This window comes from Methylobacterium sp. 190mf, assembly GCF_900107945.1.
Taxonomy (GTDB): Bacteria; Pseudomonadota; Alphaproteobacteria; order Rhizobiales; family Beijerinckiaceae; genus Methylobacterium.
On sequence record NZ_FNVI01000012.1, the window covers coordinates 1 to 205,458 of the forward strand.

200 protein-coding genes, 2 tRNA genes, 2 pseudogenes and 1 riboswitch are annotated in these 205,458 nt (G+C 72.7%); of the genes and pseudogenes, 112 read left to right on the forward strand and 92 right to left on the reverse strand.

Annotated elements, in window-relative coordinates:
* The 3 genes and pseudogenes from C4T42_RS32425 to C4T42_RS15535 all read right to left on the reverse strand — a co-directional run.
* Positions 1–138, reverse strand: a pseudogene (locus C4T42_RS32425) (sugar transporter); the annotation flags it as partial.
* Positions 139–361: 223 nt separating this feature from the next.
* The gene (locus C4T42_RS15530; protein ID WP_103985375.1) at positions 362–1,852 is read right to left on the reverse strand and encodes an LTA synthase family protein; all 1,491 of its coding nucleotides are present in this window, start codon (positions 1,850–1,852) and stop codon (positions 362–364) included.
* Positions 1,853–2,070: 218 nt separating this feature from the next.
* Positions 2,071–3,573 (reverse strand): capsular biosynthesis protein, encoded by a 1,503-nt coding sequence (locus C4T42_RS15535; protein WP_103985376.1) that lies wholly within the window; start codon positions 3,571–3,573, stop codon positions 2,071–2,073.
* A gap of 336 nt (positions 3,574–3,909) precedes the next feature.
* On the opposite strand from C4T42_RS15535, the gene C4T42_RS15540 reads away from it, so the two are divergent.
* From C4T42_RS15540 to C4T42_RS15555, 4 genes are all read left to right on the forward strand, one after another.
* Positions 3,910–5,217 (forward strand): capsular biosynthesis protein, encoded by a 1,308-nt coding sequence (locus C4T42_RS15540; protein WP_100252727.1) that lies wholly within the window; start codon positions 3,910–3,912, stop codon positions 5,215–5,217.
* Between the two features lie 115 nt (positions 5,218–5,332).
* On the forward strand, positions 5,333–6,100 hold the full coding sequence (locus C4T42_RS15545; protein WP_020093749.1) for an SDR family NAD(P)-dependent oxidoreductase: 768 nt from the start codon (positions 5,333–5,335) through the stop codon (positions 6,098–6,100).
* Entirely contained in the window at positions 6,100–6,960 is an 861-nt protein-coding gene (locus tag C4T42_RS15550; RefSeq protein ID WP_020093748.1) for a formyltransferase family protein, read from the forward strand. Before C4T42_RS15545 ends, C4T42_RS15550 begins: the two co-directional genes overlap by 1 nt.
* 62 nt (positions 6,961–7,022) lie before the next feature.
* Entirely contained in the window at positions 7,023–7,433 is a 411-nt protein-coding gene (locus C4T42_RS15555) for a flagellar basal body rod protein FlgC (protein ID WP_020093747.1), read from the forward strand.
* On the opposite strand, the gene C4T42_RS15560 is transcribed toward C4T42_RS15555, so the two are convergent.
* From C4T42_RS15560 to C4T42_RS15570, 3 genes are all read right to left on the reverse strand, one after another.
* Positions 7,426–8,820 carry an amino acid permease gene (locus tag C4T42_RS15560; RefSeq protein WP_103985377.1) on the reverse strand — a complete coding sequence of 465 codons (1,395 nt, stop codon included), beginning with the start codon at positions 8,818–8,820 and terminating at the stop codon, positions 7,426–7,428. The two genes, C4T42_RS15555 and C4T42_RS15560, sit on opposite strands and share 8 nt — an antisense overlap.
* A gap of 115 nt (positions 8,821–8,935) precedes the next feature.
* Complete coding sequence (locus tag C4T42_RS15565; protein ID WP_020093745.1) at positions 8,936–9,622, reverse strand: hypothetical protein; 687 nt, start codon at positions 9,620–9,622, stop codon at positions 8,936–8,938.
* Positions 9,619–11,628: a hypothetical protein gene (locus tag C4T42_RS15570; RefSeq protein WP_103985378.1), complete on the reverse strand. Its 2,010-nt coding sequence runs from the start codon at positions 11,626–11,628 to the stop codon at positions 9,619–9,621. Before C4T42_RS15570 ends, C4T42_RS15565 begins: the two co-directional genes overlap by 4 nt.
* 291 nt (positions 11,629–11,919) lie before the next feature.
* On the opposite strand from C4T42_RS15570, the gene rpsO reads away from it, so the two are divergent.
* The 3 genes from rpsO (at position 11,920) to C4T42_RS15585 (ending at position 15,023) form a co-directional block, all read left to right on the forward strand.
* Entirely contained in the window at positions 11,920–12,189 is a 270-nt protein-coding gene (rpsO, locus tag C4T42_RS15575; protein WP_012317943.1) for a 30S ribosomal protein S15, read from the forward strand.
* A gap of 220 nt (positions 12,190–12,409) precedes the next feature.
* Entirely contained in the window at positions 12,410–14,629 is a 2,220-nt protein-coding gene (pnp, locus tag C4T42_RS15580; protein WP_056525668.1) for a polyribonucleotide nucleotidyltransferase, read from the forward strand.
* Between the two features lie 172 nt (positions 14,630–14,801).
* Positions 14,802–15,023, forward strand: coding sequence for a YgaP-like transmembrane domain (locus C4T42_RS15585; protein ID WP_020093742.1), 222 nt, complete (start codon positions 14,802–14,804; stop codon positions 15,021–15,023).
* Between the two features lie 219 nt (positions 15,024–15,242).
* Here the strand turns inward: C4T42_RS15585 and C4T42_RS15590 are convergent, their stop codons facing one another.
* Entirely contained in the window at positions 15,243–15,506 is a 264-nt protein-coding gene (locus C4T42_RS15590) for a GlsB/YeaQ/YmgE family stress response membrane protein (RefSeq protein WP_012317940.1), read from the reverse strand.
* Positions 15,507–15,688: 182 nt separating this feature from the next.
* On the opposite strand from C4T42_RS15590, the gene C4T42_RS15595 reads away from it, so the two are divergent.
* A complete protein-coding gene (locus C4T42_RS15595; protein ID WP_020093741.1) occupies positions 15,689–16,045 on the forward strand; it encodes a RidA family protein in 357 nt (118 codons plus the stop codon).
* A complete protein-coding gene (locus tag C4T42_RS15600; RefSeq protein ID WP_181049173.1) occupies positions 16,042–17,169 on the forward strand; it encodes a polyamine ABC transporter substrate-binding protein in 1,128 nt (375 codons plus the stop codon). Before C4T42_RS15595 ends, C4T42_RS15600 begins: the two co-directional genes overlap by 4 nt.
* Before the next feature lie 23 nt (positions 17,170–17,192).
* On the opposite strand, the gene C4T42_RS15605 is transcribed toward C4T42_RS15600, so the two are convergent.
* The 4 genes from C4T42_RS15605 to C4T42_RS15620 all read right to left on the reverse strand — a co-directional run bounded on the left by C4T42_RS15605 (position 17,193) and on the right by C4T42_RS15620 (position 20,804).
* Positions 17,193–17,870 (reverse strand): ankyrin repeat domain-containing protein, encoded by a 678-nt coding sequence (locus C4T42_RS15605; RefSeq protein ID WP_103985379.1) that lies wholly within the window; start codon positions 17,868–17,870, stop codon positions 17,193–17,195.
* Positions 17,871–18,075: 205 nt separating this feature from the next.
* Complete coding sequence (locus tag C4T42_RS15610) at positions 18,076–18,486, reverse strand: DUF3597 domain-containing protein (RefSeq protein ID WP_103985380.1); 411 nt, start codon at positions 18,484–18,486, stop codon at positions 18,076–18,078.
* Between the two features lie 121 nt (positions 18,487–18,607).
* On the reverse strand, positions 18,608–18,931 hold the full coding sequence (locus C4T42_RS15615; protein ID WP_042671911.1) for a hypothetical protein: 324 nt from the start codon (positions 18,929–18,931) through the stop codon (positions 18,608–18,610).
* Between the two features lie 22 nt (positions 18,932–18,953).
* On the reverse strand, positions 18,954–20,804 hold the full coding sequence (locus C4T42_RS15620; RefSeq protein WP_103985381.1) for a DEAD/DEAH box helicase family protein: 1,851 nt from the start codon (positions 20,802–20,804) through the stop codon (positions 18,954–18,956).
* A 289-nt stretch (positions 20,805–21,093) separates the two neighbouring features.
* Between C4T42_RS15620 and C4T42_RS15625 the strand changes: the two genes are divergently transcribed.
* A tRNA-Tyr gene (locus C4T42_RS15625) sits at positions 21,094–21,177 on the forward strand.
* Between the two features lie 17 nt (positions 21,178–21,194).
* On the opposite strand, the gene ruvC is transcribed toward C4T42_RS15625, so the two are convergent.
* Positions 21,195–21,818 carry a crossover junction endodeoxyribonuclease RuvC gene (gene ruvC, locus C4T42_RS15630; protein ID WP_103985382.1) on the reverse strand — a complete coding sequence of 208 codons (624 nt, stop codon included), beginning with the start codon at positions 21,816–21,818 and terminating at the stop codon, positions 21,195–21,197.
* A gap of 123 nt (positions 21,819–21,941) precedes the next feature.
* Entirely contained in the window at positions 21,942–22,262 is a 321-nt protein-coding gene (locus tag C4T42_RS15635; RefSeq protein ID WP_103985383.1) for a YnfA family protein, read from the reverse strand.
* Positions 22,263–22,366: 104 nt separating this feature from the next.
* Here C4T42_RS15635 and C4T42_RS15640 point away from each other — a divergent pair, with 104 nt between their 5' ends.
* Entirely contained in the window at positions 22,367–23,347 is a 981-nt protein-coding gene (locus C4T42_RS15640; protein ID WP_103985384.1) for a tyrosine recombinase XerC, read from the forward strand.
* A 261-nt stretch (positions 23,348–23,608) separates the two neighbouring features.
* On the forward strand, positions 23,609–24,358 hold the full coding sequence (locus tag C4T42_RS15645) for a response regulator (RefSeq protein ID WP_020093732.1): 750 nt from the start codon (positions 23,609–23,611) through the stop codon (positions 24,356–24,358).
* A gap of 157 nt (positions 24,359–24,515) precedes the next feature.
* Here the strand turns inward: C4T42_RS15645 and lpdA are convergent, their stop codons facing one another.
* From lpdA to gloB, 10 genes are all read right to left on the reverse strand, one after another.
* Positions 24,516–25,919 (reverse strand): dihydrolipoyl dehydrogenase, encoded by a 1,404-nt coding sequence (gene lpdA, locus C4T42_RS15650; RefSeq protein WP_091979523.1) that lies wholly within the window; start codon positions 25,917–25,919, stop codon positions 24,516–24,518.
* A 67-nt stretch (positions 25,920–25,986) separates the two neighbouring features.
* Positions 25,987–26,742: an SDR family oxidoreductase gene (locus C4T42_RS15655; RefSeq protein ID WP_020093730.1), complete on the reverse strand. Its 756-nt coding sequence runs from the start codon at positions 26,740–26,742 to the stop codon at positions 25,987–25,989.
* Positions 26,743–26,749: 7 nt separating this feature from the next.
* Positions 26,750–28,069 (reverse strand): 2-oxoglutarate dehydrogenase complex dihydrolipoyllysine-residue succinyltransferase, encoded by a 1,320-nt coding sequence (gene odhB / locus C4T42_RS15660; RefSeq protein ID WP_020093729.1) that lies wholly within the window; start codon positions 28,067–28,069, stop codon positions 26,750–26,752.
* Positions 28,070–28,119: 50 nt separating this feature from the next.
* Entirely contained in the window at positions 28,120–28,419 is a 300-nt protein-coding gene (locus C4T42_RS15665; RefSeq protein ID WP_100252715.1) for a YciI family protein, read from the reverse strand.
* Positions 28,420–28,429: 10 nt separating this feature from the next.
* Entirely contained in the window at positions 28,430–31,420 is a 2,991-nt protein-coding gene (locus C4T42_RS15670) for a 2-oxoglutarate dehydrogenase E1 component (RefSeq protein WP_020093727.1), read from the reverse strand.
* 173 nt (positions 31,421–31,593) lie between these two features.
* Positions 31,594–32,478, reverse strand: coding sequence for a succinate--CoA ligase subunit alpha (gene sucD, locus C4T42_RS15675; protein ID WP_010685286.1), 885 nt, complete (start codon positions 32,476–32,478; stop codon positions 31,594–31,596).
* Positions 32,479–32,480: 2 nt separating this feature from the next.
* Positions 32,481–33,677: an ADP-forming succinate--CoA ligase subunit beta gene (sucC, locus tag C4T42_RS15680; RefSeq protein WP_020093726.1), complete on the reverse strand. Its 1,197-nt coding sequence runs from the start codon at positions 33,675–33,677 to the stop codon at positions 32,481–32,483.
* Positions 33,678–33,790: 113 nt separating this feature from the next.
* Positions 33,791–34,753, reverse strand: a complete 963-nt coding sequence (gene mdh / locus C4T42_RS15685; protein ID WP_020093725.1) for a malate dehydrogenase — start codon at positions 34,751–34,753, stop codon at positions 33,791–33,793.
* Between the two features lie 401 nt (positions 34,754–35,154).
* Complete coding sequence (locus C4T42_RS15690) at positions 35,155–35,730, reverse strand: TetR family transcriptional regulator (protein WP_012317921.1); 576 nt, start codon at positions 35,728–35,730, stop codon at positions 35,155–35,157.
* A gap of 348 nt (positions 35,731–36,078) precedes the next feature.
* Positions 36,079–36,855, reverse strand: coding sequence for a hydroxyacylglutathione hydrolase (gene gloB, locus C4T42_RS15695; protein ID WP_020093724.1), 777 nt, complete (start codon positions 36,853–36,855; stop codon positions 36,079–36,081).
* Positions 36,856–37,015: 160 nt separating this feature from the next.
* On the opposite strand from gloB, the gene C4T42_RS15700 reads away from it, so the two are divergent.
* The 4 genes from C4T42_RS15700 (at position 37,016) to C4T42_RS15715 (ending at position 40,359) form a co-directional block, all read left to right on the forward strand.
* Positions 37,016–37,750: a methyltransferase domain-containing protein gene (locus C4T42_RS15700; protein WP_042671901.1), complete on the forward strand. Its 735-nt coding sequence runs from the start codon at positions 37,016–37,018 to the stop codon at positions 37,748–37,750.
* Between the two features lie 5 nt (positions 37,751–37,755).
* Positions 37,756–38,469 carry a MarC family protein gene (locus tag C4T42_RS15705; protein ID WP_042671900.1) on the forward strand — a complete coding sequence of 238 codons (714 nt, stop codon included), beginning with the start codon at positions 37,756–37,758 and terminating at the stop codon, positions 38,467–38,469.
* Positions 38,470–39,085: 616 nt separating this feature from the next.
* Positions 39,086–39,919 carry an ArsA-related P-loop ATPase gene (locus C4T42_RS15710; protein ID WP_103985385.1) on the forward strand — a complete coding sequence of 278 codons (834 nt, stop codon included), beginning with the start codon at positions 39,086–39,088 and terminating at the stop codon, positions 39,917–39,919.
* The gene (locus C4T42_RS15715; protein WP_103985386.1) at positions 39,916–40,359 is read left to right on the forward strand and encodes a hypothetical protein; all 444 of its coding nucleotides are present in this window, start codon (positions 39,916–39,918) and stop codon (positions 40,357–40,359) included. The genes C4T42_RS15710 and C4T42_RS15715 overlap by 4 nt, the downstream gene beginning before the upstream one ends.
* A 22-nt stretch (positions 40,360–40,381) precedes the next feature.
* On the opposite strand, the gene pbpC is transcribed toward C4T42_RS15715, so the two are convergent.
* The 4 genes from pbpC to C4T42_RS15735 all read right to left on the reverse strand — a co-directional run bounded on the left by pbpC (position 40,382) and on the right by C4T42_RS15735 (position 46,801).
* Positions 40,382–42,454 carry a penicillin-binding protein 1C gene (pbpC, locus tag C4T42_RS15720; RefSeq protein ID WP_234083025.1) on the reverse strand — a complete coding sequence of 691 codons (2,073 nt, stop codon included), beginning with the start codon at positions 42,452–42,454 and terminating at the stop codon, positions 40,382–40,384.
* 139 nt (positions 42,455–42,593) lie between these two features.
* A complete protein-coding gene (locus tag C4T42_RS15725) occupies positions 42,594–42,809 on the reverse strand; it encodes a hypothetical protein (RefSeq protein WP_020093718.1) in 216 nt (71 codons plus the stop codon).
* Between the two features lie 154 nt (positions 42,810–42,963).
* Positions 42,964–46,377: an acyl-[ACP]--phospholipid O-acyltransferase gene (locus C4T42_RS15730; RefSeq protein ID WP_020093717.1), complete on the reverse strand. Its 3,414-nt coding sequence runs from the start codon at positions 46,375–46,377 to the stop codon at positions 42,964–42,966.
* 154 nt (positions 46,378–46,531) lie between these two features.
* Positions 46,532–46,801, reverse strand: a complete 270-nt coding sequence (locus C4T42_RS15735) for a hypothetical protein (RefSeq protein ID WP_020093716.1) — start codon at positions 46,799–46,801, stop codon at positions 46,532–46,534.
* A gap of 190 nt (positions 46,802–46,991) precedes the next feature.
* Here C4T42_RS15735 and C4T42_RS15740 point away from each other — a divergent pair, with 190 nt between their 5' ends.
* Positions 46,992–48,002, forward strand: a complete 1,011-nt coding sequence (locus tag C4T42_RS15740; protein ID WP_020093715.1) for an SDR family oxidoreductase — start codon at positions 46,992–46,994, stop codon at positions 48,000–48,002.
* A 206-nt stretch (positions 48,003–48,208) separates the two neighbouring features.
* Positions 48,209–49,084, forward strand: coding sequence for an MBL fold metallo-hydrolase (locus tag C4T42_RS15745; RefSeq protein WP_020093714.1), 876 nt, complete (start codon positions 48,209–48,211; stop codon positions 49,082–49,084).
* Here the strand turns inward: C4T42_RS15745 and C4T42_RS15750 are convergent.
* From C4T42_RS15750 to nthA, 3 genes are read right to left on the reverse strand one after another with little or no spacing between them, the layout of a single operon-like run.
* Entirely contained in the window at positions 49,072–49,395 is a 324-nt protein-coding gene (locus C4T42_RS15750) for a nitrile hydratase accessory protein (protein ID WP_020093713.1), read from the reverse strand. The genes C4T42_RS15745 and C4T42_RS15750 overlap by 13 nt on opposite strands.
* On the reverse strand, positions 49,392–50,051 hold the full coding sequence (gene nthB / locus C4T42_RS15755) for a nitrile hydratase subunit beta (RefSeq protein WP_103985387.1): 660 nt from the start codon (positions 50,049–50,051) through the stop codon (positions 49,392–49,394). Before nthB ends, C4T42_RS15750 begins: the two co-directional genes overlap by 4 nt.
* On the reverse strand, positions 50,048–50,707 hold the full coding sequence (gene nthA, locus C4T42_RS15760) for a nitrile hydratase subunit alpha (protein ID WP_103985388.1): 660 nt from the start codon (positions 50,705–50,707) through the stop codon (positions 50,048–50,050). The genes nthB and nthA overlap by 4 nt, the downstream gene beginning before the upstream one ends.
* Before the next feature lie 202 nt (positions 50,708–50,909).
* Between nthA and C4T42_RS15765 the strand changes: the two genes are divergently transcribed.
* Together C4T42_RS15765 and C4T42_RS15770 are read left to right on the forward strand one after the other, a co-directional pair.
* Positions 50,910–51,614, forward strand: coding sequence for a sigma-70 family RNA polymerase sigma factor (locus C4T42_RS15765; protein ID WP_091924839.1), 705 nt, complete (start codon positions 50,910–50,912; stop codon positions 51,612–51,614).
* A gap of 165 nt (positions 51,615–51,779) precedes the next feature.
* The gene (locus C4T42_RS15770) at positions 51,780–52,067 is read left to right on the forward strand and encodes a hypothetical protein (protein ID WP_244603213.1); all 288 of its coding nucleotides are present in this window, start codon (positions 51,780–51,782) and stop codon (positions 52,065–52,067) included.
* 111 nt (positions 52,068–52,178) lie between these two features.
* Here C4T42_RS15770 and C4T42_RS15775 read toward each other — a convergent pair whose 3' ends face one another.
* Both C4T42_RS15775 and C4T42_RS15780 read right to left on the reverse strand, forming a co-directional pair.
* Positions 52,179–53,570: an amidase gene (locus C4T42_RS15775; RefSeq protein ID WP_103985390.1), complete on the reverse strand. Its 1,392-nt coding sequence runs from the start codon at positions 53,568–53,570 to the stop codon at positions 52,179–52,181.
* Positions 53,571–53,574: 4 nt separating this feature from the next.
* The gene (locus C4T42_RS15780) at positions 53,575–55,176 is read right to left on the reverse strand and encodes an ABC transporter substrate-binding protein (protein ID WP_020093707.1); all 1,602 of its coding nucleotides are present in this window, start codon (positions 55,174–55,176) and stop codon (positions 53,575–53,577) included.
* A 209-nt stretch (positions 55,177–55,385) separates the two neighbouring features.
* Between C4T42_RS15780 and C4T42_RS15785 the strand changes: the two genes are divergently transcribed.
* From C4T42_RS15785 to C4T42_RS15800, 4 genes are read left to right on the forward strand one after another with little or no spacing between them, the layout of a single operon-like run.
* Positions 55,386–56,930, forward strand: coding sequence for an acetolactate synthase large subunit (locus tag C4T42_RS15785; RefSeq protein WP_181049178.1), 1,545 nt, complete (start codon positions 55,386–55,388; stop codon positions 56,928–56,930).
* Positions 56,927–59,284 (forward strand): penicillin acylase family protein, encoded by a 2,358-nt coding sequence (locus C4T42_RS15790; protein ID WP_103985392.1) that lies wholly within the window; start codon positions 56,927–56,929, stop codon positions 59,282–59,284. The genes C4T42_RS15785 and C4T42_RS15790 overlap by 4 nt, the downstream gene beginning before the upstream one ends.
* Before the next feature lie 31 nt (positions 59,285–59,315).
* Positions 59,316–60,788 carry a M81 family metallopeptidase gene (locus tag C4T42_RS15795; protein WP_103985393.1) on the forward strand — a complete coding sequence of 491 codons (1,473 nt, stop codon included), beginning with the start codon at positions 59,316–59,318 and terminating at the stop codon, positions 60,786–60,788.
* The gene (locus C4T42_RS15800) at positions 60,785–61,927 is read left to right on the forward strand and encodes a M20/M25/M40 family metallo-hydrolase (protein ID WP_103985394.1); all 1,143 of its coding nucleotides are present in this window, start codon (positions 60,785–60,787) and stop codon (positions 61,925–61,927) included. The genes C4T42_RS15795 and C4T42_RS15800 overlap by 4 nt, the downstream gene beginning before the upstream one ends.
* A gap of 17 nt (positions 61,928–61,944) precedes the next feature.
* On the opposite strand, the gene C4T42_RS31970 is transcribed toward C4T42_RS15800, so the two are convergent.
* On the reverse strand, positions 61,945–62,109 hold the full coding sequence (locus tag C4T42_RS31970) for a hypothetical protein (protein WP_165923085.1): 165 nt from the start codon (positions 62,107–62,109) through the stop codon (positions 61,945–61,947).
* Positions 62,110–62,182: 73 nt separating this feature from the next.
* Positions 62,183–63,577 carry an amidase family protein gene (locus C4T42_RS15805; RefSeq protein WP_042674391.1) on the reverse strand — a complete coding sequence of 465 codons (1,395 nt, stop codon included), beginning with the start codon at positions 63,575–63,577 and terminating at the stop codon, positions 62,183–62,185.
* A gap of 317 nt (positions 63,578–63,894) precedes the next feature.
* Here C4T42_RS15805 and C4T42_RS31975 point away from each other — a divergent pair, with 317 nt between their 5' ends.
* Positions 63,895–64,056: a hypothetical protein gene (locus C4T42_RS31975; protein WP_012317896.1), complete on the forward strand. Its 162-nt coding sequence runs from the start codon at positions 63,895–63,897 to the stop codon at positions 64,054–64,056.
* A 63-nt stretch (positions 64,057–64,119) separates the two neighbouring features.
* Here the strand turns inward: C4T42_RS31975 and C4T42_RS15810 are convergent, their stop codons facing one another.
* Both C4T42_RS15810 and C4T42_RS15815 read right to left on the reverse strand, forming a co-directional pair.
* Positions 64,120–65,043, reverse strand: a complete 924-nt coding sequence (locus C4T42_RS15810; protein WP_042674390.1) for a metallophosphoesterase — start codon at positions 65,041–65,043, stop codon at positions 64,120–64,122.
* 61 nt (positions 65,044–65,104) lie between these two features.
* Positions 65,105–65,596 (reverse strand): annotated as a pseudogene (locus C4T42_RS15815) (VIT1/CCC1 transporter family protein); the annotation flags it as partial.
* Between the two features lie 295 nt (positions 65,597–65,891).
* On the opposite strand from C4T42_RS15815, the gene C4T42_RS15820 reads away from it, so the two are divergent.
* Genes C4T42_RS15820 through lpxK form a run of 3 tightly spaced genes read left to right on the forward strand, consistent with a single transcriptional unit; the run spans position 65,892 to position 68,985 of the window.
* The gene (locus C4T42_RS15820) at positions 65,892–66,677 is read left to right on the forward strand and encodes a lysophospholipid acyltransferase family protein (protein ID WP_100252698.1); all 786 of its coding nucleotides are present in this window, start codon (positions 65,892–65,894) and stop codon (positions 66,675–66,677) included.
* Positions 66,674–68,005: a 3-deoxy-D-manno-octulosonic acid transferase gene (locus C4T42_RS15825; protein WP_103985395.1), complete on the forward strand. Its 1,332-nt coding sequence runs from the start codon at positions 66,674–66,676 to the stop codon at positions 68,003–68,005. Before C4T42_RS15820 ends, C4T42_RS15825 begins: the two co-directional genes overlap by 4 nt.
* Positions 68,005–68,985 carry a tetraacyldisaccharide 4'-kinase gene (gene lpxK / locus C4T42_RS15830; RefSeq protein WP_103985396.1) on the forward strand — a complete coding sequence of 327 codons (981 nt, stop codon included), beginning with the start codon at positions 68,005–68,007 and terminating at the stop codon, positions 68,983–68,985. The genes C4T42_RS15825 and lpxK overlap by 1 nt, the downstream gene beginning before the upstream one ends.
* 16 nt (positions 68,986–69,001) lie before the next feature.
* Here the strand turns inward: lpxK and C4T42_RS15835 are convergent, their stop codons facing one another.
* Positions 69,002–69,220: a DUF2093 domain-containing protein gene (locus C4T42_RS15835; RefSeq protein WP_020093695.1), complete on the reverse strand. Its 219-nt coding sequence runs from the start codon at positions 69,218–69,220 to the stop codon at positions 69,002–69,004.
* Between the two features lie 62 nt (positions 69,221–69,282).
* A complete protein-coding gene (locus C4T42_RS15840; RefSeq protein WP_103985397.1) occupies positions 69,283–70,269 on the reverse strand; it encodes a bifunctional riboflavin kinase/FAD synthetase in 987 nt (328 codons plus the stop codon).
* A gap of 276 nt (positions 70,270–70,545) precedes the next feature.
* On the opposite strand from C4T42_RS15840, the gene C4T42_RS15845 reads away from it, so the two are divergent.
* The 6 genes from C4T42_RS15845 (at position 70,546) to C4T42_RS15870 (ending at position 74,672) form a co-directional block, all read left to right on the forward strand.
* Positions 70,546–70,929 carry a response regulator gene (locus C4T42_RS15845; RefSeq protein WP_012317888.1) on the forward strand — a complete coding sequence of 128 codons (384 nt, stop codon included), beginning with the start codon at positions 70,546–70,548 and terminating at the stop codon, positions 70,927–70,929.
* A gap of 110 nt (positions 70,930–71,039) precedes the next feature.
* Positions 71,040–71,573, forward strand: coding sequence for a protein phosphatase CheZ (locus C4T42_RS15850; RefSeq protein WP_020093693.1), 534 nt, complete (start codon positions 71,040–71,042; stop codon positions 71,571–71,573).
* Between the two features lie 133 nt (positions 71,574–71,706).
* Complete coding sequence (locus tag C4T42_RS15855; RefSeq protein ID WP_103985398.1) at positions 71,707–72,495, forward strand: creatininase family protein; 789 nt, start codon at positions 71,707–71,709, stop codon at positions 72,493–72,495.
* 70 nt (positions 72,496–72,565) lie between these two features.
* Positions 72,566–73,315 (forward strand): DUF1223 domain-containing protein, encoded by a 750-nt coding sequence (locus C4T42_RS15860; protein ID WP_103985399.1) that lies wholly within the window; start codon positions 72,566–72,568, stop codon positions 73,313–73,315.
* Positions 73,316–73,425: 110 nt separating this feature from the next.
* Complete coding sequence (locus C4T42_RS15865; protein WP_020093690.1) at positions 73,426–73,983, forward strand: sigma-70 family RNA polymerase sigma factor; 558 nt, start codon at positions 73,426–73,428, stop codon at positions 73,981–73,983.
* Positions 73,983–74,672, forward strand: coding sequence for an NrsF family protein (locus tag C4T42_RS15870; RefSeq protein WP_103985400.1), 690 nt, complete (start codon positions 73,983–73,985; stop codon positions 74,670–74,672). Before C4T42_RS15865 ends, C4T42_RS15870 begins: the two co-directional genes overlap by 1 nt.
* A gap of 63 nt (positions 74,673–74,735) precedes the next feature.
* Here C4T42_RS15870 and C4T42_RS15875 read toward each other — a convergent pair whose 3' ends face one another.
* Entirely contained in the window at positions 74,736–75,227 is a 492-nt protein-coding gene (locus C4T42_RS15875) for a YcgN family cysteine cluster protein (protein ID WP_020093688.1), read from the reverse strand.
* Positions 75,228–75,541: 314 nt separating this feature from the next.
* Between C4T42_RS15875 and C4T42_RS15880 the strand changes: the two genes are divergently transcribed.
* The 4 genes from C4T42_RS15880 to C4T42_RS15895 all read left to right on the forward strand — a co-directional run bounded on the left by C4T42_RS15880 (position 75,542) and on the right by C4T42_RS15895 (position 80,237).
* On the forward strand, positions 75,542–77,839 hold the full coding sequence (locus C4T42_RS15880; protein WP_103985401.1) for a PBP1A family penicillin-binding protein: 2,298 nt from the start codon (positions 75,542–75,544) through the stop codon (positions 77,837–77,839).
* Between the two features lie 4 nt (positions 77,840–77,843).
* Positions 77,844–78,527, forward strand: a complete 684-nt coding sequence (locus C4T42_RS15885) for a DUF1214 domain-containing protein (protein WP_020093686.1) — start codon at positions 77,844–77,846, stop codon at positions 78,525–78,527.
* Entirely contained in the window at positions 78,515–79,174 is a 660-nt protein-coding gene (locus C4T42_RS15890) for a hypothetical protein (protein ID WP_103985402.1), read from the forward strand. The genes C4T42_RS15885 and C4T42_RS15890 overlap by 13 nt, the downstream gene beginning before the upstream one ends.
* A gap of 97 nt (positions 79,175–79,271) precedes the next feature.
* On the forward strand, positions 79,272–80,237 hold the full coding sequence (locus C4T42_RS15895) for a cysteine synthase family protein (protein ID WP_103985403.1): 966 nt from the start codon (positions 79,272–79,274) through the stop codon (positions 80,235–80,237).
* A gap of 67 nt (positions 80,238–80,304) precedes the next feature.
* Here C4T42_RS15895 and C4T42_RS15900 read toward each other — a convergent pair whose 3' ends face one another.
* Both C4T42_RS15900 and C4T42_RS15905 read right to left on the reverse strand, forming a co-directional pair.
* Positions 80,305–81,135, reverse strand: a complete 831-nt coding sequence (locus C4T42_RS15900; RefSeq protein WP_103985404.1) for a hypothetical protein — start codon at positions 81,133–81,135, stop codon at positions 80,305–80,307.
* Positions 81,136–81,188: 53 nt separating this feature from the next.
* Positions 81,189–81,401 (reverse strand): hypothetical protein, encoded by a 213-nt coding sequence (locus C4T42_RS15905; RefSeq protein WP_056525564.1) that lies wholly within the window; start codon positions 81,399–81,401, stop codon positions 81,189–81,191.
* A 436-nt stretch (positions 81,402–81,837) separates the two neighbouring features.
* On the opposite strand from C4T42_RS15905, the gene C4T42_RS15910 reads away from it, so the two are divergent.
* Positions 81,838–82,131 carry a hypothetical protein gene (locus tag C4T42_RS15910; protein WP_020093681.1) on the forward strand — a complete coding sequence of 98 codons (294 nt, stop codon included), beginning with the start codon at positions 81,838–81,840 and terminating at the stop codon, positions 82,129–82,131.
* Positions 82,132–82,177: 46 nt separating this feature from the next.
* Entirely contained in the window at positions 82,178–83,134 is a 957-nt protein-coding gene (gene gshB, locus C4T42_RS15915; RefSeq protein ID WP_103985405.1) for a glutathione synthase, read from the forward strand.
* 10 nt (positions 83,135–83,144) lie between these two features.
* Here the strand turns inward: gshB and C4T42_RS15920 are convergent, their stop codons facing one another.
* A complete protein-coding gene (locus tag C4T42_RS15920; RefSeq protein WP_042674088.1) occupies positions 83,145–84,680 on the reverse strand; it encodes a sodium:proton antiporter in 1,536 nt (511 codons plus the stop codon).
* A 57-nt stretch (positions 84,681–84,737) separates the two neighbouring features.
* Entirely contained in the window at positions 84,738–86,183 is a 1,446-nt protein-coding gene (locus C4T42_RS15925) for a carbohydrate porin (RefSeq protein WP_103985406.1), read from the reverse strand.
* Positions 86,184–86,305: 122 nt separating this feature from the next.
* Here C4T42_RS15925 and C4T42_RS15930 point away from each other — a divergent pair, with 122 nt between their 5' ends.
* The gene (locus C4T42_RS15930; protein WP_103985407.1) at positions 86,306–87,904 is read left to right on the forward strand and encodes a gamma-glutamyltransferase family protein; all 1,599 of its coding nucleotides are present in this window, start codon (positions 86,306–86,308) and stop codon (positions 87,902–87,904) included.
* Positions 87,905–88,060: 156 nt separating this feature from the next.
* Here the strand turns inward: C4T42_RS15930 and C4T42_RS15935 are convergent, their stop codons facing one another.
* The 3 genes from C4T42_RS15935 to C4T42_RS15945 form a co-directional block, all read right to left on the reverse strand.
* Positions 88,061–88,918: a methyltransferase domain-containing protein gene (locus tag C4T42_RS15935; RefSeq protein WP_103985408.1), complete on the reverse strand. Its 858-nt coding sequence runs from the start codon at positions 88,916–88,918 to the stop codon at positions 88,061–88,063.
* A gap of 11 nt (positions 88,919–88,929) precedes the next feature.
* A complete protein-coding gene (locus C4T42_RS15940; RefSeq protein WP_103985409.1) occupies positions 88,930–89,439 on the reverse strand; it encodes an OsmC family protein in 510 nt (169 codons plus the stop codon).
* 258 nt (positions 89,440–89,697) lie between these two features.
* Positions 89,698–90,816 (reverse strand): 8-amino-7-oxononanoate synthase, encoded by a 1,119-nt coding sequence (locus tag C4T42_RS15945; RefSeq protein WP_103985410.1) that lies wholly within the window; start codon positions 90,814–90,816, stop codon positions 89,698–89,700.
* A 90-nt stretch (positions 90,817–90,906) separates the two neighbouring features.
* Here C4T42_RS15945 and C4T42_RS15950 point away from each other — a divergent pair, with 90 nt between their 5' ends.
* From C4T42_RS15950 to C4T42_RS15960, 3 genes are all read left to right on the forward strand, one after another.
* A complete protein-coding gene (locus C4T42_RS15950) occupies positions 90,907–92,172 on the forward strand; it encodes an adenosylmethionine--8-amino-7-oxononanoate transaminase (RefSeq protein WP_042674098.1) in 1,266 nt (421 codons plus the stop codon).
* A gap of 134 nt (positions 92,173–92,306) precedes the next feature.
* Complete coding sequence (locus C4T42_RS15955; RefSeq protein WP_020093672.1) at positions 92,307–92,696, forward strand: response regulator; 390 nt, start codon at positions 92,307–92,309, stop codon at positions 92,694–92,696.
* 135 nt (positions 92,697–92,831) lie between these two features.
* Positions 92,832–93,404 (forward strand): MarR family transcriptional regulator, encoded by a 573-nt coding sequence (locus tag C4T42_RS15960; protein ID WP_042674525.1) that lies wholly within the window; start codon positions 92,832–92,834, stop codon positions 93,402–93,404.
* 9 nt (positions 93,405–93,413) lie between these two features.
* Here the strand turns inward: C4T42_RS15960 and zigA are convergent, their stop codons facing one another.
* Entirely contained in the window at positions 93,414–94,634 is a 1,221-nt protein-coding gene (zigA, locus tag C4T42_RS15965; RefSeq protein ID WP_042674521.1) for a zinc metallochaperone GTPase ZigA, read from the reverse strand.
* Between the two features lie 185 nt (positions 94,635–94,819).
* Here zigA and C4T42_RS15970 point away from each other — a divergent pair, with 185 nt between their 5' ends.
* Both C4T42_RS15970 and C4T42_RS15975 read left to right on the forward strand, forming a co-directional pair.
* On the forward strand, positions 94,820–96,964 hold the full coding sequence (locus tag C4T42_RS15970) for a TonB-dependent receptor (protein WP_181049175.1): 2,145 nt from the start codon (positions 94,820–94,822) through the stop codon (positions 96,962–96,964).
* A gap of 205 nt (positions 96,965–97,169) precedes the next feature.
* Positions 97,170–98,156, forward strand: a complete 987-nt coding sequence (locus tag C4T42_RS15975) for a helix-turn-helix domain-containing protein (protein ID WP_181049176.1) — start codon at positions 97,170–97,172, stop codon at positions 98,154–98,156.
* Between the two features lie 79 nt (positions 98,157–98,235).
* On the opposite strand, the gene C4T42_RS15980 is transcribed toward C4T42_RS15975, so the two are convergent.
* Both C4T42_RS15980 and C4T42_RS15985 read right to left on the reverse strand, forming a co-directional pair.
* The gene (locus tag C4T42_RS15980; protein ID WP_042674528.1) at positions 98,236–99,693 is read right to left on the reverse strand and encodes a peptidase; all 1,458 of its coding nucleotides are present in this window, start codon (positions 99,691–99,693) and stop codon (positions 98,236–98,238) included.
* A complete protein-coding gene (locus tag C4T42_RS15985) occupies positions 99,690–101,873 on the reverse strand; it encodes a TonB-dependent siderophore receptor (protein WP_020093665.1) in 2,184 nt (727 codons plus the stop codon). The genes C4T42_RS15980 and C4T42_RS15985 overlap by 4 nt, the downstream gene beginning before the upstream one ends.
* Positions 101,874–102,157: 284 nt before the next feature.
* Positions 102,158–102,351: riboswitch (cobalamin riboswitch) on the reverse strand.
* 104 nt (positions 102,352–102,455) lie between these two features.
* Here C4T42_RS15985 and C4T42_RS15990 point away from each other — a divergent pair.
* Positions 102,456–102,923 (forward strand): NUDIX domain-containing protein, encoded by a 468-nt coding sequence (locus tag C4T42_RS15990; RefSeq protein WP_043712699.1) that lies wholly within the window; start codon positions 102,456–102,458, stop codon positions 102,921–102,923.
* 142 nt (positions 102,924–103,065) lie between these two features.
* Entirely contained in the window at positions 103,066–104,466 is a 1,401-nt protein-coding gene (locus tag C4T42_RS15995) for an RluA family pseudouridine synthase (RefSeq protein WP_020093663.1), read from the forward strand.
* On the opposite strand, the gene C4T42_RS16000 is transcribed toward C4T42_RS15995, so the two are convergent.
* A complete protein-coding gene (locus tag C4T42_RS16000) occupies positions 104,433–105,146 on the reverse strand; it encodes an alpha/beta fold hydrolase (protein ID WP_020093662.1) in 714 nt (237 codons plus the stop codon). The genes C4T42_RS15995 and C4T42_RS16000 overlap by 34 nt on opposite strands.
* Before the next feature lie 201 nt (positions 105,147–105,347).
* Here C4T42_RS16000 and C4T42_RS16005 point away from each other — a divergent pair, with 201 nt between their 5' ends.
* From C4T42_RS16005 to C4T42_RS16020, 4 genes are all read left to right on the forward strand, one after another.
* On the forward strand, positions 105,348–105,728 hold the full coding sequence (locus C4T42_RS16005; RefSeq protein ID WP_020093661.1) for a hypothetical protein: 381 nt from the start codon (positions 105,348–105,350) through the stop codon (positions 105,726–105,728).
* Positions 105,729–105,798: 70 nt separating this feature from the next.
* A complete protein-coding gene (locus tag C4T42_RS16010; RefSeq protein WP_020093660.1) occupies positions 105,799–106,464 on the forward strand; it encodes an HAD-IA family hydrolase in 666 nt (221 codons plus the stop codon).
* A gap of 46 nt (positions 106,465–106,510) precedes the next feature.
* Positions 106,511–107,302, forward strand: a complete 792-nt coding sequence (locus tag C4T42_RS16015; RefSeq protein WP_091979455.1) for an ATP12 family protein — start codon at positions 106,511–106,513, stop codon at positions 107,300–107,302.
* A 123-nt stretch (positions 107,303–107,425) separates the two neighbouring features.
* Complete coding sequence (locus C4T42_RS16020) at positions 107,426–107,761, forward strand: hypothetical protein (protein WP_103985412.1); 336 nt, start codon at positions 107,426–107,428, stop codon at positions 107,759–107,761.
* Positions 107,762–107,773: 12 nt separating this feature from the next.
* On the opposite strand, the gene C4T42_RS16025 is transcribed toward C4T42_RS16020, so the two are convergent.
* Positions 107,774–108,265, reverse strand: coding sequence for a glutathione peroxidase (locus C4T42_RS16025; protein WP_091681331.1), 492 nt, complete (start codon positions 108,263–108,265; stop codon positions 107,774–107,776).
* 225 nt (positions 108,266–108,490) lie between these two features.
* Between C4T42_RS16025 and C4T42_RS16030 the strand changes: the two genes are divergently transcribed.
* Positions 108,491–108,751: a hypothetical protein gene (locus C4T42_RS16030; RefSeq protein WP_103985452.1), complete on the forward strand. Its 261-nt coding sequence runs from the start codon at positions 108,491–108,493 to the stop codon at positions 108,749–108,751.
* 30 nt (positions 108,752–108,781) lie between these two features.
* On the opposite strand, the gene C4T42_RS16035 is transcribed toward C4T42_RS16030, so the two are convergent.
* On the reverse strand, positions 108,782–109,315 hold the full coding sequence (locus C4T42_RS16035; protein ID WP_042671766.1) for a hypothetical protein: 534 nt from the start codon (positions 109,313–109,315) through the stop codon (positions 108,782–108,784).
* A 146-nt stretch (positions 109,316–109,461) separates the two neighbouring features.
* Between C4T42_RS16035 and C4T42_RS16040 the strand changes: the two genes are divergently transcribed.
* The gene (locus C4T42_RS16040; RefSeq protein WP_091979452.1) at positions 109,462–110,850 is read left to right on the forward strand and encodes an aminotransferase; all 1,389 of its coding nucleotides are present in this window, start codon (positions 109,462–109,464) and stop codon (positions 110,848–110,850) included.
* A gap of 63 nt (positions 110,851–110,913) precedes the next feature.
* Here the strand turns inward: C4T42_RS16040 and C4T42_RS16045 are convergent, their stop codons facing one another.
* Both C4T42_RS16045 and C4T42_RS16050 read right to left on the reverse strand, forming a co-directional pair.
* Positions 110,914–112,236: an HlyC/CorC family transporter gene (locus C4T42_RS16045; RefSeq protein WP_091681339.1), complete on the reverse strand. Its 1,323-nt coding sequence runs from the start codon at positions 112,234–112,236 to the stop codon at positions 110,914–110,916.
* Between the two features lie 60 nt (positions 112,237–112,296).
* Entirely contained in the window at positions 112,297–113,886 is a 1,590-nt protein-coding gene (locus tag C4T42_RS16050) for a hypothetical protein (protein ID WP_103985413.1), read from the reverse strand.
* A 192-nt stretch (positions 113,887–114,078) separates the two neighbouring features.
* Here C4T42_RS16050 and C4T42_RS16055 point away from each other — a divergent pair, with 192 nt between their 5' ends.
* The 7 genes from C4T42_RS16055 to C4T42_RS16085 all read left to right on the forward strand — a co-directional run bounded on the left by C4T42_RS16055 (position 114,079) and on the right by C4T42_RS16085 (position 121,452).
* Complete coding sequence (locus C4T42_RS16055) at positions 114,079–114,477, forward strand: DUF3775 domain-containing protein (protein WP_091979449.1); 399 nt, start codon at positions 114,079–114,081, stop codon at positions 114,475–114,477.
* A 24-nt stretch (positions 114,478–114,501) separates the two neighbouring features.
* On the forward strand, positions 114,502–115,791 hold the full coding sequence (locus C4T42_RS16060; protein WP_103985414.1) for a phosphatase domain-containing protein: 1,290 nt from the start codon (positions 114,502–114,504) through the stop codon (positions 115,789–115,791).
* A gap of 124 nt (positions 115,792–115,915) precedes the next feature.
* Entirely contained in the window at positions 115,916–117,028 is a 1,113-nt protein-coding gene (locus tag C4T42_RS16065; protein WP_103985415.1) for an alpha/beta hydrolase, read from the forward strand.
* Positions 117,029–117,177: 149 nt separating this feature from the next.
* Positions 117,178–117,435: a hypothetical protein gene (locus C4T42_RS16070; protein ID WP_020093648.1), complete on the forward strand. Its 258-nt coding sequence runs from the start codon at positions 117,178–117,180 to the stop codon at positions 117,433–117,435.
* A 55-nt stretch (positions 117,436–117,490) separates the two neighbouring features.
* The gene (locus C4T42_RS16075) at positions 117,491–118,657 is read left to right on the forward strand and encodes an MFS transporter (protein ID WP_103985416.1); all 1,167 of its coding nucleotides are present in this window, start codon (positions 117,491–117,493) and stop codon (positions 118,655–118,657) included.
* 65 nt (positions 118,658–118,722) lie between these two features.
* Positions 118,723–120,912, forward strand: a complete 2,190-nt coding sequence (locus tag C4T42_RS16080) for a primosomal protein N' (RefSeq protein WP_103985417.1) — start codon at positions 118,723–118,725, stop codon at positions 120,910–120,912.
* Between the two features lie 177 nt (positions 120,913–121,089).
* Positions 121,090–121,452, forward strand: a complete 363-nt coding sequence (locus C4T42_RS16085; protein WP_020093645.1) for an STAS/SEC14 domain-containing protein — start codon at positions 121,090–121,092, stop codon at positions 121,450–121,452.
* Positions 121,453–121,458: 6 nt separating this feature from the next.
* On the opposite strand, the gene C4T42_RS16090 is transcribed toward C4T42_RS16085, so the two are convergent.
* The 6 genes from C4T42_RS16090 to C4T42_RS16115 all read right to left on the reverse strand — a co-directional run bounded on the left by C4T42_RS16090 (position 121,459) and on the right by C4T42_RS16115 (position 125,889).
* On the reverse strand, positions 121,459–121,848 hold the full coding sequence (locus C4T42_RS16090) for a hypothetical protein (protein ID WP_020093644.1): 390 nt from the start codon (positions 121,846–121,848) through the stop codon (positions 121,459–121,461).
* A gap of 500 nt (positions 121,849–122,348) precedes the next feature.
* A complete protein-coding gene (locus C4T42_RS16095; RefSeq protein WP_020093643.1) occupies positions 122,349–122,555 on the reverse strand; it encodes a Trm112 family protein in 207 nt (68 codons plus the stop codon).
* 12 nt (positions 122,556–122,567) lie between these two features.
* Entirely contained in the window at positions 122,568–123,233 is a 666-nt protein-coding gene (locus C4T42_RS16100; RefSeq protein ID WP_020093642.1) for an LON peptidase substrate-binding domain-containing protein, read from the reverse strand.
* A 49-nt stretch (positions 123,234–123,282) separates the two neighbouring features.
* Complete coding sequence (gene trxA, locus C4T42_RS16105; protein ID WP_020093641.1) at positions 123,283–124,197, reverse strand: thioredoxin; 915 nt, start codon at positions 124,195–124,197, stop codon at positions 123,283–123,285.
* An 82-nt stretch (positions 124,198–124,279) separates the two neighbouring features.
* Positions 124,280–124,747, reverse strand: a complete 468-nt coding sequence (locus C4T42_RS16110) for a hypothetical protein (RefSeq protein WP_020093640.1) — start codon at positions 124,745–124,747, stop codon at positions 124,280–124,282.
* A 164-nt stretch (positions 124,748–124,911) separates the two neighbouring features.
* Complete coding sequence (locus C4T42_RS16115; protein ID WP_103985418.1) at positions 124,912–125,889, reverse strand: glutathione S-transferase family protein; 978 nt, start codon at positions 125,887–125,889, stop codon at positions 124,912–124,914.
* 213 nt (positions 125,890–126,102) lie between these two features.
* Here C4T42_RS16115 and C4T42_RS16120 point away from each other — a divergent pair, with 213 nt between their 5' ends.
* Positions 126,103–126,327: a hypothetical protein gene (locus C4T42_RS16120; protein WP_042671783.1), complete on the forward strand. Its 225-nt coding sequence runs from the start codon at positions 126,103–126,105 to the stop codon at positions 126,325–126,327.
* Here the strand turns inward: C4T42_RS16120 and C4T42_RS16125 are convergent.
* Positions 126,321–127,289 (reverse strand): hypothetical protein, encoded by a 969-nt coding sequence (locus C4T42_RS16125; protein WP_103985419.1) that lies wholly within the window; start codon positions 127,287–127,289, stop codon positions 126,321–126,323. The genes C4T42_RS16120 and C4T42_RS16125 overlap by 7 nt on opposite strands.
* Before the next feature lie 72 nt (positions 127,290–127,361).
* On the opposite strand from C4T42_RS16125, the gene C4T42_RS16130 reads away from it, so the two are divergent.
* From C4T42_RS16130 to C4T42_RS16150, 5 genes are all read left to right on the forward strand, one after another.
* The gene (locus C4T42_RS16130; RefSeq protein ID WP_348529871.1) at positions 127,362–128,510 is read left to right on the forward strand and encodes a spore photoproduct lyase family protein; all 1,149 of its coding nucleotides are present in this window, start codon (positions 127,362–127,364) and stop codon (positions 128,508–128,510) included.
* A gap of 26 nt (positions 128,511–128,536) precedes the next feature.
* Positions 128,537–129,055, forward strand: a complete 519-nt coding sequence (locus C4T42_RS16135) for a 2'-5' RNA ligase family protein (protein ID WP_091924909.1) — start codon at positions 128,537–128,539, stop codon at positions 129,053–129,055.
* 31 nt (positions 129,056–129,086) lie between these two features.
* Positions 129,087–129,845: a phosphatase PAP2 family protein gene (locus C4T42_RS16140; protein ID WP_020093634.1), complete on the forward strand. Its 759-nt coding sequence runs from the start codon at positions 129,087–129,089 to the stop codon at positions 129,843–129,845.
* A gap of 102 nt (positions 129,846–129,947) precedes the next feature.
* Complete coding sequence (locus C4T42_RS16145; RefSeq protein ID WP_103985420.1) at positions 129,948–130,316, forward strand: PilZ domain-containing protein; 369 nt, start codon at positions 129,948–129,950, stop codon at positions 130,314–130,316.
* Positions 130,317–130,400: 84 nt separating this feature from the next.
* Complete coding sequence (locus tag C4T42_RS16150) at positions 130,401–131,711, forward strand: Gfo/Idh/MocA family oxidoreductase (RefSeq protein WP_103985421.1); 1,311 nt, start codon at positions 130,401–130,403, stop codon at positions 131,709–131,711.
* Positions 131,712–131,717: 6 nt separating this feature from the next.
* Here the strand turns inward: C4T42_RS16150 and flgH are convergent, their stop codons facing one another.
* Genes flgH through flgF form a run of 4 tightly spaced genes read right to left on the reverse strand, consistent with a single transcriptional unit; the run spans position 131,718 to position 135,227 of the window.
* Positions 131,718–132,467, reverse strand: coding sequence for a flagellar basal body L-ring protein FlgH (gene flgH / locus C4T42_RS16155; protein WP_020093631.1), 750 nt, complete (start codon positions 132,465–132,467; stop codon positions 131,718–131,720).
* Between the two features lie 36 nt (positions 132,468–132,503).
* A complete protein-coding gene (flgA, locus tag C4T42_RS16160) occupies positions 132,504–133,646 on the reverse strand; it encodes a flagellar basal body P-ring formation chaperone FlgA (protein ID WP_181049177.1) in 1,143 nt (380 codons plus the stop codon).
* A 35-nt stretch (positions 133,647–133,681) separates the two neighbouring features.
* Complete coding sequence (gene flgG / locus C4T42_RS16165; protein WP_020093629.1) at positions 133,682–134,473, reverse strand: flagellar basal-body rod protein FlgG; 792 nt, start codon at positions 134,471–134,473, stop codon at positions 133,682–133,684.
* 13 nt (positions 134,474–134,486) lie between these two features.
* On the reverse strand, positions 134,487–135,227 hold the full coding sequence (gene flgF, locus C4T42_RS16170; RefSeq protein ID WP_020093628.1) for a flagellar basal-body rod protein FlgF: 741 nt from the start codon (positions 135,225–135,227) through the stop codon (positions 134,487–134,489).
* A 255-nt stretch (positions 135,228–135,482) separates the two neighbouring features.
* Here flgF and fliL point away from each other — a divergent pair, with 255 nt between their 5' ends.
* The 8 genes from fliL to C4T42_RS16210 all read left to right on the forward strand — a co-directional run bounded on the left by fliL (position 135,483) and on the right by C4T42_RS16210 (position 143,233).
* Entirely contained in the window at positions 135,483–136,037 is a 555-nt protein-coding gene (fliL, locus tag C4T42_RS16175) for a flagellar basal body-associated protein FliL (protein WP_020093627.1), read from the forward strand.
* A gap of 64 nt (positions 136,038–136,101) precedes the next feature.
* The gene (gene fliM / locus C4T42_RS16180; protein WP_091681367.1) at positions 136,102–137,319 is read left to right on the forward strand and encodes a flagellar motor switch protein FliM; all 1,218 of its coding nucleotides are present in this window, start codon (positions 136,102–136,104) and stop codon (positions 137,317–137,319) included.
* A gap of 19 nt (positions 137,320–137,338) precedes the next feature.
* Complete coding sequence (locus C4T42_RS16185; RefSeq protein ID WP_100252657.1) at positions 137,339–137,869, forward strand: DUF6468 domain-containing protein; 531 nt, start codon at positions 137,339–137,341, stop codon at positions 137,867–137,869.
* Positions 137,866–138,732, forward strand: a complete 867-nt coding sequence (locus C4T42_RS16190; RefSeq protein ID WP_244540693.1) for a hypothetical protein — start codon at positions 137,866–137,868, stop codon at positions 138,730–138,732. The genes C4T42_RS16185 and C4T42_RS16190 overlap by 4 nt, the downstream gene beginning before the upstream one ends.
* A gap of 134 nt (positions 138,733–138,866) precedes the next feature.
* Positions 138,867–140,504: an ABC transporter ATP-binding protein gene (locus C4T42_RS16195; protein WP_103985422.1), complete on the forward strand. Its 1,638-nt coding sequence runs from the start codon at positions 138,867–138,869 to the stop codon at positions 140,502–140,504.
* Positions 140,505–140,506: 2 nt separating this feature from the next.
* The gene (locus tag C4T42_RS16200) at positions 140,507–141,727 is read left to right on the forward strand and encodes a phosphopentomutase (RefSeq protein WP_103985423.1); all 1,221 of its coding nucleotides are present in this window, start codon (positions 140,507–140,509) and stop codon (positions 141,725–141,727) included.
* Between the two features lie 12 nt (positions 141,728–141,739).
* The gene (locus tag C4T42_RS16205; protein WP_103985424.1) at positions 141,740–141,931 is read left to right on the forward strand and encodes a DUF1192 domain-containing protein; all 192 of its coding nucleotides are present in this window, start codon (positions 141,740–141,742) and stop codon (positions 141,929–141,931) included.
* A gap of 3 nt (positions 141,932–141,934) precedes the next feature.
* Positions 141,935–143,233, forward strand: a complete 1,299-nt coding sequence (locus C4T42_RS16210; RefSeq protein WP_103985425.1) for a leucine-rich repeat-containing protein kinase family protein — start codon at positions 141,935–141,937, stop codon at positions 143,231–143,233.
* Positions 143,234–143,272: 39 nt separating this feature from the next.
* On the opposite strand, the gene C4T42_RS16215 is transcribed toward C4T42_RS16210, so the two are convergent.
* Positions 143,273–143,872, reverse strand: coding sequence for a cysteine hydrolase family protein (locus C4T42_RS16215; RefSeq protein WP_103985426.1), 600 nt, complete (start codon positions 143,870–143,872; stop codon positions 143,273–143,275).
* A gap of 171 nt (positions 143,873–144,043) precedes the next feature.
* Between C4T42_RS16215 and C4T42_RS16220 the strand changes: the two genes are divergently transcribed.
* The 3 genes from C4T42_RS16220 (at position 144,044) to C4T42_RS16230 (ending at position 147,468) form a co-directional block, all read left to right on the forward strand.
* Complete coding sequence (locus C4T42_RS16220; protein WP_103985427.1) at positions 144,044–145,030, forward strand: lytic transglycosylase domain-containing protein; 987 nt, start codon at positions 144,044–144,046, stop codon at positions 145,028–145,030.
* 83 nt (positions 145,031–145,113) lie between these two features.
* Entirely contained in the window at positions 145,114–146,016 is a 903-nt protein-coding gene (locus tag C4T42_RS16225) for an alpha/beta hydrolase (protein ID WP_042674716.1), read from the forward strand.
* Between the two features lie 126 nt (positions 146,017–146,142).
* Positions 146,143–147,468, forward strand: coding sequence for an O-antigen ligase (locus tag C4T42_RS16230; RefSeq protein ID WP_056525445.1), 1,326 nt, complete (start codon positions 146,143–146,145; stop codon positions 147,466–147,468).
* Positions 147,469–147,830: 362 nt separating this feature from the next.
* On the opposite strand, the gene C4T42_RS16235 is transcribed toward C4T42_RS16230, so the two are convergent.
* Positions 147,831–149,564, reverse strand: a complete 1,734-nt coding sequence (locus C4T42_RS16235; protein ID WP_244603216.1) for a PQQ-binding-like beta-propeller repeat protein — start codon at positions 149,562–149,564, stop codon at positions 147,831–147,833.
* 83 nt (positions 149,565–149,647) lie between these two features.
* Positions 149,648–150,181: an ankyrin repeat domain-containing protein gene (locus C4T42_RS16240; RefSeq protein ID WP_020093615.1), complete on the reverse strand. Its 534-nt coding sequence runs from the start codon at positions 150,179–150,181 to the stop codon at positions 149,648–149,650.
* Positions 150,182–150,315: 134 nt separating this feature from the next.
* On the opposite strand from C4T42_RS16240, the gene C4T42_RS16245 reads away from it, so the two are divergent.
* Complete coding sequence (locus tag C4T42_RS16245) at positions 150,316–150,534, forward strand: hypothetical protein (RefSeq protein ID WP_042674712.1); 219 nt, start codon at positions 150,316–150,318, stop codon at positions 150,532–150,534.
* A 16-nt stretch (positions 150,535–150,550) separates the two neighbouring features.
* Here the strand turns inward: C4T42_RS16245 and uvrB are convergent, their stop codons facing one another.
* Entirely contained in the window at positions 150,551–153,304 is a 2,754-nt protein-coding gene (gene uvrB / locus C4T42_RS16250) for an excinuclease ABC subunit UvrB (RefSeq protein WP_103985429.1), read from the reverse strand.
* 301 nt (positions 153,305–153,605) lie between these two features.
* On the opposite strand from uvrB, the gene C4T42_RS16255 reads away from it, so the two are divergent.
* The 8 genes from C4T42_RS16255 to C4T42_RS16290 all read left to right on the forward strand — a co-directional run bounded on the left by C4T42_RS16255 (position 153,606) and on the right by C4T42_RS16290 (position 161,638).
* Complete coding sequence (locus C4T42_RS16255; RefSeq protein WP_020093612.1) at positions 153,606–154,223, forward strand: hypothetical protein; 618 nt, start codon at positions 153,606–153,608, stop codon at positions 154,221–154,223.
* Positions 154,210–154,599 (forward strand): transcriptional regulator, encoded by a 390-nt coding sequence (locus C4T42_RS16260; protein ID WP_020093611.1) that lies wholly within the window; start codon positions 154,210–154,212, stop codon positions 154,597–154,599. Before C4T42_RS16255 ends, C4T42_RS16260 begins: the two co-directional genes overlap by 14 nt.
* Before the next feature lie 76 nt (positions 154,600–154,675).
* The gene (locus tag C4T42_RS16265) at positions 154,676–155,398 is read left to right on the forward strand and encodes a di-trans,poly-cis-decaprenylcistransferase (protein WP_042674708.1); all 723 of its coding nucleotides are present in this window, start codon (positions 154,676–154,678) and stop codon (positions 155,396–155,398) included.
* 43 nt (positions 155,399–155,441) lie between these two features.
* Entirely contained in the window at positions 155,442–156,665 is a 1,224-nt protein-coding gene (gene coaBC, locus C4T42_RS16270) for a bifunctional phosphopantothenoylcysteine decarboxylase/phosphopantothenate--cysteine ligase CoaBC (protein WP_042674707.1), read from the forward strand.
* Between the two features lie 303 nt (positions 156,666–156,968).
* A complete protein-coding gene (locus tag C4T42_RS16275) occupies positions 156,969–159,065 on the forward strand; it encodes a HAMP domain-containing methyl-accepting chemotaxis protein (RefSeq protein ID WP_103985455.1) in 2,097 nt (698 codons plus the stop codon).
* Positions 159,066–159,195: 130 nt separating this feature from the next.
* On the forward strand, positions 159,196–159,612 hold the full coding sequence (locus C4T42_RS16280) for an FKBP-type peptidyl-prolyl cis-trans isomerase (protein ID WP_026605341.1): 417 nt from the start codon (positions 159,196–159,198) through the stop codon (positions 159,610–159,612).
* Between the two features lie 36 nt (positions 159,613–159,648).
* Positions 159,649–161,019, forward strand: a complete 1,371-nt coding sequence (locus tag C4T42_RS16285; RefSeq protein WP_091679805.1) for a Wadjet anti-phage system protein JetA family protein — start codon at positions 159,649–159,651, stop codon at positions 161,017–161,019.
* Positions 161,012–161,638, forward strand: coding sequence for a DUF4194 domain-containing protein (locus C4T42_RS16290; protein WP_020095807.1), 627 nt, complete (start codon positions 161,012–161,014; stop codon positions 161,636–161,638). The genes C4T42_RS16285 and C4T42_RS16290 overlap by 8 nt, the downstream gene beginning before the upstream one ends.
* A 168-nt stretch (positions 161,639–161,806) precedes the next feature.
* Here the strand turns inward: C4T42_RS16290 and C4T42_RS16295 are convergent, their stop codons facing one another.
* Complete coding sequence (locus tag C4T42_RS16295) at positions 161,807–163,483, reverse strand: methyl-accepting chemotaxis protein (protein WP_103985430.1); 1,677 nt, start codon at positions 163,481–163,483, stop codon at positions 161,807–161,809.
* Between the two features lie 176 nt (positions 163,484–163,659).
* Here C4T42_RS16295 and C4T42_RS16300 point away from each other — a divergent pair, with 176 nt between their 5' ends.
* Positions 163,660–167,097 carry an SbcC/MukB-like Walker B domain-containing protein gene (locus C4T42_RS16300; protein ID WP_103985431.1) on the forward strand — a complete coding sequence of 1,146 codons (3,438 nt, stop codon included), beginning with the start codon at positions 163,660–163,662 and terminating at the stop codon, positions 167,095–167,097.
* A 70-nt stretch (positions 167,098–167,167) separates the two neighbouring features.
* Here the strand turns inward: C4T42_RS16300 and C4T42_RS16305 are convergent, their stop codons facing one another.
* Complete coding sequence (locus tag C4T42_RS16305) at positions 167,168–167,383, reverse strand: hypothetical protein (protein WP_042674010.1); 216 nt, start codon at positions 167,381–167,383, stop codon at positions 167,168–167,170.
* 413 nt (positions 167,384–167,796) lie between these two features.
* Between C4T42_RS16305 and C4T42_RS16310 the strand changes: the two genes are divergently transcribed.
* The 3 genes from C4T42_RS16310 to C4T42_RS16320 are packed head-to-tail and all read left to right on the forward strand — an operon-like array spanning position 167,797 to position 169,937.
* On the forward strand, positions 167,797–168,927 hold the full coding sequence (locus C4T42_RS16310; RefSeq protein WP_026605342.1) for a trypsin-like peptidase domain-containing protein: 1,131 nt from the start codon (positions 167,797–167,799) through the stop codon (positions 168,925–168,927).
* A complete protein-coding gene (locus C4T42_RS16315) occupies positions 168,924–169,172 on the forward strand; it encodes a hypothetical protein (RefSeq protein WP_020095812.1) in 249 nt (82 codons plus the stop codon). Before C4T42_RS16310 ends, C4T42_RS16315 begins: the two co-directional genes overlap by 4 nt.
* 3 nt (positions 169,173–169,175) lie before the next feature.
* Positions 169,176–169,937, forward strand: coding sequence for a DnaJ domain-containing protein (locus tag C4T42_RS16320; RefSeq protein ID WP_103985432.1), 762 nt, complete (start codon positions 169,176–169,178; stop codon positions 169,935–169,937).
* A gap of 138 nt (positions 169,938–170,075) precedes the next feature.
* Here C4T42_RS16320 and C4T42_RS16325 read toward each other — a convergent pair whose 3' ends face one another.
* Positions 170,076–171,545 (reverse strand): D-alanyl-D-alanine carboxypeptidase, encoded by a 1,470-nt coding sequence (locus tag C4T42_RS16325; RefSeq protein WP_091924950.1) that lies wholly within the window; start codon positions 171,543–171,545, stop codon positions 170,076–170,078.
* 338 nt (positions 171,546–171,883) lie between these two features.
* Between C4T42_RS16325 and C4T42_RS16330 the strand changes: the two genes are divergently transcribed.
* From C4T42_RS16330 to C4T42_RS16350, 5 genes are all read left to right on the forward strand, one after another.
* On the forward strand, positions 171,884–172,228 hold the full coding sequence (locus tag C4T42_RS16330) for a phasin family protein (RefSeq protein WP_042674013.1): 345 nt from the start codon (positions 171,884–171,886) through the stop codon (positions 172,226–172,228).
* Between the two features lie 205 nt (positions 172,229–172,433).
* A complete protein-coding gene (gene clpS / locus C4T42_RS16335; RefSeq protein WP_026605344.1) occupies positions 172,434–172,820 on the forward strand; it encodes an ATP-dependent Clp protease adapter ClpS in 387 nt (128 codons plus the stop codon).
* A gap of 38 nt (positions 172,821–172,858) precedes the next feature.
* The gene (gene clpA, locus C4T42_RS16340) at positions 172,859–175,345 is read left to right on the forward strand and encodes an ATP-dependent Clp protease ATP-binding subunit ClpA (protein WP_103985433.1); all 2,487 of its coding nucleotides are present in this window, start codon (positions 172,859–172,861) and stop codon (positions 175,343–175,345) included.
* Between the two features lie 92 nt (positions 175,346–175,437).
* Positions 175,438–175,722, forward strand: coding sequence for a hypothetical protein (locus C4T42_RS16345; RefSeq protein ID WP_020095819.1), 285 nt, complete (start codon positions 175,438–175,440; stop codon positions 175,720–175,722).
* A 65-nt stretch (positions 175,723–175,787) separates the two neighbouring features.
* Positions 175,788–177,086, forward strand: coding sequence for an FAD-dependent oxidoreductase (locus tag C4T42_RS16350; RefSeq protein WP_042674015.1), 1,299 nt, complete (start codon positions 175,788–175,790; stop codon positions 177,084–177,086).
* 22 nt (positions 177,087–177,108) lie between these two features.
* Here the strand turns inward: C4T42_RS16350 and C4T42_RS16355 are convergent, their stop codons facing one another.
* From C4T42_RS16355 to egtB, 3 genes are read right to left on the reverse strand one after another with little or no spacing between them, the layout of a single operon-like run.
* Complete coding sequence (locus C4T42_RS16355) at positions 177,109–178,173, reverse strand: adenylate/guanylate cyclase domain-containing protein (protein ID WP_042674016.1); 1,065 nt, start codon at positions 178,171–178,173, stop codon at positions 177,109–177,111.
* 27 nt (positions 178,174–178,200) lie between these two features.
* Positions 178,201–179,175 carry an L-histidine N(alpha)-methyltransferase gene (egtD, locus tag C4T42_RS16360; RefSeq protein WP_103985434.1) on the reverse strand — a complete coding sequence of 325 codons (975 nt, stop codon included), beginning with the start codon at positions 179,173–179,175 and terminating at the stop codon, positions 178,201–178,203.
* 18 nt (positions 179,176–179,193) lie between these two features.
* A complete protein-coding gene (gene egtB / locus C4T42_RS16365) occupies positions 179,194–180,462 on the reverse strand; it encodes an ergothioneine biosynthesis protein EgtB (RefSeq protein WP_103985435.1) in 1,269 nt (422 codons plus the stop codon).
* Between the two features lie 294 nt (positions 180,463–180,756).
* Between egtB and murI the strand changes: the two genes are divergently transcribed.
* Positions 180,757–181,632, forward strand: a complete 876-nt coding sequence (murI, locus tag C4T42_RS16370; protein WP_042674021.1) for a glutamate racemase — start codon at positions 180,757–180,759, stop codon at positions 181,630–181,632.
* Between the two features lie 113 nt (positions 181,633–181,745).
* Positions 181,746–182,462 carry a cache domain-containing protein gene (locus C4T42_RS16375; protein WP_103985436.1) on the forward strand — a complete coding sequence of 239 codons (717 nt, stop codon included), beginning with the start codon at positions 181,746–181,748 and terminating at the stop codon, positions 182,460–182,462.
* Positions 182,463–182,522: 60 nt separating this feature from the next.
* On the opposite strand, the gene C4T42_RS16380 is transcribed toward C4T42_RS16375, so the two are convergent.
* Together C4T42_RS16380 and C4T42_RS16385 are read right to left on the reverse strand one after the other, a co-directional pair.
* Complete coding sequence (locus C4T42_RS16380) at positions 182,523–182,714, reverse strand: hypothetical protein (protein ID WP_020095826.1); 192 nt, start codon at positions 182,712–182,714, stop codon at positions 182,523–182,525.
* Between the two features lie 425 nt (positions 182,715–183,139).
* Positions 183,140–183,352, reverse strand: coding sequence for a hypothetical protein (locus C4T42_RS16385; RefSeq protein ID WP_020095827.1), 213 nt, complete (start codon positions 183,350–183,352; stop codon positions 183,140–183,142).
* A gap of 242 nt (positions 183,353–183,594) precedes the next feature.
* On the opposite strand from C4T42_RS16385, the gene C4T42_RS16390 reads away from it, so the two are divergent.
* From C4T42_RS16390 to C4T42_RS16405, 4 genes are all read left to right on the forward strand, one after another.
* Positions 183,595–183,807 carry a hypothetical protein gene (locus tag C4T42_RS16390; protein ID WP_042673853.1) on the forward strand — a complete coding sequence of 71 codons (213 nt, stop codon included), beginning with the start codon at positions 183,595–183,597 and terminating at the stop codon, positions 183,805–183,807.
* Positions 183,808–183,913: 106 nt separating this feature from the next.
* A complete protein-coding gene (locus tag C4T42_RS16395) occupies positions 183,914–184,171 on the forward strand; it encodes a hypothetical protein (RefSeq protein WP_042673854.1) in 258 nt (85 codons plus the stop codon).
* Between the two features lie 133 nt (positions 184,172–184,304).
* Positions 184,305–184,946 carry a DUF47 domain-containing protein gene (locus C4T42_RS16400; RefSeq protein ID WP_103985437.1) on the forward strand — a complete coding sequence of 214 codons (642 nt, stop codon included), beginning with the start codon at positions 184,305–184,307 and terminating at the stop codon, positions 184,944–184,946.
* A gap of 15 nt (positions 184,947–184,961) precedes the next feature.
* The gene (locus C4T42_RS16405) at positions 184,962–185,948 is read left to right on the forward strand and encodes an inorganic phosphate transporter (RefSeq protein WP_042673857.1); all 987 of its coding nucleotides are present in this window, start codon (positions 184,962–184,964) and stop codon (positions 185,946–185,948) included.
* A 30-nt stretch (positions 185,949–185,978) separates the two neighbouring features.
* Here C4T42_RS16405 and C4T42_RS16410 read toward each other — a convergent pair whose 3' ends face one another.
* The 4 genes from C4T42_RS16410 to C4T42_RS16425 all read right to left on the reverse strand — a co-directional run bounded on the left by C4T42_RS16410 (position 185,979) and on the right by C4T42_RS16425 (position 188,957).
* The gene (locus tag C4T42_RS16410) at positions 185,979–186,320 is read right to left on the reverse strand and encodes a hypothetical protein (RefSeq protein WP_103985438.1); all 342 of its coding nucleotides are present in this window, start codon (positions 186,318–186,320) and stop codon (positions 185,979–185,981) included.
* An 84-nt stretch (positions 186,321–186,404) separates the two neighbouring features.
* On the reverse strand, positions 186,405–186,668 hold the full coding sequence (locus C4T42_RS16415; protein WP_042673859.1) for a hypothetical protein: 264 nt from the start codon (positions 186,666–186,668) through the stop codon (positions 186,405–186,407).
* A gap of 181 nt (positions 186,669–186,849) precedes the next feature.
* Positions 186,850–188,223 carry a HAMP domain-containing sensor histidine kinase gene (locus tag C4T42_RS16420; protein ID WP_103985439.1) on the reverse strand — a complete coding sequence of 458 codons (1,374 nt, stop codon included), beginning with the start codon at positions 188,221–188,223 and terminating at the stop codon, positions 186,850–186,852.
* Positions 188,223–188,957 carry a response regulator transcription factor gene (locus C4T42_RS16425; RefSeq protein ID WP_103985440.1) on the reverse strand — a complete coding sequence of 245 codons (735 nt, stop codon included), beginning with the start codon at positions 188,955–188,957 and terminating at the stop codon, positions 188,223–188,225. The genes C4T42_RS16420 and C4T42_RS16425 overlap by 1 nt, the downstream gene beginning before the upstream one ends.
* 151 nt (positions 188,958–189,108) lie before the next feature.
* Here C4T42_RS16425 and C4T42_RS16430 point away from each other — a divergent pair, with 151 nt between their 5' ends.
* Positions 189,109–190,188 (forward strand): tartrate dehydrogenase, encoded by a 1,080-nt coding sequence (locus C4T42_RS16430; protein WP_103985441.1) that lies wholly within the window; start codon positions 189,109–189,111, stop codon positions 190,186–190,188.
* A 25-nt stretch (positions 190,189–190,213) separates the two neighbouring features.
* On the opposite strand, the gene C4T42_RS16435 is transcribed toward C4T42_RS16430, so the two are convergent.
* Positions 190,214–191,269, reverse strand: coding sequence for a zinc ribbon domain-containing protein (locus C4T42_RS16435; RefSeq protein ID WP_103985442.1), 1,056 nt, complete (start codon positions 191,267–191,269; stop codon positions 190,214–190,216).
* Positions 191,270–191,507: 238 nt separating this feature from the next.
* Between C4T42_RS16435 and C4T42_RS16440 the strand changes: the two genes are divergently transcribed.
* The 4 genes from C4T42_RS16440 to C4T42_RS32740 all read left to right on the forward strand — a co-directional run bounded on the left by C4T42_RS16440 (position 191,508) and on the right by C4T42_RS32740 (position 192,906).
* Positions 191,508–191,969: an anaerobic typically selenocysteine-containing protein gene (locus tag C4T42_RS16440; RefSeq protein ID WP_020095838.1), complete on the forward strand. Its 462-nt coding sequence runs from the start codon at positions 191,508–191,510 to the stop codon at positions 191,967–191,969.
* Positions 191,970–191,991: 22 nt separating this feature from the next.
* Complete coding sequence (locus C4T42_RS16445) at positions 191,992–192,393, forward strand: DUF393 domain-containing protein (protein ID WP_103985443.1); 402 nt, start codon at positions 191,992–191,994, stop codon at positions 192,391–192,393.
* A gap of 4 nt (positions 192,394–192,397) precedes the next feature.
* Positions 192,398–192,613, forward strand: a complete 216-nt coding sequence (locus C4T42_RS16450) for a hypothetical protein (RefSeq protein WP_012317770.1) — start codon at positions 192,398–192,400, stop codon at positions 192,611–192,613.
* A gap of 158 nt (positions 192,614–192,771) precedes the next feature.
* Positions 192,772–192,906 (forward strand): hypothetical protein, encoded by a 135-nt coding sequence (locus C4T42_RS32740; RefSeq protein WP_280177394.1) that lies wholly within the window; start codon positions 192,772–192,774, stop codon positions 192,904–192,906.
* A 467-nt stretch (positions 192,907–193,373) separates the two neighbouring features.
* Here C4T42_RS32740 and C4T42_RS16455 read toward each other — a convergent pair.
* Positions 193,374–193,458 (reverse strand) — tRNA-Leu (locus C4T42_RS16455).
* Positions 193,459–193,525: 67 nt separating this feature from the next.
* Positions 193,526–194,938 carry a 3-isopropylmalate dehydratase large subunit gene (gene leuC, locus C4T42_RS16460; protein ID WP_042673866.1) on the reverse strand — a complete coding sequence of 471 codons (1,413 nt, stop codon included), beginning with the start codon at positions 194,936–194,938 and terminating at the stop codon, positions 193,526–193,528.
* A 244-nt stretch (positions 194,939–195,182) separates the two neighbouring features.
* On the opposite strand from leuC, the gene C4T42_RS16465 reads away from it, so the two are divergent.
* Together C4T42_RS16465 and C4T42_RS16470 are read left to right on the forward strand one after the other, a co-directional pair.
* Complete coding sequence (locus tag C4T42_RS16465; RefSeq protein WP_103985444.1) at positions 195,183–196,148, forward strand: 2-hydroxyacid dehydrogenase; 966 nt, start codon at positions 195,183–195,185, stop codon at positions 196,146–196,148.
* A complete protein-coding gene (locus C4T42_RS16470; protein ID WP_103985445.1) occupies positions 196,145–197,056 on the forward strand; it encodes an AprI/Inh family metalloprotease inhibitor in 912 nt (303 codons plus the stop codon). Before C4T42_RS16465 ends, C4T42_RS16470 begins: the two co-directional genes overlap by 4 nt.
* 42 nt (positions 197,057–197,098) lie before the next feature.
* Here the strand turns inward: C4T42_RS16470 and C4T42_RS16475 are convergent, their stop codons facing one another.
* From C4T42_RS16475 to C4T42_RS16490, 4 genes are all read right to left on the reverse strand, one after another.
* Positions 197,099–197,713, reverse strand: coding sequence for a cytochrome b (locus C4T42_RS16475; protein ID WP_103985446.1), 615 nt, complete (start codon positions 197,711–197,713; stop codon positions 197,099–197,101).
* Positions 197,714–197,780: 67 nt separating this feature from the next.
* Positions 197,781–198,347, reverse strand: a complete 567-nt coding sequence (locus tag C4T42_RS16480) for an NAD(P)H-dependent oxidoreductase (protein WP_042669282.1) — start codon at positions 198,345–198,347, stop codon at positions 197,781–197,783.
* A gap of 184 nt (positions 198,348–198,531) precedes the next feature.
* The gene (locus C4T42_RS16485; protein ID WP_103985447.1) at positions 198,532–199,191 is read right to left on the reverse strand and encodes a methyltransferase; all 660 of its coding nucleotides are present in this window, start codon (positions 199,189–199,191) and stop codon (positions 198,532–198,534) included.
* A 2-nt stretch (positions 199,192–199,193) separates the two neighbouring features.
* Positions 199,194–200,357 (reverse strand): glycosyltransferase, encoded by a 1,164-nt coding sequence (locus C4T42_RS16490; protein ID WP_103985448.1) that lies wholly within the window; start codon positions 200,355–200,357, stop codon positions 199,194–199,196.
* 137 nt (positions 200,358–200,494) lie between these two features.
* On the opposite strand from C4T42_RS16490, the gene C4T42_RS16495 reads away from it, so the two are divergent.
* Positions 200,495–201,706: a DNA topoisomerase IB gene (locus tag C4T42_RS16495; RefSeq protein ID WP_042669279.1), complete on the forward strand. Its 1,212-nt coding sequence runs from the start codon at positions 200,495–200,497 to the stop codon at positions 201,704–201,706.
* 35 nt (positions 201,707–201,741) lie between these two features.
* On the opposite strand, the gene C4T42_RS16500 is transcribed toward C4T42_RS16495, so the two are convergent.
* Both C4T42_RS16500 and C4T42_RS16505 read right to left on the reverse strand, forming a co-directional pair.
* On the reverse strand, positions 201,742–202,428 hold the full coding sequence (locus C4T42_RS16500; RefSeq protein ID WP_042669278.1) for a response regulator transcription factor: 687 nt from the start codon (positions 202,426–202,428) through the stop codon (positions 201,742–201,744).
* 212 nt (positions 202,429–202,640) lie between these two features.
* Positions 202,641–203,537 carry a diguanylate cyclase gene (locus tag C4T42_RS16505; protein WP_042669277.1) on the reverse strand — a complete coding sequence of 299 codons (897 nt, stop codon included), beginning with the start codon at positions 203,535–203,537 and terminating at the stop codon, positions 202,641–202,643.
* A gap of 74 nt (positions 203,538–203,611) precedes the next feature.
* Here C4T42_RS16505 and C4T42_RS16510 point away from each other — a divergent pair, with 74 nt between their 5' ends.
* Positions 203,612–203,968, forward strand: coding sequence for a hypothetical protein (locus tag C4T42_RS16510; protein ID WP_042669276.1), 357 nt, complete (start codon positions 203,612–203,614; stop codon positions 203,966–203,968).
* Here the strand turns inward: C4T42_RS16510 and C4T42_RS16515 are convergent.
* Both C4T42_RS16515 and C4T42_RS16520 read right to left on the reverse strand, forming a co-directional pair.
* Positions 203,940–204,329 carry a hypothetical protein gene (locus C4T42_RS16515; RefSeq protein ID WP_042669275.1) on the reverse strand — a complete coding sequence of 130 codons (390 nt, stop codon included), beginning with the start codon at positions 204,327–204,329 and terminating at the stop codon, positions 203,940–203,942. The two genes, C4T42_RS16510 and C4T42_RS16515, sit on opposite strands and share 29 nt — an antisense overlap.
* A 149-nt stretch (positions 204,330–204,478) precedes the next feature.
* The gene (locus C4T42_RS16520) at positions 204,479–204,709 is read right to left on the reverse strand and encodes a hypothetical protein (protein ID WP_026605348.1); all 231 of its coding nucleotides are present in this window, start codon (positions 204,707–204,709) and stop codon (positions 204,479–204,481) included.
* Positions 204,710–205,015: 306 nt separating this feature from the next.
* Between C4T42_RS16520 and C4T42_RS16525 the strand changes: the two genes are divergently transcribed.
* Positions 205,016–205,458, forward strand: a 443-nt coding sequence (locus C4T42_RS16525; protein ID WP_146074003.1) for an AAA family ATPase, incomplete at its 3' end; no start/stop codon positions are given.

The window sequence follows — 205,458 nt, forward strand, 5'->3', positions numbered from 1 at the left end:
GTCGATGATCTCGTAGCGGGCAAGGATCCCGCCGTCGGCCGTGGCGACCTCGGCCCCGGCCTGGATCGCGCTCGCCGTCGGACCCGCCGCGGGCATGTACGTGCAGCCGCCGGCAGATCCAGCCGCGAGGGCGGCCATCAGGGCGGTGCACGCCGTCTTACGCAGCATCACAAAGATTTCTCCTCGCCGAGCCCGCGCCATCGCTGGCCCGGGCCGGGATACCCAGTTTGACCGCCAAACGCTGCGATCGCTTTAACGACCGCGCCGGTGCGGCGGCCGCCGTGCGGACGGTCGCGCTATCCGCGGGCAATGCGTCACCAGCGTGGCACGGCCACGCTTATGCCGCGCAAGCTTAACCGTATCATGTCCCCGCGGCGATGTCCGCAGGTGCCGTCGCGAGGGCCCCGCGGAGCGCCCGACCGAGCTCGTCGGCGGCGATGTCGCTGCGGCGCGGGACCGCCTGCGGGCGGCCGAAGCGAAACAGGGCGTACTCGGTCGTCCGCCCGCCGAAGCCCGGCTTGCAGCTCGGCAGCGACGGTGCGTGGTCGCCGAACACGCAGAGCGTGATGGTCTGGCCGCGCTCGCGGGCGACGGCGTCCAGGCCCGCGACGAGATCCTCGACCATCCGCCCGGTATTGGCGACGTGATGGAGGTACTGCGCCTGCGGATCGTCGATGCCCGGCAGCCGCCCGGGCTTCCAGGGGCCGTGGTTCTCCATGGTCACGCAGAACAGGAACAGCGGCGCGCGCCGGGCCCGGACTTCCGCGAGGAGGCGCGCGCCGAGGGCGACGTCCCCGACATAGGGCCCGACGCGCGGCGCCTCCGCGAACGCCTCGCCCATCACGAGATCGGCGAAGCCGAAGGCCTCCATCACCCGCGCCCGGCGGAAGAAGTCGCGGTGGAACGGGTGCAGGAACAGGGTCCCGTAGCCCCGACTCCCGGCGAGCCGGGCGAGGCTCGTCGGCTCGTCGCCGCTGCGGGACGTGTAGGGGTCGTAGCGGCCGAAGCCGAGGCTCTCGGACGGACGGCCTGTGAGCACCGCGTGCTCGCTGCGCATCGTGTAGGCGCCGTGCGCCGGAACCCGCAGGCGCCCGTACTGCGCGGCCCGGGTTCGGAACAGGTCCATCGCCGGCAGTTTCGCGCCGCCGAGCCGCTCCGGATCGACGAAGGATTCGAGCTGGATCACCACGACGACATCGTCGCCCGGGCCCTCCGGCAGCGTCGGCGCCGCGGGCACCGGCACGCCGCCCGCCATCGCGCGGGCGGTGTAGCCGAGGAGGCTCGCCGGGAGGCCGACCCGGGTCACGTCGGCCTCCAGGTCGGGCTCGGGGAACCAGCGGGCGATCAGCCGGGCGAGCGGCGGCCGCGGGGCGGCCTTGACCAGCAGCCAGAGCGCGAGCGGGAGGCCGAGCATCGCCAGCACCCGCGGCAGGGTCGCGGCGGGCAGCACGCTCGGCTCGATCCAGTACCACAGCGCGGTGAACGCCGCGGTGAGCAGGACCGGCACGGCGATGCGCGGGTCCCACAGGGGCGGGATGTAGTAGAGCTGCGGATGCCGCGGCACCTGGGGCAGCAGGGCGAAATCGCTGAACAGCAGCGGCTCGCCGATCACCGAGCGCTTCGCGCGGCTGACGACGATCAGGATCGCCACGGTGATCACGCAGGTCAGCCCCGCGAGCCAGGGCCGCCAGGAGAACTCGAACCAGAACAGCAGGATCAGCAGGTAGCCGAGCAGCCGCAGGCCGAGATCCCGGGGCGCGAGGCTCGCCCGGGTGATCGAGTCGCCCGCGAACACCTCCAGGGCGAGGCACACGGCGAGCGCGAGACCGGTGGCGATGAGGAACGTCGTCAAGACACGGGCACTCGGCGTGGGGCGGGCCTGCTCGCCGCCGGCATCCGGTCCGGCAGGAAACAGCGCGCGGGAGCAAGGGCTTGCGAGCCGTTCCTGATCCGGAATGATCGGAAACGGTCCCGGGGCGGGCGGTTGCGGGCGGACTCTAGCAGCGCGCGCTATCGCTTTGGTGTCACATCAGGGTCTCGCGGAACCGGATTCGCGCCGCGCGCCGCGCCCTAGCGCGGTCCGCCGCCGGCCTCGCGGCCGACGCCGCGCCGGCTGCGCAGGGCCCGCACGACGGGATTGAGGAGGCCGTAGCGGGCACGCATCATGAGGTGGGCCGTCCGGCCGAGGGAGAGGGCGTTGCGCGGCGCCGCCGCCCGGGCCGCGCTGAGGCGGTCGAGGAGCTGTTCCGGCGTGCACGGCTTCATCGCCACCGGGTCGAGGTAGCGCGCGTAGAGGATCATGGCGCCGGCCACCAGCTCGTCGAGGCTCAGCCGGCGGCCGCGGTCGGCGCCCGGCGCGAGATCCTCCGACAGGCCCCAGCCGGAGTAGAACGGCCGGCCGTGGGTCGCCACGGTGAGGCCGCGGATCAGGGCCTCGAACCCGGCGAGGGACGTCATGGTCTCGACGTGATGCACCCGGTCGAGGAGGTCGACGATGCTGATGCCGCCCACGATCCGGTCGGCCAGGGTCAGGGCCTCCGCCTCCGGGATGAGGCCGGGACGGAACCCGGCCTCCACGTCGGGATGCGGCTTGTAGAGCAGGAACGCGTCCGGGTTGCGCCGCCGCGCCGCCTCCAGCAGCGCCCGGTTCGAGCGGACCAGCGGCGAGCCGTGGCGCACCGAGGCGTCGTCCTCCACCTGGCCGGGCACGAGGACGATCCGCCGGCCGGCCGGCCAGTCGAGCGCGGCGGCGTCGAGGCCGACATTGTACTTGCTGAGCCGGCGCGCCACGACCTCCTCGCGCAGGCGCCGCGCCCGGGCGACGAGGTCCGGGGTGAAGTCGGCCTCGGCGAGCAGCCGCTGCAGGCGGCTCTCCCGGCGCGGGTCGTAGTAGATGCCGAGGTCGTCCACCACGATGGAGGCGCCGGGCTGCAGGCTGGCGCCGAGCCCCACGGAGCGCAGGAACCCGTCCTCCACGCGGGCCAGCGGCAGGCCGGCCCGCGCGCAGGCTTCCTCGAGCTGACCGGGCGCCCGCGTCGCCCAGGCGAGGAGGCGGCCGCCGTGGCGCTGTCCCGCGGCGATCGCGGCCTCGGTGGTCATGGTGTGGATCGGCCGTCCGGCGGGGCCCGCGCCCAGGACGTCGAGGGCGGGCCGCTTCCAGCGCGACATCCCGACATAGACCACCCGCCGGTCGTTCTCGGCGAAGCGCGTGGCGAGCCACGCCACCCGCTCGGCGCAGGTCGCGCGGTCGATCGGCGCCCCGGTCCAGGGGTCGAGGTAATGGACGCCGCCCTCCCCGCCGAGGGGGACCCCGTCGAGGGTGATCCGCAGGGATGCGAAGCCGGACTCCGGCGAGTCGTAGGGGCTCAGGAGCGGCCCGGGCGCGACCACGAGCCGGCGCCGCCCCGTCAGCGCCAGCAGGCGCCCGGCGAGGCTCCCCGCGCCCCAGGTCGCGCCGACGGCGCCGGGACGCGCCGGACCGAAGGCGAGGCCCGTCGCGGCCTCGATCTCCGCCCGCAGGCGGCGGATCGTGCGGCCGGTCGCGTAGAGCGACGGGATCGGGTCAGCGGGCATGGTCGGTGCGTCCGGCTCCGGTCGGGTGAGGTGCGGAACAGGCCTGTAGCGCATTTTCGCCGGCATGGGATGGTGATGCAACGCGGGGACAACCTGAGCGCGCGTCGCCGTCGCCACGTCCTGGAAAGGATTTGGACATATCGTCGCCGCGATTGCCCGCCTATTCCGGAGGCTAGGCCGCAGACGCGGGACCGTTGCAGACGGGCCACGCCGGCGCGGAAACGCCATGCCGCGGCATGGCTTCGGATTGCGGGCTCGCCGAGCACCGTGCCACCTCAAGAGTCTCTCGCCGGTTCGGTTCATCCGGCCCAGGGTCAAGGACAGAAGCGCCGCGGAATGCAACAGCCCGCCCCCGACGCCCTCCGCGACCGCCCCGCGACCTTCCTCTTCCTGCAGGGCATCGCGACGCCGTTCTTCTCCGATCTCGGACAGGCGCTGCGCGCGCGGGGACACTCTGTCCGGCGCATCAATCTCTGCCCCGGCGACTGGCTGTTCTGGAGCGGCGAGGCCGAGAATTACCGCGGTCGCCGCGAGACCTGGGGCGAGTATCTCGACGCCTATCTCGACCGCGAGGGCGTGACCGACATCGTGCTGTTCGGCGATTGCCGGCCGTTCCACAAGGCGGCCCGCATGATCGCCGAGTATCGCGGCCTGCGGGTGCACGTGTTCGAGGAGGGCTATATCCGCCCGAACTGGATCACCTGCGAGCTGGGCGGCGTGAACGGCTTCTCGTCCCTCCCCCGGACGGCCGCCGAGATCCGCGCCCTGGCGCGGCGCCTGCCGCAGCCCGGCCGGGCGATGCCCTCCACGGGCGACATGGCCCGGCGCAGCGTCTGGGACGTCGGCTACAACCTCGCCAACGTCCTGTTCCCCTACCTCTTCCCGCATTTCCGCAGCCACCGGCCGACCCATATCGCGGCCGAGTATGCCGGCTGGATCAAGAAGTTCGCCCGCCGCGCGCATACCCGCCGCGAGGCGGCGCGCTGCGACGAGATCTACCGCGCGGTCGGCTGCGACTACTTCCTGCTGCCGCTGCAGCTCGACAGCGACTACCAGATCCGGGTCCACTCGCCGTTCCTCGGCGTCGAGGGATTCATGGACCGGGTGATCAAGTCCTTCGCGGACGGCTCGTCGGCGCCGACCCGGCTGCTGGTGAAGCTGCACCCGCTCGACAGCGGCCTGATCAACTGGCGCAAGTTCGCCCGCGCCTCGGCCCGCCGCCACGGCGTCAGCGACCGGCTCGACTTCATCGACGGCGGCGACCTGCCGGCCCTGATCAAGGGCGCCCGCGGCGTGGTCATCGTCAACTCGACGGTGGGGATGCTGTCCCTGGAGATGGGCTGCCCGACCCACGCGGTCGGCACCGCGATCTACAACATGGCCGGCCTGACCCATCAGGGCGACCTCGACAGCTTCTGGAAGAATCCGACGCCGCCGGAGACGGACCTGATGGCGGATTTCCGCCGCGTGGTCCTGCACCGGACCCAGGTCAACGGCGGCTTCTTCTCCAAGGAGGCGATCGACCGCGCGGTGGCCGGCTCGGTACCGCGGATGGAGGCCGCCCTCCCCGACGCGATGCTGGCGGCGGCGCGGGCGGTGAGTGAGGCGGCCGAGCGCGACGGCGAGCTCGCGCCGGTCTACTGACCGGGCTCGCCCGGCTCCCGGGCCGTCGCCATTCGGCGGTCTTTGAAGCGCGTTTAACCGCCGGTGAGCCGTTCCCGGCCTTGATCTTTCCCCGCGCGGCGGCGTAACCCGCCCCATGCCCCGCATTCTGATCACCGGCGCGTCGAGCGGCATCGGCGCCGCGCTGGCGCGCCACTACGCGCAAACCGGCGCGAGCCTCATCCTCGTCGGCCGCAACGCCGAGCGGCTGGAGGCGGTCGCCCGGGACTGCCGCGCCAGCGGCGCCGCCGTCGAGACCGCCCGCCTCGACACCCGCGACCGGGCCGCCACCGTGGCGCTGGTCCACCGGTCGGATGCCGAGGCCCCCCTCGACCTCGTCATCGCCAACGCGGCGGTGAACGGCGGCAACCAGGAAGGGCAGGTGGAGGCCGAGGACGTGGCCTTCGAGACCGCCGACATCAATTACACCGGCACGCTCAACGTGATCCTGCCCGCCCTGACGCTGATGCTCCAGCGCGGGCGCGGCCAGATCGTGCTGCTGTCGTCGCTCGCGGCCTACGCGCCGCTCCAGGACGCGCCGGCCTATAGCGGTGCCAAGGCCGCGCTCGTCGCCCACGGTCTCGCCCTGCGCCAGAAGGTCGCGCCCCGCGGCGTGAAGGTCAACGTCGTCACCCCGGGCTACGTGAAGACGCCGATGGGCGGCGAGCTCAAGGGTTGGCGGCCGCTCGAGATCAGCGCCGAGGAGGCGGCCGTGCGGATCGCCAAGGGCATCGCGGCCAACCGCGACGTGATCGCGTTCCCGTTCATCCTCACGGCGCTCGCCCGCACCGTGCTGCTCCTGCCCGAGAACGTCCGCAAGGCCGGCCTCTACGCCTTCCGTTTCCAGCGCCGGAAGCGGCGCTGATGGCGCGACCCCGGATCGCGCTGTTCGTTCTGGAGGCGCTGCCGAACGCCCGCGCGGTGCGCCGGCTCGTCGCCGATCTCCGGGCCGACATCGCGCTGGTCGGGCTCTCCAACGCCGAGCGGCCGTCGAGCGGCGGCCTCACGGGGCAGATCCGGCGGCACCTCGCGCGCTCCGGCCCCGGGATCCTGCCCTACCTCGCGGTCAATTTCGGCCTGCCGGACCTGCTGCGGCCCCTGGCGCCCCTGACCCAGGCGGCGTCCGGCAGCGGCGACGCGCCGGAGGCGACGCCGCTCAGGACCCTGTGCCGCCGCCTCGGCGTCCCGACCCTGACGGTCGACGACGTCAACGGTCCCGACGTCGCGCGGGCCCTCCGGGACGCGGCGCCGGACCTGATCCTCACCTACCATTTCGACCAGATCCTGAAGCCCGAGACCATCGGGCTGGCGCGGCTCGGCGGGATCAACGGGCATCCCGGCCTGCTGCCCCGCCACCGGGGCCCGGTGCCGACGATCCACGCGCTGGCCGACGGGCCCGGGCAGTTCGGCATGACCCTGCACCGGCTGGCCGCCGCGATCGACACCGGCGCGATCCTCGCCCAGGAGGCGCTGGCGCTGCCCGAGGGTACCACCGCGACCCGGGCCTCGGTAGCGCTCCACGCCCACGGGCGCGGGATGCTCGACCGGTTGCTCGAGGACGTCACCCGGAGCGGAACCCTTCCGGAGGGGCGGTCCGAGCCCGTTCTGCCCTACTGCCCGTTCCCCGACCGCGCGATGCTGGCCGCGCTGCGCCGCCGCGGCCTTCGCCTGACCGACGGGCAGGATCTTCGGGACGCGCTGAGCCTCTCCGCGCGGGCGTCTTAACCCCCGGTTAAGGCTGTTCGGCAAGGATTCGGTCAGATCCTCGCCGTCGACAGGGCCCGCGCATGCCGGATACCAGCGCCCTCAACTCGGCCGCTGGCGCCCTGGCCGCCGGCCGGCAGGTGCAGAGCGGGCGGATCCGCGCGATCTCCGAGAACCTCGCCAACGCCGATTCGGTCCCGACCACCCCGGGCGGTGCCCCCTACGCCCGCAAGATCGCGGTGTTCGCCCCGGTGGCGGCCGACAGCCCCCGCGACCCGGTCGGCCGGATCGTCCGCGACACCACCGGCTTCCGCACCCGCTACGACCCGACCAATCCCGGGGCCGACCCGACCGGCTATGTCCGTCTGCCGAACGTCAACGTCGCGGTCGAATCGGCCGACCTCCAGCGGGTGGTCCGGAACTACGAATTGAGCCTGAGCGCCTCGGCCTCGATCAAGACGCTCGCGCAGGCCACCATCAACCTGATCAGCTGAGCCGGCCGTGCCGCCGGCCGTAGCCGGCGTAGATCGCGAGGCCGATCGCCAGCCAGACCGCGAGGCGGATCCAGGTGTCGGCCGGGAGCGACGCCATCAGCGTGACGCAGGACAGGATCCCCAGTCCGGCGATGAGGGTCACCGCCGGCACGCGGAACGGGCGCGCCCGGTCCGGATCGGTCCGGCGCAGGATCAGCACCGTCGCGCAGACGAGGCAGAAGGCCAGGAGCGTGCCGATACTGACGATCTCGCCCAGGACGTCGATGGGCACGAGCCCCGCCACGGCCGCCGTGAACAGGCCGATCACCAGCTGGCTCGCCACGGGCACCCGCGTTACTGGATGGACCCGGCAGAAGATCCTCGGGAGCAGCCCGTCGCGGGCGATGGCGAAGAAGATCCGGCTCTGCCCGTAGAGAGCGGTCAGCGCCGAGGTGGTCAGACCGATCAGGGCGCCGGCCTTGATGATCGTGGCGAAGCCCGTCAGGCCGATCACGTCGACCGCCTTGGCGACCGGGTCGGCGACGTCCAGGTCGCGATAGGGCACGAGTCCCGTGAGGACGGCCGCCATGGCCACGTACAGGATCGTGGTGATCAGCAGCGACCCGATCAGGCCGACCGGCGCGTCGCGCTGCGGCGCCCGGCACTCGCCCGCGGCCGTCGCCACGGTCTCGAAGCCCACGAAGGCGAAGAACACCACCGCGGCGCCGCGGAACACGCCGCTCCAGCCGTAGGCGCCGAAGGTCCCGGCATTCTCCGGCACGAACGGGTGCCAGAGTTCGGGCCGCAGATGGGACAAGCCGACACCCACGAAGGCCAGGATGATCGCGACCTTGCAGGCGACCAGCAGGCCGTTGACCAGGGAGGCTTCCGCGGTGGCGCGCATCAGCAGGGCGCTGAGCAGCAGCACGATCCCGGCCGCCGGGAGGTTGACGAGGCCGCCGGCGCCGGGCGCCCCGGCCAGGGCCGGCGGCAGATGCAGGCCGAACTCCGCCGCGAGGGACTGCGCGTAGCCCGACCAGCCCACCGCCACGGTCGCCGCGGCCACGGCGAACTCGAGGACGAGGTCCCAGCCGATGATCCAGGCGGGAAGCCGCCCGAGGCTCGCGCGGGTGTAGGTGTAGGTCGATCCCGGCTCGGGGATCATGGCGGCCAACTCGGCGTAGCACAGGCCGACGAGGCCGCAGGCGACGCCGCCGATCACGAAGGAGAGGCTGAGCGCCGGGCCCGCGTACTGCGCCGCCGCCGTCCCGGTGAGCACGAAGATGCCGGCGCCGATCGTGGCGCCGAGGCCGATGGCGACGAGGCCCGGCGCGGTGAGGCTCCGGGCGAGTCCGCGCCCCGCCCCCGCGCCCGCCCGTTCACCTGTGGTCACCGCGGACTCCGCCATCGCGTCCGTTCTCCCTCGCCCGGACCGTCACCCGGCACTTTTCATGCCCGGACGGCGGCCTCCGCGGAACCGCCCGGACCGGCGCCGCACCGTCCTCATCCCGAGTCGATACAGCCTACCGCCGCACCGCGCCCACGGGATCGGGTTCAGGGGCCCCGCCGCGCGCTTCCGGGTCGCCCCCGCCGGGCGGGGACGGTGCGGCGGCGATCATCCGGGTGTCGGTCCGGAACGCCCGGGCGACGAGGCCGCAGAAGCGGATGAAGGCGCTGCCCTGCGAGGTGATGACGTAGCCGTCACCCGCTCGCGCGACGTTGCCGGAGGCCTGCTGCTCGGCCAAGCGCCGCTCCATCTGCCGGAACTCGCCGAGATAGACCCGCTCGAACACCGCCCGCGCGCGCTCAGGCGTGAAGCGCTCCCCGGGATGGGCGGCCATCTGGCCGAGCAGGAACACGCTGATCGACCGGTCGACCGTCACCGGCAGGATCACGAAGGCGCTAAGGTTCAGGGACAGCGACAGGACGCAGGCGCCGAGGGCGTCCCGTCGGCGCAATCCCCAGGCCCGGCCGAGCCCGGCCAGCGCCGCCGTGACCGCCAGGGTCAGCAGGAAGGCGACCGCGAGCAGGATCAGTCCGCGGTAGAACAGGATCGTCACGCCGGACCACAGATCCGTCTGGAACAGCAGCACGAAGCAGGCGAAGCCGACGACGACGGCGCCGGCCTGCAGCAGCGCCTGGGCGCAGAGCCAGCGCAGGGCCTGCCCGGCGCGCGGGCGGGTGGGTGCCGCGGGACTGGGTTCAGTCACGGAGATCCTCCACGGAGATCCTGGACCCGCAGGATCCGGACGAGCGGATCGGCGTAGACCGCGGGGCTGCGCCAGACCCAGGAATCGGGGCTGCTCCAGGGGGCGTCCTGCGCGGTGACGACCAGGGCGCCGATCCCGGCCGCTTCGGCGCGCCGCCGCACCTCGGCGCCGTCCAGGCGGTCGCGGAAGACCGGCGCGACGTCGGCGAGCCGCGACGCCACGGCGTCCGGCGGGGCGCCGAACAGGCGCGCCTCCGCGTCGGCCACCCCCGTCGGCTGGAGGCCGTAGAGCCCGAAATCGAACACCCGGTGCGGCACCGGCGACTGCTGCAGCACCAGGTCCCGGGGCAGGTGCGTGCCCGCCCAGGCGTAGGCCGCGCGCAGCGCCCGGTCGATATCGGGACGGCCGGCGAGGCGGGCGAAGGCGGGCCGGTCCGAGGCGGGATAGGCGCGCATCCCGACGAAGCCGTAGAGGGTCGTCGCGTAGCCGAGGATCAGCAGCGCGGCGAGGAGACCGGGGATCCGGAGCCGCCGCGCCTCGCTCAGGCGGGTCAGGGCCACCACGGTCCAGACCAGGGTCGCGACCTGCGCGAGCAGGACCACGCGCGCGCCGAGGTCGTTGTTGAGGATCGCCGAGCGCAGGAAACCGCCGAGGAGCAGGCTCGCCGCGGCGCAGAGCGTGAGCAGGCGCCCGGCCTCGCGCCCGTGCGCCTCCCGGCGCGGCACGAGGCGCCAGAACAGCAGCGCACCGGCGGCGCAGACTCCCAGGGCCGTGTAGTAGTTCAGGGGCAGAAGGATCAGGCGGAGCGCGCTCAGGGCCGGCGCGTCGACGAGGCCGTCGAGCGGCCCGAATCGCCGGATCGAGAACCGGATCGGCGCGCCGCCGTCGGTCCGGTTGGCCAGGACGCTCAGCAGGTAGGGGGCGGCCAGTGCGGCGCTGAGCAGGCCGGCAACCGCCAGCCGGGCCGCGGCGCGCCAGCGGCGCTCCAGGCCGAGCAGCACCATCCAGGCACCGGCCGCACTCGCCGTGCCGAGGCAGACCCAGACGGACAGGCCCGCGCAGGCCGCGAAGGCTAGTGCCGCGACGCCGATCGCCGTCGCCTCCGCGCGCCTGTCCGGCCGTGTCCGGTCCGCGACCTCCGCCAGGGCCAGGAGTCCGAGCCACCCGGCCAGGGCGCCGGCGACGTGGTGCGGCACCCAGACCAGCGAGGCCGGCCAGTTGAGGACCTGCTCGTTCAGCCATTCCGGGACCGGCAGCCAAGTCCCGGACGTCGTCCGGTCGGCGAGGACCAGCAGGATGTCGAGGCTTCCGGCCGGCAGCAGCAGCAGCACCGCGCGGCGCACGAGCCGGGGCGCGGCGTCCGCGACGAGTCCGGTCGCCGCGAGCAGACGGTCGATCAGGCCGAGGAGCGCGAGGCCGGTCCAGAAGGCGAGGCCCGCGAAGGCGGTCCGCCCGTCGACCAGCCGTCCGCCCGCCCAGTCGACCAGGGCGGTGAGCGTGTAGAAGCCGTAATAGTAGCCCGCCCGCTCGGGCCGGGCGAAGAACGGGTCCACCGGCGGCAATCCGTGCTCCACGATCGCGCGGGTCAGGGCAGCGTGCTTGACGAGGTCGATGATCGTCACGGGCCGGTAGAGGGCGGTGCCGGTATCGACGTCGATCAGCGCGTAGGCCACGACGCCGAGCCAGAGCAGCGCGAGGGCGAGCGCCGCCCGGTCGAGGGACTCGCGCAGGCTCCGCGCGACCGGCCGCAGCGCGGCGAGCCCGAGGGTGCCGGTCGCGAGGGCCGCGACCGGGACGCCGCCCGCCTGGATCAGCAGGCTGTCGAGGGCCGGCAGCAGCCCGATCCCGAGGAGCGCCCCGCACAGGAGACGGTCGCCGGGCGCGAGCGAGCGGAACCCGAGGATGCCGGTCAGGCCGCCCAGGGCATAGCCCGGCAGGAGAACGAGGGGGATACCGAGCAGCATCGCGACGGCGACGCCGCACGCATCCGAGAAGGTGCCGTTCATCGCCGGGCCGCGTCGCGTGAGCGGTTCCGGGTAGCACGGCGGCCTTAACCGTTCTTTGGACGGGCCCGGACAGCCGCGACGCGCCACCGCTGCGGCCCGCCCGGCTCGGGACTGGCATAACCGTCGGTTTCGTGTATGGATCGCGCGGCCTCGACCCGGGTTGCCGGGCGGGGCTTGAGCCGCTTGGCGCTGTGACCGTGCTGGACGACATCCCGGCACCGGCCGAACGCCGAGCCCGCGCGCGCCCGTTTGGGGCGCCGCATCCGACCAGCACAACCCGAAAGGCACGCGATGTCGATCACGGCAGAGCGCAAGACCGCGCTCATCAAGGAACACCGCAAGGACGCCAAGGACACCGGGTCCCCCGAGGTCCAGGTGGCGATCCTCACCGAGCGGATCACCAACCTGACCGGCCACTTCAAGACCCACGGCAAGGACAACCATTCCCGCCGCGGCCTCCTGAAGCTGGTCTCGCAGCGCCGCTCGCTGCTCGACTACGTCAAGCGCAAGGACGAGGCCCGCTACCGCGCCCTCATCGAGCGTCTCGGCATCCGCCGCTAAAGCACCCTCGCGCGGTTCCGGGCCCGGCCCGGGGCCGCGTTTCACCATCGCGGGCTGCCGGAATGGGTCCGGCCTCCCGACAAACGGGCCGCTTCGAGGCGCCAGCGTCGGGGCAGGATCGCGAGACACTTCGCCGAGCGTTCTCGGGCGCAGTGTCTCGCCGTCTTGCCCCCGGGCGGCGCCGGGCTTGGGCCCGCCGCAGGCAAGGAAGAGATTGAGAATGTTCGACGTTCAACGCGAAGAGCTGATGTGGGGCGACCGCAAGCTCGTCCTGGAGACCGGCAAGGTCGCGCGCCAGGCCGACGGCGCCGTCATCGCCACCTACGGTGAGACCTCGGTGCTCGCGACCGTGGTCGCCGCCAAGGAGCCGAAGCCCGGCATCGACTTCATGCCGCTCACCGTGAACTACCAGGAGCGCGCCTACGCCGCCGGCCGCATCCCGGGCGGCTACTTCAAGCGCGAGGGCCGTCCCTCCGAGAAGGAGACCTTGGTCTCCCGCCTCATCGACCGCCCGATCCGCCCGCTCTTCATCGACGGCTGGCGCAACGACACGCAGGTCGTCGTCACCGTCCTGACCCACGATCTCGAGAACGATCCCGACATCGTCGCGATGGTCGCGGCCTCGGCGGCCCTGACCATCTCGGGCGTGCCGTTCATGGGCCCGATCGGCGGCGCCCGCGTCGGCTACATCAACGGCGGCTACCGGCTGAACCCGCTGGTCACCGAGACCAAGGAAGAGTCGAGCCTCGACCTCGTCGTCGCCGGCACGCAGGACGCGGTGCTGATGGTCGAGTCGGAGGCCAAGGAGCTCTCCGAGGAGGTGATGCTCGGCGCCGTGATGTTCGGCCACAAGCACTTCCAGCCGGTGATCGAGGCGATCATCCGCCTCGCCGAGAAAGCCGCCAAGGAGCCGCGCGACTTCAAGGCCCCCGAGAACGCCGACGTCGAGAAGGCCGTCCTGGAGGTCTGCGAGGCGGAGCTCCGCGCCGCCTACACCAAGACCGTCAAGCAGGAGCGCTACGCCGCCGTCGACGCCGTGAAGGCGAAGGTGATGGCCGCCCTCTGCCCCGAGGGCGCCGAGAAGTTCCCGGCCGAGAAGGTCAAGGCCGCCTTCAAGGAGGCCCAGTCGAAGGTGGTCCGCTGGAACATCCTTGACAGCGGCGCCCGCATCGACGGCCGCGACGTGAAGACGGTCCGCTCGATCCTCTCCGAGGTCGGCGTTCTGCCCCGCGCCCACGGCTCGGCCCTGTTCACCCGCGGCGAGACCCAGGCGCTGGTCGTGGCGACGCTGGGTACCGGCGAGGACGAGCAGTTCATCGACGCGCTGGAAGGCACCTACAAGGAGCGCTTCCTGCTCCACTACAACTTCCCTCCCTACAGCGTCGGTGAGACCGGCCGGATGGGCTCGCCGGGCCGCCGCGAGATCGGCCACGGCAAGCTCGCCTGGCGGGCGATCCGCCCGGTCCTGCCGCCGGCCCACGAGTTCCCCTACACGATCCGCGTCGTGTCGGAGATCACCGAGTCCAACGGCTCGTCCTCGATGGCCTCGGTCTGCGGCGGCTCGCTGTCGCTGATGGATGCCGGCGTGCCGCTGCGCCGTCCGGTGGCGGGCATCGCCATGGGCCTCATCCTCGAGGGTGAGCGCTTCGCGGTCCTGTCCGACATCCTCGGCGACGAGGATCACCTCGGCGACATGGACTTCAAGGTGGCCGGCACGGACGAGGGCGTGACCTCGCTCCAGATGGACATCAAGATCGCCGGCATCACCGAGGAGATCATGAAGATCGCCCTCGCCCAGGCGAAGGACGGCCGCGCCCACATCCTGGCCGAGATGGCCAAGGCGCTGACGGCGGCCCGTCCGGAGCTCGGCGAGTACGCGCCGCGCATCGAGACGATGCAGATCCCGACGGACAAGATCCGCGACGTGATCGGCACCGGCGGCAAGGTGATCCGCGAGATCGTCGAGAAGACCGGCGCCAAGATCAACATCGAGGACACGGGCGTCGTGAAGATCGCCTCGGCCGACGGCAAGGCGATCAAGGCGGCCTACAACTGGATCCGCTCGATCGTGGCGGAGCCGGAGGTCGGCGTGATCTACGACGGCACGATCGTGAAGTGCATGGAGTTCGGCGCCTTCGTGAACTTCTTCGGCGCCAAGGACGGCCTCGTCCACATCTCGGAGCTCGCCGCGAACCGGGTCGCCAAGGTGACGGACGTCGTCAAGGAAGGCGACAAGGTCAAGGTGAAGTTCCTCGGTCAGGACGACCGCGGCAAGATCCGCCTGTCCATGAAGGTCGTCGACCAGCAGACCGGCGAGGACATCACCGAGAAGGTGAAGGCTCAGCGCGACGCCGACCGGGCCGAGCGCGGCGACGAGCCGCGCGAGCCCCGCGAGGGCGGCCGCCACCGTGGCGAGCGCCGCCGCGAGGCCGGCGAGTAAGCACGCGGGACGCCCGCGCCGGCCTCGGTCGGCGGGGATGTCTTAGACGGGCGCGGTCCTCCGGGGCCGCGCCCTTTTTGTTGCCCCGTCGAGGTCGGGTCACACCGGTCGTCGGCCGGGAACGGGGCGCCAGATGCCGCGTTCCCCCGCGACTTGCCAATCGGAGACCCTCATGGCCAACGACATGATGCACGACATCTTCAGCGGGCAGCCGAACCTGTCGACGACGGAGCGCGCCGTCTCGGTGGCGCTGGGCCTCGGCATCGCCGCCGCCGCCGCGCAGCCCCGTCCCAACAAGCTCCTGAGCCTGCTGGCCCTCGTGGTCGGCGTGGGCCTCGCCGTGCGCGGCGCCACCGGCCACTGCGCCGTGAAGGCCGCGTCCGAGCATCTCTGAGCCTCAGCCCTCGGAGGGCTTCGGCGCCTCCGTCTTTGCGAGCGCAGCGAAGCAATCCAGGCAGCGCGACGTTCGACATCGTCGCGCTGCCCTGGGTCACGTCGCTGCGCTCGTGATGACGGAGAGCGCTGTGTTGAGACTCGCCACCGGAATGCGTCGGTCAAAAAAAAGGAGCGCCCCGCGGGGCGCCCCTCGTCGTATCCGGATCTGCCGGACGGGTCAGTAGGTGGTGGTGCGGCGGCCGGCGATCAGGCCGTAGATGAACAGCACGACCACGGCCCCCACGATGGCGCCGATGAAGCCCGCGCCCTGGTTCGGCCCGTACCAGCCGATCGCCTGGCCCAGGAAGGTCGCCACGAAGGCGCCGACGATGCCGAGGATCGTGGTCAGGATGAAGCCGGCGGGCTCGTTCGGGCCCGGCATGAGGAACTTGGCGATGACGCCGGCGAGAAACCCGATGATGATGGTCCAGAGAATACCCATGACTGACCCCAAGGCGTGATTGTCGATGGCGGCAGAACGCTTCGAGGCCCGCGACGGTTGCCCGCACCCCGACCGCCGATGACGATTTTCCTCGGGTTCCCGCGGCGCGTGCGCGCGCGGCCCTTTACGGCCGGGCCGGTGCGGCGGCAGATACGCCGGTTCTCGAGGATGTGGAGACGGGTATGGACATTCAGCGGATCGAGCCGGGCAAGCGGATGTCGCAGGCCGTCACCTTCGGCGACATGGTCTACCTCGCCGGGCAGGTCGCGTCCGACACGGTCGGCACCGGGGTCACGATCCAGACCCAGCAGATCCTGTCGGAGATCGACCGGCTACTCGCCGCGGCCGGCAGCGACAAGGCGCGGATCCTCTCGGCCACCATCTACCTCGCCGACATCGCGACGTTCGCGGAGATGAATGCCGCCTGGGACGCCTGGGTGTCTCCGGAGAATGCGCCGGCCCGCGCCACCGTCGAGGCCAAGCTCGCCGCGCCGGAGTACCTGGTCGAGATCGTGATCGTGGCCGCGAGGAGCCGGTGATCGGCCCGCGCCGGACCGTCCTGGCGGCGGCCGCGGCCGTCCTCGCGGGAGGGCTCCTGGCGGTCCTGCCCCTCGTGCGGCCGGCACCGGCCGCCGAGGAGCGGGTCGTCAACATCTACAACTGGTCGGACTATATCGACCCGCAGGTGCTCGAGGCCTTCACCCGCGAGACCGGGATCAAGGTCGTCTACGACACCTACGACAACAACGAGATCTTGGAGACCAAGCTGCTCGCCGGCCGGTCGGGCTACGACATCGTCGTGCCGTCGGGACCGTACCTGCAGCGGCTGATCCGGGCCGGCGCGTTCCTGCCCCTCGACAAGTCCAAGCTGAAGAACCTCGGCAATCTCTGGCCCGAGGTGACCAGCCGGCTGGCGGCCTACGATCCCGGCAACACCTACGCCGTCGACTACATGTGGGGCACGACCGGCATCGGCTACAACGTCGCCGCGGTGCGCGAGCGCCTGGGCGCCGGCGCGGCCGTGAATTCGTGGTCCGTCGTCCTCAATCCCGCTTCGGCCAACAAGCTGAAGGAGTGCGGGATCATGGTGCTCGACAGCCCCGAGGACCTGATCCCCAGCATGCTCCCGGCCTTCGGCGCCAAGGCGGATTCCAAGCGCTGGGACGACATGACCCTGGTGACCGACGCCCTCTACAAGGTGCGCAGCGCCGTGCGGAAGTTCCACTCGTCGGAATACATCCAGGCGCTGGCCAATGGCGATATCTGCCTGGCCGTCGGCTATTCGGGCGACATCATGCAGGCCAAGCGCCGGGCCGAGGAGGCCAAGAACGGGATCGACATCGCCTACGTCGTGCCCAAGGAAGGCGCCCTGATGTGGTTCGACACCTTCGCGATCCCGAAGGATGCCGCCCACCCGGCCGAGGCGCTGGCCTTCATCGACTACATGATGCGGCCCGAGGTGGCGGCGGCCAACACCAACTTCGTCTCCTACGCCAGCGGCAACCTCGCGGCGAAGAGGTTCGTGAAGCCCGAGATCCTGAGCAATCCCGGCATCTACCCGGACGAGGCGACGATGCAGCGCCTGTCCATCAACACGGCCTGGGACGACCGCACCCAGCGCTTCGTCACCCGCCTCTGGACCCGGGTCCGCACCGGGCGCTGACGCGGGTCCCGGCCGGGACTCCGTCAGCGTTCCGGATCCGCCGGGATGCCGCTGCGGGCGAGCCACGCGCGGACCGCCGCGCGCGTCTCGCGCCCGGAAGCGTTGAGCAGGCGCTCGGGGGTGGTGAAGAAGTACGGCTGGAAGGTCTTTCGCTGCGCGTTGCGCAGGGTCGGGTCGATCCCGGCCTCGAGCAGCCTCAGCACCCAGGGATTGGCCGCGCCGACCTGTGCCGCCACGTGGAGCAGCGAGTTGCCGGTGGCGTCGACCCGGTTCGGGTCCGCGCCGGCCCGCAGCAGCAGCGCGATCTGCGCCTCGCGCCGGTTCTGTACGGCGCGGAACAGCGGCGTCCACTGACCGCGCGGGCTCACCGGGTCGACCGGCGCGCCGTGGCGCAGCAGGATCTCCAGGTAGGTCGGATCCTCGACCATCGCCGCCATGTGCAGCGCGGTCTCCTGATCGAGCCCCGGCACAGACGGGTCCGCCCCCGCGTCGAGCAGGGCCGACAGCGCGCGCGGCCGCGCGTTCCAGATCGCCCATTCGAGCAGGGTGAGGTTCCGGCCGCCGCGGACGCGGACGGAGAGATCCAGGCCGGGCGCCAGCGCGGCGATGCGCGCGACGTCACCGCGGGCGACCGCCGCGGCGATCGCGGCGAGCGGGGACGCCTCGAAGGCGCCGCTGTGGTCCCCGGTCGGGGTCTCCATGACCGTTCGCTCCTCGGCGCCGCCTGATTCGGCGCTGCGTGACGCGGGTCATGTGATCGATAAACACGGAGGCGCCGCAAGGCCCTCTCCGCAAGTGTCGCCGCCGGTGCGCACCGCCGGCGCACGACGTGGTCAAGAAGCGATCTCGCCGCGGCGCCGGTCGAGACCGTCCGCGGCGAGCCTCGTCGATCCCGGACTCGATGACCTAGTGCTTCAGATCGTCCGGAACCTTGCCGCCGTTCTCGGCGAGCTTCTGCATGACCTGCTTGTGCAGCCAGATGTTCATGCTGGCCGAATCGTCCTTGTCGCCGGTGTAGTGGAGCTCGTCGGCGAGCTGCTTGCGCGCGGCGAGGCCGGAATCGAGGCCCAGCAGCTTCATCAGGTCGACGATCGAGTGCCGCCAGTCGAGCGTCTGCGGGTTCTTCTCGGCGAGGCCGGTGAGCACCGCCGCGACGTCCACGGGCTCGCTGCCGCCGGCCGAGCCGGGGGCCGACGTGGAGGGCGTGCTCGTGCCGGCCGAGCCGCCGGAGCCGGCGTTGGGCGCGGGCGCGGCGTCCGCGGTGCCGCCACCGAACGGATGGAGGATCTTGCTGACGATGCTGCCGAGGAGGCTCATGGATCCGCTCCGATAATCGAGGCCCGATCTCCGCGTCGGGCGGCCATTCAACTGGCTGTGAGCCTTGGCGTTCCGCGATTCGGCAGGCTCGGGACGGTCGGCGCGGCGCGGCCCGGAGCGATCACGACCTCGGCCAGAGGGCGAGGACGAGCGCGGCCCGCTCCTCCGCGAGCGTGCCGTCCGGGACCGGGCGGCCCGCGCGGGCGTACCAGTAGCGCGCGTTGCCGTCGTCGCCCTCGACCCGGTGGAGATGGGCGTGGACCCAGGCCGCGTCGGACCCGCCGGCGTCCTGGACGAGGCGGTGCGCCCGCTCCCAGGCGGCGGAGGCCGGGCCGGATGCGTCCCGGGCGAGCCACCAGAGCGCGGCGAGCGGGGCGTCCCAGACGCTCGGCGGCTCGGACGCGGCGAGTGTCGCGGCGAAGGCGGCGGGGAGGCTCTCGGTCACGGCTGTCTCCTTCCCGGGCGTTTCAGCGGCCGGCGGCGCGCTCCGGCTGCCAGCGCCCGCGGCGCTGCCGGGCCGACCACGCGTAGCGGGCATCGCCGTCGAGGCGGTCGAGATGGTCGGAGAGGCGGTTGCGCTCGAGCCACGACAGGGCCGCCTCCAGCTCCGGGAGGGTCATGGTCGCGCGGCCCTTGCCGAGCACGCGCTTGAGAACGGCGTTGTAGCGGTGGGCGAGATTGCCGCCGCGGGGCACGCGCAGCGAAGTCTCGTCCTCGACCGCCTGGGCGGCCACCGCGGCGGCGAGCCGCTGGCGCAGGGTCCGCTCGGTGACGGAGGGCGGTTCGGGCGCGGGCGCCGCGGCGACCGGTTCGGGGAGTCGCGGGCGCAGCAGGGCGTAGCGCATCCCGATCGCGTTGCTCTCCAAGGGCGTGATCCCGCCCGGCTCGTCGTCGCGCCAGCGGGTCCGCTCGGGCACGACGGCGCTCGCCGGCCGCTCGCGGGGCGGCCGGACGCTGCTGCCCTGCTCGGTCTCGAGTTCGAGGCGGAACCGCGCGAAGAGCGGGTCGTCGGGGTGGAAGATCAGCGCCTGCTGCCCGTCGTAGGGGCCGGCATGGGGATCGACCCGGGTGGCCCGGGCGAGCATCTGCTCGAGCCACGGTCGGGAGCGGATATGCGTCAGGGCCGCGACGACCGCGACCTCCGGGGCGTCGAGACCCTCGTACGCCATGGCCACCGTCACCAGCACGGCCGGCTCCGGCGTGAGCCGGAACGCCGCCAGAGCCGCGTGGGCGTCGCCCTGACCAGAGGTCGCGAGACGGACATCGCGCGCGCCCTGCCCGGCCGGCATCCAGTCGCGCAGGGTCGCGAGATAGGCCCGCGCGCTCGCCTGATCGGGCGCCACCACGAGGAGCTTGCCGAGCCCCCGGGCCGGTTCGCCGGGCGGGAGATCGCGCTCCGCCCGGCGCCGGGCGCGCAGGCGCTTCGTGGCGAAGAACGCCTCGCTCAGAAGGTCGCGGGCGAAGCCGGTCCGCAGGGCGGTGAACAGCGCCGGCCGGGTGGTGATCCGGACCGCGCCCGCGCCGAGCCGGTGCGGCCCGACGCGCGGGCTGTCGCCGGCGATCCGGCCGCCCTCCAGCCAGCTCGCCTCGCCGTCGAGGGCGCCGAACGTCACCGGCAGCACCGCCCGCTCGGCCAGCGCCTGCGCCCGCGAGTAGCCGATGACCGCGAGGCCGGTCGCGTCGAGGTCGAGTTCCGGCCCGCGGCCGGGTGCGGCGGGCTGGTAGGGCAGCCCGAGGATCCGCCGCCCGTCCGCCCGCTCCAGCGTCCCGGACAGGTACAGGCGCATGGTCGCCGCCTCCATGACGGGCAGCATCGCGCGGGACCACGCCCCCGCCTCGGCATCCTCCGCGGAGGCTTCGTCGGCGCCCGGGCGACCGGGGACCGGCAGGTGATGAACCTCGTCGACCACCAGCAGGGTGCGGTGCGCCCGCGCCTCCGCGAGGTGGAGCGCCGGGGCGGCGGCGACCGCCTGATAGGTGGTGACGTAGCCGGCCAGACCCCGCGCCGGGTCGCGCTCGTTGTCGGCGGCCCGGACGCTGAGGGCGTGCCCTAAGGCCGCGCGCCACAGCGGGTCGGCGAAGGCTTCCTCGGCCTGCAGCCGCAGGGAATCCCGCGGCACCACCCAGACCACGCGCTCGACGAGCCCCGCCTCGATCAGCCGGTGCGCGGCGATGACCGGCAGCAGCGACTTGCCCCCGCCCGGCGTGACCGCCGCCAGGATCTTCCGGACATGGGCCGCCTCCCCGCTCGCCATGGCCGCGACCAGGGCCATCAGCGTGCGCTGGTGCGACCGCAGGGACGGGGCGGGACGGGTCAAGGGTCGGCGAAGCAGGGCGACATCGCCACACCGTGGCCGATCCGGATTCCTTTGTGAATCCCCGGAGTCGCGGAACGTTCGCGTTTTCGTCCCAATGGCGGAGCCGGGGGCACCGCGAGGCCGGAAGAGGGTCGACTCGGCAAGCGCGGCCGCCCGGATCGCGGCGGCGCCGAGCGAAACCGCCCCGCTCTCCACGATTGCCGCGTCCGGCGAGGCGGATCGGTCCACCATAAGCGTTGACACCCGGCCCACCCCTCACCATAAGGGCGCCGCGGGCGATGCCCGCCTTGGGGGAATGTCCCGAGCGGCAAAGGGGGCGGACTGTAAATCCGCTGCGTAAGCTTCGTAGGTTCGAGTCCTACTTCCCCCACCAAGTTCTTCCCGATCCCGTCAGCCTTGTTTCGCCAGCGCGGCCTCGATACGCGCGGCCGCGGCGGCCGAGAAGCCCTTCCCCTCGAGCCCTTGTCCCGCGGCCGCCTGACCGGTGAGCGAGCGGCGCTTGCCCCCCGGCAGATGCGCCTGCCGCAGGGCGTGGGCGTCCCGGTGACTGGCATGGGTGATCGCGATGGCCAGCGCGTCGGCGGCGTCCGCGACGCGGAACTCGGCCTTCGGCAGAAGGAAGCGGACCATCGCCTGGATCTGCACCTTCTCGGCGTGGCCGGAGCCCGCGACGGTCTTCTTGATGAGGTTGGGGGCGTACTCGAACACCGGCAGTCCGGCGAGGGCCGGCACGAGCAGCGCCATCGCCCGCGCATGGCCTAGCTTGAGCGTCGCCTGGGCGTCCTTGTTGACGAAGGTCTCCTCCACGGCGACCTCGTCGGGCCGCACGGCCTCGACGACGCGGCCGATCCTCTCGAACAGTTCCCGCAGGCGCAGGGCCAGCGGAAGCTCCCCGTCCGAGGTCACGACCCCGCAATCGCCGTAGGTGAGCTTCGTGCCCTGCGCGGTGATCAGGCCCCAGCCGGTGCGGCGGAGTCCGGGGTCGATCCCGAGAATGCGGACGGCGCTGGTCATGGGGCTCCACGGCTCGGTGAACGGCCCGAGGCTGCCGTACGTATCGTGAACGCTTGGTTTCACCAAGGTTCCGGGCGCGGAAGCGGTCGGCCGTGGCCGGCCCGGCACGGTGCCGGGTCGAACTCACCCCCGGCGACCGAGGAGGATCAGCGCCGTTCCGGCGAGGCAGACCGCGCTGCCCGCGAGGTCCCACCGGTCGGGCCGATGACCCTCCGCGAGCCACAGCCACAGGACCGAGGCCGCGACGTAGACGCCGCCGTAGGCCGCGAAGGCGCGCCCCGCCGCGGGGCTGTCCACGAGGGTCAGGAGGGCCGCGAAGGCCGCCAGCGAGGCGAGGCCCGGCAGCGCCCACCAGGCCGACCGCCCGAGCCGCAGCCAGGCCCAGAACGCGAAGCAGCCGGCGATCTCGGCGAGGGCGGCGGCCGCGTAGGCGAGGAGGGTCATCGCGTCAGCTTGGCACGGCGCGCCGCGCGGGACGAGGCCGGCGCTGGGGACGGACCGCGACCGGCATTAAGCTCCCGGCAAGGAGGATCCGGTCGAGTGTCGCCATGAGCACGCATGCGAGCACCCGCGAGACCCAGGGCGACCGGCTGCTGTTTCCGGGGGACGCCCGCCTCCGCGACGCCGTCCTCGCCTGGATCGAGGCGCTGGCGCGGGAGCGGCGGATGTCGTCCAACACCGTCGAGGCGTACGGGCGCGACCTCCGGCAGTTCCTCCACCACCTCGCGTCCCGTCAGGGGACGCCGACGATCCCGATGCTGATCGGGCTCAAGGTGCGGGATATCCGCGGCTTCATGGCCGCGCGCCGGGCCGACGAGGTCTCCGGGCGCTCGCTGATGCGCATGCTGGCGGGACTGCGCTCCTTCGCGCGCTTCCTCGAGCGGGAAGGCTTCGGCACCGTCTCGGCCCTGGGCGGTGTGCGCTCGCCCAAGGTCCCGCGGCGGCTTCCCCGTCCCCTGCCCGTCTCCGCCGCGGTGGCGCTGACCGATACCGCGATCCGCGCCGGCGAGGAGCGGGAGCCCTGGGTCCTCGCCCGGGACGCCGCCGTGCTGGCCCTGCTCTACGGCGCGGGGCTGCGCATCTCCGAGGCCCTGGGCCTGACCCGCCGTGACGCACCCCTGCCCGGTGTCGATCAGGTCACCGTGCTCGGCAAGGGCGGCAAGCAGCGCATGGTGCCGATCCTGCCCGTCGTGGCGCGGGCCGTGGCGGACTACGTCGCCGCCTGTCCCCTGCCGCTGCCGCCGGAGGGACCGCTGTTTCTCGGTGCCCGGGGCGGCCCGCTCTCGCCGCGCATCATCCAGTACACGGTCGCGCGCGCCCGCGGCGCCCTGGGCCTGCCCGAGAGCGCCACACCGCACGCCCTGCGGCATTCCTTCGCAACCCATCTCCTGGCGCGCCAGGGCGAACTCCGGGCGATCCAGGAACTCCTGGGCCACGCCTCGCTCTCCACGACGCAGCTCTACACGCAGGTCGACGCCGCCCGCCTCATGAGTGCCTACGCGGCGGCCCATCCGCGGGCTGGCCATTGAGCAAGATTGCTAAAAACTTCGACTTCGAGAGCCTTCATCATCGTCTATAGGCGCGTCTTCCGGTTCGCCCAGTGCAGAATCCCGCTCTTTAAGAGCTTCGTCACGATCTTCAGCCAATATGGGCAACGAACGGGATGGGGTTGGGCGGGCGTCATGGATCTTCAGGATGGGAGGGCGCCGGCACGTGTCGTAATCGCGGATTGCGATCCGGGCCGCCGCGTCTCCCTGAGAGAGATCGTCCTGCGATTCGATCCCAGCGCGGTGATCGATGAGGCGACCTCGGGTCAGGCGCTCTGCGACATCCTCCTCCGCCACCGTCCCACCCTGGCCTTCGTGGGAATGCAGCTCGACGATCTCAGCGGCCCCGAAGCCGTCGCCGTCGCGCGCCGGGCGGGTGCGGAGCCCCCCTGCCTGGTGCTGGTGGCGACCCGCGTGCTGCCGCACTGGCAGGAGATCGCCACGAGCCTCGGCGCCTACGAAGTCCTGAAGACGCCCCTCGACCCGAGCCATATCGAGCCGCTGCTCCACGCGGATGCCCGCCGTCGCGCACCGACCCGGGCCCTGCTCGCCTGCTCGACTCCGGCCGGGCGGTCGGCCATCAGCCGCGTCGTGGCGCGCAGCGGGTTCGCGATCGAGCTCGACGAGACGGATGACGGCCGCCACGCCCTCAAGCAGCTGAAGCTCGCCGCCTACGACTTCGCCTTCATCGACGTGAAGCTCGGCGGCATCGACGGGCTCGAACTGGCCTGCCAGATCCAGCCCCTCGGCCTCCCGACCCGGATCACCCTGCTGACCACGTCCGAGCTGGAGCCCGTCGCTCAGGCTGGCCGCTACTTCGGCGTCGACGCCGTGCTGCGGATGCCGTTCTACGCCCGCGACATCGACCTCGCCCTGCACAACGCGCTGGGCCTGCGCCGGCCGTATCTGCTGAACGCCCTGACGGCCCCGCCCGCGCCGAGCGCGCTGCTGCGGATCGCCGACCTGCCGAATTCCAGGCGCAAGATCGCCTGACCCCGCGCCGGGCCGTCGCTCTGCGGGCCAGTCAGGTTCGAGGCGCGCGGTGTGTGACGGAACGCGAAGGCCCCTTTCCCGCAGGGGAGAGGGGGCCTTCGCGCAGGCGGTCGAGCCCGCCGAGGTAGCAATCCGCGCAGCCGTGGGCCTTGGCCCGTCAGACGTGGATGGCGCGCTTGTTGACCGCCAGCGCGGCTTCCTTGACGGCCTCGGTCAGCGTCGGGTGCGCGTGGCAAGTGCGGGCGATGTCCTCCGACGAGGCGCCGAACTCCATCGCGACCGCCACCTCGGCGATCAGGTTGCCGGCATCCGCGCCCACGATGTGCACGCCGAGTACCCGGTCGGTCTGGGCGTCGGCCAGCACCTTCACGAACCCGTCGGTGGTGCCGTTCGCCTTGGCCCGGCCATTGGCCGTGAAGGGGAACTTGCCAGCGTTGTAGGCCACGCCGTCCTTCTTCAACTCCTCCTCGGTCTTGCCGACCGAGGCGACCTCCGGGAACGTGTAGACCACGTTCGGGATCACGCCGTAATTCACGTGGCCGGACTGGCCGGCCAGCATCTCGGCGATCGCTACGCCCTCGTCCTCGGCCTTGTGGGCGAGCATCGGGCCGGCAATCACGTCGCCGATGGCGTAGATGCCGGTGACGTTGGTGGCGTAGTGGGAATCGGTGAGGATCCGGCCCTTGTCGTCCCGCTGGACACCGACCGTGTCGAGGCCGAGGCCCTCCGTGTAGGGCGTCCGGCCGATGCAGACGAGGACCACGTCGGCCTGCAGCGTCTCCGCCGTACCGCCCGCGGCCGGCTCGACCGTGACCGCCGCGCCGCCCTTCTTGCCGACCTCGACGCCCGTCACCTTGGTGGACAGCTTGAAGGCGATGCCCTGCTTGGTCAGGATCCGCTGGAACTGCTTGCCGACCTCGCCGTCCATGCCCGGCAGCACCCGGTCGAGATACTCGACCACGGTCACCTCGGAGCCGAGCCGGCGCCAGACGGAACCCAGCTCCAGCCCGATCACGCCGGCGCCGATGACGAGGAGCTTCTTCGGCACCCGGTCGAGTTCCAGGGCGCCGGTGGAGGAGACCACGACCTTCTCGTCGATGGTGACGCCGGGCAGGCGCGCCACGTCCGAGCCGGTCGCGATGACGATGCTCTTCGTCTCGAGCATCTGGTTGCCGCCGTCCTCGGCGATGACCTCGACGCGGCCGGCGCCGGCGATCCGGCCGGTGCCGTGGAAGGTGTCGACCTTGTTCTTCTTGAGCAGGAACTCGACGCCCTTGGTGTTGCCGGCGACGCCCTCGGCCTTGAAGGCCATCATCTTCTTGAGGTCGAGCTTCGGCGTGCCGACGTCGATGCCGAGATCGGCGAAGTGCGTGTTGGCCTCCTCGAAGGCCTCGGACGCGTGCAGCAGGGCCTTGGACGGGATGCAGCCGACATTGAGGCAGGTGCCGCCGTGCGTCGCGCGCTTCTCGACCACCGCGGTCCGCAGGCCGAGCTGCGCCGCGCGGATCGCGCAGACGTAGCCGCCGGGGCCGGTGCCGATGACGACGAGATCGTAGGACATGAGGCTTCGCTTCCGCTCGGTCGTGCCGCGTGCGAGACGGGCAGGGAATGTCAGGTGGGGCTTGGCCTCAGCGGCCGCCGCCGATGTCGAGGATGGCGCCCGTGGTGTAGGAGGCCTCGTCCGAGAGGAGCCACACGATCGGTGCGGCCACCTCCTCGGCGGTGCCGGCCCGCTTCATCGGGACGCCGGGGCCGAGACGCTCGACCCGGTCCGGCTCGCCGCCGCTGGCATGGATCTCGGTGGCGATGATGCCGGGCGCCACCGCGTTGACGCGGATGCCGTCGGCGGCGACCTCGCGGGAAAGCCCGATCGTCAGCGAGTCGATGGCGCCCTTGGAGGCCGCGTAGTCCACGAACTGGCCGGGGCCGCCGAGGCGCGCCGCCACCGAGGACAGGTTGACGATCGCGCCCCCTGCCCCTCCGCGCTTGATCGACATGCGCCGCACCGCCTCCCGCGCGCACAGGAAGCTGCCGACCACGTTGGTGGTCATCATGCGCTGCAAGCGGGCGACGCTCATGTCGGCGACGTCAGACTTCACGTCGACCACGCCGGCATTGTTGACGAGCGCCGCGAGGCGGCCGAGGCCGTCGGCCGCCTTGAACAGGGCGATGACGTCGGCCTCGTTGCCGACGTCGCCCTTCACGGCGAGCGCCCGTCCGCCCTTGGCCGCGATCGCGTCCACCACGCCCTGCGCGGCGGCGGCGTCCGACACGTAGCTCAGGCAGACGGCGTAGCCGCGCTCCGCCAGGAGGAGCGCCACCGCGCGGCCAATGCCGCGGCTGCCGCCCGTGACGATCGCGACCCTGTTCTCAGCGCTCGACATGGCTGCCTCAGAGGTCCAGCACGAGGCGCGCCGGATCCTCCAGCGCCTCCTTGACCCGCACCAGGAAGGTCACGGCCTCCTTACCGTCGACGATGCGATGGTCGTACGACAGGGCGAGGTACATCATCGGCCGCGCCTCGATCTTGCCGGCGCGGACCACCGGGCGCTCCTCGATGCGGTGCATGCCGAGGATGCCCGACTGCGGCGCGTTGAGGATCGGCGTCGACATCAGCGAGCCGTAGATGCCGCCGTTGGTGATCGTGAAGGTGCCGCCCTGCATCTCCTCGATGGAGAGCTTGCCGTCGCGGGCCTTCTTGCCGAAGCCGGCGATCTTCTTCTCAATGCCGGCGATCGACAGGTCGTCGGCGTCGCGCACCACCGGCACGACGAGACCCTTATCGGTGCCGACCGCGATGCCGATGTGGTAGTAGTTCTTGTAGACGAGGTCCTGCCCGTCGATCTCGGCGTTGACCGCCGGCACGTCCTTGAGGGCGCCGATCACCGCCTTGGTGAAAAAGCCCATGAAGCCGAGCTTCGTGCCGTGCTTCTTCTCGAAGATGTCCTTGTACTGGCTGCGCATCGCCATCACGGCCGACATGTCGACGTCGTTGAACGTCGTCAGCATCGCCGCGGTGTCCTGCGCGTCCTTCAGGCGGCGCGCGATGGTCTGGCGCAGCTTCGTCATGCGCACGCGCTCCTCGCGCGCGGCGTCGTCCGGCGCCGAGGGGGCGCGCGGCAGGGTCGGACGGGCCTCCTTGGCGGGCGCCGACGGGGCCGGCCCCTTGGCGATGGCGCCGAGCATGTCCCCCTTCGTGACGCGTCCGTCCTTGCCGGACCCGCTCACCGACGACGGGTCGACACCCGATTCCCGGGCGAGCTTGGCCACCGCCGGGCCGTTGTCTCCGACCGGGCGCTGCTGGGCCGCGGGGGCGGCGGCATCGCCGTGGTTGCCGTAGCCGGCGGACGATTCCTGGGCCGGGGCCTCGGCCTTCGCGGGCGCGGCGGCCTTCGGGGCCTCGCTCCGGCTCTCGGCCTTGGTCTCGGCGCTCTCCTTCGGGGCGGCCTTCTTGGCCGTGCCGCCGCCGGCTCCGGCCTCGACGATCGAGCCGAGCAGGGCACCGGGCTCCACGGTCTCGCCGTCCTTGACCAGGATCTCGCCGAGCTCGCCGGCCGCCGGGGCGTTCACCTCCAGGGTGACCTTGTCGGTCTCGAGCTCGACGATCGGCTCGTCGGCCGCGACCGTGTCGCCGGGCTTCTTGAACCAGCGGCCGATCGTGGCCTCGCTCACGGATTCGCCGAGGGTCGGGACGAGGATGTCGGTTGCCATGCTCTCTTCTGCCCCGCGGGGGGGCCTCCTCTGGATGTCGGGCCGCGACGTCAGCGCCGCAGGATCAGGGATGGAACGGGCGAGACGGTGTACCGGAAGCCTGCCTGCGCCATCAGGACGGGATCTGCTTCGCCGAGCGCCTCGGCCCGGGCCGCGTCGTCGGCCTCGACCAGGGCGAGGCCCCAGGTGCCGCCGGACTCGAAGACGGGTCCGACCGCGATGGCGATGCCGGCGGCCGCCTGCTCCATCCAGTAGCCGGAATGCGCCGAGAACAGCGCCTTCTCGGCCTCCGTCGCGTCGAACGGGAAGCTCGGGCGGGGCGGTTCCAGGCGGAGCAGGAAGTAGGCCATGGCCGGACGATCAGACCGCCAGGGCCTCGTTGAGGAAGGCCTGGAGCTGCGCTTGGTGCTTCGACATCTGGCCGACCGCCGTCGAGGCGGAGGCCGGACGGCCGACGTAGCGGGCGCGCTTCACCGCGGAGCCGGCCTGGCCGAGCACCCACTCGAGGTAGGGCTCGACGAAGGACCAGGCGCCCATGTTCTTGGGCTCCTCCTGGCACCAGATCACGTCGGCGTTGCGGAACCGGGCCATCTCGTTGGCCAGCGCCTTCAGGGGGAACGGGTAGAGCTGCTCGACGCGCATCAGGTAGATGTCGTTGAGGCCGCGCTTCTCCCGCTCCTCCAGCAGGTCGTAGTAGACCTTGCCGGAGCACAGCACGACGCGGCGGATCTTGTCGTCGCGCACGAGCTTGTTCTGCGCGCCCTCCTCCTCGGCGTCGTCCCAGAGGACGCGGTGGAAGGTCGAGCCCTCGGCGAGCGCGTCGAGGTTCGACACGGCGCGCTTGTGGCGCAGCAGCGACTTCGGCGTCATCAGCACCAGCGGCTTGCGGAAGTCGCGCTTCAGCTGCCGGCGCAGGATGTGGAAGTAGTTCGCCGGCGTCGTGACGTTGGCGACCTGCATGTTGTCCTCGGCGCAGGCCTGGAGGTAGCGCTCCAGGCGGGCCGAGGAGTGCTCGGGCCCCTGGCCCTCGTAGCCGTGCGGCAGCAGCAGCACGAGGCCCGACATGCGCAGCCACTTGCGCTCGCCGGACGCGATGAACTGGTCGATCACCACCTGGGCGCCGTTGGCGAAGTCGCCGAACTGGGCTTCCCAGAGGACCAGGGCGTTCGGCTCGGCGAGCGAGTAGCCGTACTCGAAGCCGAGCACCGCTTCCTCGGAGAGCATCGAGTTGATGATCTCGATCGCGGCCTGCCCCTCGCGGATGGCGTTGAGCGGCGTGAAGCGCTGCTCGTTCTCCTGGTCGATCACCACCGCGTGGCGCTGCGAGAACGTGCCGCGCTCCACGTCCTGACCCGACAGGCGGACCCGGTTGCCGTCGAGGAGCGTCGCCCCGAAGGCCAGGGCCTCGGCGGTCGCCCAGTCGATGCCGACCCCCGTCTCCACCGCCTTGGCGCGGTTGTCCATGAAGCGCTGGATCGTGCGGTGCAGGTGGAAGCCGGGCGGCGCCTGCGTGATCCTGCGCCCGATCTCCTGCAGGGTCCCGGCCGGCACGGCGGTGCGGCCGCGGCGCGGGTCGTCCACGTCCTCGTGCACGGCCTTCACGCCGGACCAGCGGCCGTCGAGCCAGTCGGCCTTGTTGGCCTTGTAGTTGTTGGCGACGTCGAGCTCGCTGTCGAGCATCCCGCGGAACTCGGCCTTGCGGGCGTCGAGCGCCTCCTGGGTGACCGAGCCGTTCTCGACGAGCTTGCGGCCGTAGCTCTCCAGCACCGAGGGATGCTTGCGGATCCGCTGGTACATCTTCGGCTGTGTGAAGGCCGGCTCGTCGCCCTCGTTGTGGCCGAAGCGGCGGTAGCACAGCATGTCGATCACGACCGGCTTGCCGAACTTCTGCCGGTACTCGACCGCGACCTTGGCGGCGAAGGTGACGGCTTCCGGATCGTCGCCGTTGCAGTGGAAGATCGGCGCCTCGACCATCTTGGCGACGTCGGACGGGTAGGGCGAGGAGCGCGAGAAGCGCGGATCGGTCGTGAAGCCGATCTGGTTGTTGATGATGAAGTGCACCGAGCCGCCGGTGCGGTGGCCCTTCAGGCCCGACAGGCCGAAGCACTCCGCCACCACGCCCTGGCCCGCGAAGGCGGCGTCGCCGTGGATCAGGAGCGGCAGCACCGTGCGGCGCTCGATGTTGGGCTTGGCCCATTGGTCCTGCTTGGCGCGGACCTTGCCGAGCACCACCGGGTCGACGATCTCGAGGTGGGACGGGTTGGCGGTGAGCGACAGGTGGACGTTGTTGCCGTCGAAGGCGCGGTCCGAGGACGCGCCCAGGTGGTACTTCACGTCGCCCGAGCCCTCGACCTCGGCCGGGGAGGCCGAGCCGCCCTTGAACTCGTGGAACACCGCCCGGAAGGGCTTGGCCATCACGTTGGTGAGCACGTTGAGCCGGCCGCGATGGGCCATGCCGAGCACGATCTCGCGCACGCCCAGCGCGCCGCCGCGCTTGATGATCTGCTCCAGCGCCGGGATCATCGCCTCGCTGCCGTCGAGGCCGAAGCGCTTGGTGCCGGTGTACTTGAGGTCGAGGAACTTCTCGAAGCCCTCGGCCTCGATCAGCTTGTTGAGGATCGCGCGGCGCCCCTCGGGGGTGAAGGAGATCTCCTTGTCCTTGCCCTCGATGCGCTCCTGGATCCACGCCTTCTCGGCCGGATCCGAGATGTGCATGAACTCGACGCCGAGCGTCTGGCAGTAGGTCCGCTCCAGGATGCCGACGATCTCGCGGATCGTGCCGAACTGCAGGCCGAGGACGTTGTCGAGGAAGATCGGACGGTCCCAGTCGGCCTCCTCGGTGAAGCCGTAATGCTGCGGGTGCAGCTCCTCGTGGTCGCCCCGCGGCGCGAGCCCCAGCGGGTCCAGCTTGGCGTGCAGGTGGCCGCGCATCCGGTAGGAGCGGATCAGCATGATCGCCCGCACCGAATCCTTGGTCGCCTGCTCCACCGACACGCCGGTGGTGGCGGTGACGCTGTCCTGCGGCTTGCCGGGCTTGGGCTCCTTGGCTTCCCGCGCGACGATCTTGTCGCCGATCGCCTTCTCCAGGGCGCCCCAGTTGCCGTCGAGCGCCGAGACCAGCTCGCCGTTGAGCGGCACCGGCCAGTGCGGCTTCTCCCAGGAGGCGCCGGCGGCGTTCTTCTCGACCAGGGTCTCGTCCTCGCCGAGCCCCTTGAAGAAGGTCTGCCACTCCGGATCCACCGAGGACGGGTTACGGGCGTAGGCCGCCTGCAATTCCTCGATGTAGGCGGCGTTGGCGCCGTACAGGAACGAGGTTTCGAGGAGCGCTTCGTTCACGTCCTGGCGTGCCATGGTGCGTCCATCCTGATCGCGCGGGCAGGCTCCCCTGCCCTCCGGGCTCCCCGTCAGCGCGGCGGAGCGCCCTCGAACCGAAACGGGGCGGGTGACCGCCCCGCTGAGATCGTCTGCACGCCCGATATGGGCGTCGCGGCCCTGCGATGGCCGCGACGCAGGCGCGCGGGCCTTTAGCCCTTCAGCACCTCGACGAGCGTCGAGCCCAGCCGGGCCGGCGACGGCGACACGCGGATGCCCGCGGCCTCCATGGCGGCGATCTTGTCCTCGGCGCCGCCCTTGCCGCCCGAGATGATCGCGCCGGCATGGCCCATGCGGCGGCCCGGAGGCGCCGTGCGGCCGGCGATGAAACCGACCATCGGCTTCTTGCGCCCGCGCTTGGCCTCGTCCTTGAGGAACTGCGCCGCCTCCTCCTCGGCCGAGCCGCCGATCTCGCCGATCATCACGATCGACTCGGTCTTCGGGTCGGCGAGGAACAGCTCCAGCACGTCGATGAACTCTGTGCCCTTCACCGGGTCGCCGCCGATGCCCACCGCCGTGGTCTGGCCGAGGCCGGCATTGGAGGTCTGGAACACCGCCTCGTAGGTCAGCGTGCCCGAGCGGGACACGATGCCGACCGAGCCGGGCCGGAAGATGTTGGCCGGCATGATGCCGATCTTCGACTCGCCGGCGGTGACGATGCCGGGGCAGTTCGGCCCGACGAGGCGCGACTTCGAGCCCGTCAGCGCCCGCTTCACCCGCACCATGTCGAGCACCGGGATGCCCTCCGTGATGCAGACGATCAGCGGCACCTCGGCGCTGATCGCCTCGCAGATCGCGTCGGCAGCGCCGGGCGGCGGCACGTAGACCACCGAGGCCTCGGCGCCGGTGGCCTCGCGCGCCTCCGCGACCGTGTCGAAGACCGGCAGGCCGAGATGGCTGGAGCCGCCCTTACCGGGGCTCGTGCCGCCGACCATCTTGGTGCCGTAGGCGATGGCCTGCTCGGAGTGGAAGGTCCCGTTCTTGCCGGTGAAGCCCTGGCAGATGACCTTGGTGTTGGCGTCGATCATCACCGACATGATCAGGCTCCCTTCACGGCGGCGACGATCTTCTGGGCGGCGTCGTCGAGGTCGTCCGCCGGGATGACGTTGAGGCCGGAATTGCGGATGATGGCCTTGCCCTGCTCGACGTTGGTGCCCTCGAGGCGCACCACCAGCGGCACCTGCAGGCCCACCGCCTTCACGGCCGCGATCACGCCGTTGGCGATCACGTCGCACTTCATGATCCCGCCGAAGATGTTGACGAGGATCCCCTTCACGTTCGGGTCGGCGGTGATGATCTTGAACGCCGCCGTGACCTTCTCCTCCGAGGCGCCGCCGCCGACATCGAGGAAGTTCGCCGGCTCCTCGCCGTAGAGCTTGATGATGTCGAGTGTCGCCATGGCGAGGCCGGCGCCGTTGACCATGCAGCCGATCGTGCCGTCGAGCGCGATGTAGGCGAGGTCGTACTTGGACGCCTCGATCTCCTTGGCGTCCTCCTCGGTCTCGTCGCGAAGCGCCATGATGTCCGCGTGCCGGTAGAGGGCGTTCGAATCGAAGGCCATCTTGGCGTCGAGGCACTTGAGGTGCCCGTCGGCGGTCAGCACCAGCGGGTTGATCTCCAGGAGGCTCATGTCCTTGGCCACGAAGGCCGCGTAGAGCTTCTCGGTCAGCGCGGCCGCTTCCTTGGCCTGGGCGCCCGACAGGCCCAGCGCCTTGGCGACGGCGCGGCCGTGGTGGGGCATCACGCCGGTGGCCGGGTCGACCGCGATCGTGTGGATCTTCTCGGGCGTGTCGTGGGCGACCGCCTCGATGTCCATGCCACCCTCGGTGGAGACCACGAAGGCGACGCCGCCCGTGGCGCGGTCGACCAGCATCGAGAGGTAGAACTCCTCGGCGATCTGGGCGCCTTCCTCGATGTAGAGGCGGTTGACCTGCTTGCCGGCCGGGCCGGTCTGGATGGTCACCAGCGTCTGGCCGAGCATCTCGCCGGCGAACTGCTTGACCTCGTCGATCGACTTGGTGACGCGCACGCCGCCCTTGGCGCCCTCGGGCGCGCCCTTGAAGGTGCCCTTGCCGCGGCCGCCCGCGTGGATCTGGCTCTTCACGACCCAGACGGGGCCGCCGAGCTCCTTGGCGGCGGCCTCGGCCTCCGACGGGTTGAAGATGGCCACGCCGCGGGAGACGGGCAGGCCGAACTCCTTCAGCACGGCCTTGGCCTGATATTCGTGGATATTCATCGGAGCCTCGTAAGGAGGAGCGAATAGGTGGCAGCGGGCGGCGCGTAGAGAAATCGAGTGATCGAGATTCGAATCTCCGACCCGCTACGCGCTGCCCGGTATCCGCTTACCGGTCAGGCGAGGCTGCTGTCGACGCCCTTGCAGGCCTCGATGAGTCCCGTCACCGAGGCGACCGACTTGTCGAACATGGTCTTCTCGGCCGCGTCGAAGGTCACCTCGAGCACGCGCTCCACGCCGTTGGCACCGATCACGATCGGCACGCCGATGAACATGCCCGTCACGCCGTACTGGCCGTCGAGGTAGGCGGCGCAGGGCAGGACCCGCTTCTTGTCGCGCAGGTAGCTCTCGGCCATGGCGATGGCGGAGGCGGCGGGCGCGTAGAAGGCCGAGCCGGTCTTGAGCAGGTTGACGATCTCGCCGCCGCCCTTGCGGGTGCGGTCGACCATGGCGTCGAGCTTCTCCTGGGTGGTCCAGCCGAGCTTGACGAGGTCGGTCAGCGGCACGCCCGCCACCGTCGAGTAGCGGGTCAGCGGCACCATGTCGTCGCCGTGGCCGCCGAGCACGAAGGCCGTGACGTCCTCCACCGACACCTTGAACTCCTCGGCGAGGAAGTGGCGGAAGCGCGCCGAATCCAGCACGCCGGCCATGCCGACGATCTTGTTGGTCGGGACGCCCGAGAACTTCTGCAGCGCCCACACCATGGCGTCGAGCGGGTTGGTGATGCAGATCACGAAGGCGTCCGGCGCGTGGGTCTTGATGCCCTCGCCGACGGCCTGCATGACCTTGAGGTTGATGCCGATCAGGTCGTCGCGGCTCATGCCGGGCTTGCGCGGCACGCCGGCGGTCACGATCACCACGTCGGCGCCCTTGATGGCGGCGTAGTCGCTGGCACCCGCGTAGGTCGCGTCGAAGCCCTCGACCGGGGCGGCCTCGGCGATGTCCAGCGCCTTGCCCTGCGGCACGCCGTCGACGATGTCGAACAGCACCACGTCCCCCAGATCCTTGAGGCCGGCCAGAAGGGCCAGGGTGCCGCCGATCTGGCCGGCGCCGATGAGCGCGATCTTGTTGCGAGCCATGTCGGATGTGTCTCCGCTGCGTTCGACTTCGGTGATGCGTTGCGCGAGGCCGGAGCCGCTCGTCCGTCAGGGTCCGAGGCCGGATTCGCCACTCTGAAATCTGCGCGGCTGTGTGGCCGAAAAGCACCGTGGCTTCAACCCGATGAGGGCCGCGCGGGCGGCGCGTCCGGGCCATCGGATCGCCCTCGAGCGTCCCGACGGTGCCTCCGAAACGTCAACGTCGCGAGTGTTTTAGGTGCAGTGCACCCTGGCGCGGGACGGCCGCGAAGCCGCGATGACAGATCTGGAATCCTGTCATTTCGGGTCGCGGCGGGCGGCGTGCGGCGCGGGAGGGCGCACGAAATACAAAGGCCCGGACGGTCTGTCCGGGCCTTCGAGAGAGCCTGTGGGTACGCGTAGGATCAGAGGATGCCGGAGCGCAGGACCCGCTGGATCGCGTGGATGACGGCCCCGAACCGGGCCTCGATCAGGTCGCGCGGCACCTCGGCATCGTGCTGGATCGCCAGCGGATGCGTGAAGCGGTAGCTCGCGTCGAAGATGTAGGCGATCGCCCGTTCCCGGTCCCGGGCCGAGAAGATCCCGGAGGTGATGCCCTCCTCGACCACGCGCTCGACGAGGCTGCGCAGCCGCACGCGGTGCCGCCGGGCGATCGGCCGTGCCGAGACGGTGGCGTCGAGATGGACCGCGAACAGGTTCGGCTCGTCGAACAGGGCGTCCCGCTGGACCGTCGCGAGGGCGGTCAGGAGGCGCTCGATCTTGTCGTCGGCGGGATCGGGCGCGTCGGCGATGCCGGCGAGCCGGGCTTCGACCTCGCGCAGCCAGCGGCCCGCCACCGCGTCGAGGAGCGCGTCCTTCGACGGGAAGTAGCGGTACACGTTCGCGTGCGTCATGCCGGCCTCGGCGGCGACGGCCACGACGGTCACGCGCTTGGGCCCGAGCCGCGAGAGGTGCTCGGTGGCGATCCCGAGGAGCCGCACGTCGGCCGCGACCGGCGCCCGCGGGCGGGCGGGACTGGCCGCCTCACCGCTCTCGCGGAGTGTGCCGGATTCGGCGTCGGCGACGGTGATCTTGGCCTTGGCGCTGAGCGCCTCCTCCTTGGACCCGTCGGACTCTGGCTTGAGGAAAGGAAGCGGAAGGCGGGAAGTGGACAGGTGGTAGGGCGAGACGGACCCCCATCATACCGGCTGAAGCGTCCCGGCGCTTCGCGTTGACGTTACGGCTTCCCCCCGGGAGCCCGGTTACCTGAGCGGATTAGGACCGCTTAAACACCCCTATGTGTCAGTTTGCCTTGAGAAGGCAACAAATTTTTCTCGTTATCACCTGCGTCAGAAGCGGTTCTTCCACGCCCGTAAGGCGACGAACACCGACTCGGGATCGCTTTCCGGCGGAAGGTCGACGGATCGCGCCAGGGCCGGCTGCCCGCTGCGCAGGAACGGGTTTGTCGCCCGCTCCGCACCCATGGTCGACGGGATGAGGAACCGCCCCTCCGCCTGGGCGCGCTCGGCCTCGGCGAGGCGCTTCCTCAGCTCCGGGTTGTCCGGATCGGCCGCCTGGGCGAAGCGCGCGTTGGAGAGTACGTAGTCGTGGCCGCTGAAGACCCGCGTCGCGTCGGGCAGGTCGTCGAAGCGCCGCAGGGAGCGGTAGAGGGTCTCGGGCGGGCTCTCCATCACGCGCCCGCAGCCGAGGGTGAACAGGGTGTCGCCGGCGCAGACGAGGCCGGCTTCCGCGAACCAGTAGGTCACGTGGTCGGCGCAGTGGCCCGGCGTCTCCCAGACCTGCGCCCCGAGGCTGCCGACCGTGACCGTGTCGCCCTCCCGCACGGTCACGTCCACCTGCGGGACCGCGTCGCCGGCCCTGGCGGGGGCGACCACACGGGCACCGGTCGCCCGCTTCACCTCCGGGATACCCTCGACATGGTCGGCGTGCCGGTGGGTCACGAGGATGTCGGTCAGCCGCCAGCCGGTCTCGTCGAGGGCCCGGAGGACCGGTCCGGCCTCCGGCACGTCGATCGCCGCGCAGGCGCCGGTCTGCGGATCGCGGATCAGCACGCCGATGTTGTCGCTGCGGCAGAGGAAGGTGCGAATCTCGGTCTCGGCGGCCATCGGACGGGGTCTCCCAAGAACGCGAACGGGCGCGAAGCGGCGCGAAATCTGTTGCCGTGAACAGGTGATGGTCCGGCGAGGTTCCTCCGGCGCTTGCCGCGCGGCGCGCGGCTCACCATTGGTTACGACGACCGTTCCGTCCGCGATCTCCTGTCCCTCCATGCGCCTCGACGTCAACGGCTTGCGGGCCTTCTACGCCAGCCCTCTGGGCCGCACGACGCACCGCGTGGTCGGCCGCGCGCTCCACGACTTCCTCGGCTCGGTCTCGGGGCTGCGCGTCCTCGGGATCGGCTACGCGACGCCGTATCTCGGGCCGGTCCACTGCATCGCCGAGCGCACCCTCGCCTTCATGCCGGCCTCGCAGGGCGTGGTGAACTGGCCGGGCACCGGGCGCTCCTGCGCGGCGCTCGCCGATCCCACCATGATGCCGCTGCCGGAGGCCGCCATCGACCGGGTCATCCTGGTCCACGCCCTCGAATCGGTGGAGAGCCCGACGGAGCTGCTGCAGGAGGTCTGGCGCACCCTGACACCGGGCGGTCGCATGATCCTCGTGGTGCCGAACCGCCGGGGCGTCTGGGCCCGCCGGGAGGCGACGCCCTTCGGCCACGGCCAGCCCTACAGCCGCTCGCAGCTCGGGCGGCTCATGCGCGACACGCTGTTCTCGCCGGTGAGCTGGGCCGAGACCCTGTACATGCCGCCGGCCCGCTCGCGCCTGATGCTGCGCACCGGGCCCGCCTGGGAGTGGCTCGGCACCGGCCTGTCCCTGCCCTTCGCGGGCCTGCACGTGGTCGACGCGACGAAGCAGCTGTACCGGCCGGTGGCCGTCCAGCAGGTGCGGCGCGCCCGCCGCCTCGCGCCGGCCCGGGTGCTGGTGCCGGCCCCCTCCCCGGGTTGACCCCGATGAGCCTCGACTTCACCACCCAGCAGTTCCTGCTCGCCCTGTCCGCGCTGTTCTCGATCGTGAACCCGGTCGGGGGCGCCTTCATCTTCGCGCAGGTGGCGGGCGCCTTCAGCCACGCCGAGCGCGTGCTGCTGTCGCGCCGGATCGGCGTCTACGCCGCCCTGGTGATGCTCGGCGCCCTCTGGGCGGGCACGCCGATCCTGAACTTCTTCGGCGTCACCCTGGGTGCGCTGCGCATCGCCGGCGGCCTCGTGGTCATGTCGTCGGCCTGGACCCAGCTGAACCGGCCCGAGGCCCGGGAGGCGCGCAAGCAGGCCGAGGCCTCCGGGTCGGCGGGCCGCGGCCCGGCCCCCGCGGAGCCGCCGGGCGACCCGGCGCCCGGCCCCCTCTCCGACATCGCCTTCTTCCCCCTGACGCTCCCGTTCACCACCGGGCCGGGGACGATCGCGGTCGCCATCACCCTGGGGGCCAACCGGCCGGAGGCCTACGCGGAGCGCTTCGGTTTCTACATCGGCGTCACGCTGGCAGCCCTCGCGGTCGCCGCCACGGTCGCGGTTCTCTACGCCTCCGCCGACCGGGTCGTCGCCTTCATCGGCCCGGCCCGCGCCCGGGTGATGGGCCGCCTCTTCGCCTTCCTGCTCCTATGCGTCGGGACCCAGATCCTGGTGAACGGCCTCATCGACGTGTTCGCGCCCCTCGCCGCGGCGCGGTGACGACCGGGTCACCGCCGACAGGGCCGGGCAAGGCCCGCATCCCAGGTGACCCGCGCGGATTCCGGCCGGCCGAATCGATCGAATTGCGGACGATGTCCGGGATGTTGTGTGTTCATCCAGATATAATAGTCGTACTTCGCTCATAATTGCATATTTTATAAATATAAATTTTCATTAACGATCTCATTCTAGAGCATTCGTCGAGAAGAGATCCGATTTTTCGAGGCTTGCGTCCTCCATAGGTCCGAGCATGATCATGCATGGCCCTCGGCCGCGGCGAGGAAGACTTGCGGCCGGAGCCGTCGGCGAAGCGGGTCCAGCAACGGAGTGCAGATCGTGGCGACGGACGTCATCGCGGAACCCGAGCGTCGGCCGTCCGCATCCGGGCCTCGAGCACGAGGCGGCCGCGCCTCTGGCGACCCGTGCACGACCGGATCCCGCGCGTGATGCGACCGGCATCCCGGGCGCGCCGTCGAGCCGGCGCGCGCCGCGTCCCGCCCACGCGGGCCGTGCGGCCCGGCCCGAGCCCGTGAACCCCCGAGATCCCGCAGCCCGGTGCCGCGCGCGGAGCGCGCGTCCGGCGGCCACCCCGCGCGTATCAGCAAGGAGACACCGCATGACCGACACGACGCAGAGCAAGGTTCCGGCCTGGTACAGCCCGGACGAGATCCAGGACATCCAGCGCGATCTCCTGGGCGCCGCCGAGAAGGTTCTCGTGCTCTGCCTCGGCGGCAAGGGCGGCGTCGGCAAGACGACCATCGCCCTCCAGGTGGCCGATCTCTGCGCGGAGGTCGGTCCGGTGCTGGCGATCGACACCGACCCGGCCAACCGGCACTTCCACACGGCGCTCATGCAGGAGACCACGCCCGGCAGCGACAACTTCGTCCCGCGCCGTCCCGGTATCACCGCCATCCGGCAGCGGCTGCGCGCCGAGGACAGCACGGGCCGCGTCGACCCGACCCTGTGCCAGGACCTGATCGAGCGCGTGACCGAGGCGGCCGAGCGCCTCGTCGTGGTCGACTTCCCGGCCGGCGACACCGAGACGACCCGTCGGTGCACCGAGATCATCGTGGAGAGCTGCCGGGAGGCGAATGTCCGCCTCGCCGTGGTCGTCGCGGCCGGCGCGGTGGATCCCACAGCCCTGGAGGTCCTGCGCGAGCTCCGGCCCATGCTGATCGAGTGCGACCGGGCGATCCTGGCGAAGAACACCGCCCAGGCGACCAATTTCGACTATCTCGAATCGTCCGACCTCGTGCGATCCCTGCGGAAGCAGTCGAACTTTCGCGTCATCGAGATCGAGCGGATCGGCGAGCGGCTGATCGAGGCCCTGCGGGTGCAGAACACGACCTGGCAGGCCTTGGCGAACAGCGCGCCGATGCGCCTGCGGGTCGAGGGCCGCCGCCTGCGGCGCAACTTTCACGCGGCGTGGCGGGATGCCCTCCGGCCGTGACCAACCTCGAGCGGTTCTACCGGTCGGTCCACGGCCGCGATCTCCAGCCCTGGGAGCGTCAGCTCGCCGTGCGGATCGCGGCCGCTCTCAACACCACGACGGACGACGACTTCGTCGTCCACCTGCTGCTGGTGTACATGTCCACCAACGCCATCACGAACATGTACAACGAGCTGGTGGCGGCGCGGAACGGTCTCGCCGAACACAACCGGGACCTCATCCAGGCGCTCACGGCCGATCTGCGGCGCAACCGGCTGATCGCCGCCGTGCTGCTCGGCGCGGCCGCGCTCGGCGTGCTCGTGAGCGTCGGGATCCTCTCCACCGTCCTCAGCCTGTCTTACGGGTCCGCGGCCAGCGCGACGCGCCTCGCCGCGGCGCTGGAATCCTGCGAGGCGCGCGGCTCGGCCGGCGCCCAGCGCGGCCTCGGGATCGGCCGCTGAGCCGAGGAAACCCGCCGTCGGCTCACTCGAGGCGGACGGACACGCTGTCGCTGGCGCCGGTCGCGTCCAGGACCGAGATCCGCGCGAAGCCCGCGCCCCCCGGGGCCCACTCGGCCTTCCGCCGCGGCGTCTGCACGACCGGCTGACCGTCGACCAGCCAGGTGAGCGGCGGCACGCCGCCCAGGGCCTTGAGGGCGAGACCCGGGCCGCCCGCCGCGGCGCCGTGCCGGTCCACCGCGAGGCCGAGATCGATCCGCGCCCCGTCCGGCGGATAGGCGATCCGCAGCGCCGGTCCCGCCGCCTCGGCCGCCTCGCGCCGCAGGTGCCGCAGCGGCGGCGGCAGGCCCGCCGTCCCGACCACCAGCGCGTCCCGCGGCTGGGGGACCGGCTCGGGCTCGATCCCGAGGCGCGCGAAGGCGTCGAACAGGATCGGCGCCGCGACGGTGCGGCCCACGAGCCCAGGCACCGCGGCGCCGTCCGGGCGCCCGGCCCAGACGACGATCGTCGCGTGGCGGTCGAAGCCGGCGGCCCAGGCGTCGCGGTACCCGTAGGAGGTGCCGGTCTTGTAGGCGATGCGGTTCGGCAGTGCGTTCTCCGGTGGCGGTGTCCCGCGCAGGATGTCGGCGACGTACCAAGACGCCACGGGCTCGGCGACGCGGTGCCGGGATTCGGCCGCGACCCCGTCGGCGCGGCGCAGCAGGTCCGGAACCGCGCCGCCGCGGGCGAGCCCCGCGTAGAGCCGGGCGAGGTCGGTGACCGTGATGCCGAGGCCGCCCAGCGCGACCGGCAGCCCCGGGGCCGCCTCCCGCGGGAGCTGGATCCCGGCCCCGGCGGCGCGCAGCCGGGCGATGAAGCGGGCGGGACCGACCGCGTCCATCAGCTCGACCGCCGGCACGTTCAGCGAGAGCTGCAGGGCCCGCCGGGCCGTGACCGTGCCCTGGAAGGTCAGGTCGAAATTCTCCGGCGCGTAGCTCGCCGAGAAGCGCGCCGGGCGATCCTCCAGCAGGGTCTCGGGATGCGCGAGACCGTCCGCGAAGGCCATGGCGTAGACGAAGGGCTTCAGCGCGGAGCCGGGCGAGCGCACCGCCAGGGTCATGTCGATGGCGCCGCGCCGGGCGGGGTCCAAGTAGCCGGCGCTGCCGACCTGAGCGAGCACCCGGCCGTCGCGGTTGTCGAGGACGAGGATCGCGGCCGAGAGGTCCGGGCCGGCGGCGGCGGCGCGCTCGGCCGCCAGGGTTTCCAGCCGCTCCTGCAGGCGCCCGTCGATCGCGAGGCGGATCGTGGCGGCACCGGGATCGGCCGCCACCGCCTCCTCGGCGGCGTGCGCCGCGAGCATCGGGAACGGCTTGCGCGTCGTCGGCACCGGCTCGGCCCGGGCGGCCTCGGCCTCCGCCGTCGTGAGGATGCCCCGCGCGACGGCCACCGCCAGGACCCGGTCGCGGGCGGCGCGGGCGCGCTCGGGGAACCTGTCCGGACGGCGGGTCTCAGGCGATTGCGGCAGGGCGACGAGCAGGGCCGCCTGCGCGGCGGTCAGCCGGACCGGCTCGCGCCCGAAATACGCGACGCTCGCCGCGCGCACGCCCTCCAGCGGGCCGCCGTAGGGGGCCAGCGCCAGGTAGAGGTCGAGCAGCCCGGCCTTGCCGAGGCGCCGCTCCAGCGCGACCGCCCGCACCATCTGGCGGAGCTTGGCCTCGAGCGACCGCTCGCGCCGCGGCTCGACGAGGCGCGCCACCTGCATCGACAGGGTGGAGGCGCCGGACACGATGCGGCCGCGCGTCAGCCACTGGCCGGCGGCGCGCAGCACCGCGGCCGGGTCGATGCCGGGATGCGCGGCGAAGCGGCGATCCTCGTAGGCGAGCAGCATCGCCCGGTAGCGCGGATCGACCGCCTCCGCGGTGACCGGCAGGCGCCAGCGCCCGTCCGCGGTCGCGAAGGGGCGCAGCAGCGTGCCGGACCGATCCAGCACCACCGTCGAGCGTGATTCGGCCGCGGCCAGGTCGAGGGGCGGTAGCGCGTCGGCGTAGCGCCAGAGCGCGGCAGTGCCGGCCCCCAGGAGGCCGAGACCGAGCGCCGTCGCCCCGAGCGCCGCGCGCAGGCCCCTCGCCCGCTTCCGGGGAGGCGCCGACGCGCGCGGATCCGACCCGTCGTGCGGCACGCATCCTCCCGGTCTCGGCTCCGACGGCGCAGGATCCCGTGTTCCCGCGCGCCCGGCAAGCCCCCGGCGGAGCCGGCCTCTAGGCCGTGCCGACGCCCCGCAGGTCCTCGAAGGCGGGTCGATCCGGCCGATTCATCCGGATCGGGAACGGCACGACGTTGGAGGGCATCGCGGCTGCCGGTGTCTCAGGGGGCTGCGCCGCCTTGCGCGCCTTGCCGGGCTTCGCCCAGCGCTCGATCCGCTTGAAGTAGGTCCGCCTCGCCAGCCAAGCCGGAACTCGCCTGCCCTTCCGCATGATCTGTCCCTCGCCGTTGCGTACCGAGTCCCCCTCAGACCCGCGCCCCGAACGCGTCAAGCGGTTCGAATCACGGCTGTATTCACGATACGAGCGGATCCCGGGGAGCACCGCATCCCCCGTTTGGGTGACGCGGGAGGCCCGGCCGCGACCGTCAGGCCGCCGCGTTCTCCTTCGCCCGCTCCAGCGCGAGCTTCGTGACGGCCACTTGGTCGACCTTGCCGGTGCCGAGCATCGGGATCGCGTCCAGCACCACCACCTCGGCGGGGATCGCGACGTCGGAGGCGCCGCGGCCCTTGGCGAAGCTCTGGTAGGCGGCCCGGGTCGCGCCCTTCTCCTGCGTGAACAGGATCAGCCGCTCGCCCTTGCGGGCGTCCGGCACCGCCGCCACCGCGCTCGGACGGTCGGGCCACAGTTCGGCGGCCAGCGTCTCGATGCCGGCGAGCGACACCATCTCGCCGGCGATCTTCGCGAAGCGCTTGGCCCGACCCTTGATGGTGACGAAGCCCATCGGGTCGATCGCCACGATGTCGCCGGTGTCGTGCCAGCCGCCCGGCGGCGGCTCCAGCACGCCGGGCTTCTCGGCGCGCAGGTAGCCCAGCATGATGTTCGGCCCGCGCAGGGACAGGCGGCCGCCCTCGTCGATCCCCGGCACCGGCTCGAGGCGGGTCTCGATGCCGGGCAGGATCCGCCCGACCGTGCCGAACCGGTTGAACATCGGCGTGTTGAGGGCGACAACCGGCCCGCACTCGGTGACGCCGTAGCCCTCCAGGATGCGCAGCCCGAACTTCTCCGCCCAGGTCTTCCGGGTGGTCTCCTTCACGGCCTCGGCGCCGGCCACGACGTAGCGCAGGGAGCGCAGGTCGTAGGAATGGGCCGACCGGGCGTAGCCCGTGAGGAACGTGTCGGTCCCGAACAGGACGGTGCTGTTCGAGCCGTAGATCAGCTCCGGCACGATCCGGTAGTGCAGCGGCGACGGATAGAGGTAGACCGGCACCCCCGAGACCAGGGGCAGGACCAGCCCGGCCGTGAGCCCGAAGGCGTGGAACACCGGCAGGACGTTGAACACCTTGTCCATCGGGCCGAAATCGATCCGGGCCGCCACCTGCGCCACGTTGGCGAGCATGCAGCGGTTGGCGAGCACCACGCCCTTCGGCGTGCCCTCGCTGCCCGAGGTGAACAGCACCGCCCCCGGATCCTCGCCGGCGCGCGCCACCAGGGGGCGGCGCGGCGCCAGGAGGCCGCGGATCTTGTCCCCCGTCGTGATGCCGGCCCGCACGTCCTCCAGGTAGATCAACTCGACCGAGCCGCGGATCGCCTCCACGAGCGACCCCAGCCGCCCCTTCTCGATGAAGGCCCGGGAGGTCAGGATCTTGCTGACCTCCGCGGCCCGGCAGGCCGAGAGCACGTTGGCGGGGCCAGCGGAGAAATTGATCATCGCCGGCACCCGGCCCGCGGAGGCGAGGGCGAACAGCGTCACCGCGGCGCCGTTGGCGTTCGGCAGCATGACGCCGATCCGGCCGCCCACGGGCGCCAGCGGCATCAGCTTGCGGCCGAGGATGTTGGCGCCCATCACGAGCCGGCTGTAGCTGAGGCGGCCGCCGACCGGATCCTCCAGGGCGTTGCGGCCCCAGCCGTGGCGCTCGCCCGCCTCGATCAGCGCCGCCATCAGGCCGCGGTCGATATCGGCGGTGCGGAACACGAGGTCCGACATGATCCCGTAGAGGGCGGCGCCCGCCGCCTGCCGCCGCGCCTTGCCCTTGAGCGCGGGGTCCACGGTCAGCCGCACCGGCGGCATCACCGTCACGGTCACCTTGGGCCACCAGCGGCGGCGCACCTGCCCGCGCGACAGCCGTGAGAAGACGGTGCGCTCCAGGCCGTCGAGCTTCACCGGGACGACCATCGCGCCCGACTTGTCGGCGATCAGCCCGGCGCCGTCGTAGACCTTCATCAGGCTGCCGGTGACCGTGAGCCGGCCCTCGGGGAAGATGATCAGGGTCTCGCCGCTCTTGACCGCGTTGATCAGCGTCCGGGTGGCGAGCGGCCGGGTCGGGTCGAGCGGCATCGCCTTGGTGATGCGCAGGAACGGGCGCACCCACCAGCGCTGCGCGATCCCGCTATCGATGGCGAAGACCGGCTCCTGCTCGAGGAGCGACAGCGCGAGCGGCGCGTCGAGGAACGAGACGTGGTTGAGGGCGATGATGGCGTTCGGGCCGGCCGCCGCGAGGTTGTCGAAGCCGCGGACCTCCAGCCGGTAGAAGGCCCGGAACAGGATCGACAGGAAATCGCGGAACGGGCTCGTCGGCAGGGTCGCGAACACGAGCGCGCCGACGATCAGGTTCAGCACCGCCACCACCGCGAGGAGGCTCGCGATCGTGAGGCCCGCGCCCTGCAGCGCCGCGAGCGCCAGGGTGCCGGCGACCATGAAGGCTGCCGTCATGACGTTGACCGCGCCGATGATCCGGGCGCGCATCGCCTTCTCGGCCCAGGCCTGCACGGCCGCGAAGGACGGGACGATGTAGAGGCCGCCGGAGATCGCGAGACCGAGGAAGTCGATCCCGGTGCGCAGGCCGTGGCCGGTCTGCAGGAAGCCGAGGGGGCCGATCGGCTCCGCGGGCGGCGCCGGCAGGTGGCCGACCGTCCAGGCGAGGTCGAGGCCGAACAGGCCCATCAGCACCGCGCCGACCGGCGTCGGCAGCAGCACGATCCGGCCGCTGGCGAGCCACGAGGCGAGGCCGGAGCCGACCGCGATGCCGATCGAGAACAGCGCCAGCAGCAGCGTGATCACCGTCTCGGTGCCGTTGAAGGCGCCGCGCACCAGTACCGGCAGCAGCGACAGCACCACCACGCCGACCAGCCAGAACCAGCTCACCGTGAGCGAGCCGCGCCACAGCCGCGTGTCGGCCCAGAGGTCGCGCAGCAGCGCGTAGGTCGAGCGGGCGACGTTCGGGTCGACGCGCAGGTCCGGGGCGCCCTCGCCGGTCGCCGGGATCATCCGGGCCGAGAGCCAGCACAGGACGGCGAAGCCCATCACCAGGACGCCGAACACGAGTCCCGAGCCGCCCATCGCCGAGGCCGCGCCGGCCGCGATCGTGCCGAGCAGGATCGCCAGGAAGGTCGCCGCCTCCACGAGGGCGTTGCCGGCGGGCAGCTCCTCGCGCCGGAGATGGTCTGGCAGGATCCCGTACTTGATCGGGCCGAACAGCGCCGCGATCGTGCCGAACAGGCCGAGCGCCACGAACAGAACCGGGATCGAGTGCAGGAGGAAGCCGAGCACGGCGGTGCCGGCCGCGAAGATCTCGGCGAACTTGAGCCGCCGCGCCATCAGCGCCTTGTCGTAGCGGTCGGCCCACTGGCCGCCGAGACCCGACAGGATGAAGAACGGCCCGATGAACACGGCGCTCGCGAGCGTCACGAGGACGCCGGCATGGGCGTCCGCCTGGCCGCCGATCCCGAACAGGATCAGGAAGGCGAGCGCGTTCTTCAGGAAATTGTCGTTGAACGCCGAGAAGAACTGGCACCAGAACAGCGGCGCGAAGCGCCGCGCAGACATCAGGGTACGGAACATGGCGATCTCTCGGTTCCGAACCTGACTGGCCCACGAGAGACCGTCAGGTCAAATCGGACCGAGGCGAACGCACAGGGATCGCGGGGGCCGCGCGGCCGGGCTGTGTGGACCGGCACGGCTCAACGCCGCCCGGCCGTGGATCCGCTCCCGCGCGTCAGGCCTTGTGGACGAGCCGGCCGCGCCGCGCGACGGCGGCCCCGGCATGCCGGGCGATGAAAGCGTGGAGGGAGGCGCCGAGATCGTAGGACCAGTACACGTGGGCCGCGAGCGTCGTGAACACGAGGAGCGCGGCCCCGACCGCGCAGGCCGGCACGAGCAGCAGGCCGGTCAGGACCATCCCGACGGCGGTCCGCTCGGCCAGGGACGCCTGCGGCCAGGGATCGATCGGGAGCGAGAAGAGGGAGAAGCGTCGTCCAGTGCGCATGGCTGCGACCCTCGATGGTTCGGCATGACGCGGTACAGGCAGTCAACAGCGGCCGCGGTCGGACGTTGCGTCCCGGTCCGCGAAATCGGCGTCGCGATCGGTATCCCCGTGACGTTCCGGACCAATCGGGCGGCGCAACCGAGCGCGCTGCACCGTGTTGCCGGTTCGGTCTGTCGCGGATGAGGTCGGTATGGCACGGGTTGCGGTCGTTACGGGGGGCACGGCCGGAATCGGGCTCGCCACCGCGCATGAATTCGCCGCGCGCGGCTGGTCGGTCGCAGTGATCGCGCGGGATCCCGGCCGTCTCTCCGCGGCCGAGCGGGCGCTCGCCGCCTACGGCCAGCCGGTGCTGGCGATCGGCGCCGACGTCGCCGACCCGGAGGCCGTGGACGCGGCCGCCGAGCGGGTCGAGCGCGAGCTCGGCCCGATCCGCGCGTGGGTGAACAATGCCATGTCGACGGTGGTGAACCCGGCCGACCGAATCACCCCGGACGAGTACCGGCGGGTGACCGAGACCACCTATCTCAGCCAGGTCTACGGGACGCTCGCCGCCCTGCGTTACATGAAGCGGCGCGACCGCGGCGCGATCATCCAGGTCTCGTCGGGCCTCGCGATCCGGGCGGCGCCCCTGCAGGCGCCCTACTGCGCGGCCAAGTTCGCGGTCTCGGGCTTCACCGACGCCCTGCGCTGCGAGCTGCTGCACGACCGGGTCAATGTCAGCCTCAGCGTGATCTACCTGCCGGCGGTCAACACGCCGCAGTTCAACTGGGCGCGCAACCGCACCGGCCACCGCCAGTACGCGCCGGACCCGGTCTTCGACCCGCGGCTCTGCGCCGACGCGATCCTGTACGCGGTCGAGCACCCGCGCCGGGAGGTCTGGGTCGGCCGGTCCTCGGTGATGATGGCGGCCGCCCAGGCGCTGGCGCCGGCGCTCGCCGACCGCAAGGCCGCCTCCATGTGGTCGGCCCAGCTCTCCGACGAGACCATCCCCGAGATGGCGGGCAATCTCGAGGCCCCCGTGCCCGGCCCGGCCGGGATCGACGGGCGCTTCTCCGGTCGGACCAAGGCGAGCCGCGCCGAGTTCGTCACGAGCCGCACCCGCGACGTCGTGGTCGGCGGCCTCGTCGGCTTGGCCCTCGTCGGCCTCGCCGGCACCGTCCACGCCGCCCGGTCGGCGCGCCGCCTGCCCGGGCGGACCTGACGGCTGTAACCGACCGCGCCGCCTGTTACACCCGTTCCGGTTGATAGGCGTGCCGCCGTCTTTGCGAGCGGAGCGAAGCAATCCAGCCGGCGCTACGCTCCCCGGTGTCGCGCTGCCCTGTGTCGCTTCGCTGCGCTCGCGATGACGGAGAGGGCGGCTGAACCGGGGCCATCTTATAGACACTGCCCCGAGGAAGGTCCCAGACGATGCCCGGCTATCTGCCCTTCGCGGGCGCCCTGAAGCTGCCCGCCTACACCTGCGACAATTGCGGGTTCTGGCAGCGGCACTTCGAGGTGCCGGCCGCCTGCCCGATGTGCCTCGACGCCCGCCACGTCGTGCCGCAGGACGGCTGGCGCTTCCGCACCGCCCGCGAGGCGCAGGAGGCCTTTCCCTGCCACTGGCAGGAACTCGAGCCGGGCGTCTGGCGCTTCTGGAACGAGCCGGTCTCCGGCATCGGGCCGTCGGCCTATCTGATCCGGACCGAGCACGGAAACATGGGCTTCGAGGGCTGCCCGGTCTTCAGCGAGGCCGCCCTCGACCAGATCGAGCGGCTCGGCGGGATGGCTGTGCTCTCGGCCTCGCACCCGCATTCCTACGGGGCGCTGACGCAGCTCCAGGACCGGTTCGACCCGGAGCTGTGCCTGCCGGCGGCCGACTTCACGTGGAGCGCGGCGCTGCAAGTGAGCTGGCCCTACGACGATTTCCTCGAGCCGCTGCCGGGGCTGGAGCTGCACCGCACCGCCGGCCATTTCGATGGCCACGCGATCCTGTACGACCGTGGGCGAAAGATCTGCTTCTGCGGCGACGCCCTGAAGTTCGAGCTCGACCCGGCGGATTTCCGACGCGCCACCACGATCTCGGCCCACAAGGCCTTCGTGCGCGGGGTGCCGCTCACGCCGAGCGAGCTGCGCCGCTACCGCGACGTGTTCGAGCGCCTCGACTTCACCCAGACCTGGACGCCGTTCGAGCCCGCCCGCAATTGCGGGCGGGCCGAGGTTCTGGCCCTGCTCGACCAGTTGATGAGCGGCCGATCGCACGCCGCGCCGGTGCCGCTCGACAGCCTGCGGGCTCAGGGCCGGTAGAGCGGGTCGTTCTCCAGGCGGATCGGCTGGCCGTGGGGCGTGGCCTCCGCGGCCCGCAGGAAGGCCTCGGTCCGCGCCGCGACGCTCTCTGGCCCCGCCACGCCCCGCTCGGCCAGGAGCGCTTCCAGCGTCGCGAGCCACGCGCCGTAATCGGCCGCCTGCTCGGGGGCCTCGGTGGGGCGGATCTGGCGGCCGAGGCGGTCCGTCCATTCCGACCACGTGAACAGCCCGGATTCGCGCAGGGAGACCACCAGGGCGAAGACCTGCGCCTCCCAGGGCGCCGCGAAGGGGCTGGGCGACGGCGCGGTCACGCGGGGTCCAGGTACGGTTCGAAGGCCGCCACCGTGACGATTCCGCCCGGGTCGCCGCTCTCGCCCCACAGCTCCTGCGCGGTGAAGGCGACCGTGTAGAGCCAGGTCGGGTTCTCACCCGACCCGTAGGCGTTGGTGTCGGGGAAGACGTAGACCCCGTCGACGCGCACGATCCGGCCGCGCTTGCCGCGCACGTAACGGGGCAGCCGCGTGTGGCCGGTCGGGTGGCTGTTGCGCGCCAGGACGGCGTCGCCGACCGCGAAGCGCGCCGGGGCATCGGCGGCGCGGCTACTCGGGAAGCCGGCCCGGAAGCGCTGCTCCAGGCCCTCGCGGGCCAGGACCCGCGCGACGGGCTTGGCCTTCTCCGCGGATCGGCCGCTCGCCAGTTCGGCCGGCGTCACCAGCCCGGTGCCGACGACCTGCTTCTCCAGCGCCCTGAGCCAGATCTCGTAGTAGCTCGACGCGAGATATTCCGCCGGCGGCAGGGATTCGCGGTTGGCCCGGCTGCCGTCGAGGTTCCAGGCGCCCGTGTAGCCCATAGCCATGGCCAGCGCGAAGACGCGGCGCTCCCACGCGGCGTGGAAGACCGGCTCGTCCGGCTCCGGCACCACCGGCCCGAAGCCGTGCGCCCCGCCGAGATCCTGGGCTCCGTTCATACCGGCATCTCCGCGGGCGCGACCGGGATCGCCCTGGGCAGGCCCGTACCGATCATGGAATCGCGGGTGACGAGGGCGGCCAGGGCCTCCTCGGAGAAGCCCTCGGTCTCGGCCGGGCGCATCGGCAGGACCATGTAGCGGGTCTCGGCCGTCGAGTCCCAGACGGTGATGCGGGTGGTTTCCGGCAGCGTCACGCCGAACTCGGCGAGCACGCCGCGCGGGTCGATCACCGCCCGCGCCCGGTAGGGCGGCGCCTTGTACCAGACCGGGGGCAGGCCGAGCACCGGCCACGGGTAGCAGGAGCACAGGGTGCAGACGACGAGGTTGTGGATCTCCGGCGTGTTCTCGACCACCACCATGTGCTCGCCGCCGCGGCCGCCGATATCCAACTCGGCGATGGCCGGCGTGGCGTCGGCCAGGAGCCGCGCCCGGAAGGCGGGATCTGTCCAGGCCCGGGCCACGACCCGGGCCCCCGCGTGGGGGCCGACCTTGGTCTCGTAGAGCTCGACCAGGGCATCGAGGGCCGCCGGGTCGACGTAGCCCTTCTCGGTCAGCAGCGATTCCAGGGCGCGCACCCGGGCCTCGACCGGCGACAGGTCGCTGCCGTGGTGGTGATCGTCGTGGCCATGCGCGTGCTGCGCGTGATCGTGGGTCATCCCGCTCTCCTGACGCTGCGCACTCTGCATCGACCGGCCCGCCGCTGCCAGCCCGGGGGCCCGGATCCGGCCGCCGTTGTCACCCCGGTCACCATGCTTAAATTCCCTGTCACAATTGGGAGCGTTTGGCATCGGTTCAGGATTCCACCGCTACCGACGTTAGAGCTATTCCAGTATACCAGCGTTGGAGGCGGAACCGTTCATGACTGAGGACGCTGCGGACCGGCCAGACGGAGGCGCGGGCACCCGGGACGGGGCCGGCTACGCCGCTTCCATCGGCCAGCACCTCGCCCTGCCGATCCGGGAGTATTTCAAGGTCGTGGAGCTGGAGCCCCTGCCGGCGCAGCTCGCGGCCCTGGTGTCCCGCTTCGAGGCGGCGGTCACGGCGCACGGCGAGACGGTCCCCTTCGACTTCCGCGGCGACATCATCAAGGCCCTGCCGGCCCTGCGCACCTTCGCCCTGTCGCTCGTGGGCGACGTGAGCCGCGCCGACGATCTGGTGCAGGAGACCTTCGTGAAGGCCTGGGCCAACCAGCAGCGGTTCCGGCCCGGCACCAACTTCACCGCGTGGCTGTTCACGATCCTGCGCAACCAGTTCTACACCGACCTGCGCAAGACGCGGCGGGAGGTGGAGGACGTGGACGGGACGCATGCCGGGCAGATGACCAGCCCGTCCGACCAGGAGGATGCCAGCACCCTCAAGGTCGTCTGGGAGCGTCTCGGCGACCTGCCCTCCGCGCAGCGTCAGGCGCTGCTGCTGGTGGGTGCCGAGGGCCACACCTACGAGGAGGCCGCGGTCATGCTCGGCTGCCAGGTCGGCACCGTGAAGAGCCGGGTCAGCCGTGCCCGGTCGTCGCTCCTCGACACGCTCGGCGTCGTCGTGGCCGGGCAGGTTCCGGCCGCGTGATCGATCCGTCCCCGAACGGCGCAGCCTGACGCGGCCGCGCTCCGGCACCGCCGCACGCAGGATGTGGATCCGCCGCCGGGCCCGCGCCGATCCTGTGCGCGTCGTCACGAGAACCGGACGCCGCGGCCCTTATGGTCGATGTCAGTCATCGATTCGGGGGCGCACATGCAGCACGTGTCCGCAGACAACGACAGGGTGGCGCAGTGGTGCGCGGCGCATCCCGTCCTTCTCGCCTTCGGCCTGTGCGCGTTCGGCCTCGCCGTCGTCGCCGCGGTCTGGGGATTCGGGATCCTCACGCCGGCCACGGCCACGGTCATCGCCTTCATCTATGCGGCCTGCCTGGGCGGCTTCCTCATGAAGTACCTCGGGATCAATGAATTCATCAGAGGTGTGAGATTCCTCTGGTTCGTTCTGACGGGCGTCTGGTGGCTGTTGACCTTCTGGCGGGCGTGACGGGGCCGTGGATCCCGTCTCCGCGTCACCGGATCGCCCGCGGTCTCCCGCAGGATGGGGGCGTCGGCAGGTCCGCTGCCGAACGCCGGAGGCGCCGAGACTCCGCGGGTCTCACACCGGCGGCCGGCGCAGGTGCCAGTCGGTCGCGCGCTGGTAGGCCTGTCCGATCCGCAGCGCCGTCGTCTCCTCGTAGCCGCGGCAGACGATCTGCAGCGAGAGCGGCAGCCCGGACGCGGTGAAGCCGTTCGGCAGCGCCAGGGCGCAGAGATCGAGCAGGTTGCCGAAACGGGTGAAGCGCGACGGGAGGTGCGCCTCGTCGACGGCGTCGAGCGCGACGGCCGCGCTCTCCGTGGTCGGCGTCAGGAGGGCGTCGATGCCCGCGAGGGCGGCGTCGTACTGCTGCTTCATCGTGGCCCGGCGGTGGAGCGTGCCGAGATACTCCTGGGCCGAGACGTTCGCGCCGGCCAGGATCCGCGCCCGGACGGCGTCGCCGAGCTGGGCGGACGGATCCTCCGCCAGATCCCCGTTGACGAAGTAGGCCTCCGCGTTGGTGATCTGGCTCATGGCCACGCAGTCGCTGAACCGGAACGGCAGGACGACGTCGACGATCTCGGCGCCCTGGGTGGCCAGGAGATCGAGGGCCGTGTCGTAGGCGGCCAGCATGTCGGGGGCGACCCCGTCCCGCTCCGAGGCCGGCATCCGGCCGAGGCGCAGGCCGCGGACCCCGCGGTTCAGCGCCGGCCAGGGCGCGTCCGGCGCGACCCCGCGGGTCGTCGGATCGCGGGGATCGGGGCCGGAGATCGCCTCGTAGAGCAGCGCCGTGTCCTCCACGGTGCGGGCCAGCGGTCCGGGCGTGTCGAGAGTCATCGAGAGGGGCACGATCCCCCAGGTCGAGACGCGCCCGACCGTCACCTTGAGGCCCGTCAGCCCGCAGAAGGAGGCCGGCAGGCGCACCGAGCCGCCGGTATCGGTGCCGATGCCCCAGGGCGCCATCCGGGCCGCCACCGACACGCCGGTGCCGCTGCTCGAGCCGCCGGGGGTGCGCGGCGTCTCGGCGTCCCAGGGGTTCCACGGCGTGCCGAGATGCTGGTTCGTGCCCCAGCCGCCGTAGGCGAACTCCACCGTGTGGGTCTTGCCGAGCACGATCATGCCCTGGCCGATGAGGCGCCGGGCGATCGTCGCGGTGCGCGCGGCCCGGCGCGCCCGGTGAGCGGCCGAGCCGCCCATGGTGATCCGGCCCTCCAGGTCGATCAGGTCCTTGAGCACGACCGGGACGCCGTGGAGCGGCCCCACGGCGTGGCCGGACCGGATCGCCCGGTCGGCCCCCTCGGCGGCGAGGCGGGCATCGGCGGCGAAGACCTCCGTGAAGGCCTGGAGCTTCGGCTCCAGCCGGTCGATCCGGCCGAGGAGGGCGTCGACGGCGTCGACCGGCGAGAGGGTCCGCGCCTGGATCGCGCGGCCGAGCTCGGCCGCGGAGGCGTGTACGGGATCGATGTCGGGCATAGGGTCACTGCACGCTGACGAGGGTGAGGTCGACGAACCAGGATTGCGGCGAGACGAAACCCTGGACCTTCTTGGACATCCCGCGGGGATTGAGGTCGTGGACGACGAACAGCCAGGGCGGATTGTCCACGAGGCGCTCGTGGGCGACCTTGGTCTGGGCGTCGATCACCTTGGCGTCGGTGGTCTCGGCGAGCGCCTTGAGGGCGGCGTCGAACGCGTCGTCCTTCCAGGTGGGGAAGTTGAAGCCGGCCGGCGGGAACCGGTCCCCCGCGAAGTAGCGCGCCATGACGGCCGGGTCCGACGAGGGCGACGAGACGTTGAGCGCCATCGCGCCCTGGAGGGTCGGCGCGTCGGGAAGCGCGCGGCCGGCATTCAGCAGCACCTGCCACTCGACCACGTTGAAGGTCAGGTCGACGTTGCAGGCCTGCTTCAGGTTCTCCTGCAGGTACTCGTTCATCGGCATCGGCAGCATCTGCCCCGAGCCCGAGGAGGAGATCATCACCTTGAGGCTCAGCGGCTTCTTGTCGGTGTAGCCGGCCTCGGCCAGCAGCGCCTTCCCCTTCGCGGCGTCGAAGGTGTAGCGGTTCTTCGGGCTGCCGAAATTCGGGTCCCGGTCGTTCAGCCACCCGCTCGCGGGCTCGGCGGTGCCGTTGAGGAGCTCCACGATCCCGGCCCGGTCGATGCAGTAGTTCAGGCCCTGCCGGACGCGGACGTCCTTCAGCGGGCTGTCCTTGGCACCCATGTTGAAGAAATAGGGCCAGACATGCGGGTACGAGCCCGTGGTGATGGTGAAGCCCGCCTGCTTCATCGACGGGATCGCGTCGGGCGCCGGCACCTCGATCCAGTCGACCTGGCCGGCCCGCAGGGCGGCGACGCGGGCATTCGCCTCCGGGATCGGCAGCAGCCGGACCTTGTCGACCTTGGCCATCCGGTTCGGGTCCCAGTAGCCGTCGAACTTGGCGAGATCGACCGCCTCCCGCGGGGCGACGCGGGTGATCCTGAACGGGCCGGTGCCGGCCGCCGGCAGGGCCGCGACCTTGCTCCAGTCGCGCCCGGCCTTCTCGAAGGAGGCGGGCGAGGTGAAGAGCAGGTAGACCACCATGTAGGGGAAGTAGGAGGCGACCTGGGTGGTGGTGATCTGCACGGTCGAATCGTCGACCTTCCTGTAGCTCCCGACCAGCGGCGCCCGCGCCCGGGAGATGCCCGCGCCCTGCGGCTCGAATTGCGGGCTGTCGTTCTTGAAGTAGCGGTCGAGGTTCCAGATCACCGCGTCGGCGTTGAACGGCGTCCCGTCGTGGAACTTCACGCCCTGGCGCAGGTGGAAGGTCCAGACCGTCTTGTCGTTCGGGTCCTGCTCCCAGCGCTCAGCCAGCGCCGGGACGATGCCGGCGAGCTTGGTGGTGCTCTTGAGGTCCCACTGCACCAGCCCCTCGAAGATCGGGTAGCCGAGGAAGCGCATCCCCTCGAAGCCGTTGTTGGGCATGCCCGTCGTGGTGGGAATGTCGCTCGCCGTCATGGCGATGCGCAGGACGCTCTCGGCGCTGGCCGATCCCGTCAGGGCCACGGTACCCGCCAGGGCGGCGGCAATCAGGCGGCGAGATGTCATCCGGATCCCAATCGTCGAAGTTGCGGCGCGCCGGGCGCAATTCCCGCGCCACGCTCAGGCTTAGGCCCTGCGTCCGGCGAACAGAAGATGCCGGACGTCGCCCCTTGCGCGTGGCGCCCGCTGCGCCACGATAATAAAAAATGCGAGTCGCCAGCCCGGACGGCCGGCCCCCGAAGGAGACGCCCGTGACCGACGAGACGCCGCGCGCCATGAACGGGGCCGAGAGCTTGGTCCGGACCCTCGTGGAGGGCGGGGTCGAGGTCTGCTTCACCAATCCCGGCACCTCCGAGATGCACTTCGTCGCCGCCCTCGACCGGGTCGAGGGCATGCGCTGCGTCCTGTTCCTGTTCGAGGGCGGGGCGACCGGCGCCGCCGACGGGTACGCCCGCATGGCCGACAAGCCGGCCTCGACCCTGCTCCATCTCGGGCCCGGCCTCGCCAACGGGCTGGCCAACCTCCACAACGCCAAGAAGGCGCGCACCCCCGTCGTCAACATCGTCGGTGAGCACGCCACCTACCACCGCGAGTACAACGCGCCGCTCACCTCGGACATCGAGGGGCTGGCCCATCCGATGTCCTCCTGGGTGCGGACCGGCATGAGCGCGACCGAGATCGGCTTCGACGGCGCCGCCGCCATCGCGGCAGCCCGGACCGCCCCGGGACAGGTCGCGACCCTGATCCTTCCGGCCAACACCGCCTGGGATCCCGGCGCCGGCCCCGCGCCGGTGCCGCCGATCCCCGAGCGGGCGCGGGCCGGCGACGACGCAATCGCGGCGGCCGTGAAGGCCCTCCAGAGCGGCGAGCCGGTGCTCCTGCATCTCGGCGACCGGGCCGTGCGGGGCGAGGGCCGGGTCATCGCCGATCGGATCGCCCGCAAGACCGGCGCCCGGCTGATGGCGATGACCTCCAACGCCCGGATCGATCGCGGCGCCGGCACCGTGCCGATCGAGCGCCTCCCCTACCCGATCGACCAGGGCATCGACGCCCTGAAGGGCTTCCGCCACATCATCCTGATCGGCGCGACGCCGCCGGTGGGCTTCTTCGCCTATCCGGGCAAGCCGAGCCTGCTGGCGCCGGAGGGCAGCACCACGATCACGCTGGCCACGCCCGAGGAGGACCAGATCGACGCCCTCGAGCGGCTCGCCGAGGCCGTCGCGGCCCCGGCGGCCGAGCCGGTCGCCGTCGGGCCGCGCCCGAAGCTCCCGACCTCCGGCCCCCTCGACCAGGACACGATCGGGCAGGTGCTCGGCGCGCTGATCCCCGAGGGCGCGGTGATCTGCGACGAGTCGATCACCACGGGCCGCAACTTCTTCGCCCTGACCCGGGACGCCGCGCCCCACACCTGGCTGCAGCTCAGCGGCGGCTCGATCGGCCTCGGCATCCCGATGGCGACCGGCGCCGCGGTGGCCTGCCCCGACCGCAAGGTCATCAACCTGCAGGCCGACGGCAGCGGGCTCTACACGGTGCAGGCGCTCTGGACCCAGGCCCGCGAGCACCTCGACGTGGTGACGCTCGTCTGGTCGAACCGCTCCTACGCGATCCTGCGGGCGGAGCTCACCAACGTCGGCGCGCTCAATCCCGGTCCGAAGGCGCTGGGCATGCTCAGCCTCGACGATCCGGCCATCGACTGGGTGAGCCTCGCCCGCGGCTTCGGCGTCGCGGGGCGGCTGGTCGAGACCCTGCCGGACTTCATCGAGGCGTTCCAGAACGCGCTGGCCAGCAAGGGGCCGCACCTCATCGAAGTGGCTCTGTGAGCGGGACGGCCTACGCCCTCCCCGGCCTCGACGGGCCGGCGGAGATCCGGGTCGACCGCTGGGGGCTGGCGCATATCCGCGCCGGCACCGCGCTCGACGCCTTCCGCGCGCAGGGGTTCAACGCCGCCCGGGACCGGCTCTGGCAGCTCGACCTCTGGCGCAAGCGCGGCCTCGGCCTGCTGGCGGCGGATTTCGGACCCGGCTACCTCGCCCAGGACCGGGCCGCCCGGCTGTTCCTCTACCGCGGCGACATGGCGGCCGAGTGGGCGGCCTACGGGCCGCAGGACACGCGGGCGATCGTCACCGCCTTCGTGGCGGGGATCAACGCCTACGTCGCCCTCACCGAGGCGCGGCCCGACCTGCGCCCGCCGGAATTCGCCGTGACGGACACGCGCCCGGCGCTGTGGCAGCCGGAGGACGTGGTGCGCATCCGCAGCCACGCGCTGATCCGCAACGTCCTCTCCGAGGTCGCCCGCGCGCGGGTGCTCGCCCGGGCTCGGAGCCCGGCGGACGGGCTGGCCGTCGACGACCTGCGCAAGCGGATCAGTCCGCCGCACGACGCGGTCATCCCCGACGGGCTCGACGCCGCCGACTGGCCGGACGATCTCCTCGACGCCTTCCGGCTGGCCACGGCGACGGTGGGGTTCGACCCGGACCGGATGGCGGCGACGCGCGCCGAGCCCTGGGACTGGTCCAAGGTCGACGCGCACGGGGCCGTCACGCGCGGTCCCCGCGCCGCGCCGAAGGAGCCGGCCGAGGGCTCTAACAACTGGGTGGTCGGGCCGTCCCGCACCGCCACCGGCCGGCCGATCCTGGCGAGCGACCCGCACCGGGTCTACCTGCAGCCCTCGCTGCGCTACGCCGTCCACCTGACCGCGCCGGGCCTCGACGTGATCGGCGCGGGCGAGCCGGCCCTGCCGGGCATCTCCATCGGTCATAACGGCCGGGCCGCCTTCAGCCTCACCATCGCGCCGATCGATCAGGAGGACCTGTTCGTCTGCGCGACCGACCCGGCCGATCCCGACCGCTACCGCTCCGGCGACGGCTGGGAACGGATCGCGCGCGTCGCCGAGCGGATCCCGGTGCGCGGCGGCCCGGACGAGACCGTGATCCTCGGCTTCACCCGGCACGGGCCGGTCCTCCGCGAGGAGAGGGGCCGCGCCTTCGCGCTGCGGACCGTCTGGTCGGAGCCCGGCGCTGCCGCCTATCTCGGCAGCCTCGCCTATCTCGGCGCCACGACGCCCGAGGCCTTCGGCGAGGCCCTGCGCCACTGGTCGGCGCCCTCGGTGAACCAGCTCTACGCCGACGCGTCGGGGCGGATCGCGTGGTTCATGGCCGGCAAGGCGCCGGTGCGACCCGGCCACGACGGGTTGCTGCCGGCGCCGGGCGACGGCCGCTACGACTGGGCCGGCTTCCACGATCCCGCCGCCCTGCCCCGAAGCGTCGATCCGGAAGCGGGCTGGCTCGCCACCGCCAACGAGATGAACCTGCCGCCGGACTATCCCGCGGAGGACCGGAGGGTCGGGTTCGAGTGGGCCGAGCCCTGGCGCGCCCGCCGCATCCGGGCGGTCCTCGGCGGGCAGGACCGGCACAGCCTCGCGGATTCGCGGGCGCTCCAGGGCGACGTGGTCTCCGAGCCGGCCCGGCGGCTGACCGACCTGATGCGCGCCCTGCCGGCGGCGGACGATCCCGACGCCGCCGCGGCCCAGGCCCTGCTGGCCGCGTTCGACGGCGCGCTGCACCACGGCTCCGCGGCGGCCGCCCTCATCGAGGTGGTCTGGGTGCGGCACCTCCGCCCGGCCCTGGTCGCGGCGCTCGTGCCCGATGCCGGGACGCGCCGCCTCCTCCCGCCCGGCGACACGCAGAGCCTGATCGAGCGGCTGGAGACCGGTCTCGACCCGGCGACCCGCGCGTCCCTGCTCACAGACGCCCTCGGCGCCGGCCTTCGCACCTGCCGGGAGCGGATGGGCACCGATGCCGCGGGCTGGTCCTGGGGCCGCCTGCACCACGCGCTGTTCGCGCACCCGCTGACGGCCCTGGCGCCCGGATCCGGCTGGGATGTCGGCCCGCTGCCCGTGGGCGGCGCCGCGGCATCGGTCATGCACGCGGAGTACCGGACCGACACGTTCCGGCTCACCCACGGCGCCTCGTTCCGCATGGTCGTGGACGTGGGCGACTGGGACCGCTCGGTCTTCATCAACGTGCCGGGCCAGTCGGGGGACCCGGGCAGTCCGCACTACGCCGACCTGGCCCCGGTCTGGGGGCGCCAGGACTACGTGCCGATGCTCTACGGCCGCGCGGCCGTGGACGCGGCGACCGAGACGGTCATCACGCTGACCCCGAGCCCCGCCTGACCCGGCGGCCGGGACGGATTGGGACAGGACCTTGAAGATCTTCATCGCCGGCCTCGCCACCGAGACCAACACCTTCGCGCCGCTGCCCACCGGACGGTCGGCGTTCCACGCCGACTACGCCCGCCGGGACGGCAGCCGGAACCCGCCGAGCCTCAGCAATATCGGCCTCAAGGCCTGGCGCGCGCTGGCCGAGGCGGACGGGCACACCGTCGTCGAGAGCCTCTCGACCTTCGCGCAGCCCGGCGGGATCACCCTGCGGGCCGTCTACGAGGAGCTGCGCGACGCCCTGCTGGAGGACCTGGAGGTCGCGATGCCGGTCGACGCCGTGCTGCTGTTCATGCACGGCGCCATGGTGGCCGAGGGCTACGACGACTGCGAGGGCGACACCCTGGAGCGGGTCCGCGCCATCGTGGGGCCGGAGGCCACGATCGGCGTCGAGCTCGACCTCCACTGCCACCTCACCGAGACGATGCGGGCCAGCGCAGACGTCATCGTGATCTACAAGGAATACCCCCACACCGACATCGTCGACCGCGCCCGCGACCTGTACCCCCTGGTCGTCCGGACCGTGGCGAAGGACATCCGGCCGGTGATGGCCTACGCCGACTGCCGGATCGTCAACATGTGGCGCACCAGCCGCGAGCCGGTCGCGGGCTTCGTTCGCCGCATGGAGGCGCTGGAGGGGCGCGACGGCATCCTGTCGGTCTCCTTCGGGCACGGCTTTCCCTGGGGCGACGTGGCCGATGTCGGCGCCAAGATGCTGGTCGTGGCCGACGGCGATGCTGGCAAGGCGCAGGCGCTGGCCGACGAGCTGGCCGGGGCCGTCTGGGCGATGCGGGAGGAGGCGGCGAGCCACTGCGACACGATCGACGCGGCCATCGACCGGGCGCTCGCCTCCGGCGACCCGCGCCCGATGGTGCTCGCCGACTTCGCCGACAATGCCGGCGCGGGCGCACCCTCCGACAACACCGCGATCCTCGCCCGCCTCGCCGAGCGGGGCATCGCGGACGTGGCGCTCGGCCTGATCTGGGATCCCGGCGCGGTCGGCATCTGCCACGAGGCCGGCCTCGGGGCGACCTTCACCCTCCGGATCGGCGGCAAGTGCGGCGTGACCTCCGGGAACCCGGTGGACCTGCGCGTCACGGTCCGCGGCCTGTCGGACGACCACAGCCAGACCGGCCTCAGCGGCGGCCGGGCCCAACTCGGCCCCGCGGCCTGGGTGGAGGCGGATGGGATCCACGTGGTGCTGACCAACAAGCGCCAGCAGGCCTTCGCGCCCGACGCGTTCACGGGCCTCGGCCTGGGCCTCGACGACAAGCGGATCGTCGTGGTGAAGTCGATGCAGCACTTCTACGCCGCCTTCGCGCCGATCGCGAGCGAGGTCCGCTACGTCGCGGCGCCCGGCGCCGTGCCGCCGGATTACGGCGCGATCCCTTACACCAAGCGGTCCGGCCTCTACTGGCCGCGCGTCGCCGATCCGTTCGCCGAGGAGAACGCCCGATGATCCCGGACTTGTCCTTCGACGCGCGCGAGATCCTCGCGACCCTGCAGCCCTGGGTGCTGTGCGAGAGCCCCACCCACGACGCGGCGGCGGTCAATCGCATGATGGGCGTCGCCGCCCGCGACCTCGCGCTTCTCGGGGCGACCGTCGAGACGATCCCGGGCCGCATGGGCCTGAGCGACTGCGTCCGCGCCCGGTTCCCGCACCGGGACCGCGACGCGCCCGGCATCCTGGTGCTCGGCCACCTCGACACGGTGCATCCGGTCGGCACCCTCGGGAGCCTGCCGTGGCGGATCGAGGGCGACCGCGCCTACGGTCCCGGCATCCTCGACATGAAGGGTGGCAACGTCATCGCGCTCGCGGCGATCCGCGCCCTGGCGGCGGCCGGGATCGAGACGCCGCTGCCGGTGACCGTCCTGTTCACCGGCGACGAGGAGATCGGCAGCCCCTCCACCCGCGACCTGATCGAGGCGGAGGCCGCCCGCCACGCCTTCGTGCTGGTGCCCGAACCCGGCCAGCCCGAGAACGGGGTCGTCACCGGCCGCTACGCCATCGCCCGCTTCGACCTCGAGGCCCTGGGCCGCCCGAGCCACGCCGGCGCCTCGCCCCACGAGGGGCGCTCGGCGATCCGCGCGATGGCGCGGAAGATCCTCGCCATCGACGCGCTGTCGGATGCCGACTGCACCGTCTCGACCGGGATCGTCTCGGGCGGGCAGTGGGTGAACTGCGTCCCCACCGTCTGCCGCGGGCAGGCGCTCAGCATGGCCAAGCGGCAGGCCGACCTCGACCGCGGCGTCGCGCGGATGCTGGCCCTGTCGGGCGAGGAGGACGGCGTCCGCTTCACCGTGACCCGCGGCGTGACCCGGCCGGTCTGGGAGCCGGATGCCGGCTGCATGGCGCTCTACGAGCAGGCGCGCGCGCTGAGCGAGGCGCTCGGCCAGCCCCTGCCCCATCGCAGCGCCGGCGGCGGCTCGGACGGCAACTTCACCGGCGCCAACGGCGTCCCGACCCTCGACGGGCTCGGACCGCTGGGCCAGGGCTACCACACCCTGGAGGAGCACGTGCTGATCGAGACCCTGCCGCAGCGGGCCCGGCTCTTCGCGGCCCTGCTCGCCAACCTCGGCGCCGCCGGCCGGCCCTGAGGCCGGCCGCGCCGCGATCAGGCGCGACCCCGGCCAAGGGCCGCGACCGCCAGTGCGCCCAGCAGGCCCCCGGCCGTGCCGCCGCCGAAGAAGCCCGCCAGGGCGAGGAGCGGTCCCGACGACGCGGTCAGGAGACAGAGCAGGGTGCTTCCGAGGCACCCGCCGGTGGCGATCATCGACATGCCGCGCCTTTTGCAACCAATGGTTGTAGAAGCGGGGCGGCGACGGTTCGGTTCCGGCGGACGCGGTTGCGCCTCAGGCCGGGTCGACCGGCATCTCCGGCACGCCGCCGGCCTCGATCGCCGCGCCGGCCGCGAGGCAGAGGTCTTCCCGGTAGCGGGCGGCGACCAGCTGCACGCCGACGGGTGTCCGCCCGACGAGGCCCGTCGTCACCGTGAGCGCCGGGACGCCGATCGGCGCCAGCCCGACCTGCAGCAGGTTCGCCTCGAAGGCCCGGGCGATCCCGGCATCGCCGGTGCGGTCGAGCCCGTCCGGGAAGGGCAACTCCCCCGAGACCGGGACCAGCAGCACGGGGTTCTCGGCCAGGAACAGCGCCCAGTCCCGCGCCAGCGTCGCGCGCCGGGTCAGCGCCCGGGCGATGGCGTCGGGCGCCATCGCCTCGGCCCGCGGCCGGAAGCTCTCCAGGAGGCCGATCGCCGCCGGATCCCCCTCCCGCTCGGCCGCGGCCCGGACCGCCGCGTAGCCGTCGCCGAGCCAGAGCTGGAGCTGCAGCTCGCTCGCCTCCCGGATCGGCGGGGTGTCGGCGATCTCCGTGACCGCCCACCCGGCCTCGCTCAGGCGTCGCGCGGCCTCGCGCAGGGCGGCCTCGACCTCCGGTGCGGTAGCGAGCCCCCCGGGCCGCACGCAGAGCGCGACCTCGCGCGCGACGGGCGGTCCCTCGAGCGGTGCCGGCACCCACCACGGGTCGCGCGGGTCGGGCGCCGCCATGACCTCGAGGCCGAGGCGCACGTCGGCGATGCTGCGGGCGAGCGGGCCGGAGACCGCCATCAGCTGGGGACCGATGCCGCGCTCGGGCGAGGACGCGTTCCAGGCCGGGATCCGGCCCAGGCTCGGGCGCAGCCCGTGCACCCCGCAGGCATAGGCCGGGTAGCGCACCGAGCCGGCGATGTCGGTGCCGTGCGCGATGGCGCCGATCCCGGCCGCCACCGCGGCGCCGGCGCCCCCGGAGGAGCCGCCGGGCGTCAGCGCCGGGTCGCGGGGATTCTTGGTGTCGCCGTGGAGCTGGTTCGTGGTGAACCAGCGCAGCGAGAAGGCCGGGGTGTTGGTCCGCCCGAGCAGCACGGCGCCGGCCCGGCGCAGGTTGGCGACGACGGGATTGTCGTCCGTCGCCACGAGATCGCGCTGGAGGCGCAGCCCGTTCGTCGTCGCGAAGCCGCGCTGGTCGGCGTTGACCTTGACGGTGACCGGCACGCCCGCCAGCGGACCGGGGGCCTCGCCGCGCGCGCGAGCGGCGTCCACCGCGTCCGCCTGCGCCAGCACGTCCTCGGGCCGGTGCTCGACCACGGCGTTGATCCGCCCGTTGACCGCATCGAGCCGGTCGAGGGCGTCCCGCGCCACCTCCCGGGCCGAGACCTGGCCGGAGCGGATCAGGGCCGCGAGGTCGGTCGCCGTCAGACGCCAGAGCTGCATGGGGTGTCCTTTCGCGCCCGGACGGGCGGGATCCATCCTACGATTCGCGCCGCCCGGGCGGCTCCCGGCCGGCCCGCGCAGCATATTCAAAATGCAAGACGGCGGCCGCTTTTTTGCGCACCCGCGGATCGCGAGGCCGGCCAAGGCTTTGCCGCATTGCAGCAGAAGGACCTAAGCATTTCGACGTATACGACCCTTGCCACCTTTGGAACGACTGATAACCTCGCCCTCGTTCGCGCGTTCGACCGGCCAATCCAGCGAGAAGGGACGATTTCCTCAGACGAAAGCAGGCAACCTCCAGCATAAGGCAGGCTCCCATGGCAGAGGTGATTCGCGTCAGGCCGACTCACGACGGCACCTATACCGTGTATCGCGGGACACTCGCGTTGATATGCGGTCTCACCCGCCTCCAGGCCGAGCGCTACGAAGCAAGTCTCAGCCGACAGCAGCGCGCCGACCTCGCGGTCGCCGGCATCTGAACCGCATCGTTGCCGATCATGGGGCCGGCACCGCCGTCACGACGGCCGTGCCGGCTCACGCCCTCAGGCTCCGCCCGGCGCGCCGAGGTCGAGCGTGCCGAGATCGCCCACGGTGCCCGACGCGTCCAGGCCCCGCCGACGGGCCGTGACCGAGAACCCCTGGTCCGCCCGGCCGATCTCGAACAGCAGGTAGGAGGCCCGGCGCGACGCGATCGCGCCGTGACCGTCCGCGCGCGCCGAGGCGGAGGGAGCTCCGATGACCGGGACGGTCCGCCCGTCCGGCCCCGCGATCCGGGCGGTGCTGGTGACGTGATTGTGACCGTGCAGGATCAGGTCCGCGCCGGCCCGCCCGATCATCGCGGTGAACGCCGCCGCGTCCTTGAGCTCGCGCCCCGGTGAGGCGCCGCCGGGCTGCGGCGGATGGTGGATCATCACCACACGGAACGGCCGACCGGGCTCGGTGGCCAGGGCGCGGAGCAGGGTCTCGGCCGCGGCGAGCTGCGACGCGCCGAGGCGGCCGGTCGCCACGAAGGGCTTCGTCGGGATCGCGCTGGACAGGCCGACCAGGGCCAGCGGGCCGCGGCGCCGCAGGTACGGGAAGTGGCCCCAGGAGCCCGAATCGTCCCCCGTGTAGCGGCCGCAGGCGGCGAGCAGGCCTTCCAGGGAGCCGCGGACATAGGCGTCGTGGTTGCCCGGCACGAAGCTCACCGCTTCGGGGGATCCGAGGGCTTCCAGGAAGGTGCGGGCGGTCTCCCACTCGCTGGGCAGGCCGATGTTGCACAGGTCGCCCGTGCAGGCGACGTGCGCGGCCTCCTGCGCCTTCAGATCGGTGACCAGGGCCTCCAGCACGGTCATATCGTGGCTGCGCGAGCGCCCCCGCCGCCAGTTGGCGTAGCCGGTGGCGCGCTTGCCGAGGAGCTGGCGGAGGCGCACCGGCCCGAGGGGCCCGACATGCGGATCGCTGAGATGGGCGAGGCGGAAGGTCAACGCCGGTGGTCACCCTCGACACGGGGAAAGGCGCCCCGCATCGCGGGCGCGGCGCGTCCCGTCAAGCGCTTCCGATCAGCATCCCGACCACCAGCACCAGCGCGCCGCCGAGCATGACCTGCAGGGCCGCGCGCCAGAACGGCGTCGCCATGAAGCGCGTGCGGATCGCCGCGATGACCGCGAGTTCCACGATCACCACCAGAACCGCGAGGCTCGTGGCCAGGACGAACGGGTTCGGCCAGCCGGCCGGGAGCGTGTCGGGGATCGCGTAGGGCAGCGTGTGGCCGAGGCCGCCCAGCGTGGTCATCGCCCCGCAGACGAGGCCGCGCAGCCACGGATCGCCGCGGCCGGTGACGGCGCCGTCGTCCGACAGGGCCTCGGTGAACCCCATGCTGATGCCGGCCCCGACCGAGGCCGCGAGCCCCACCAGGAAGGTCGCGCCGTTGTGACCGGTGGCGAAGGCCGCCGCGAAGATCGGCGCGAGGGTCGAGACCGAGCCGTCGATCAGGCCGGCGAGGCCGGGCTGCACGTAGCGCAGCACGAAGGCGCGGCGCGCCTCGGCGTGCAGGTCGGCGGCGCTGTCGAGGGCGGCGGCCATGCGAATCTCCTTCTTTGGATCCATTCCAATCTATAGTCTGGAATTGATCTAAACAAGGCCCGCTGCCGTGTTTTCGCCGCGCCGCGGGAGCATCCGCGGCGTCGGAACGCCCGCCGATCCCGGCGGCCTAACCGTGTGGTTGTGGACGAGGCCGATTGTCTCGTCTCCGGAGCGGGAGCTAGACCATGCGCGGTCGAATTCGATCCGGACCCGATCGGGCGGCGGCACGCCGGCCCGCCCCAAGCGTGACATGAGCCTCGGTAAGCGTCTCCTCCGCCAGCCCCCCGTGCAACGCCTCCTCGGCCGTCTCGCGGCGGCCTATCTGCGGCTCGTGCGCCTCACCAACCGCTTCGAGATCCACGCGGGCGAGGCGTCCGCGGGCGCGGCGGACGGGTGGATCGATGCGCGCACGCCGCTGATCCTCGGCATGTGGCACGGCCAGCACATCATGATGCCGCTTCTGCGCCGGCCGGGCGACCGCGTGGCGACGATCATCTCGCGGAACCCGGACGGGAACATCAACACCATCGCGCTGGAGCGCTTCGGCGTCCGCGTGATGCGCGCCTCCGGCGCCCGCGGCCGCGGCCGCGCCACCGATCAGCGCGCCAAGGGCGGCGCGGAGGGCTTGCGGGCGATGCTGCGGGCGCTGAAGGCCGGCGAATCCGTGGCCTTCAGCGCCGACGTGCCGAAGGTTTCCCGCCGGTGCGATGCCGGGATTCTCACCCTCGCGCGCTTCTCCGGCCGGCCGATCGTCCCGGCGGCCGTGGTGACGAGCCGGCACCTGCGCTTCAGTTCGTGGGACCGGGCCTGCCTCGGGCTGCCCTTCGGCCGCGGCGCGATCGTGCTGGGCGACCCGATCTACGTCCCGCGGGACTGCGAGGGCGAGGCGTTCGAGACGCTCCGCCGCTTCGTCGAGGCCGAGATGAACCGGGTCCACGCCCGTGCCTACGCCCTCGTCGGGCGCTCCGACCGGGCGGCGCTCTACCGCGACCAGATCCCCGAGATCGGGCAGGCGCCGGTGGGAGACCTCGCGTGAGACGCCCCTCCGTGACCCTGCCACTGCAGGCCTACCGGGCCGGCCTGCGCATCGGCGAGCCGGCGCTGACGGGCCTGCTCGCGTGGCGCGCGCAGCGCGGCAAGGAGGATCCGCGCCGGCTCCCGGAGCGGCGGGGCCTGCCGGGCCGGGCCCGGCCGGTCGGACCGCTCGCCTGGATGCACGGCGCCAGCGTCGGCGAAGCCCTGTCGCTGATCGGGCTCGTCGAGGGCATGATCGCCCGCGGCTTCTCGGTCCTCGTCACCACCGGCACGCGCGCGGCCGCCGAGCTGGTCGGCGTCCGGCTGCCCCCGGGCGCGGTGCATCAGTACATGCCCCTGGACGCGCCGCGCTGGGTCGGACGGTTCCTCGACCACTGGCAGCCGGACCTCGCGGTGATCGCCGAGTCGGAGATCTGGCCGAACACGATCCTGGCGCTCGACGAGCGCGAGATCCCGCTGATCCTGGTCAACGGGCGCATGTCGGAGCGCTCGTTCCGGGGCTGGGAGCGCTGCCCGCGCACCGCGAAGGCGCTCCTGGCGCGGATCGCAATCTGCCTCACGCAGACCCAGGAGGACGGCGAGCGCTTCGCCAAGCTCGGCGCGCCGCGGGTGAGCATCGCCGGCAACCTGAAATTCGACGCCTCGGTGCCGCCGGCCGACGCGCAGCAGCTCGCCTATCTGGGAGCCATGGTGGCCGGCCGGCCGGTCTGGGTCGCGGCGAGCACGCATTCCGGCGAGGAGGCCATGGTCGCCTACGCGCACGCTATGCTGAAGGCACAGTTCCCCCAGCTCCTGACCATCATCGCCCCGCGCCACCCGGCCCGGGGGGGCGAGGCCGTCGCCTGCGCGAACGCCGTCGGCCTGCGCAGCGCGCAGCGGTCCGCCGGCGGGCGGCCCCATCCCTCGACCGAGGTCTACGTCGCCGACACGATCGGCGAGCTGGGGCTGTTCTACCGCCTCAGCCCCCTGGTGTTCCTCGGCGGCTCCCTGGTTCCGCGGGGCGGCCAGAACCCGATCGAGCCGCTGCGTCTCGAATCGGCGGTGCTGCACGGGCCGCACACCGAGAATTTCGGCGTGATCTACCACGCCCTCGACCGCGCCGGCGGCGCCATGCCGGTGCGCGACGGCGTCGAGCTGGCGGCGGTCGCCGCCGAGCTCCTCGGCGACCGGGAGCGCCTCGCCGACATGGCCCGCGCCGGGCAGCGTGCCCTGGAGCCGTTCGAGGGGGCGGTGGCGCGCACGCTCGCGGTCCTCGACCCGTTCGTGGCGCAGATGAAGCTCCAGCGCCTCGATCGCGGCAGCCCCGCGCGCCCGCTCGCGCGGGCCTGATGCGACCGCCGGCCTTCTGGGCCGCGGGGCCGGATCACCCGGCCGCGCGCGCGCTGGCGCCGGTCGGCGCGGCCTACGGGGCGCTCGCGGCGCGGCGGATGGACCGCCCCGGCGCGCGGGCCTGCTGCCCGGTCCTGTGCCTGGGCAACTTCACCCTCGGCGGTGCCGGCAAGACGCCGGCCGCCCTGGCGGTCGCGGGCCTCGTCGCCGAACTCGGCGCCGCGCCGGCCTTCCTGTCGCGCGGCTACGGCGGCCGGCTCGCGGGTCCGGTGCGGGTCGATCCCGCGCACCACGCCGCCGCCGATGTCGGCGACGAGCCGCTGCTCCTCGCCCGCATCGCGCCCGCGATCGTCGCCCGCGACCGCCCGGCCGGGGCCGCCCTGTGCCGGAGCCTCGGCGCCGACGTCGTCGTGATGGATGATGGCCTCCAGAACCCGAGCCTCGCCAAGGACCTCAGCCTCGCGGTGGTCGACGGCCCCGCCGGCCTCGGCAACGGCCTGCCGTTCCCGGCGGGGCCGCTGCGCGCGCCGCTCGCCCGGCAGTGGCCGCATGTCGGCGGCCTGATCGTGATCGGCGACGGGGCCGGGGGCGCCGCGGTCGCCCGGGCGGCCGCGCGGCGCGACCTGCCCGTCCACCGGGCGCGCCTTGTCCCGGAGACGGACGACCTGGCCGGCCGCCGCTGCCTCGCCTTCGCGGGGATCGGCCGCCCGGAGAAGTTCTTCGCGACCCTGGCCGAGACGGGGGCGGTGATCGTCGGGACGCGCCCCTACCCCGACCATCATCCCTACCGGGCGCGCGAGCTGGCGGCGCTTTCCGAGGCGGCCCGGCGCCTCGACGCCGCGCTCGTCACCACCGAGAAGGACACGGTGCGCCTGCCGCCGGCCTTCGCGGCGGGCGTGCGGATCCTGCGCGTCCGCCTCGCGCTCGACGACGCGGAGGCCTTGCGCCGGCAGATCCGCGGCGCGCTCTCCGCACCGTGACCGTCGGGGGCGACCGTCAGGGGCGGCCGGTTTCCTTGAGCCGCCTGAGGATCGCCTCGGGGGAGACGTAGGCCTCCTGGCGGGCGGCGCTCCAGTAGCGCAGGGCGTCCAGCGGGATCGGCTCGCCGGTCACCGCGCAGCGCACGAAGCTGCCGGGCTTGACCACCCGCATGGTGCCGTCGCCGTACTCGACGACCGCCTCGCCGTTGTTCGCGCGCTCGTAACGACCCAGCACGTCCGCCTCCTGCTCGATGGTGCCTTCTACACGATCCGCGCGCGCCGCGATGCCCGCGGGGCTCAGGTCAGCATCGACGGGGTCTCATCCCGCGCCAGCATGGTCCGGGCCGTGGCCGCGTCGACATGCATCCGCTCGACCAGCGCCTCGGCGCTGGCGAACCGCTCCTCGCCGCGGATGTACCCGACGAACTCCACGGCGATGTCCTGCCCGTAGAGATCGCCGGAGAAGTCGAACAGGTAGGTCTCCAGCAACGGTGCGCCGTCGTCGAAGGTCGGGCGGCGGCCGTAGCTCGCCACGCCGTCGCGGAACGCGCCCGAGGCCAGGCGGACCCGCACCGCGTAGATGCCGTGCGCGAGCCCGCAATCGGGCAGCATCACGTTTGCGGTGGGGAAACCCAGTTGGCGGCCCCGCTTGTCGCCGTGGCGGACCGCGCCGAGGACGAACCAGCGGTAGCCGAGCAGCGCGTTGGCGCGGGCGACGTCGCCGGCCGCGAGGGCCGCGCGGATCGCGCTGGAGGAGACCGGCTCGGTCTCGCCGCCGAGGGCGACCGGCGCCACGATGTGGCAGCTCATCCCCGCTTCCCGGCAGAGGTCGGCCAGGATCGCGGGCGTGCCCTCGCGGCCGCGGCCGAAGTGGAAATCGTGTCCGACGACCACGCCGGACAGGCCCAGCGACCGCTTCAGGAAGTCGAGCACGAAGGCGCGGGCGCCGGTCTCCGCCAGAGCCCCGTCGAAGCGGCGCACGATCAGCCCGTCGAGGCCGAGATGCGCGAATACGATCTCCTTGGCGGCGAGGCCGGTCAGCCGGAACATCGGCGCGTCCGGCGTGAAGTAGGCCCGCGGGTGCGGCTCGAAGGTCAGGATTGCGGACGGCCGGCCGGCCGCGCGGGCGGCGTCGCGCACGCTGTCGACGAGCATCCGGTGCCCGAGATGGACGCCGTCGAAGTTGCCGATCGCCGCCACGGCCCCGGCCAGGGCCGGCGGGACGGGGGCGTCGGCGCGGCAGATCGTGAAGGGTCGCGCGGCCGTGTCGTCGCCTGTGGCCATCGGTTCGGGTCGAGTGCTCGGAAGAGTCGGATAGGGTCGCCTGACATGTCCGCGAGGGGCCCGACGCGGCCGGACCCTGCCGAAAGGCGCCCGGAGGGTCAAGCGAGGCGACGCCGCGCGGGCGGCCATGCGTCGCCCGCGCCGATTAACGGCTTCGCAATGCGCATGCCCTATTTGAAATGCTGTGCAGCGCAGCTAAATTGCAGCGTTAGCGAAGCGTTAATCTATCCGGGAGCCGCCGCGGCTTCCCGCCGGGCAATACGGAGCAGTTGTTCGATGGCTCTCGACCTGAGCATGCCGATCCTCGTTGTCGACGATTACCAGACGATGGTCCGCATTATTCGCAATCTACTGAAGCAGCTCGGCTTCGAGGAGGTCGACGACGCTTCCGACGGGACCGAGGCGCTCGCACGACTGAAGGGTCGCAAGTACGGGCTGGTCATCTCCGACTGGAACATGGAGCCGATGACCGGATACGAGCTGCTCCGTCACGTGCGCGCCGACGAAAATCTTCGCACGACGCCGTTCATCATGGTGACGGCCGAATCGAAGACCGAGAACGTGATCGCGGCCAAGAAGGCCGGCGTGAACAACTACATCGTCAAGCCCTTCAACGCGGCCACGCTGAAGTCGAAGATCGAGGCGGTCTGCGGCAGCTGACCGGCCTCCTGTCTTCGACCACCGCGCGTCCGGACGGATCGCTCCCGCGCCGCCGGACGCCGAGACGTGGCGTGGCCGGCGAGGACGGCCACAGATCCGAGGAGGAGAGCATGTCGTCAGCCGCCGCACGGCAGACCGATCTGCGGCTTCGCGAGCCGCAGACCGTGATCTCCGAGCTGATCGAGATCGCGGATTACATCGCCCATCTCCGCGAGGAGATCGGGGCGCTGCGCGCGAACGAGATGAGTCGCGACCGGATCCCCATGGCGCACGAGGAGCTCGGCAGCGTCGTGGAGGCGACCGCCGGCGCCACCAACACCATCATGGAGGCTGCCGAGGCGATGCTCGGCCTGCCCGACGGGCCGGGCTACCGCGACGCGGTCGAGGAGCGCATCAACACGATCTTCGAGGCCTGCGCGTTCCAGGACATCACCGGCCAGCGGATCGCCAAGGTGGTCGAATCGCTGCGCCTGTTCGAGCAGCGCCTCGCCCGCTTCGTCGGCGCCGTGAAGGCCCGCGACGCGGCCTCCATGGATCCCGCCGAGCGTGCCCGGCGGACCCGGGCCGAGGACCTCATGCTGAACGGCCCGCAGGCCGTGGACGCCACGCCCTCCCAGGACGACATCGACGCGCTGTTCGCCTGACGCGATCCGGGCCGGCGGGGGACCGGTTGTCTGAGGAAGGATCGCCGACGCGACGGTCGACTCGGCGTCGGCCTGCCGGCTAGATCGCCTTCCGGACCCGCCGCATGCGGGGCGGGCGGAGGCCGCGGCAGAGATGACGGCGCAGTTCTGGTCCGAGCTGACCACCGAAGACTTCACCCAACGCGACATGGATCGCGCGATCGCCGTCCTGCCGGTGGCCGCCGTCGAGCAGCACGGTCCCCACCTCCCCCTCGCGACCGACACCGTGATCGCCGAGGGCTACCTCGCCCGGGTGCGCGACGGCGTGCCGGCGGATCTCGACGTGCTGCTGCTGCCGGTCCAGCCGGTGGGCAAGTCCGACGAGCACGACGCGTTTCCCGGCACGCTGTCCCTGGAGACCGGGACGGCGCTGTCCGCCTGGACGGGCATCGGCGCGGCCGTCCACCGCGCCGGCTGCCGCAAGCTGGTGATCGTCACGAGCCACGGCGGCAACAGCGCGCTCATCGATCTCGTGGCGGGCGAGCTGCGCGCCCGGTTCGGCATGGTCGCGGTCACGACATCCTGGGCGCGGCTCGGCTATCCCGAGGGTCTGTTCCCTGCGGACGAGATCGCCCACGGCATCCACGCCGGCGGCATCGAGACGGCGCTGATGCTGGCCCTGCGGCCGGACCTCGTCCGGACCGACCGGGTCGCGGATTTCCCGCCGCGCACGCTGTCGATGATCCGCGACTTCACCCACCTGCGCGCCGGCCGCCCCGCCGCCTTCGCGTGGAAGGCCGGCGATCTCCAGGCTTCGGGCGCCATGGGCAACGCGCGGCTCGGCACGGCCGAGGCGGGCCGCGCGGCGCTCGACCACGGCGCCCGGGCCTTCGTCGCCCTGCTGCGCGACGTCGACGCCTTCGAGCTCGCGCCGCCGGTGTAACCGCCGCCGCGCCGCCGCCGAAGGAGCCGGTACGCCGGGTCCGAACCGCCGGCGTGCGGGAGTTCCGGCCATGCGCCCTGCCCTCTTGATCGCCGCCGCCCTGCTGTGCGGCAGCCTCTACCCGGCCGACGCGGCGGAGCGCCCCGTCGTCGTCGAGCTGTTCACCTCGCAGAGCTGCTCCTCCTGCCCGCCCGCGGAGGCGCTGATCGGCCGCCTCGCCCGCGAGCCGGCGGGGGCGCAGGGCGATGTCCTGCCGCTCGCGTTCCACGTCACCTACTGGAACCATCTCGACTGGCGCGATCGCTACGCCCTGTCGGCCGCCACCGCCCGCCAGGAGGCCTACGCGGCCCGTCTCGGCGGACCCACCTACACGCCGCAGGCGGTGATCGACGGGCAGGTCGGGCTGGTCGGCTCCGACGAGGCCGGCCTGCGCGCCGCGATCGCGCGCGCCCGGCAGGCCGGGCCCGGCATTCCCGTGACGCTGGCCCGCGACGGCGAGCAGGTCGTCGCGCAGATCGGTGCCGGGGCCGGCGGCGGCGCGGGCCGCGTCCTCCTGATCGGGTACGATCCGAGCCACACCACCCGCGTGCTGCGCGGCGAGAATGCCGGGCGCACCATCGAGCAGGCCAACATCGTCCGGTCGGTGCGCGACCTCGGGTGCTGGTCCGGCTCCGCCGCGACCTTCGCGTCGGCGCGTCCCGACGGAGAGACGGCGGCCCTGCTGCTCCAGTCCGAGGATGGGCGGATCCTGGGCGCCGCACGCCTCGCCGCGTCTCCCGCAACGTCGCCCGCCGCGACGGTCCGGGAGGCCGTGCGATGATCCTCGCCGTCCCGGGCGGGATGCCCGCGCGCGGCTGGGTGCTGGCGTCGGGATCGGACCGTGGGGTAGACACGCCGCGTGCCGGGGGACGGAACGACGGCGGAGCCCGGATGGCGCTCGAACAGGAACTGGCGACCCTGATGGCGGCGGCCCAGGGCGGCGACGCGGCCGCCTATCGCGCGCTGCTGAAGGCCTGTCTGCCCGTGGTCTCGGCGATCGCGCGGGCGCAGGGCGTGCGCGGCGAGGCGGTGGACGACGTCGTGCAGGACGCGCTGATGACCGTCCACCGGGCTCGGGCGAGCTACGATCCGGCCCGGCCGTTCCTGCCCTGGCTGCGCGCCATCACCCAGCGGCGGGCGATCGACCGGCTGCGCCGCGCCGGGCGGCGCCCGCGGGAGGTCAACGACCCGCTGGCCTACGAGGCGGAGGTCGATCCGGGGCCGGCCCCCGGCCACGGGCTGGAGGCGCGGGACCGGGCCGCCGCCCTGGCCAGGGCGGTGGCGGCCCTGCCCGACGGCCAGCGGCAGGCGGTCGAGCACCTGGGCCTGCGCGAGCTGTCGCTCGACGAGACCGCCGCCCTTACCGGCCGCAGCAAGGGGGCCCTCAAGGTGAACCTGCACCGGGCGCTGAAGGCGCTCCGGGCCAGCCTGACGCAGGAGCGGGAGTGATGCCCGGAGAGGGGAGCAACTGGGCCGGCGGCGACCTGTCCCGCCACGAGCGGCTCGTCGAGGAGCTCGCCGGCGGGCTCGAACCCGTGCGGCCGCTGCCGGCCCCGGAGGCACGCGCGGCCCTCTGGCTCGGCGCGACGCTAGTGATCGGCGTGGTCCTCGCCGCCTGGATCGGGACCGGCGGCTTCATGCTGCGCATGCACGTGCCGGATCTGGCCTTCGCGGCTTTGGGCGCGGTGCTGACGGCGATCACGGCCGCCTACGCGGCCTTCGCCACCAGCGTGCCTGGACGGTCCGGCCGCTGGGCGCTGCTGCCGCTGCCGCCCCTCGCCCTCTGGGTCGGGGCGAGCGGCCTGGGCTGCCTGCGCGACTGGATCGCGCCGGGGGCCGACCTGCCCGGCGAGCACGCGATCACGGGCTGCTTCAGCTTCCTGATCTGCGTCTCGGTGCCGCTGTCCCTGCTGATCGTCGTGATGCTGCGGCGCGCCTGCCCGCTGCGGCCGAACCTCACGGCCGCCCTCGGGGGGCTGGCGGTGGCGGCGGCGGCGGCGGCGCTGCTGATGCCGGTCCACCCGCACGACGCCACCGCCACGGACCTGCTGTTCCACGCGGCGGCGGTCGCCATCGTGATCGCGGCGAACGGATTGGCCGGAGGCCGGCTGCTCGGCCGGCACGCCGGGGCCGGCTAGGGCGTACCGACCGAGGCTCGCGAACTCGGCCGATCGCTCGAGGGAACGTCCGGTGCGGTCGCTTCACACCGCGCCGGGATCGAGGCCCGGCCAAGCCACGATCCGGTCCGGCAACTCGTCCTCCGAGAATTCCTCCTCGTTGCCGGCGAGCCGGCCGCGGACCGAGATGCCCGCCTCGTGCACGCTCGCGGCCCGGCCGGAGACCAGGGGGTGCCACGGGTAGAGCGGCTGCCCGTCGCGCACGAGCCGGTACGCGCAGGTCGGCGGCAGCCAGGCGATCGACCGCACCGCCTCCGGCGTCAGGCGCACGCAGTCGGGCACCCGCTTCTGCCGCCGCGCGTAGTCGCGGCACCGGCAGGTGAGGCCGTCGAGCAGGGTGCACCCGATATCGGTGTGGTGGACCTCGCCGGTATCCTCGTCCTCGAGCTTCATCAGGCAGCACCGGCCGCAGCCGTCGCACAGGCTCTCCCACTCGGACGGGGTCATGGCTTCGAGCGTCTTGGTCCGCCAGAACGGCTCGACCGCCCCGCGGCGCGGCGCCTCGGGCTTGGGCATCGGGAAAGTCTCTCGGATGGGAAGCCGCCTCTCTGCCCGAGGCGCGGCACCGCTGCAAGCGTGGCAGCCGAGTGTCGCCGACGGCCGCCCTGCGATTGCCATGCGACCGGATCGCCCCGTCGTGCGTTATGGCCAAGCTCGTCCGCGGCGAATCACGAGACTGCGCAGAGCCTCGCCGCCGGTTCCGGATCCTGCTATGGACGTCGGATGCCGTGCGGTGGCGCCGGCGCAGGGTTCGTGTCCGCGGCGCGGGCGCCCGACCATCCGCCGCCAGGATCCGCCGCAGAGGCGCTCGACAAGCCGGGTTCGACATCGTGCGCCTGCCGACGTTCACCGAGATCAAGGTCCGCCTCGAACGCGCCGCCCTCGCCTTCGACGCCTGGGTCAACGCGAGCCTGTACGACGGCGGCCAGTCCACGGGTCAGGCCTACGAGCGCTTCCAGCGCGTCATGAGCCGCTTCGCGGTGCGCGGCTGGAAGCGCGTCGCCCTCGACCTGACGAGCGAGGGAGTGACGATCGGGACCGGCGGCGCCATCCTGATGCTCGCGCTGGCGCAGCCGGCCTTCCAGCTCACCAGCGAGAACTGGCTGAAGCAGCAGGATCTGGCCGTCACCTTCCTCGACCGCTACGGCACCGAGGTCGGGCGGCGCGGCATCAAGCACGACGACTCGCTGAAGCTCGACGACTTTCCCGACATCATGATCAAGGCGCTGGTCTCCACCGAGGACCGGCGCTTCTACGAGCACTGGGGAATCGACCCGATCGGCACGCTGCGGGCGCTGGTGAACAATTCCCGCGGCGGCAGCGGGACGCAGGGCGGGTCCTCGATCACCCAGCAGCTCGCCAAGAACCTGTTCCTGACGAACGAGCGCTCCCTGGAGCGGAAGGTCAACGAGGCGTTCCTGGCCCTGTGGCTCGAGAGCCATCTCACCAAGAACGAGATCCTGAAGCTCTACCTCGACCGCGCCTACATGGGCGGCGGCACCTTCGGCGCGGTGGCGGCGGCGGACTACTATTTCGGCAAGCCGCTCAAGGACATCAGCCTCGCCGAGGCCGCCATGCTTGCGGGCCTGTTCAAGGCGCCGACCAAGTACGCCCCGCACGTCAACCTGCCGGCGGCGCGCGCGCGGGCGGCGGACGTGCTGCACAACATGGTGGAGGCGGGCTTCGTCACCGAGGGCCAGATCCAGACGGCGCTCCGCAACCCGGCGACGCCGGTGACCCGCACCCGCGACATCACCGCCGACTACTACCTCGACTGGGCCTTCGGCGAGATCAAGGCGATGGCCGACGCGGGCAAGCTGCGCAACGACCGCGTGCTGACCGTGAAGACGCCGCTGGACCTCGCGATCCAGAAGCGGGCCGACGAGGCGGTGGCCGACATCCTGCGCAAATCCGGCGACGCCTACGACGTGGACGAGGCCGCCATGGTGATCCTCGATCCCGACGGGGCGCTGCGCGCCATGGTGGGCGGCGCGGATTACGGCGAGAGCCAGTTCAACCGCGCCACCGACGCGCTGCGCCAGCCCGGCTCCTCGTTCAAGCCCTACGTCTACTCGGCCGCGCTCGCCTCCGGGCTGTTCAAGCCCGACACGACGGTGGTCGACAGCCCCGTCTGCATCGGCAACTGGTGCCCGCAGAATTACGGCCGGTCCTATGCCGGACGGGTGCCGATGTGGCTCGCGGTGGCGAAGTCGATCAACACGATCCCGATCAAGATCTCGATCTCGCTGGGCAAGGCCATGGGCATCTCCCACGAGGCCAAGGCCGCCAAGGCGGGCCGCGCGAAGATCACGGAACTCGCCCACAAGATGGGCATCACCTCGAACCTGATCGACACGGTCTCGATGCCGATCGGCTCGGACGAGGTGACGGTCATCGACCAGGCGGCGGGCTACGCGGTGTTCGCCAACGGCGGCTTCCGCGCCAAGCCCTACGCGGCCATCGAGGTGAAGAACTCGTCCGGCGAGGTGATCTACCGCCACGCCGACGAGGCGCCCGAGCGGGTTCTCTCGCCCCAGGTCGTGGCGGACATGAACTTCATGCTCAACAAGGTGGTCGAGGAGGGCACCGGCAAGCGGGCCCAGCTCGAGGGCGTGAAGGTGGCGGGCAAGTCCGGCACGACGAACGCCTACCGGGACGCGTGGTTCGTCGGCTACACCGGCAATTACGTCGGCGCCGTCTGGTTCGGCAACGACGACCACACCTCGACCAACAAGCTCACCGGCGGCTCCCTCCCGGCCCAGCTCTGGCACGACGTCATGGAGCCGGCCCACCAGGGCATCGAGATCAAGGGCCTGCCCGGCCTGAAGGAGAGCCCGCGCGCCGCCCAGCAGCAGGCCTCCGGCGGCCCGACCGCGCCGACCGATCCCAATGCCAGCGCCTACGGCAAGCTCTCGCGCCGCTCCTTCGAGGTGATCAGCGGCCTGAACGGCCTGTTCCGCACCGTCGAGCGCGCGCCCGGCTCGGCCGCGGACGCGCCTGCCGGCGCCGGAAGCGTGCCGAAGACCGGCCGGAAGCCCGGCGATCGGGCGGCGGCGCCGCCGTCGGGTCAGCTGCGCGAGGTCGCCGAGGGCGCCCGCCCGGTCGGCGGCTTCACCGAGGTGCGGTGAGCGCATGAAGCTCACGATCCCCGAGGCGCTCGGCCGGACCTCCGTGTTCGCCGGCGCCCCACGCAACGGCGCTGCGCGCTTCGTCCTGCGCCTCTGGCGCAAGAGCTCGATCGCCGGCCTCGCCGCCTACACCCTGGCGCTGGGCGCCGTCCTGGGACTCGCCAGCGCCGACTGGGCCACGAGCGGCGGCTACCCGTTCGGCGGCGTGCAGGTCGGAGCCTGGACCGCGTGGCCGCGGGCCGGCGCGGCGAATGCCGATCCCTACACCCGCGCCGTCAACGCGCGTCGCGGCGAGATCCCTCTGGCGGTCGGTGAGGGCCTGCTTCTGACCGCGGCGGTCGACGATTCCGGTCAGGCGCTCGACGCGACCTGCACGTACCGGATCGGCGGCGCGACGCCGCCCGCCCGCGCCTGGACCGTCACGGTCGCCGGGCGCGGCGCGCGCGAACCCGGCCGCGCGCCGCTGCGCGAGGGCTTCACCTCCACGGAAGTGCTGCGCACGGCCGACGGGCGCTTCACGATCACGCTCGCGCCGGATGTCCAGCCGGGCAACTGGCTCCCGAGCCCGCGGGCGAGCGGGCCGGTCCGCCTCGCCCTGCGCCTGTACGATACGCCGGTCGCCGCCAGCGTCGGGTCCCTCGACCGAAGTGCCGTGCCGGCCATCACCCGCGTGGGGTGCGCCCCGTGAGCCTGCGCTTCGTCTACGCCACGCTGATCGGCCTCGTGCTCGCCGGGATCGTCCACATCGCGGCGGTCCTGGCGATCCCCGCCCTGTCGGATGCCGACGCGGTCTCGCGCGCCCGCACCAGCGAGAACCTGGACCATCCGCAATCGATCTACGCGGTCGCGACCGGCGACGACCCCTCCCCGCCCGAGGCGTGGCTGCCGATCCCGGATCCGGCGGTCGCCGTGGGCGTCTGCGCCTACAACCTCGCGGACGGGCCCATGCGCGTCTCGGCCCGCACCGGTCCGCTGTCGCTCTCGCTCGCCGCGCATGCCCGCCGCGGGGCGTTCTACGCGGTGACCGATCAGGCCGCGGTCCGCGGGGCCCTGGATCTCGTGATCCTGACCCGGGCGCAGTACGACGAGGCGCTGGCCGACGACGACGAGAACGATCCGAGCCGCGACGTGCGCATCGTCGCGCCCGACGCGCGCGGCTTCGTGGTGGTGCGGGTGATCGCCGGTCTCCCGAGCCAGAGGCCCGCCGCCAACGCCGCCGTCCAGGCCGTCTCCTGCACCACCGACACGCCGACGGACGATGCGTCCGCGGGCAAGGACACGCCCGGCAAGGACGCGTCGGGCAAGGATGCGTCGGGCAAGGGAGCGGGACGCTGAGCGAGGACGCCGCACGGGTCCGCGGCGCCGGTCGGCCGGTGCTGAGCCCCCGCGGCCCCGCGTTCTCCCGGATGACGGCGCCGGCCCCGCCGACGCGATGACCGCAGCCGCCGCGACGATGCCGTCCTCGGCCGCCGGGATCACGCGATCCGCCCTCGATCTGATCGGCAACACGCCGCTCGTCGCCCTCGACCGCGTCCATCCCGGTCCGGGCCGCATCCTCGCGAAGGCCGAGTTCATGCAGCCCGGCGGCAGCGTCAAGGACCGCGCCGCCCGCGCCATCCTGCTGGCCGCGCGCGCGGACGGCCGCCTCGCCGCGGGGGCGCCCGTGGTGGAGATGACCAGCGGCAACATGGGGGCCGGCCTCGCGGTGGCCTGCGCGGCCCTGGGGCACCCGCTCGTGGTCACGATGTCGGCCGGGAACAGTCTCCAGCGCGTGCGGATGCTCGAGGCGCTCGGTGCCGAGGTCGTGCGGGTGCCGCAGGTGGACGGCGTCCCGAGGCAGGTCACCGGCGCCGACGTGCGGGCGGCCGCGGACGCGGCGGAGCGCGTCGCGACCGAGCGGGGCGGCTTCTACATCGACCAGTTCCATGCGCCGGAGGGTCTGCGCGCGCATCGCGAGACGACCGGACCGGAGATCTGGGCGCAATCGTCCGGCCGGGTCGATGCCTGGGTGGCGGCCGTGGGCACGGGCGCGACCTTCCTCGGCGTGGCCGCGGCCCTGCGCGCGCGCAACCCGTCCCTGATCTGCGCCGCGGTCGAGCCGGCGGGCTGTCAGCCCCTCGGCGGATTGCCGGTCACGAAGCACCGGCACCTGATCCAGGGCACCGGCTACGGCAGCGCCCCGCCGCACTGGACGGCCGGCCTGATGGACCTGTCCATCCCGGTGACCGACGCGGCGGCCGAGGAGTGGCGGCGGGCCCTGGCGACGCGGGAGGGCCTGCACGTCGGCTACTCGGCGGCGGCCAACGTCGCGGCGACGGTCGCGCTGCTGTCGTCCGGGCGCCTCCCCAGCGACGCGACCGCCGTGACCGTCCTCTGCGACACCGGACTGAAGTACTAGGGCCGGCGGAGTCCGGCCTCCGGCCATCCGCGCGGCACGACCTTCATCCTCGGGCGTCCTCGAGCGCTCAGTATTTGACCACCAGCGGTTCCGCCTGCGCGACCGGCGGCGGGGGCGGCAGCGGAACCGGCCCGAGGCCGCACCGGGCCGCGGCGTCCGGCGGCAGGAGCGGGTCGAGCAGGTTGCGGCGCGCGGCCAGCATCAGGATGGACCGCTCGGCCGAGACCGATTCCGGTGCCGGCGCGGCCGCGAACAGGTGCTCCAGCGCGAACCGGTAGCGGGCGAGCCGCAGGCCGGCCTCGAAGCGCACCCAGGCGATCAGGCAGCGGTTCTCGGCGACCCGCTGGACGGCATCCCGCACGGCGGCGTCGTCGAGGGTCTTGGCGAAGGGCAGGCTGCGCAGGCGAGCGGCATCCGCGTCGATGACGCGGGCGGCCAGCGCCACGAAGAGCGGGATCAGCCGCGCGTCGGCGGTCACGTCGTCGCTGAGCTTCCGGTAGCGGGAGACTGGGGAGCGGGACGGCTCCGCCGTCAGGGCCTCGTAATAGGCGCCGACTTCCTCGTAGCGCCACGTCGGCGGGAGCGCGTGGGCGCTGGCGAGGCCGAACACCGTGTCCTGGAAGGCCGTGAAGTTGCTGGCCGGCGCGACGAACCGCCACGCGCGGTCGCGCAGGGTCAGTTCGTCGTCGGTGAGGCCGGAATCGAGCAGGAGGCGCCCGCGATCCCGGGTGCTGAAGCTGCCCGTCGTGTCGATGAGCCCGTTCCAGACCCCCGTGCGCGGCCGGCCGAAATCGCCGCTCTGGGTGCAGGCCGCGAGCAGGGCGAGCGCGGCGCCGGCGGGGGCGAGGCGCAGCGCGGTGCGCGCGCGGTCGGGCTGCCGGCGATCCGGGGCTGACATGGGAGAACCGTCGGTGGTGTCGCGCGGCCGGGCTGACATGCGCGGGGACGTCCTCAGGACGCGAGGCGCTCGTAGCGCACGCCGAGGAACAGGAGGATCTCGCCGCGCCGCTCGCCGGAGCGCGGGATCCGGCAGGTCCGCCGCGACTCCGCGCCCGGGAACGGGATCAGGGTGGCGGACGGGGCCTGGGCGGCTCTGCGTGCCGGATCGGCGGCGGGCTTCGACGAACGGGCTTCGCCGGTCTCCAGCGGCTTGATGAGGGTCATGGTCTCCGGCTCCTGTCGGCGGTCCGAGCATCTGGCCCGGGCCCTTCGGAGGGCGTCGGCAAGGGCTACCGAAACAATCCAGCACGACGTGGTTAACGGAGTCTTTCCGGGCCCCCGCCGGGAATCGCGGTGCTGGCAGGAGTTGGCGCGTGAATTGCGTGGGTGTTCGCGCCCATGGCGGGCGTTTCCTCCCTTCGACTTGAGGCCCTGTCCGATCCGGACGGGGCCTTCTTATGTGCGGACGGCCCGCCGGGCGGCGGCGCTGTGCGACCCGCGCGCCACACCGCGGCGAAGCGTGGCCGCGACGTTGCCGCGCGGAACCCGTCGGGACCCTCGACGCTTGCCTACCGCCCGGCCCGACCGATATGCCGGGCACGGGCGATGGCGGGACCGCCGTGTCGGCTCTCCGCCCGATCGAGATTGAGGACACCGCTGAATGCGACTGGTTCCGGAACGATCCCTGCGCGCCTTCCGCCGCCGCGGCTTGGCTACTGCGGCGCTGGCGCTGTTCGCGCTGACCGCCGGCCCCGCCTACGCCCAGCGGGAGGATCAGGGCCTACAGCTCGGCTGCGCGAACGACTATTTCCGCCTCTGCGCGGGCGTCGATCCGAACAGCCAGGACGCGGATCGCTGCATGATGCGCAACCGCAAGCGCCTGTCCCCGGAATGCCGGGCGGCGATCGGCGACTACGACAAGCGCACGGGCAGCAAGTCCCTGTCCGACGATTGAGACGGGACCCGGTCGAGTTGCCCGCCGTTGGCGAGGGGCGTTTGGTATGAGCCTGACCGTCGCGGTCCAGATGGACCCGATCCAGAATATCCGGATCGCGGGTGACACCACCTTCGCCCTGCTGCTGGAGGCCCAGCGGCGGGGGCACGCGCTCGTCTACTACACGCCCGACCGGCTCTCGATGCAGGGCCGTCGCGTGACGGCCCGCGTCGAGCGGCTGACCGTGCAGGACGTCGAGGGCGCGCACTTCACCCTGGCGCCGCCGGAGCGGATCGACCTCGCCGAGGCGGACGTGGTGCTGATGCGCCAGGACCCGCCCTTCGACATGGCCTACATCACGGCCACCCACATGCTCGAGCGGATCCATCCGGAGACCCTCGTGGTCAACGATCCCTTCGAGGTGCGCAACGCGCCCGAGAAGCTGTTCGTCCTCGACTTCCCCGAGCTGATGCCGCCGACGCTGATCAGCCGCGACAAGGCGGAGATCGAGGCCTTCCGGCTGGAGCACGGGACCGTGGCGATGAAGCCGCTGCACGGGCACGGCGGCGCGGCCGTGTTCAAGGTCACCGAGAAAGACCCGAACTTCGGCTCGATGTTCGACCTGTTCGCCACGACCTTCCGGGAGGCCTGGGTCGTGCAGCGCTACCTCGACCGGGTCACCGAGGGCGACAAGCGCATCATCCTGGTCGACGGCGTCCCGATGGGGGCGGTCAACCGCGTGCCGGCCGCGAACGACATCCGCTCCAACATGGTGCGCGGTGGCGCCGCCTCCGCCTCCGAGCTCACCGACCGCGAGCGCGAGATCTGCGCCACGATCGGCCCGGAACTGGCGCGGCGGGGCCTGATCCTGGTAGGCATCGACGTGATCGACGGGCACCTCACCGAGATCAACGTCACCTCCCCCACCGGCATCCGGGCGATCCAGCGGCTCGGGGGCCCCGACCTGTCGGTCGCGGTCTGGGACGCGATCGAGGCCCGGATCGCGGCGCGCAAGGGCGTCTGACGGGGCGCGCTCAGGTCTCCGCGCGCGGGGTCGCGCTGAGCTCGGCCCAGTCGAATTCCTCCTCCAGCAGGTAGTAGGCGTCGTCGCCGATCCGCCCCTGGCGGCGCAGGGCGAGCACCGCGTCGCGGGCGGCCTCGACGGCGCGCCGCCGCGCGGCATCCGCCGGCAGGCTCTCCGGCGCCAAGCCCTCGTCGTGCGCCTCGGCCTCCGCGAGGGCCGCGCGGAACTCGGCGCGCAGGGCGTCGGTCGCCGGCTCGTTCTCGGCGTCGGCGAGGCTCTCCAGGGCGGCCTCGTAGGCCGCCGCGCGGGCCCAACCGGTCTCCCGGCCCACCGGATCATCGTCCTCCAGCCGCAGACGGGCGAGCAGCGGCCGCAGGGTCAGGCCCTGGATAATCAGGGTGCCGAGCACCGTGACGAAGGCGGTGACCACCACGAGATCCCGGTGCGGGAACTCGGCGGGCAGCGCCAGGGCGGCCGCCACGGTGACGATCCCGCGCATGCCCGCCCACGACAGGGCGATCCCCGGGCCCAGCCGCGCCGGGGCGCCGGCCTGCCGGAGGCCGAACCCGCGGATCCCTGTGGTCGGCATCACCCAGGCGAGGCGGGTCAGGACCACGGTGGCGAAGGTCGCGCCCGCGAGGATCAGCGCCTGCCACGCGTCCGCGCCGCTCAACCGGTCCCGGATCGGGTCGATCTGGATGCCGATCAGCACGAAGGCCAGGACGTTGAGCACGAACACCGCCGTGTCCCAGACCGCGTAGGAGATCACCCGGGCGCGGGGCGCGGTGACGCCGGGTGCCCGGCGGGCGACCGTCACCGCGAAGGTCACGATGGTCAGGACCCCCGACAGCTCCAGCCTCTCCGCGGCGAGCCAGATCCCGAAGGCGGCGACGAACTGGAGCACGATCGCGCTCGCCGGATCGGTCACGCGCCGGGTCACGGCCACGAACAGCAGGCCGAGGCAGGGGCCGACGACGAGGCTCGCGACCACGCCCAGGAGGAAGGCCGGCGCCACCTCCGCCGGGTGGAAGGTGCCGGCCATCGCGGCCGTCACGCCGAGCCGGTAGATCAGCAGCGAGGCCGCGTCGTTGAGCAGGCTCTCGCCGCGCAGGATCGTGGCGAGCCGGTGCGGCATCGGCGCGTGCTTGAGCACCGCCAGCGCCGCCACGGCGTCGGGCGGCGCGACCACGGCGCCGAGCACGATGCAGGCGGAGAGCGGCATGTCCGGCACGACGAGCCGCGCCACGACCGCGACCGCGACAGTCGTCACCGCCACGGCCCCGACCGCGAGCCCGAGCACCGCGCGCCAGTTCTCCTTCAGGTCCCGCACCGAGGCATCGAACCCGGCATCGAGCAGGACCGGGGCCAGGAACAGGGCGAGCGCCAGTTCGGGATCGAGCCGCAGGTTCGGGACGCCGGGCACGAAGGCGAGGCCGACGCCGCCCAGCGCCAGGAAGGCGGGATACGGCGCACCGAGCCGGCGCGCGACGCCGGCCAGGAGGACGGCGCCGAACAGGACGCCGACGACCCACTCGAAAATCAACATGCTGCTGAAAGAGGCGGAGGCCCGGGAGCGTTCCGGGTGCCGCGGTCGCAGGCCGGCTCAGTACTGCACGGTCGCGCGCAGGCCGAGCACCGCCGCGTTGCGCAGCCGGCGCCCGTCCGGACCGGCGACGCCGGCGCCCGGCCGGATGACGTACTGCGCGTCGGGCTGCACCGTGAAGCCCGGCACGACCACCGCCTGATAGGTCGCCTCGATCACCGCCTCGGCGCGGCGGCGCGGCATCGGCATCCCGGTGTAGAGGATCGTGTCCCGGTCGGCCCGCTGGGCGTCGTCGCCGATGCGGGCGTAGGCGAAGCTGAGGCCGACCGTGTCGTCGTCGCGCCCGTCGAGCAGGCCCTTGTAGGCGAGGCCGGTATCCACGTAGGCGTCGATCAGGCTGGAGCGGGTGGGCGACCACGCGGCGCGCACGAAGAAGCCCAGGCCCTCGTCGTCCTTGCCGGATTCCCGGTAGAGGGTCTGGTCGTAGATCGCGTAGAGGCCGGCATTGCCGCGCACCGGCCGGCCGATCCCGGTGGCGTTCGGGTCGGCCAGCGGCACGCCGGTGATGTCGAAGCGCAGGCTGTCGAACCGGCCGAAATGCTGCCAGCCGCCGAGGGTGATGTCCCCGGGCAATCCCCGGGCGCCGGGCGCGATGTTGTACGCGTAGGTGGCCTCGGCGATGACCAGGGCCGGATCGCGCAAGCGGAAATTCGTGCCCGTCCGGTCGAGGCGCTGCGCCTCCGGATCCCGACCGGGGCGGTTCGCGCCGGCCGGATCGCCGTCGTAGAGGCCGACCTGCAGGGAGAAGCCGTTGCCCGGCACGTACTTGGCCCGGATCGCCGGCGCCGCGAGCGGGTAGGCCGGGCCGCCGCTCGGCAGGTCGAGCCCGGTGATGGCCGGCCAGCCGAAGGTCGAGTTCACGAACAGGGTCGCGGTCTGGCTGACGAAGAACTCGGTATCGGCGGCCTGCTGGCCGATTCGGATCCCGAGCTTTCCGTCCATCAGGCTCTGGTCGAGCCAGAGAACGTAGAGCCGCGTCGACGGCAGCGCCTCGATGACACTCGTCGTGAGCAGGTTGCCGACATAGTAGCGCGACAGGCCGGTGCCGTGGATGAAGTAGGCGTTGGCGTGGACCGTCGCGCCCTGCCAGCCCGCGAGCCGGTCGAGGTCGAGGTTGAGGCGCAGGTTGAGGCGGTCCTCGACGATCGCGCCCTGCCGCAGGCCGCCGACCGGGTTGCCGAGCACGTCGACGATGTAGGTCAGGCTGTACTCGATGCCCCGCTCCTTCAGGACCGGGCGGATCCCCAGCGGATCGCCGAGCGGGCCGAGCGAGGGTTCGACCGAGCGGACGTAGCCGCCGGAGGCTTGGCTGGTGGTCTCCGGCTGGGAGACCGAGACGCGCGGATCGGCGCCCGCGCCCTCGAAGACCGAGGGCACGTGCTGCTGGGCCGCGGCGGGCACGGCCGACAGGGCCAGGGCAAACAGGGCTATGAGCTTCCGGACCATGGGCCGCTTGTCGGCGACAGTGCGGGCCGCAGGATAGCACGGCGTGCTGGTCGAGCACGCTCGACCTTTGCAGGAGCCGCGCGCTCGCCTAACCCTGCGGCCGGTACACCACAGGACCGTCGATGCCCGAGACCCCCGTCTTCACGTCCGCCGCCGTCGCCGCGCCCCACAGCCTCGCCGCCCAGGCGGGGCAGACCGTCCTGGCGCAGGGCGGCAACGCCATCGAGGCGATGGTGGCGATGGCCGCCTCCATCGCGGTGGTCTACCCGCACATGAACGGCATCGGCGGCGACGGCTTCTGGCTGGTGCGCGAGCGCGGCGGGCGGGTGCGCGGCATCGAGGCCTGCGGTCCGGCCGGGCGCCTCGCCACGATCCCGCGCTACCGCGAGAAGGGCTACGACGCGATCCCCGCCCGCGGCCCCGACGCGATGGTGACGGTCGCCGGCGCGGTGGGCGGCTGGCGCCTCGCCCTGGAGCTGGCGCGGGCGCTGGGCGGCCGCCTCCCGCTGGAGACCCTGCTGGCCGACGCGATCGCGCAGGCGCGGGCCGGCGTCCCGGTCTCCCCGTCGGAGGCGCGCTACGTGCCCCAGGAACTCGACACCCTCCACGACGCCCCGAACTTCGCGCGGACGTTCCTGAAGGACGGCAAGCCGTTCCCGGCCGGCGAGACCCGGAGCCTCCCGCTGCTCGCCGCCACCCTGGAGCAGCTCGCCCATACGGGCCTCGGCGACTTCTACCGCGGCGATATCGGCCGGGAGATCGCCGCCGACCTGGAGCGCCTCGGCGCGCCGGTCACCCGGGCGGATCTGGAATCCTTCGCGGCGGTCGAGCGGGCGCCCCTGTCGATCCGCCGCCGCGACGCGACGCTCTACAACTTCCCGCCGCCGACCCAGGGGCTCGCGGCGCTCCTGATCCTCGGGATCTTCGACCGTCTCAACATCGCCGAGCCCGAGACCACGGCCCATTACCACGGGCTGATCGAGGCGACGAAGCGGGCCTTCGCGATCCGCGACCGGGTGGTCACCGATTTCGCCCGCCTGCGGCACGATCCCGCCACCTTCCTGACCCCGGACCGGCTCGCCCGCGAGGCCGCGCTCGTCGACATGGGCCGCGCCGCCCGGGTGCCCCTGCCCGATCCCGGTCACGGCGACACGGTCTGGATGGGCGCCATCGACAAGGACGGCGTCGCCGTCTCCTACATCCAGTCGGTCTACTGGGAGTACGGCTCCGGCACGGTCCTGCCCGCCACCGGAATCTGCTGGCAGAACCGGGGCATGTCGTTCTCCCTCGACCCGAAGGCCGTGAATCCCCTGGAGCCGGGCCGGCGCCCCTTCCACACGCTGATCCCGGCGCTCGCCGCCTTCGACGACGGGCGGGTGATGAGCTACGGCAGCATGGGCGGCGACGGGCAGCCGCAGTTCCAGGCCCAGATCTTCACCCGCTACGCCGATTACGGGATGTCGGTGGCGGACGCGGTCGACGCGCCGCGCCTGCTCTACGGGCGCACCTGGGGCGCGCCCTCCCTCAGCGTGAAGGTGGAGGATCGGTTCGATCCGGCCTGCATCGCGGCCCTCGGCCGACTCGGCCACGAGATCGAGGAACTCGGCGGCTCCTACATCGACTCGCTCGGCCATGCCGGCATGCTGGTCCGCCATCCCCGGAACGGGCGGATCGAGGCGACCCACGACCCGCGCTCGGACGGCGGCGCGCTGGGTCTCTGATACCGTTTCCGATCGACCCTTCGGCGGCCGTCGCGCCGTTCGTCATCACGCGCGCAGCGCAGTGACCCAGGGCAGCGGGACGCCCCGGATCGTCGCGCGGGCTGGATCGCTTCGCTCCGCTCGCGAAGACGGTGAGAGCGAGCAGCGGCGCGGAACCTATCCCGCCTGGACGAGCCAGCAGGCGGCGCGCAGGCGCACGGCGCCGCCCGCCGCGTGCCGCCGGAGGGCCTCCGCCACGGCCGCCTCGGCGCGCGCCCGGAGATCCGGCGCGGCCTCGCGGACGAGATGGGAGCTCGGCCCGAGGTTCAGGGCGACGTGGGTGGCCGCCGCGACCGCTGCCGCGTCGGTCTCGCCCTGCCCGAGGACGATGTCCCGGTCGAGGGCATCGCAGGTCACGGCGTCGAACCCGGCGCTGCGCAGGAGCGCGACGAGCGGGTCGGCGTCGGCGAAGCGGAACGGACCCGGCGTGTCGGGCTGCGGCGGCGGCGGCACCTCCGGCAGGAGCGGCAGCACCGCGTCGCGCGGCACGCCGACCCACAGGTTCTCGGCGAGGGGCCGCCAGCACAGGAATGTCATCCGGCCGCCCGGCCGAAGCATCCGGCGCACGTTGGCGAAGGCGCGGGCGGAATCCGCGAAGAACATCACGCCGAACCGCGACACGACGTGGTCGAACCGGCCGAGATCGGCCGTCTCGACATCGGCCTCGACGAACCGGAGCGACGCGCTCGCGGGGGCCTCCGCCTCGGCGCGCTCCCGCCCCACGGCGAGGAGCGGCGCCGAGATGTCGGCGCCCGTCACGCTCCCGGCGGGCCCGACCCGGCGCGCGGCCTCCAGGGTCGTGGCGCCCGCGCCGCAGCCGATGTCGAGTACCGTCTCGCCCGGGGCGAGCCCCGCGCGGGCGAAGAGCGCCTCCGTCAGCGGGACGAACATCGCGTCGAGGACGGCCTGATTGCGCGCCCAGCGCGTACCGACCTCGCCGTTCCAGTACTCGGCCTGGGTGATGCCGCCCGCCATGGTGCGCTCCGTCAGGCGGTCGTCGCGGCGACCGACAGGTCCGGCTTGTGGTTGAGGGTCTGGAACACGACGCAGTAGCGCTCGGTCAGCTTCAGGAGCTGCGCGAGCTTGTCCTCCGGCGCGTCGGTGTCGAGCTCGAAGAACAGGCGGATGTTGCGGAAGCCCACCGGCGCCTCCTTGTCGACCCCGAGGGTGCCGCGGAAATCGAGGTCGCCCTCGGCGCTGACCGTGCCGGCGCGCAGCGGGATCTCCAGGGCGGTCGCCACCGCCTTGAGCGTCACGCCCGCGCAGGCGACCAGCGCCTCCAGCAGCATGTCGCCCGAGCACAGCTCCGCGCCCGAGCCGCCCGTGGCCGGATGCAGCCCGGCCTCCGCGATGGCGCGGCCCGTCTCGACCTTGCAGGCGATCTTGGTGTCGTCCAACGTGCCCCTGGCCTTCAAGGTGATGACCGCCGCGTCCGGCGCGGTGCGGTACTTGTCCTTGATCGGAGCCTGGAGGGCTCGCAGCGCGGTGGCGTCCATGGCGTCGTCCTCTCGATGATGTCGCCCGATCTCGGGCAGCCGGATCGGGTTCTCGATGCGCGAAACGCCTTAGCAGGTTGTCGCGACGCCCTCACCGTCTTTGCGAGCGCAGCGAAGCAATCCAGCGTGGCGCCACGATCCCAGGGGTCGTGCCGCCCTGCCCAGCTTCGCTGCGCTCGCAGAGACGAAGGGTGTCCGCAGCCGCGTGTTGGGCCCGCAGATATGAGAATTGGCGCGATCACCGAGAAGCGCCCGCGCTCAACCGATCAGGGCGGCCACGGCCTCCGCGAGGGCGTCGACCTGGGCCTCGTCGTGGGCGGCCGAGAATGCGACCCGCAGCCGCGCGGTGCCGGCCGGCACGGTCGGCGGGCGGATCGCCACCACGAGGTAGCCCTTCACCTCCAACGCCGCCGAGATGTCGAGCGCCGCCTGCGCCTCGCCGACCAGGACCGGCACGACCGCGCTCTCGGCCTCCGGCAGGCCCAGGCGGGCGGTGAAGCGCCGGGCGAGGGCGAGCGGACGGGCCCGGCGCTCTGGCTCCGCCTCCAGGATCGCCAGCGCCTCCAGGGCCGCGGCGGCCGAGGCCGGTGGCAGCCCGGTGGTGTAGACGAAGCTGCGGGCGCGGCTCGTCATCAGGTCGATGACCGGGCGCGAGGCGCAGAGATAGCCGCCGTACGAGCCGAGCGCCTTCGAAAGGGTGCCCATCTCCAGGGGCGCCCGCGGTCCGTCCTCGACCACGCCGATGCCGTGGGCGTCGTCCACCAGCGTCCAGGCGTCGAAGGATTCGGCGATGCCTAGGATGTCGCCGAGGGGCGCCCGGTCGCCGTCCATGCTGAACACGCGCTCGGTCAGCACGAGGGCGCGCCCGTGGTGCGGCCGGTGCTCGGCGAGCCGCGCCGCGAGGTCGCCGGGATCGTTGTGGCGGAAGGTCAGGACCCGCGCGCCCGAGAGCCGCGCGCCCGCCCACATGCAGGCGTGGGACAGCTCGTCGAGCAGGACGAGGTCGCCCCGCCCGGCGAGCGCCGGGGTGATGCCGAGATTGGCGAGGTAGCCGCTGCCGAAGACCAGAGCGGCCTCCGTGCCCTTGTGACGCGCGAGGCCGGCTTCCAGGGCGCCGAGATAGGGGTGGTCGCCGGTCACGAGCCGCGACCCGCCCGACCCCGCGCCGTGGCTCGCGACCGCGGCCCGGGCCGCCGCGATCACCCGCGGGTGATGCGAGAGGCCGAGATAGTCGTTGCACGAGAAGGAGACGAGCGCCCGTCCCCGCCGCGCCGCCGCGGCGCCGGCGCCGCGCTCCGTCGGCACCAGCTTGCGGCGCAGGCTGCCGGCCTCGAGGGCGTCGAGTTTCCCGGTGGCGAAGGCGTCGAGGCTGTCCATGGAGACGGGGATGGGCGGTGCCGCGCGGACAATGTCAAGCGGCGGGTGCCGGTCCTTGACCCCCGTCCGTGGCCCCACCATGCCAGGCGCATGACCCTCGAAACGCCCGCAGGCCATCTCTGGCGGCCCTACACGCAGATGCGCCGCGCGGCGCCGCCCCTGGAGGTGGTCGCGACCCAGGGCACCCGCATCCGCCTCGCCGACGGGCGCGAGCTCGTGGACGGCATCGCCTCCTGGTGGACTGCGGTGCACGGCTACAATCACCCACACATAGCGGGCGCGGTGGCCGACCAGCTCGCGCGCATGCCCCACGTGATGTTCGGCGGCCTCACCCACGCGCCGGCGGAGGCCTTGGCCCGGCGGCTCGCCGCCCTGCTGCCGGGCGATCTCGACCACGTCTTCCTCAGCGATTCGGGCTCGGTCGCCGTGGAGGTCGCGCTCAAGATGGCGGCGCAGATGTGGATCAACCGCGGCGTGAGCGGGCGGACGAAGGTCCTCGCGTTCCGCGGCGGCTACCACGGCGACACGATGGGGGCGATGTCGGTCTGCGACCCCGAGGAGGGCATGCATCGCCGCTTCGGTGCCTACCTGCCGAGCCAGATCTTCTGCGACCTGCCGCGCAGCGCGGCCGAGACCGCGGCGCTCGACGCGGCCCTGGCGGCCCATCGCGACACCCTGGCGGCGGTGATCGTCGAGCCGCTGGTGCAGGGGGCCGGCGGGATGCGGACGCACCCGCCGGAGGTGCTGGCGACGGTCGCCGGGCTGGCGCGCCGCCACGGGCTGCCGCTCATCGCCGACGAGATCTTCACCGGCTTCGGGCGCACCGGCAGCCTGTTCGCCTGCGAGCAGGCGGGGATCGTGCCCGACATCCTGTGCCTGTCGAAGGCGCTCACGGGCGGCACGATGGCGCTCGCCGCCACGATCGCCCGCACGGAGGTGTTCGCGGCGTTCTGGTCCGAGGATCCGGCGGCGGCGCTGATGCACGGCCCGACCTTCATGGCCAACCCTCTCGCCTGCGCGGCGGCCAATGCCAGCCTCGACCTGTTCGAGACCGAGCCGCGCCTGAGCCAGGCCCGCGCCGTCGCGGAGCGCCTCGCCGCGGGGCTGGAGCCGCTGCGGCGTGTGCCCGGCGTGGCCGATGTCCGGGTCCTCGGGGCCATCGGCGCGGTCCAGTTCGCGCGGGCGCCCGATCTGGCCGTCCTGAAGGCGGAACTGCTCGCCCGCGGCGTCTGGGTGCGGCCCTTCGGCGACATCGTCTACCTCACCCCCGCGCTCACGATCGGTGCGGCGGATCTCGACCGGCTCGTCGAGGCCGTCGCCGGGGTGGTGACCGAGCTGGCGCCGGCATCGACATGAGGGCCGCGCGTTCCACTTTCCCGTGACGAGCCCCCGTGCCGGCCTGCAACCCGGGACCGTTTCTGCCGTTGGGCCTACGGCTGGAGATGCGTGCGGCGGCCCGCGCGGCCGGGTGCTGCCGAAGGGAGTACACAGTGGCGAGCGAGCAGACGGGTTCGAGCGGCGATCGGCCGGTAATCCTCCTCGTCGAGGACGAGGCGCTGACGATCATGGACCTCGGGGACGTGCTGGAGGAAGGCGGCTACGACACCGTCCAGTGCGCCTCGGCCGAGCGGGCGCTCAGCATCCTGCAGGCGCGCCCGGACATCTGCGGGCTGGTCACGGACGTGCAGCTCTCGGGCAAGACCGACGGCTTCGACCTCGCGAGCTCCGTGGCCGAGGCGCGGCCGCAACTGCCGATCCTGATCGTGTCCGGGCGCGCGGCCCCGGACCCGGCCCGCATGCCCGAGCATGCCGAGTTCATCGCCCGTCCCTGCACCGGCGAGGACATCCTGGACCGTCTCCAGCGACTCATGCACTGCTGAGCGGGCCTCCGCGCCAGCCCCGTCATCGCACCGTCACCGGTCGGCGCCACAGGGACCTGGGCGGCCGCTTGATGGGGGTGGACGGTGCAGATTCAGGATCGTCCGGCGGCCGCCGGCTCTAATTCGGGCGCTCCGGTGGGCGACAAGCAGAAGCGCGATCATCAGGACGAGGCCGCGGTGTTCGGACTCCCGTCCAAGAAGCTGAGGCCGCCAGGCGTGCGCAGCGTCGGCTGGGCGCTGGTGCAGGCGGCGCGCCTGCACCGGGCACGGACCGGCGACCGTCTGGCGAAGCTCGGCCTGTTCGCCGGCCAGGAGCAGGTGGTGCAGGCGCTCGCAGCGGCCGGCACGATGACGATGGGCGATCTCGCCGCGCTGCTGCGCGTCCGGCCGCCCACCGCCTCCAAGACCGTCACGCGGCTCGCGGCCCTCGGCATCGTCGAGCGCCGGGCCGAATCGGGCGACGGCCGTGTGGTGCGGGTCCAGCTCACGGAGACCGGCAGGGCCAAGGCCGAGGCCATCGAGCGGATCCAGGAGGAGGTCGAGGCCGAGTTGCTCGACCACCTCGACAAGACCGACCGCCGCCGCCTCCGGAAGCTCCTGCGCAAGGCGGCCCGCGGCCTCGCGGAGGCGGCCGGCGCATCCGGTCAGACGACCGAGGCGGATGCCGAGATCGAGGCCGAGGACGAGGCAGAGGCGCTGGCCACCTGACCGTCGCCCTCAGGCCGCGCTGCGCCAGGTCGGGAACGGGTCCGGCAGGCCGCGATAGGGCGCGGGATCGAACGGCGCCCGGTCCGCGCCGGTCTCGATCAGGCAGGCGTCCAGCGCTGCCGTGAGCGCCGCGGCGTCCATGCCGGTGCCGATGAAGACCAGCTCCTGGCGCCGGTCGCCCCAGACCTCGCTCCAGACGTCCCGGAGCCGCGCCTGGAACTCGGGCGCCTCCGGCCAGCGCCGCCGCGGCACGGCCGACCACCAGAACCCCATCGCCGAGACCCGGGCCACGGCGCCCGCCAGGGAGAACTCGCCGACCCAGTCCGGCCGGGTCGCGAGCCAGAAGTGGCCCTTCGCGCGGATCAGACCCGGCCACGTGGCGTTGACGAAGGCGTTGAAGCGCTCCGGGTCGAAGGGCCGCCGGGCCCGGTAGACGAAGGAGGCGATGCCGTACTCCTCGGTTTCCGGCACGTGCGCGTGGGCGCCGTAGAGTTCCTTGAACCAGAGCGGGTGCTGCTGCGCCTTCTCCTCGTCGAAGAGGCCGGTGTCGAGGATCTCGGCGAGCGGCGCGCGCCCGTGATCGGTCTCGAGGATGCGGGCATCGGCGTTCAGGCCGCGCACGACGGAGCGCACCAGCGCGAGGTGCTCGGCCGGCACGTCGCGCGCCTTGTTGATGACCACCACGTCGGCGAACTCGATCTGCTCCACGAGCAGGTCCACGAGCGTGCGCGTGTCCTCGGCGCCCGCCGTCTCGCCGCGCTCGCGCAGGAAGGCGGCCGAGCCGTAATCCTTCAGCAGATTCACCGCGTCGACCACGGTCACCATCGTGTCGAGGCGGGCGAGATCCGAGAGCGACCGGCCGGCCTCGTCGCGGAACGAGAAGGTCGATGCGACCGGCAGCGGCTCGGCGATGCCGGTCCCCTCGATCAGCAGGTAGTCGAACCGCCCCGTCTCCGACAGCCGCCGGACCTCGGCGAGCAGGTCGTCGCGCAGGGTGCAGCAGATGCAGCCGTTGGTCATCTCGACCAGGGTCTCGTCGGTCCGGGACAGGTCGGCGCCCCCGGCGCGGACCAGATCGGCGTCGATGTTCACCTCGCTCATGTCGTTCACGATGACCGCGACGCGGCGGCCGTCGCGATTGTTGAGCACGTGATTGAGCAGGGTCGTCTTCCCGGCCCCGAGGAAGCCGGACAGGACGGTAACGGGAAGGCGGGTGTCGCGCTGGGTCATGGCGCGATCAAAATGTTATAACGTTTCAAAGTCAACCGGCGTCTTGAGCTTGTGCGGGCGCGCCGCCCGGATCGCTGTTGCAACGATGTAACGTTTCTCGGCCGTGTCCGACACCGGCGGGATTAACGCTTGCACCGGACCGAGGCACCGCAACAATGAAACGATATAACACTGTGTGAGTCTCGATGCTTCCCTCGCGCCGCTTCGGCTTCCTCGCCAGCACGGTCCTGTCCTCGACCGTCTGCGCCGGCCTCCTCACGCCCTCCGCCGCGCGGGCGCAGCAGGCCGTCGCCCTCGACGAGATCAGCGTCACCAGCCCGAGCCCGATCCAGCCGTCGCGCGGCGCGGTCGCGGCGGATGCGGCGGTGCCGATCGGCGTCCTGCCGGTGGCGACCAACACGTTCTCACCGGTGACGGTGGTGACCCAGGACCAGATCGCGCGCGACCAGCCCCGGACCCTGGGCGATGCCCTGTTCGACCGTCCGGGCATCTCGGGCACGACCTACGCGCCGGGTGCGGCCTCGCGACCGATCATCCGCGGCCTCGACAATGCCCGGGTGCGGATCCAGGAGAACGGCATCGTCAACGGCGGCGTGTCCGACCTCGGCGAGGATCACGCCGTGCCGGTGAACCCGCTGGTCTCCGACCGGATCGAGGTGATCCGCGGTCCCGCGACCCTGCGCTACGGCTCGGGGGCCATCGGCGGCGTCGTCTCGGCCGACAACAACCGGGTCCCGACCTTCATCCCGGCGAACGGGGTGCAGGGGCAGGTCACCAGCGGCTTCTCCAGCGTGGATAACGGCCGACTCGGGGCCGCCACGGTGGACGCCGGCGGCGACGGCATTGCGGTCCACGCCGACGGCTTCAAGACCGCCAACGACAGCTACGCGATTCCCGGCGGGATCCAGCGCAACTCGTACAACGAGTCGCAGGGCGGCGCGGTCGGCATCTCGGCGATCGGCGACCGCGGCTTCGTGGGCATCTCCTTCAGCCACTACGACGCGGTCTACGCGATCCCCGGCGGCGTCGCCGAGCAGGACCGGACCCGCCTGACCCCGAACCAGGACCGAATCCTGTCGCGGGGCGAGTACCGTCCGCTCGACGGGCCCTTCGAGGTGATCCGCTACTGGGCGGGCTACTCGGTCTACCGCCACAACGAGGTCGGGATCGGCGACGACGGGATCGAGGGCGTCCAGGCGATCTTCAAGAACCGCGAGGCCGAGGGCCGCCTGGAACTCCAGCACGTCCCGGTCATCACGGAGTTCGGCAGGCTCACCGGCGCTCTGGGCTTCCAGTCGGACCGGCGCGTGATCAACACGCAGCTCGAATCGTTCCTGCCGAAGACGGAGTCGCGCGCGAACGCGGTCTACCTCTTCGAGGAGCTGGAACTGCGCCCGAGCACGCGGCTGCAGGCGGCCGGGCGCTACGAGGTCGACCGGCTGTCGAGCACAGCGGCGCAGTTCCCCGCCGACTACGTGCCGGTCGACGGCCAGGAGCCGTTCCAGTACGCCCGGACCCGGCGCTTCGCCCCGAAGAGCGCCAGCATCGGCGCCCTGCAGGACCTGCCCTACGGCTTCGTGGCGAGCCTCACCGGCTCCTACGTCGAGCGCGGGCCCACGGGCTACGAGCTGTTCTCGCAGGGCCCGCACGACGCCACCGCGACCTTCGAGATCGGCAACCCGAACCTCAAGAAGGAGCGCGCCCGGACCGTCGAGGCCAGCATCCGGCGGGCCGAGGGGCCGTTCCGCCTGGACGCCACCGGCTACTTCACCCGCTACACCGGCTTCATCTACCGGAACTACACGGGTCTGACCTGCGACGACGACTTCGCCTCCTGCGGCGTCGGCACCGACAACCGGCAGATCGTCTACCAGCAGCAGAACGCGACCTTCTACGGCGCCGAGATCATCGGCCAGTACGACCTCGTGCCGGTGGGCAACGGCTTCGCCGGCGTCGAGGCGCAGTTCGACTTCGTCCGCGCCCAGTTCGACAACGGCGCGAACGTGCCGCGCATCCCGCCCTACCGGCTCGGCGGCGGCGTCTACCTGCGGGCCGACGGGTGGTTCGCGCGGGTGAACCTGCTCCATGCCTTCAGCCACGACGCCACGGCCGTGTACGAGACGCCGACCCCCGGCTACGACGACCTGCGCGCCGAACTGAGCTACACCAAGGCCGTCGATCCCGCGGTCTACGGGGCGAGCGCGATCACCCTCGGCCTCCAGGGCCGCAACCTCCTGAACGACGATATCCGCAACTCGACCTCGTTCAAGAAGGACGAGATCCTGCTGCCGGGGCGGAACGTGCGGCTGTTCCTGACGGCGCGGTTCTAGGGCCGGACATCAGGCCGCGTGATCGTGATGATGCTCGAGAGGGATGGATCATCGCCGGTCCGCTTCCGGACGGCGCTGTTTGGCCGGGCGCCGCTGCTCCGCCCCTTGTCCCCCGTCTCCCTGTTGTGAAGGTAGATTATATACAATAAACGCCGGGGTTCCCGATCTTCGCCACCGAGTGACGACAGGGGTGCCCAGGCGGCGGATGCAACCGTTTTTCTCGACAGATGGGATTCATCCCAGAAACGCGGTCCGCCAATGGCGGGAACTGGTCTGCGAGCGTCTCGTGCCTGCCGAGATCGAGACGCCGGACGGTCTCCCGTTCCAGGGACGGCTGGACGTGACGTGTATCGGCGCGATGCCGATCTCGCATTTCTGGCACACAACCGTGCGGACCAGAATCACGGACGCCGAAGCGCGACGCCGCGGGAACCCCGATCGATTTTTCGTGCTCCTGAAGCTGTCCAGACGGGATACAATCCAGCAGCTTGACCGGGAGGCGAAGACCAAGCCGGGCGACCTCATCTTGCTCGACTCGAGTTCATCCGTGATGGAGGCGGAGACCGGCGACTCCTTGGTCATCGATCTGCCGCACCAGCGTTTCGAGACCGTTCTGGGCCCGTCCCGACTCTACACCGCGCTCACGGCCGCAGCGGACCTCGCCTCGACGACCCTGACGGGCTCGTACCTTCAGGAACTCGTCCGGGTCAGCGATCGCCTCACTCCTGACGCGGCCGAGCGCATGGCATCGATCGGCGTCGACCTGATCGTGGCGAGCCTCGCCGAACGGATGGCGCAGGAGGCGCCGCGTTCCATCCACGGCAACGTCACGGTCCAGCGCGCCAAGGCCTATGTCGAGGCGAACCTGAGCGACCCGAACCTGGACCCGCCCCGGCTCGCCGCCGCGATGGGCGTGTCGTTGCGGCGGCTGCAGGAGCTGTTTCATGAGCGCGGCCGGCACATCTCCGACTACATCTGGGGACGCCGCCTGGAGGTGGCAGCCAAGCGCCTGACCGACCCGGCCTGCGCCGCCCTGTCGATCGGCCTGTTGGCTTATGGCTGCGGCTTCAGCAGCCAGGCGCATTTCGCGCGCCGCTTCAAGGATCGCTACGACGTGAGCCCCCGTGAATACCGACAGGCGCACAGGCCGGACGTGGAGGTATCTGCGTCCGCCTCCGGTCTGTCGTCCTGATGCGCAGCACGACCGGATCGGATCGGAAGCCACCGCCGGGCCGATCTCGACCGCTCGACAGCACACGCTGAATCCGACCTCAGGCGGACAGCGTCCGACGCAGCCTGCGCCAGCCCGCCACGATCCCGGTGACCGCGATGCCCGCCGCCAGGAGATTCAGGACCCACTGGGCCGTATCGTGCAGGGGGCGGTTGCCGGTGAGCCCCGGCAGGTCGAGCCGGTGCGCGGCGTCGAACAGCCAGCGGTTGATCCGGCCCGAGCGGTCCAGGCGCTGGAGGATCGTGCCGTCCCGGGGATCGACATGGAGCCACGTGGCGGCCGCGTCGCCGAAGCGCAGGCGCAGCACCGGAAGCGGCCGTGGGTCGGCCCCGTGGGGATACCAGTAGGCGTCGTAGGCGTATAGCGGGCGGATCGACCGGAGGGGACCGTCCGCGAAACCGTCGGCCGCGGCCGTCGCGATGCTGCGCGCGTCGAGGGCGGTCGCGCCGTCCGCTGCGACCGTCCGGAGGCCGTCCGCCGTCTCGGCGACGATCCACCAGCGTCCACCGATGGCGGCGAAGCGCAGGATGCGCGTATCCGGCACGGCGCCATCGCGGAGCCGGTGCGGATCGAGGCCGAGCGCCGGCGGGATTCCAGCATAGGCGGCGCGCAACGCTACCGGCGGGCTGGTCGCGCTGAACCAGCGGTTCGGGTTCATGGAGATCCAGCCGCTGACGATGAACGTGCTCAAGCCGAGGCCCCCCGCGAGGCCGAGCAGGTGGTGCCAGCGCGCCAGCCCGCGATAGGGCGTGACCGCCCCGGCCGCGTAGCGCCGCCGAAGGCGCAGGCGCCAGATCCCGATCGCGCCTCCACTCAGCGCGCCGAGGGCGGCGAAACCGGAGAGCCACAACAGGATCGTCCGCCACAGCTCCGGCCGGGCCCGCAGCGGCGTGAGGTAGATCCAGTGCGCCACCGAACCCACCCAGTTCCAGCCCCGCTCGAAGCGTGTCGTGTCGAGGGCGATCTCGCCGGTCACCGCAGACACGTAGAGCTCGGTCCCCGCGGCGTCGCCGAGGGCCACCTTCAGGAAGGGCCGGAGCGGGTCGTAGCGGGCCGTGACGGTCCACTGGTCGCGCGCGACCTGCTCGGCCTGCGCAGCCGGAGCACCACCGGCCGCAACACGCAGCGCGTCTGCGGGTGTCAGCGGACCGAGCCGCGCGCCGGTCCGTGCCGAGACCGTCACCCGGGTGCCGTCGTGGCCGGCGATCCGGTAGACCGGCTCGTCGCCCCGCATCTCCAGGCCGAAGGCGGCCGGCACGCCGGCGAGCCCGCCGGCCCGCAGCGCCGCGTCCGGCGCGACCGCGACCTGATCCCAGGCGATCGGGGCGAGCCGCGACAGCCGCTCGGCCTCGGTGAGCGCCGGGAACGGCACGGAGAGCATCACCAGCCCGGAGCCGATCCACAGCGCGAAGAACAGCCCCGCGGCGATCCCGGCCCAGCGGTGGAACAGGAGCAGCCAGCGCCGTCCCGCCTTGCCGAGCCGGCGCGGCAGGCTCACCACGTCACCGTGTAGGCGACCTCAACCGAGCGCGGGCGCCCGAGCAGCCAGTTGGTCCCGACCCCGTTCACGGCGTTGCCCGAGATCGCGTAGACCTTGTCGAACAGGTTGTAGACCCGCACGGACAGGCGTGAATCCGCCGTCACCTGATGGTCCAGGACCGCGTTGACGAGGTTGTAGGCGGGGCGCCGCGCCGTGTTGCCGAAGTCGCTGTAGACCTGCCCGACGTTCTGCAGTCCGACCCGCGCGGTCCAGTCGCGGGTGACGTCCCAGGTCAGCCAGAGGTTGGCCACGCGCTCGGGCACGTCGATCGGCTGGTTGCCGACGTACGAGACGGTGGCGCCGTTCACCGTCTGGTCGAACCGGTCGTACTGCGCGTGGAGGAGCGCGAGGTTGCCGTCGAGCCGCCAGCCCGGCGCGAAGCGCCAGCCGAGCGCCAGCTCGAAGCCCTGCGAGGACTGGCTCCCCACCTGCGTGGACAGCGTCGGCTGGCCGGGGATCGCCGAGATCAGGTTGTCCTTGACGATCCTGTAGCCCGCGACGGTCCATTCGAGGGCGCCGTCGAAGGCCAGCCCCTTGGCGCCGATCTCGACCTGATCGCCGGTCGCGAGCTTGAAGCCGGCCAGCGACTGCGACAGCGTGATCAGGCTGTTCACCGGGTCGGTGGCGAAGCTGTACTGGGCGTAGAGCGCGCTGTCCGGCGTCGGGTTGTAGACGAGGCCGAACCGGTAGCCGAGCGCCCGATAGGTCTTCTCGAACCGCGATCCCGTCTGCAGGTCCTCGCGGTTCAGCGTCGGCACGTCGAGGCGCACGCCGGTGAGGAACGACAGCTTGTCCGACAGGATCACCCGGTCCTCGGCGAAGACCGAGGCCTGGCTCGTCTGCGTCGCGTAGGCCGGGCGCGCCCGGCCGTTCTGCGGGAACAGGCCCGGATCGTAGCCGGTGAGCGGCACGCTCGTGGTCTGGTCGAAGTAGAAGTTGTTGGTGTGGCGGAAGTCGATGTGGTTCACGTCGAAGCCGGCCACGAACTGGTTCGGCAGCCCGAACAGGCTGCCCCGGAACGTCGCGTCGAGGCGGTCTCCGACCTGCTCCTGGCTGTGGTAGATCTCCAGGTAGTCGCCCCGGTCCACGAGCCCGGTGCCGCGGTTGTAGCTGTACTGCTCGACGTCGAGCCAGTGGCGCCGGCTGGTCAGCCGGTAGGCGGTGTTGCGGATCGTGATATCGGCCGAGGGGGACCACTCGGTCTTGAGCTGGGTCCAGTTGTCGGCCCAGGTGATCTTCGCGTCGCGGACGTTGTAGTTGTTGAACCGGATGAGATCCGGGATCCGTCCCTCGACCAGCGGGGTGCCCCAGTAGCGGGCGGGCTCCTGGTAGCCGAGATCGTGGCTCAGGGTGAAGGCGAGGTCGGCGCTCGGCCGGAACAGCAGGGCGGCGGAGACCGCGAGGTTGCGGAAATCGCCCTCCGGCCGCATCCAGCCGTCGGCGCGGTTGCCGCTGACGTTGAGGCGGTACGCGAAGGTGTCGCCGTACTCAGCCTGGCCCAGCGGGCCGCCGGAATCGAGGGCGAGCCGCGCGACCCCGTCGGTGCCGATCACCGCGCGGGCGGCGTTGATCGGCACGAAGACCGGCTTCTTGGGCACCACGTTGATGACGCCGCCGATGGCGCCGTCGCCGTAGAGCACCGAGGACGGCCCGCGCAGCACCTCGATCCGCTCGACGTTCCACGTGTCGAACGGGAAGGTCACGGTGTTGGCGCCGACGTAGAAGCGCGTGCCGTCGTAGAGCTGCTGGATCGAGTTCGGTCCGGCGAAGCCGCGGGACGTGAACGCGCCGTTGCCGTTGCCGGGCGCCGCGATGGTGGTGATGCCGGTCGCGTCCTGGGTCACGGCCTCGGCGATCGTGTCCTGGCCGCGCAGCCGCGCGGTCTCGCCCGACACGATGTCGAGGCTGGCGGGCGTCTCCAGCGGCGTCAGGCCGAGGCGGCTCGCGGTCCGGTCGGGCGTGCGCAGGTTGAGCCCGTTCGGCGGGAGGCGGCCCGGGTCGCCGCCCGCGCCCGCGACCGACAGCTCATCCAGCGTGACCGCCTCCTGTGCGGCGGCCGGACTGGCGAGGAGCGCGAGGAGAACGCCGCAGAGGGGGGCCCGCCCGCCGAGGCAGGAGCGATGGGTCGATGGAGACATGGGGAAAGTGGTCCGTGCACGGCGCGCGCCGGCCCCCGCGTCCTACAGGCATTGTAATAACATTACAATGCGCCCGCTGTCCGGTAGCCTCTGCCCGTGCGGGCGCGCGACGGCGTCCTGCGACAGGGCTCAAGGGAGTCGGGACAGCGGAAACGGGCATGGGGAACGGCGTCGCGGGCGCGCTTGCTGTGGCACGTCACCGCGAACGAGGCCTCGGCGGCCGCCTCCCCTCGGGACTGGCGGCGCCTCGACACCCGCCAGGACACCCCGCCCGGCGCGTTTCGCGTGTGACCACGGCTGACGGCAGGTCTCCTGGCTCGCGGGTCGCCGCCCTCGCACCGTCTTCCCGGGGTGACCCAGTGACGTGGTGGTGAAGGGCTCGCCACTTACAGTTGCGGGGGCAGCCGCGGCTTCGGGGCGAACCCCTCACCGCGTTCCCTTTTGATCCCCGAGGGGAACCGTCGAACACAGCTTGGCCGTAGCGGGGGCGGGCGTCAACCGTGTGTCCGGTTGTTGCCGTGGATCGGCGCGCTGTGCGCCGGTCCGTTGCGGCCTCGCCGACGACGGGCTAGCCCCTGCGGGATGACGGTCTGGCGGCCCCCTGCGGAGATTCGCGTGAAGGCACTGGGTCTGCCCCGGCGCGGCAACAGCCTGCTCGTGGCCGAGGTCCGCGCGGATGACGGGCGGCTGAAAGGCGTCCGGCCGCTCGGCGGCAGCGTCGCGTTCGGCGAGCGGGTCGAGGACGCCCTGATCCGGGAGTTCCGGGAGGAGCTCGGCGTCACCGTCTCGGTGCTCGGCGGCCCCCGCGTCGTGGAGAACATCTTCACGCACGAGGGGCAGGTCGGGCACGAGGTGCTGTTCCTGTTCCCCGTCGCCCTGCCGCCGGGGCGGTTCGACGGGCAGGAGCGCTTCGTCTTCCACGAGGATTCCGGCACCGCCTGCGTGGCGCGGTGGTGCGATCTGGACGGGCTCGACGTGCCGGGCGGTCCCGACCTCTTCCCCGCCGGCCTGAAGGACCGCCTCCGCGACGCGTGGCGCGCGGAGCCCTGACGGACCGGGTCGGCCCACCGCCTTTGCCGCTCGGCGCGGGCGATGCTACAGCCGGGCAATCCCATCGGTCCGGACGTCCGCGACGCCGCGGCCCATGCGCCCGGACGCTCCGTCCGACGCGGAGACGGGTGCCGGCGGAAGCATGACGATACGACCTCCCAGAAGCGGCGGGCCGACGGGGCGCAAGCCTCAGGCCGGCAAGTCCAGCGCCAGCAAGTTCAGGGGCGGCAAGGCCCAGGCCGACGGCCGCGCCCGCACGGGCCCGCGCACCAGCGCCCGCGACGCCGCCGAGCGCGCGGCCCGCAACCGCGGCGAGGATGCCGGCACCCGCGATCCCTGGGGCGCGCAGGCCGCTGCGGCCCCGGCGCCGGCCCGGCCGCCGAAGCCGCGCCGCGACGCCGCCGCACCGCGCGACGCCGCGGCGGGCAAGCCCGGCGGCCGGCCGCCGGCCAAGCGCTCGGCGGCCCCCTCCCCGGCCCTCGCCTCTGCCCCCGCGCCCGGTCCGACCCGGCGCGAGCAGCGCGCCGCCGCCTCCGCGACCCTCGCTTCCGGCGTGCAGACCCTGACCGTCGAGCCGGACGAGGCCGGGATGCGGATCGACCGCTTCCTCACCGCCCGCTTCCCGCTCCTGCCCTTCACCCGCGTGCAGACCATCGTCCGCAAGGGCGAGTTGCGGGTCGACGGCAAGCGCGCCAAGCCGAACGACCGGCTGGAGCCGGGCATGAGCGTGCGCGTGCCGCCGCTGCGCCTCGACCAGCCCACCGAGCGGCCGCGCAGCGCCGCCCGCGAGCAGGACGACGCCGCCTTCATCCGGTCGCTGATCCTCTACGAGGATGCCGACATGATGATCCTCAACAAGCCCTTCGGCCTCGCGGTCCAGGGCGGTTCGGGGACGGTCCGGCACGTGGACGGCCTGCTCGCCGCCCTCACGGGTCCGGACGGCCAGAAGCCGCGCCTCGTCCACCGGCTGGACAAGGACACGGCCGGGTGCCTGATCATCGCCAAGACCCGGCTCGCCGCCGCGACGCTGGCCAAGAGCTTCCGGTCCCGGGCGGCGCGGAAGATCTACTGGGCGCTCACCGCGGGCGTGCCGCGGGTCCGGCAGGGACGCGTCTCGACCTACCTCGCCAAGGAGGAGCCCACCGACGCCGACGCGCGGATGCGGGTCGCCAAGCACGGCGACGAGGGCGCGAGCCACGCGCTGACCTACTACGCGATGGTCGATCAGGCGGCCCAGAAGCTGTCCTGGCTGTCGTTCAAGCCGGTCACCGGCCGCACGCACCAGCTGCGCGCCCACGCGGCCCATATCGGCCACCCGATCGTGGGCGACCCGAAATACTTCTCCGTCGAGAACTGGGAGCTGCCGGGCGGCATCCAGAACCGCCTCCACCTGCTCGCCCGGCGGATCGTCATCCCGCACCCGCGGACCGGCAAGCCGGTCGACGTGAGCGCGCCGCTCCCGCCCCACATGGCGCAGAGCTGGAACCTCCTGGGCTTCGACGCCGCCCGCTACGACCCGATCGTCGAGGCTCCGGAGGCCTGAGCCCGCAGCCAGGGCACGATCGCGTCCGCCAGCGGGTCCGGGGCCTCGAGCGGCAGCATGTGGCCCGACCCGTCGATCACCCTCAGCGTCGCGCCCGGGATGCCGTCGCGGAGCTCCCGCGCCTCGTCGAGGCTGCGCAGGGCGTCCTGGGCCGCCGCCACGACCAGGGTCGGGCAGCCGATCGCGCCGAGGCGGTCGCCATCGGATTCGCGCGCCTGCCCGGCCTGGCGCAGGAAGACCTCTCCGCCGAGCCGGTCGCCCATCTGCCGGATCCGGCTCAGGAGGGCGCCGTCGCCGGCGCGGTCCGGGTGCACCGACTGGAGGATCGCCGACCGGCTGAGGCCCCGGTAGCCCTGCTGGCGGATATGGGCGACCGCGGCGGCCTTCCGGCGCGCCTGGGCCGGCGTGTCGGCCCGCGACGAGGTGGCGACGAGGACCAACGCCTCCACCCGGTCCGGCACGAGCTGGGCAACCGCGCGGGCGACGTAGCCGCCCATGGAGAAGCCGACGAGCCCGAAGCGCGGCGGCGCCTCCGCGACGACGCGGCGTGCCATGTCGGCGATGGCGGCGTCCCGCGCGAGGTCGCCGTGCGTGATCGGACCCACCTCGGCGAGGCGCGCGATCACGTCCGACCAGAGGTCGGCATCGGTCATGAAGCCGGGCAGCAGCACGAGGTTCATCGCCGGATCACCCTTCCCGTCCCCCCGATAACCGTCACGCCAGCGCCCGTCAGCGCCGCGGCATCTCCGGTGAAAGTCGGGTGCGGTCCGAGCGTCCCGCGCGGCGCATGCCTTGGCAACCGGCCGCGCCGCCTCATATGCTGCCCCGCGCCCCGCCGATCCGCCGCGGGGCCTGTTCCCGGCGGTTCGAGACCCTGACACATGAAGCTCGCGATGCTGGCCTGCCTCGCCGCCCTGTGCCTCACCGGGCCGATCGCGCATGCCGCGCCGGGCGAGACGACCAGGGCGGCGCCGACGGCGAACGGCACCCACCCCCCCGAGACGGCGACCCCGCATCCGGCCCCGGCGCCCGCCCCGGGCGCGGCGCCCGCGCAGGCCGCCCCGCGCACCGCCAACAGTGCCCGCGCGGAGCGCCGGCGGCGCTCCTACGCGGCCTGCAACCGCGCCTCGCATCAGCGCGGGTTGCGCGGCGGCAAGCGCCGGCGCTTCCTGATCCGGTGCCGGCTCGGCTACGAGCGGACCCGGATCCCCGGCGGCCAGCCCGCCGCGGCCGCGCCGGCCCAGCCGGGCCGGAAGCCGTGACGGGGACCCGCCTCCTTTCACCCGCGCCGTCGGGGCGGCTCGCGGCGCGACTTCCGGCGCGTCAGTCGCGATGAGGCTCGTCGTCTTCGACGTCGACGGCACCCTCGTCGACAGCCAGCACCTGATCGTGGCGGCCCAGGAGGTGGCGTTCGCGGAGAACGGCCTGCCGGCGCCCGGGCGACGGGAGGCCCTGTCGGTGGTCGGCCTGTCGCTGCCGCAAGCCTTCCGGCGCCTCGTGGGCGAGGACGGCCCGGTCGCGGAACTCTCGGAGAGCTACAAGCAGGCCTACAACCGCCTGCGGCTCGACCCCGCCCACGAGGAGCCCCTGTTCCCCGGCATGGCCGACCTGCTGACCCGGCTGCACGGGCGCTCCGACGTGCTGATCGGCCTCGCCACCGGGAAGTCGCGGCGCGGTGTCGACCGGCTGATCGCGCATTACGGCTGGGCGGACTGGTTCGCCACGACCCAGAGCGCCGACGACGCGCCGTCGAAGCCGGATCCGACCATGCTGCAGCAGGCGATCCGCGAGGCCGGCTGCGAGCCCGAGGCCACCGTGATGGTCGGCGACACCACCTTCGACATCGCCATGGGCGTGGCGGCCGGTGCGACGGCCGTCGGGGTCGCCTGGGGCTACCATCCGCCGGACGCGCTCTACGGGGCCGGGGCCGTGACTGTGGTCCCGAGTGCCGCCGCGCTGGAGGCGCTGCTTCTCGAGGGGCTCGCGACCGGCTCCTGATCGCGGGAGGCTCGCGCGCGGGGCCGGAAGCGCCTATCTCGCCTCCATGAGCGATGAGACGACAGACTGGCTCGGGCAACCGAGCGACGGTGACAGGCCCGATCCGGTCCGGGCCGCCCGCGGCCACGCCAAGCCGGCCCTGCCCCACCGCTTCTACAAGGAGGCCGGCTTCTCCGAGGATGCCGACGGGTTCCGGCTGACCCTCGACGGACGTCCGGCCAACACGCCGGCCCGCAACCCGCTGCGTCTCCCCAGCCGGACCCTGGCCGAGCGCGTCGCGGCGGAGTGGCAGGCCCAGGACACGGCGATCGACCCCGCGCGGATGCCCCTGACCCGGCTGGCCAACACGGCGATCGACGGCGTCACGCCCCGCCTCGCCGAAGTCGCTGCGGATCTCTGCGCCTACGCGGGCACCGATCTCGTGGCCTACCGCGCCGGGGATCCGGAGCGCCTCGTGGCGGCCCAGGCGGAGGCCTGGGATCCGATCCTCGCCTGGGCACGGGACGCGTTCGGTGCGCGGGTGATCCTGAGCGAGGGCGTCATGCACGTCGCGCAGCCGGCCGACACGATCCAGGCGCTCTCCGCTGCGGTGAACGCGGTGACCGACCCGTTCCGGCTGGCGGGCCTGCACACCCTGACGACGCTGACCGGCTCCCTGCTGATCGCCCTGGCGGTTCTCGAGGGCCGGCTGACACCGGCTGAGGCTTGGTCCGCGGCCCACGTGGACGAGACCTATCAGGCCGCCGTCTGGGGGCGCGACGCCGAGGCGGAGGCCCGCCTCGAGGCGCGCCGGACGGAGTTCGAGGCGGCCGCCGCGTTCGTCGCGGCCGGCGGCTGAGCCCGGGCCGCGGTCCGGCGCGGTCGCGCAGATGCAATTGCGCAACAATCCCGCATTCGCGGCGCCCGCCGCGCGTCGGCGGCTGACAAAGCGCGAACACTGTTTTAGGGTTCGACGCACATTGTGTTCGAGTCGACGATGCGTTCCGATCAGCCTGTCCGTTGCAGTTTTGAAGGCGAACTGGCCAATCTGATCGCGTCGAAACAGTCTTGCCGGGATCTCGACGGGCGCTACGCGCTGTTCGACGCCCTCTCGGACCTCGAGCGCCGAGCACAGGGCGCCGGAGCGCCCGATCTGACCTTGCGCAAGATTGCCGAGATCCGGTTCCTAGCGGGGATCCTGCGCGAGTCGGTGCGCCCGTTCCCGATCGCGCCCCTGCGGACGGTGCTGCGCGTGCGCGAACGGATCGACGCGCGCCGCGCGGTCTCCGCCGAGGCCGCGGATCTCGACGCGGTCTGACGCGGGCGCGGCTCAGGCGGGCTCGGCCAGGGCAGCCTGGATCTTAGCCTCCAGGGCCGCGGGCTTCGTCCCGGGTGCGAACCGGGCGATGACCCGGCCGTCGCGTCCGACCAGGAATTTGGTGAAGTTCCACTTGACCGCCCGCGTGCCGAACAGCCCTGTGCGGGCCCGGGTGAGATGGGCGTAGAGCGGATCGGCGCCCGACCCGTTCACCGCGACCTTGGCGAGCACCGGGAAGCTCACGTCGTAGCGCAGCGCGCAGAAACTCGCGATCTCGGCGGCGTCGCCCGGCTCCTGCGCGCCGAACTGGTTGCAGGGGAATCCCAGGATCGTCAGGCCCGCATCCCGGTGCCGGCGCCAGAGCGCCTCGAGCCCCTCGTATTGCGGGGTGAAGCCGCAGCGGGAGGCCGTGTTCACGATGAGCAGCACCTGACCGCGATGCTGCGCGAGCGGGTACGGCGTTCCGTCGGCCGCGGAGACGCTGAAATCGTGAACGGTCGTCATGCCCGATCACTCGGGCAAACCGGCCGGATCCGCAAGGCTCGCGCGTCGCGACATGGCGTCGGCGCCGCGACGCGGTCCCGCGATCCCGACCGCGACTCTAACCCCGTATATGGCCGAGCCGGCGGGCGTGGCGTAACGAGTCCGTCACTCGCGGCGACGAGACTCGGCACGGCCGCGAGTGAGGGGTACCCGCATCCCCCGCCTGGACCCGACCGGGACGTGTGGATGCCGCGCTATCACTTCAACGTCCACGATGGATCCTCGATCCTGGACGGCGCGGGAACGGAGCTGCCGGACTGGCAATCCGCCCGGCTCGAAGCCGTCCGGCGCGCCGGCGACATCCTGAAGCAGGACGCCCAGCGCATCGCCCTCGGCGAGGATTGGCGGATCGAGGTGACGGACCAGACGGGGCTGATCCTGTTCCAGATGACGTTCCTGGTGGTCGAATCCCCGGTCATGCGGCGGCATTCCGGCACCGAGCGCTGAGCCGGCCCCGGGTCCGGCCGGTCGCCCGGTTCAGGCCGGCACTTTCCGGACGTCGAAGCTCGGGCCCTGGGGCGTCATCCGGTCGGTGGTGACGATGCGCTCGTCGGCACCGACGATCCCGAGGCTGACGTCGCGGTCCGGCAGGATGACGGTGGTGCTCTTGTTGACGTGGACCAGCACGTGCCGGCGCAGGGGCACCGAGGCCACGGCCCAGCGCCTGAGCTGCCCGTAATAGGGCTCGCGCCGCCAAGCGTTCGCCTGTCCGGGATCGACCTGCACGTTCATGTTGCGGGTGAGCGGATCGAGGCTCAGCACCATCTTGGCGCGGTCCGGCTTCCATTCCGGGCCGAGCCATCCCTCCGTCATCCAGAGGCAGTGGAAGGCCCGGCAATGGTCCGGGCGGGTGGCGTGGATGGCGCAGCCCTGGCCGGCCTTCGTATGTCGGCACCACTGGCCCGCGACGCTCTCGACCGCGGGCACGTCGTAGACCTTGCAGCACAGCGTGCAGGCGCCGCAGGCGCGGCCGGGAGCGGGTTGGGCGACGTAGGCTTCCGGGTTGAGCATCGGTCGGGCGCGGCGAGGGGCGGTGCTGGAGTAGCGCTGGCGGCATGCGTCCGGCAACGGCCGGACGCGGATCCTCCGGGCTACCTGACGGGGCATCGGGTCGGTAGTGTGGCGGCGGTCACCCGCGCACGAGGACCTTGCGAACCATGCTCTCGAACCTCGCGACCCGCGACGTCGAAACCCTCCTCCATCCCTACACCAACCTGTCGACGCACCGACAGACCGGCCCGCTGGTGCTGGAACGGGGCGAGGGCGTGCATGTCTACGACACCGAGGGACGCTCCTACATCGAGGGCATGTCCGGCCTGTGGTGCACGGCGCTGGGCTACTCCAACGCGGAGCTCGTGGAGGCGGCCCGGGCGCAGATGGCGCGCATGCCCTTCACGCACCTGTTCTCCGGCCGCAGCCACGATCCGGGCATCGAGCTCGCCGAGACGCTGAAGGAGCTGATGCCGGTCCCGACCTCGAAGATCTTCTTCACCTCCTCGGGGTCGGAGGCCAACGACACGCAGGTCAAGCTGACCTGGTACTACAACAACGCCCTGGGGCGGCCGCAGAAGAAGAAGATCATCGCCCGCCAGAAGGGCTACCACGGCGTCACGGTCGCGAGCGCCTCGATGACCGGGCTCGCCGCGAACCACGCCGACTGGGACCTGCCGCTGCCGGGCTTCCTGCACGTCTCGCCCGCGCACCACTACCGGGGCGCCGAGCCGGGCGAGACCGAGGAGGCCTACTCGGCGCGCCTCGCCGCCGAGCTGGAGGAGACGATCCTGCGCGAGGGGCCGGAGACGGTCGCGGCCTTCATCGCCGAGCCGGTGATGGGCGCGGGCGGCGCGATCGTGCCGCCGCGGGGGTACTTCGCGGCGATCCAGGCGGTGCTGGCCAAGTACGACGTCCGCTTCATCGCCGACGAGGTGATCTGCGGCTTCGGCCGGCTCGGCACGTGGTTCGGCAGCGAGGCGCTGGGGGCCCGGCCCGATTCGATCTCCTTCGCCAAGGCCCTGACCTCGGCCTACATGCCGCTCGGCGGCGTGAGCATCGACGAACCGCTCTACGAGGCGCTGATCGGCCAGAGCGAGAAGATCGGCACCTTCGGCCACGGCACCACCTATTCCGGGCACCCGGTGGCCGCCGCGGTGGCCCTGAAGGCGATCGAGATCTACCGCCGCGACCGGGTGATCGAGGGCGCGGCCGAGAAGGCGCCGCAGTTCCAGCGCCGTCTGTCGGCGCTCGCCGGGCACGACATCGTGGGCGAGGCCGGCGGCCTCGGGCTGATCGGCGGCCTGGAGATCGTCGCCGACAAGGCCAGCAAGCGGCAGTACGACCCGAAGAAGGGCGTGGCCGCCCGCTGCGTCGCCTTCGCGCAGGGCGAGGGGCTGATCGTGCGGGCGCTCGCCGGGGACCGCGTCGCCGTCTGCCCGCCGCTGATCATCGCGCCGGACGAGATCGACGCCCTGTTCGACCGGCTCGGACGGGCCCTGGACCGGACCCGCGACTGGATCCGCGCCGAGGGGCTGGAGGCGATGCCGGGCTGAGGACCGCCCCGCGCGCGTCGCGGCGCGGGCGCGGACCCCGGCCGCGGCGGTCGCCTGCCGCCGTCACACCGCGTCGCGCGGCGCGTCCGGCAGCGCGGCCGCCTGGAGCCCCGCCGCGGTCAGCGGCGTGATGCGGAGCGTGGTGATCCGGTTCTTGGCCTTCCGCAGCACCTGGAAGCGGAAGCCGTGGAAGTTGAAGGCGGTGCCCTGGTCCGGGATGGTCCGCGCCTCGTGGATGACGAGGCCGGCGATGGTGGTCGCCTCCTCGTCGGGCAGGTCCCAGTCCATGGCCCGGTTCAGGTCGCGGATCGGCACGCCGCCGTCCACGTTCACCGACCCGTCCCCCTGCGGGCGCACGCCCGAGACGGTGACGTCGTGCTCGTCGGCGATGTCGCCGACGATCTCCTCCAGGATGTCCTCCAGGGTCACGAGCCCCATCACCTCGCCGTACTCGTCGACCACGAGGGCGAAGTGGGTCTTCTTGGTCAGGAAGGCCTTGAGCTGGGCGCGCAGCGACGTCGTGCCCGGCACGAACCACGTCTCCAGGGCCAGCGCCTCGACCTTGAGGCCGGAGGCGTCGCCGCCCGCGGCGTCGAGCGCCCGCAGCAGGTCCTTGGCGTGGAGGACGCCGACGATGTTCTCGGGCGTGCCGCGCCACAGCGGCATGCGGGTGTAGGGCGAGGCCAGCACCGCCCGGACGATGTCCTCGGAGGGCTGGTCGGCGTCGATCGCCCGCATCTTCGTGCGGTGGACCATCACGTCGGAGACCGACAGGTCCGACAGGTCGAGGAGGCCGCCCAGCATGTCGCGCTCGGCCTTGGCGACGCCGCCCTCCCGGTGCATCAGCGCCACCTGCCCGCGCAGCTCCTCGGCGGCGGTGAGGATCGACTGGTGCTCGCCGATGGTGACGCCGAACGGTTTCAGCATCACCCGCACGACGTGCTCGATGGCGATGGCCAGCGGGCCCATCAGCGCCACCGCGAAGGCCACCGGGCGGGCGGTGAGCAGGGCGGCCTTGTCGGGTTTGGAGATCGCCAGCGTCTTCGGCAGCACCTCGGCGAAGACGATGACAAGCACCGACATGCCGACCGTCGCGTAGATTACGCCGCTCTTGCCGAACAGCGCCGTGAGCACGCTGGTGGTGAAGGCCGAGGCGCCGATCGCCACGATGTTGTAGCCGATCAGCATCGCGCCGATGAAGCGCTCGCGGATCGCCAGGATGCGGTTGACGATCGCGGCGCGCGGGTCGCCCGCCTGCTCCAAGGCGTGCATTCGGGCCCGCGAGGCGGCGGTGAAGGCCGTCTCCGCGCCCGCGAAGAAGGCCGAGAGCAGCAGCGAGATCGCCACGATGCTCGCGGCGAACCACAGGTCGATATGGGTTTCCATCGGGTCCGTCAGGCACGCCTCGCGCGGCTTGTCGGCCGCCCATATAGCGCCTCCTGCGACTTATTGCGCGCCGATCGGGCGCACCGTCCACGTTCCCCAGTAGACGGGCCGCCCGTACAGGCTCGACGCGTCGCGCCCGGAGGCGGTCGGGGCGAGCCGGTCGAGCCAGGTCAGGAAGCCCGCTTTGTTCGGGTAGATCGCCGGCGTGTCGAGGTTGCCCTCCGCGTCGGTCATCCAGAAATGCGCGCTCCGGTCGTACCGGCCGCTGCCGTCGCCCCCCGAGCGCAGCCCGAGATAGGCGGCGGAGCGGCCCGCCTCCACCGGATCGGCGTAGAGTTTGAGGGCGCCGATCCCGTCGAGGTTCAGGTCGGCCGTGTATTGCAGGCAGATATCCGCCACCGGGCCGCCCGGGGCGTTGGCGGGCCGCTGGCACGTGTAGGAGACCGCCCAGCGCTGCATGCCCTTGGCGCGGGCCACCCGCACGAGGGTTCCGGGCGGCAGCGGCCCGGCAAGCTTGCGCGCCGTCGACCAGACCTTCGGCCCCGACAGGTTCTGGGCGGTGCGCAGGAACAGCCCGGTGCGGCGCTTCTCAGGGGCGAGGCCGCAATCCTCGGGCAGCACGTCGGTGTAGACGTAGTGATAGGTGCGGTCGACGACGCTGATCGAGCCGGCGAGCCCGTGGGTCTCGAAGGCCGGCGCCGTGCAGGCCGACGTGACCGGCTTGCCCGCCTCGTCGACCACCGCGGCGGGGACGGGCGGGTCGGCGCGCCGGCCGCGGCCGGCGCCCGCTTCGAACGGCGTCCAGGCCAGCCCGTAGCCGTCGGCGGTGCGGGTCCGGATCTCGAAGGTCTGGAAGTCGAGGGTGCGCGCCTCGATCTGGACGCGGCGCCGGACGTCGGCCGGGCCCGTCGCCGGCGCGTCCGGCTCCGCCCGCCGGCGCCGACGCCGGCCGCGGCGCTCGGGCTCGGCCGCGTCGCCGCCGGCGACGCCCACGCGCTCCTGCCCGAGCAGGAAGACGTAGCTGTAGGCCTCGCCGGCCCAGGTCCGGCCCGTCACGGCGATGGGGTCGCGCGGGCCGATGCCCTCCGCGGACGGCGTCGGCTCGGACCAGCCGCGCGTCCGCGCGCGCTCCTCCGGCAGGTCGACCCAGAACCGGTCGGCCGAGGGCGGCAGCGTCGTGACCAGGGCCTCGAAGGTGCGGCCGGTGCGCAGGGCGCCGCCGTCGCGGCTGTCGGTGGCGCGCCGCTCCGGGCACGGCTCGTCCCGGCGGGACGCTACCGGTGTCTGGCCCTGGAACACGGCCTGGAGCGGGCCGGGCGCCTCGGAGCGGGCGAGCCGCAGGATCTGCACGCCGCGCACGAAGGCGCAGGGCGCCGGCGCGATCAGGACGCCCTCGGCCTCCGAGCCCTCGCGGCAGATCTCGAGCGCGCCGCCGCCGGTCAGGAAGCAGCTCGGCGCGCTGCCCTCGTAGCCCGCGGACCGGGCCTCGGCGGACCGCGTCCCGATCAGCGCCGATCCGGCCAGGGCCGACAGGCCCGCCAGGGCGACGAGGCGCCAGCGGCGCCCGCCCGGGCCGCGGGAGGCGCCGTCGCGTGCACAGGGAATGACGGTATCGGCAGGCGATGTCCGGGCAGTCTTTGTAGAAACCACGTCTATCGCCAATGTCGATCCAGATGTCGGAACAGTCTCGAAGCCTCTATCTCACGGTCGCGGAGCCGGAAAGTGGCGCGGACCACGCAACCCGCCTTCGATGGGGATGGGGCGAACCCGGCGCCCGCTCGCCCGTTGTCGCGGCTTGAGGGCCCCGCTTGCCCGACCCCGTCAGCGTCCGGAGATCAGCGCATGGATATCGCCGTCGAGACCGTCACCGACATCGTCATGCGGCTGCGCGCCATCGAGGTGAAGGAGGGCAACACCGACCCGGATTCGGGCTCGAACCCGATCGACGACGGCGCCACCGACGTCCTGGTCTCCGGCACCGACGACGCGACGGAATCCGAGGTCCGGGGCCTGATCGCCGGGCTCGACGACGATTCCCGGGCCGAGCTGCTCGCCCTCCTCTACGTCGGTCGCGGCGACATGGAGCCGGAGGAGTGGAGCGAGGCGGTGCGCTTCGCCCGCGAGCGCGAGGCCGCCGGCGAAGGGGCCGTGCGGGAGCTGCTCGGCAGCCCCGACGCCGGCGATCTCCTGGAGGAGGGCCTCGACGCGATGGGGCTCAGCCCCGAACTGCCGCAGGCCTGAGCGCCCGGACGGGGGCCGGTCGCCATGGCCTCGCGCGCGCGCAGGGGCGCCACGAAGGCGCTGCGGGTCCTCACGCGGCCGGTCCGCCGCGCGCAGGGCCATGGCGGCAAGGGCCGCGGCGGGCTCGTGGTCGAGCCCTACCGCGGCTACGGGTCACGGGACGAGGTGTTCCTGATCGGCCGGGTCTTCCGGCAGTCGCCGGGGATACCCGGCGAGGATCCCGAATCCCTGCGGGCGCAGTGGCGCGACCTGCGCCGCCGCATCGCCCGGCGGACGATCGCCGGCGCGGGCATCACCGCCCGGTTCGGCGACGATGCCGTGCGGGTCGAGACCGACCGGGACGGCTATTTCCGCGTGCACCTGCACCCGCGCTCGCCTCCGGCCGAGACGGGTGACTGGCACGCGGTCGAACTCCGCCTCGAGGCCGATCCGCCGATCCCCGCCGAGGGCGCGGTGTTCATCCCGCCCGACCGCTGCCGCTGCGTCGTGGTCAGCGACATCGACGACACGGTCATGCGCACCGGCGTCGCCAACAAGCTCAAGATGCTCTGGCGCCTGTTCGTGGAGGATGCCGAGAGCCGGGTCGCCTTCCCGGGCGTCGCCGCCCTCTACCGCGCCCTCCACGCGGGCGCCGGCGGCGACGAGGGCAACCCGATGCTCTACGTGTCCCGCGCGCCCTGGGGCCTCTACGAGATGCTGTCGGAGTTCTTCCAGCGCCACGGCATCCCGGCGGGGCCCGTGCTCTTCCTGCGGGAATGGGGCCTCTCCTGGACCCACCCGCTGCCGCGCCGGGCCACCGACCACAAGCACGCGCTGATCCGGCACATGCTCGCTCTCTACCGCGACCTGCCCTTCGTGCTGATCGGCGACAGCGGCCAGCACGACCCGGAGGTCTACGCGCAGATCGTCGAGGAGAATCCCGGGCGGGTGCTGGCGGTCTACATCCGCAACGTGTCCCGCGGCTCCGCGCGGGTGGAGGAGATCGTCCGGCTCGCCGGCGCCGTCGCCCGGGCCGGATCGAGCCTCGTGCTCGCCGCCGACAGCGTCGCCATGGCCGAGCACGCGGCCGCCATCGGACTGATCGCCCCCGGGGCGGTGGCCGGTGTCGCCGACGAGCACGCGGCGGCGGCCGAGACCAGGCCGCGTCGGGAGACCGCCCGGATCACGCCGGAGCCGTCGGGCGTCGCCGGCGCGGCCGAGGACCCGATCGGGCCGGAGGCGATCGCCGAGGCCCTCGCCGGCGACGGCGCCGTGCCGGCGACCCTGGTGGTCGAGCCGGAGACGCCGGCCGCGCTCCCGCGGCTCGGTGCGTGACCGCGCGGCCGCGATCGTCACCCGGGCGGCTGTCGCGGGCCGCCCGCTCCGATAGGTATCGGCCGAGCGCGGCCGGCATCCGCCGAGACGGGTCGCGGAACGGGCTGCCGCGGGAGGAATCGAGATGCGCCTGAGCCTGTCCGCGCTGCTGATGATCGCCTGCGGCACCCAGGCCGCCTTCGGGCAGGCCGCGCCCGCGGAGCGGGCCATGCCGCGCTTCGCCCAGCTGGAGGCCGAGATGGGCGCGGCCAACGCCGCCCCGGGACCGCGGACGGTGCCGGCCAAGGTCGTGCCGGTCCCCGACACGACGAGCCCGCAATTCCGCACCACGGTGGCGGCGCCCTACCGGGTGCCGGCCTGGAACGCGAACCCGCCGGACGCCGCGGCCTGGAAGGCGCTGGTCGACAAGCTCGCTGCCGCCGGAGCCGCCACCCTGCCGGCGCTCCGCGAGAAGCTGGGCGTCACCAGCGAGGCCGCGGTGATCGGCGGCGTGAAGGCCTTCGTGATCCAGCCCCGGCAGATCCCCGAGGCCAACCGCGACCGGCTCCTCCTGCACATCCACGGGGGCGGCTACGTCTATAATCCCGGCGAGGCCGGAACGCTGGAGGCGATCCTGATGGCCGGCCTCGGCGGCTACAAGGTGATCTCGGTGGATTACCGCATGCCGCCGGACGCGCCCTACCCGGCCGCCATGGACGACGCGACCGCCGTGTGGCGGGCCATGCTGTCCATGCAGAAGCCGCGGAACATGGCGGTGTTCGGCACCTCAACGGGCGGCGGGATGACCCTGGCCCTGATGCTCCGCGCCAAGGCCGAGGGGCTGGCGCTGCCCGCGGCGATCGGTCTCGGAACGCCCTGGTCGGACATGACCGAGACCGGCGACAGCTACCGGACCAACGAGTGGCTCGACAACGTGCTCGTCAGCTATTCCGGCTACCTGACGCCGGCCGCCAAGCTCTACGCCGCCGGCCGCGACCTGAAGGACCCGCAGCTCTCGCCGATCTACGGCGACTTCGCCGGCCTCCCGCCCGCGATCCTGGTCACCGGCACCCGCGACCTGTTCCTGTCGAACACGGTGCGCACCCACCGGAAGCTGCGCGCCGCCGGGATCGAGGCGTCGCTGCAGGTGTTCGAGGGCATGTCCCACGCGCAGTACCTGTTCACGCCGGACGCGCCCGAAACCAGGGAGGTCTTCGGAGAAATGGCGCGCTTCTTCGACGATCATCTGGGTCGCTGAGGCGCGGCGGCGCGGGCTCGCGCGGAGTTCGTGCTCACGAAATGGTGCAATGCAGCATCTCGGTGGTGAGGGTTCACATCCGGGCCGCGATACCTAGGTTCGGCCCCTCGCAGCCGGTCCACGCTCCTCGAGCCTCCTGGAGGCCATCCGTGCAAACCTACACCCTCGCCATCGCCGACGGCGTCCTGTTCGCCTGCCTGCCCGACGAGGCCGACATCTCGGCCGCGATCACCGACGCGACCGCGACCAACTACGGGTTCGGCCTCAGCCTCGACATCGTCCGCGGGGCGACCCTGACCGACGCGGCCCGTCCCGAGGACGAGGTCGTGTGGCAGGAAGGGCCGGACAGCGAGCTGCTCGACGCGCAGGGGCGGCGCTACCGCTACGCCGTCCGCCGACCCTGCTGACGAAAGCCCGGCGCGGACCTGACACCGGGACGCCCGCCGGTGCTACGCTCCGCCGATGGAGCGGCACGCGACAGGGGCGGGACGGTGGGGCGGGCTCGCCCGATTCCTCGTCCTCTACGCGGCGCTCTACGGCGCCTACGGGGTGCTGTCGCCGGTCCTGCCGGGCTTCCTCGCCGCGCGCGGCCTGACGCCCGGCGAGATCGGCCTCCTCCTCGCCGCCGCGGGCGTCCTGCGTCTCGCGGTCGGGCCCCTGGCCGGCGCCTTCGCCGACCGCCACCGGGCCGGGCGATCCGTCCTGGCGGCGAGCCTCGCGCTGGCCGGGCTCAGCGCCCTGGCGCACCTGCCCGGCGCCGGGCTGGCGCAGCTGATCGGGCCGGCGCTCCTCTACGCGGCAGGCACCGCGGCCCCGGCGCCCCTCGCCGACGCGCTGGCCCTGGCCGCCGCGCGCGGCGGCGCGGCGTTCCAGTACGGCTGGGTCCGCGGCGCGGGCTCGGCCGCGTTCATCGCCGGCACCGCCGCGGCCGGCTGGCTGATCGGCCTCTACGGCCTCGCCGCCGCCCTCGTGGCGAGCGGCGGCCTGTTCCTGGCCGCCGGCGCGGCCGCCCTGGCGCTGCCCGCCGGCCCTGGCGGCGCGGCGCGGGCCGGGGCGCCGTGGCACGGCTTCGCCGCCCTGGTGGCCCTGCCGCGCTTCCGCCGCACGGTGCTGGTCGCCGCCCTGGTGATCGGCGCGCACGCGATGCACGACGGCTTCGCCATGATCCTGTGGCGGTCCGCCGGGATCGCGGCGACCACCGCCGGCCTGCTCTGGTCGGTCTCGGTGGCCGCGGAGGTCCTGGTCTTCCTGCTGGTCGGACCGCCCCTGCTGGCGCGGATCGGCCCGGCGACCGGCATCGCGGTTGCGGCCTGCGCGGGGGGGCTGCGCTGGGCGGTGCTGGCATCCACGACCGCGCTTCCCTGGCTCGCCGCCGCCGAGTCCCTGCACGGGCTGAGCTTCGCCCTCCTGCACCTCGCCTGCCTCAGCCTCATCGAGGCGTCGACGCCGGCCGATCTCCGGACGACCGCGCTGGCGCTCTACGGCACGCTGGGCCTCGGCCTGTCGGGCGTCGCCGCGACCCTCGCCTCCGGGGCGCTCTACGGGGCGTTCGGCGCATCGGCCTTCTGGGCGATGGCGGCGCTGAGCCTCGCGGCCCTGCTGCTCGTGCCGGCGCTGCGGGATCGCTGAAGCGGCGGGTTCTTTTCCCGCGCCTATGGTACGGACCCGGAACGGACCCGCCCGAAAAGCCCCGCATGCCCGCCGTCGCCGAGATCCTGATCCCGCTCGCCCTCGATACGCCCTACAGCTACGTGGCGCCGGCCGGGCTCGACCTCGCCCCGGGCGACGTGGTGCAGGTGCCCCTCGGCCCGCGCGAGATCGTCGGGGTGGTCTGGGGCGTCGCCGAGACGCCCGGCGGCTCGAACCTGCGGCCCGTGACCGGCCGCCTCCCCTACCCGCCGCTGTCGGAGCCGCTGCGCAGCCTCGTCGACTGGATCGCCCGCTACACGCTGGCGCCGAAGGGCTCGGCGCTCGCCATGGTCCTGCGGCTGCCCGACGAGGCGGCCGCCGGCGAGACCGCCCGCGTCGCCGTGCGCCTCACCGACAAGCCCCCGTCCCGGCCGACCCCGGCCCGCACTAAGGTGCTCGCCGCGGCGGCCGACGGCGCCCTTCGCGGCAAGAGCGCGCTCGCCAAGGAGGCCGGCGTCTCGCTCTCGGTGGTCGACGGGCTGATCGACGACGGCGTCCTCGAGACCGTCGCGGTCGAGCCGGAGCCGGTCGCGCCGCGGCCCGACCCGGACTTCCCGCGGGCGCCGCTCTCGCCCGCCCAGGCCGAGGCGGTGGCGGCCCTCGTCGCCCCCTTCCCGTGGGACCGGCCGCAGCCGCGGGAATCCGACGATCTCCGCCCGGTCCTGCTGGAGGGCGTCACCGGCTCCGGCAAGACCGAGGTCTATTTCGAGGCGGTGGCCGCCTGCGTCCGGGCCGGGCGGCAGGCCCTGATCCTGATGCCCGAGATCGCCCTGACGGCGCAGTTCCTCGACCGGTTCGCCGCCCGGTTCGGGGTCCGGCCGGCGGCGTGGCATTCCGGGATCGGCGGCAAGCGGCGCGAGCGCCTGCGCGCCGCCGTGGCCGAGGGCGAGGCGCTCGTGGTGGTCGGCGCGCGCTCGGCCCTGTTCCTGCCCTTCGCGCGGCTCGGCCTGATCGTGGTCGATGAGGAGCACGAGACCGCCTACAAGCAGGAGGACGGCGTCCATTACCACGCCCGCGACATGGCGGTGGTGCGCGGGCGCCTCGAGGGCTGCCCGGTCGTCCTGACCTCGGCGACGCCCGCGATCGAGACCCGCGTCAACGCCGCGCGGGGGCGCTACCGGCACGTCCTGCTCCCCGAGCGCTTCGGCGGCCGGCGCCTGCCCGACATCGCCGCCATCGACATGCGCCTCGACCAGCCCGAGCGCGGCCGCTTCCTGAGCCCGCGGCTGGTCAACGCGGTGAAGAGCACCCTGGAGCGCGGCGAGCAGGCGCTGCTGTTCCTCAACCGCCGGGGCTACGCGCCGCTGACCCTCTGCCGCGCCTGCGGCCACCGCTACCAGTGCAAGAACTGCTCGACCTGGCTCGTGGAGCACCGGTTCCGCCGGGCGCTGGTCTGCCACCAGTGCGGCTACGCGGAGCGCCGGCCGGAGGCCTGCACCGAGTGCGGGACCTTCGACAATCTCACCGCCTGCGGGCCCGGCGTCGAGCGGATCGCCGAGGAGGCGGCCGAGATGTTCCCGGACCGGCGCATCGTCGTCCTGTCGAGCGACTTTCCCGGCGGCGCCGAGCGTCTGCGCCAGGAACTCGAGGCGGTGGCGGCCGGCGCGTGCGACGTCGTGATCGGCACGCAACTCGTGGCCAAGGGCCACAACTTCCCGTTCCTGACGCTGGTCGGCGTCCTCGACGCCGATATCGGCCTGACCTCGGGCGACCCGCGGGCGGCGGAGCGCACCTTCCAGTTGCTCCAGCAGGTCACCGGGCGCGCCGGACGCGGCGAGAAGCCCGGGCGCGCCCTGGTCCAGACCTACCAGCCGGACCACCCGGTGATCGCGGCGCTCCTCTCGGGCGACGCCGAGCGCTTCTACGCGGAGGAGATCCAGGCCCGCGAGGCGGCGGGCCTGCCGCCGTTCGGGCGGCTCGCGGCCCTGATCGTCTCGGCGAGCGAGCGCGAGGTCGCGGAGGCGCACGGGCAGGCGCTCGCCCGCGCCGCCGAGCCGCCGGAGGGCGTGATGGTCCTGGGCCCCGCCGAGGCGCCCCTCGCCCTGGTGCGCGGCCGCTACCGGTTCCGGCTGCTCGTGAAGACCGAGCGCAACGTCGATCTCCAGGCCTACCTGCGCGCCTGGATCGCCCGGGGACCGAAGGTGCGGGGCAACGTCCGGGTCGCCATCGATGTCGACCCGCAGAGCTTTTTGTAGGAGACTTCGCGGGCCTCCCGGTTTCGTGAACGCCGGTTCGCCGTCGGGAGGCACGTCAGAGCGAGGGTCCGGAGCCATACCGGTTCGTCCCGCGATCGGGTATGGCTCAGGTCACGGGCGGCGGACCCTGGTCGGAGACCGGCTACGGGACGCATGCGGTTCCCGGAGGAGCGATCAGTGCTGACCTACACCAAGACGCCGGATTCGAATGTCGCCGAGATCGTGGTCGACGGGAAGATCACCGACGAGGAGATGAACGCGGCGATGACCGCGATGAAGGCCGACCTCGACAAGGGCGGCAAGATCAAGCTGCTCGAGGATATCCGCGCCTTCGAGGGCATGGAGCCCGCGGCCTTCTTCAAGGACCCGCGCTTCGGCATCTCGATGATGAAAAGCATCAGCCACGTCGCCCTGGTGACGGACGCGCCCTGGCTGAAGGCGCTGGCCGAGACCTTCAACTTCGTGTCGCCGACCCAGATCAAGGTGTTCGAGCGCGCCCGCATCGACGAGGCGCGGAGCTGGCTCGCCGCGGCCGCCTGAGCGACCTCAGTCGGCCTGCGCGGTGCGGGTGTCGCTGCGCCGCGCGGTCCAGTGGCCCGAGCACAGGGACGAGACCTTCCAGGTGCCGGCGCCGCTGCCGGCCTGGAGTCGGCCGGTGCCGGTGCCGCTCGCTGTCCCGTTGCTGACCGTGATGCCGACGCTGCCGTCGGGCCGCACGTGGCCGTTGACCTGCGCCCCGGCGCTGCCGGAAATGAGCTGCACCTGCCCCTCGCGGATCGCGAGCGCGTAGGTGTAGCGGGCGCTGCACAGGCCGCTCTCCGTCACCAGCTCCACCGACCACCGCCCGTTATGCGCGCTCGGCCCCGCGCTGGCGGGCAGGCACGTCGGGAGGAGAAGGCCGGCGGCGAGGGCCGCGACCGCGGTCAGCTTGGTCATGCGATGCAATCTTTCAGCGAAGCGGACACCGCCGGAAGCGGCGTGCACGGTCAGAATCATCGATCGAGGATGACTCGACGCTGAACGATGGAAGCGGCAAGAGTATGGCTGCCTCCCGCCTGTTCAAGATAGATTACGGCCGACAGTCCCCCGGCCAATAGTCAAGCTCGTTGCGGACGATGCTGTGGACTGATCTGCCGACCGGAGCGTCCAAGTCTCCGCTCATCACGGAGGAGACGGAGGCGGCCGAGGTCCTGCTCGCGCATGTCGAGGATCGCCGGGCCCGCGGGAAAGCGCCCGCCAGACCGCGGCCGAACCTGCCCGCGCGGGAGAGCCTCGGGCGCCTCGGGGCGGGCCGGCGATTGAGCAACCTGCCTCGATCGGGCCGGGCGGGCTCCACGATCGGATCCGTCGGCGGGCGCGGGCAGCCGACCAGCGCGCCGCGCCGCCCTCTCGGGTTGTGACGGGCCGCGCGGGACGGCCGGAGCGACTCGCGGTGCTCAGTCGGTGAGCGGCCGGGCTTCCTCGGGCAGCATGATCGGGATCCCGTCGCGGATCGGGTAGGCGAGCTTCGCCGAGCGGCTGATCAGCTCCTGCCGGGCCGAATCGTATTCCAGGGTGCCCTTGGTCAGCGGGCAGACCAGGATCTCCAGGAGCTTCGGGTCGACGCGGGTCGCCTCGACGGGGGCGGTGAGATCGTTGGACATCGGTAGGGCAACCTATTGCATCGGCGACTCGGGACCCGAGCCGCGAACCAGTTCCATCTGCGTGACCGCGATCAGGATCTCGGCCCGGGTCTTCAGGTCGGGAGCCTCCAGCATCGCCTGCTTCTCGCGCACGCCGAACGGACTCATCATGCACAGGGCGTTGACCAGCGCCTCGTCGGGCGCCTCGTCGATCCCGGCCCAGTCCACCTTGAGGTCGTTCGACTCCACGAAATCGCGCAGCGCCTTGAGGACGCCCTCGCGGTCGACCTGCTCCTCGCCCGCCCGCGGCTCGAAGTCCACCGCGAACTCGTCGTAGGAGACGTGGCAGCGGCGATAGGGGCCGATCGAGGCCAGCTCGCTCTCGACCCGGAACCGGGTGACGCCGGTGAGCGAGATCAGGTACCGGCCGTCGCCGGTCTCGGCGTACTGGGTCACGCGGCCCGCGCAGCCGACGCGGTAGAGCTTCGGATTCGATCCGCCCGACCCTTCCGGGTCGGGCTGGATCATCCCGATGATCCGGTCCGTCCGCATGGCATCGTCGACCATCGCGAGGTAGCGCGGCTCGAAGATGTTCAGCGGCATCTGTCCCCGCGGCAGCAGCAGCGCGCCGGACAGCGGGAAGACCGGGATCACGGCCGGGCAATCCGCGGGGCCCTTGTAGCTCGCATGGGTGCTCATGGCGCCTCCCAGAGGGGCCGAACGGTGGGCCGGCGCGCGAGCCGGTGCCTCACGAGAACAGAAGTGCCGAGAGCTTGCGCCGGCCGCGGATCGTGTCGGGGTCCATCACGCCCCAGGCCTCGAAGAATTGCAGCAGCTGCTTGCGCGCACCGTCCTCGTTCCAGTCCTTGTCGCGCTTGCGCAGCTCGATCAGGTGATCGACTGCCTGGCCGCGCTCGCCCCGGGCGGCGAGCCCGAGCGCGAGGTCGAACCGCGCCTGATGGGCGTCCGGGTTGGCCTCGACCTCGCGCTGCAGGCCCGCGAGGTCGCCCAGCGACGCCGCCTGCTCGGCGAGTTCCAGGGCGGCGCGGATGCCGACGAGCGCCGGGTCGCCGGCCTTCGCCTCCGGAACCATCGCCAGGACGCGCTTGGCGTTCTCGATCTCGCCCGCGTCGAGCTGCATCTTGGCGAGGCCGGCCAGCGCGGTGACGTTGTCGGGCTGCTGCTCCAGCACGGCCGCGTAGATCTCGGCGGCGCCGGCGAGGTCGCCTTCCTGGATCAGGGCCGCCGCGTCGGCGAGGGCCGCCTCGAGCGGGTCCTGCTGCGGACCGGCCACGCGCGCGATCAGCTCCTTGATCTGGCTCTCCGGGACCGCGCCCATGAAGCCGTCGACCGGCTGGCCCTTCTGGAAGACGATGACCGCCGGGATCGACTGGATGCCGAGCTGACCGGCGATCGAGGGATGCTCGTCGATGTTCATCTTCGCGAGGACGACCGCGCCCGCGGCTTCCCGGACGACCTTCTCCAAGACCGGCGTGAGCTGCTTGCAGGGCCCGCACCAGGGTGCCCAGAAATCGACCAGGACCGGCCGGTTCATCGACTCGGCGATGACATCCTGACGGAAGCTCGCGGTGGTCGTGTCCTTGATGAGGGAGCCGGTGTCGCCGGCCGGGGTACCGCCCGCGGCGAGGGTGTCGTTGAGCATCGGTCTGGCTTCGGAACCTTTTTCGTGGAGCGCCTTAAATGGGGCTTCCGCCCCGGTCTGACCAGCCCGGAGGGACGGATCCTCAGCGCGGCGGCGCGGCGGCCGGCGCGCCCGCCGCCGCCTTGGCGGCGGTCACGAACGTGCCGGCGAAGGGACGCCCGTCGGCGGTGCTGGCCTCGCAGGTGATCGCGGTGCGCCCGGCTTCCGGGGTCGAGAAGCGGCAGGCGCCGATCGCGAGGATCGGGGCGCCGTCCTTGCCCGTGGTGACGACGTTGATCGGCTGCAGCGGATCGGTCTCCTCGGTGGCCTCCTGCTGGGCGCCGTTGCCGCTGAAGCTGAGGGTCTGGCCGTCGGAGGTCGTGAAGTCGAAGCTCGTGCGGTTGCGGCTCACCGCGTTCGTCAGGACGTTGCTGCAGGCCGCGCTCAGGTCCTGTGTGCCGATGACGAGCTTCTCGCAGGTCCCTTCCAGCCGCAGTGCCGCCTGGGCGCGGGCCGCCGAGGGCAGGCTGACGAGGGCGCAGAGCAGCGCGAGGCGCAGGCTGTTGGTCATGGCGTGTCGGGCATCCTCCGGTTGAGAGCCGAACTAGGCGCGCCGCGCACGCCGTCGAGGGGCACGGCCCCCGGACCGGCGCGACGGGAGGTGTGCCGCGGACGCGCCGAACGCCCTCAACCCAGCCGCACAGGCGCGGAAGGGACGCCGGGCGGGGCGGCCCGCTAGCCCGCGAACCGCAGGGCCCGGTCGTTCGGCGCGGCGAGGTCGAGGTCCGGCCCGAGGGGCACGATCCCCGTCGGATTGATGGTCGGATGGCTCTCGTAATAGTGCCGCTTGATGTGGGTGAGGTTCACGGTCGGCGCGACGCCCGGCAGCGCGTAGAGGTCGCGGAGGTAGTTCGACAGGTTCGGGTAGTCGGCGATCCGGCGCCTGTTGCACTTGAAGTGCCCGACATAGACCGCGTCGAACCGCACCAGCGTCGTGAACAGCCGGATGTCGGCCTCGGTCAGCCGGTCCCCGCAGAGGTAGCGGCTCCGGTCGAGGCGCGCCTCGAGCGCGTCGAGTTCCGCGAACAGGGCCTCGAAGGCCTGGGCGTAGGCCTCCTGCGTCGTCGCGAAGCCGGCCTTGTAGACGCCGTTGTTCACGCGGTCGTAGACGCGGCCGTTCACGGCGTCGATCTCGGCGCGCAGGTCCGGGGGATAGAGGTCGGGGCCGGTGCCCCCGAAGGCGTCGTTCAGCATCCGCAGGATCTCGGCGGATTCGTTCGACACGATGGTGGCGCGCTCCCGGTCCCAGAGGGTGGGGACGGTGACCCGGCCGCTGTAGGACGGGTCCGCGGCCAGATAGACCTCGTAGAGGCGCCGGGCGCCGTGGATCGGGTCGGGCGTCGCGCCCGGCGTGTCGCCGAAGACCCAGCCCTCCGCGCCCATGTGCGGGTCGACCACCGAGACGGAGATCGCGTCCTCCAGCCCCTTGAGCGTCCGGCCGATCAGCGTGCGGTGCGCCCACGGACAGGCCAGGGACACGTAGAGATGGTAGCGCCCCGGCTCGCCGCGGAAGCCGCCCGCGCCGGAGGGGCCTGCCGACCCGTCGGCGGTGACCCAGTTGCGGAAGGCCGAGGCCTTGCGCTCGAAGCGGCCGCCCGTCGCGGCGGTGTCGTACCACTGGTCGCGCCAGATGCCGTCTACGAGGAGGCCCATCGTCGTCTCCGCCTGTCCGAGAGGTCCGACCGAGATGGGCCTCGCGCGGTCGGTGTGAAGGGACGCGTCCGCCCGCGAACGCCACGCAAGGCAGGCCTGCGCCCGCCTGTCTGTTGCGGTGCAGCAAAGTCCGCCATGACTCGCGTCACCCACCCGTCGCCGTGCGCGTGCCGCAGCTGCCCGACCCGGTGGGGGATCGATGGAGGTGAAGTGATGTCGTTCGCGCTGGTGCCCGTCGCCGAGGCGGCCCTGTTCACGTTCGGGTGCCTGGTGATCCACGCCCTGCGGCGCCACGCCGACGTGGTCACCGCGACGCTCGCGTGCCTCGCGACGCTCCTCGTCCTGATGATCGGCATCGCCTGCGCGCCGGAATCCTTCGCGAAGTATCAGGCGGCGAGCGTCGCCGACTTCGCCCGCCTGGATCAGGCCATCTACTGAGGCTTCGCCCCGCGGCCGACGGCGTCGAGGCCGCCGGTCCGGAGCTTCGCGAGGCGGCCGCCGGTCCCGCGCTGGCCGGCGACGGCCACGTCGAAATCGTCCTTCGGGAGCTTGGCGAGGAAGCGCTCGGCGATTTCGAACAGAAGGATGTCGGCGCGGATCCGCTCGATATAGGCCCAGTCGAGGCTCGACGACCAGACGAAGTGCACCTCACTGAAGCTCTCGGCGAGCAGCCCGGTCAGCAGGAACGGGTCGAAATGGGCGCAGGAATCGCCGAACAGGACGAGCCGGCGCGGATCGGCCGCCGGTGACGCGTTCCGGTAGACGACATGCGCGCCGACATGCACCTCCCGGTCGCGCCCTTCCGCCTCGTAGGCGGCGAGCAGCGGCCCGGTCTCGACCCGCGACGCGTCGCGCTGCAGCATGAACCGTTCCAGGCGCTCGCGCGGCCGCTCCGGCAGCTTCTCGCCGAGATCCATGAGCTGGTCCGAGACGATGCCCGGACGCGCGCCGATGTCGGCCGGCGGGATCGCCCCGAGCGCCCGCATGATCGCGCGGTAGGCCAGCAGGCAGCCCTGCGCGGTCCAGTGCGTGTCGGTGCGCAGGTAGAGCGGCACCGGCCCGTTCCGGGCGGCGCGGAGCGGGGCGAGAAGGTCGAGATAGGCCGGATGCCGGGCGAGGCTGCGGGCCAGCCGCCGGGTCGAGGCCTTGCCGGGGGCGTAGCGCAGGCCGTCGGTCTTGTCGTCGTAGACCGACAGCTTCTCCGGCACGATCACGTGCAGGCAGCGGATGCCGAGGCTCTCGGCCCGCCGCGCGCGGGCCTTGATCAGCCGTGTCCAGCCGCGCAGCAGCAGCCAGTGCCGCAGGCCGCCGTGATACCGGTCCATGACCCGGTTGGTCCCCCCCGTGAGGAATAACCAGCCGTCGCGGCCGACATGTACGCTCTCCCTGCCTGCAGACATGACGGTGCTTTAGCCGCACCGCGAGCGGGCGACTAGGCCGGACCCGGCACCGGGACCGCGCGTTCGTCAGGCATGACGCCCTCCCCTGCCCCGGCCGTCCAGACCCGCGATCGCCCGGAGCATGCCGGCGGCCCGGAGCCCATCCGCCCGGAGCCCGCCCGCCCGGCGCGGCTGTGGCGCCCGCGCCGCGTGCTGGTCATGCCCGCCGCCCTGGAGCACGCCCACGGGCGGGCCATGCTGGCCCGCGCCGAGGCGCTGGGCCTGCCGGTGGAGCGGCTGGCGTCCAACCGCCTGCCGAGCCCGCGCGAGCCGGATCCGCGCCGCGCCTACGCGGCCGCCAAGGCGACCCTCGCGCTGACGGTCGCCCCGCCGACCAAGCTGCGGCTGCAGCCGATCCCCCCCTCGGCCGACTGGCGCTTCGATCTCGCCGAGGGCTGCCCGGCCCATTGCCAGTACTGCTACCTCGCGGGCTCTCTGTCCGGGCCGCCGGTGACCCGCGCCTACGCCAATCTGGCGACGATCCTCGACACTCTCGCGGACTACGCGGGGCGCGGCGCGGTGACGTCGGCCTCCGCCGAGCGGGCGCGGGAGGGGACCACCTTCGAGGCGTCCTGCTACACCGATCCCCTCGGCATCGAGCACCTGACCGGCTCGCTCTCGGCGGCGATCCGGCATTTCGGCGCCTGGGACGCGCCGGTGCAGCTGCGCTTCACCACCAAGTTCGCCGCGGTCGAGCCGCTCCTCGACCTGCCCCACAACCGGCGCACGCGCATCCGCTTCTCGGTCAATCCGCGGGCGGCCGCGCATTACGAGGGCGGCACCGATCCCCTCGACGCGCGGCTCGCCGCCCTGGCGGCGGCGGCGCGGGCCGGCTACCCGGTCGGCCTGACCGTCGCGCCGATCCTGCCGGTCCCGGACTGGGCGGACGCCTATGCCGGGCTGGTCCGCGCCGCCGCCGACGCGCTGGCCGGCGTGCCCGATCTCGACCTCACCGCCGAACTCATCACCCACCGGTTCACGCCGGGCTCGAAGGCGGTGCTGCGCGGCTGGTATCCCGGCTCGGACCTGCCGCTGGACGAGGCGGAGCGCGTCGAGAAGCGCACCAAGTTCGGCTCGGTGAAGCACGTCTTCCCGAAGCCCCTGATGCAGGCGATGCGCGCCCATCTCACCGCCTGCCTCGCCCGCGACCTGCCGGCCGCGCGGATCCTGTACTGGACCTGAGCGCCTGCGGGCGCCATCTGGCCCCGATGACCGACGCGGACCCCCTGATCCTGACGCTCGCCTTCGACGAACCGACTTTCGCGCGGTTCGACGGCGAGCGGCGCCGCCACTTCCCGGAAGCCCTGAACCGCATCCCGGCGCACGCGACCCTGTTCCACCACCTGCCGGGCGACCGGGAGCGGGGCGTGATCGAGGCGATCACCGCCCTCGCCCGCACGGTGCCGCCGCCGGAGGTCGCGGTGACCGGCCTGCGCTTCACCGGCCGCGGCGTCGCCTACGCGCTCGACTCCGACGCGCTGGCGCGCTTCCGGGGCCGCCTCGCGCAGGAATTCGCGGCCCACCTCACCGCCCAGGACCGGCAAGGTTGGCGCCCGCACGTCACGGTGCAGAACAAGGTGTCGCCGGACACGGCCCGGGCGCTGCACGCCGACCTGTCGGCGGGGTTCGTGCCGTTCCGGTTCACCGCCCCCGGCACCCTGCTCTGGCGCTACCGCGGCGGCCCCTGGGACGCCGTCGCCCGCCTGCCCTTCGGAGAGAATGCCTGATGGATGTCGACGCGCACCGGGAGACCGCGCCATGAGGGCGCCGGGCAACCTGCGGCAGAACCGGCTGATCGAGCCCGCGATGGCGGTCTGGCTGCGGTTGCGCCTGAACGAGGTCGGTCCCCTCGTCGCCCTGCTCTGCCTGAGCATCCTTGGCTACGGGTTCTTCTACCTCGCCCACGAGGTCGGCGAGGGCTCCACCGCGGCCCTCGACCGGCGGATCCTGCTCGCCCTGCGCAACCCCGCCGATCTCGCCGACCCGATCGGGCCGCCCTGGCTCGAGGAGGCGATGCGCGACATCACCGGGCTCGGCAGCGTCTTCACCGTGCTGTTCCTGACCTGCGCGGTGGCGGCCTATCTCGGCGTGTCCGGGCGCCGACGCATCGGTCTCTACGTCCTCGCCGCGGTGGGGAGCGGCGAGCTGGTCTCGACGGTGCTGAAGATCTTCTACCATCGGCCCCGGCCTGACCTCGTGCCCCACGGCATGGAGGTGTTCACGGCGAGCTTCCCGAGCGGCCACGCCACCATGTCGGCGATCGCCTACCTGACCCTGGCGACCTTGATCGCCCGGATCGAGCGCAACCGCCGCGCCAAGGCGCTGGTCCTGGCGCTCGGGGTGAGCGTGACGCTGCTCGTCGGCATCAGCCGCATCTATCTCGGCGTGCACTGGCCGAGCGACGTCCTGGCCGGCTGGTGCATCGGCGCCGCCTGGGCGTCCCTGTGCTGGTTCGTCGCCCTGCAACTGCAGCGCCGCGGCGAGGTCGAGGCGCCCGACCCGCCGCCGCCCGCCTGAGGCCGCCGTTAAGGTAAACAGACGGTTAAGGTGGACGGGCGGGGGCGGTCCGGGCTGGATGGCGGTTGTCCCCGCAACCGAAACCGTCAGGGTCAGACGATCGTGGTCGAGCGCCGCCGCACTGCCCGACGCCGCGTCTGCCTGGGCGGGCGGCTGCGCGTCGCGGCCTTCCTCCCGGAGATCGACTGCACGGTCCGCGACGTGTCCCTCGACGGGGCGCGGGTCCGGCTGCCGGCGGAGGCCGTGCTCCCCGACTGCGTCGAGCTGTTCATCCCCTGTCGCGGCGAGGCCAGGCGCGCCTTCGTGGCCTGGCGCGCGGGCGAGTCGGTCGGCCTCGGCTTCGCCGAGACCCGCGCGGCGACGGAGCCCGAGGCGGTCGCGCGCCGGCTCGCCGCCAGCGAGGCGGAGGTGGCGCGTCTGCGCGCCGCGCTCCTCGACGGAAACAGCCCGGAGCCGGGTCGCGTTCACTGAGGGCGCGGTCCCGCCATCCGGCGGCTCCCGGCGCGGGCGGCGCCCCGGGCGCGGCCCTCCCGATCCGGCGACACGGCGAGGCACATGGCGGACGACTCCCGGCTCTCACGACGCACTCTCCTCGCGGCCGGGGGCGCCCTGGCCGGCGCCGCGGCCGGCGGCGGCGCGCAGGCCGCCGCGCCGGCCGCCCCGCCGGCCCCTTCGGTCCCGGCCGATACCGGCGCCGTGCAGGGCGGAAAGGTGATGTTCCCGAACTGGCGCGGGCCGGGCGACCGGCCGCCCGCCCCGAGCCCGGCGCCGCAGCCGCCGGGCCAGCGCGTCGGCTACTGCGTGGTGGGTCTCGGGCGCCTGAGCCTCGACGAGATCCTGCCGGCCTTCGGCGAGTCCAAGCGCGCCCGTCTCGCGGCGGTGATGTCGGGCTCGCCCGACAAGGCGAAGCTCGTGGCGCGGCAGTACGGGCTGCCGGACGACGCCGTCTACGGCTACGACGCGTGGGATCGCCTTAAGGCGAACCCCGACGTCCAGGCGGTCTACATCGTCACGCCGAACGGCGTGCACCGGGACAACGTCGTGGCGGCCGCCGCGGCCGGCAAGCAGGTCCTCTGCGAGAAGCCGATGGCGGTGACCTCGGACGAGTGCCGGGAGATGATCGCGGCCTGCGCGAAGGCCGGCGTCAAGCTGATGATCGCCTACCGGTGCCAGTACGAGCCTCACAACCGGGCCGTGATCAAGCTCGCGCGTTCGGGCGAGTTCGGCCGGCCCCGGCTGATCCAGGCCTTCAACGGCCAGACCACCGGACTGCCTGAGCAGTGGCGCCTGCGCAAGGCGCTGGCGGGCGGCGGCTCGCTGCCGGATATCGGGCTCTACTGCCTGAACACCGCCCGCGCGGTTCTCGGCGAGGAGCCGAACCTGATCCAGGCCCAGATCTACGCGCCGCCGGACGATCCCAAGTACCGCGAGGTCGAGGAGACGGCGAGCTTCACCCTCCACTTCCCGTCCGGCGTGATCGCCCAGTGCCTGACGAGCTACGGGGTCTACGAGGCGCGGAGCCTGACCCTGCACACCGGGACCGCCTCCGTCGATCTCCAGAACGCCTTCGCCTACCAGGGCCAGCGTCTCTACATCGGCCACCGCGACGGCAGGAACGCCGCCCGGGACGAGAAGGTCCTGAGCCCGAAGAACCAGTTCGCCCTGGAGCTGGACCACTTCGCGCGGTGCATCCAGGAGAACCTGCGGCCCCGCACGCCCGGCGAGGAGGGGCTGCAGGACCAGCTCCTGATGGAGGCGATCTACGAGGCCGCCCGCACCGGCGCGCCGGTCAAGGTCGGCCCGCCCCCCGGCGCCGGTTCCGGCCTCGACGTGACGCGCGGGCCGGAGCCGGAGGAGCCGTCCTGAGGGGCCTCAGAACGGCAGCAGGATGTCGACGAGCTGCTGGCCGTAGCGCGGCTGCTGCACGTCGGTGATCTGGCCCCGGCCGCCGTAGGCGATGCGTGCCTGGGCGATCTTGGCCGAGTCGATGGTGTTGTCGGACTCGATATCCTCCGGCCGCACCACGCCTGCGACGATCATCTCGCGCACCTCGAAATTGACCCGGATCTCCTGCTTGCCCTCGACCACGAGGTTGCCGTTGGGCAGGACCTGGGTCACCACCGCGGCGACGTTCGTCAGGACGGACTCGGTGCGCTGGACCGAGCCGGCCCCGTCATTGGCCATGGCCGAGGTGGCGGAGAGCAGCGCGGTGCTTCCGACGCCGAAGGACTTGCCGACCGCGTTGTTCTCCAGGCCCAGGGCGTTGGGCAGGCCGAAGCTCTCGGTGTTGGCCCGGGAACGCTTGGTCTCGTTGCTGATGTTGGCCTGGTCGGTGACCTTGACCTTCACGGTCAGGATGTCGCCGAGCTTGGCGGCGCGCTGGTCCTTGAAGAAGGCGCGGGAGCCGGTGCGCCACAGCGAGTTCGGCGCGTACGAGACCGGCTGCACGTCCGGCATCGGCATCCGCACCGGCTTGTAGCCCGGCTGCGCGGTCGGGTCCTCGATCGCCGACAGCGCCGGGGTCAAGCCGACCTGCGAGAGGCGGTCGGCGGTGTTGCAGGCACCGAGCGCGCCGGCGATCAGGGCGGCGGCGAGCGGGTTCAGGACGGTGCGACGGGCCATCGGGCTATCACTCTTCGACGCGTGCAGGGCGGGCGGTCAGCGCAGGGAGGCGGTCGCCTGGACGGGGGCGGCGCCGGCGGCCTGCCGGGCCGCGGGGCTGGGGCTCACCGAGACCCGGCCGGGGCCGATCACGGTGGCCTGCAGGACCTTCTTGGAGGCGACGTTGACGACGTTGACGACGGCGCCCATGCGGCCGGAATCGTTCGACAGGCCGCGCATCGACAGGCTGATGCTCGGCGTCTCGTACACGATGGTCACGTTCTCGCCGCGGGCGACCAGGTCGGGCGGGGCCGTGTCGGTGACCCGCAGCACGGTGCCGGCCGTGAGGGTGTTCTGCGCGACCTCGCCGAGGATGGTCGTGGCGCTGCCCTGCGCGTCGGGGGCGACGGATTCGCGCGGGCGCCGCTCCAGGGCGACGTCGCCCTCTCTCACCGGCTCGCCGCGGTTGAGGTTCCGGGTGAGCACCGCCACCTCGCGCAGCTCCACGACCACGCCGGAGACGCGCAGCGAGACCTGCCGCTCGCCGAGGGTGACGAGGCCCGCGACGCGGCGCGTCCGCGGATCGTAGGTCAGGTCCAGGGCCGCGGCCTGCCCTTCGAGGTCCAGCGGCGCCAGCAGGGTCGTCCCGTCGCCGTCGAGGCGGACCGCGATGTTCTGGGCGTTGAGCCCGAAGCCGGTCTCGAGGCCGCGCTTGAGCGCCGCCTCGATCTCCGGCGGCCCGAGGCGGCGGGCGGCGCGCTGCACGGCGATCTGCAGCCGGCCGCCGGTCTCCAGGCCGCTGAGGCCCAGGGCGGAGGCCGCGTCGAGGATGCGGCGGGTCTGGATCGTCCCGGTGGCGCCGAGGCTGGGCGCGCGGAACAGCGGGCGCGTGGCCAGGCGCTCGGGCGCGCCCTCGACGAGATCGGCGAGCGTCAGGACGTCGCCGCGGGCGGTGACGTCGCCGCGCAGCCGCAGGCCCTCCGCCCGCGCCATGGCCGGGATCGCCAGGGCGCCGAGGGCCGCGAAGGTGAGGAAGGCCAGCAGCGCGCGCAGGATGACGGCGGCGCCGAGGGGCATCACCCGCCGCGGGACGCGCCGCACGATCGGGCTGATGTCGTCCCCGGCCCCCGCGGCGATGCGGGGCAGGTCGAGGGTCCCGAAGTCGGGATCGAGCGGGTCGGGATGCGTGCCGGCATACATGTTCAGGGACCTGAGGCGGGGTGCGGGTCGCGCGGTTAGCTGCGGAACATCTGCGTGGTGGTGGAGAGCATCTGGTCGGCGGCGGTGACGACCTTCGAGTTCATCTCGTAGGCGCGCTGCGCGGCGATCAGGGACGAGATCTCCGTGACGGCGTTCACGTTCGCCTCCTCCAGGTAGCTCTGCTGGAGGTTGCCGAAGCCGTCGGCGCCCGGCAGGCCGCTGATCGCCTGCCCGGAGGCGGCGGTCTCGACGAACAGGTTGTCGCCGATCGACTCGAGGCCGACCTTGTTGACGAAGCGCGAGAGCTGGAACTGGCCCAGCGCCTGCGGCGCCGTCTGGCCCGGGATGTTCGCCTGCACGACGCCCGTGGCGCTGATCGTCACGGACGTCGCGTTCTGCGGCACGGTGATCGCCGGATCGAGCAGGTAGCCGTCGCGGGTGACGAGCTGGCCCTGGGCCGAGAGGTCGAAGGAGCCGTCGCGGGAATAGGCGGTCCGGCCGTCCGGCAGCGTCACCCGGAAGAACCCGTCGCCGCGGATCGCGACGTCGTAATCCTTCTCGGTCGAGGACAGCGTCCCCTGCGACATCACCCGGGCCGTCGAGGTGGTCTTCACGCCCGAGCCGAGGCTGAGGCCCGCCGGGAGCTGGGTGTTCTGCTGCGAGGTCGAGGCGCCGGCCCGGCGCATGTTCTGGTAGAGTAGATCCTGGAAGTGCACCTGCTGGCGCTTGTAGCCGGTGGTGCGCAGGTTCGCGATGTTGTTGGAGATGACCTGGACGTTGAGTTCCTGGGCCGCCATGCCGGTGGCGGCGGAGTAGAGGGCGCGCATCGGTCAGGCCTCCTCAGGCGACGTCGGCGAGGCGGCGGATCGCCGTGCCCCGCAGGTCGTCGAGGCGCGAGATCATGCTCGACACCATGGCGTAGGTCCGGTTCACGTCCATGAGCCGGGTCATCTCGATCACCGGGCGGACGTTGGAGCGCTCCAGCGACTCGGGTTCCAGGCGCCCGTCGATCCCGGCGGGGCGGGCGGGCTCCGGCGAGGCGTAGAGGTTGGTCCCCTCGTTGGTCAGCCGCTGCGGGTTGGCGAAGGTGACGAGCTTGATCCGCCCGCGGATGCCGAGGTTGGTCGACACGGTGCCGTCGGGGCCGATGGCGAGGCCGGTCTCCTGCGGGTTGATGCTGATCGGGCCGCCCTCGCCCACGACCTTGTAGCCGTCGCTGGTGACGAGCGTGCCCTGCGCGTCGAGCTCGAAGGCGCCGTTCCGGGTGTAGCGCTCGCCCTGGGGCGACTGCACGGCGATGAAGGCCGAGCCCTTGACCGCCACGTTGAGCGGGTTGCCGGTCTGCTCGATCGGGCCCTGCCCGAGGTCGAGGCTGGTGCCCTGGTCGATGACGTAGGACAGGCGCCGGTCGGGCCGGGCGAACGAATCCGCGCTCGCCACCGGCATCAGGTATTCCTCGAAGCGGGTGTTCCGCGCCTTGAAGCCCGTGGTCGAGACGTTCGCCATGTTGTTGGCGATCACGTCCAGCTCCCGCTGGAGCGCCATCTGGCTCGACACGCCGACGAAGAGGGCATTCTGCATCGTGGACTCTGGGACTCGCGGGCCGCGGAGGCGGCAACGATCCATTCAGCATCCGCTGTGCCAAACCCGTCTGTGGCAAATTTTAGCGGTGTGACAGGGACTTGGTTAGCGACGCTCGCGTGTCGCGGCGGCGCGGGGGCTGCGCCGCGGCAAACCTGACCCGGCAGGAATTGCCTCCTTAACGGCGCGTTAACCGTGATGCTCCGATATCCAGGTGTACCTGGCGCGCGGTCTCCCGCGAGAGAGCATTATTCCATGGCCAAGACGCCGAAAAAGGCCTCCGCCGAGGACGGCGAGGCCAAAGCCGAGGGCGCCCCGAAGGGCAAGAAGAAGCTCATGATCATGGTGGCCCTCGCGGTTCTGATCGCGGGCGGCGGCGCGGGCGCCTTCCTGATGATGCGCGGCGGCGGTCAGGGCGACGGCAAGGAAGCCGCGCAGGGCGGCGGCCATGGCGGCGGGCACGGCGACGCCAAGGGCGCCGGCCCGGACGCCAAGAAGGCCGTGGTCTTCGTCGACGTGCGCGAGATGCTCCTCAACCTCTCTCCCGAGCTGCCCCAGGACAAGGCCAAGTACGCGAAGGTCCGGATCTCGCTGGAGCTGAAGGACGCCAAGGTCGAGGAGGAGGTGAAGCCCCTGATGCCGCGGGTCGAGGACGCGCTGCAGGTCTACATGCGCGAGCTGCGCGCCAGCGACATCACCAACTCGATGGGCCTGTTCCGGCTGCGCGAGGAGCTTCTGCGCCGGATCAACATCGCCCTGTACCCCGCCAAGGTCGACGCGGTGCTGTTCAAGGACGTGATCGTCCAGTGAGCGCGCCCGCGACCCTGCCCCGTCCATCGCGCGCCGCGCCGCGCCGGACCCCGATCGAGCACGCCTGATGGAACCCGAGGACGAACTCCCCGAGGACGACTGGTCGGCAGCCCTCCTGGAGCAGGGGGCCGAGGGCGGCGACACGTCGCTGGCCGAGGAGTGGGGCGCGGCGCTCGCCGAGCAGGGCACCACGCGCAACGCGGGCGACGTCGCCGCCGAATGGGCGACGATGATCGAGGACGGGGAGAGCGACAACCTCCCCGAGCTCGCCGGCAACGACCGGGTGCTCAACCAGGACGAGATCGACGGCGTCCTCGGCTTCTCCATGCGCGAGCTCTCGGCCTCCGGGGCCGGGGGCGTGCAGGCCATCGTCGACTCGGGCGTCGTCCAGTACGAACGCCTGCCGATGCTGGAGATCGTCTTCGACCGGATGATCCGGTTGCTGTCGACCTCCCTGCGCAACCTGTTCCAGGACAACGTCGAGGTGACCCTCGACAACATCACCTCGGTGCGCTTCGGCGACTACCTGAACGCGATCCCGCTGCCGACGCTGCTGGGCGTGTTCCGGGCCGAGCAGTGGGAGAATTCCGGCCTCGTCACGGTCGACTCGAACCTCGCCTACGCGACCTTCGACCTGCTGCTCGGCGGCAAGCGCGGCGGCTCGTCGAGCCGCCTCGACGGCCGGCCCTTCACCGCCATCGAGATGACGCTGGTGCGCCGCCTCGTCGAGATCGTGCTGGGCGATCTCGAGATGTCGTTCCAGCCGCTCTCGCCCGTGAGCTTCGGCATCGACCGGATCGAGACCAACCCCCGCTTCGCCACCATCACGCGGCCCGGCAACGCCGCGATCCTGATCAGCCTGCGCCTCGATGTCGACGGGCGCGGCGGCATGCTGCAGATCCTGTTCCCGTACGCGACGATCGAGCCGATCCGGGAGCTGCTGACCCAGAGCTTCATGGGCGAGAAGCTCGGCCGCGACCACGTCTGGGAGGGCCATCTCGCCACCGAGATCTGGCAGGCCGACGTGACCATGGACGCGGTGCTGCACGAGATGATGCTGCCGCTGAAGCAGGTCATGAGCCTGAAGGTCGGCGAGACGCTGATGTTCGAGGCCAAGCCCTCGGACCTCATCACCGTGCGCTGCGGCGACTGGGCGCTGACGCAGGGGCGGATCGGCCGGGTCGACGGCCACATCGCCGTCCAAGTCACCCGGCCGCTGCGCCGCTCGCGCACGACGATCCAGGCCTACGAGGCCTCGATGAACAACCGCTCGGACAACTAGTGCCGATGAGGGTCCGGTCATGAGTCTCTTCGTCACCCTCGCGGCCGACATCCTGGTCGCCGTCCTCCTGGCGGCGACCATCGTCACGTCCCTCCGGCTCTCGCGCCGCATCGGCCAGATGAAGGGCGACGAGGCCGCCCTCCGCCAGACCATCGGCGACCTGATGGTGGCGACCGGCACGGCCGAGCGGGCCATCGCGGGCCTGCGGGCGGCGATCGACGAGGGCGACCGCACCCTGAACGCGAGCCTGGAGACCGCCACGATCCGCGCCGGCGAGCTGCGGCTGCAGGTCGAGGCCGGCGAGGGCGTGATCACCCGCATCGGGGCCATCGTGGCGCAGATGCGCGCCGTGCCGGTCCGTCCCGAGCCCGCGCCGGAGCCGAGGCCCGCGCCGCAGGCCGTCCCCGAGCCGGCGCGCGCGCCGGAGATCCCGGCCGAGCGCCGGCCGGAGCACGCCAGTCCGAACGGGGAGCGCCTCGGCGTGGCGGCCGCGGCGGCGCTCGCCATGAGCGAGCGCGCCCTCGCCCGCGTCCGGGCACGCGCCGCGTGACCGGGGTCAAGGCCCCGAAGATCCCGCCGCCGAAGCCGGATCCCGAGGAGCGGATACGCCGCGCCGCGACGCCCGAGCGGCGCGCGCGCCGGAAGCCCGTCCGGCAGTTTCGGCTGCGCCTCATCGACGCCGTGGCGCTCGCGGCCGGTGGGCTGCTCGTGCTCAAGCTGCTCAGCCTGCTGCAGGCCGGCCTGCCGGAGAGCGCGGCGCTGCCGGATTACGGGCGCGCGGTCGCCCGGGCGCGCACCGGCTTCGAACCCTTCGATCCGGTGACGACCGGTTCGGTGGGCGCCAAGGAGGCGCCGGCAGCCGCGCCCGAGCAGCCGTCGGCCCCTCCCCTGGCCCCGGCCCAGTCCGCACCGCCCGCGGCCGGGAGCTCGGCCTCGCCCACCGAGCGCCTGCTCCTGGAGAAGCTTGGTGCCCGGCGCGACGCCCTGCGTCAGAAGAGCGACGAGCTCGAGCTGCGCGAGAAGATGCTGGGTGAGGCCGAGCGCAAGCTCGAGACCGGGCTCGGCGACCTCAAGAAGGCCGAGGACAAGGTCGACGCCGTCGCGAAGGCGAAGGAGGACGCCGAGAAGCAGGCCCTGAAGAACATTGTCACGATGTACGAGGCGATGAAGCCCAAGGACGCCGCCCGGGTCTTCGACCGGCTCGGGCTCGACGTGCTGGTCCCGATCGTGCTGGCCATGAACCCCCGCAAGATGTCCGAGGTCCTGGCGGTGATGCAGCCCGAGACGGCCGAGCGCCTGACCGTCGCCCTCGCCAACCGCGCCCGCGGCGCCGCCGGACCGCAGGCCCAGGCGGGAACGGGGCTCCCGGCGAACGAGCTGCCGGCGATCGATCCCGGGGCGCCGATCCGGTAGGTCCGTGGCGCGCTGGGGCGCCGGGCCGACCTTCCGGGACCGCCGGCCCGCCCGTCCGGCCGCGTCGTGCCGGCCCGCCCCGTGCGGCGTCCGCGCGGGCTAGGGTCCGGGGCCGGGCGCGCTATAAGGGGCTCATGTCAGAGGCCGATCCCCAGCCGCTCCTCGCCGTCGAGGACCTCTCCGTGGCGTTCCGCGCGCGGGAGGGCGAGACCGTGGCGGTCGACGGCGTCTCCTTCACCATCCGCCGCGGCGAGACCGTCGCGCTCGTGGGCGAATCGGGGTCCGGCAAGTCGGTGACCGCGCTGGCGATCCTGCGCCTCCTCGACCCCGCGGCCCGCCAGGACGGGCGGATCCTGTTCGCGGGCCGCGACCTCGCGCGGCTGCCCGAGCGGGCGATGCGGGACGTGCGCGGCGCCGACATCACCATGGTGTTCCAGGAGCCGATGACCTCGTTGAACCCGCTCCACACGATCGAGCGGCAGATCGGCGAGGTGCTCGGCCTGCACCGCGGCCTCGCCGGCAAGGCGGCCCGCCGCCGGATCCTGGAGCTTCTGGAACTCGTGGGCCTGCGCGACGCCGAGCGGCGCATGGGCGCCTACCCGCACGAGCTCTCCGGAGGCCAGCGCCAGCGCGTGATGATCGCCATGGCGCTCGCCTGCGAGCCGGACCTCCTGGTCGCCGACGAGCCGACCACGGCCCTCGACGTGACCGTGCAGGCGCAGATCCTGGCGCTGCTCGCCGAGCTGCAGAAGCGCCTCGGCATGGCGATGCTGTTCATCACCCACGATCTCGGCATCGTCGAGCGGATCGCCGACCGCGTCTGCGTGATGCTGAAGGGCAAGATCGTGGAGGCCGGCGCCACCAAGGCCGTCTTCGCGGATCCGCAGCACGCGTACACGCGCCGCCTGATCGCCTCCGAGCCCAAGGGCCGGGCCAACCCCGTCCCGGCCGACGCCGCCCCGCTCCTGGAGGCCGGCCCCCTGAAGGTCTGGTTCCCGCTGAAGTCGGGCCTGCTCCGGCGCGTCACCGGCCACGTCAGGGCCGTGGACGGCGTCTCCCTGCGGGTCCGGACCGGCGAGACCATCGGCGTCGTCGGCGAGTCCGGGTCGGGCAAGACAACCCTCGGCCTCGCCCTCCTGCGGCTCACGGGCTCGGAAGGCCCGATCGTCTTCCTCGGCAAGGCGATCGACGGCTACGGCGCGGCGCAGATGCGCCCGCTGCGGAAGGACATGCAGGTCGTCTTCCAGGATCCCTACGGATCCCTGTCGCCGCGGATGTCGGTGGCCGACATCGTCGCCGAGGGACTGGTGGTCCAGGGCACGGCGCGCTCCCGGGCGGAGCGCCGGGCCGTGGTCGCCAAGGCGCTCACCGATGTCGGGCTCGATCCGGCCGCCATGGATCGCTACCCGCACGAGTTCTCCGGCGGCCAGCGCCAGCGCATCGCCATCGCGCGGGCGATGGTGCTCAATCCCCGCTTCGTCGTCCTCGACGAGCCGACCTCGGCCCTCGACCGCTCGGTCCAGGCGCAGATCGTGACCCTGCTGCGCGACCTCCAGCGCGAGCGGGGCCTCGCCTACCTGTTCATCAGCCACGACCTGAAGGTGGTGCGGGCGCTCGCCAACTACGTGATCGTCATGCAGAACGGCCGCGTGGTCGAGGAGGGCGACGCGGAGACGATCTTCGCGAACCCCCAGACGCCCTACACCCGCGCCCTGTTCAAGGCCGCCTTCGCCCTCGAGAGCGACGCCCCCGCCGAGCTGGAGCCCGCCTGACCGTGGCGCGGGCGCTCATCATCGTCCTCGATTCCGTGGGCATCGGCGGGGCCCCGGACGCGGACCGCTACGGCGATGCCGGGTCCGACACGCTGGGGCACATCGCCGAGCGCTGCGCGGAGGGCCGCGGCGACCGGGCGGGGCTGCGCGCGGGCCCCCTGCGCCTGCCCCACCTCGCCGAACTCGGGCTCGGCCTGGCGGCCGCCGGGGCCTCGGGCCGGATCCCGCCGCACCTCGCCCCGGCCGGCCCGCCGCGCGGCGCCTACGGCCACGCGGTGGAGACGGCCGCCGGCAAGGACACGCCCTCCGGCCACTGGGAGATCGCCGGCCTGCCCCTGACCGAGCCCTGGGGGCATTTCCCCGACACCCGGCCGGCCTTCCCGCCGGAGCTGATCCGCGCGCTCGTCGCCGAGGGCGGCCTCCCGGGCATCCTGGGCGACTGCCACGCGCCGGGGGTCGCGATCATCGACGCGCTTGGCGCCGAGCATCTCCGGACCGGCCGGCCGATCTGCTACACCTCGGCCGACAGCGTGTTCCAGATCGCCGCCCACGAGGAGGCGTTCGGGCTGGAGCGGCTCTACGACCTGTGCCGGGTGGCGCGCCGCCTGTGCGACCCCTACCGCGTCTGCCGGGTGATTGCCCGGCCGTTCGTGGGCTCGCCGGAGGCGGGCTTCCGCCGGACCGGCAACCGCAAGGATCTCGCCGTCGCCCCGCCCGGGCGCACGCTGCTCGACCGCGCCGAGGCGGCCGGCCGCGCGGTCGTGAGCGTCGGCAAAATCGGCGACATCTTCGCCCACCGCGCCACCGGGCGCGAGATTAGGCCGGGCCCGAACGCGGCCTGCGTGACGGCGGGGCTCGACGCGCTGGCGACGCTGCCGGAGGGCGGCCTGATTTTCGTCAACCTCGTCGATTTCGACACGGAGCACGGCCACCGCCGCGACGTGCCGGGCTACGCCGCGGAGCTGGAGGCGTTCGACGCGCGGATCCCCGAGATCCTGGCGGCGCTGGCGCCGGGCGACCTCGCGGTGATCACGGCCGACCACGGCAACGATCCGACCTGGACCGGGACCGACCACACCCGCGAGCAGGTCCCGGTGCTGGCCTTCGGCCCCGGCGTGGCCGGCCGGCCGATCGGCCGGCGGGAGACCTTCGCGGATATCGGCGCCACCGTGGCGGCCCAACTCGGCCTCGCCTGGGACGGGGCCGGAACACCGTTCCTGTAGGGAGGACACGACGTGCGGGACGACGACGACCGGCCGCGCAAGGCCGCGGCCCACGAGATCGGGCAGCCCCTCGACACGCTCTCCCTCGGGGATCTCGACGAGCGCGTCGCGCTCCTGCGCGCCGAGATCGCCCGGCTCGAGGCGGCGCGGGCCGCCAAGCAGGCGGCGCAGGGCGCGGCCGACGCCTTCTTCAAGCGGGGCTGAGGCTTGGACCGGCGCGAAACCCTCGCCGCCCTGCGGCGCGGCGATCTCGGCGGCGCGCGCGAGCTGCGGCTGCCCGACGGCCTGACAGAGGTGCCGCGCGAGGTCTTCGCCCTCGCCGACACCCTCGAGGTGCTCGATCTCGGCCGGGGCAGCCTCACCGACCTGCCGGACGATCTCGGCCGCCTCCACCGCCTGCGCGTGCTGTTCTGCTCCGGCAACCCGTTCGCGCGCCTGCCGCCGGTGCTCGGCGCCTGCCCGGCGCTGAGCCAGCTGGGCTTCCGCGGCTGCGGCATCCGCGAGGTCCCGGCGGAGTCGCTGCCGTGCGACCTGCGCTGGCTGACCCTGACCGACAACGCGATCGCGGAGCTGCCCGCCGCCCTCGGCGAGCGGCCGCGCCTGCAGAAGCTGATGCTGGCGGGCAACCGGCTCACGGCGCTGCCCGACAGCCTGTCGGGAGCGGACGATCTCGAGCTGATCCGGCTCGCCTGCAACCGTCTCGCGGCGCTCCCGCCCTGGCTCGCGCGCCTGCCCCGCCTCGCCTGGATCGCCTACGCCGGCAACCCCGCCGAGCCGGCGACGGCGCCGGTGGCGGCCCCTGCGGTGCCGTGGGCCGACCTCGCCGTCGGCGACCTGCTCGGCGAGGGCGCCTCGGGGCGCGTCCACCGGGCGCGGTGGCGGGATCCCGCCGGGGGGCAGGACGTGGCCCTGAAGCTGTTCAAGGACGCGATGACCAGCGACGGCCTGCCAGAGCGGGAGATGGAGGCCTGCCTCGCCGCCGGGACGCACCCGGCCCTCACGGGCGCGCTCGGCCGGCTCGAGGGCCATCCCGACGGTGCCCGCGGCCTGCTGCTCCGGCTCCTGCCGACGCACTGGCGCGCGCTCGCCGGGCCGCCGAGCCTCGCGAGCTGCAGCCGCGACGTCTACGACCCGGACCTGCGCCTCGGCGCCGACACGGTCCTGCGGATCGCCCGCGCCGTGGCCGAGGCGGTGGCGCACCTGCACGGGCGGGGCCTGCTGCACGGCGACGTCTACGCCCACAACACGCTCTGGGATGCCGGGACCGGCGCGGCCGTGCTCAGCGACTTCGGCGCCGCCTCGGCCCTGCCGGACGGGCCGCTCGGCGCGGCCCTGGCGCGGGTCGAGGTCCGCGCCGTCGGCATCCTGATCGGCGAGCTGCTCGACCGATGCGCGGCGCCGCCGGACTCCCTGCGCGCCCTGGCGCAGGCCTGCACCGGGCCGGATCCCGACGGGCGGCCGGGCCTCGGGGCGGTGATCGCCGAGATCGGGCGGCTCCAGGCCTGATCGCGCGGCCTCGACCGGTGCCGGGAGCGGTCCGCCGTCTCAGTCGGGGATATCGCCCTGCCCGCGCGCGATCACGGCGAACAGGTCGCCGAGGGCGGCGAGGCTCGCGGCCTGGAGCTGGGCCGCCGGCACCACGGCGCCGTCCGGCCCGGGCAGGTCCCGCGTCGCCGTGGCGGCCGCCACGACGGTGGGGCGGAACCCGAGGTTGAAGGCGCTCCGGGCGGTGGAGTTGACGCACATATGCGTCATGAAGCCCGCCAGGACGACGTCCTTCACGCCGATCTGCTCGAGCCGCGCCTGGAGGTCGGTGCCCACGAAGGAGCTCGGATAGGCCTTGGTGATCACCGGCTCGTCGCCCTGCGGCGCCACTTCCGGGCTGATCTGGCCGATCGGGGCGGTCACGTCGTAGGGCGAGCCCGGCCCGGCATCGTGGCGGACATGGATCACCGGGATCCCGGCCTCGCGCGCCCGTCGCAGGAGCGCCGCCGCCTCCCGGAGCGCGGGCTCGACGCCGTCGAGCCGCATCACGCCCTCCCGGTAGGTCTGCTGCAGGTCGATCATCACGAGCGCCGAGCCCCTGAGCGGGGCCGGCGCGGGGCTCAGGCCGGACAGGCCGCGCAGGGTTGCCGGATCGGACATCGGCGGTTCCTCCCGTGGGGCCGCCTCGGAGGCGGCTCTCTGAGCCCGGGACGCTACGACGGCGCGGCCCGGTCGCGCCAGTGTGCAAAGGTGCAACGCTCGTGCGCCGGGGCCGGATGTTCCCCCAGGAAGGTTGGCCGTGCGGATTGATCCTACCCCGCGCGTCGCTACATGCGCGGCGTGACCGCCCCGCCCCTGCGCCTCGGCGCGCTGCTCATCGCCCTCGCCTGCGCGCAGCCGGCCGCGGCCGCCCCGTCCGAGGGGGCGACCGAGACCGTCGAGCAGGCCCTGTGCCGCCTCATCGACGACTCGGCCAAGGCCCGCGGCCTGCCGGTGCCGTTCCTGACGCGCCTGATCTGGCGCGAGAGCAGTTTTCGCGTCGGGGTGGTGAGTCCGGCCGGCGCGCAGGGTGTCGCGCAGTTCATGCCCGGGACCGCCCGGGAGCGCGGCCTCCTCGACCCGTTCGATCCCGAGCAGGCGATCCCGCACGCGGCCCACCTGCTCGCCGACCTGAGGACCCAGTTCGGCAATCTGGGCCTCGCCGCCGCGGCCTATAACGGCGGCGCCGCGCGGGTGAGCAAGTGGCTCGCCGGCGACGGCGGCCTGCCCGCCGAGACGCGGGCCTACGTGGCAAACATCACGGGCCAGCCGGTGGACGACTGGCGGACCGGCCCCGGCAAGGCGATCGAGTTCCCGGAGGGCGGCGCGCCTGCCAAGTCCGACGGCAAGTCCGAGAGCAAGTCCGAGGCGAAGGGTCAGAAGGACGCGACGGACCAGGAGGCCAAGGGGGAGGCCAAGAGGGAGACCAAGCCGGAAGCGCCGCAGACCTGCCTGCAGGTCACCGCCAGCCTGCGCGTCCCGTCGCGCGGCGACCGCTTCGCCCTCGGCCTCAACGAGGGGCCGGCCGCCCCCTGGGGCATCCAGCTCGCCGGCAACTTCTCCAAGGCGCTGGCGCTGCAGAGCTTCAACCGCGCGCGGAGCGCCTACGCCGGGGTGATCGGCGAGGTGCGGCCGATGATCATCGGCACGCGCCTGCGCAACCGCGGGACCCGCGCCTTCTACCGGATCCGCATCCCGGCGCAGAGCCGGCAGGCGGCCGACGACCTGTGCGGCCGCATCCGCAAGGTCGGCGGCGCCTGCTTCGTGCTGCGGACCTGATTTTTCGTGATCCGCCCCGAGAGCGTCATCAATCCGCCCCGAGGGCGGTGCCGTATGGCCCGGTCGGGACAACCGGATGGGATATGACACGTCTCCTCACCGCGCTCGCTAGCCTCCTCTGCCTCGGGCTCGCCGCGTTCGGCTTCACCGCTGCCTCGCCGCTCGCGCTGTTCGACGCGATCGGCCCGCGCGATCCGGGGGGGCGGCTCGCCGCGAAGGACCAGCCCTTCGGCGAGGGTCCGCGGCGGCGGCTCGACGTCTACGTTCCCACCGCGGGCGCCGAGAACGCGCCGGTCCTGGTGTTCTTCTACGGCGGCTCCTGGCAGAGCGGCGCCAAGGACGACTACGCCTTCGTCGGGCACGCCCTCGCGGCGCAGGGCTTCGTCACGGTGCTGCCCGATTACCGGCTCTACCCGGAGGCGCCGTTCCCCGGCTTCCTCGAGGACGGCGCCGAGGCCATCGCGTGGGTGCGCGACAACATCGCCGGATACGGCGGCGACCCGCGCCGCATCGTGCTCGCCGGCCACTCGGCGGGCGCCTACAACGCCGTGATGCTCGGCCTCGACCCGCGTTACGTGATCGCCGCCGGGGTCGATCCCAAGGTGATCAAGGCCGTCGCCGGCCTGTCCGGCCCCTACGACTTCCTGCCGTTCGACCAGGACACCACCGTCAAGGTGTTCGGCAAGGCGCCAGATCCGGAGGCCACGCAGCCCGTCGCCTTCGTAGGCCCGCTCTCGCCCCCCGCCTTCCTGGCGACCGGCGACGCCGACACCGTGGTGAAGCCGCGGCACACGGTCAGCCTCGCCGCCAAGCTGCGGGCCGAGCACGTCCCGGTCCAGGAGCGGCTCTACCCGGGCCTCGACCACAAGGACACGCTGCTGGCGCTGTCCGTCACCTTCCGCTCGAAGGCGCCGGAACTGGCCGAGATGGCGTCCTTCCTGATGCGGCAATCTGCCGGCCGCTCGCAGTACACGATGCGGCGCTGACCCCGCCGGCATCGCGTCAAGGTTATCGCGCGATCGCGGGGTGCAACATCTGATTTTCCATCGCCCCGCACCTGCGGGCCGCTAGAATGGTCCTGGCCGCGCGGCGCGGCCTCGCGGTGGGACGGCATGGCTTCTGCGGACGCGGCGATCGGGATCCCGGCCGACGGGCGGCAGCGCGGCGTCGCGGGCCGCGACGTGCCGGACGTTCTGCGCGTGCTCCTGAACGGGGCCGTCTTCGTCCTGCTCTGGAACCACGTCTGGCTGAAGGACCTGTCCGACCGGTCGATGCTCGCGGCCTCCGAGGACGGCAGCCTGCTGACGCAGATCCTGTTCCTCAGCGCCGGCGCCGCCATGGCGGCGGCGATCCACCGGATCGGCGTGCGCCACCTCCGCCCCCTGGTGACTCGTCCCCTCGTGCTCTGCGCCCTCTGGCTCGGGGCGACGGCGCTGCTCTCCGTCGAGCCGAGCCTGTCGCTGCGGCGGCTCGCGCTCTTCGCCATCGCGGCGATGCTCTCGGCGGGCGTGCTGATCGTGGCCCGCTCGCCCCGCCAGCTGGCGCTGACCATGGCCGGGTCCGCCCTGGTCATCGTGCTCGCCTCCTACCTCGCGGTCGCCTTCGTGCCGAACCTCGCGATCCACTCGGCCTTCGACGTCAATTCCGATCCGAGCCACCCGGGCCTCTGGCGCGGGATCTTCCCGCAGAAGAACGAGGCCGGTGCCGCCATGGTGATCCTGGTGATCGTGGGCCTCTACGTCGCCAGGGTGGCGAGCCGCGTCCTCGGCTGGGCGATCGTGCTCCTGGCGGCCGGGTTCCTGGTGGCGAGCGGCTCCAAGACCGCGATCCTGCTCCTGCCGGTGATCCTCGCCGTGACCGGCCTGTGCCAGGTCCTGACCGGCGGGTTCCTGCGCCGCCTGCTGCTCCTCGGCCCGGTGATCGGGTTCTCGCTGATCTCGATCGGCTCGGTGCTGGCGCCGCCGATCCAGGAGGCGGTGGGCTCGCTGCTCACCGACGCGACCTTCACGGGCCGCAGCGAGATCTGGCAGTTCGCCATCGACAACATCGCGATCCGGCCCTGGCGCGGCTGGGGGATCGGCGCCTTCTGGATGACTGAGCGGACCATGTATGCCGGCTCCGAGGCGCTGACCTGGGTCAACACCGTCGACCACGCCCACAACGCCTATCTCGACACCGCGCTGATCGGCGGCCTGCCGTTCCTCGCCCTGACCGTGGTGGCCTTCGTGCTCGCCCCGGTGCGCGACCTGCAGCGCGTGGCCGGCGGGACGCGCCTCGACGCGGAGACCATGCTGTTCCTGAGGCTGTGGTTCCTCGGGCTGGTTTCGGCCTCCTTCGAGACGGTGCTCTACAACGGCAACAACGCCACCTGCTGCATGTTCATGATGGCAGTGTTCGGCCTGCGCCTGCGCACCCGCTACGCCGTCGCGGCGGGCTGAAGCGCCCCGGGCGCCCGGACATCACGCGCCGGCCGCGGAAGGCCGCGCGTCGTGAGCGTACCCGTCCCGGCCTGCCTCCTCGAACGTCTCCGTCCACCGTCCGCGAGGCTTCTGTCCGGTAGCGGACGGCAACAACTTGTCCGGGAATTTGTTGGTCGGTATTCGCGCGGAGATGCTGCATGCTTGGCAGGGCTCGTTTCGCTTGGACCGACGTGACGTTCGCGCTGGGCGCGAGTGCCCTGTGCGCGCTGTCCCTCTTCGTGGCCCACTAGCCAAGGGGCCGCGCCGGGGCGTCCCGTCCCGCCGCAACGTCGAAAGTCCGGCGCGCCGCGACATCCGTCCGCGCTGTGGGCCGGCCGCGGTCAATCGGGCAGTGCGAAGACCAGCAGCGCGTCGCCGGTGCCGAAGCCCGACGCCCTGGTGAACGAGGCGCCGCCCGCCGCCACCGCGACGTACTGCTTGCCGTCCAGCGCGTAGGTCATCGCCGGCCCGCTGATGCCGGCCCCGCACTGGAAGCGCCAGAGAATCCGGCCGTCCCGCGCGTCGTGAGCGTCGAGATGGCCGTCCTCCTCGCCCGAGAAGACGAGCCCGCCGGCGGTCGCCAGGGTGCCTCCGGAGAGGCGGCTCGCGCCGCGCACCGACCACGCGATCCGGCCGCCGTCCGCGAGATCGACGGCCGTGAGCGTGCTGAAGGACGGCTCGCCCCTGGCCTCCCCGGTCTCCGTGTAGCGGATCTCCGGACGCCCCGCGGCGGCCGGCACGGTCTTAACCGTGTAGGTCGTCGCCCCGTGGCGGACTTGCACGTAGGCGCGCGTCCCGTCATAGGCGGTGGGCGGCCACGAGACCGCGCCGAGCGGGCCGGGCGCCACCACGGTGCCCTGTGGGGTCGGCGGCGCGAACAGGTTCTTCTGCTCGATCAGCGGGGCCGAGCGCGCGAGCAGCTTCCCCGTGGCGCGGTCGTGGACGTAGATCCAGCCGGTCTTGCTCGCCGAGGCCACCGCCCTGGCGCCGCCCGGCATGTCCAGCAGGAAGGGCGGCGCGGCGACGTCGTAGCCCCACTCGTCGTGCGGCACCTGCTGGTAGTACCAGCGCAGCTTCCCGGTCTTCACGTCGAGGGCGACGAGGCACATCGTGTAGAGATTGTCCCCCGGGCGCGACAGGCCGAAATTCTGCGGCGCCGGGTTGCCGGTGCCGAGGAAGATCAGGCCGAGATCGGGGTCGTAGGCGGGCGTCATCCAGAGGGAGCCGCCGCCCACCCGCCAGGCGTCGCGGTTGGCGGGCGCCGCCGCCTTCTCGGCGGCGATGTCGCGGTGGAGCGGCGTGCCGTCGGCGGTCTTCTCCACGAAGCCGCCCTCCCAGCCCTCCGAGGGCGTCACGTACCAGCGCCATCGTTCCTCGCCGGTCCTCGCGTCGTAGGCCGCGAGCCAGCCGCGCCGCCCGTATCCGCCCTCGATGCCGACCACCGAGCCGCCGTCGAGGCCGCCCGCCTCGTCCTCGATGTGGAGGCCGTAGCCGGCGCCGGTGACGCCGACGATGACGAGCCCGTCGGCGACGAGCGGCGGCATCTTGAAGCCGAGGCGGCTCGAACCCTGGACGGGCTTGCCGCCGAGGGTCGCGGCGAGGCCCGAGGCGGTCTCGGTCTCGCCCTCCTCCGGGCGCACCGCCTCCTTCTCCCAGACGATCCGGCCGGTCCTGGCGTCCAGGGCGATCAGCTGCCCGTCCATGGTCGCCTCGAAGACGAGGCCCCCTGACACCGCGACCCCGCGGTTGGAGGGCGGGCCGAAGATCTTCTCGGTGCGCGGCTTGTGGGTGTAGGTCCAGAGCGGCTTGCCGGTCTTCGCGTCGAGGGCGGCGACGTTGTTCTGTGTCGTGGAGACGTAGAGGGTGCCGTCCACCATCACCGGCTGGGCCTGGAAGTAGCCGGTGACCCCGGTCTGGAAGATCCAGGCGGGACGCAGCCGGCCGACCGTGTCGCGGTTGATCTGGGTTAGCTCGGAGAAGTTGCGGTTGCTCGGGTCGTGTCCGAAGGCCGGCCAGGGCGTCTCGGCGGCGGAGGCCGTACCGAGGGAGGCGGTTCCGGCAAGGCAGGCCAGCAGGGCGGCCCCGATCCATCGCGACAAGGTTGTGCTCCCGTGTGCGGCGCCTGTCGCGCCCGAACAGGTCTTCTCGCGACGCGGCCTCACGCCTGCCGCCGGGGCGCCCCGTCGAGCTGCGCCGGCGTCGCCTGGGCGCCCATCGCCCGGGCCATGTCGGCGGCGCTCTGGCCGGAGGCGTCGCGGCGATCCGGGTCGGCACCGTGCTGGAGGAGCAGGTCGACCATCTCGGTGCGGTCGAACATGGCGGCGGTCATCAGCGCCGTGCGGGTGCCGTCGCCGGTCCCGTCCACCGCGGCCCCGTGCCGGAGCAGGAGCTGCGCGACGGCGAGGTCGTTCTTGAAGGCCGCGCCGGCGAGCGGCGTCTGGCCGCGGTCGTTGGCGAGTTCCGGGTCGCCGCCGGCCTCCAGGATCACCCGGGCGGCCTCCGCCTGACCGTTATAGGCGGCGAGCATCAGCAGGCTGTCGCCCTTGTCGTTGCGCAGGTTCGCCGGCAGCCCCTGCCCGAACAGGTCGGCGAGCTCCTCGGCGTGGCCCATCCGCGCGTACTGGAAGACCCGGCCCGCGAAGGCCAGGGTCTCGTCGTCGAGGGTCGGGGGCGGGTTCGTCTCTGAGGCCATCGCGTGCTCGTCACTCATCGCGGCTGATCTGGGCCGCTGCGGCATCGACGTCCAGCGGCCGGGGGAACAGTTTCGTCGCCCGGCTCGTTCCAGCCGCCTATCCGGGCCAGGCCCGGCGTCTCCGGAGCGCGACGATGCCCCGACCGTTTGAGCCCTACGCCGACGCGCTGCGCACCGCCCGCGAGATCGTGCGCGAGCAGGCGGGGACCGTCGTCGAGGCGGCAGTCCGCGCGGATTCCCACGCCTACGACGAGGCCTGCCACGTCCTCGTGGTCCGGATCGCGCAGGCCATCGTCGATGCCGGCGAGGCCGGGTCGGGACACGGCCTCGGCCGCGGCAGCGAGGCCGCCTGAGGTCCCGGCGGCCGGGTCAGCCCCGCCGTCGCCCACCGCCGCCCTTGTATTTGGGCTTCTGACCGCCGAGCCCCTGCGTCGAGCGCGGCTTCGGCCGCTCCTGCCAGACCGGCGCCGCGCCGCCCACCGGCAGCTCCCGGTCCGTCCCCGGGCCCATATTGTCGAGGTCGGGCCTGGCGATGCGGCTGCCCCCGCGCGGCGGCTTCCGGCCGAACTTGCCGGCCTCGCGCTCCACGTCGCCCTGCCGGGCCATCGGGTCGTCGGAGACCAGCAGCTCGGTCGCCTGGAGCCGCTTGAGCTCGTCGCGCAGCCGCGCCGCCTCTTCGAAGTCGAGGTCGGAGGCGGCCGCGCGCATGCGCTTCTCGAGGTCCGCCATGACGGCCTTGAGGTTGTGGCCGACCGTGATCGCGTCCTTGGCCAGACCGGTATCGACCTGCACGTGGTCGCGCTCGAACACGCTGCTGAGGATGTCGGCGATACCGCGCTTCACGCTCTGCGGCGTGATCCCGTGCTCGGCGTTGTAGGCGAGCTGCTTGGCGCGGCGGCGCTCGGTCTCGGCCATCGCCCGCTCCATCGAGCCGGTGATATTGTCCGCGTAGAGGATGCAGCGCGCGTCGGCGTTGCGGGCGGCGCGGCCGATCGTCTGGATCAGCGAGGTCTCCGAGCGGAGGAAGCCCTCCTTGTCGGCATCGAGGATCGCCACCAGGGCGCATTCCGGGATGTCGAGGCCCTCGCGCAGCAGGTTGATGCCGATCAGCACGTCGAAGGCCCCGAGCCGCAGGTCGCGGATGATCTCGATCCGCTCCAGCGTGTCGATGTCGGAGTGCATGTAGCGCACCCGCACGCTGTTCTCGTGCAGGTACTCGGTGAGGTCCTCGGCCATGCGCTTGGTGAGCGTGGTGACGAGGGTCCGGTAGCCGGCCTGCGCCACCTCCCGGACCTCGCCCAGCAGGTCGTCCACCTGGCTGCGGGCCGGGCGCACCTCGATCACCGGGTCGACGAGGCCGGTCGGGCGGATGACCTGCTCGGCGAAGACGCCGCCGGTCTGCTCCATCTCCCACTTGCCGGGCGTCGCCGAGACGTGGACCGTCATCGGCCGCATCGCGTCCCACTCCTCGAAGCGCAGCGGGCGGTTGTCGAGGCAGGACGGCAGCCGGAAGCCGTACTCGGCCAGCGTCGCCTTCCGGCGGAAGTCGCCCCGGTACATGCCGCCGATCTGCGGCACGGTGACGTGGCTCTCGTCGGTGAAGACCAGGGCGTTGTCGGGCAGGTACTCGAACAGGGTCGGCGGCGGCTCGCCGGGCTTCCGGCCGGTGAGGTAGCGGGAGTAGTTCTCGATGCCGTTGCAGGCGCCGGTCGCCTCGATCATCTCGATGTCGAAGGTGCAGCGCTGGTCGATCCGCTGCGCCTCGATCAGCCGGCCCATCCGGGTCAGCTCCTCGATCCGGCCCTTCAGCTCGTGCTTGATGCCCTTGATCGCCTGCTGCAGCGTCGGGCGCGGCGTCACGTAGTGCGAGTTGGCGTAGACCTTCACGAACTTCAGTTCGGAGATGGTCTTGCCGGTGAGCGGGTCGAACTCGACGATGCTCTCGACCTCGTCGCCGAACAGGCCGATCCGCCAGCCGCGATCCTCCAGGTGGGCCGGCCACAGCTCGATCGAATCGCCGCGCACCCGGAAGGTGCCTCGGGCGAAGTCGGACTGGATCCGCTTGTACTGCAGGGCCACGAGGTCGGCGATGAGCTGGCGCTGCTCGATCCGCTCCCCGAGCGAGACCGTGAACGACATCGCCGTGTAGGTCTCGACCGAGCCGATGCCGTAGATGCACGAGACCGAGGCGACGATGATCACGTCGTCCCGCTCCAGCAAGGCGCGGGTGGCGGCGTGGCGCATCCGGTCGATCTGCTCGTTGATCGAGGATTCCTTCTCGATGAACGTGTCGGAGCGCGGGACGTAGGCCTCGGGCTGGTAGTAGTCATAGTAGGAGACGAAGTACTCGACCGCGTTGTCGGGGAAGAACGCCTTGAACTCCCCGTAGAGCTGCGCGGCCAGCGTCTTGTTGGGCGCGAGGATCAGCGCCGGGCGCTGCGTCTCCTCGATGATCTTGGCCATCGTGAAGGTCTTGCCCGAGCCGGTGACGCCGAGCAGCACCTGGTCGCGCTCCAGCGCCTGCACGCCGCCGACGAGCTCGGCGATCGCCCGGGGCTGGTCGCCGGCCGGGGTGAACTCCGACTTGAGCGTGAACCGGACGCCGCCCTCGGATTTCTGCGGCCGCTCCGGCCGGTGGGGCGTCCAGGTCTTGCCGTCCTTGAACAGCGGGTTGCCCTCGGTGAGCAGCCGCTCCAGCGCGCTCACCGTCGCCGAGGCGCCGCCGTCGCCGCCGGGATCCGGCAGATCGGCGCCCTCCGGCGCGGGGCCGTCCTCGGGCGGCGTCAGGCCGAGCGCCTGCGCCAGGCGCGGGTCGACATCGGCCGCGTCGCCGAGCGCGTAGCCGGCCTGGGGGGCCTCCGCGAAGCCGTCGCGGGCGATCTCAGCCCTCCGGGTGGCGGCCGCGGGCACCCCGTCCTTCGGGTTGCCCTTCCTGCCCCCCGCCTTGCGGCCCGGCCGTGCCGGCGCCTCGGGGGGCGGCTCGACGGTGGCCGGACGGTTCCGGTTGAGCGCCGGGTTCAGAAGCTCCGCCAGATAGGTATCCAGGGGCTTCAGCTCGGGCTTCGACGCCTTGGCGGACGTGGCCGTCACGGAGGCGGCGCGCGGTTTCTTCGGTGCGGGCATGAGAACAATATGGGCCCGGATCGCGCTCCGAGAAACCCTGCGCGGGTGCGGTTTGACGGCTTTCGTCTGCCGCCGGCCATGCCGAGGACCGGCCGCGGAGCGCCGTGGCGTTCCACTAAAGACGGTGTGGCGAATACAACCGATAGGTAGAATTCACCCGGGGGCGAACTCGACCGCGGTCCCGGATGCTGAGAAGATCGGCATGCGCGCGCGGAAATCGGCTTGCGGTGGGCCGACCCCGTCGATACTTTGCGGTGCAAAGTGGGGTGTGCGGCATGCTGCGGCCGGGGGCTTGAGGCACATGCAGGACCTGGACAAGGCGCTGGCCGACATCGTGGCCATCCGCTCGCAGATCGCCCGCGACACGGCGTTCCGCGGCTTGGGCGCGGCGACGGTCGCCGGGACCGGCGGCCTCGCGCTCGCCTGCGCGGCGGGGCAGGCGCTGTGGCTCGGCGATCCCGCGGCGCGGCCGGGCCTGTTCTTCGGCCTCTGGATCGCGGCGGCCCTCGCGGCCTTCGCGATGATCGGCGTCGAGGCGGTCCGGCGCAGCCGGCGCCTGCATTCCGGCCTCGCCGACGCGATGGTGTGGAACGCCATCGAGGTGTTCCTGCCGGCCGCGGGCGCGGGGGCCTGCCTCGCCCTGGTCATCGCCCGCTTCGCCCCCGGCGAGGTCTGGATGCTGCCGGGTCTCTGGCAGGTGCTGGTCGGCCTCGGCCTTTTCGCCTCGGCGCGGATCCTGCCCCGGGCGGTCCAGGGCGTCGGGGCCTGGTACCTGCTCGCGGGGCTCGCCGTGCTGGCGGTCTCGGCCGAGACGCGGGCCCTGTCGCCCTGGACGATGGGCCTGCCCTTCCTGTTCGGCCAGGCGTGGCTGGCCGGGATCATCCATCACGGGGCCCGGGCCTTCGATGACGACCGCTGACCGTTCCGAGGGGCGCTTCTCCTACGAGGGGCTCGACAGGATCATCCACGAGCGGGCGCGCCTGAGCGTGCTGACCTCCCTGGTGGCGCACCCGAAGGGGCTGCCCTTCCCGGATCTCAAGCGGCTGTGCGGGCTGACCGACGGCAATCTCAGCCGCCACCTGGCCGTTCTGAGCGAGGCGGATCTGGTGAGCCTCGAGAAGCGCTTCGCGCAGAACCGGTCGCAGACGATCTGCCGCCTCACGGCGGTCGGGCGTCGGCGCTTCATCGGCTATCTCGGCGTGCTGGAGCAGGTGGTGCGCGACGCCGCGGAGGCGGCCGAGCGCGGCCCCGAGTCCGGTGTCCGCGGCCTCGATCCGGCCACGAAAACGGCGTGAGACCGCCCGTCCCGCCGGGAATGTTAATCCCGTTTCGATAGACCTCTACGCCACGCCCATGCCGGGAGACTTTACGATGCAAAGCGAAGCGGTGCCGGGAGCCCTGCACGCCGCGATCATCATGGACGGCAACGGGCGCTGGGCGACGCAGCGCGGCCTGCCGCGGCTGGCCGGGCACCACCGGGGCGTCGAGGCGATCCGCCGCACCGCCGAGGCCTGCCCGGATCACGGCATCGGCACGCTGACACTCTACGCCTTCTCGGCGGACAACTGGCAGCGGCCGGCCGAGGAAGTCGGCGGCCTGATGCGGCTCCTGCGCTCGTACCTGCGCAACGAGACCCAGCGCCTCGCCCGCACCGGCACCCGTCTCAGCGTCGTCGGTCGGCGCGACCGTCTGCCCGACGGCATCCCCCAGGCGATCGCGGCCGCCGAAGCCGCCACGGCGGGGGGGACCCGGCTGCACCTGCGGATCTGCGTCGACTACTCGGCCCGCGACGCGATCATCGCGGCCGCGCAGCGCCTCGCCGGCGAGGAGCCGACGCGCGAGAGCTTCGGCAAGCTGGTGGCCGGTCCGATGCACGGCTCGCCGGTGGATGTCGACCTGCTGATCCGCACCGGTGGCGAGCGCCGCCTCTCCGACTTCATGCTGTGGGAGGCGGCCTACGCCGAGCTGCTGTTCACCGAGCGGATGTGGCCCGATTTCGGGCCCGACGACCTCGCCGAGGCCGTGGCCGAGTTCGGCCGCCGGGAGCGCCGGTTCGGCGGCCTGAAGGCGCCGGCCGTCCCGGCCGCCGCCTGAGGCGGCTTGACGCGCGCGCGCCGGCGCGCAGAGGGTCGGCGGCATGACCGAGACCCTCGCCCATCGCCGCGTCCTCCTCGTCATCGGCGGCGGCATCGCGGCCTACAAGGCCCTCGACCTGATCCGGCGGCTGCGCGAGCGGGGCGCCAGCGTCTGCCCGGTCCTGACTGCGGGGGCGCAGGAATTCGTGACGCCGCTGGCGGCGGCCGCGCTCGCCGGTGAGCGGGCGCATACCGACCTGTTCGACCGCGCCTCCGAGGCCGAGATCGGCCACATCAAGCTCGCCCGTCAGGCGGATGCCGTGGTGGTGGCGCCCGCGACCGCCAACCTGATGGCCCGCATGGCCGGCGGCCACGCGGCCGACCTCGCGACCACGGTCCTGCTGGCCACAACCCTGCCGATCCTGATCGCGCCGGCCATGAACGTCCAGATGTGGGCGCACCCCGCCACCCGCCGGAACCGCGCGGTCCTGGAGGGCGACGGCGTCCGGATCGTCGGGCCGAATGCCGGCCGGATGGCCGAGCCCGAATCCGGGCCCGGCCGGATGGCCGAGCCCAACGAGATCGCCGACGCGCTGGAGCGGATGCTCGGCGCCCCGAGCGGGGATAGGCCCCTGGCCGGCCGGCGCGTGCTCGTGACCTCGGGCCCCACCCACGAGCCGATCGACCCCGTCCGCTACATCGCCAACCGCTCCTCGGGCCGCCAGGGCCACGCCATCGCGGCCGCCGCCGCCGCGGCCGGCGCCGCCGTGACCCTGGTCTCCGGGCCGGTGGCGCTCCCCGACCCGCCGGGCGTCGCCGTCGTGCGGGTCGAGACCGCCCGGCAGATGCTGGCCGCCGTCGAGGAAGCGCTGCCGGCCGACATCGCGGTCTTCGCCGCCGCGGTCGCCGACTGGCGCCCGGAGCAGGAGGCGGGCAGCAAGAAGATCAAGAAGGACGGAACCGGGCCGGCGCCGATGCCGCTGGTCGAGAACCCCGACATCCTCGCCACGATCGCGCGCCGGCCGGCCGGGCGCCCGCCCCTCGTGGTCGGGTTCGCGGCCGAGACCGACACGGTGGTCGAGCACGCCCGGGCGAAGATCGCCCGGAAGGGCTGCGACCTCATCGTGGCCAACGACGTGTCGGCCGAGGGCGGCGTCATGGGCGGCGTCGACAACACGGTGCACCTGATCCGGCGGGACGGCGCGGTGGAGACCTGGCCGCGCCTCGGCAAGGACGAGGTCGCCCGGCGGCTCGTCGCCCATTTCTCCGCGCTTCTGGCCGGCTGACGCGGCGCAGCCCGAGAGGGACGCGGGACCCCTCGACGGCGCGCCGTTCCGAGCGTGAGTGTCGTTGCGCACAGGGAAAATGAAAGTGTTTCTGCAACAAATCCGCGTCCGATCGATTGGTGGCTGAGAATATCTGCGCTTGTGCCCGACCATTATCCGGTCGTTTTGCAGATAAATAATTCGGAAGGGAAAAATTTAAGACAGTTCGGTGCCTGAGTCCGCCCGCATTGTCCCGGCTGTGCGGGGAAAAACTTGCTATGATCTGGTATGCCCGACCGATCGGGCGACCGGAGCCGAGGCACGATGCGCGTAGGGGACCTGTCCATCCGGACGACCATGAGCCTCGTCCTCGTCGTCATGGCCACGATCATGCTCGGCTTCGCGACGGGCACCGTGCGGGAGGCGCGACAGCACGCCGCCGAGGCCGAGCGGGTCATCGCGCTGGTGCGGGCGAGCCGCGCCCTCCTCCAGACGCTGAACGTGACCCGGTTCGAGCGGGGCGCGACTCTGCAGTTCCTCGCCGCCGCAGAGCCCGTCGAGGCCGAGACCCGCGCGGCGCTCTACGCCGACCGGCAGCGGGCGATCGCGGGGCTCGCCGCGGCCCGGCCGCTGCTCGACGGCCTGGAACTCCCCGCCGTGGCGGCGACCCTCGGCCGGCTGAACGAGGCGAGCGGCCGCCTCGATCGCCTCCGGCCGCGGGTCGACGCCGCCCTGGACGTGCCGGGCGCGCGTCGCGACGGCGCGGTGACGGCGGAGGCCAGGGCCGCCCTCCAGGCCATGCTCGATGCCCTGATCGCCACGAGCGACGCCGTGGACGCCGCGATCCCGCTGTCCGACGGGCTCCTCCGGCGCGACCTCGCCCTTAAGCGGGCGGCGTGGGCGACGCGCATGGCCAACGGCGCCGTCGCGCTGCGCGTGCAGACATCCCTGGCGGCCGGGGCGTCCTGGTCGCTGGACGAGACCGTCGCGGCCGCCGAGGAGCGGGGACGGCTCGACGCGGCCTGGAACGCGGCGATCGAGGCCGCGGCCGAGGCGTCCGGGACGGTCCAGGCCGCGTTCCAGCGAGCCCGGGAGAACAATTTCGAGGGCGCCCCCCTCGCCCGCCGGCGCGCCGTGGCGCAGGCCCTGGCTCGCGGCGCGCCGCCGGGCCTGACGCTCGCCCAGGCGCGCAAGCTCGACACGCCCGAGCAGGTTACCCTCGTCGACCTCGCCTTCGTCTGCCTCGACGAGATGGTCGCGCGGGCCGAGGCCCTGTCGGGGGCGGCGCGGAGCACCCTGTGGCGCGACGGGGCGGCCCTGGTCGCGACCCTGCTGCTCGTCGCCCTCGGGCTGCTCGCCCTGTTCCGCGGCGTGCTCCGGCCGATCCGGCGGATCACCGCGGCCATGGAGGCCCTCGCGGCCGGGGATTCCGCCGTTGCCGTCCCGGGCCTCCGGCGGCGCAACGAGATCGGCGCCATGGCCCGCGCCGTGCAGGTGTTCAAGGACAACCTGATCCGCACCCGGCAGCTGGAGGCGGAGGCCGAGGCGGCCCGGCAGGACGCGGAGCGTCAGCGCGGCCTCGCGATGCGGCAGGTCGCCGACCGCTTCGCCGACGCCGTCGGCGGGATCGTCGCGCAGGTCTCGACCGCGGCGGCATCGTTGCAGGCCACGGCCCGCGGCATGACGGAGACCGCGGCCGAGACCGCGGGGCAGTCGACCACCGTCGCGGCCGCGGCCGAGGAGGCGGCCAGCAACGTCGGCACCGTGGCGGCGGCGGCCGAGGAACTCGGCGGCTCCGTGCAGGAGATCGGCCGGCAGGTCGACGGCTCGGCCGGCCTCGCGCGGGCGGCGGTCGCGGAGGCCGACCGGACCGGCGCGCTGGTCCGGGACCTAAGCGAGGCCGTGGCGCGGATCGGCGACGTGGTCGGACTGATCTCGACCATCGCGGGCCAGACCAACCTGCTGGCGCTCAACGCCACGATCGAGGCGGCGCGCGCGGGCGCGGCCGGCCGCGGCTTCGCGGTGGTGGCCACGGAGGTGAAGGCGCTGGCCGAGCAGACCGCCCGGGCCACGGAGGAGATCGCGGGCCAGATCGGGCGGGTGCAGGCCTCGACCGGGCAGGCCGTCGCGGCGATCGGGACGATCACGGCCCGGATCCGCGACATCGACGGCGTGGCGACCACGATCGCGGCGGCGGTGGAGCAGCAGGGCGCGGCGACCCGCGAGATCGTCCGCAACGTCGGTCAGGCGGCGCAGGGCGCGGCCGCGGTCACCGGCCACGTCGCCGGCGTCGCCGCGGCCTCTGGCGCGACCGAGGCGGCGGCGGGCGAGGTCCTGGGCGCGGCCGCCGCCCTGTCGGCCCAGGCCGCGCACCTGACCGAAGAGGTCGGCCGCTTCCTCGACGGCGTCCGGGCCGCCTGAGCGCGCCCCCAAGCGCGCCTCAAAGCGCACCCTGGGGGCGCCGCGGCCGCCTCCCTGGCCTGGACGGGTCCGAGGCGATAGAAGGCCTCCCGACGGCCGGCGCGCACGGCGCCGGCTCCAGGGAGAAACCATGCCTCGCCTGTCCCCCCTCTTCGGAGCCGCGTTGATCGCCATGACCACAGCCGCCAATGCCGAGACCGTGACCACCCCGTCGGGCCTCAAGTATCAGGACGAGGTCGTCGGCACCGGGCCCGAGCCGAAGGCCGGCCAGACGGTCACCGTCCAGTACACCGGCTGGCTCGACGAGGGCGGCAAGAAGGGCAAGAAGTTCGACTCGTCCCGCGACCGCAACCAGCCCTTCAGCTTCCCCCTCGGCGCCGGCCAGGTGATCAAGGGCTGGGACGAGGGCGTCGCCACCATGAAGACCGGCGGCAAGCGCACCCTGATCATCCCGCCGCAGCTCGGCTACGGCGCCCGCGGCGCCGGCGGCGTGATCCCGCCGAACGCCACGCTGATCTTCGACGTCGAGCTCCTCGGCGCGAAGTAAGCGGCACGGCTGCGCGACGGCGGGAATTTCGAGACGATGCTGTTCGCGCAGCTGTCCGACGAGCTGTTCAAGCCGCTGGCCTCGCCGAGCCGCGGCTTCAACGCGGCCCTGCTCCTGCACCTGCACCGGCGCGTCCTCGGGGCCGAGCCGGTGCGCAAGGCCGAGCTCCTGGCCGAGATCGGCGACTTCGCCGCCGGCTGGAGCGACCCCGAGGTCAGCGGCGACGAGCCGATCTCGGCCGACCCGGCCGAGCGCCGCACGGCGCTCTACCGGCGCCTCCTCGACACCGGCTGGCTGATCGAGCGCCGCGAGCGCTACGTCCCGGTCGCGGAGTTCGACCCCGAGGCCCGCCTCCTCCTGGAGGAGCTGTCGCGGCTGGAACGGGGCGAGACCCGCTCCTACGGGGGCGCCGTCCTGGAGGTGCTGGGCGGGCTCGAGAGCGCCCTGTCGGACCCGGCGAACCGATCCGAGGCGCTGTCCAACGCCGCGCGGGGCGCGGCCGCCTTCCTTTCCCACGTGCGCGGCCTCGCAGCCGGCATGCGCAAGGTCGAGGAGCGCATCCTGCGCGAGCCCGACCGCGCCAAGACCTTCCGGCTGTTCTTCGAGGACTTCGTCGAGCGCCACCTGATCAGCGACTACCGGACGCTGCACACCCGCTTCAACCCGTTCCGCTTCCGCGCCAGCGTGGTGCGCGAGGCCGGCCGGGCGCTGCGCGACGCCCTCACGGTCCGGGCCCTGGCCGAGGGCCTGATCCGCGAGGGGCGGAGCGCCGATCTCGACACGGCGCAGCGGGCCGTCCGGGCGGATCTCGCCCAGATCCTCGCGGTGTTCGAGGGCCTCGACAACCACCTCGACGCCGTCGACGCCGTGGTGGCGCGCCTGGAGCGCCGGATCGCCTCCGCGCTGCACGTGATGGACCGCCCGGACCCGAGCGGCGTCGAGCGCGTCGCCGCGATGCTGCGCGCCGTCGGCGGGTCGGAGATCGCCCCCGAGGTGCCGGGCGACGTCTCGCTGCTGCGGCCGCCGATCGGGCACGCGCATCTCCAGGCGCCGCGCGCCCGCAAGTCGGCCATCGACATGGAGCCGCTGCCCGACATCGAGGACGACCCAGTGGTCGACGCCTTCGCGGCCGCCAAGGCGGAGTTCCGGCGCCGCACCACCGTGACGCCCGAGAGCATGAGCGCCTTCGTGGAGGCCCGGCTCGGCAAGGCGGTGCGGCTGCGCGGGTCGCAGATCGTCATCGCGGGCGTCGACGACTTCATCGTGTTCCAGCGCCTGCGCGAGATCGACGTGTTGTTCGACGCCAAGCTCGGCGCGCGCTACGCCCTGACCCGGCTGCCCGAGCGCGTGGTCAACGGCTGGCTGGACTGCCCGGATTTCCTGCTGGAGCGCCGTCCCCGTGCTTGAGGGCTTCCGCGCGATCATCGACGGCGACGAGCCGCCGCCGCCCGGCGCCCGGGCGCCGGACGCCGAGGAGCTGTGCCGCGCCCTCCAGGTGCTGCTGAAGGGGCAGGTGATCTACGCCGAGACGCAGGGCATCGGCCGCTCCTACGAGCTCGCCCGGCACTACGCACCGTTCTTCACCGACTACTTCGCCTGCCTCGGCTACGCGCTGACCGTGTCGCACCGCGACCAGATGGTCTCGCTGAGCCCGGCCGCCGACGCCCCGCGCCACGACATCGTCTCGGAGCGCCTGCGCAAGGACGAGACCCTGGTACTGCTGGCGCTCCGGCTCCTCTACGAGGAGGGCCTGCGCGACCACCGGGCCGGAACGGACGGGATCGTCGACTGCACCACCGACGAGATCGTCGAGAAGATCCGTGCCGTGGCGCGCAACGAGCCCCCCGAGGAGGGCCGGCTCGCCGACATCCTGCGCCTCTACGCCAAGCGCGGCGGCCTGCGCCTCGGCGAGCGCGACCGGGTCGAGCGGGTCACGCCGCTGTCGCTCCTGCCGGGGCTGACGGTGCTGGCCTCCGACGCCTGGATGGAGCGCCTGCGGGCGTGGTCCGAGGCCGGCGAGGCCTGATTCCGTCGTCCGGTCGACCAGTTCGGCGCCGTCTTTGCGAGCGGAGCGAAGCAATCCAGCCGGCGCCACGATTGCCGGCGTCGCGCTGCCCTGGTCACTTCGCTGCGCTCGCGATGACGGGGTGAGATACGTCAACCGCGACGTGCGGCCGAACCCACGTGACCGCGCTCAGGCCGCCCGGACCGTCGCCAGGAAGTGCTCGACCTCGCTGCCGAGATGGGCCGCCTGGCGGGCCATCTCGGAGGCCGAGGCCAGGACCTGCGCGGCGGCCGCGCCGGTCTCCTCGGCGGCGCCGGCGACCCCGCTGACATTGACAGTCACCGACTCGGTCCCGGTCGCGGCCTCGGCGACGTTGCGGACGATCTCCTGCGTGGCCGCGCCCTGCTCCTCCACCGCCGCCGCGATGGAGTTGGCCATGCCGCTGATCTCGCGGATGCGGCCGGCGATGCCGTCGATGGCCTGGACGGCCTGGCCGGTCGAGCCCTGGATCTGCGCGATCTGGGCCGAGATCTCGGCCGTCGCCTTGGCGGTCTGGTCGGCCAGCGCCTTCACCTCGGTGGCGACGACCGCGAAGCCGCGGCCGGCGACGCCGGCCCGGGCCGCCTCGATCGTGGCGTTCAGCGCCAGCAGGTTGGTCTGGCTGGCGATCGCCGAGATGAGGTCGACCACCTCGCCGACCCGGCGCGCGCCGGTGCTCAGGGCCTGGACGAGGTCGGCCGTGGCGGCAGCCTCGCGGACGGCGGCCTGCGCCAGGTCCGCCGAGGAGCCGACCTGGCGGCCGATCTCGTTGACCGAGGAGCCGAGCTCCTCGGCCGCCGCCGCGACCGTGGTGACGTTGGAGGAGGCCTCCTCGGCGGCTGCCGCCGCGCTGGTCGACTGGCCGGCCGTCTGCGTCGCCGTCGCGGTGAGGCTCTGGGCCGTGGACTGGAGCTGCGTCGCCGCCGACGTCACCGAGCCGACGATGCCGCCGATCGCGGATTCGAACCGGTCGGCGAGTTCGCGCGTCGCCTGCCGGCGCTGCGCCTCGGCGCCGGCCCGGGCCTGCGCGGTCTCGGCCTCGAGGGCGCGGGCGTGCAGCAGGTTCTCCCGGAAGACCGCGACGGTCGCCGACATGGCGCCGATCTCATCCCGCCGCGCCGCGTAGGGGATCTCGGCCTGCGTGTCGCCGTCGGCGAGCCGCCGCATGGACAGCGTCATCCCGGAAAGCGGCCGCGACACGCCCGTGAAGGCGTACAGCATGGCGCCGAGCGCGATGACGAGGCTGACGAGCAGGCTCACGACGGTCGGCCGGACCGCGTCGGCCTGGCTGTCGCGGGCCGCGCGTCCGGCCGCCTCGCCGTTCCGGATGTTCAGGTCGGCGAGGGCGCGGGTCGCGCTGGAGGCCGCGAGGTAGTTGGCGTTCATCGGCCCGCGGAAATAGGCGAGCGCCTGGTCGTGCTGGTCGGCCGGGAAGGCGCGCAGACGGGTCCAGTCGGCCTGCTGCACCGCCAGCTTGGCGAGCAGGTCGTCGTAGATCCCCTGCTCCTCCTTCGACGCCACCAGGCTGCGGTACGCCTCGGCCTTGGCCTGGCGGTTCCGCATCATCTCGTCGGCGTTCTTCAGGCTGGTCTCGCGCTCGGCGTCGGTATCCGCCGTCACGTAGCGGAACTGCCAAAGTCGCGAGCGCATCACGAGGGCGTTGATCGCCTGGGCCTCGTTGATCGACGGCACGGCGTTGTCGATCAGCTCCGCGAGCCGCTGGTCGACCGCCTGCATCTTGTAGAGGGTCACGCCGCCCTGAACGATCGCCGCCAGGAGCAGGAGGGCGAAGAGGCCGCTGAGTTTTGCTTTGAGACTGAGACGCATCGGTCGGTTCCGGTCGTGCAGGCGAGACCCGCAGGACATGAACGGGTTGTGCTAACAGGGTTATAACCTGAGGTAGGATCAGGCTTCACGGGTTCGCGTGTGTCGGCTTGCATACGCGGCCGAGTCCGGCCAACTGGGCCGCTCATTCCCCGCCACCGACCCGACCCACCGACACCGTGTACGTCCTCACCGACATCGCCATCTCGAACTGGTACCTGATCCGCCGCGAGCAGATCCGCCTGCGCGGCGCCGCGGCGCTGGTCGGGCCGACCGGCGCCGGGAAGTCGACGATCTTCGACGCGGTCGGCACGGTGCTGGCCGGCAACAACGCCAGCCGCCTCGCCCTCAACGCCTCGGCCTCCGGCCGCAGCGCCCGCACCGTGCGCGACTACTGCCTGGGCTGGATCAGCGACCCGGCGGAGGGCGGCCGCCCGACGCGGGAATCCTGCGAGACCGTGCTGGTGCTGGTCTTCGAGAACCCCGATTCCGGCCGCGTGGTCTCGGTCGGCCTCGCCCTGGCGGCGCGGGCCGCCGAGCCGAAGGAGACCGTGCTGTCGCGCTTCATCGCGGTCGGGCACCGGTTCGAGGTCTCCGACTACGCCCGCACCGCCCCCGGCGGCACCTACACGGCGCCCTGGAGCGAGATCGCCGCGGAGCTGCGCGCCCGCGCGTCGAGCTTCACCGAGTACCGCACCTCCGGCGAGCGCTTCACGGCCGACGTGCTGGCGACCCTGCGCGAGGGCGCGCCGGCGCCGGAGCCGCGCCACTTCCTGCGCAGCTTCGCCAACGCGGTGGCGTTCAAGCCGATCTTCGACACCAGCGCCTTCGTGCGCGCCTTCGTGCTCGAGCCGGAGCCCCTCGACGTCGAGCGCGTGCGCCACTCCATCGCCAACTGGCGGCGCCTCCGGGAGACCATCGCCGAGCTGGAGACCCGGCTCGGGCGCCTGCGGCGCCTGCGCGACCGCTACGAGGCCTGGGGCGAGGCGGTCCTCGCCGCCGCGACGCACGAGCTGCGGGCGGCCAGCGCCGATCTGCGCCGCCGCAGCCTCGACCTCATCGCCGTCCGGGGCCGCCTCCGCGAGGGCGCCGACACCCTGCGCATCGCGCGCGAGCGCGTCGCGGCGAGCCGCGGCTACGTCCGCGAGATCGACGGCGAGATCGCCGAGAAGAAGGCGCTGGCCGCCGCGGGCGCCGCCGAGGGCCGGCTCGCGGCCTCGACGCTCGGCCTGTCCATGCTGGAGCGCGACCGCAAGGAGCTGATCGGCCGGATCGGCGACCTCGTGGCCCTCGTCGGGCAGATGGCCAAGCTCCAGGCGGTCACCCCGATCCTGCGGCAGAGCTGCCCGCAGGCGGCCCGCCTCGCCGAGGCCTGCGCCCGGGCGGGCCTGCGCCGGGACGCCTCGCCCGAGGAGATCCTGCGCCCCGACGGCCCGCTGGCCGAGCTGGCCGACGGGCTGGCGCGCCTGCCCGACTTCGACGAGGCCCTGGAGCGGGCCGCCGAGGACGCGGCGCTCAAGGCCCGCGCGCAGGAGAGCGAGGCCGAGCGCACGGCGCCGCGCACCGGCGGCGGCCCGGCGGCGCGGCTGTCCTCCGACACGGTGGCGTTCCGCGGCGAGCTGGAGCGGCGCGGCATCGACGCGCTGCCGATCTGCGAATTGGCCGAGATCGTCGACCCGACCTGGGGGCCGGCGCTCGAAGGGCTGCTCGGGCGCGCCCGCGAGGCCCTGGTGGTCGCACCGGACCGGCTGAGCGAGGCGCTCGGCGTGCTGCAATCCGGCCGCGACCGCTACAGCCGCTGCATCCTGGTCAAGACCACCGACACCGCCAAGCAGCGGTCCCGCCGCTACGACGACGGGCCGCTCACCGTGATCGAGACCAGCGACCCCCACGCCGAGGCGTTCCTCGGCGTGCGGCTCGGCGGCTACGACCTCGCCCGGGACGATGCCGAACTGGCGCGCCTGTCCCGGGCCGTGGCGCCCAGCGGCCGGACCACGGCCGGCATGGCCTACACGGTCACCCGCAGCGTCGACCTGCTGATGACCCGCGGCCATCGCGGGCCGACCGCCGACAGCCGCCGCGCCCACGAGATCGCCGTCGCGGAGGCGCGGCGCCTGCGCGGCGAGGCCGCGGTCCTGCGCGAGGCCGCCCGGACGGCCGCCGCGATCCGGGCCCGTGTCGCCCGGGGCCTCGACGCGGTGGAGGCGCTGCGGGCCGAGCTCGACGGGCTGGAGGGGCGGCGGCGCACGCTCCAGACCGAGCGGGAGGGGATAGAGAAGCGCGACACGGCCGGGCTCGCCGCCGAGATCGCCGCGCTGACCACCGAGCGGGTCGGTTACCTGCGTGAATTGTCGGAGGAGCTGGAGCCGAAGCTCGACCGCCTGCTCGCCGACGAGGCGGCCCTGCGCGCCCGGATGGGGCCTATGCGCGAGGCCGTCCGCGCCGCCCTGTCGGCCCGCCGCGCGGCCCTGCGCCAGCTGAGCGCGGGCGACGCGGCGCGGGTGCGCCTCGCCCGCGCCGAGCCCTTCGACCTCGGCGCGGTCGCCGAGGCGCGGCGGGCGCTCGCCGGCCTCGACGCCAAGGCGGCCGGGGCGCGGGTGAGCGCCGAGCGCGGCCTCGCCCGGGATTCCGCCGAGGCCGCCCGCTCGCACGGGCGGATCGCCGAGCGCGAGCTTGCGGAGGCCTGCGCCGCCTGGCGGGTGGAGAACCCGCTGGCCTCGGGGGACGCCCCGGCGATCGACGGCTTCGCCTGGGTGCGCCGGGAATACGAGGCGGTCGAGGGGCACGAGTTGCGCCGCTACCGGGCGCAGGCCGAGCGGGCCGAGTCCGAGATGCGCCGCCTCATGACCGAGGACCTGCTGACGCGCCTCGCCGACCGGTTCGAGCGGGTCCATGCCCGGCTCGCGGCCCTGAACGAGCGGCTCTCGGCGCGCAGCTTCACCGGCCAGACCTACGCGTTCGAGGCGGCGGTGGACCGCCGCTACGCCGCCGTCCACGCGCTGGCCACCGAGACCGCCCGCTCGCCCGAGGCCGCGCAGGCGCTGCTCGCCGGCGAGGCGGAGGGGCCGATGGCGGCCGCGCTCGAGGAGATCACCGCGCTGATCGCCGGCGCAGACGACGCGGCGCGGCTCGCCGATTACCGCAACTACTTCGTCTACGAGATCGGCATGCGCGACCGGGCGGGCAACCGCACCACGATGTCGGCCCGGGCGCTGCGCGGCTCCGGCGGCGAGGCGCAGGCGCCGTTCTACGTGGCGATCGCCGCGTCGCTCGCCAGCGCCTACTACCCGGGCGACCGGCCGGGCGATGAGAATCCGGGGCTCGGCCTGTGCCTGCTCGACGAGGCGTTCTCGAAGCTCGACGTGCGCAACAGCCAGGCGCTGGTCGATCTCTACCGCGCCTGGGGGCTGCAGCTGCTGATCGCCGCCCCCGAGGACAAGCGCACGACGCTGACCGAGGTGATGGACACGATCGTGACGGTCTACAAGAGCCCGGATCTGACCTCGGTCCGGATCGAGGCCGAGCACCCGCTCGAGGCGGCCCGCCGGGCGCTGCACGCGATCAACCCCGACCAGGTCGGGATCGAGGGCTTCCGCCAGTCGGACGCCGCGGAGTGATCCCGCGGGGCACCGGGGCGGGGCTTCGCGCCGCCGTCCCCGGTATCCCCGTTCTCCGGGTGATCGATCGTCAGTTCAGGTAGGTGCGGATCCAGTTCGGCGAGAGGATCTCGCCCTCTTCGGTGATGATCCAGGGCTGCTTGGCCGGGTCGGCCAGGGCGCCGGCCGCGGCGGCGATCGCCTCCCGCAGGGTCCGGTAGCGCTCGGGCTGCGCCAGCGGGGCGCTCGCCGGGGCCGTGCGCCAGATCGTCAGATCCGCGGGCCGTTCCAGAGCTTCGGTTTCCATGGGTACTCGTCCTTCCGAACCGTTTTGGACCGTTCAGATCGCCGCCGCCGGGCTCTGCCGAGGGGCTGCGGCGATCGATGGTCTGAGCGTCAATGCAAGCATCTCTGCGGCAGCTTTGCGATCAATTCGGGCGGTTCTCGAAACCAGCATCCGGTGCCGAGGCACGAGTTCGGGCGCGGTTCGGTGTTCCATGTCCGTATTGAGCGCGACTGAGCTGCCCTGGACTTGCGAGAATTGTGGCTCCTGAATGATGACCATTCCGTTAGCCAGTCTGCGCCGGTCGCCGACGTGCGCCAGAACACGTCTGGGGCCTGTCGGCGGCGGCGCCTCTCTGTGTTGACGCCCCGATCCTGAACGCGCACTTAAGGCTCGGCCCGTCGGGGCCCGCCTACGCGCTTCTCTCGGAGTCACCCGTGCCGGATCGTACCGTGCGCATCGTCCTCGCCGCGGTCCTGGTCCTGCTGGCGCTCTACGTCGCCCAGCCCTACCTGCAGCCGCTGCTCTACGCGGCCGACACGCCCCGGGCGATCACGGCCCGCGGCGATCTGGCGCCGGCCGAGTCCTCGACGGTCGCGCTGTTCGAGCGCGCGAGCCCGTCCGTCGTTCACGTTTTCGCGCAGGGCGCCGCGCAGAACCGCGACCTGCTCGACCTCGACGACCAGGGCGGCGAGCAGGGCGGGACGCAGACCGGCACCGGCTTCGTGTGGGACGGCGCCGGCCACATCGTCACCAACACCCACGTCGTGCAGAACGCCGCGCGGAGCGGCGGCTCGGTCTCGGTCCGGATGAGCGACGGCGAGGTCGTGCCCGCTACCCTCGTCGGGATGGCGCCGTCCTACGACCTCGCGGTCCTGCAATTGGGGCGGGTGCGGACCATGCCGCCGCCGCTGGCGATCGGCACCTCGGCCGATCTCAAGGTCGGGCAGTCGGCCTTCGCCATCGGCAACCCGTTCGGCCTCGACCACACGCTGACCACCGGCGTCATCAGCGCCGTGCGCCGCCGCATGCCGACGAGCGAGGGCCGCGAAGTGTCCGGCGTCATCCAGACGGACGCGGCGATCAACCCGGGCAATTCCGGCGGCCCGCTCCTCGATTCCGCCGGCCGGCTGATCGGCGTCAACACCGCCATCGTGTCACCGTCCGGCGCCAGCGCCGGCATCGGCTTCGCGATCCCCGTCGACGTGGTGAACCGGATCGTGCCGGAGCTGATCAAGGCCGGCCGCGTGCGCAATCCCGGCATCGGCATCATCGCCGCCCAGGAGGCGGCCACCGCGCGGCTCGGCATCGACGGCGTGGTCATCGTGCGGGTGCTGCCCGGCTCCCCGGCCGCGCAGGCCGGTCTGCGCGGCGTCGACCCGCAGACCGGCGACCTCGGCGATGTGATCGTCGAGGCCAACGATCGCCCGGTCCACCGCCTCGCGGACCTGACCGCGGCCATCGAGGAGGCCGGCCTCGGCGCCGGCGTGACCCTCAAGGTGGAGCGCGACGGCCGGATCCGGCAGGTCCGCGTCACCACCGCCGAGGTCGCGGAGAACCGGCGATGACGCGCGCGGCCCTCCTCCTGACCCTGATCCTCCTGGCCGCCGCCGCGCGCGCCGGCGAGGCGCCGACGCGCGCGCGCCTCTGCCCGGAGAACCTGCCCGAGGGCGTGCGTCTCCCGCCGCAGCCCGGCTGCGACGCGAGCGTGCGCCCGCCGACGCCGCGCCGGCCGGGCCACTTCGATCTCGGGGACGGGACGAGCATCCAGATCGGCGGGAGCGCGTCCGCCCTCTACGGCGTGCGGCGCTGAGCGATGGTGCTGTTCGCCGGCCTGCTCGCCTGCCTGACCCTGTGGTGGCTGTCGAAGAACTCGGGCGGCCTCGGCCAGAGGCTCCGCGGCGGGCTCCGGGCTGGCCTCGGCGCCGCCCTCGGGCGGTCGCGTCTGCCGACCTTCGGCGCCTTCGCGCTGCTCGCGGCCGGGTTCCTGCTCCTGCGCGGGAACTTCGTCCTCGCGGCACTGCTCGGGCTGAGCGGCATCTGGATGATCGAGGGCCAGGCCGCCATGACCGCGCGGCTGCGCCGGCTGATCCGGCCGGGATCGGGCGAGCGCCCGCGCGACCCGGAGGACCGCCGCTTCCGCACGGTCCTGATCGACGCCCTCGTGCGCCCGGACGGCAGCCTGCGCACGGGCCGCGTCATCGCGGGGCCGGGCGCCGGCGCGTGGCTCGACAGCATGCCCACCGGGGCCGTGGTCGAGCTGCTGCGGCTCTGCCGGATCCGCGACGCCGCCGGCGCCGCCCTGCTAGAGCCGTATCTCGACCGCCGGGCGCCCGGATGGCGTGTAGACGCTGAGGGCGATCGCGACCCGCGGCCGCGCCGTCCGCCGCATCCAGGGGCGATGACGCAGGAGCAGGCGTACGAGATCCTGGGGCTTCAGCGCGGGGCGACCGCTGAGGAGATCCGGTCGGCCCACCGGTCTCTCATGAAGCGCGCCCACCCCGACCAGGGGGGCAGCGCCGAGGGCGCGGCGCGCGTCAACGCGGCCCGGGACAGGCTTCTGAACCGACATCGCTGAACTCCACGCGCGTTGTCAGAGAGTTACCGATCGTCGGCCGCGGACGAACTCGGTCGCGGCCGTTCCGTATCCGGCGCGCGGGCGCGCCGGTGGCTGGCGAAACGCGGCGCGCGGGCGCGCCGGCGGGTCTCGCGGGTCTCAGCTCCGGGTGGCGAAGCAGCTGAAGCCGCTGCGCTTCAGGGCCGAGCAGGCCTCCTGGGCGGAATCCTGCTCGGCGAAGCCCGAGAAGCGAGCGCGGAACAGCGTGGTGCCGCCGTGCTCGACCTTGACCGTGTAGGGCGCGGCCTTCGACAGGCTGCCGCCGACCTTGGCGCGCGCCTCCGAGAGCATCGTCCGGGCCTTGGACTCGTCGTCCATGGCGCCGAGCTGGATCACCCAGGCGGTCGGGACGACGCGGGCGCCGGAGACCGCCTTCGGCGGCTCGTCGCGCTCGAGGGAGGCCACGCGGGCCGTGGACTTGGACGCGCCCGGGAAGGGCGGCTGGGCGTTGCCGCCGCCGGCATAGGCCTGGGCCGCCTTCGGGATGCCCTGCGGGCCGGGCTTCCAGGTGCCGCCCGGCGTCGTCGTCTTGGCGGGGGACAGGTCGAGGGGCTCGCCGGTGGTGCCAGTCGTCTCGACGTCCTCGTCGTCCGCCGAGGCGACCTGCGTGCGGGTCCGCGAGACCGCGTCGGCGACGACCGCCGGGCGGGCGCGCTCGGCGACCTCGGTGACCGGCGCCGAGATCCGGGCGCCGGCATAGGCGCGCGGCAGGCTGGCGCGGACGAGGTCGGCCATGATCCGGTCGCGGCTCGCGCCGGACTTGCCGCCCAGCACGATCGCCACGATCTGGCGCCCCTCGGACTTCGCCGCGGTCATCAGGTTGAAGCCGGAATCCCGGGTGTAGCCGGTCTTGATCCCGTCGACGCCCTGGACGTTGCCCAGGAGGCGGTTGTGGTTGCCGATCACCCGGCCGCGGAACGCGAAGGACCGGGTCTGGAAGTAGCGGTAGTAGTGCGGGAACCGGTCCTGGATCGCCCGCGCCAGCACGGTCAGGTCGCGCGCGGTGGTCAGCTGGTCCGGATCGGGCAGGCCCGAGGCGTTGGCGTAGTGCGTGCGGCTCATGCCGAGGGCGTGGGCCTTCGCGGTCATCATCTGGGCGAAGCGCTCCTCGGAGCCGGCGATGTTCTCGCCGATGGCGCAGGCCACGTCGTTCGCCGACTTCGTCACGATCGCCTTGATGGCGTCCTCGACCGAGATGGTCTGGCCGGGGCGCAGGCCGAGCTTGGACGGCGCCTGGGCGGCGGCGTGGGCCGAGATGGTCAGGTCGGAATCGAGGGCGAACTTGCCCCGCTCCATCTGCTCGAACAGCATGTAGAGCGTCATCACCTTGGTGATCGAGGCCGGGTGCCGCAGGGCGTCCTCGTTCACCGCGTGCAAGGTCTTGCCGCTCTTCACGTCCACGACCATCGCCGCGTAGGGCGGGTTGTAGCCGCCGCCGGCGCGGGCATGGTGGTGGTGCCGACCGCGCCGGGCGTCGGCCGGTGAGGCCATGGCCGTCAGGACGGCGGCGGCCAGGATCGCGGCCGGGAGCGCTGGAATCGTCCGGGAGCGGCCTACTACGCTACGCATCACGCCTGATTGCCTCGCGAGACCGGATCTGGCCGGTCGTATCCCCTGCAGAGCCTTCCGCCGATCACGTGGCCCCGCTGCATCAGTGGAGAGTTAGGCAAGTGCAGTTACAGGCCCGTTAATGCGATCGCGGCGAGTGCCGGATCGTGCCGTTCCGGCATCCGCTTACCGGCCGTTCCCGACCCGCTGTTGCCGGTCGGCCATGCCGTGCCGGTTGCGGCCGGCCGCTCTTACAGGCCCGAGCTTGACGCTGGCTGTCGTGCCGCACACTCTCGCGGCGATCCGAAACTGTCGGTCGCGGATGGCGGGCCGGCTCGGCGGCGGACCGGAGATCGGCGATGCAGAGACCCCCTGCCCTCCCCCTGAGCCCGGTCGCCTCCGGCTTCGGGACGCCCCTGCGGCGGTTCGGGATCGCGAGCCGCGCGGCCCAGACCCTCGGCATCGAGTATCTCGACTCGGTCAAGAAGGCCCTCGACGACCTCGGGGCGACCTGGGGGGCGCTGGCGGCGGCCCGCAGCCCGACCGAGATCCTGGCGGTGCAGGCCGCGTACCTGCAGCGGGCCGGGGAGCGCGCCGCGGCCCGCTCGGCCGCCGCCGGCGACGCGATGCTGGGCCTGACCGGCGCGTTCCTGCGGCCGAAGGCGCTGGCGCCGGCCGCGGCCCGTCCCGGCCCGGCGCGCTAGCGGGTCGGCCATCATGCGCCGGGGACGCGCGGTGCAGGGCGGACAAGTGCGCACAGGCGTCTGGCGAAGTCGGCTCACCGTCTGTAGATTAAACGGCGTGGAGCTGAGCGCTGCTCCCGGCAGGCCAGGATCAGGATCGGCCGTGAGGGCCGGCGGCGCCCGCTCCGAGCAAGGGATCGGTTCGACGCACATGAGACAGGTCCCCATGCAGGGCACCGCGAGTTCGACCAGGGAGCACCGGCCGGCGCGTATCGCGGTCACGGCATCCGGTTCGCGCACGCCCGGGGGCGACGACCGGTCCAACACCGCGATCATCACGCGCACGAAGCCGCGGACCAAGCGGCCGAGTCTGTACCGGGTACTCCTTCTGAACGACGACTATACGCCGATGGAGTTCGTGGTCCTGGTGGTCGAGCGGTTCTTCAACAAGAGCCACGAGGACGCCTACCAGATCATGATGCACGTGCATCAGAACGGGGTCGGCGAGTGCGGGGTCTTCACCTACGAGGTGGCGGAGACCAAGGTGACGCAGGTCATGGACTTCGCACGCAAACACCAACATCCTCTCCAGTGCGTTATGGAAAAGAAATAGGCGCCGCTCGCGGTAGGCACGAAGGACAGAGGCCAGCTTTGCCAAGCTTCTCACGCAGCCTAGAACAAGCCCTCCACCGCGCCCTGGCGCTCGCCGGGGAGCGCCGGCACGAATACGCGACGCTGGAGCATCTCCTGCTCGCCCTGGTGGATGACCAAGATGCGGCCGCGGTCATGCGCGCCTGCAACGTCGAGATCGACACGCTCAAGCGCAGCTTGGTCGACTACGTCGACACCGAGCTCTCCAACCTCACCGGCGACGGCCGGCAGGACGCCAAGCCCACGGCCGGGTTCCAGCGCGTGATCCAGCGCGCCGTGATCCACGTCCAGTCGTCGGGCCGCGAGGAGGTCACCGGCGCCAACGTGCTGGTGGCGATCTTCGCCGAGCGCGAGAGCCACGCCGCCTACTTCCTGCAGGAGCAGGACATGACCCGCTACGACGCGGTCAACTACATCAGCCACGGCATCGCCAAGCGGCCCGGCGCCTCCGAGGCGAAGCCCGTGCGCGGCGCCGACGAGGAGGGTGCGTCCGAGCGTCCGAGCGATGAGGGCGATCCCCGCGGCGCCAAGAAGAAGGGCGACGCGCTCGACGCCTACTGCGTCAACCTCAACAAGAAGGCCCGCGACGGCAAGATCGACCCGCTGATCGGCCGCGAGAGCGAGGTCCAGCGGACGATCCAGGTCCTCTGCCGCCGGCAGAAGAACAACCCGCTGCTGGTCGGCGATCCCGGCGTCGGCAAGACCGCGATCGCCGAAGGTCTGGCGCGCAAGATCATCCAGCACGAGGTGCCGGAGGTCCTGGCCGACGCGACCGTCTTCTCCCTCGACATGGGCACGCTGCTCGCCGGCACCCGCTACCGGGGCGACTTCGAGGAGCGCCTCAAGCAGGTGATGAAGGAGATCGAGGCGCACCCGAACGCGATCATGTTCATCGACGAGATCCACACGGTGATCGGCGCCGGCGCGACCTCGGGCGGGGCCATGGACGCGTCGAACCTGCTCAAGCCCGCCCTGGCCTCCGGCACGCTGCGCTGCATCGGCTCGACCACCTACAAGGAGTACCGCCAGTACTTCGAGAAGGACCGCGCCCTGGTGCGACGCTTCCAGAAGATCGACGTCAACGAGCCGTCGATCCCCGACACGATCGAGATCGTGAAGGGCCTGCGGCCGTACTTCGAGGAGTTCCACAAGCTCAAGTACACGACCGAGGCCGTGAAGGCCGCGGTCGAGCTGTCGGCCCGCTACATCAACGACCGCAAGCTGCCCGACAAGGCGATCGACGTGATCGACGAGACCGGCGCCTCGCAGATGCTGGTGCCGGAGGCGCGCCGCAAGCGCACCATCGGCATCAAGGAGATCGAGGCGACCATCGCCACGATGGCCCGGATCCCGCCGAAGACCGTCTCCAAGGACGACGCGGTGGTGCTCCAGCATCTGACCGAGAACCTGAAGCGCGTGGTCTACGGACAGCCGAACGCCATCGAGGCCCTGACCTCGGCGATCAAGCTGGCCCGGGCCGGCCTGCGCGACCCGGACAAGCCGATCGGCTCGTACCTGTTCGCGGGCCCGACCGGCGTCGGCAAGACCGAGGCCGCCAAGCAGCTCGCCGCGTCGCTGGGCGTCGAGATGCTGCGCTTCGACATGTCGGAATACATGGAGCGCCACACGGTGAGCCGCCTGATCGGCGCGCCCCCCGGCTATGTCGGCTTCGACCAGGGCGGCCTGCTGACCGACGGGATCGACCAGCACCCGCACTGCGTGCTCCTCCTCGACGAGATCGAGAAGGCGCACCCGGACCTGTTCAACATCCTGCTGCAGGTGATGGACCACGGGAAGCTGACCGATCACAACGGCAAGCAGGTCGATTTCCGCAACGTCATCATCATCATGACGACCAATGCGGGCGCCTCGGACCTGGCGAAGTCGGCCTACGGCTTCACCCAGACGAAGCGCACGGGCGACGACGTGGAGGCGATCAACAAGCTGTTCGCGCCGGAATTCCGCAACCGTCTCGACGCGATCATCTCGTTCGGCCACCTGCCGAAGGACGTGGTGGCGAAGGTGGTGGACAAGTTCGTCCTTCAGCTCGAGGCACAGCTCGCCGACCGCAACGTCACGATCGAGCTCTCCGACGAGGCCCGGGACTGGCTGGTGGAGCACGGCTACGACGACGCGATGGGCGCGCGCCCGATGGCCCGGCTGATCCAGTCGACCATCAAGACGCCGCTCGCCGACGAGGTCCTGTTCGGCAAGCTCAAGGACGGCGGCGCGGTCCGCGTGGTCGTCCGCAAGCCGGAGGACGGCGAGGCCAAAGCCGGCGCCAAGGACAGCCTGGGCTTCGACTTCCCGGCGGGTCCCGTGACGCCCAAGCCCGAGAAGGACGTGACCAACGCCGCCAAGCGCCACAAGCGCGCCAAGCCCCGCACCGCGGCCCGGAAGAAGACGCCGAAGGACAACAAGGGCGGCGGTGGCAGCTCGGGCGGCGGCGTCCGGACCGTGCCGAAGGTGCCACTCGTGCGCGCCTAATGGTGTGCAGGCCGGCCGGCGGCCTTCCGGACTCGGGGGCCGCCGGTCTATGACCGCCGCGACGCGCATGCGCCGCGGCGAGGAGGCGCCCGATGACTGACAACCTGCACGAGGGACCTTTGTCCCCCGTCGCGCAGCCGGCGCCCCCCAAGAAGCTCACCCGGCGCGAGGAGCGGCGCCGGCGTCGCCAGCGGCGCCGCCGCGGCGAGGAGGTGCTGGCCTGGGTGCTCGTGCCGTTCATCTGCTTCGGCATCTACTGGGGCATCGCCGCCGGCTTCGACTTCTTCGGCACCTCGCCGGGCCAGGTCTGGGACCAGCTGATGCAGGTCAAGGCCATGATGGAGAAGCGTTCGGGTCCCCAGGGCGCGCGCGGCTAGCGCGCCGCCGCGGGTCCCGGCGCGGGGGAGGCGACGCCTCCGGACGGTTCCGAGCGGGCGCGCCCATGACACCGACCCGTCGATCGCTGCTCGCCGCCCCCCTCCTGGCGATGCCGGCCCTCCGGGCCCGCGCCGGCGGCGGGCCCGTGGTCGTCGTCGGCGCCGGGGCCGCGGGGCTCGCGGCCGCCGCCCTTCTGCGGGCGGCCGGGCAGAGTTTCACCCTCGTCGAGGCCCGGGACCGGATCGGCGGCCGCGCCTTCACCGACCGGGCGCTCGGCGCCGCGTGCCGGTTCGACGCCGGCGCCGAGTACATCCACTGGGCCGAGCGCAATCCCTGGGCGCCCATCGCCCGGGCGGCCGGGGCGCACGTCGCCCGCGAGGACGGCTGGGCGCGCCGGCTCGTCGTCGACGGCCGTCCCGCCACCGCCGCCGAGGCGGCGCAGCGGCGCGCCGGCTTCTCCGGCCTCGACGCGCTGCTCGCCCCGAAGGGCGGCGACCCGTCCCTGGCGGAGGCGGCCCGGGCCGGCGGCCCCGACGCCGCCCTGGCGGCGGCCGGCCTGAGCCGGCTCTCCCTCGGCGAGGATCCCGAGCGGGTCTCGGCCGTGGACTACGACCGGCTCTGGTCCGGCTCCGACCTCTGGATCGACGGCTACGGCGACCTCGTGGCGCGGCACTTCGCCGACCTGCCGGTCAGCCTCAACTGCTCCGTGCGGGCGATCGACTGGTCGGGCCGCGGGGTCCGGGTCGAGACGGCGCGGGGCACGATCGCGGCCGCCGCCGCCATCGTCACGGTGCCGGTCGGCGTGCTGAAGGCCGGGGCCGTGGCGTTCGCGCCGGACCTGCCGGACGCCGCCCGGACGGCGCTCGACGGCCTGTCGATGGGCGCCTACACCAAGATCGGCCTGCGCCTCGACCCCGCGCGCCTCGACGGTGCCGACCTCGGCGACGCGGTCTCGGTGGCGACGGGCGGCCCGACGATCTACTTCGAGATGCAGCCCTTCGGCCGGTCCCTGGCGGTGGCCAATCTCGGCGGCGACCTCGCGCGCGACCTGTGCCGGGCCGGCGAGGCGGAGGCGGTGGCGCTCGCCACCGAGCGCCTGGTCGCGGTCCTCGGCGGCGGCGCCCGCAGCGCCGTCCAGGCCGGGCGCCTCGCCGGCTGGTGGACGGACCCGCACGCCCGGGGCTCCTACTCGATCGCCGCCCCCGGCCACGCGGAGGCCCGCGACCGCCTGCGCGCGCCGGTCGGCGGGCGCGTGTTCTTCGCCGGGGAGGCGCTGGCGGTCGGCGGCGCCATGACGGTCGGCGGGGCGACCCTCGACGGCGAGCGCGCCGCCCGGGCGGTGCTGAAGGCGCTGGGCGCCTGAGCTGCCCGTCGCGGTGGCTTGCTCAGGCGGTCGCGGCGCGGCGCGGCAGCGGCCGCGCGGGGGCCGCGACGGCGGCCCGGCGCCGGATCGCCGCCACCGCCAGGGGCTCGGCGCGGCCGCGCAGGGCGTGGGCGCCGAGATCCTCCGCCACGAGGTCGTCCGGCAGCGGGCCGAGCCGGGCGAGGAGGTCGGCCGAGACGAGGACGTCGACGCCCAAGGTCTTCGACAGGGCCTCCAGCCGGGCCGTCGTGTTCACGACGTCGCCGAAATACGCGATCTTGTGCCGCTCCAGCCCGATCTCGGCGGTCACGACCGGGCCGCAATGCAGCGCGGCGCGGAACTGCGGCACCTGCCCGAAGCGGCCGCGCCAGCTCTCCGCCTCGGCGGCGAGGCGCTCCTGGAACGCGAAGACGCAGCGCAGGCAGGCGGCGTCGCGCAGGCCCCGCTCCATCGTCCAGGTCACCAGCGCGAGGTCGCCGACGTAGTCGTCGATGGAGCCGCGGGCGCGCGCCACCGGCAGCGCCAGGGCATTGAACACCTGCCCGAGATAGGCCTGCGCCGCCCGGTCGCCGTGGCGGTCGGCGAAGCGCGTCGATCCGGTCACGTCGAGGAAGAGGAAGATCCGCTCCTCGCTGATCGGCCGGTGGTAGCGCCCGATCAGCAGGTTGGCGAAGACGCCGGGGCCGATCAGGTCGCGGACCCGGAACACGAACACCACCAGGGCCGAGATGCCGAGCGCGTAGAGCAGGCCGGACTGCGACATCAGCATCGCGTTCCGCTCGCTGTACATGAAGCGGAACAGCTGGTTCAGCACCGTGCTGGCGACCGCGTTCCCGACCACGATCAGCGCGATGTAGAGCGCCACGGTGGCGAGCAGGAACAGCGGCGTCGCGAGGCCGCGGATGCGGTCGCGCAGGCGCGGCGCCAGCAGCTGGCGCTCGTAGAGCAGGATCGGCGTGCCGATGATCGCGCCGCGGATCGCCGTCCCGGTCAGCGGGGCGATCCCGAAGATCACCCCGTAGAGGAGCCCCGCCAGGGCCCCCAGGGCGGGCGCCACCAGCAGGAACCAGCGCGGGCCGAAGCGCATGGGTTCGCGTGCCCCGCCCGGCCCCGCTCAGTCCAGCCGGAGCGCGTGGACCGAGAACAGCTGGTCCGGGTCGGTCCAGACCGTCAGCCACGTCCAGCCCGCCCGCTCGGTCAGCGCCCGGAACGTGGCCGGCGTGTACTTGTAGCTGCTCTCGGTGTGGATCGTCTCGCCCGCCGCGAACGCGAAGGTGTCGGCGCCGACCCGCACCGCCTGGGCGTCGCGGGCGACGAGATGCATCTCGATCCGCGAGGCGTCGGTGTTGAACACCGCCCGGTGGCTGAACGCGCCGGGCTCGAAGCGGCCGGCGAGCTCCCGGTTGATCCGGGTCAGGAGGTTGAGGTTGAAGGCGGCGGTGACGCCCTGCGCGTCGTCGTAGGCGGCCTCCAGCACCGCCGCGTCCTTCACGAGGTCGACGCCCACGACCATGTGGGCGCCCGGCCCCAGAATCCGCCCGAACCGGCGCAGCAGCGCCTCGGCCTCGTGCGGGTCGAAATTGCCGATGGTCGAGCCCGGGAAGAACCCGGCGCGCGGCAGGCCGTCCAGGCTCGCCGGCAGGTCGAAGTCGCGGGTGAAGTCGGCCACGACCGGCTCGACCCGCAGGTCCGGGAAGTCGCCCCGCAGGACCTCCGCCTGCCCGCGCAGGAACTCGCCGGAGACGTCCACCGGCACGTAGGCCGCGAGGGTGTCGAGGTGGCGCAGGAGACGGCGCAGCTTCACGGTCGAGCCGCTGCCGAACTCCACCAGCGCCGCGTGGGCCGGCAGCAGCGCGGCGATCTCGGGCCCGCAGGCGTCGAGGATGCCGATCTCGGTCCGGGTCGGGTAGTATTCCGGGAGCCGGGTGATCGCCTCGAACAGCGCGGACCCGGCCTCGTCGTAGAAGTATTTCGGCGACAGGGCCTTCTGGGGCTTGGACAGGCCCGCGCGGACGTCGTCGAGGAAGCTCAGCGGTGGCGCGTCCAGCGTGACCGGCGTCGCGTCGGCGAAGGTGGGCTTGATGGTCAAGGGCGGCTCCGGGGCGCGTCAGGCGGCGTCGGCGAGGCGCAGGCCGGTGAACTGCCAGCGCTGGTGCGGATAGAAGAAGTTGCGGTACGGCAGCCGGGCATGGCCCTCGGGGGTCGCCACCGACGAGCCCCGCAGCACGAACTGGTTGGCCATGAACTTGCCGTTGTACTCGCCGAGAGCCCCCGGGAGCGGCCGGTACCCCGGGTAGGGGACGTAGGCGCTGCGGGTCCATTGCCAGACGAGGCCGAAGGCGTCCGGCAGGCCGCCGTCGCGGGCCGCGACCTCCCACTCGAACTCGGTCGGCAGGAAGCGGCCGGCCCAGCGGGCATAGGCGTCGGCCTCATAATAGCTGACGTGGGTGACGGGGGCGTCGAGGTCCACCGGGCGCTCGCCGCCCAGCGTCATGGTCGCCCACCCCTCCCCGTCCCGGCGCCAGTAGCCGGGGGCCTCCCAGCCCTCCGCCGGTCCGGCGTACCAGCCGTCCGAGAGCCACAGCTCCGGCTTGGCGTAGCCGCCATCCTCCATGAAGGCGAGCCACTGGCGGTTCGTCACCAGCGCCCAGTCGAGGCGGCCGGCCGGGATCAGCGTCTCGTGCCGGGGCGACTCGTTGTCGAACGAGAACCCCTCGCCCGCATGCCCGATCCACGCGATCGCGCGGTCGAGGGTGACCTGGCCGGCCTGCGCCGCCGCCTTCGGGAAGCGCCAGTCCGGGTCGTAGGCCGGGTTCAGCGGGTTCTGCGCGAAGGCGTGCAGGATGTCGGTGAGGAGGAGCTCCTGGTGCTGCTGCTCGTGGTAGAGGCCGATCTCCAGGATCGGCAGCACCGCCTCGAGCGCGCGCTCGGAGGCCTGGCCCAGCAGGGCCTCGACCGCCCGGTCGATATGGGCGCGGTAGGCCGCGACCTCCGCCATGGTCGGGCGGGTGATCATGCCGCGCTGGATGCGCGGCTGACGGGGACCGGCCGCCACGTAGTACGAGTTGAACAGGTAGTGCAGCCGCGCGTCGTAGATCGCGTAGCCCGGCAGGTGCTCCCGCAGCAGGAACTGCTCGAAGAACCACGTGACATGCGCCCGGTGCCACTTGGTCGGGCTGGCATCGGCCATCGACTGGACCTGCTGGTCTTCCGGCGAGAGCGGCGCGGCGCGGCGCTCGGTCTCGCTCCGGACCTGCCGGTAGGCGGCGATCCAGGCGGCCCGGTCGATCGGCCGGGCCGTGACGTGCGGCGGCGGGAAGGCCGGTGCCGCGGGGTCGCGTCTCTCGTCCGGGCGCAGTGCGGCTGTCGCTGCCATGACGATGATCCCTTTTTTCGGGCCTGACCGAGAACCGTCTTCTCGACCCCGGCCGGCGCGCAGAAGATATGTTCCGGCCGTGTTCCGACAACCTCTGCAAGAGCGGACGCGGCGGCTTCGCGTGCGCCTGGTCGGCGCGCGGTCGCCGCTCGGCCCACCGGGCCTCTTCGCCGCGTCGGCGCGCCGGTTAACGGAACGGGTTGGGGATCACGGGTCTTTCTCTCGCCGCAGTGACACCGCCTTAACCCTCGCTGCCGAGATTTTGGGACGCTCTTCGAGGAGTCCGGGGTTCTCATGCGGATCGATCTGATGGCCGGGGCCAGCCTGTCCGCCGCCGCTCTGCGCTGCGCCGCAGAGCCGACCATCCTGGTGTTCGATTCCGGCCTCGGCGGCCTGACCGTCCTCGACGCGGTGCGGCGCGCCCGCCCGGATGCCCGCTACGTCTATGTCGGCGACGACGCCGCCTTCCCGTACGGCCGGCTCTCGGAGGCGACCCTCGTCGCCCGCGTCCTCGCCGTGATGGAGCGGCTGGTCGCGACCCACCGGCCCGACCTCGTGGTCATCGCCTGCAACACCGCCTCGACGCTGGTGCTCCCGGCGCTGCGCCAGCGCTTCACGACGCCCTTCGTGGGGGTGGTCCCGCCGATCAAGCCCGCCGCCGAGGCGACGCGCTCGCGGCTCGTGACCCTGCTGGCGACGCCCGGCACGGTGGCGCGCTCCTACACCCATGACCTGATCGCGACCTACGCGGGCTCCTGCGCGGTGACGCTGGTCGGCTCGCAGAACCTCGCCGGCTTCGCGGAGACCGAGCTCGCGGGCGCGCCGGTGGACGACGCCACCCTCGCCGCCGAGATCGCCCCCTGCTTCGTCACCGAGGCGGACGGGCGGCGCACCGACGTGGTCTGCCTCGCCTGCACCCACTATCCGCTGCTGCTGCCGCGCCTCCAGGCGGTCGCGCCCTGGCCGGTGACCTGGATCGACCCGGCGCCCGCCATCGCCCGGCGCGTCGTGCAGCTGATCGGCCCCCTCCCCCGCGAGGCGGACCGGCACGGCTCGGCGCTCGGCGCCTTCACGGCCGGCACCTGCCTGACCGACGCCCTGCGCGCGGCCCTCGCCGCCCGGGGCATCGGCGACGTCGCCGTGGAGGCGGTGCCGCTGCCGATGCAGTGAGGCAGTGCGGCGTCTTTCGCCCTGTCATCCCTTGTTCGGGTGATGACCGGTTCAGGCTGACAGGTCTCTCATTCCACCGGTTCGACACGTCATGTTGAAAGCGGGAGAGGCCGATGGCGTCCAGGGCTTCGAGACTGGCGATCCTCGCGCTGCTCGGACTGGGACCGGTCGCGCCGGCCCGGGCCTGCGGTGACGGTGAGGCTCCGGTATCCTGCGACGATCCGAGCCCGAATGGCTTCGCCTCCTGGATGCTCGGCCGCGTCGATCGGGCCCTGAAAGCCGACCGGACCCGGGCGCTCCAGGACTTCACCGACGGCACGCGCGGGTTCCGCACCGCCGACACCTACGTCTTCTGTATCGATGCGGACGGCGTCATGACCGCCCACCCGAACCCGATCCTGAAGGGGCACGACGTCCGCGACCTGCACGACCGGACCGGCCACCACTTCATCCGCACGATGCTGGACACGGCCAGGCCCGGCCAGATCTCGGTGATCCGCTACCTGTTCCCCAAGCCGGGCAGCACCGTCGAGGAGCCCAAGACCACCTACTACACCCGGGCCGGGGACCAGACCTGCGCGGTCGGCGTGTACGACGCCGACGCCGCGGCCCCGACGGTCGCGACGCCCGAGGGCCGCGTCGCCCTGCTGCGCCAGAAGCTCGACGGCCAGATCCCGAGCAGTGCCCGCGCGGACTGGACCGCCTTCCTGGAGGCCCTGAACGCGCAGGGCGACGAGAAGGCGACGGCGATCGCCGAAGCCCGGCGCGAGCTGAGGGCGGCCGCGAGTGCGCTGGATCAGGCCGGGCTCGGCGCGGCGCGCGGCGAGTAGGCGGGGCGGCCGGGGGACGGCTCGGGCGCCGCGTCGGGGTCGCCTGTCAGGCCGTGCCCGTCACCGCAGGATCTGGGCGCCCGCGATCTGCGCCGTGGCGACCGGGGCCGCGTCGGCCTCGGCGGGCACGACCAGATGGACGAACAGCATGCCGGCCGCGACGATCAGCGCGAGGGCGAGGATGCGCCACAGTTCCAGGATCGGCTCCTGCGCCGGGGCATCCTGAATCGCTCGGTTCGTCTCGCTCGGCATCGCTTCCGCTTTCCCGCCTGTGACCCTCCGGATCGGACACCCGGAGGATGAACGCTTGGTAAAATCCGCCCCGATCGGCCCGGCCCGCCGAGGCGGGCTCGGCGGGGAGCGGGGGGCCGGCGTCGGGATCGTCGCCGCCACCGCGAGGCAGAGGGAGCGGGCGCTGGCGATCGCCTCGCCGACCGGGGCCGTGTCGCAGCGGAATGGGGCCGCAGCGGGACGGGCCCGGTCCCGCGGCGTGCGGTGCCGCACCCGCTGACGTTGCGGCCGGGGCGCGGTCCCGGTCACCAGGCCGAGCGCGGAGGCCTCACCCCGTCGTCTCGGATCCACCCGCACGTCCCGGAAGCGAGAGGGACGGGCTCGGGTGAGAGGTCGATGGCCGGTGCGGATCCGGGCCGGTCCCGGTGCCCGCAGGTCCGGTCGACCTACGCGGCGGCCGGCAGGGCGGCGACCTCGCAGCTGTCGGCGCGCAGGCGCCAGTCGACCACCCGGGCCCCCGCGCAGAGCAGCGCCTTGGCCTGCCAGACGGCCGACACCTCCGACGGCGCCCGGACCAGGATCGCGCGCTGCCGCACCCGGTGCTCGTGGCCGGTATCGTCCGCGACGGTCTTGTAGAAGGTGACGCGATAGAGGCGCATGGTCCGGGCTCCGGTTGGGCGCGGGGATCGTGGGAGACCGGGGCGGCGCGCGCATTGATCCCGCGCAAGGACGGGACGCCCGCCACGAGCGCGGGCGTCTCGGGTGGGCGCAATCAGTTGTCGACAGTTGAATACCGGGCGATACAGGGCGTTGATTACATTCGCGGGAATGGTCTAGCTTCATCAGCAATCGTCCGCAGTCCGGAACGGTCCGCGGCGGGGCTCCAGACCGGGAGTGCCTGATGTTCGAGAGCGTGTTCTGGGGTGCGGTACTCGTCGCGCTGATCGGTTCGGCCGCGCTGGTGGCGATCGGCGCCAGCGTCCAGCCGCAGTTGGGTCGCAAGATGGAGATGGACGCGCGCCTCGCCGATCCGCGCCGCACCTTCGGGCGCAAGCGGCGCTGGGCGCGTCCTCCGCGGACGATGCGGCGCCCCGGCCTGCTCCCCATGCGGTGACGGCCGCTGCACCAAAGACGTACATCTCCCGCCGCCGGCGCGCGTGATAGCTACCTGTTCACTGCGGAAATGCAGTGTTCACGCCGGGCTGGAGGGATCGGTACTGATGAGCGTGCGTCAGATTTGTGATCAGGTTCGGATCGCCGAGCAGGCCTTCACCGCCGCGCTCGGCAACATGAAGGCCGCAGGCCTGCGCGAGTCGCTGACCCGCGAGCTCCAGGAGATGGAGAGCGCCGAGATCGACGCCGGGCAGGACGCGGCCGCGGCGCGGTCGGCCTCCTGGAAGCGGGTCAAGATGCTGCACGGGCTCGGCTACCCGGTGGATTTCGGCTGGCTCCACGCCGCCGCTAGCCCGGTCCGCTGAGCGGCGCCGGCCGGCGCCGCCCCGCCGGCAGATTGTTTGCCGGCTGCCGGATCGGGTCGGCGCTCTCGCCCGTTGTGCCTGCCGGGTGTCGTCGCACCCGGCCGCCGCGCCGACCTCTCGATCCGGACACGCCATGCTGGCTTGGTTTCGCGCCCTGATGCCGCGGGAGGACCGGTTCTTCGATCTCTTCGAGCGTCACGCGCGGACGCTTGAGGACGGCGCGGCCGCCCTGCGAGGACTTCTCGACGGGACTCAGGCCGTCCCGGCGGCCTACGCGTCGATCGCGGCCCACGAGGACGCGGCCGACGGGATCACCCGCGAGGCGCTGCTGGCGGTCCGCCGGACCTTCATCACGCCGTTCGACCGCGGCGACATCCAGGCCCTGGTCGGCTCCCTCGACGACGCCATCGACCAGATGCTCAAGACCGCCAAGGCGGTCCAGCTCTTCGAGGTGACCACCTTCGAGCCGGCGATGCGCGAGATGGGCGCGGTCATCCAGGAGGCCGCGCAGGTCACCGCCGAGGCGCTGCCGAAGCTGCGGGCCCTCGGCGAGAACGCCGCCGCGCTGAACAGCCTGACCGAGCGCGTCATCGAGCTGGAGGGGCGGGCCGACGACCTGCACAATGACGGGCTGAAGGCCCTGTTCAAGGCCTCGGGGCGGGACCCCATGGCCTTCCTCGTCGGGTCCGAGCTGTACGGCCACCTGGAGAAGGTCATGGACCGGTTCGAGGACGTGGCGAACCAGATCAGCAGCATCGTCGTCGAACATGTCTGAGCCGCAGGTCGCCGCGTGACGCTCCTCGTCGTCCTCATCGTCCTCGCCCTGGTCTTCGACTTCCTGAACGGGCTGCACGACGCCGCGAACTCCATCGCCACGATCGTGTCGACGCGGGTGCTGGCGCCCCGCTACGCCGTGTTCTGGGCGGCGTTCTTCAACTTCGTGGCCTTCCTGGTCTTCGGCCTGCACGTCGCCGGCACGGTCGGCTCGGGCATCATCGACGTCGCGACGGTGGACGACCGGGTCATCATGGGCGCGCTCGGCGGCGCCATCACGTGGAACCTGGTCACGTGGTACGCCGGCATTCCGTCCTCCAGCTCCCACGCCCTGATCGGGGGCCTGCTCGGCGCCGGCATCGCCAAGGCGGGGGTCGGCGTGATCGTCTGGCCCGGCGTCATCGCCACCAGCGCCGCCATCGTCCTCTCGCCGGCCCTGGGCTTCGCCCTCGGGCTGCTGCTGATGCTGGCGGTCTCGTGGATCTTCGTCCGCTCGACGCCGCACGCCGTGGACCGCGTGTTCCGGGGCCTGCAGTTCGTCTCGGCCTCGCTCTACTCCCTCGGCCACGGCGGCAACGACGCCCAGAAGACCATGGGCATCATCGCGGCCCTGCTCTACGCCCACGGCGAGAGCGGGGCGTTCCACGTGCCCCTCTGGGTGGTGCTGTCCTGCCAGACCGCTATGGCCCTCGGCACCCTGTTGGGCGGCTGGCGCATCGTCCACACGATGGGGTCGAAGATCACGCGGCTGTCGCCCATGCAGGGGTTCTGCGCCGAGACCGGCGGCGCCGCGACGCTGTTCGCCGCGACGGCCTTCGGCATCCCGGTCTCGACCACCCACACGATCACGGGCGCCATCGTCGGCGTCGGCGCCGCGCGCCGGGTCTCGGCGGTCCGCTGGAACGTCGCGCAGGGCATCGTGATCGCCTGGGTGATCACGATGCCGGCTGCGGCCCTGGTCGCGGCCCTGACCTACGCGGCCTCCGGCCTGGTCCTGCCGTAGCGGACGGGCGCGGCCGGATCCGCCCCGGGCTCACCAGCGATGGTGCCAGCCGCCGTGGTGCCAGCCCCCGTGCCAGCCCCGATGCCAGCCGCCGCGCCATCCCCCATGCCAGCCGGCATGGCGGACGCCGCCCCAGCGATAGCCGCCGCCCCACGCGAAGCGTCGGTGCCAGCGGTAGCCGTAGTGCCACCGGTAGCCGACGCGCGGATAGACCGGGACGAAGACGAACGGCCTGTAGCCCAGATTCGGCCGGCACCAGCCGTAGACGTTGCGGTGGAAGCCGGGACCGCAGCCGTCGCGCGCCTCGACGGGCGAACCGGCCATCAGAACTCCCGCGGCGAGCGCCACGGGCATGACGAGGGTGCGGATCATGACTCAACTCCAGCGGAGTCTCCACGGGAGTCCGGCCGCGGGGCCGGACGCGGAAGGGTGAGGACGAGCGGGTACCGCGGCGGCTCAGTTCGGCCAGCAGCGGCGGCCATAGGGGCCGATGTGGAAGCCCGCCGGGCACGAGCGGCCGCGGATGTAGCCGCCCCACTGGCCGCCGGTGCGGCAGCCGCCGTACGGGCCGCGATGGCCGTAGGGACCGCAGCCGCCGTAGACCTGGATGATCCGGGCGCCGTCGGCGCCGTCGGAGACGGCGTCCTGCACCAGCGGCAGCGCCGAGGCGGGCACCGCGAGGCTCACGAGGAGGGCGGCGGGAGCGAGAACCTTCAGCATCGGTGATCTCCTTCTGCTCGATCGGTCAGCGCGGCCCGGGGCCGGCTGCCGCCGCCGGGACGGAGGATCCGCCGCGGCGTGTGAGCGAAGGTTCGTCCGCGCGCGCTGCCAGGATGTGACCGGGGAGCGCCGTCCTGTAACGATGTGTAACGGCCGGTTGCGGGCCCGTTGCGGCCCGCCGTCAGGACAGGCTCGGCAGGGTCACGACGAGCCGCGCGCCGCCGCCCGCGCCCGCCTCGGCCACCACCGTGCCGCCGTGGGCCTCGGCGATCTGCCGGCTGATGGCGAGGCCCAGGCCTGTCCCGCCGGTCTGCCGGCTGCGCGAGCGCTCGACCCGGTAGTACGGGCTGAACACCGCCGTCCGCTCCGCCTCGGGAATGCCCGGCCCGTCATCCTCGACGACGATCCGGCACACCGTCCCGGCCCGGCTCACCCCCACCGCCACCGAGGAGCGTCCGAACTTGACGGCGTTCCCGATCAGGTTGGCCACGACCCGGCGCAGGGCGACCGCGTCACCGGCCACGGTGGCGTCCCGCACCTCCTCGCCGGTCAGGCTGATCGTGGCGCCCTGGGCGGCGTGCTCGGCCACCTCGACGGCGACGAGATCGGCGAGATCCACCGGCGCCCGGGTCGCCTCGACGGCGGTGCCGCGGGCGAAACCCAGGGACGCCTCGATCAGCTCGGTCATGGCGTCGAGATCCGCCACGAGCTTGTCCCGGAGCAGCGGCTCCGCCACCACCTCGGCGCGGAGGCGCAGCCGCGTCAGGTAGGTTTTGAGGTCGTGCGAGATGGCGCCGATCAGCAGCGAGCGCTCGGCCATGAGGCCGGCGATCCGCTCCTGCATGCCCTGCACTGCCTGGGCGAGACGCCGGATCTCGGGCGCCCCCCGGGGCGCGCTCATCCGCTCCGGGGCGCGGCCGTCGAACCGGGAGACCGCGTCGGTCAGGCGGCGCAGCGGCGCGAGTTCGTGGCGCGTGCCGACCAGGACGAGACCGGCCGCCGCGGCGCCGAGCACCGCGACCCAGAGGCTCAGCGGCTGGCCGAACAGCCACGGCATGAGCGAGCGATGATGCTCGGCCGCGCTGATCACGGCGTACCGGCCGTCGGGCAGCCGGTAGGTCGCCAGCGCGAGGCGGCCGATCGGCCCGGCGCGCTCGGCCTGCGCGATGTTGGCCGGATCGACGCCGCGGCGCAGCAGGGCGGCGTCGGTGTAGGCCTGGACGCGGTCGGCCGGCTCGGCCGTCATCCGCCGGATCCGCGTTTCCAGGCGGGGCTCGCGGATCAGGTCGACGGTGTCGGGCGGCGCGTCGACGATCTCGGCCCGCAGCACCTCGCCGCTGACCGCCTTCAGGATGGCCGGCCTCTGGGCGGGATCCGCGTCGCGCAGCAGCGTCATGATGCCGGCGGCCTGGTCGACCCGCGGGAAGCGCGAGCCCGCGGGTAGCCGCTCCTCCCGGCGCTGCCAGTGATCCAGGGCCACGGTGGCGAGGACGAGCAGGGAGAGGGCGCCGAGCAGGAGCAGCATGATGCGCCCGAGGAGCCCGACGCGGCCCATCACGGCGTTCCGGAGCGGACCGGGGCGGCCAGGATGTAGCCGGCATTGCGCACGGTCTTGAGCAGGGACGCGGCCTGACTGCCCGAGGCGTCGAGCTTGTGCCGCAGGCGGCTGACCTGGACGTCGATGGTGCGGTCGAAGGCGTCGGCGGTCCGGCCCCGGGTCCAGTCGAGGAGCTGGTCGCGCGAGAGCACCCGCTGCGGCCGGGTGACGAAGCAGTGGAGCAGGTCGTACTCGGCGCTGGTCAGCGGGATCTCGGCGGCGGGATCGCCGGTGATCACCGTGCGGGCCGCGAGATCGACGACGAGGTCGGCGACACTGAGACGCTCGGAGGCGGCCGCGGCGGGCTGGCCGCCGGCGCCGTGGGCCCGTCGCAGGACCGCGCGGATCCGGGCCAGCAGGACCCGCGGGTTGAACGGCTTCGAGACGTAGTCGTCGGCGCCCATCTCCAGGCCGAGGACCCGGTCGATGTCCTCGTCCTTGGCGGTCAGCATCACGACGGGCGGGCCACCGGCGTCGCGGAGGCGGCGGCAGATGGAGAGGCCGTCCTCGCCGGGCAGCATCCAGTCGAGGACGACGAGGTCGGGCGCGGGGCCCGCCGCGATCAGGCGGTCGAGGGCCGCGCCGCCGTCGAGGGCGACGGCGCGGAACCCCTCGCCCTCCAGGTAGCCGGCGAGCAGGGCGCGGATGTCGGGATCGTCCTCGACGATGGCGATGGTGGTGCCCTCGTGCATGGGGCGAGCATAGGGGCGGCCGGCGGCACGGCAACGCGAAACTGCACGGTGTCACAAAACGTTACACGTCCCGATCCGGACGCCGAGCCCGCGCCCACCGTCACGCGCTCGCTTTCTCGTCTCGCCCCCGAAGACACACGGGAAGACACCCATGACGAAGACCTACACCATCGCGGCCATCCCCGCGGACGGCATCGGCGTCGAGGTCATCGCCGCCGGCATCGAGGTGCTCGACGCGCTGGCCGAGAAGACCGGCTCCTTCGCTTTCCAGTTCGACCATTTCGATTGGGGATCGGACTACTACAAGAGGCACGGCGCGATGATGCCGGCCGACGGCCGTGACCAGATCCGGAACCACGACGCGATCTTCTTCGGCGCGGTTGGGGCGCCGGACGTGCCCGACCACATCACCCTCTGGGGCCTGCGGCTCGCGATCTGCCAGCCCTTCGACCAGTACGCCAACGTCCGCCCGACTCGGATCCTGCCGGGCATCACCAGTCCGCTGCGCAACGTCTCGGGTCCGGAGCTCGACTGGGTGATCGTGCGGGAGAACTCGGAGGGCGAGTATGCCGGCGTCGGCGGACGGGTCCACCAGGGCCATCCCAACGAGGTCGCCACCGACGTCTCGATGATGACCCGCTCGGGGGTCGACCGGATCATCCGCTACGCGTTCGAGCTCGCCCGCTCCCGTCCGCGCAAGCTGCTCACCGTGGTCACCAAGTCCAACGCCCAGCGCCACGCCATGGTGATGTGGGACGAGATCGCCGCCGCGGTCGCGAAGGACTTCCCGGACGTGACCTGGGACAAGATGCTGGTCGACGCCATGACGATGCGCATGGTGACGAAGCCCGAGACCCTCGACACGATCGTGGCGACGAACCTGCACGCGGACATCCTGTCGGACCTCGCGGCGGCGCTGGCCGGGTCGCTCGGCATCGCGCCGACCGCCAACATCAACCCGGAGCGGACCTACCCGTCGATGTTCGAGCCGATCCACGGCTCGGCCTTCGACATCGCCGGCAAGGGCATCGCCAACCCAGTCGCGACCTTCTGGACGGCGTGCCAGATGCTGGAGCACCTCGGCGAGAAGCCGGTGGCCGACCGGCTGATGCGCGCGGTCGAGCGGGTCACCGCGGATCCGAACCTGCACACGCCGGACCTCGGCGGCACGGCGACGACCCGTCAGGTCACCGACGCGGTCATCGCGGCGATCCGGGGCGACAACGCCTGAGGCGTGCCCGGGTGCCCGGGCGGCCTCAGGGCGCCTCGCTCGCGAGATCCGGGCTCCGGGTGCCGCAGGCCCGACAGAAGCGCTCGAAGGTGCTCTTGCGCTGTGCGCAGGATGGGCAGTGCGCGAAGATGCCGAGCCCGCAATGGGGGCAGAAATTCGTGCTCGCGTCGTCGAGGGCGATCGGCCGCTCGCAGCCCGGGCACGCCTTCTTGGCGAGGCGCGCCAGGGCCTGGTCGGTGGCGATCTCGGTCCGCCGCTCGGCGTCCGGGCGCGCCTCCACCACGGCCCGCCGGGCGCGGTAGGCGTGCAGCGCGTTGATCGCCGCCCGGCCCGCGACCAGGGTGACGATCACGCCGACGCCGTACTGCACGTAGCCGCCGTAGCTCGGCATGTAGGGCACGAGCTCGACGAAGAACGCGAAGGCCGCCGCGAAGGCGAAGCCCCACACGAAGGGCCAGTTGCGGGTGCGGCGGCGCTTGAGCAGGAGCCATCCGGCGAGGGCCAGCAGCGGCAGGGTCAGGGCGAGGCGATAGCCGAAGACGCGCAGCTCCTGGCCGCGCTCGGCCGCGTCGAGGCGCGTCTGCGCGGCGGCCCGCAGGTCGGTGTCCACGCGCAGCTGCGCCGCCTCGCGCTCCGACAGATCGAGCCCCGTCCGCGCCAGGGCCGCGAGCCGCTCCTCGATGGTGCGCTCGGCGGCCTTCAGCGCGTCGAGCTGCTGCGTGCGCGCGATGAGCCCGGGATCCTGGTCGACCCGCTGCGTGGCGTCGCGGGTCTTCAGCCAGTTGGCGAAGGTCTCGCGCGCGCCCTCGGAGGCGGCCTGCGCCGCCTCGAGGGCGAGCTGATCCTGCTCGACCGTCCGGCGGTTGTCGTCCTGCTCCCGGCGGATCTGCTTGAGGGCCTCGGCCGACGCCGTGCCCTGGTCGGTGTCGAGGAACTGGTCGAGAGTGTTGCGGTGCTCAACCTGCGGCAGATCGCCGACGACCAGCGAGCCGAGCCCGATCAGGAACCACGCGAAGACCAGCGCGACGAGCCAGAGCGCCAGCGTGAACCAGCGTTCGGAGAGCCTTGTACCGGACCGCACGCGAATCGACCTCGCCGAAAACCGAAGCGGGTCCTTATACCGCGCGACGCGCCCGGGATATGCCGGCGGCCCGGCTTCCTGGCCCGCGGCCGCGAGCGCGGGCAACTTCCCGCCGCGACCGGGATCGCTCGCATCCGACCGGGTGCGGCGTTGCGCCCGGGAACGTCGCGGACCGAGCCGCCTTTCCCGGCGGTGTGCTCGGCGGAGCGCGCTGCCCCTTCAATCCGGACGTATCGACATGCTGACACTCGCGCGCGGATCGGCGACGCTCCTGGCTCTCTCTGCTGTCCTGGCCGCAGGGCCGGCCCTGGCTCAGGGCAAGCCCCTGCCGCCGCCCGCCACAGACGCGATGCCGCCCGTGGAGCTGACGATCAGCCTGAAGGACGGCAAGCCGGTCTGCGACCCGGCCGAGCTCAAGCTTCCGGCCGACACCAACGTCGCGCTGAAGATCGTGAGCAGCGCCGACGCGCCGGTGACGATCACCGCGCCCGGGCAGTTCGAGAACGGCCTCGTGCTGCACGCCGACGGAGACCTCGTGCATGTCGCCAGCGAGAAGGGCTACACGGTCAAGCAGAACGGCAAGGGCACGCTGCGCCTGCGGACGATGAAGGCCGGGCAGGAGGAGTACGCCTGCACCAGCACGCGCAACGCCGACGCGCCCTTCAAGGGCAAGCTTGTCCTGAGCCCGCCCGCGAACTGAGCCCCTGAGCAACGGCGCGGCCATGGCCGAGGATCGCTCCGACGGGCGGCTCAGCGTCTACTACGACGGCGGCTGCCCACTGTGCCGGGCCGAGATCGACCAGTATCGCCGGTGCGCCGGCGCGGACCGGCTCGCCTTCGTCGATGTCGGCTCCGGGGCGCCCGAGCCGGCGCTCGGCGCGGATCTCGACCGAGCCCGGGCCCTGCGCCGCTTCCATGTCCGGACCGCGGACGGGCAGCTGATCTCCGGCGCCGCCGCGTTCGCGCGCCTCTGGCAGACACTGCCCGGCTGGCGCTGGCTCGGCCGCCTGGTCGACCTGCGCGTCCTCGGTGTCCGGCCGATTCTTCCGGTCGCCGAACTGGCCTACCGGCTGTCGCTGCCGCTGCGGCCGCGCCTGGCCCGGCTGATGGCCCGCCGCCGGTGAGCCGATGGCGACCCGCTGCGTCCACTATGTCGGCTTCCGGGACGACCGGTACTGGAACGCCTACCGAATCTTCGGCGGCCCGCGCGTGATCCACCGGCGCTGGGATTTCTACGCGACCCGCGACGTCGGGCCGGACGACGTGGTGGTGTTCGCCGAGGGTGACGAGACGCAGCCCGTCGCGGACAGGAACGCCACGGACCTCGACGAGCGCTGGCTGTAGCGGTCACGCGGGGCGTGCCCCTGCCGGGAAATGGGCTCCCGCGGATGCCGCCGCGTCTCCGTGCCGGAGGAAACCCCAGCACCTTAAGAGGTATTGCGCCCCGACAACAATTCGCGAGAGTAGCAGTGAGCTTCCACTCGCAATCGAGGAGGTCCGCGGTGGTCGAGATCCGTATATCGGAGGACAACGACGGCCGCTGGACGGTCTACGCGCCGGGGCTGGTGGTCACCGATCTGACGCACGAGGAAGCCCAGGCTTTCGCGGCGAGCTACCGGCGCGTCACCGCATCGTGATCGGGAGAAGCCGGCGCGGCCGTGCCGGCGGGTTTGCGTGGATCCCCGGAGGGACGTCACGCCGCCGCGGGCACGGCGCTGTCGCAGCGCGGGGCACGAAAAAACCGCCGCGGCCGGAGCCGGGCGGTTCGAGGTGATCTCGCTGGGGGAATGTCGAGACCTCGTCTACGCGCGGGATGGCAGCGCGGTTCCGGTCTCCAGGTCGAACGGTGCCCCCTGAGGCCCGGACGACCACTCCTACCGCCGTGCCTCCTCGCCGCTCCGTGATCGCATGGCTCGCCACAGCCGAGGAAACGGCGGCACAGCGCCGGGGCCGGTCGGTCGAACGGGGCGACCGATACGCGGACAGTGGGTCGGGCTTTGACGGCCCGAGAGGCGGGACGGGCGCCCGCATCCTCGGTCCGCAGATCCCGCACCCCAGAAACAACAAAGCCCGCCAATGCGTTGGCGGGCTGCTGTCAGGCATTTGGTGCCCAGGAAAGGACTCGAACCTTCACCTCTCGCGAGACTGGTACCTGAAACCAGCGCGTCTACCAATTCCGCCACCTGGGCTCGCCGTCGGCCATCGGCCGGCGACGGCTCCGTTTAGGCAACGGAGCCGCCGGCGTCAATCGCGATTTCAGCCCTGCGGCCACTCCCGGATGTCGACGAAGTGTCCGGTGACCGCCGCGGCCGCCGCCATGGCTGGGGACACGAGGTGCGTGCGTCCGCGGGGACCCTGGCGGCCCTCGAAATTGCGGTTCGACGTCGAGGCGCAGCGCTCGCCCGGACGCAGCTTGTCCGGGTTCATGCCGAGACACATCGAGCAGCCCGGCTCGCGCCAGTCGAAGCCCGCCGCCTTCAGGATCTTGTCGAGACCCTCGGCCTCGGCCTGCGCCTTCACGAGGCCGGAGCCCGGCACGATCATCGCCGAGACGCCCTCGTGCACCTTCCGGTCGCCGACGACCCGCGCGACCTCGCGCAGATCCTCGATGCGGCCGTTGGTGCAGGAGCCGATGAAGATCCGGTCCAGGGTGATGTCGGTGATCCGGGTGCCCGGCGTCAGGCCCATGTAGGCGAGCGCCTTCTCCTTCGACTGCCGCTTGTTCTCGTCGGCGATCTCGGACGGGTCCGGCACGCGGCCCTGGATCGAGATCACGTCCTCGGGGCTCGTGCCCCAGCTGACGATCGGCGGCAGGTTGGCCGCGTCGAGACGCACCTCGCGGTCGAAATGCGCGCCGGCGTCGGTGACGAGGCTCTCCCAGTAGCGGCGGGCCGCGTCGAAGGCCGCGCCCTTCGGCGCCTTCGGGCGGTCCTTCACGTAGGCGAAGGTCGTCGCGTCGGGGGCGACCATGCCGGCGCGGGCACCGCCCTCGATCGACATGTTGCAGATCGTCATCCGGCCCTCCATCGAGAGCGCGCGGATCGCCTCGCCGGCATACTCGATGACGTGGCCGGTGCCGCCGGCGGTCCCGATCTCGCCGATGATCGCCAGGATGATGTCCTTCGCGGTCACGCCGGGCGGCAGCGTGCCATCGACGGAGACGCGCATGTTCCGGGCCTTGCGCTGCACCAGCGTCTGGGTGGCGAGCACGTGCTCGACCTCCGAGGTGCCGATGCCGTGGGCCAGCGCCCCGAAGGCGCCGTGCGTCGAGGTGTGCGAATCGCCGCACACGATCGTCTGGCCGGGCAGCGTGAAGCCCTGCTCCGGGCCGATGATGTGGACGATGCCCTGGCGCCGGTCGAGGGCGTCGTAGAACTCGATGCCGAAGTCTCGCACGTTCTCGGCGAGCGCCTCGAGCTGCGTGCGGCTCTCGGGATCCTCGATGCCCTGCGAGCGGTCCGAGGTCTGGACGTTGTGGTCCACGACGGCCAGCGTCTTCTCCGGATGGCGCACCTTGCGGCCGGCCACGCGAAGACCCTCGAAGGCCTGCGGGCTCGTCACTTCGTGGACGAGGTGCCGGTCGATGTAGAGGAGGCTGGAGCCGTCCGGCTGGACATCGACGACGTGGTCGTCCCAGATCTTGTCGTAGAGGGTGCGCGGGCTGGTCATCGGTCTTCGTCTTCGGCGATTGGGGTCGGTGCAGAACTCTCGCGATGATGCGTGGTCCTTAGTAGGCATCGCGCGCGGTTTTCGAAAGAGGCGAGCCCTGTGCCGGCCGAACGGCCGCCCGGCTGATCCGCGCGGTTGTCACCGCCGGCTACTCCTGCGCGCTGGCGCCCCACCCCGCACAGGCTCTATGCCGGGACGGGGGAGGCGGCCGACACCGACGCGCGGCCGAACGTGGGAGTGAACGATGGCTGAGGCCCCGGTCGAGATCCTGTTGCTCCGGAAGATGCACCCGTTGGTGGAGAAGGCCTTCGCGGGGCGGTACGGGGTCCACCGGCTGGCGGAGGCCGCGAACCCGGAGGCCCTGCTCGCCGAGATCGGCCCGCGGATCCGGGCGCTCTGCGTCGGCGGCGGGGTGGACGGGGCGCTGATGGACCGGCTGCCGAACCTCGAGCTGATCGCGAATTTCGGCGTGGGCTACGACGCCGTCGACGCCGCCGGGGCGCAGCGGCGCGGGATCGTCGTCACCAACACGCCGGACGTCCTCACCGACGAGGTCGCCGACCTCGCCCTCGGCCTCACCCTCGCCACCCTGCGGCGGATCCCCCAGGCCGACCGCTACCTGCGGGACGGCCACTGGCCCAAGGCGCCCTTCCCGCTCACGGCATCGCTGCGCGGGCGGCGGGTCGGCATCCTCGGTCTCGGCCGGATCGGGCGGGCGATCGCCCACCGCCTGGAAAGCTTCGGCGTCGCGATCGACTATCACGGCCGCAGCCGTCAGGCGGACGTCGCCTACACCTATCACGATACGCTGATCGGCCTCGCCCGTGCGGTCCACATCCTGATCGTGGTGGCGCCCGGCGGTGCCGACACGCGCAACCTCGTGGACGCGGCCGTGCTGGAGGCGCTCGGTCCCGAGGGCATCCTGATCAACGTCGCCCGGGGCACCCTGGTCGACGAGGCGGCGCTGACCGCGGCGCTGAAGGCGGGCACGATCCTCGGCGCCGGCCTCGACGTCTTCGAGAACGAGCCGCACGTGCCCGCGGATCTCGCCGCCCTCGACAACACGGTGCTGCTGCCGCATGTCGGGTCGGCCTCCGAGCACACCCGCGCGGCGATGGCCCAACTCGTGGTCGACAACGTCGTCTCGTGGTTCGAGGGACGGGGTCCGCTGACGCCCGTCGCCGAGACACCCTGGAGACCGACCGCGTGAGACAGGCTCGGGCCGCCCTGCTGGCCGCATCGGCACTGATCGCGGCCGCCGCGATCGTCCGACCGGCCGCCGCCCAGGACGTGCCCGCGGCCACAGACGAGGCCGCACCGCCGTCCCCACCTCCGGCCGCGGAGACGCTCGCGGCGCCCCCGGCTCCGACCGCGCCGCCGAGCCTCCCCGAGAAGCTCGGGCAGGTGCCTGGAACCTGGGACCTGTCGCGGGACGGCACCAACCGCCGCTGCGTCATGACGCTGGTGCTCGACAGCGGCGAGGCGGGGCAGCGGCTGCGCTTCCCGGCCGGATGCCGACGGGCCCTGCCGGTCCTGAACAGCGTCGCCGGCTGGCTCTTCGTCGACGGGGCCGTCCGCCTCGTCGATCGCAACGTCCGCCCGGTCCTCGATTTCGCCAAGCGGCCGGACCAGCGCAGCCTCGTCGCCCAGGCCGAGGGCGGCGAGCGCTACAGTCTCGTTCCCCTCGACATCGTCGCGATGCGGCCGGCCGACGCGGCCGCCGCGCCCGAGACCGCGCCGACGGATCCGGCGAGCCCGGCCCCCTCCCCGCTCCAGACCGCGGCCCCGGTGCCGGCCGAGCTGCAGCCGCCGGCGACCGCCTCGGCCGCGACCGCCTCGGCGGGGCCGGCGCCGGGCCTCTACGCCCTCGACCGCTTCCAGCAGCGCGATACCTGCCGGATCAACCTCGATGGGGTCGGCGGCGGCGTGCACATCGTCCCCGGCTGCCACGACAGCGGCCTGGAGGTGTTCGATCCGGTGCGCTGGCGCTACGCGAAGGGCCGGATGACGCTGACCGCCAAGCGGGGCCACAGCATCGACCTCGTGCCGAGCGGCGACGGTCGGTGGCGGCGCGATCCCGAGGTCGGCACCACCTTCGTCCTGCGCCGCGTCGATTGAGCGCACCGCGCGACGACGGCCGCGCGCTCGATGACGGGCGCGTCAGCGCGACGAGCCGCGCCCGTCCTGGACCGGCAGCATCCGCTCCAGCAGACCGTCGCGGCGGATGACCAAGTGCCACGCCGTGCCGGCGATATGCAGCAGGACCAGGGCGTAGACGAGCCACTGGCCGAACACGTGGATCGACTCGAAGATCTTCTGCGTCGCGTCGTCCTTCGGGAGGCCGGGGATCGTGAACAGCCAGAAGTACGGCGTGTCGCGCCCGGACAGCGCGCTCAGCAGGTAGCCGCTGATCGGCATGATCAGGAAGATCGCGTAGAGCAGGAAGTGGTTGACGCGCCCGATCAGCGTCAGGAGCCGGGGCGCCTGCGGGTCCGGCGGCGCCGGCCGGATCATCCGCCAGAGGATCCGCACGACCACGATTGCCAGGATCGTCAGGCCGACCGACTTGTGCAGCACGAACATGCTGCCCTTGGCGGGTGTCGGCGGCAGGCTGATCGCGACCCAGGCGAGCGGCAGCACCGCCAGGACGAGGGCGGCGTTCAGCCAGTGCAGCGCCTGCGAGACCGGATGGTAGCGCGGCAGTCCGGATGCCGTGACGTAGGTGGCGGGCAGCGCGGTCGGCGCCTTGCCGGCCGTGAGCGGAGAGCCTGACATGATCCCTCGCGGAAGAGCGTGGTCCCTCCGCGATCTAGGGCCCGACTCAGGCCGGGGGAGTCTCCCGTCAGCCGGATGCGCCGGACGAGGCCGTCCGCGACACGTCGAGCAGGGTTGCGAGCTCCGCGGCCGCGGCGCGCAGCCGGATCGCCACGGTCTCGTCGACGATGCGGCCGTCCACCAGGTCGTCGGACCCGGCATAGACCGAGGTCGGCGCGACATGGGCCGCGAAGAAGCCGAACAGGGGCCGGAGCCCGTGCTCGACCACCAGGGCGTGGCGCAGGCCCCCGCCCGTCGCGGTCAGCGCCACCGGCATGCCGATCATCCGCGCCGGGTCGACGAAGTCGAAGACGTGTTTGAACAGCCCGGCATAGCCGCCCTGGTAGACAGGCGTCCCGACGATCAGCGCGTCCGCCGCCTCGATCGCCTCGACGAGGCGCGCGGCGGGCGCCGAGAGGTCGTCGCGCTGCGTCGCGCCGAGGCCCGGGCCGGCATCCATCAGGTCGTACACGGCGAGGTCGATCCCGCGCAGGCGACCGAGTTCGGCGCCGAGGGCCTCGACCAGGATGCGGGTGCGCGAGGGTCGCTTGGCGCTGCCCGAGAAGGCGACGACGCGGGCACGGCTGGGCTTCACACTCGACTCGACACTCACCACGAAACCTTCCGCCGCAGCACGCCCTGATCCGGGACTCCGAACACCCTGGCGCATGCGCGGCACGCGACGCGGGTCGATTCGACGGTAACGCATTCCCGCGCCGGATAAAGCCTCGGCGCGGTCGCGCGGGCGGCGGTCCGGCGGGACCGTCTCGACGGATCCGTCATCCGCGGAGCCGCCAGACGTGGCTGCGCTTGATCTCGGAATCCTCCAGCGCGCGCGAGACCGGAACCTCGTAGGTCGCGAGGCAGTCGAGGCGGTCCCGCGGAAGGTAGGTGCGGCCCGGATCGCCGACCAGCACGGTGACGCCGCGCGCCTGCAGGCGAACGAGCCAGGCGGTCACGGCCTCGGCGAGGTCGCGCTCGTAGAACACGTCGGCCGCCAGGACGAGATCGGCCCGGGGATCCGTGGCGAGGAGATCGTCGGCGATCGCGGAGATGCGGTCGCCGACGCCGTTGGCCGCGGCGTTCAGCCCGATCGCCGCGACGGCGAAGGGGTCGAGGTCGCTGGCGACGACGTGGCGCGCCCCGGCGCGGGCCGCCGCGATCGCGACGAGGCCGGACCCCGAGGCGAAATCCACCGCGCGCGCGCCGTCCGCGACGTCCGGGTTGTCGAGGACGTAGCGGGCGAGCGCCTGGCCGCCCGCCCAGGCGAACGCCCAGAACGGCGGCGGCAGCCCGATCGCCTGCAACTCCTCCTCGGTCCGCTGCCAGAGATCGGTCGCCTCGTCGGCGACGTGCAGGCGGATCTCGGGCGCGTGGGGGACGGGCAGCAGGCGGGTGTTGGCGCGGATGAAGCCGGCGGGATCGTCCGGTGCGCGCACGGTCAGGCCTCCAGCAGGTCGCGCCACACGGCGCGGACCTGGTCGGTCACCGCGGTCTCGGTGAAGCCCCCGGTCTCGATCCGCGCCCGCGCGGCCGCGCCCAAGCCGGCGACGAGACCGGCATCGCCGCTCAGGCGCGCCAGGGCGGCGGCCAGAGCCGGCGCGTCGTCCGGGGGAACGAGCAGGCCCTCGACGCCGCCGCGCACGAGGCTGCGGCAGCCCGGGACGTCGGACGCGACCAGCGCCCGGCCGCAGGCGGCGGCCTCCAGCAGCGTCCGCGGCAGGCCCTCCCCGCCGCGCGAGGGCAGGCAGGCGACGTGGTGGCCGGCCCAGACCCCCGCGACGTCGGTCGTCGGCCCGTGCCAGACGATGCCGTCGCGGCTCCAGGCGCGCAGGGTGTCGGCGCCGATCGCCCGCCGGTTCGACGGGTCCGGCGCGCCGTACAGCGCCAGCTCCACCGGCGCGCCCTGGCTCCGGGCGAGGCGGACGGCCTCGACGGCGACGTCGATCCCCTTCGACCACAGCATCCGGGCGACGACGGCCACCCGCAGCGGCGGCATCGGCGGCAGCGGCTGCGGGACGAGGATCGCGGGATCGACGCCGGCGCCGCCCACCACGGTCACCGACCGGTCGAGCGGGTCCAGGCCCAGGGCCAGGGCGTCGTCGGGGTTCTCGAAGAGGAAGCGCGTCCGCGACGAGGCCAGCGGCCCCCGGATCAGCGCCCGCAGGGCGAGGCGCGCCGCCCGGCCGAGGCGGTCGCTCCGGGCGCCGACGAGGCCGAGGCCGGTCAGGGCGAAGACGCGGGACGGGATTCCCGCCATGGCGGCGGCCGTGCCGCCGACCAGGATGCCGCGCAGGGCGATGCAGTGGACGATGTCGGCCTTCAGCGCCTTCAGGATCGCGGCGAGCTGCCCGGCCGCGTAGCCCGCGGCCATCGGGTTGAGGCTCGCCCGCTCGGCCTCCAGGTTGACGACCTGCGCGCCGCTCGCCTCGATGGCGGCCCGGTGGAGGCGGACCCGCGTCACCACCGCGACCGAGAGACCCATGCCGACGGCGGCGCGGGCCATCGGCAGGAAATGCGAGGCGAAGAACCAGTCCTCGGTCACCACGAAGACCAGGCGGCGCATCGGAACGGGCAGGTTCCCGGGTTCGGCATCGGACTGCATCCGTCCCCTCTAGCACGGCGGCGGGGCCCGTCCTGCGACGGATGTGCAGGCCCGGAACGGCGATCCCGTGCCGCCGGTTGTCCAAGGCCTTCTCGCCGGGCGAGGCAGCCCGGCGGCGTCGATGGGAGGGGCTGTTCATGGCGTGCGTCGAGACGGCGGAGAGCGGCGGAGACCTCCGCGCCGCGGCCGAGGAGGCCGGGCTCGTCTACGTCGATGACGGCCGGCCCGGGCTGACCCGCCGCCGGAGCGGGACCGGCTTCCGCTACTGCGACGCGAAGGGTGCGCCGGTGCGCGACAAGGGGGTGCTGGCCCGCATCCGCGGCCTCGCGATCCCGCCGGCCTACACGGATGTCTGGATCTGCCCGCGCCGGAACGGCCACATCCAGGCGACCGGCCGCGACGCGAAGGGGCGCAAGCAGTACCGCTACCACCCGGACTTCCGGCAGGCGCGGGAGGCCAACAAGTTCTCGCGGATCATGGCCTTCGCGGACGCGCTGCCGGGCATCCGCCGGCGCGTCGACGCCGACATGAGGCGGCCGGGCCTGCCCCGCGACAAGGTGCTGGCCACCGTGGTCCACCTGCTGGAGACCACGCTGATCCGCGTCGGCAACGACGACTACGCGCGGACCAACAAGAGCTACGGCCTCACGACCCTGCGCGACCCCCACGTCCGGATCGAGGGTTCGGCTCTGTCGTTCCGCTTCAAGGGCAAGAGCGGCAAGACCTGGGACGTGTCGCTGAAGGACCGGCGGGTCGCTCGGATCGTCAAGGCGTGCCAGGACCTGCCGGGCCAGGAGCTGTTCCAGTATCTCGACCCGGACGGCACCCAGCGCGACGTCACCTCCTCGGACGTGAACGCGTACCTGCGCGAGATCACCGGCGAGGACTTCACCGCCAAGGATTTCCGGACCTGGGCCGGCACGGTGCTGGCGGCGCTGGCGCTGCGGGAGTTCGAGAGCTTCGACAGCGAGGCGGGGGCGAAGCGCAACATCCGCGCGGCCATCGAGAACGTCGCGGGTCGCCTCGGCAACACGCCGACGATCTGCCGCAAGTGCTACATCCACCCGCAGATCCTCGACTGCTACCTGGAGGGCGGCCTGCTCCTGCAGGTGAAGGACGCGGTCGAATCGGAGCTGAGCGAGGACCTGTCGAGCCTGCGGCCCGAGGAGGCGGCGGTGCTGGGACTCCTGCAGGCGCGCCTCTCCGCCGCCGAGGACGCGGTCAAGGCCGGAGGTCGGGTCAAGCCGGCGGGCGCGCGGAAACGCGGGGCGAAGGCGCCAGAGCGGTCCAAGAGCGGGACGGCGGCCAAGCGCGCGTCCGGAGCCCGGAAGGCGGCCGCGGCCGCTTAGGGGGGCGGTCTCGCCGAGACCGCCCGATCCCCCTCTCAGTGCCGGGACTGGTTGTCGTTGCCCGAGGACCGGTTGTCGGTGCCGCGCCGAACCTGATCGCTGGAATCGACCACGGGGGCCAGGCCGAGCTGGCGGGCCAGCGAGACGAGGTCCTTGAGCCGGCCGGTCTGGGTCTTGCGCCGGAGATTGAGCCGGTGGGTCTCCACCGTTCGCACGCTGAGCGCCAGCCGCCGCGCGACCTCCTTGTTGCTGAACCCGGAACTCAGGAAGCGCAGCACCTCGGCCTCGCGGGGCGTCAGCCCGAGGCTCTCGCCCGCCTCCGGCGGCATCGCCACCGGCTGCTCCGGCGGGACCAGCACGTCCGAGCCCTCCGCCAGCGCCAGCAGCGCCGCGCCGAGGTCTCGCGGCGACTTGGAGCGCGCCACGAAGGCGTCGGCGCCCGCCGCCAGCAGGGCGCGGAGGTCGTCCGCCGTCAGCGCGCCGAAGGCGACCAGCGTGCGCAGCGCCGGCTGGCGCTCCTTCAGGGCGACGATGCGGGCGATCCCGTCGGCCAGCCGGATCTCGTCGAGGAAGACCAGGGCGACGCTACTGCCGGCGTCGGCGCGCTCGAGATCGGCCTCGCCGATGGTGTGGAATTCGGGCATGTGCTCGAGGGTGGCGCGAACCGTCGCGCTCAGGTCCTCCGGCTCATCCAGGATCAGGACGCCAACGGCCGTACTCATGACCTCGCACCTCTCTCTCCCGGCTTGATACAGGCGGCCGGGATCGAAGGCGAAGTTCCAAGATCCGTTCCAGCAACAACTCGCGAATATTAAGCTTTATATTGGCCGAATCGCTCCCCAGAAACGGATACTCGGCGAATCAATGCGCCGATCTGGGACGACGGTGGGACACCGCTCGACGGACTGTGCCGATCCGGGACGGGCGGTCCGGCTCAGCCCGCGACGGCGCGGATACCCTCGCTGTGATCCGGCACCACCCGGTTCCGGCCGCCGCCCTTCGCCGCGTAGAGCGCGACATCGGCCCGCTTGACCAGGGCCTCGACGCTGTCGCCGTCGCGCCACGTGCTGACGCCGAAGCTGCAGCTCAGCGCGATCGGACCCCGCGCCCCGCGGATCCGCAGGGCCTGGACGTCGGCGCGCAGGCGCTCGGCCTGCGCCACGGCCTCCGCGAGCCCGCGGCCGGGCAGGATGACGGCGAATTCCTCGCCGCCGAGGCGTCCCGCGATCCCGGCACCGGCGATCAGCTCGGCCACGGCCTTGATCGCCACGTCGCCGACATCGTGCCCGTGCTCGTCGTTGATGCGCTTGAAGTGATCGATGTCGAGGAGGATCGCCGAGACGGCGCCCGGCCTCGGGTCTCGCGCCGCGGCAACCCGCGCGCGCTTGAAGAAGGCACGCCGGTTGTAGGAGCCGGTCAGTGGGTCCGTCTCGGCGAGGCGGATCAGCTCCTCCTGCATGGTGGTCAGGCGCTCGGCCGCGCGCAGGCGCGCGTTCAGCTCCTCGGCGCTCGGCGGCTTCTCGATGAAGTCGTCAGCGCCGCTGTCGAGGGCCTCGGCCAGGCTGCGGACGTTTCGGGCCGACGACATGGTGATGACGTGCAGCGGCCCGCGGGATTCGGCGAGGAGCCGGGCCGACCAGCAGAGCTCGAGCCCGCAGAGCGGCCGCACTTCCAGGCTGGTGATGAGGACTCGGACCGCGGGCGTCGCCGCCAGGAACTCCAGCGCCCGCTCCGAATCCGTGAACGGGTGCACCGCGTGGCCGCGCGGCTCGATCAGGGACGCGATGATCTGCAGCACGACGCGGCTCGAGTCGACGATGACGATCTGCATGGCGTGACCCGCACCCGATATCCGCGGTGTAAGCTGGAAGGCTTAACCGCCCCCCAACGGAGCTGAACCCCGGTATGAGCGTGGCCATTACCACTCCGGATCGGCGCTATATCGTTGTCCGGGCGCGTCTGTGGCGCCGCGCGAATCCCGACCTGTCGGAAACCTGTCGGGCCGCGCTGGTGCAGCGCCTGATGGCGGCGCGCCGGGGCGTGAAGGAGGCCAAGCGGGCCGAGCGCGCGGGCGAGCCGGGCTCCGCGGAGGCGCTCGCCGCAGCCAGGGCCGAGGTCGATGCGGCGAAGGTCGGACTCGGCGAGCGCGGCCCGGTCTGGTGGACGGACGGCGCGCCCGACCTCAACCGGCGCCTCGTCCGCAACACGCCCTACGCGGCGTGGTTCGCGGCGCTCAGCGCCGGGGAACCTGAACCGCGATGACCCGGGCCCCCGCGACCGGGTCGGCCCCGACGGCGCGCGCGCCGCGGCGGCCGTAGGGGGTAGCGTTGATCACCGTCAGGGTCGGCTCGGCCGCCGGAGCGGCCTGGATGCCGGTCACCGTCGGGACGCCGTAGGTGCCGTAGCTCCAGGGCGTGGGCACGATCTGGGTCGGGCGCGGCACGCGGGTCAGCGGGGCGCCGATATAGGTGCCCCGCACGAACTCGCCGGCAAAGCCCGGATCGGCGGCGTAACCGGGCGCGTAGGCGACCGGAGCGTAGGGATCGGTGCTCCGGAAGGTCTGCGCCGACGCGGGCGCCGCCGCCGCCAGAGCGAGCAGGGTCACGATCGTCCGGTTGGCCATGGGTCCGGCTCCGAGGGGTGTCGGCGGGCGCGGTGCGCGCCGGGTGCGGGGCCAACAGACCGGATCACCGGCCGTTCCGCGTCTCCAGTCGCGCAGAGTGCGTAACGGTCCAGTCATGCCCAGCCGATCGGCCCCCGGCTGCGCACCGGTCAGCGGCAGGTGGTGATCCGCCGGACCACCCAGCCCTCGCCCTCGATCCACAGACGGCGGCGCGCCCGGCTGCATGTGACGTCGTCCTCCCGCTCCGCCGAGACGGGATGAACCTGCGGGTTGGCCTCGGCGACCTTGGTCTCGGCCGGGCCGTTGGCGGCCTGGGCCGCGAGCGGAACGGCGAGCATGACGGTGCCGGCTGCGGCGGCAGCGATCGTACGGAGTTTCATCGGGGAGAAGCGCCCTGCGGCCATGCTTGGAGGTTTGGTCCAGGAATGCGCGGGCCGGCGGTTCGGTTGCATCCCGGTTGCGTCGATCGCGACGGCCCGTGCGCTCGCTCACATCGCCGGTGGCGCCACACGGGCTGACGCCCGGCCACGACACCTGGCCACGACACTTGGCCACCTTGCCCGGCCGCGGCGCTTAGACTTCCCGGCTTTCACGGGTAAGGAAGAACAAAACCGGACGCGCCGGTGCCCAGCCGTCCTGCGAGACCGCCCATCGCGGGCCGCGGCACGGTCCACGAAGCAGGGTTCATGAGCAAGTCGAAGCCTCCGACCAACGCGCTCCTGACACCGGAGAAGCGCACCGAGGACGTCGATCAGACGATCCGCCCCCTGAGCCTGTCCGAGTTCATCGGTCAGCGCGCGGCGCGGGCGAACATGCAGGTGTTCATCGAGGCGGCGAGGAAGACCGGGCAGGCGCTCGACCACGTGCTGTTCGTCGGGCCGCCCGGGCTCGGCAAGACCACGCTGGCGCAGATCGTGGCGCGCGAGCTCGGCGTGAACTTCCGCTCGACCTCCGGGCCGGTGATCGCCAAGGCCGGGGATCTCGCCGCCCAGCTCACCAACCTGGAGGAGCGCGACGTCCTGTTCATCGACGAGATCCACCGGCTCAACCCGGCGGTCGAGGAGATCCTCTACCCGGCCATGGAGGATTACCAGCTCGACCTGATCATCGGCGAGGGCCCGGCGGCGCG

Bases quoted from the DNA above. Each gene is read 5' to 3' on its own strand.
- C4T42_RS16495 (WP_042669279.1), top strand. From the start codon at position 200,495: ATGGCGTGCGTCGAGACGGCGGAGAGCGGCGGAGACCTCCGCGCCGCG.
- C4T42_RS15860 (WP_103985399.1), top strand. From the start codon at position 72,566: ATGCGCCCTGCCCTCTTGATCGCCGCCGCCCTGCTGTGCGGCAGCCTC.
- ruvC (WP_103985382.1), bottom strand. From the start codon at position 21,818: ATGACCAGCGCCGTCCGCATTCTCGGGATCGACCCCGGACTCCGCCGC.
- C4T42_RS15535 (WP_103985376.1), bottom strand. From the start codon at position 3,573: ATGCCCGCTGACCCGATCCCGTCGCTCTACGCGACCGGCCGCACGATC.
- C4T42_RS15840 (WP_103985397.1), bottom strand. From the start codon at position 70,269: ATGGCCACAGGCGACGACACGGCCGCGCGACCCTTCACGATCTGCCGC.
- C4T42_RS16415 (WP_042673859.1), bottom strand. From the start codon at position 186,668: ATGCTGAAGGTTCTCGCTCCCGCCGCCCTCCTCGTGAGCCTCGCGGTG.
- C4T42_RS15550 (WP_020093748.1), top strand. From the start codon at position 6,100: ATGGCGCGACCCCGGATCGCGCTGTTCGTTCTGGAGGCGCTGCCGAAC.
- C4T42_RS16060 (WP_103985414.1), top strand. From the start codon at position 114,502: ATGGCCTCGCGCGCGCGCAGGGGCGCCACGAAGGCGCTGCGGGTCCTC.
- C4T42_RS16515 (WP_042669275.1), bottom strand. From the start codon at position 204,329: ATGGCCAACCGGACGATCGTGACCCTGCTCGCTCTGGCGGCGGCGGCG.
- C4T42_RS15950 (WP_042674098.1), top strand. From the start codon at position 90,907: ATGACCCTCGAAACGCCCGCAGGCCATCTCTGGCGGCCCTACACGCAG.
- C4T42_RS16010 (WP_020093660.1), top strand. From the start codon at position 105,799: ATGAGGCTCGTCGTCTTCGACGTCGACGGCACCCTCGTCGACAGCCAG.
- C4T42_RS16510 (WP_042669276.1), top strand. From the start codon at position 203,612: ATGAGCGTGGCCATTACCACTCCGGATCGGCGCTATATCGTTGTCCGG.
- C4T42_RS16125 (WP_103985419.1), bottom strand. From the start codon at position 127,289: ATGTCTGCAGGCAGGGAGAGCGTACATGTCGGCCGCGACGGCTGGTTA.
- C4T42_RS16505 (WP_042669277.1), bottom strand. From the start codon at position 203,537: ATGCAGATCGTCATCGTCGACTCGAGCCGCGTCGTGCTGCAGATCATC.
- coaBC (WP_042674707.1), top strand. From the start codon at position 155,442: ATGACCGAGACCCTCGCCCATCGCCGCGTCCTCCTCGTCATCGGCGGC.
- C4T42_RS15985 (WP_020093665.1), bottom strand. From the start codon at position 101,873: ATGTCTCCATCGACCCATCGCTCCTGCCTCGGCGGGCGGGCCCCCCTC.
- C4T42_RS16445 (WP_103985443.1), top strand. From the start codon at position 191,992: ATGGCCGAGGATCGCTCCGACGGGCGGCTCAGCGTCTACTACGACGGC.
- C4T42_RS16395 (WP_042673854.1), top strand. From the start codon at position 183,914: ATGAGCGTGCGTCAGATTTGTGATCAGGTTCGGATCGCCGAGCAGGCC.
- C4T42_RS15875 (WP_020093688.1), bottom strand. From the start codon at position 75,227: ATGCCCAAGCCCGAGGCGCCGCGCCGCGGGGCGGTCGAGCCGTTCTGG.
- sucD (WP_010685286.1), bottom strand. From the start codon at position 32,478: ATGTCGGTGATGATCGACGCCAACACCAAGGTCATCTGCCAGGGCTTC.
- flgF (WP_020093628.1), bottom strand. From the start codon at position 135,227: ATGCAGAATGCCCTCTTCGTCGGCGTGTCGAGCCAGATGGCGCTCCAG.
- C4T42_RS16090 (WP_020093644.1), bottom strand. From the start codon at position 121,848: ATGACCAAGCTGACCGCGGTCGCGGCCCTCGCCGCCGGCCTTCTCCTC.
- sucC (WP_020093726.1), bottom strand. From the start codon at position 33,677: ATGAATATCCACGAATATCAGGCCAAGGCCGTGCTGAAGGAGTTCGGC.
- C4T42_RS16475 (WP_103985446.1), bottom strand. From the start codon at position 197,713: ATGTCAGGCTCTCCGCTCACGGCCGGCAAGGCGCCGACCGCGCTGCCC.
- C4T42_RS15590 (WP_012317940.1), bottom strand. From the start codon at position 15,506: ATGGGTATTCTCTGGACCATCATCATCGGGTTTCTCGCCGGCGTCATC.
- trxA (WP_020093641.1), bottom strand. From the start codon at position 124,197: ATGCTCAACGACACCCTCGCCGCGGGCGGTACCCCGGCCGGCGACACC.
- flgA (WP_181049177.1), bottom strand. From the start codon at position 133,646: ATGTATGCCGGCACGCATCCCGACCCGCTCGATCCCGACTTCGGGACC.
- C4T42_RS15945 (WP_103985410.1), bottom strand. From the start codon at position 90,816: ATGGACAGCCTCGACGCCTTCGCCACCGGGAAACTCGACGCCCTCGAG.
- C4T42_RS16315 (WP_020095812.1), top strand. From the start codon at position 168,924: ATGACGCGCGCGGCCCTCCTCCTGACCCTGATCCTCCTGGCCGCCGCC.
- rpsO (WP_012317943.1), top strand. From the start codon at position 11,920: ATGTCGATCACGGCAGAGCGCAAGACCGCGCTCATCAAGGAACACCGC.
- C4T42_RS15700 (WP_042671901.1), top strand. From the start codon at position 37,016: ATGCGCCTCGACGTCAACGGCTTGCGGGCCTTCTACGCCAGCCCTCTG.
- C4T42_RS15885 (WP_020093686.1), top strand. From the start codon at position 77,844: ATGAAGCTCACGATCCCCGAGGCGCTCGGCCGGACCTCCGTGTTCGCC.
- C4T42_RS16520 (WP_026605348.1), bottom strand. From the start codon at position 204,709: ATGAAACTCCGTACGATCGCTGCCGCCGCAGCCGGCACCGTCATGCTC.
- C4T42_RS16075 (WP_103985416.1), top strand. From the start codon at position 117,491: ATGGAGCGGCACGCGACAGGGGCGGGACGGTGGGGCGGGCTCGCCCGA.
- C4T42_RS16185 (WP_100252657.1), top strand. From the start codon at position 137,339: ATGAGTCTCTTCGTCACCCTCGCGGCCGACATCCTGGTCGCCGTCCTC.
- C4T42_RS15870 (WP_103985400.1), top strand. From the start codon at position 73,983: ATGCCCGGAGAGGGGAGCAACTGGGCCGGCGGCGACCTGTCCCGCCAC.
- C4T42_RS15920 (WP_042674088.1), bottom strand. From the start codon at position 84,680: ATGTTGATTTTCGAGTGGGTCGTCGGCGTCCTGTTCGGCGCCGTCCTC.
- C4T42_RS15735 (WP_020093716.1), bottom strand. From the start codon at position 46,801: ATGCGCACTGGACGACGCTTCTCCCTCTTCTCGCTCCCGATCGATCCC.
- lpxK (WP_103985396.1), top strand. From the start codon at position 68,005: ATGCGACCGCCGGCCTTCTGGGCCGCGGGGCCGGATCACCCGGCCGCG.
- C4T42_RS15935 (WP_103985408.1), bottom strand. From the start codon at position 88,918: ATGGCGGGCGGCATCACCCAGGCCGAGTACTGGAACGGCGAGGTCGGT.
- C4T42_RS15775 (WP_103985390.1), bottom strand. From the start codon at position 53,570: ATGCCCGACATCGATCCCGTACACGCCTCCGCGGCCGAGCTCGGCCGC.
- C4T42_RS15635 (WP_103985383.1), bottom strand. From the start codon at position 22,262: ATGACCCTCCTCGCCTACGCGGCCGCCGCCCTCGCCGAGATCGCCGGC.
- C4T42_RS16260 (WP_020093611.1), top strand. From the start codon at position 154,210: ATGACGACCGCTGACCGTTCCGAGGGGCGCTTCTCCTACGAGGGGCTC.
- C4T42_RS16035 (WP_042671766.1), bottom strand. From the start codon at position 109,315: ATGCTCAACCCGGAAGCCTACGTCGCCCAACCCGCTCCCGGCCGCGCC.
- C4T42_RS16295 (WP_103985430.1), bottom strand. From the start codon at position 163,483: ATGCGTCTCAGTCTCAAAGCAAAACTCAGCGGCCTCTTCGCCCTCCTG.
- C4T42_RS16320 (WP_103985432.1), top strand. From the start codon at position 169,176: ATGGTGCTGTTCGCCGGCCTGCTCGCCTGCCTGACCCTGTGGTGGCTG.
- C4T42_RS16345 (WP_020095819.1), top strand. From the start codon at position 175,438: ATGACTGACAACCTGCACGAGGGACCTTTGTCCCCCGTCGCGCAGCCG.
- C4T42_RS16100 (WP_020093642.1), bottom strand. From the start codon at position 123,233: ATGAGCACCCATGCGAGCTACAAGGGCCCCGCGGATTGCCCGGCCGTG.
- C4T42_RS16080 (WP_103985417.1), top strand. From the start codon at position 118,723: ATGCCCGCCGTCGCCGAGATCCTGATCCCGCTCGCCCTCGATACGCCC.
- C4T42_RS15745 (WP_020093714.1), top strand. From the start codon at position 48,209: ATGCCCGGCTATCTGCCCTTCGCGGGCGCCCTGAAGCTGCCCGCCTAC.
- C4T42_RS15905 (WP_056525564.1), bottom strand. From the start codon at position 81,401: ATGACCCTCATCAAGCCGCTGGAGACCGGCGAAGCCCGTTCGTCGAAG.
- odhB (WP_020093729.1), bottom strand. From the start codon at position 28,069: ATGGCAACCGACATCCTCGTCCCGACCCTCGGCGAATCCGTGAGCGAG.
- C4T42_RS15595 (WP_020093741.1), top strand. From the start codon at position 15,689: ATGGACATTCAGCGGATCGAGCCGGGCAAGCGGATGTCGCAGGCCGTC.
- C4T42_RS15570 (WP_103985378.1), bottom strand. From the start codon at position 11,628: ATGAACGGCACCTTCTCGGATGCGTGCGGCGTCGCCGTCGCGATGCTG.
- C4T42_RS15780 (WP_020093707.1), bottom strand. From the start codon at position 55,176: ATGACATCTCGCCGCCTGATTGCCGCCGCCCTGGCGGGTACCGTGGCC.
- C4T42_RS15560 (WP_103985377.1), bottom strand. From the start codon at position 8,820: ATGGCGGAGTCCGCGGTGACCACAGGTGAACGGGCGGGCGCGGGGGCG.
- flgG (WP_020093629.1), bottom strand. From the start codon at position 134,473: ATGCGCGCCCTCTACTCCGCCGCCACCGGCATGGCGGCCCAGGAACTC.
- C4T42_RS16000 (WP_020093662.1), bottom strand. From the start codon at position 105,146: ATGAACCTCGTGCTGCTGCCCGGCTTCATGACCGATGCCGACCTCTGG.
- C4T42_RS15670 (WP_020093727.1), bottom strand. From the start codon at position 31,420: ATGGCACGCCAGGACGTGAACGAAGCGCTCCTCGAAACCTCGTTCCTG.
- C4T42_RS16230 (WP_056525445.1), top strand. From the start codon at position 146,143: ATGGCTTCTGCGGACGCGGCGATCGGGATCCCGGCCGACGGGCGGCAG.
- C4T42_RS16015 (WP_091979455.1), top strand. From the start codon at position 106,511: ATGAGCGATGAGACGACAGACTGGCTCGGGCAACCGAGCGACGGTGAC.
- C4T42_RS16195 (WP_103985422.1), top strand. From the start codon at position 138,867: ATGTCAGAGGCCGATCCCCAGCCGCTCCTCGCCGTCGAGGACCTCTCC.
- C4T42_RS15725 (WP_020093718.1), bottom strand. From the start codon at position 42,809: ATGCGGAAGGGCAGGCGAGTTCCGGCTTGGCTGGCGAGGCGGACCTAC.
- C4T42_RS16430 (WP_103985441.1), top strand. From the start codon at position 189,109: ATGACGAAGACCTACACCATCGCGGCCATCCCCGCGGACGGCATCGGC.
- mdh (WP_020093725.1), bottom strand. From the start codon at position 34,753: ATGGCTCGCAACAAGATCGCGCTCATCGGCGCCGGCCAGATCGGCGGC.
- C4T42_RS16450 (WP_012317770.1), top strand. From the start codon at position 192,398: ATGGCGACCCGCTGCGTCCACTATGTCGGCTTCCGGGACGACCGGTAC.
- C4T42_RS31975 (WP_012317896.1), top strand. From the start codon at position 63,895: ATGGCAGAGGTGATTCGCGTCAGGCCGACTCACGACGGCACCTATACC.
- C4T42_RS16465 (WP_103985444.1), top strand. From the start codon at position 195,183: ATGGCTGAGGCCCCGGTCGAGATCCTGTTGCTCCGGAAGATGCACCCG.
- C4T42_RS15665 (WP_100252715.1), bottom strand. From the start codon at position 28,419: ATGGCCTACTTCCTGCTCCGCCTGGAACCGCCCCGCCCGAGCTTCCCG.
- C4T42_RS15900 (WP_103985404.1), bottom strand. From the start codon at position 81,135: ATGTCAGCCCCGGATCGCCGGCAGCCCGACCGCGCGCGCACCGCGCTG.
- C4T42_RS16385 (WP_020095827.1), bottom strand. From the start codon at position 183,352: ATGCGCCTCTATCGCGTCACCTTCTACAAGACCGTCGCGGACGATACC.
- C4T42_RS16440 (WP_020095838.1), top strand. From the start codon at position 191,508: ATGCTGACACTCGCGCGCGGATCGGCGACGCTCCTGGCTCTCTCTGCT.
- C4T42_RS15605 (WP_103985379.1), bottom strand. From the start codon at position 17,870: ATGGAGACCCCGACCGGGGACCACAGCGGCGCCTTCGAGGCGTCCCCG.
- C4T42_RS16120 (WP_042671783.1), top strand. From the start codon at position 126,103: ATGTCGTTCGCGCTGGTGCCCGTCGCCGAGGCGGCCCTGTTCACGTTC.
- C4T42_RS15855 (WP_103985398.1), top strand. From the start codon at position 71,707: ATGACGGCGCAGTTCTGGTCCGAGCTGACCACCGAAGACTTCACCCAA.
- C4T42_RS16225 (WP_042674716.1), top strand. From the start codon at position 145,114: ATGACACGTCTCCTCACCGCGCTCGCTAGCCTCCTCTGCCTCGGGCTC.
- C4T42_RS15865 (WP_020093690.1), top strand. From the start codon at position 73,426: ATGGCGCTCGAACAGGAACTGGCGACCCTGATGGCGGCGGCCCAGGGC.
- C4T42_RS16245 (WP_042674712.1), top strand. From the start codon at position 150,316: ATGCCCCGACCGTTTGAGCCCTACGCCGACGCGCTGCGCACCGCCCGC.
- C4T42_RS16130 (WP_348529871.1), top strand. From the start codon at position 127,362: ATGACGCCCTCCCCTGCCCCGGCCGTCCAGACCCGCGATCGCCCGGAG.
- C4T42_RS16040 (WP_091979452.1), top strand. From the start codon at position 109,462: ATGCTCTCGAACCTCGCGACCCGCGACGTCGAAACCCTCCTCCATCCC.
- C4T42_RS15805 (WP_042674391.1), bottom strand. From the start codon at position 63,577: ATGCAGCTCTGGCGTCTGACGGCGACCGACCTCGCGGCCCTGATCCGC.
- C4T42_RS15970 (WP_181049175.1), top strand. From the start codon at position 94,820: ATGCTTCCCTCGCGCCGCTTCGGCTTCCTCGCCAGCACGGTCCTGTCC.
- C4T42_RS16140 (WP_020093634.1), top strand. From the start codon at position 129,087: ATGAGGGCGCCGGGCAACCTGCGGCAGAACCGGCTGATCGAGCCCGCG.
- C4T42_RS15845 (WP_012317888.1), top strand. From the start codon at position 70,546: ATGGCTCTCGACCTGAGCATGCCGATCCTCGTTGTCGACGATTACCAG.
- C4T42_RS16255 (WP_020093612.1), top strand. From the start codon at position 153,606: ATGCAGGACCTGGACAAGGCGCTGGCCGACATCGTGGCCATCCGCTCG.
- C4T42_RS16490 (WP_103985448.1), bottom strand. From the start codon at position 200,357: ATGCAGTCCGATGCCGAACCCGGGAACCTGCCCGTTCCGATGCGCCGC.
- C4T42_RS16400 (WP_103985437.1), top strand. From the start codon at position 184,305: ATGCTGGCTTGGTTTCGCGCCCTGATGCCGCGGGAGGACCGGTTCTTC.
- C4T42_RS16280 (WP_026605341.1), top strand. From the start codon at position 159,196: ATGCCTCGCCTGTCCCCCCTCTTCGGAGCCGCGTTGATCGCCATGACC.
- clpS (WP_026605344.1), top strand. From the start codon at position 172,434: ATGCAGGGCACCGCGAGTTCGACCAGGGAGCACCGGCCGGCGCGTATC.
- C4T42_RS16285 (WP_091679805.1), top strand. From the start codon at position 159,649: ATGCTGTTCGCGCAGCTGTCCGACGAGCTGTTCAAGCCGCTGGCCTCG.
- C4T42_RS15710 (WP_103985385.1), top strand. From the start codon at position 39,086: ATGACCGACACGACGCAGAGCAAGGTTCCGGCCTGGTACAGCCCGGAC.
- C4T42_RS15555 (WP_020093747.1), top strand. From the start codon at position 7,023: ATGCCGGATACCAGCGCCCTCAACTCGGCCGCTGGCGCCCTGGCCGCC.
- C4T42_RS16135 (WP_091924909.1), top strand. From the start codon at position 128,537: ATGACCGACGCGGACCCCCTGATCCTGACGCTCGCCTTCGACGAACCG.
- lpdA (WP_091979523.1), bottom strand. From the start codon at position 25,919: ATGTCCTACGATCTCGTCGTCATCGGCACCGGCCCCGGCGGCTACGTC.
- nthA (WP_103985388.1), bottom strand. From the start codon at position 50,707: ATGACCCACGATCACGCGCAGCACGCGCATGGCCACGACGATCACCAC.
- C4T42_RS15610 (WP_103985380.1), bottom strand. From the start codon at position 18,486: ATGAGCCTCCTCGGCAGCATCGTCAGCAAGATCCTCCATCCGTTCGGT.
- C4T42_RS16265 (WP_042674708.1), top strand. From the start codon at position 154,676: ATGCAAAGCGAAGCGGTGCCGGGAGCCCTGCACGCCGCGATCATCATG.
- C4T42_RS16425 (WP_103985440.1), bottom strand. From the start codon at position 188,957: ATGCACGAGGGCACCACCATCGCCATCGTCGAGGACGATCCCGACATC.
- murI (WP_042674021.1), top strand. From the start codon at position 180,757: ATGCGGATCGATCTGATGGCCGGGGCCAGCCTGTCCGCCGCCGCTCTG.
- C4T42_RS15740 (WP_020093715.1), top strand. From the start codon at position 46,992: ATGGCACGGGTTGCGGTCGTTACGGGGGGCACGGCCGGAATCGGGCTC.
- leuC (WP_042673866.1), bottom strand. From the start codon at position 194,938: ATGACCAGCCCGCGCACCCTCTACGACAAGATCTGGGACGACCACGTC.
- C4T42_RS15910 (WP_020093681.1), top strand. From the start codon at position 81,838: ATGCGACTGGTTCCGGAACGATCCCTGCGCGCCTTCCGCCGCCGCGGC.
- C4T42_RS15940 (WP_103985409.1), bottom strand. From the start codon at position 89,439: ATGGACGCCACCGCGCTGCGAGCCCTCCAGGCTCCGATCAAGGACAAG.
- C4T42_RS15655 (WP_020093730.1), bottom strand. From the start codon at position 26,742: ATGTCGAGCGCTGAGAACAGGGTCGCGATCGTCACGGGCGGCAGCCGC.
- C4T42_RS16025 (WP_091681331.1), bottom strand. From the start codon at position 108,265: ATGACGACCGTTCACGATTTCAGCGTCTCCGCGGCCGACGGAACGCCG.
- C4T42_RS15820 (WP_100252698.1), top strand. From the start codon at position 65,892: ATGAGCCTCGGTAAGCGTCTCCTCCGCCAGCCCCCCGTGCAACGCCTC.
- pnp (WP_056525668.1), top strand. From the start codon at position 12,410: ATGTTCGACGTTCAACGCGAAGAGCTGATGTGGGGCGACCGCAAGCTC.
- C4T42_RS15975 (WP_181049176.1), top strand. From the start codon at position 97,170: ATGCAACCGTTTTTCTCGACAGATGGGATTCATCCCAGAAACGCGGTC.
- gshB (WP_103985405.1), top strand. From the start codon at position 82,178: ATGAGCCTGACCGTCGCGGTCCAGATGGACCCGATCCAGAATATCCGG.
- C4T42_RS16410 (WP_103985438.1), bottom strand. From the start codon at position 186,320: ATGATCCGCACCCTCGTCATGCCCGTGGCGCTCGCCGCGGGAGTTCTG.
- C4T42_RS16045 (WP_091681339.1), bottom strand. From the start codon at position 112,236: ATGGAAACCCATATCGACCTGTGGTTCGCCGCGAGCATCGTGGCGATC.
- C4T42_RS15705 (WP_042671900.1), top strand. From the start codon at position 37,756: ATGAGCCTCGACTTCACCACCCAGCAGTTCCTGCTCGCCCTGTCCGCG.
- C4T42_RS16330 (WP_042674013.1), top strand. From the start codon at position 171,884: ATGCAGAGACCCCCTGCCCTCCCCCTGAGCCCGGTCGCCTCCGGCTTC.
- C4T42_RS15765 (WP_091924839.1), top strand. From the start codon at position 50,910: ATGACTGAGGACGCTGCGGACCGGCCAGACGGAGGCGCGGGCACCCGG.
- C4T42_RS15730 (WP_020093717.1), bottom strand. From the start codon at position 46,377: ATGTTCCGTACCCTGATGTCTGCGCGGCGCTTCGCGCCGCTGTTCTGG.
- C4T42_RS16005 (WP_020093661.1), top strand. From the start codon at position 105,348: ATGAAGCTCGCGATGCTGGCCTGCCTCGCCGCCCTGTGCCTCACCGGG.
- fliL (WP_020093627.1), top strand. From the start codon at position 135,483: ATGGCCAAGACGCCGAAAAAGGCCTCCGCCGAGGACGGCGAGGCCAAA.
- C4T42_RS16150 (WP_103985421.1), top strand. From the start codon at position 130,401: ATGGCGGACGACTCCCGGCTCTCACGACGCACTCTCCTCGCGGCCGGG.
- C4T42_RS15930 (WP_103985407.1), top strand. From the start codon at position 86,306: ATGCCCGAGACCCCCGTCTTCACGTCCGCCGCCGTCGCCGCGCCCCAC.
- C4T42_RS16305 (WP_042674010.1), bottom strand. From the start codon at position 167,383: ATGGAAACCGAAGCTCTGGAACGGCCCGCGGATCTGACGATCTGGCGC.
- C4T42_RS16350 (WP_042674015.1), top strand. From the start codon at position 175,788: ATGACACCGACCCGTCGATCGCTGCTCGCCGCCCCCCTCCTGGCGATG.
- C4T42_RS16500 (WP_042669278.1), bottom strand. From the start codon at position 202,428: ATGAGTACGGCCGTTGGCGTCCTGATCCTGGATGAGCCGGAGGACCTG.
- C4T42_RS16215 (WP_103985426.1), bottom strand. From the start codon at position 143,872: ATGTCCGATCCGGCAACCCTGCGCGGCCTGTCCGGCCTGAGCCCCGCG.
- C4T42_RS15545 (WP_020093749.1), top strand. From the start codon at position 5,333: ATGCCCCGCATTCTGATCACCGGCGCGTCGAGCGGCATCGGCGCCGCG.
- C4T42_RS16380 (WP_020095826.1), bottom strand. From the start codon at position 182,714: ATGCCGAGCGAGACGAACCGAGCGATTCAGGATGCCCCGGCGCAGGAG.
- C4T42_RS16055 (WP_091979449.1), top strand. From the start codon at position 114,079: ATGGATATCGCCGTCGAGACCGTCACCGACATCGTCATGCGGCTGCGC.
- flgH (WP_020093631.1), bottom strand. From the start codon at position 132,467: ATGGCCCGTCGCACCGTCCTGAACCCGCTCGCCGCCGCCCTGATCGCC.
- C4T42_RS16095 (WP_020093643.1), bottom strand. From the start codon at position 122,555: ATGTCCAACGATCTCACCGCCCCCGTCGAGGCGACCCGCGTCGACCCG.
- uvrB (WP_103985429.1), bottom strand. From the start codon at position 153,304: ATGCCCGCACCGAAGAAACCGCGCGCCGCCTCCGTGACGGCCACGTCC.
- egtB (WP_103985435.1), bottom strand. From the start codon at position 180,462: ATGGCAGCGACAGCCGCACTGCGCCCGGACGAGAGACGCGACCCCGCG.
- C4T42_RS16030 (WP_103985452.1), top strand. From the start codon at position 108,491: ATGCCGCGCTATCACTTCAACGTCCACGATGGATCCTCGATCCTGGAC.
- gloB (WP_020093724.1), bottom strand. From the start codon at position 36,855: ATGGCCGCCGAGACCGAGATTCGCACCTTCCTCTGCCGCAGCGACAAC.
- C4T42_RS16240 (WP_020093615.1), bottom strand. From the start codon at position 150,181: ATGGCCTCAGAGACGAACCCGCCCCCGACCCTCGACGACGAGACCCTG.
- C4T42_RS16115 (WP_103985418.1), bottom strand. From the start codon at position 125,889: ATGGGCCTCCTCGTAGACGGCATCTGGCGCGACCAGTGGTACGACACC.
- C4T42_RS15895 (WP_103985403.1), top strand. From the start codon at position 79,272: ATGACCGCAGCCGCCGCGACGATGCCGTCCTCGGCCGCCGGGATCACG.
- C4T42_RS15925 (WP_103985406.1), bottom strand. From the start codon at position 86,183: ATGGTCCGGAAGCTCATAGCCCTGTTTGCCCTGGCCCTGTCGGCCGTG.
- C4T42_RS16375 (WP_103985436.1), top strand. From the start codon at position 181,746: ATGGCGTCCAGGGCTTCGAGACTGGCGATCCTCGCGCTGCTCGGACTG.
- C4T42_RS15995 (WP_020093663.1), top strand. From the start codon at position 103,066: ATGACGATACGACCTCCCAGAAGCGGCGGGCCGACGGGGCGCAAGCCT.
- C4T42_RS16065 (WP_103985415.1), top strand. From the start codon at position 115,916: ATGCGCCTGAGCCTGTCCGCGCTGCTGATGATCGCCTGCGGCACCCAG.
- C4T42_RS15850 (WP_020093693.1), top strand. From the start codon at position 71,040: ATGTCGTCAGCCGCCGCACGGCAGACCGATCTGCGGCTTCGCGAGCCG.
- C4T42_RS16275 (WP_103985455.1), top strand. From the start codon at position 156,969: ATGCGCGTAGGGGACCTGTCCATCCGGACGACCATGAGCCTCGTCCTC.
- C4T42_RS15770 (WP_244603213.1), top strand. From the start codon at position 51,780: ATGCAGCACGTGTCCGCAGACAACGACAGGGTGGCGCAGTGGTGCGCG.
- C4T42_RS16390 (WP_042673853.1), top strand. From the start codon at position 183,595: ATGTTCGAGAGCGTGTTCTGGGGTGCGGTACTCGTCGCGCTGATCGGT.
- C4T42_RS16325 (WP_091924950.1), bottom strand. From the start codon at position 171,545: ATGCGTAGCGTAGTAGGCCGCTCCCGGACGATTCCAGCGCTCCCGGCC.
- C4T42_RS16355 (WP_042674016.1), bottom strand. From the start codon at position 178,173: ATGCGCTTCGGCCCGCGCTGGTTCCTGCTGGTGGCGCCCGCCCTGGGG.
- C4T42_RS16110 (WP_020093640.1), bottom strand. From the start codon at position 124,747: ATGACCAACAGCCTGCGCCTCGCGCTGCTCTGCGCCCTCGTCAGCCTG.
- nthB (WP_103985387.1), bottom strand. From the start codon at position 50,051: ATGAACGGAGCCCAGGATCTCGGCGGGGCGCACGGCTTCGGGCCGGTG.
- C4T42_RS16420 (WP_103985439.1), bottom strand. From the start codon at position 188,223: ATGGGCCGCGTCGGGCTCCTCGGGCGCATCATGCTGCTCCTGCTCGGC.
- zigA (WP_042674521.1), bottom strand. From the start codon at position 94,634: ATGACCCAGCGCGACACCCGCCTTCCCGTTACCGTCCTGTCCGGCTTC.
- C4T42_RS15540 (WP_100252727.1), top strand. From the start codon at position 3,910: ATGCAACAGCCCGCCCCCGACGCCCTCCGCGACCGCCCCGCGACCTTC.
- C4T42_RS16220 (WP_103985427.1), top strand. From the start codon at position 144,044: ATGCGCGGCGTGACCGCCCCGCCCCTGCGCCTCGGCGCGCTGCTCATC.
- C4T42_RS15585 (WP_020093742.1), top strand. From the start codon at position 14,802: ATGGCCAACGACATGATGCACGACATCTTCAGCGGGCAGCCGAACCTG.
- C4T42_RS15785 (WP_181049178.1), top strand. From the start codon at position 55,386: ATGAACGGGGCCGAGAGCTTGGTCCGGACCCTCGTGGAGGGCGGGGTC.
- C4T42_RS15990 (WP_043712699.1), top strand. From the start codon at position 102,456: ATGACGGTCTGGCGGCCCCCTGCGGAGATTCGCGTGAAGGCACTGGGT.
- C4T42_RS15800 (WP_103985394.1), top strand. From the start codon at position 60,785: ATGATCCCGGACTTGTCCTTCGACGCGCGCGAGATCCTCGCGACCCTG.
- C4T42_RS15640 (WP_103985384.1), top strand. From the start codon at position 22,367: ATGAGCACGCATGCGAGCACCCGCGAGACCCAGGGCGACCGGCTGCTG.
- C4T42_RS31970 (WP_165923085.1), bottom strand. From the start codon at position 62,109: ATGTCGATGATCGCCACCGGCGGGTGCCTCGGAAGCACCCTGCTCTGT.